At 64.0% G+C, this 229201-nt stretch carries 202 protein-coding genes, 3 tRNA genes and 3 pseudogenes (2 of these 208 only partly in view); 132 read left to right on the top strand and 76 right to left on the bottom strand.

Annotation, left to right across the window (positions count from 1 at the left end):
* The 7 genes from urtB to AACH55_RS14135 form a co-directional block, all read left to right on the top strand.
* A protein-coding gene (gene urtB / locus AACH55_RS14165; protein ID WP_338715207.1) for an urea ABC transporter permease subunit UrtB crosses the window boundary here: on the top strand, positions 1-687 show its 3' portion. Its footprint begins 231 nt before the window's first position; 687 of the gene's 918 nt are visible here — the last part of the coding sequence; the start codon falls outside the window, past its left edge; its stop codon occupies positions 685-687.
* Positions 688-730: 43 nt separating this feature from the next.
* Positions 731-1936: an urea ABC transporter permease subunit UrtC gene (gene urtC / locus AACH55_RS14160; protein ID WP_338720300.1), complete on the top strand. Its 1206-nt coding sequence runs from the start codon at positions 731-733 to the stop codon at positions 1934-1936.
* Positions 1933-2700, top strand: a complete 768-nt coding sequence (gene urtD, locus AACH55_RS14155; protein WP_338715205.1) for an urea ABC transporter ATP-binding protein UrtD — start codon at positions 1933-1935, stop codon at positions 2698-2700. The genes urtC and urtD overlap by 4 nt, the downstream gene beginning before the upstream one ends.
* Positions 2701-2725: 25 nt before the next feature.
* Positions 2726-3415, top strand: a complete 690-nt coding sequence (gene urtE, locus AACH55_RS14150; RefSeq protein ID WP_338715203.1) for an urea ABC transporter ATP-binding subunit UrtE — start codon at positions 2726-2728, stop codon at positions 3413-3415.
* A 29-nt stretch (positions 3416-3444) separates the two neighbouring features.
* Positions 3445-4476 (top strand): aliphatic amidase, encoded by a 1032-nt coding sequence (locus AACH55_RS14145; RefSeq protein ID WP_338715202.1) that lies wholly within the window; start codon positions 3445-3447, stop codon positions 4474-4476.
* A gap of 48 nt (positions 4477-4524) precedes the next feature.
* Positions 4525-5709 (top strand): formamidase, encoded by a 1185-nt coding sequence (gene fmdA / locus AACH55_RS14140; protein ID WP_338715201.1) that lies wholly within the window; start codon positions 4525-4527, stop codon positions 5707-5709.
* Between the two features lie 83 nt (positions 5710-5792).
* Complete coding sequence (locus AACH55_RS14135) at positions 5793-6089, top strand: FmdB family zinc ribbon protein (RefSeq protein ID WP_338715200.1); 297 nt, start codon at positions 5793-5795, stop codon at positions 6087-6089.
* Positions 6090-6105: 16 nt separating this feature from the next.
* Here AACH55_RS14135 and AACH55_RS14130 read toward each other — a convergent pair whose 3' ends face one another.
* Positions 6106-6342: a hypothetical protein gene (locus tag AACH55_RS14130; RefSeq protein WP_338715199.1), complete on the bottom strand. Its 237-nt coding sequence runs from the start codon at positions 6340-6342 to the stop codon at positions 6106-6108.
* A gap of 9 nt (positions 6343-6351) precedes the next feature.
* Positions 6352-7224 carry an HDOD domain-containing protein gene (locus tag AACH55_RS14125; RefSeq protein ID WP_338715197.1) on the bottom strand — a complete coding sequence of 291 codons (873 nt, stop codon included), beginning with the start codon at positions 7222-7224 and terminating at the stop codon, positions 6352-6354.
* Positions 7225-7362: 138 nt separating this feature from the next.
* Between AACH55_RS14125 and AACH55_RS14120 the strand changes: the two genes are divergently transcribed.
* Positions 7363-9738 (top strand): DUF3141 domain-containing protein, encoded by a 2376-nt coding sequence (locus AACH55_RS14120; protein WP_338715196.1) that lies wholly within the window; start codon positions 7363-7365, stop codon positions 9736-9738.
* 92 nt (positions 9739-9830) lie between these two features.
* Here AACH55_RS14120 and phnX read toward each other — a convergent pair whose 3' ends face one another.
* Complete coding sequence (phnX, locus tag AACH55_RS14115; RefSeq protein ID WP_338715195.1) at positions 9831-10658, bottom strand: phosphonoacetaldehyde hydrolase; 828 nt, start codon at positions 10656-10658, stop codon at positions 9831-9833.
* A gap of 161 nt (positions 10659-10819) precedes the next feature.
* On the opposite strand from phnX, the gene AACH55_RS14110 reads away from it, so the two are divergent.
* Genes AACH55_RS14110 through AACH55_RS14095 form a run of 4 tightly spaced genes read left to right on the top strand, consistent with a single transcriptional unit; the run spans position 10820 to position 12945 of the window.
* Positions 10820-11680: a LysR substrate-binding domain-containing protein gene (locus AACH55_RS14110; protein ID WP_338715194.1), complete on the top strand. Its 861-nt coding sequence runs from the start codon at positions 10820-10822 to the stop codon at positions 11678-11680.
* Positions 11681-11740: 60 nt separating this feature from the next.
* The gene (locus AACH55_RS14105; RefSeq protein ID WP_338715193.1) at positions 11741-12043 is read left to right on the top strand and encodes a Dabb family protein; all 303 of its coding nucleotides are present in this window, start codon (positions 11741-11743) and stop codon (positions 12041-12043) included.
* Positions 12044-12050: 7 nt separating this feature from the next.
* Positions 12051-12485: a PaaI family thioesterase gene (locus AACH55_RS14100; RefSeq protein ID WP_338715192.1), complete on the top strand. Its 435-nt coding sequence runs from the start codon at positions 12051-12053 to the stop codon at positions 12483-12485.
* Between the two features lie 43 nt (positions 12486-12528).
* Complete coding sequence (locus tag AACH55_RS14095; RefSeq protein ID WP_338715189.1) at positions 12529-12945, top strand: GNAT family N-acetyltransferase; 417 nt, start codon at positions 12529-12531, stop codon at positions 12943-12945.
* Between the two features lie 8 nt (positions 12946-12953).
* On the opposite strand, the gene AACH55_RS14090 is transcribed toward AACH55_RS14095, so the two are convergent.
* Positions 12954-14519, bottom strand: a complete 1566-nt coding sequence (locus AACH55_RS14090; RefSeq protein ID WP_338715186.1) for a methyl-accepting chemotaxis protein — start codon at positions 14517-14519, stop codon at positions 12954-12956.
* Positions 14520-14829: 310 nt separating this feature from the next.
* Between AACH55_RS14090 and AACH55_RS14085 the strand changes: the two genes are divergently transcribed.
* Positions 14830-16155, top strand: a complete 1326-nt coding sequence (locus AACH55_RS14085) for a dicarboxylate/amino acid:cation symporter (protein ID WP_338715185.1) — start codon at positions 14830-14832, stop codon at positions 16153-16155.
* A 97-nt stretch (positions 16156-16252) separates the two neighbouring features.
* Here the strand turns inward: AACH55_RS14085 and AACH55_RS14080 are convergent, their stop codons facing one another.
* Positions 16253-17164 (bottom strand): LysR substrate-binding domain-containing protein, encoded by a 912-nt coding sequence (locus tag AACH55_RS14080; protein ID WP_338715184.1) that lies wholly within the window; start codon positions 17162-17164, stop codon positions 16253-16255.
* Positions 17165-17298: 134 nt separating this feature from the next.
* Here AACH55_RS14080 and AACH55_RS14075 point away from each other — a divergent pair, with 134 nt between their 5' ends.
* Positions 17299-17997 carry a type 1 glutamine amidotransferase domain-containing protein gene (locus tag AACH55_RS14075; protein WP_338715183.1) on the top strand — a complete coding sequence of 233 codons (699 nt, stop codon included), beginning with the start codon at positions 17299-17301 and terminating at the stop codon, positions 17995-17997.
* Between the two features lie 51 nt (positions 17998-18048).
* Here AACH55_RS14075 and AACH55_RS14070 read toward each other — a convergent pair whose 3' ends face one another.
* The 4 genes from AACH55_RS14070 to AACH55_RS14055 are packed head-to-tail and all read right to left on the bottom strand — an operon-like array spanning position 18049 to position 22294.
* Positions 18049-18945 carry an ABC transporter permease subunit gene (locus AACH55_RS14070; RefSeq protein ID WP_338715181.1) on the bottom strand — a complete coding sequence of 299 codons (897 nt, stop codon included), beginning with the start codon at positions 18943-18945 and terminating at the stop codon, positions 18049-18051.
* On the bottom strand, positions 18939-19823 hold the full coding sequence (locus tag AACH55_RS14065) for a sugar ABC transporter permease (protein WP_338715180.1): 885 nt from the start codon (positions 19821-19823) through the stop codon (positions 18939-18941). The genes AACH55_RS14070 and AACH55_RS14065 overlap by 7 nt, the downstream gene beginning before the upstream one ends.
* A gap of 21 nt (positions 19824-19844) precedes the next feature.
* Positions 19845-21131, bottom strand: a complete 1287-nt coding sequence (locus AACH55_RS14060; RefSeq protein ID WP_338715179.1) for an extracellular solute-binding protein — start codon at positions 21129-21131, stop codon at positions 19845-19847.
* Between the two features lie 53 nt (positions 21132-21184).
* Complete coding sequence (locus tag AACH55_RS14055; protein WP_338715178.1) at positions 21185-22294, bottom strand: LacI family DNA-binding transcriptional regulator; 1110 nt, start codon at positions 22292-22294, stop codon at positions 21185-21187.
* Between the two features lie 417 nt (positions 22295-22711).
* Here AACH55_RS14055 and AACH55_RS14050 point away from each other — a divergent pair, with 417 nt between their 5' ends.
* The 6 genes from AACH55_RS14050 to AACH55_RS14025 all read left to right on the top strand — a co-directional run bounded on the left by AACH55_RS14050 (position 22712) and on the right by AACH55_RS14025 (position 30543).
* Positions 22712-25510, top strand: coding sequence for a TonB-dependent receptor (locus tag AACH55_RS14050; RefSeq protein WP_338715177.1), 2799 nt, complete (start codon positions 22712-22714; stop codon positions 25508-25510).
* Between the two features lie 55 nt (positions 25511-25565).
* Positions 25566-26291: a MotA/TolQ/ExbB proton channel family protein gene (locus AACH55_RS14045; RefSeq protein ID WP_338715176.1), complete on the top strand. Its 726-nt coding sequence runs from the start codon at positions 25566-25568 to the stop codon at positions 26289-26291.
* The gene (locus AACH55_RS14040; protein WP_338715175.1) at positions 26288-26686 is read left to right on the top strand and encodes a biopolymer transporter ExbD; all 399 of its coding nucleotides are present in this window, start codon (positions 26288-26290) and stop codon (positions 26684-26686) included. Before AACH55_RS14045 ends, AACH55_RS14040 begins: the two co-directional genes overlap by 4 nt.
* 7 nt (positions 26687-26693) lie before the next feature.
* A complete protein-coding gene (locus tag AACH55_RS14035) occupies positions 26694-27413 on the top strand; it encodes an energy transducer TonB (RefSeq protein WP_338715174.1) in 720 nt (239 codons plus the stop codon).
* A gap of 40 nt (positions 27414-27453) precedes the next feature.
* Positions 27454-29544 (top strand): phospholipase C, phosphocholine-specific, encoded by a 2091-nt coding sequence (locus tag AACH55_RS14030; protein WP_338715173.1) that lies wholly within the window; start codon positions 27454-27456, stop codon positions 29542-29544.
* Positions 29545-29655: 111 nt separating this feature from the next.
* Positions 29656-30543 carry a glycerophosphodiester phosphodiesterase family protein gene (locus tag AACH55_RS14025; RefSeq protein WP_338715171.1) on the top strand — a complete coding sequence of 296 codons (888 nt, stop codon included), beginning with the start codon at positions 29656-29658 and terminating at the stop codon, positions 30541-30543.
* Positions 30544-30754: 211 nt separating this feature from the next.
* On the opposite strand, the gene AACH55_RS14020 is transcribed toward AACH55_RS14025, so the two are convergent.
* Genes AACH55_RS14020 through AACH55_RS14010 form a run of 3 tightly spaced genes read right to left on the bottom strand, consistent with a single transcriptional unit; the run spans position 30755 to position 32993 of the window.
* A complete protein-coding gene (locus AACH55_RS14020; RefSeq protein WP_338715170.1) occupies positions 30755-31603 on the bottom strand; it encodes an NRDE family protein in 849 nt (282 codons plus the stop codon).
* Positions 31594-31893 carry a DUF4936 family protein gene (locus tag AACH55_RS14015; RefSeq protein ID WP_338715168.1) on the bottom strand — a complete coding sequence of 100 codons (300 nt, stop codon included), beginning with the start codon at positions 31891-31893 and terminating at the stop codon, positions 31594-31596. The genes AACH55_RS14020 and AACH55_RS14015 overlap by 10 nt, the downstream gene beginning before the upstream one ends.
* 35 nt (positions 31894-31928) lie before the next feature.
* Positions 31929-32993, bottom strand: a complete 1065-nt coding sequence (locus tag AACH55_RS14010) for a folate-binding protein (protein ID WP_338715166.1) — start codon at positions 32991-32993, stop codon at positions 31929-31931.
* Positions 32994-33136: 143 nt separating this feature from the next.
* Here AACH55_RS14010 and mltG point away from each other — a divergent pair, with 143 nt between their 5' ends.
* From mltG to AACH55_RS13975, 7 genes are all read left to right on the top strand, one after another.
* Complete coding sequence (mltG, locus tag AACH55_RS14005) at positions 33137-34117, top strand: endolytic transglycosylase MltG (protein ID WP_338715165.1); 981 nt, start codon at positions 33137-33139, stop codon at positions 34115-34117.
* 43 nt (positions 34118-34160) lie between these two features.
* On the top strand, positions 34161-34769 hold the full coding sequence (tmk, locus tag AACH55_RS14000) for a dTMP kinase (RefSeq protein WP_338715164.1): 609 nt from the start codon (positions 34161-34163) through the stop codon (positions 34767-34769).
* 10 nt (positions 34770-34779) lie between these two features.
* Entirely contained in the window at positions 34780-35817 is a 1038-nt protein-coding gene (locus tag AACH55_RS13995) for a DNA polymerase III subunit delta' (protein WP_338715162.1), read from the top strand.
* 86 nt (positions 35818-35903) lie between these two features.
* Positions 35904-37223 (top strand): ATP-binding protein, encoded by a 1320-nt coding sequence (locus AACH55_RS13990; protein WP_338715160.1) that lies wholly within the window; start codon positions 35904-35906, stop codon positions 37221-37223.
* A gap of 45 nt (positions 37224-37268) precedes the next feature.
* Positions 37269-37817 (top strand): response regulator transcription factor, encoded by a 549-nt coding sequence (locus AACH55_RS13985; RefSeq protein WP_338715158.1) that lies wholly within the window; start codon positions 37269-37271, stop codon positions 37815-37817.
* A gap of 84 nt (positions 37818-37901) precedes the next feature.
* Entirely contained in the window at positions 37902-38681 is a 780-nt protein-coding gene (locus AACH55_RS13980) for a TatD family hydrolase (protein ID WP_338715157.1), read from the top strand.
* Positions 38678-39349 (top strand): ankyrin repeat domain-containing protein, encoded by a 672-nt coding sequence (locus AACH55_RS13975; RefSeq protein ID WP_338715156.1) that lies wholly within the window; start codon positions 38678-38680, stop codon positions 39347-39349. Before AACH55_RS13980 ends, AACH55_RS13975 begins: the two co-directional genes overlap by 4 nt.
* Before the next feature lie 80 nt (positions 39350-39429).
* On the opposite strand, the gene AACH55_RS13970 is transcribed toward AACH55_RS13975, so the two are convergent.
* The 3 genes from AACH55_RS13970 to hpnD form a co-directional block, all read right to left on the bottom strand.
* On the bottom strand, positions 39430-40572 hold the full coding sequence (locus AACH55_RS13970; RefSeq protein ID WP_338715155.1) for an alpha-hydroxy acid oxidase: 1143 nt from the start codon (positions 40570-40572) through the stop codon (positions 39430-39432).
* 162 nt (positions 40573-40734) lie between these two features.
* Positions 40735-42066 (bottom strand): hydroxysqualene dehydroxylase HpnE, encoded by a 1332-nt coding sequence (gene hpnE / locus AACH55_RS13965; protein WP_338715154.1) that lies wholly within the window; start codon positions 42064-42066, stop codon positions 40735-40737.
* A gap of 15 nt (positions 42067-42081) precedes the next feature.
* A complete protein-coding gene (hpnD, locus tag AACH55_RS13960; RefSeq protein ID WP_338715153.1) occupies positions 42082-42915 on the bottom strand; it encodes a presqualene diphosphate synthase HpnD in 834 nt (277 codons plus the stop codon).
* A 369-nt stretch (positions 42916-43284) separates the two neighbouring features.
* Between hpnD and AACH55_RS13955 the strand changes: the two genes are divergently transcribed.
* Positions 43285-44124 carry an HDOD domain-containing protein gene (locus AACH55_RS13955; protein WP_338715152.1) on the top strand — a complete coding sequence of 280 codons (840 nt, stop codon included), beginning with the start codon at positions 43285-43287 and terminating at the stop codon, positions 44122-44124.
* 74 nt (positions 44125-44198) lie between these two features.
* Here AACH55_RS13955 and hpnC read toward each other — a convergent pair whose 3' ends face one another.
* From hpnC to AACH55_RS13925, 6 genes are all read right to left on the bottom strand, one after another.
* Positions 44199-45008 carry a squalene synthase HpnC gene (gene hpnC / locus AACH55_RS13950; protein WP_338715151.1) on the bottom strand — a complete coding sequence of 270 codons (810 nt, stop codon included), beginning with the start codon at positions 45006-45008 and terminating at the stop codon, positions 44199-44201.
* A gap of 30 nt (positions 45009-45038) precedes the next feature.
* Positions 45039-45323, bottom strand: coding sequence for a hypothetical protein (locus AACH55_RS13945; RefSeq protein ID WP_338715150.1), 285 nt, complete (start codon positions 45321-45323; stop codon positions 45039-45041).
* A gap of 229 nt (positions 45324-45552) precedes the next feature.
* Positions 45553-47586, bottom strand: a complete 2034-nt coding sequence (locus AACH55_RS13940) for a calcium-binding protein (RefSeq protein WP_338715149.1) — start codon at positions 47584-47586, stop codon at positions 45553-45555.
* A 124-nt stretch (positions 47587-47710) separates the two neighbouring features.
* On the bottom strand, positions 47711-49786 hold the full coding sequence (locus AACH55_RS13935; RefSeq protein WP_338715148.1) for a calcium-binding protein: 2076 nt from the start codon (positions 49784-49786) through the stop codon (positions 47711-47713).
* A 467-nt stretch (positions 49787-50253) separates the two neighbouring features.
* Positions 50254-50340: transfer RNA gene (locus AACH55_RS13930), tRNA-Leu, on the bottom strand.
* An 83-nt stretch (positions 50341-50423) separates the two neighbouring features.
* Positions 50424-50546: a hypothetical protein gene (locus tag AACH55_RS13925; RefSeq protein WP_338715147.1), complete on the bottom strand. Its 123-nt coding sequence runs from the start codon at positions 50544-50546 to the stop codon at positions 50424-50426.
* Here AACH55_RS13925 and AACH55_RS13920 point away from each other — a divergent pair.
* The 15 genes from AACH55_RS13920 (at position 50545) to AACH55_RS13850 (ending at position 69076) form a co-directional block, all read left to right on the top strand.
* Positions 50545-50739 (top strand): DUF1653 domain-containing protein, encoded by a 195-nt coding sequence (locus AACH55_RS13920; protein WP_338715146.1) that lies wholly within the window; start codon positions 50545-50547, stop codon positions 50737-50739. The genes AACH55_RS13925 and AACH55_RS13920 overlap by 2 nt on opposite strands.
* Positions 50740-50874: 135 nt before the next feature.
* Positions 50875-51372 (top strand): CreA family protein, encoded by a 498-nt coding sequence (locus AACH55_RS13915; protein ID WP_338715145.1) that lies wholly within the window; start codon positions 50875-50877, stop codon positions 51370-51372.
* A gap of 284 nt (positions 51373-51656) precedes the next feature.
* A complete protein-coding gene (gene tig / locus AACH55_RS13910; protein WP_338715144.1) occupies positions 51657-53006 on the top strand; it encodes a trigger factor in 1350 nt (449 codons plus the stop codon).
* 51 nt (positions 53007-53057) lie between these two features.
* A complete protein-coding gene (gene clpP / locus AACH55_RS13905) occupies positions 53058-53684 on the top strand; it encodes an ATP-dependent Clp endopeptidase proteolytic subunit ClpP (protein ID WP_338715143.1) in 627 nt (208 codons plus the stop codon).
* Between the two features lie 264 nt (positions 53685-53948).
* Positions 53949-55214, top strand: a complete 1266-nt coding sequence (gene clpX / locus AACH55_RS13900) for an ATP-dependent Clp protease ATP-binding subunit ClpX (RefSeq protein WP_324878841.1) — start codon at positions 53949-53951, stop codon at positions 55212-55214.
* A 285-nt stretch (positions 55215-55499) separates the two neighbouring features.
* Complete coding sequence (gene lon, locus AACH55_RS13895) at positions 55500-57908, top strand: endopeptidase La (RefSeq protein ID WP_338715140.1); 2409 nt, start codon at positions 55500-55502, stop codon at positions 57906-57908.
* A gap of 291 nt (positions 57909-58199) precedes the next feature.
* Complete coding sequence (locus AACH55_RS13890) at positions 58200-58472, top strand: HU family DNA-binding protein (RefSeq protein ID WP_338715139.1); 273 nt, start codon at positions 58200-58202, stop codon at positions 58470-58472.
* A 48-nt stretch (positions 58473-58520) separates the two neighbouring features.
* A tRNA-Val gene (locus AACH55_RS13885) sits at positions 58521-58596 on the top strand.
* A 25-nt stretch (positions 58597-58621) separates the two neighbouring features.
* A tRNA-Asp gene (locus tag AACH55_RS13880) sits at positions 58622-58698 on the top strand.
* Positions 58699-59195: 497 nt separating this feature from the next.
* A complete protein-coding gene (locus AACH55_RS13875; RefSeq protein WP_338715138.1) occupies positions 59196-60839 on the top strand; it encodes a methyl-accepting chemotaxis protein in 1644 nt (547 codons plus the stop codon).
* Positions 60840-61077: 238 nt separating this feature from the next.
* The gene (locus tag AACH55_RS13870) at positions 61078-63651 is read left to right on the top strand and encodes a 2-oxoglutarate dehydrogenase E1 component (RefSeq protein WP_338715137.1); all 2574 of its coding nucleotides are present in this window, start codon (positions 61078-61080) and stop codon (positions 63649-63651) included.
* Positions 63652-64350: 699 nt separating this feature from the next.
* Entirely contained in the window at positions 64351-66153 is a 1803-nt protein-coding gene (locus AACH55_RS13865) for a CHASE3 domain-containing protein (protein ID WP_338715136.1), read from the top strand.
* A 38-nt stretch (positions 66154-66191) separates the two neighbouring features.
* The gene (locus AACH55_RS13860; protein ID WP_338715135.1) at positions 66192-67655 is read left to right on the top strand and encodes an ATP-binding protein; all 1464 of its coding nucleotides are present in this window, start codon (positions 66192-66194) and stop codon (positions 67653-67655) included.
* Complete coding sequence (locus tag AACH55_RS13855) at positions 67656-68306, top strand: response regulator transcription factor (protein WP_338715133.1); 651 nt, start codon at positions 67656-67658, stop codon at positions 68304-68306.
* 293 nt (positions 68307-68599) lie between these two features.
* Positions 68600-69076 carry a response regulator gene (locus tag AACH55_RS13850; RefSeq protein ID WP_338715132.1) on the top strand — a complete coding sequence of 159 codons (477 nt, stop codon included), beginning with the start codon at positions 68600-68602 and terminating at the stop codon, positions 69074-69076.
* Positions 69077-69157: 81 nt separating this feature from the next.
* Here the strand turns inward: AACH55_RS13850 and AACH55_RS13845 are convergent, their stop codons facing one another.
* Positions 69158-69814 carry a Crp/Fnr family transcriptional regulator gene (locus AACH55_RS13845; protein ID WP_338715131.1) on the bottom strand — a complete coding sequence of 219 codons (657 nt, stop codon included), beginning with the start codon at positions 69812-69814 and terminating at the stop codon, positions 69158-69160.
* 290 nt (positions 69815-70104) lie between these two features.
* Between AACH55_RS13845 and AACH55_RS13840 the strand changes: the two genes are divergently transcribed.
* From AACH55_RS13840 to AACH55_RS13800, 9 genes are all read left to right on the top strand, one after another.
* The gene (locus tag AACH55_RS13840) at positions 70105-72066 is read left to right on the top strand and encodes an AMP-binding protein (RefSeq protein ID WP_338715130.1); all 1962 of its coding nucleotides are present in this window, start codon (positions 70105-70107) and stop codon (positions 72064-72066) included.
* 72 nt (positions 72067-72138) lie between these two features.
* Positions 72139-73020 (top strand): ABC transporter ATP-binding protein, encoded by an 882-nt coding sequence (locus AACH55_RS13835; RefSeq protein WP_338715129.1) that lies wholly within the window; start codon positions 72139-72141, stop codon positions 73018-73020.
* Between the two features lie 73 nt (positions 73021-73093).
* Positions 73094-74008: a branched-chain amino acid ABC transporter permease gene (locus AACH55_RS13830; protein WP_338715128.1), complete on the top strand. Its 915-nt coding sequence runs from the start codon at positions 73094-73096 to the stop codon at positions 74006-74008.
* Positions 74009-74074: 66 nt separating this feature from the next.
* On the top strand, positions 74075-75151 hold the full coding sequence (locus AACH55_RS13825) for a branched-chain amino acid ABC transporter permease (protein ID WP_338715127.1): 1077 nt from the start codon (positions 74075-74077) through the stop codon (positions 75149-75151).
* Positions 75152-75236: 85 nt separating this feature from the next.
* Entirely contained in the window at positions 75237-76568 is a 1332-nt protein-coding gene (locus tag AACH55_RS13820; protein WP_338715126.1) for an ABC transporter substrate-binding protein, read from the top strand.
* Positions 76569-76635: 67 nt separating this feature from the next.
* Complete coding sequence (locus tag AACH55_RS13815; protein ID WP_338715124.1) at positions 76636-77493, top strand: ABC transporter ATP-binding protein; 858 nt, start codon at positions 76636-76638, stop codon at positions 77491-77493.
* A gap of 12 nt (positions 77494-77505) precedes the next feature.
* Positions 77506-78777: an AMP-binding protein gene (locus AACH55_RS13810; protein ID WP_338715123.1), complete on the top strand. Its 1272-nt coding sequence runs from the start codon at positions 77506-77508 to the stop codon at positions 78775-78777.
* 305 nt (positions 78778-79082) lie between these two features.
* A complete protein-coding gene (gene alaC / locus AACH55_RS13805) occupies positions 79083-80348 on the top strand; it encodes an alanine transaminase (RefSeq protein WP_338715121.1) in 1266 nt (421 codons plus the stop codon).
* 86 nt (positions 80349-80434) lie between these two features.
* Positions 80435-80851, top strand: a complete 417-nt coding sequence (locus AACH55_RS13800) for a YXWGXW repeat-containing protein (protein ID WP_338715120.1) — start codon at positions 80435-80437, stop codon at positions 80849-80851.
* A gap of 100 nt (positions 80852-80951) precedes the next feature.
* Here the strand turns inward: AACH55_RS13800 and AACH55_RS13795 are convergent, their stop codons facing one another.
* The 7 genes from AACH55_RS13795 to AACH55_RS13765 form a co-directional block, all read right to left on the bottom strand.
* Complete coding sequence (locus tag AACH55_RS13795; RefSeq protein WP_338715119.1) at positions 80952-81107, bottom strand: hypothetical protein; 156 nt, start codon at positions 81105-81107, stop codon at positions 80952-80954.
* 62 nt (positions 81108-81169) lie between these two features.
* Entirely contained in the window at positions 81170-82186 is a 1017-nt protein-coding gene (locus AACH55_RS13790; protein WP_338720298.1) for a PHB depolymerase family esterase, read from the bottom strand.
* 213 nt (positions 82187-82399) lie between these two features.
* Positions 82400-83107, bottom strand: a complete 708-nt coding sequence (locus tag AACH55_RS13785; RefSeq protein ID WP_338715118.1) for a glutathione S-transferase N-terminal domain-containing protein — start codon at positions 83105-83107, stop codon at positions 82400-82402.
* A gap of 12 nt (positions 83108-83119) precedes the next feature.
* A complete protein-coding gene (locus AACH55_RS13780; protein ID WP_338715117.1) occupies positions 83120-86224 on the bottom strand; it encodes an EAL domain-containing protein in 3105 nt (1034 codons plus the stop codon).
* The gene (locus AACH55_RS13775) at positions 86221-87078 is read right to left on the bottom strand and encodes a transporter substrate-binding domain-containing protein (RefSeq protein WP_338715116.1); all 858 of its coding nucleotides are present in this window, start codon (positions 87076-87078) and stop codon (positions 86221-86223) included. The genes AACH55_RS13780 and AACH55_RS13775 overlap by 4 nt, the downstream gene beginning before the upstream one ends.
* 416 nt (positions 87079-87494) lie before the next feature.
* Positions 87495-88385, bottom strand: a complete 891-nt coding sequence (locus tag AACH55_RS13770; protein WP_338715115.1) for a PhzF family phenazine biosynthesis protein — start codon at positions 88383-88385, stop codon at positions 87495-87497.
* Positions 88386-88486: 101 nt separating this feature from the next.
* Positions 88487-89431, bottom strand: coding sequence for a sensor domain-containing diguanylate cyclase (locus AACH55_RS13765; RefSeq protein ID WP_338715114.1), 945 nt, complete (start codon positions 89429-89431; stop codon positions 88487-88489).
* A gap of 786 nt (positions 89432-90217) precedes the next feature.
* On the opposite strand from AACH55_RS13765, the gene AACH55_RS13760 reads away from it, so the two are divergent.
* The 5 genes from AACH55_RS13760 (at position 90218) to AACH55_RS13740 (ending at position 93932) form a co-directional block, all read left to right on the top strand.
* On the top strand, positions 90218-91378 hold the full coding sequence (locus tag AACH55_RS13760) for an acyl-CoA dehydrogenase family protein (RefSeq protein WP_338715112.1): 1161 nt from the start codon (positions 90218-90220) through the stop codon (positions 91376-91378).
* A 26-nt stretch (positions 91379-91404) separates the two neighbouring features.
* Positions 91405-92187 carry an enoyl-CoA hydratase gene (locus AACH55_RS13755; protein ID WP_338715111.1) on the top strand — a complete coding sequence of 261 codons (783 nt, stop codon included), beginning with the start codon at positions 91405-91407 and terminating at the stop codon, positions 92185-92187.
* Positions 92188-92326: 139 nt separating this feature from the next.
* Entirely contained in the window at positions 92327-92905 is a 579-nt protein-coding gene (locus tag AACH55_RS13750) for a histidine phosphatase family protein (RefSeq protein WP_338715110.1), read from the top strand.
* Between the two features lie 102 nt (positions 92906-93007).
* Positions 93008-93421 carry a GNAT family N-acetyltransferase gene (locus AACH55_RS13745; RefSeq protein ID WP_338720296.1) on the top strand — a complete coding sequence of 138 codons (414 nt, stop codon included), beginning with the start codon at positions 93008-93010 and terminating at the stop codon, positions 93419-93421.
* A 28-nt stretch (positions 93422-93449) separates the two neighbouring features.
* Positions 93450-93932: a GNAT family N-acetyltransferase gene (locus AACH55_RS13740; protein WP_338715109.1), complete on the top strand. Its 483-nt coding sequence runs from the start codon at positions 93450-93452 to the stop codon at positions 93930-93932.
* 34 nt (positions 93933-93966) lie between these two features.
* Here AACH55_RS13740 and AACH55_RS13735 read toward each other — a convergent pair whose 3' ends face one another.
* The 3 genes from AACH55_RS13735 to zigA all read right to left on the bottom strand — a co-directional run bounded on the left by AACH55_RS13735 (position 93967) and on the right by zigA (position 97184).
* Positions 93967-94932, bottom strand: a complete 966-nt coding sequence (locus AACH55_RS13735; RefSeq protein WP_338715108.1) for a succinylglutamate desuccinylase/aspartoacylase family protein — start codon at positions 94930-94932, stop codon at positions 93967-93969.
* A 105-nt stretch (positions 94933-95037) separates the two neighbouring features.
* Positions 95038-95964: a GTP cyclohydrolase FolE2 gene (gene folE2, locus AACH55_RS13730; protein ID WP_338715107.1), complete on the bottom strand. Its 927-nt coding sequence runs from the start codon at positions 95962-95964 to the stop codon at positions 95038-95040.
* A gap of 5 nt (positions 95965-95969) precedes the next feature.
* Entirely contained in the window at positions 95970-97184 is a 1215-nt protein-coding gene (gene zigA / locus AACH55_RS13725; protein ID WP_338715105.1) for a zinc metallochaperone GTPase ZigA, read from the bottom strand.
* A gap of 222 nt (positions 97185-97406) precedes the next feature.
* Here zigA and AACH55_RS13720 point away from each other — a divergent pair, with 222 nt between their 5' ends.
* Together AACH55_RS13720 and AACH55_RS13715 are read left to right on the top strand one after the other, a co-directional pair.
* The gene (locus tag AACH55_RS13720; protein WP_034331366.1) at positions 97407-97631 is read left to right on the top strand and encodes a hypothetical protein; all 225 of its coding nucleotides are present in this window, start codon (positions 97407-97409) and stop codon (positions 97629-97631) included.
* A gap of 182 nt (positions 97632-97813) precedes the next feature.
* The gene (locus AACH55_RS13715) at positions 97814-99247 is read left to right on the top strand and encodes a PepSY-associated TM helix domain-containing protein (RefSeq protein WP_338715103.1); all 1434 of its coding nucleotides are present in this window, start codon (positions 97814-97816) and stop codon (positions 99245-99247) included.
* Here AACH55_RS13715 and AACH55_RS13710 read toward each other — a convergent pair.
* The 5 genes from AACH55_RS13710 to AACH55_RS13690 all read right to left on the bottom strand — a co-directional run bounded on the left by AACH55_RS13710 (position 99229) and on the right by AACH55_RS13690 (position 103445).
* A complete protein-coding gene (locus AACH55_RS13710; RefSeq protein ID WP_338715101.1) occupies positions 99229-100059 on the bottom strand; it encodes a metallophosphoesterase in 831 nt (276 codons plus the stop codon). The two genes, AACH55_RS13715 and AACH55_RS13710, sit on opposite strands and share 19 nt — an antisense overlap.
* Positions 100059-101084 carry a diacylglycerol kinase family protein gene (locus tag AACH55_RS13705; RefSeq protein ID WP_338715099.1) on the bottom strand — a complete coding sequence of 342 codons (1026 nt, stop codon included), beginning with the start codon at positions 101082-101084 and terminating at the stop codon, positions 100059-100061. Before AACH55_RS13705 ends, AACH55_RS13710 begins: the two co-directional genes overlap by 1 nt.
* A gap of 22 nt (positions 101085-101106) precedes the next feature.
* Positions 101107-101877: a phosphatase PAP2 family protein gene (locus AACH55_RS13700; RefSeq protein WP_338715098.1), complete on the bottom strand. Its 771-nt coding sequence runs from the start codon at positions 101875-101877 to the stop codon at positions 101107-101109.
* Positions 101878-101932: 55 nt separating this feature from the next.
* A complete protein-coding gene (gene fnr / locus AACH55_RS13695) occupies positions 101933-102700 on the bottom strand; it encodes a fumarate/nitrate reduction transcriptional regulator Fnr (RefSeq protein ID WP_338715097.1) in 768 nt (255 codons plus the stop codon).
* A 214-nt stretch (positions 102701-102914) separates the two neighbouring features.
* Positions 102915-103445, bottom strand: coding sequence for an isochorismatase family protein (locus AACH55_RS13690; RefSeq protein WP_338715096.1), 531 nt, complete (start codon positions 103443-103445; stop codon positions 102915-102917).
* 109 nt (positions 103446-103554) lie between these two features.
* Here AACH55_RS13690 and AACH55_RS13685 point away from each other — a divergent pair, with 109 nt between their 5' ends.
* The gene (locus AACH55_RS13685; protein WP_338715095.1) at positions 103555-104796 is read left to right on the top strand and encodes an MFS transporter; all 1242 of its coding nucleotides are present in this window, start codon (positions 103555-103557) and stop codon (positions 104794-104796) included.
* 30 nt (positions 104797-104826) lie between these two features.
* Positions 104827-105822, top strand: coding sequence for a GlxA family transcriptional regulator (locus AACH55_RS13680; RefSeq protein ID WP_338715094.1), 996 nt, complete (start codon positions 104827-104829; stop codon positions 105820-105822).
* Positions 105823-105825: 3 nt separating this feature from the next.
* On the opposite strand, the gene AACH55_RS13675 is transcribed toward AACH55_RS13680, so the two are convergent.
* The 3 genes from AACH55_RS13675 to AACH55_RS13665 all read right to left on the bottom strand — a co-directional run bounded on the left by AACH55_RS13675 (position 105826) and on the right by AACH55_RS13665 (position 108556).
* Positions 105826-107133 carry a HipA domain-containing protein gene (locus AACH55_RS13675; RefSeq protein WP_338715093.1) on the bottom strand — a complete coding sequence of 436 codons (1308 nt, stop codon included), beginning with the start codon at positions 107131-107133 and terminating at the stop codon, positions 105826-105828.
* Positions 107133-107432: a helix-turn-helix transcriptional regulator gene (locus tag AACH55_RS13670; RefSeq protein WP_338715092.1), complete on the bottom strand. Its 300-nt coding sequence runs from the start codon at positions 107430-107432 to the stop codon at positions 107133-107135. Before AACH55_RS13670 ends, AACH55_RS13675 begins: the two co-directional genes overlap by 1 nt.
* A 185-nt stretch (positions 107433-107617) precedes the next feature.
* A complete protein-coding gene (locus AACH55_RS13665; RefSeq protein ID WP_338715090.1) occupies positions 107618-108556 on the bottom strand; it encodes a LysR family transcriptional regulator in 939 nt (312 codons plus the stop codon).
* Between the two features lie 244 nt (positions 108557-108800).
* Here AACH55_RS13665 and AACH55_RS13660 point away from each other — a divergent pair, with 244 nt between their 5' ends.
* From AACH55_RS13660 to AACH55_RS13650, 3 genes are all read left to right on the top strand, one after another.
* Positions 108801-109196 carry a DoxX family protein gene (locus tag AACH55_RS13660; protein ID WP_338715089.1) on the top strand — a complete coding sequence of 132 codons (396 nt, stop codon included), beginning with the start codon at positions 108801-108803 and terminating at the stop codon, positions 109194-109196.
* A 93-nt stretch (positions 109197-109289) separates the two neighbouring features.
* On the top strand, positions 109290-110150 hold the full coding sequence (locus AACH55_RS13655; protein ID WP_338715087.1) for a pirin family protein: 861 nt from the start codon (positions 109290-109292) through the stop codon (positions 110148-110150).
* Between the two features lie 77 nt (positions 110151-110227).
* The gene (locus AACH55_RS13650; protein ID WP_338715086.1) at positions 110228-111106 is read left to right on the top strand and encodes a pirin family protein; all 879 of its coding nucleotides are present in this window, start codon (positions 110228-110230) and stop codon (positions 111104-111106) included.
* A 160-nt stretch (positions 111107-111266) separates the two neighbouring features.
* Here the strand turns inward: AACH55_RS13650 and AACH55_RS13645 are convergent, their stop codons facing one another.
* Entirely contained in the window at positions 111267-111554 is a 288-nt protein-coding gene (locus AACH55_RS13645) for a hypothetical protein (RefSeq protein ID WP_338715085.1), read from the bottom strand.
* Between the two features lie 222 nt (positions 111555-111776).
* Between AACH55_RS13645 and AACH55_RS13640 the strand changes: the two genes are divergently transcribed.
* Both AACH55_RS13640 and AACH55_RS13635 read left to right on the top strand, forming a co-directional pair.
* A complete protein-coding gene (locus AACH55_RS13640; RefSeq protein ID WP_338715084.1) occupies positions 111777-112943 on the top strand; it encodes a class I SAM-dependent methyltransferase in 1167 nt (388 codons plus the stop codon).
* Positions 112944-112963: 20 nt separating this feature from the next.
* Entirely contained in the window at positions 112964-113398 is a 435-nt protein-coding gene (locus AACH55_RS13635; RefSeq protein WP_338715082.1) for a hypothetical protein, read from the top strand.
* Between the two features lie 17 nt (positions 113399-113415).
* Here AACH55_RS13635 and AACH55_RS13630 read toward each other — a convergent pair whose 3' ends face one another.
* Together AACH55_RS13630 and AACH55_RS13625 are read right to left on the bottom strand one after the other, a co-directional pair.
* Complete coding sequence (locus tag AACH55_RS13630; protein ID WP_338715081.1) at positions 113416-114813, bottom strand: sensor histidine kinase N-terminal domain-containing protein; 1398 nt, start codon at positions 114811-114813, stop codon at positions 113416-113418.
* Positions 114813-115526, bottom strand: coding sequence for a response regulator transcription factor (locus AACH55_RS13625; protein ID WP_338715079.1), 714 nt, complete (start codon positions 115524-115526; stop codon positions 114813-114815). Before AACH55_RS13625 ends, AACH55_RS13630 begins: the two co-directional genes overlap by 1 nt.
* Before the next feature lie 178 nt (positions 115527-115704).
* Between AACH55_RS13625 and AACH55_RS13620 the strand changes: the two genes are divergently transcribed.
* From AACH55_RS13620 to AACH55_RS13605, 4 genes are all read left to right on the top strand, one after another.
* On the top strand, positions 115705-116496 hold the full coding sequence (locus tag AACH55_RS13620; RefSeq protein WP_338715077.1) for an ABC transporter ATP-binding protein: 792 nt from the start codon (positions 115705-115707) through the stop codon (positions 116494-116496).
* 20 nt (positions 116497-116516) lie between these two features.
* Positions 116517-117386: an ABC transporter permease gene (locus AACH55_RS13615; protein ID WP_338715076.1), complete on the top strand. Its 870-nt coding sequence runs from the start codon at positions 116517-116519 to the stop codon at positions 117384-117386.
* A 100-nt stretch (positions 117387-117486) separates the two neighbouring features.
* On the top strand, positions 117487-118503 hold the full coding sequence (locus tag AACH55_RS13610) for an ABC transporter substrate-binding protein (RefSeq protein WP_338715074.1): 1017 nt from the start codon (positions 117487-117489) through the stop codon (positions 118501-118503).
* A gap of 301 nt (positions 118504-118804) precedes the next feature.
* On the top strand, positions 118805-119245 hold the full coding sequence (locus tag AACH55_RS13605; RefSeq protein WP_338715072.1) for a YkgJ family cysteine cluster protein: 441 nt from the start codon (positions 118805-118807) through the stop codon (positions 119243-119245).
* A 4-nt stretch (positions 119246-119249) separates the two neighbouring features.
* Here the strand turns inward: AACH55_RS13605 and AACH55_RS13600 are convergent, their stop codons facing one another.
* Positions 119250-121118, bottom strand: a complete 1869-nt coding sequence (locus tag AACH55_RS13600) for a peptide transporter (RefSeq protein ID WP_338715071.1) — start codon at positions 121116-121118, stop codon at positions 119250-119252.
* A gap of 331 nt (positions 121119-121449) precedes the next feature.
* Positions 121450-122454 (bottom strand): helix-turn-helix domain-containing protein, encoded by a 1005-nt coding sequence (locus tag AACH55_RS13595; protein WP_338715069.1) that lies wholly within the window; start codon positions 122452-122454, stop codon positions 121450-121452.
* A gap of 200 nt (positions 122455-122654) precedes the next feature.
* Here AACH55_RS13595 and eat point away from each other — a divergent pair, with 200 nt between their 5' ends.
* The 4 genes from eat to eutC are packed head-to-tail and all read left to right on the top strand — an operon-like array spanning position 122655 to position 127719.
* Positions 122655-124037 carry an ethanolamine permease gene (gene eat / locus AACH55_RS13590; RefSeq protein WP_338715068.1) on the top strand — a complete coding sequence of 461 codons (1383 nt, stop codon included), beginning with the start codon at positions 122655-122657 and terminating at the stop codon, positions 124035-124037.
* Between the two features lie 50 nt (positions 124038-124087).
* On the top strand, positions 124088-125410 hold the full coding sequence (locus AACH55_RS13585) for an HAD family hydrolase (protein WP_338715067.1): 1323 nt from the start codon (positions 124088-124090) through the stop codon (positions 125408-125410).
* Positions 125411-125446: 36 nt separating this feature from the next.
* Positions 125447-126853 (top strand): ethanolamine ammonia-lyase subunit EutB, encoded by a 1407-nt coding sequence (locus AACH55_RS13580; RefSeq protein WP_338715066.1) that lies wholly within the window; start codon positions 125447-125449, stop codon positions 126851-126853.
* Positions 126850-127719, top strand: a complete 870-nt coding sequence (eutC, locus tag AACH55_RS13575) for an ethanolamine ammonia-lyase subunit EutC (protein WP_338715064.1) — start codon at positions 126850-126852, stop codon at positions 127717-127719. Before AACH55_RS13580 ends, eutC begins: the two co-directional genes overlap by 4 nt.
* Positions 127720-127983: 264 nt before the next feature.
* Here eutC and AACH55_RS13570 read toward each other — a convergent pair whose 3' ends face one another.
* The gene (locus tag AACH55_RS13570; protein ID WP_338715063.1) at positions 127984-130212 is read right to left on the bottom strand and encodes an NADP-dependent isocitrate dehydrogenase; all 2229 of its coding nucleotides are present in this window, start codon (positions 130210-130212) and stop codon (positions 127984-127986) included.
* Positions 130213-130581: 369 nt separating this feature from the next.
* On the opposite strand from AACH55_RS13570, the gene AACH55_RS13565 reads away from it, so the two are divergent.
* Both AACH55_RS13565 and AACH55_RS13560 read left to right on the top strand, forming a co-directional pair.
* A complete protein-coding gene (locus AACH55_RS13565) occupies positions 130582-130863 on the top strand; it encodes a DUF1778 domain-containing protein (protein ID WP_338715062.1) in 282 nt (93 codons plus the stop codon).
* Complete coding sequence (locus AACH55_RS13560; RefSeq protein ID WP_338715060.1) at positions 130860-131354, top strand: GNAT family N-acetyltransferase; 495 nt, start codon at positions 130860-130862, stop codon at positions 131352-131354. Before AACH55_RS13565 ends, AACH55_RS13560 begins: the two co-directional genes overlap by 4 nt.
* Before the next feature lie 84 nt (positions 131355-131438).
* Here AACH55_RS13560 and AACH55_RS13555 read toward each other — a convergent pair whose 3' ends face one another.
* Positions 131439-132725 carry an MFS transporter gene (locus AACH55_RS13555; protein WP_338715059.1) on the bottom strand — a complete coding sequence of 429 codons (1287 nt, stop codon included), beginning with the start codon at positions 132723-132725 and terminating at the stop codon, positions 131439-131441.
* Between the two features lie 339 nt (positions 132726-133064).
* Here AACH55_RS13555 and AACH55_RS13550 point away from each other — a divergent pair, with 339 nt between their 5' ends.
* Positions 133065-134063: a 2-hydroxyacid dehydrogenase gene (locus tag AACH55_RS13550; protein WP_338715058.1), complete on the top strand. Its 999-nt coding sequence runs from the start codon at positions 133065-133067 to the stop codon at positions 134061-134063.
* Here AACH55_RS13550 and AACH55_RS13545 read toward each other — a convergent pair whose 3' ends face one another.
* Together AACH55_RS13545 and hmpA are read right to left on the bottom strand one after the other, a co-directional pair.
* Positions 134064-134420, bottom strand: coding sequence for a hypothetical protein (locus AACH55_RS13545; RefSeq protein WP_338715057.1), 357 nt, complete (start codon positions 134418-134420; stop codon positions 134064-134066). It abuts the gene before it with no gap.
* A gap of 195 nt (positions 134421-134615) precedes the next feature.
* Complete coding sequence (gene hmpA, locus AACH55_RS13540; protein WP_338715056.1) at positions 134616-135809, bottom strand: NO-inducible flavohemoprotein; 1194 nt, start codon at positions 135807-135809, stop codon at positions 134616-134618.
* A gap of 166 nt (positions 135810-135975) precedes the next feature.
* Between hmpA and norR the strand changes: the two genes are divergently transcribed.
* The gene (norR, locus tag AACH55_RS13535; RefSeq protein WP_338715054.1) at positions 135976-137559 is read left to right on the top strand and encodes a nitric oxide reductase transcriptional regulator NorR; all 1584 of its coding nucleotides are present in this window, start codon (positions 135976-135978) and stop codon (positions 137557-137559) included.
* Between the two features lie 140 nt (positions 137560-137699).
* On the opposite strand, the gene AACH55_RS13530 is transcribed toward norR, so the two are convergent.
* A complete protein-coding gene (locus tag AACH55_RS13530; protein ID WP_338715052.1) occupies positions 137700-137882 on the bottom strand; it encodes a hypothetical protein in 183 nt (60 codons plus the stop codon).
* Positions 137883-138165: 283 nt separating this feature from the next.
* On the opposite strand from AACH55_RS13530, the gene AACH55_RS13525 reads away from it, so the two are divergent.
* From AACH55_RS13525 to AACH55_RS13470, 12 genes are all read left to right on the top strand, one after another.
* Positions 138166-138357: a dodecin family protein gene (locus AACH55_RS13525; protein WP_338715051.1), complete on the top strand. Its 192-nt coding sequence runs from the start codon at positions 138166-138168 to the stop codon at positions 138355-138357.
* A gap of 535 nt (positions 138358-138892) precedes the next feature.
* A complete protein-coding gene (glgA, locus tag AACH55_RS13520; protein ID WP_338715050.1) occupies positions 138893-140500 on the top strand; it encodes a glycogen synthase GlgA in 1608 nt (535 codons plus the stop codon).
* 172 nt (positions 140501-140672) lie between these two features.
* Positions 140673-143078 carry a 1,4-alpha-glucan branching protein GlgB gene (gene glgB / locus AACH55_RS13515; RefSeq protein ID WP_338715049.1) on the top strand — a complete coding sequence of 802 codons (2406 nt, stop codon included), beginning with the start codon at positions 140673-140675 and terminating at the stop codon, positions 143076-143078.
* The gene (gene glgX / locus AACH55_RS13510) at positions 143075-145345 is read left to right on the top strand and encodes a glycogen debranching protein GlgX (RefSeq protein ID WP_338715047.1); all 2271 of its coding nucleotides are present in this window, start codon (positions 143075-143077) and stop codon (positions 145343-145345) included. The genes glgB and glgX overlap by 4 nt, the downstream gene beginning before the upstream one ends.
* The gene (treZ, locus tag AACH55_RS13505) at positions 145342-147243 is read left to right on the top strand and encodes a malto-oligosyltrehalose trehalohydrolase (protein WP_338715046.1); all 1902 of its coding nucleotides are present in this window, start codon (positions 145342-145344) and stop codon (positions 147241-147243) included. The genes glgX and treZ overlap by 4 nt, the downstream gene beginning before the upstream one ends.
* Positions 147240-149489 (top strand): 4-alpha-glucanotransferase, encoded by a 2250-nt coding sequence (malQ, locus tag AACH55_RS13500; RefSeq protein ID WP_338715045.1) that lies wholly within the window; start codon positions 147240-147242, stop codon positions 149487-149489. The genes treZ and malQ overlap by 4 nt, the downstream gene beginning before the upstream one ends.
* Positions 149489-152464: a malto-oligosyltrehalose synthase gene (treY, locus tag AACH55_RS13495; RefSeq protein WP_338715044.1), complete on the top strand. Its 2976-nt coding sequence runs from the start codon at positions 149489-149491 to the stop codon at positions 152462-152464. The genes malQ and treY overlap by 1 nt, the downstream gene beginning before the upstream one ends.
* 642 nt (positions 152465-153106) lie before the next feature.
* A complete protein-coding gene (locus AACH55_RS13490) occupies positions 153107-153472 on the top strand; it encodes a hypothetical protein (protein ID WP_338715043.1) in 366 nt (121 codons plus the stop codon).
* A 36-nt stretch (positions 153473-153508) separates the two neighbouring features.
* Positions 153509-154051 (top strand): hypothetical protein, encoded by a 543-nt coding sequence (locus AACH55_RS13485; protein ID WP_338715041.1) that lies wholly within the window; start codon positions 153509-153511, stop codon positions 154049-154051.
* 357 nt (positions 154052-154408) lie between these two features.
* Entirely contained in the window at positions 154409-156016 is a 1608-nt protein-coding gene (locus tag AACH55_RS13480; protein WP_338715040.1) for an ATP-binding protein, read from the top strand.
* Positions 156017-156076: 60 nt separating this feature from the next.
* Positions 156077-156541: a response regulator gene (locus AACH55_RS13475; RefSeq protein ID WP_338715039.1), complete on the top strand. Its 465-nt coding sequence runs from the start codon at positions 156077-156079 to the stop codon at positions 156539-156541.
* Positions 156538-157704: a hybrid sensor histidine kinase/response regulator gene (locus AACH55_RS13470; RefSeq protein WP_338715038.1), complete on the top strand. Its 1167-nt coding sequence runs from the start codon at positions 156538-156540 to the stop codon at positions 157702-157704. Before AACH55_RS13475 ends, AACH55_RS13470 begins: the two co-directional genes overlap by 4 nt.
* A 40-nt stretch (positions 157705-157744) precedes the next feature.
* On the opposite strand, the gene AACH55_RS13465 is transcribed toward AACH55_RS13470, so the two are convergent.
* The gene (locus AACH55_RS13465) at positions 157745-159943 is read right to left on the bottom strand and encodes an ATP-binding protein (protein ID WP_338715037.1); all 2199 of its coding nucleotides are present in this window, start codon (positions 159941-159943) and stop codon (positions 157745-157747) included.
* 554 nt (positions 159944-160497) lie between these two features.
* Here AACH55_RS13465 and AACH55_RS13460 point away from each other — a divergent pair.
* The 3 genes from AACH55_RS13460 (at position 160498) to AACH55_RS13450 (ending at position 165195) form a co-directional block, all read left to right on the top strand.
* Positions 160498-160665, top strand: a complete 168-nt coding sequence (locus AACH55_RS13460; RefSeq protein ID WP_338715034.1) for a hypothetical protein — start codon at positions 160498-160500, stop codon at positions 160663-160665.
* A gap of 13 nt (positions 160666-160678) precedes the next feature.
* The gene (locus AACH55_RS13455; protein WP_338715032.1) at positions 160679-161059 is read left to right on the top strand and encodes a hypothetical protein; all 381 of its coding nucleotides are present in this window, start codon (positions 160679-160681) and stop codon (positions 161057-161059) included.
* Between the two features lie 335 nt (positions 161060-161394).
* Entirely contained in the window at positions 161395-165195 is a 3801-nt protein-coding gene (locus AACH55_RS13450; protein ID WP_338715030.1) for a PAS domain S-box protein, read from the top strand.
* A 92-nt stretch (positions 165196-165287) separates the two neighbouring features.
* On the opposite strand, the gene AACH55_RS13445 is transcribed toward AACH55_RS13450, so the two are convergent.
* Complete coding sequence (locus tag AACH55_RS13445) at positions 165288-165569, bottom strand: PAAR domain-containing protein (RefSeq protein WP_338715029.1); 282 nt, start codon at positions 165567-165569, stop codon at positions 165288-165290.
* A 322-nt stretch (positions 165570-165891) separates the two neighbouring features.
* Between AACH55_RS13445 and AACH55_RS13440 the strand changes: the two genes are divergently transcribed.
* The gene (locus AACH55_RS13440; protein WP_338715028.1) at positions 165892-167142 is read left to right on the top strand and encodes a PepSY-associated TM helix domain-containing protein; all 1251 of its coding nucleotides are present in this window, start codon (positions 165892-165894) and stop codon (positions 167140-167142) included.
* Between the two features lie 22 nt (positions 167143-167164).
* Here the strand turns inward: AACH55_RS13440 and AACH55_RS13435 are convergent, their stop codons facing one another.
* A complete protein-coding gene (locus tag AACH55_RS13435; protein WP_338715027.1) occupies positions 167165-167989 on the bottom strand; it encodes a universal stress protein in 825 nt (274 codons plus the stop codon).
* Positions 167990-168388: 399 nt separating this feature from the next.
* Between AACH55_RS13435 and AACH55_RS13430 the strand changes: the two genes are divergently transcribed.
* Together AACH55_RS13430 and AACH55_RS13425 are read left to right on the top strand one after the other, a co-directional pair.
* Entirely contained in the window at positions 168389-168805 is a 417-nt protein-coding gene (locus AACH55_RS13430) for a VOC family protein (protein WP_338715026.1), read from the top strand.
* Positions 168802-169752, top strand: a complete 951-nt coding sequence (locus AACH55_RS13425; RefSeq protein WP_338715025.1) for a glyoxylate/hydroxypyruvate reductase A — start codon at positions 168802-168804, stop codon at positions 169750-169752. The genes AACH55_RS13430 and AACH55_RS13425 overlap by 4 nt, the downstream gene beginning before the upstream one ends.
* A 16-nt stretch (positions 169753-169768) precedes the next feature.
* Here the strand turns inward: AACH55_RS13425 and AACH55_RS13420 are convergent, their stop codons facing one another.
* From AACH55_RS13420 to AACH55_RS13395, 6 genes are all read right to left on the bottom strand, one after another.
* Positions 169769-171205, bottom strand: a complete 1437-nt coding sequence (locus tag AACH55_RS13420) for a heavy metal sensor histidine kinase (RefSeq protein WP_338715024.1) — start codon at positions 171203-171205, stop codon at positions 169769-169771.
* Positions 171198-171890 (bottom strand): heavy metal response regulator transcription factor, encoded by a 693-nt coding sequence (locus AACH55_RS13415; RefSeq protein WP_338715023.1) that lies wholly within the window; start codon positions 171888-171890, stop codon positions 171198-171200. Before AACH55_RS13415 ends, AACH55_RS13420 begins: the two co-directional genes overlap by 8 nt.
* Before the next feature lie 132 nt (positions 171891-172022).
* Positions 172023-175175, bottom strand: a complete 3153-nt coding sequence (locus AACH55_RS13410; protein WP_338715022.1) for an efflux RND transporter permease subunit — start codon at positions 175173-175175, stop codon at positions 172023-172025.
* Positions 175172-176443 (bottom strand): efflux RND transporter periplasmic adaptor subunit, encoded by a 1272-nt coding sequence (locus AACH55_RS13405; RefSeq protein WP_338715021.1) that lies wholly within the window; start codon positions 176441-176443, stop codon positions 175172-175174. Before AACH55_RS13405 ends, AACH55_RS13410 begins: the two co-directional genes overlap by 4 nt.
* Positions 176444-176498: 55 nt before the next feature.
* Complete coding sequence (locus tag AACH55_RS13400; protein ID WP_338715019.1) at positions 176499-178052, bottom strand: efflux transporter outer membrane subunit; 1554 nt, start codon at positions 178050-178052, stop codon at positions 176499-176501.
* 138 nt (positions 178053-178190) lie between these two features.
* Positions 178191-179375 (bottom strand): citrate synthase family protein, encoded by a 1185-nt coding sequence (locus AACH55_RS13395; protein WP_338715018.1) that lies wholly within the window; start codon positions 179373-179375, stop codon positions 178191-178193.
* 108 nt (positions 179376-179483) lie between these two features.
* Between AACH55_RS13395 and AACH55_RS13390 the strand changes: the two genes are divergently transcribed.
* The 4 genes from AACH55_RS13390 to AACH55_RS13375 all read left to right on the top strand — a co-directional run bounded on the left by AACH55_RS13390 (position 179484) and on the right by AACH55_RS13375 (position 183143).
* Entirely contained in the window at positions 179484-180881 is a 1398-nt protein-coding gene (locus tag AACH55_RS13390) for a CoA transferase (protein ID WP_338715017.1), read from the top strand.
* A 52-nt stretch (positions 180882-180933) separates the two neighbouring features.
* Positions 180934-181626: a signal peptidase I gene (lepB, locus tag AACH55_RS13385; RefSeq protein ID WP_338720293.1), complete on the top strand. Its 693-nt coding sequence runs from the start codon at positions 180934-180936 to the stop codon at positions 181624-181626.
* Between the two features lie 108 nt (positions 181627-181734).
* Positions 181735-182385, top strand: a complete 651-nt coding sequence (locus tag AACH55_RS13380; protein ID WP_338720291.1) for a TetR/AcrR family transcriptional regulator — start codon at positions 181735-181737, stop codon at positions 182383-182385.
* A 419-nt stretch (positions 182386-182804) separates the two neighbouring features.
* Complete coding sequence (locus AACH55_RS13375; RefSeq protein ID WP_338715016.1) at positions 182805-183143, top strand: hypothetical protein; 339 nt, start codon at positions 182805-182807, stop codon at positions 183141-183143.
* Positions 183144-183164: 21 nt separating this feature from the next.
* On the opposite strand, the gene AACH55_RS13370 is transcribed toward AACH55_RS13375, so the two are convergent.
* The 3 genes from AACH55_RS13370 to AACH55_RS13360 are packed head-to-tail and all read right to left on the bottom strand — an operon-like array spanning position 183165 to position 186526.
* Positions 183165-183977: an endonuclease/exonuclease/phosphatase family protein gene (locus AACH55_RS13370; RefSeq protein WP_338715015.1), complete on the bottom strand. Its 813-nt coding sequence runs from the start codon at positions 183975-183977 to the stop codon at positions 183165-183167.
* Positions 183977-186298: a VTT domain-containing protein gene (locus tag AACH55_RS13365; RefSeq protein WP_338715013.1), complete on the bottom strand. Its 2322-nt coding sequence runs from the start codon at positions 186296-186298 to the stop codon at positions 183977-183979. Before AACH55_RS13365 ends, AACH55_RS13370 begins: the two co-directional genes overlap by 1 nt.
* 48 nt (positions 186299-186346) lie before the next feature.
* Entirely contained in the window at positions 186347-186526 is a 180-nt protein-coding gene (locus tag AACH55_RS13360; protein ID WP_338715012.1) for a hypothetical protein, read from the bottom strand.
* 392 nt (positions 186527-186918) lie between these two features.
* Between AACH55_RS13360 and AACH55_RS13355 the strand changes: the two genes are divergently transcribed.
* The 5 genes from AACH55_RS13355 to AACH55_RS13335 all read left to right on the top strand — a co-directional run bounded on the left by AACH55_RS13355 (position 186919) and on the right by AACH55_RS13335 (position 192170).
* Positions 186919-189357, top strand: coding sequence for a HAMP domain-containing protein (locus AACH55_RS13355; protein ID WP_338715010.1), 2439 nt, complete (start codon positions 186919-186921; stop codon positions 189355-189357).
* A gap of 64 nt (positions 189358-189421) precedes the next feature.
* Positions 189422-190147 (top strand): methyl-accepting chemotaxis protein, encoded by a 726-nt coding sequence (locus tag AACH55_RS13350; RefSeq protein ID WP_338715009.1) that lies wholly within the window; start codon positions 189422-189424, stop codon positions 190145-190147.
* On the top strand, positions 190144-190752 hold the full coding sequence (locus AACH55_RS13345; RefSeq protein WP_338715007.1) for a hypothetical protein: 609 nt from the start codon (positions 190144-190146) through the stop codon (positions 190750-190752). The genes AACH55_RS13350 and AACH55_RS13345 overlap by 4 nt, the downstream gene beginning before the upstream one ends.
* 30 nt (positions 190753-190782) lie before the next feature.
* Entirely contained in the window at positions 190783-191742 is a 960-nt protein-coding gene (locus AACH55_RS13340) for a chemotaxis protein CheX (RefSeq protein ID WP_338715005.1), read from the top strand.
* A 59-nt stretch (positions 191743-191801) separates the two neighbouring features.
* Complete coding sequence (locus tag AACH55_RS13335) at positions 191802-192170, top strand: response regulator (RefSeq protein WP_338715004.1); 369 nt, start codon at positions 191802-191804, stop codon at positions 192168-192170.
* Positions 192171-192220: 50 nt separating this feature from the next.
* Here the strand turns inward: AACH55_RS13335 and AACH55_RS13330 are convergent, their stop codons facing one another.
* The 3 genes from AACH55_RS13330 to AACH55_RS13320 form a co-directional block, all read right to left on the bottom strand.
* Entirely contained in the window at positions 192221-193087 is an 867-nt protein-coding gene (locus AACH55_RS13330; protein WP_338715002.1) for a DUF296 domain-containing protein, read from the bottom strand.
* Positions 193088-193327: 240 nt separating this feature from the next.
* Positions 193328-194152: a tetratricopeptide repeat protein gene (locus AACH55_RS13325; RefSeq protein ID WP_338715001.1), complete on the bottom strand. Its 825-nt coding sequence runs from the start codon at positions 194150-194152 to the stop codon at positions 193328-193330.
* A 17-nt stretch (positions 194153-194169) separates the two neighbouring features.
* Positions 194170-194544, bottom strand: coding sequence for a cupin domain-containing protein (locus AACH55_RS13320; protein WP_338715000.1), 375 nt, complete (start codon positions 194542-194544; stop codon positions 194170-194172).
* A gap of 141 nt (positions 194545-194685) precedes the next feature.
* Here AACH55_RS13320 and AACH55_RS13315 point away from each other — a divergent pair, with 141 nt between their 5' ends.
* From AACH55_RS13315 to ldcA, 6 genes and pseudogenes are all read left to right on the top strand, one after another.
* Entirely contained in the window at positions 194686-194841 is a 156-nt protein-coding gene (locus AACH55_RS13315; RefSeq protein ID WP_338714999.1) for a hypothetical protein, read from the top strand.
* Positions 194784-194939: pseudogene (locus AACH55_RS13310) on the top strand (DUF72 domain-containing protein); the annotation flags it as partial. The gene AACH55_RS13315 and the pseudogene AACH55_RS13310, both read left to right, overlap by 58 nt.
* A gap of 171 nt (positions 194940-195110) precedes the next feature.
* Entirely contained in the window at positions 195111-195746 is a 636-nt protein-coding gene (gene queE / locus AACH55_RS13305) for a 7-carboxy-7-deazaguanine synthase (RefSeq protein ID WP_338714998.1), read from the top strand.
* A 105-nt stretch (positions 195747-195851) separates the two neighbouring features.
* Positions 195852-196298, top strand: a complete 447-nt coding sequence (queD, locus tag AACH55_RS13300) for a 6-carboxytetrahydropterin synthase QueD (RefSeq protein ID WP_034332336.1) — start codon at positions 195852-195854, stop codon at positions 196296-196298.
* Positions 196298-196855, top strand: coding sequence for a tRNA adenosine(34) deaminase TadA (gene tadA, locus AACH55_RS13295; protein ID WP_338720289.1), 558 nt, complete (start codon positions 196298-196300; stop codon positions 196853-196855). The genes queD and tadA overlap by 1 nt, the downstream gene beginning before the upstream one ends.
* Positions 196852-197880, top strand: a complete 1029-nt coding sequence (gene ldcA / locus AACH55_RS13290) for a muramoyltetrapeptide carboxypeptidase (RefSeq protein WP_338714994.1) — start codon at positions 196852-196854, stop codon at positions 197878-197880. Before tadA ends, ldcA begins: the two co-directional genes overlap by 4 nt.
* Positions 197881-197927: 47 nt before the next feature.
* Here the strand turns inward: ldcA and AACH55_RS13285 are convergent, their stop codons facing one another.
* Positions 197928-198500, bottom strand: a complete 573-nt coding sequence (locus AACH55_RS13285; protein WP_338714993.1) for a DUF1439 domain-containing protein — start codon at positions 198498-198500, stop codon at positions 197928-197930.
* Complete coding sequence (locus AACH55_RS13280) at positions 198497-198712, bottom strand: hypothetical protein (RefSeq protein WP_338714991.1); 216 nt, start codon at positions 198710-198712, stop codon at positions 198497-198499. The genes AACH55_RS13285 and AACH55_RS13280 overlap by 4 nt, the downstream gene beginning before the upstream one ends.
* Before the next feature lie 32 nt (positions 198713-198744).
* Here AACH55_RS13280 and AACH55_RS13275 point away from each other — a divergent pair, with 32 nt between their 5' ends.
* From AACH55_RS13275 to AACH55_RS13250, 6 genes and pseudogenes are all read left to right on the top strand, one after another.
* On the top strand, positions 198745-200343 hold the full coding sequence (locus AACH55_RS13275; RefSeq protein ID WP_338714990.1) for an ABC-F family ATPase: 1599 nt from the start codon (positions 198745-198747) through the stop codon (positions 200341-200343).
* A gap of 36 nt (positions 200344-200379) precedes the next feature.
* Positions 200380-201519 carry a quinolinate synthase NadA gene (gene nadA / locus AACH55_RS13270; protein WP_338714988.1) on the top strand — a complete coding sequence of 380 codons (1140 nt, stop codon included), beginning with the start codon at positions 200380-200382 and terminating at the stop codon, positions 201517-201519.
* Positions 201516-202421 (top strand): carboxylating nicotinate-nucleotide diphosphorylase, encoded by a 906-nt coding sequence (gene nadC / locus AACH55_RS13265; protein WP_338714987.1) that lies wholly within the window; start codon positions 201516-201518, stop codon positions 202419-202421. The genes nadA and nadC overlap by 4 nt, the downstream gene beginning before the upstream one ends.
* Positions 202422-202565: 144 nt before the next feature.
* Positions 202566-203672 carry a putative zinc-binding metallopeptidase gene (locus AACH55_RS13260; RefSeq protein WP_338714986.1) on the top strand — a complete coding sequence of 369 codons (1107 nt, stop codon included), beginning with the start codon at positions 202566-202568 and terminating at the stop codon, positions 203670-203672.
* Between the two features lie 126 nt (positions 203673-203798).
* A pseudogene (locus tag AACH55_RS13255) lies at positions 203799-204059 on the top strand (PAAR domain-containing protein); the annotation flags it as partial.
* A 47-nt stretch (positions 204060-204106) separates the two neighbouring features.
* Positions 204107-204352, top strand: a pseudogene (locus tag AACH55_RS13250) (hypothetical protein); the annotation flags it as partial.
* Positions 204353-204425: 73 nt separating this feature from the next.
* On the opposite strand, the gene AACH55_RS13245 reads toward AACH55_RS13250, so the two are convergent.
* On the bottom strand, positions 204426-205769 hold the full coding sequence (locus tag AACH55_RS13245; RefSeq protein ID WP_338714984.1) for an MFS transporter: 1344 nt from the start codon (positions 205767-205769) through the stop codon (positions 204426-204428).
* Positions 205770-205929: 160 nt separating this feature from the next.
* Here AACH55_RS13245 and cyoA point away from each other — a divergent pair, with 160 nt between their 5' ends.
* The 12 genes from cyoA to AACH55_RS13185 all read left to right on the top strand — a co-directional run bounded on the left by cyoA (position 205930) and on the right by AACH55_RS13185 (position 219442).
* Positions 205930-206862: a ubiquinol oxidase subunit II gene (gene cyoA, locus AACH55_RS13240; protein WP_338714983.1), complete on the top strand. Its 933-nt coding sequence runs from the start codon at positions 205930-205932 to the stop codon at positions 206860-206862.
* Between the two features lie 76 nt (positions 206863-206938).
* Entirely contained in the window at positions 206939-208942 is a 2004-nt protein-coding gene (cyoB, locus tag AACH55_RS13235) for a cytochrome o ubiquinol oxidase subunit I (RefSeq protein WP_338714982.1), read from the top strand.
* Positions 208935-209561: a cytochrome o ubiquinol oxidase subunit III gene (gene cyoC / locus AACH55_RS13230; protein ID WP_196871841.1), complete on the top strand. Its 627-nt coding sequence runs from the start codon at positions 208935-208937 to the stop codon at positions 209559-209561. The genes cyoB and cyoC overlap by 8 nt, the downstream gene beginning before the upstream one ends.
* Positions 209558-210043 (top strand): cytochrome o ubiquinol oxidase subunit IV, encoded by a 486-nt coding sequence (gene cyoD / locus AACH55_RS13225; protein WP_338714981.1) that lies wholly within the window; start codon positions 209558-209560, stop codon positions 210041-210043. The genes cyoC and cyoD overlap by 4 nt, the downstream gene beginning before the upstream one ends.
* Entirely contained in the window at positions 210040-210891 is an 852-nt protein-coding gene (locus tag AACH55_RS13220) for an SURF1 family protein (RefSeq protein ID WP_338714980.1), read from the top strand. The genes cyoD and AACH55_RS13220 overlap by 4 nt, the downstream gene beginning before the upstream one ends.
* 3 nt (positions 210892-210894) lie before the next feature.
* Positions 210895-212277: an ATP-binding protein gene (locus AACH55_RS13215; RefSeq protein WP_338714979.1), complete on the top strand. Its 1383-nt coding sequence runs from the start codon at positions 210895-210897 to the stop codon at positions 212275-212277.
* Between the two features lie 130 nt (positions 212278-212407).
* A complete protein-coding gene (locus AACH55_RS13210; RefSeq protein WP_338714977.1) occupies positions 212408-212944 on the top strand; it encodes a response regulator transcription factor in 537 nt (178 codons plus the stop codon).
* Positions 212945-213029: 85 nt separating this feature from the next.
* Complete coding sequence (locus AACH55_RS13205; protein WP_338714976.1) at positions 213030-214244, top strand: ABC transporter substrate-binding protein; 1215 nt, start codon at positions 213030-213032, stop codon at positions 214242-214244.
* 48 nt (positions 214245-214292) lie between these two features.
* Complete coding sequence (locus AACH55_RS13200; RefSeq protein ID WP_338714975.1) at positions 214293-216185, top strand: ABC transporter permease; 1893 nt, start codon at positions 214293-214295, stop codon at positions 216183-216185.
* Positions 216182-216943: an ABC transporter ATP-binding protein gene (locus AACH55_RS13195; RefSeq protein WP_338714974.1), complete on the top strand. Its 762-nt coding sequence runs from the start codon at positions 216182-216184 to the stop codon at positions 216941-216943. Before AACH55_RS13200 ends, AACH55_RS13195 begins: the two co-directional genes overlap by 4 nt.
* Positions 216940-217641 (top strand): ABC transporter ATP-binding protein, encoded by a 702-nt coding sequence (locus AACH55_RS13190; RefSeq protein ID WP_338714973.1) that lies wholly within the window; start codon positions 216940-216942, stop codon positions 217639-217641. Before AACH55_RS13195 ends, AACH55_RS13190 begins: the two co-directional genes overlap by 4 nt.
* 160 nt (positions 217642-217801) lie before the next feature.
* A complete protein-coding gene (locus AACH55_RS13185) occupies positions 217802-219442 on the top strand; it encodes a histidine kinase famiy protein (protein ID WP_338714972.1) in 1641 nt (546 codons plus the stop codon).
* Positions 219443-219460: 18 nt separating this feature from the next.
* Here AACH55_RS13185 and bioD read toward each other — a convergent pair whose 3' ends face one another.
* Genes bioD through bioB form a run of 5 tightly spaced genes read right to left on the bottom strand, consistent with a single transcriptional unit; the run spans position 219461 to position 224837 of the window.
* Positions 219461-220150 (bottom strand): dethiobiotin synthase, encoded by a 690-nt coding sequence (gene bioD / locus AACH55_RS13180; protein WP_338714971.1) that lies wholly within the window; start codon positions 220148-220150, stop codon positions 219461-219463.
* Positions 220147-221502, bottom strand: coding sequence for an adenosylmethionine--8-amino-7-oxononanoate transaminase (gene bioA, locus AACH55_RS13175; RefSeq protein ID WP_338714970.1), 1356 nt, complete (start codon positions 221500-221502; stop codon positions 220147-220149). The genes bioD and bioA overlap by 4 nt, the downstream gene beginning before the upstream one ends.
* Entirely contained in the window at positions 221499-222659 is a 1161-nt protein-coding gene (gene bioF / locus AACH55_RS13170) for an 8-amino-7-oxononanoate synthase (RefSeq protein ID WP_338714969.1), read from the bottom strand. The genes bioA and bioF overlap by 4 nt, the downstream gene beginning before the upstream one ends.
* A gap of 10 nt (positions 222660-222669) precedes the next feature.
* Entirely contained in the window at positions 222670-223827 is a 1158-nt protein-coding gene (locus AACH55_RS13165; RefSeq protein WP_338714967.1) for a cytochrome P450, read from the bottom strand.
* Complete coding sequence (bioB, locus tag AACH55_RS13160; RefSeq protein ID WP_338714965.1) at positions 223827-224837, bottom strand: biotin synthase BioB; 1011 nt, start codon at positions 224835-224837, stop codon at positions 223827-223829. Before bioB ends, AACH55_RS13165 begins: the two co-directional genes overlap by 1 nt.
* Before the next feature lie 110 nt (positions 224838-224947).
* On the opposite strand from bioB, the gene AACH55_RS13155 reads away from it, so the two are divergent.
* Together AACH55_RS13155 and AACH55_RS13150 are read left to right on the top strand one after the other, a co-directional pair.
* A complete protein-coding gene (locus AACH55_RS13155) occupies positions 224948-225586 on the top strand; it encodes a GntR family transcriptional regulator (RefSeq protein WP_338714963.1) in 639 nt (212 codons plus the stop codon).
* Between the two features lie 219 nt (positions 225587-225805).
* On the top strand, positions 225806-227218 hold the full coding sequence (locus AACH55_RS13150) for a PLP-dependent aminotransferase family protein (RefSeq protein WP_338714962.1): 1413 nt from the start codon (positions 225806-225808) through the stop codon (positions 227216-227218).
* 37 nt (positions 227219-227255) lie between these two features.
* Here the strand turns inward: AACH55_RS13150 and AACH55_RS13145 are convergent, their stop codons facing one another.
* Together AACH55_RS13145 and AACH55_RS13140 are read right to left on the bottom strand one after the other, a co-directional pair.
* Complete coding sequence (locus tag AACH55_RS13145; RefSeq protein WP_338714960.1) at positions 227256-227462, bottom strand: hypothetical protein; 207 nt, start codon at positions 227460-227462, stop codon at positions 227256-227258.
* Between the two features lie 136 nt (positions 227463-227598).
* The gene (locus AACH55_RS13140; RefSeq protein WP_338714959.1) at positions 227599-228549 is read right to left on the bottom strand and encodes a hypothetical protein; all 951 of its coding nucleotides are present in this window, start codon (positions 228547-228549) and stop codon (positions 227599-227601) included.
* A 29-nt stretch (positions 228550-228578) separates the two neighbouring features.
* Between AACH55_RS13140 and AACH55_RS13135 the strand changes: the two genes are divergently transcribed.
* Complete coding sequence (locus AACH55_RS13135) at positions 228579-228770, top strand: hypothetical protein (protein ID WP_338714958.1); 192 nt, start codon at positions 228579-228581, stop codon at positions 228768-228770.
* Positions 228771-228911: 141 nt separating this feature from the next.
* Here the strand turns inward: AACH55_RS13135 and AACH55_RS13130 are convergent, their stop codons facing one another.
* Positions 228912-229201, bottom strand: partial view of a phage virion morphogenesis protein gene (locus AACH55_RS13130; protein WP_338714957.1) — the 3' portion only. 250 nt of this gene lie beyond the right edge of the window; the window shows 290 of its 540 coding nt (coding positions 251-540); its start codon lies beyond the right edge, outside the window; it ends in the stop codon at positions 228912-228914.

Genomic DNA, 229201 nt, shown 5'->3' with positions numbered 1-229201 from the left:
GCGGCCATCGTGCTGTCCTTTGCGGTGGCGTATGGCGTGGGCTACCTGACCGAGCTGCTGCTCATCAGCCGCCTCTACAAGCGTCCGCTCGATACGCTGCTGGCGACCTGGGGCCTGTCGCTGGCGATGCAGCAGACCTTCCGTTCCATCTTCGGCGCCAAGGAAGTCAGCGCCACCTTGCCGGACTGGCTGATGGGTTCCTTCAAACCTACCGACGCCATCGACATCCCGTTGAACGGTCTCTTCATGATGGGCCTGACGGTCTTGCTGACCGGTGCCATCTTCGTGCTGCTGTTCCGTTCGCGTTGGGGCTTGCAGGTACGTGCCACGATGCAGAACCGGGTCATGAGCGGGGCGGTGGGCATCAATACCCGCAAGGTGGACCGTACCACTTTCGCGCTGGGTTGCGGTGTGGCCGGCGTGGCCGGTGCGGCCTTCACCACCATCGGTTCCACCGGCCCGACCAGCGGATCGCTCTACATCGTCGATACCTTCCTGGTGGTGGTCTTCGGTGGCGCGCAAAGCCTGATCGGCACCATCGCCTCGGCCTTCTCGATTGCCCAGACCCAATCCACGGCGGAGTTCTTCCTGACCGGTTCCATGGCCAAGGTGCTTACCTTGTCGGCGGTGATCGTGATCCTGATGCTGCGTCCGCAAGGGCTGTTCTCGGTGAAGGTGCGCAAGTGATGGCCGCTTCCTACAGATCAAACAATACGTGCGAGGTCCGATGATGAATGCAGCCTATGAAAAACTGTTGGGCGGGCGCTCCGGTGCGCTCGGCCTGCTGGTGATGGCGGCGCTGCTGCTGGTGGTGTTTCCGCTGACGCTGGACATGTTCCGCCTCAATCTGGTGGGCAAGTACCTGTCCTATGCCTTCGTCGCCGTGGGTCTGGTGCTGTGCTGGGGTTACGGCGGCATCCTGAGCCTGGGGCAGGGCGTGTTCTTCGGCCTGGGTGGCTATTGCATGGCGATGTTCCTCAAGCTCGAAGCCTCTGATCCCATCAGCACCAAGATCCAGTCCACGCCCGGCATTCCCGACTTCATGGACTGGAACCAGCTCACCGCCTTGCCGGCCATGTGGGAGCCGTTCCACAGTTTTACTTTCACGATCCTTGCGGTGCTGGTGGTGCCGACCCTGCTGGCCATGCTGATCGGGCTGGCGATGTTCAAGCGGCGCGTGGGCGACGTGTATTTCTCCATCGTCACGCAGGCCATCGCCGCGATCCTGTCCATCCTCATCATCGGGCAGCAGGGCCTGACCGGCGGTGTGAACGGCATCACTGACCTGAAGACCCTGATGGGCTGGGATATCCGCACCGACCACGCCAAGCTGGTCTTGTACTTCGTCAATGCCGGTCTGCTGTTTGGCTGCATCCTGTTCGGCCGCTATGTGCTGGGTTCCAAGCTGGGCCGGTTGCTGGTGGCCATGCGCGACAAGGAAGAACGGGTGCGCTTCTCGGGCTATGACGTGGCCAGCTTCAAGGTCTTCGTCTTCTGCGCGGCGGCCATGTTCTCGGCCATCGGCGGGGCCATGTTCACGCTGCAGGTGGGTTTCATGTCGCCGTCCTTCGTGGGGATCGTGCCGTCCATCGAAATGGTGATCTTTGCTGCAGTGGGTGGCCGCATGTCGCTCTTGGGTGCGGTGTATGGAACGCTGCTGGTGAACTTCGGCAAGACGTATTTCTCGGAAACCTTCCCCGAACTGTGGCTGTTCCTGATGGGCGGTCTCTTCATCGCAGTGGTGATGTATTTCCCCAATGGCCTGGCCGGTCTCTGGCAGACCCAGGGCAAGCGCCTGATGGCCAGGATGCGCGGTGAATCCCCACCGGCCGCGCCCGTTGTTGCGCAAGCCGCCAAGCCGGCGTCCCGACCATCCACCCCTGAACCCAAGCGCGATGGCGTCGAGCCCGGCGCGACCCTGGAGGCCAGCAAATGAGCGAGAACCCCATCGGTTTCGAATCGGATGCCCACCCGGTCCTGGCCATCGAAGACCTGACCGTCTCGTTCGACGGATTCAAGGCGGTCGACAAGCTCAATCTCTACGTGCAGCGCAATGAGGTGCGCGTGGTGATCGGTCCCAACGGTGCGGGCAAGACCACGGTGCTGGATCTGATCTGCGGCAAGACCCGCGCCACCTCCGGCAGCATCAAGTTCAACAACCACGAACTGACCAGGATGAGCGAGCACGCCATCGTGCGGGTCGGGGTAGGGCGCAAGTTCCAGACGCCCTCCATCTACGAAAACCTCTCCGTGTTCGAGAACCTGGAGATGTCTTTCCCGCGCGGCCGCAAGGTGTTCGGCGCACTGACCTTCAAGCGTTCGCCGGATGTGGTGGCGCGTGTGGAAGCGGTGGCCGCCGAAATTTTCCTGGACGAACAACTGCATACGCAAGCCGACCTGCTCTCGCACGGCCAGAAGCAGTGGCTGGAAATCGGCATGTTGCTGATGCAGGAGCCTGAGCTGCTGATGCTGGATGAACCGGTGGCCGGCATGAGCGTGTCCGAACGCGAAAAGACCGCCGAGCTGCTGGGCCGCATCAGCCAGGGCCGTTCGGTGGTGGTGATCGAGCACGACATGGATTTCGTCAAGAGCATCGCGCACAAGGTCACCGTGCTGCACCAGGGAAAAATCCTGGCCGAAGGCAGCATGGAGAAGGTGCAGTCCGATCCCAAGGTGATCGATGTCTATCTCGGTCACTGAACGCCCATCACCCTCGGAGCCTGCCATGTTCAAAGTCTCGCAACTCGCTTCCGGCTACGGCCAGAGCAAGGTCATCCACGACGTCGATCTGTCGGTGGCCAAGGAAGAAATCGTCGCCGTCATGGGCCGCAACGGCATGGGCAAGACCACGCTGTTCAAGACCCTGATGGGCATCCTGCCGCTGCGCGGCGGCAGCATCAGCATCGATGGCGTGGAACTCGGTGGTCTGGAAAGCCACCAGCGCGTCGAGCGCGGCGTGGCCTACGTGCCGCAGGGACGCATGATCTTCTCGCACATGACGGTGCTGGAAAACATCCAGACCGGCCTGCCCGCCTCGGCCAGGGGCAAGGTGCCCGATGAACTGTATTCGCTGTTCCCGGTGCTCTACGACATGCGCACCCGCAAGGGCGGCAATCTCTCCGGCGGCCAGCAGCAGCAACTGGCCATTGCGCGCGCGCTGGCGACCAATCCGCGGGTGCTGCTGCTGGATGAGCCGACCGAAGGCATCCAGCCTTCCATCATCAAGGACATCGCCAGGAGCCTGAAGGAAATCCGCAAGATCCGCGCGCTCACCATCGTAGTGTCGGAGCAGGTGCTGAGCTTCACGCTGGAGATTGCCGATCGCTTCCTGGTCATCGACAAGGGCCGCTTCGTCTATGAAGACACGCGCGAGAACGTCGATGCGCCCACCATCAGCAAGTACCTGTCGGTCTGATCTGACCGTCTTTTCAGAGGAGCAAGCCCATGCGACATGGAGACATTTCAAGTAGCCGCGACGCCGTAGGCGTGGCCGTGGTGAACTACAAGATGCCGCGCCTGCATACACGCGGCGAGGTGCTGGAGAACGCACGCAAGATCGCCGCCATGCTGGTCGGCATGAAGCAGGGACTGCCGGGACTGGACCTGGTGGTGTTCCCGGAGTATTCCACCCACGGCATCATGTATGACCGTGAAGAGATGTTCGAGACCGCCGCCACCATCCCCGGTGACGAGACCGCCATCTTTTCCGAAGCCTGCCGCATTGCGGGTGTGTGGGGCGTGTTTTCGCTGACCGGCGAGCGCCATGAAGAGCATCCGCGCAAGGTGCCTTACAACACGCTCATCCTCATCAACGACCAGGGCGAGATCGTGCAGAAGTATCGCAAGATCATGCCGTGGACGCCCATCGAGGGCTGGTATCCGGGCGATACCACCTATGTCTGCGACGGTCCCAAGGGTCTGAAGATCAGCCTCATCATCTGCGATGACGGCAACTATCCCGAGATCTGGCGTGATTGCGCCATGAAGGGCGCGGAACTGGTGGTGCGCTGCCAGGGCTACATGTATCCGGCCAAGGAACAGCAGATCATGGTCTCCAAGGCCATGGCCTGGATGAACAACCTGTATGTGGCCGTGGCCAATGCCTCCGGGTTCGATGGCGTCTATTCCTACTTCGGCCATTCGGCCATCGTCGGCTTCGACGGCCGCACGCTGGGCGAATGCGGCACCGAGGAAATGGGCATCCAGTATGCCGAGCTGTCGGTCTCGGCCATCCGCGATGCGCGCCGCAACTGGCAGTCGCAGAACCATCTCTACAAGTTGCTGCATCGCGGCTACACCGGCAGGATCAATTCGGGCGAATCGCCGGCGGGCGTGGCCGAGTGTCCTTTCGACTTCTATCGCACCTGGGTCAATGACCCGCAGGCTGCGCGCGCCCAGGTAGAGGCATTGACGCGCAACAGTGCCGGTACGCCCGAATGCCCGATGCCGGGGATTCCCATCGAGCCGGCAGCCTGAGGCCCAGGGCGCAAGGCCTCATCACATACCCACCACCAAGGAGATCGCATGCAACACTTCAAGATCAAGCCCGGCGTCCCGCTGGCAGAGCAGGCTGAACTGGGCCACAACCGCTGGCATCCGGACCTGCCGTTCCTGGCTTCCGTCAAGCCGGGCGAATCCATCCTGATCGAGTCGCTTGACTTCCTCGATGCGCAGATCCAGGACACCGATGACGTCTCCGACGTCAAGAACGTCGACCTGACCCGCGCCCATCCGCTGACCGGTCCCTTCCACGTCGAAGGCGCCGAGCCGGGCGACCTGCTGGTGATCGACCTGCTCGATATCAAGCCGGTGACCCCGGTCGGTTTTTCCGGCGTCTTTGCCAAGGAAAACGGTGGCGGCTTCCTGGCTGATTACTTCCCCGAGGCCGACAAGGCCATCTGGGACCTGAAGGGCTTGTATGCCACCTCGCGCCACATCCCAGGCGTGCGCATCGCCGGCCTGACCCACCCGGGTCTGATGGGTTGCCTGCCCTCGCATGACCTGCTGGCCGAGTGGAACCGCCGCGAAGCGCCGCTGGCCGCCAAGGGCCTGGCGCAGCCGCCCAACCCCAGCACTGCGGTGCTGCGCGGATTGACCGGTGCCAAGTTCGACGAGATGGCCAAGGTCGCCGCCCGCACCGTGCCGCCGCGCGAGCATGGCGGCAATACCGACATCAAGGATCTGTCGGCGGGCACCCGCATCTTTTTCCCGGTGTATGTGAAGGGGGCGGGTTTCTCGATGGGCGACCTGCACTTCTCGCAGGGCGATGGCGAGATCGGTTTCTGCGGCGCCATCGAGATGGATGGCGTGAGTCACGTCGGCTTCGACCTCATCAAGGGCGGCATGGCCAAGTACAACATCACCTCGCCCATCTTCATGCCCAGCATCGTCAAGCCGCATTACGAGCAGTGGCTGACCTTCGAGGGCATCAGTGTGGAAAACGGCGTGAACTACTACCTCGATGCCACCGTGGCCTATCGCCAGGCCTGCCTGAAGGCCATCGATTACCTGACCCACTTCGGCTACACCGGCAGCCAGGCCTACATGCTGCTGACCGCCGCACCGGTGGAAGGGCGCATCGGCGGCATCGTCGATATTCCCAACTGCGCTTGCACGGTGGCTTTGCCGACCTCGATCTTCGATCAGGACATCACGCCCAAGGGCATGCTCAATGACAAGTCCTACTGGGGACGCAAGGCCCAGGGCTGATCGCAGTTCGTAGTGACGTGTGTGTTGCCGGCCGGGCGCAGGCCTGGCCGGCTTTTTTGTCGCAGATTCTTGAGGAGGACAACATGCCTTTGTACGACATCCGCTGCAGCCATTGCGAAGGCATCTTCGAACGGCTCATTCCCCTGCAGGGCCTGCACGGGCAGACCACCTGTCCTTACTGCAAGCAGGAGACCGCGGCTTCGCCCATGCCCACGGGCGGTCATGTGGGCTTGCAGGTCAAGTATCGCTGGCAGCCGCGCAACGGCGCCGAGCAACTGGCCGGGCAGGGCGCGACCGGACCGGGAACGCATGCGGGGGCTGGTCGCAGCAGCGTGCTGCACAACTGCAAGGGACATAGTTGCAGCATTTGCGCGACCTGATGCACGAGGGGCAGGATCAGCTGAAAAGGTACAGGCCCAGGACCAGCAATCCCACGCTGGTCAGCAAGCCGAACAGCGCCACCAGATCGGCATCCTGGGCCTGCTGGCGCCAGTGGCCGGCGCGCAGCGGCAGCCAGCGGGGATAGCGGCCCAGCGTGAGCAGCTTGAGCAGGCCGCAGCCGATGACGTAGAAAACAGCATTGAATGCCAGATAGCGCAGGAAGCCCAGCACCAGGTTGATGAAAGTCTCCATCCGTTCTCCTTATTCGAGCATCGCATCGAGGCCGGCCGCCAGCTCTCCCAGCGAGGGCATGGCGCGGCCGGCCTTGTCCGGATCGTGCTTGACCAGCAGCGGCATCCAGGCCGGGTCCACACTCAGTTTCTTGCCGAGCGCGGCGGGATAGCTGGCGCGCGCTGTCTCATCATCCAGCGACAGCACGGTCACGCGCGCAGCCCAGGCGCCCAGATGCACCCAGGCGGCGGCGCGATCCAGCCGTCCGGCGGCCAGTGGATCAGGCACGCAGCGCAAGGCGCTCACCAGCGTATCCGGGAAGTGCCAGAGGCTGGCCAGCTCTGCCGAGACATCGGCATGGTGAAAGCCCCAGGCTGCTTTCTCGCGCTCGGCGCGATCGGCGTCCAGGACATTGCTCTGCTTGTCCAGCGGCGCTACGGCGGCCGCGGCGACGGCATGCAACTGCAACTGACCAATCCCATGCATCATGCCGACCGTGAAGATGGCATCGCCATTGTCTTCACCGGTGCTGCCTGCGTGCATGGCCAGCCAGCGCGCCGCTGCAGCAGAGTAGAGGGTGTGCCGCCAGAACTGGTGCAGGTCCATGCCAGGGGTGTTCTTGAAGGCGGCCACCATGCCATTGCCCAGCACCAGGTTGCGCACCATGATGAAGCCCAGCATGCGCAGCGCATCGTCGACCGTACCGATGGTACGGGAGACGTGAAAGAAAGCCGAGTTCGCCAGCCGCAGCACCTTGGCGGTCAGTGCCGGGTCGGCGGCGATCTGTTGGGCGATCTCGTGCGAGGAGACATCCTCGGCATTGAAACTGGCGATCAGTTGCTGGACCACCTTGGGAACGGTCGGCAATTTGCCGGGCTGGTCTACCAGGCTTTTCAGCTCCATGGACATTCCTCCGTGCAATGTTTGTGTTGCATGTCAAGGCCAATACCGCGAATTGCGGCTTCATTGTCGCAGAGATCGGCCGATTTGCCGCCCTCTTTGTCCGTATCATGAGGCTATCCCTTGCTCTGGAGTGCAGTCATGATGAACCGCAAGAAACCGGTAGCGGCCCCACCTGCGCATCAAGCCGAACCGGCCCGGGCCACGACCCCTTTCGGGGATGTGCCCGCATATCTGCAGGACTGCGTGCAGCGCAGTTTCCTCTTCCTGGACACGCTGCTCGACCGTGGCAACGACTACCTGGAACATCTGGAGCAAGGCACGCCGCCCCTGCTAAAGTTTGAGCATGAAGTGGTGCTGGATGGTCACGACCTGCCGCAACCCTGCAACTACGCCCTGTTGCGCCTGCAGCCACCGCCGGGCCTGCCGGTCGATCCGGGAGCGCGGCCGGTGGTGGTGGTCGATCCGCGCGCCGGGCACGGGCCGGGCATCGGCGGGTTCAAGTTCGACTCGGAAGTGGGCATGGCGATGAAGGCCGGCCACACCGTCTATTTCGTCACATTCCGCCCCGAGCCCGAGGACGGGCAGACGCTGGTGACGGTCATGGATGCCGAGGCGAGCTTCCTGGAAGAAGTGATCCGCCGCCATCCGCAATGCCCGGCCAAGCCGGTGGTGATCGGCAACTGCCAGGCCGGCTGGGCCATGATGACGCTGGATGCGGTGCGCCCCGAGCTGTTCGGTCCGCTGATGATGGTGGGTGCGCCGGCCTCCTACTGGGCCGGCAGTTCCACGCTCAATCCGATGCGCTACAGCGGTGCCACCCTGGGCGGCACCTGGCTGGCCTCGCTGGCGGCCGACCTGGGGGCGGACCGTTTCGACGGTGCCTATCTGGTGGAAAATTTCGAGAAACTCAATCCGGCCAATACCTTCTGGAGCAAGTACTACAACCTGTGGTCCGGGGTCGATCAGGAGGCGCCGCGTTTTCTAGAGTTCGAACGCTGGTGGGGCGGCTTCTTTCGCATGACCGGGGCCGAGATCGAGGCCATCACCGAGAACCTGTTCGTGGGCAACAAGCTGGCGCGTGGGGAGCTGGAGGTCAAGGGCAGGGCGGTGAACCTGCGCGACATCACCGCGCCCATCGTGGTGTTCGCCTCCTGGGGCGACAACATCACGCCGCCGCCGCAGGCGCTGAACTGGATCATCGATGTATGGGGCGACGAGCGCGCCATCGCAGCGGCCGGCCGCACCATCATCTATGTGCTGCACGAGAGCGTGGGGCACCTGGGCATCTTCGTGGGCGGTTCGGTGGCCCTGAAGGAGCATGACCAGCTGGTCAGTTCGCTGGACGTGATCGAGAGCCTGCCGCCCGGCCTCTACGAGATGAAGCTGGAGCGCAAGGATGGCCGTGCGACCCAGCGCTGGGATGCGCTGGAGCCGGGCGACTACACGGTGCACTACCAGCACCGCACCATGGAAGACCTGCGCAAGCTCAATCCGGAAGGCCGCGAGGAAGAGCAGATTTTCTCGACCATCAGCCAGTGGTCGCAGATCAATGCGCAGTGGTACAAGACCTGGATACGGCCCTGGGTGCGCATGGCCGCCACCCGCGAGAGCGCCAATGCCCTGATGCGCCTGAATCCCCTGCGTATGCAGCGGCAACTGTTCTCGGATACGCATCCGGCAGCGGCCTTCATCCGCCAGCAGGCGGCCAGTGCGCGCGCGCATCGGGTGCAGCTCGATCCCGAGCATCCGCTGAAGCAATACGAGCGCCGCATGGCGCAGAAGATCACTGACGAACTCAATGCCTGGCGCGACCGGCGCGACGCCCGCACGGTGCGCATGACGCGCCAGCTGTTCGGCCCCACCGGCCTGGGCGCCTGGCTGCCGCCGCGCGAGCCGGATGCCGAGCTGGCGCAGCGCTGGGCGCAGCAGGAGCTGGGGCGGTACCGCGACATCGTGATCGATCAGATTGCCGAGGGTGGCTTTGCCGAGGCGGTGTGCCGCATCGTCATCGCCGGCATGGTGTCCATCGGTGCATTCGAACGGCGCAGCCTGCGCCTGGCACGCTTGCTGGCGCAACTGCCGAACATGCATGCGAGTGTGTCCAGGCAGACCAACTGGGTGCAACTGTTGAAGGAGCAGGCGCGCATTACCGCCGTGGCGCCGGTGGAGGCGCTCAATGCGCTGGGCCAGATGCTGCCCGACGCCGCCAGCCGCGAGCGTGCGCTGGCCCTGGCGGCAGCGGTGATGATGATCGAACCGACGCTGGCCAATCCGCGCTCGGAGATCATCGAACTGCTCATCGGCACGCTCGATGTGAATCCCGATCGCGTGATTGCACTGGCCCGCAAGCTCACCACGGCCATCGGCGAAGACGGCGATGCGCCGGCGCCGGTGGAGACGACTGCGCGCAAGCGTGCGCCTGGCAAAGCCACCACGGTGGCCAGGTCATCGCCGGCTCCGAAGAAAACCACGGCCTCCGCCAAGCCTGCCAAGGCCCGCACCCGGCGCGCCTGAGTTCTGGTGGTTCAAGGCGAGGTCAGCGCCCCGGCAGGCGGCCTCTTGGTCAACGACCGGGAAGCCGCTTCAGATTGCCCTGCGGCCAGCGTTCAAGGACGCTCACCGATGGCCAGGCGAGCACGCACATGGGCAACGACCTCGGGCAGATTGGCCACCGAATCGATCACGTAGTGCGCCCCGGCCGCGCGCAGGCGGTGCTGGGCCTGCTCCTTCAGCCGGGCGACCTCTGTGGCGGGCAGTGCGTCCAGTTCTGCGCGGGTCAGGCCGACTTCATTGCCCGACAGCGTGACGCCCACGCTCCACATACCGGCGCGGATGCCTTCCTCGATGCCCGGTACCGTATCGTCGACCTTGATGCAGCCGGCCACGTCATCGATCTTCAGTGCCAGCATATTGGCCAGGGCCATGTAGGGACCAGGCCTGCCACCGGCTTGCAGCTCGTCGCCCGCGACCACGTGGTCCGCGCGGATGCCCTGGTCGGCCGCCATCGGCAGCAGCACATCCAGCACCTGGCGCGGATAGCCGGAGCAGGAACCGATCTTCAGGCCCTGCCCGCGCAGCCAGGCCAGTACCTGTGCGGCGCCCTCGATGGGTTGCGAATACTGGCCGACCTTGGCGATCTGCATCGGCATGAAATGGGCATAGATGGCGTCGACATCGGCATCCGTCGGCGCATGCCCGGTGCGTTGCCGCCATTGCAGCGCCAGCGCGGGATCGTCCAGCAGCAGGCGGATGTGCTGCCACTTGGACAGGCCCATGGGGCCGCGTGCCTGTGCCAGGCTGAGTTCGATGCCGAAACTCCGGAAGGCGTCCACGAAGATCTGCGTCGGCGCCAGCGAGCCGAAGTCGACCAGCGTGCCGGCCCAGTCGAAGATGACGGCTTGCAGGGTGCGGCCGTGGCCGGAGGCGGGGGACATGGATTCTCCTTGGAGGGATGGTGAAGGTGTGCGCTCGAGCAGGGCCAACGGCTGCGCCGCGACTGCCGCACGACTGGAGGTAGAGCTTAACGTCCCTTTATGACGTCCCTGTTATCGATATAATCCACGAAAGTCGATAAAGGTATTGATTGGATCTATAGATGACCCCTTCCCAATTGCGCGCCTTCCTGGCCGTCGCCCGTCATCGCGGCTTCTCGGCGGCCGCCCGGGCGCTGGGCGTGAGCCAGCCCACCCTGACCACGCAGGTGCAATCGCTGGAGCGCGAGCACAACGTGGAACTGTTCTTCCGCCGCGGGCGGCGAGTGGATCTGTCCGAGACCGCCCAGCGCCTGCTGCCGATTGCCCAGAACATCGCCGAACTGGAACTGGATGCCCTGAACCTGCTGGTCAATTCAGGTGCGCTGCACGTGGGCCATCTGCGCATCGGCGCGGTCGGCCCCTTCCACGTGATCGAGATGGTCGATGCCTATCGCGCCCGTTATCCTCAGGTGGAGCTGTCCATCAAGCTGGGTAATTCGGCGCAATCGCTGGCCGACCTCGCCAACTATGTGACCGACGTGGCCGTGCTGGCCAGTTTCACCGACGATGCGCGCTTTCATGCGCTGCCCTATGCCGATCATGCGGTGGTGCTGTTCGTCCATCGCAGCCATCCGTTCTACCAGCGCGATGCGGTGTCGCTGGCCGAACTGGATCAGCAGCCCATGCTCATGCGCGAGCAGGGCTCGACCACCCGCCTGGCGCTGGAAAAAGCCATGCAGCAGGCCGGCGTAAGCCCGCGTATCGTGATGGAAATCGGCAGTCGTGAAGCTTTGCGCGAGGCCGTGGCGCGGGGACTGGGCCTGGGCACGGTGTCGGAGGCCGAATTCATTCCGGATGAACGTTTCCGCATGGTGCGCATCGAGGGCGATCCGGTCAGTACCCACACCTATGTCTATTGCCTGGCCGAACGGCGTGAAGGCAGGCTGGTCGGTTCCTTCATGAAGATCGCCCAGCGCGCCTGAGGCGTGCGGCACTTTGGCTTATCATTACGGATTGTTCATCTCTGACCAGAAAGACCAACCGTGATCAAGCATATCGTGATGTGGAAACTGAAGGACCATGCAGAAGGCGCTGACAAGGCCACCAACCTGCGCAAGATGAAGGAACTGCTGGACAGCTGTGCCAACGTGGTCCCCGGCATCCTCAAGTTCGAAGCCGTGGTGGCCCAGCCGGGCCTGGAAGCCACCTACGACGTGGTGCTCTATTCCGAATTCGCCTCGCGCGAGGCGCTCGATGCCTACCAGGAGCATCCGGACCACGTGGCCATCAAGCCCTTCATCGGGGCCGTGCGCGAAGCGCGCCAGTGCATGGACTACGAAATCTGAGGCAGGCATGAGTCTGCCCATCACCGAAATCTTCCCGCAGGGCAATCCCTATCTGGAAGCGCTGGGCGTGCAGGTGCTGGAATACGGCAATGACCGCGCCGTCATGGCGCTCACGCTCAAGCCGGAATTCATGAACAGCTGGCACGTCGCCCAGGGCGGCATCAGCATGACCCTGCTGGACGTGGCCATGGGCTTGTCGGCCCGCTCTGGTGCGCCCGATGCCAAGTCCTCGGCCACCGTCGAGATGAGCACCAGCTTCCTGCAGCCGGCGGGCCATGCGGGCGAAACCATCATCGCGCGCGGCCATACCTATCATCGTTCTACCACCATGTGCTTTTGCCAGGCCGAACTGTTCAATGGCGAGCGCCTGGTGGCCAAGGCCATGGGCACCTTCAAACTGATCCGCCGCCTGGATATCTCGCGCAGGCTGGATCACGAATGAACGCTGGCCCTGGTCCTTTCCCTTCTCTGCAGGAATCGCCCACATGAAGATTATTACAGGCAGCTGGGAACAGCTGCGCGCCCAGGCCCAGCCGATCCGCTTCGAGGTGTTCGTCGACGAGCAGAAGGTGCCGGCCGAGATCGAACTCGACGACATGGACCCGCACTGTGTGCATGCAATCGCCTATGACGACGCGGGCCAGCCGCTGGCCACCGGCCGGCTGCTGCCCGATGGCCACATCGGCCGCATGGCGGTGCGCCAGGCCGGACGCGGCAAGGGCGTAGGCGGGGCGGTGCTGCAGGCGCTCATCGCAGCGGCCCGCGCGCGCGGCGATGCCGAGGTCATTCTCAATGCCCAGGTGCATGCCGAGGGCTTCTACCAGCGCTACGGCTTCGCCCGCGAGGGAGAAGAATTCATGGAAGCCGGTATCCCCCACATCACCATGCGCGCCCGTCTCTGAGCCGAGGTTCAGGCAGGCCGGGCAGGGCCATCTTCTTCCAGCCGGAAGTAGCACAGCTGCGCGCTCAGTTCGCGCGCCCGCTCGGCCATCGCTTCGGCGGTGCTGGCCAGTTCCTCTGAGGTGGCAGCATTGCGCTGGGTGGTTTCATTGAGCTTCGCCACGGCCGCGCCGATTTCCTGTACGCCTTCCTCCTGCATGTGCGCTGACAGCGTGATCTGGTTGATCTGCTGTGAAGCTTCGCGAATGCCCTGCAGGGTGCCTGCGGCCAGGCGCTGGCTGGTCTGTTCGGCCATCTCCACGCTTTGCTGCGCAATCACGCTGATTTCATGGGCGCTGCTCTGGCTGCGTTCGGCCAGCTTGCGGATTTCTGCCGCCACCACCGAAAAGCCGCGCCCGTGTTCTCCGGCGCGCGCTGCTTCGATGGCGGCATTCAACGCCAGCAGATTGGTCTGGTAGGCAATATCGTCGATCACGCCAACCTGGCGCGCGATGCCCCGCATGGCCACTACCGTGCTCTGCACTGCCGCGCCGCTCTGGTCGGCATCGGCCGCCGCCGTCAGGGCGATCTGGTCGGTGCGGCGCGCATGTTCGCCGGTCTGCTGGATGGCCAGGCTGATGTTGCTGATGGCGGTGTGGACTTCCTCGACGGCGGCCGCCTGTTCGCTGGAGGCGCCGGCCAGGTCTTGCGCCGTGTCATTGAGCTGGCGGGAGGAGGCGCCCAGCGCCTGGGTCGATTGGGTCACGTTGCGCATGATGTCGGTGAGCCGTTCGCGCATGCCGTGCATGGCATAGAGCAGGCTGGCGCGGTCGTTGCGGCGCAGTTTCACCGTGACGCCCAGGTTGCCCTCGGCGATCTGCTGCACGATGTGGGCGGCATAGTCAGGTTCGCCTCCCAACTGGCGGCGCAGGCTCAGGATGATCCAGAGCGCAATGGTGATGCCAATGGCCAGGGTCAGGCCGGCGATCTCGAGGTTGTGGCTGCGCAGTTGCCGGTAGTCGGCGCGCGCTTCTTCATAGGACGCGCGGGTAAAGCTTTCCTGCAGCTGGCCCAGCGCGGACAGCTGCGTGGCCAGGTCGGCCAGCTGGGTGGTCAGCGCTGTCCAGCGACGATTGGCCTGCAGGGGATCGCCACTGCGTATCAGTTCCACCACGTGCACGCGCTGGCTGAGGTAACGGTGCCAGCTTTCCTGGAAACGCAGCGCCGCCGTCTGTTCCTCGGGCATCATGCGCGTGGCCAGATAGGCTTGCCAGCCCTGTTCGAAGCTGGCATCCAGCGCCGGAATGCGTTCCAGGAAAGGCTTGATGCGCTCGTCTACGGTGCGCTCGTCGCCCGGTGCCGGTGCCACGTTGGCCAGCATCAGGGCCCGGCCCATGACGTCGCGGTTCAGGTAAAGAGCGTCGCGTACCCGGGCGATGTGGATCAGCGCCATGGTGTGGTCTTCATAGACGTGGCGCAGCTTGTCGTTGCTGGAAGCCATGCCCTGGATGTCGCGCCAGGCGAGCAGCAGCACGCTGCCGCACAGTACCGCCACCAGAATGGCCAGACGGGCGGTGACCGTCAGTTTTCGTTGCACAGTGTTTTCCTTATGAGTGCCGACCGGGTACGGAAAAAGAGGGTTCCGTTCAGTTCCGCACAGACTATAGCGAATATTGTTGCAATGCAGAATGAAGAATAAAGCAGTTTGCGCCCCTCTTTAGTGACGCTATGTGGTTTCCCACAATACCCGCCCCGAAGTGACTGCGAGATACTTGCGGCCGAACCGGGGAGGGGGAGTTCTCCCGGACAAACAATAAACACCCGCCAGAACGGACGGCGATCCGACCACGGCAGGCGGCAGGTCTCCACGGACCGGCCAGTAATCGATGTTTCAAGGAGAAAGCACTATGTCGGCGCAAAAACCGCCCCTTTACAAATCTTTGTATTTCCAGGTCCTGTGTGCCATCGTGATCGGTATCGCGCTGGGCCATTTCTACCCGTCCACGGGTGAAGCCATGAAGCCGCTGGGCGATGGCTTCGTCAAGTTGATCAAGATGATCATCGCCCCGGTGATCTTCTGTACCGTCGTCATCGGCATTGCCGGCATGGAAGACATGAAGAAGGTCGGCAAGACCGGCGGCCTGGCCCTGCTGTATTTCGAAATCGTCAGTACCGTGGCCCTCATCATCGGCCTGTTGCTGGTGAACTTCCTGCAACCGGGCGTGGGCATGAATGTCGATCCGGCTTCGCTGGATACCAAGAGCATCGCGGCCTACACCGCGCCCGGCAAGCTGGGTTCGGTCACCGACTTCGTGCTCAGCATCATCCCCAGCAGCATGTTCGATGCCTTTGCCAAGGGTGACGTGCTGCAGGTGCTGCTGGTGGCGGTGCTGTTCGGCTTCGCGCTGCACAAGTTCGGCGGCCGCGGCACGCTGGTGTTCGACTTCATCGAAAAGATCTCGCACGTGCTGTTCTCGGTGGTGGGCGCGATCATGAAGGTGGCCCCGATCGGTGCCTTCGGTGCGATGTCCTTCACCATCGGCAAGTACGGCGTCGGTTCGCTGTTCTCGCTGGCCAAGCTGATGGGCACCTTCTACCTGACCTGCCTGCTGTTCATCTTCGTGGTGCTGGGTATCATCACCCGCCTGCACGGCTTCTCGATCTGGAAGTTCGTCAAGTACATCAAGGAAGAACTGCTGATCGTGCTGGGTACCTCGTCTTCGGAATCGGTGCTGCCGCGCATGCTGGCCAAGATGGAAAACGCCGGTGCCAAGAAGACCGTGGTCGGTCTGGTGATCCCGACGGGCTACTCCTTCAACCTGGACGGCACCGCGATCTACCTGACGATGGCGGCCGTGTTCATTGCCCAGGCAACCAATACCCCCATGACCTTCGTGCAGGAACTGACGCTCTTGGGCGTGCTGCTGCTGACCTCCAAGGGCGCGGCCGGCATCACCGGTTCGGGCTTCATCGTGCTGGCGGCCACGCTGTCGGCGGTGGGCCACGTGCCGGTCGCCGGTCTGGCGCTGATCCTGGGTATCGACCGCTTCATGTCCGAAGCCCGTGCGCTGACCAATACCATCGGCAATGGCGTGGCGACCCTGGTGGTGGCCAAGTGGAGCGGCGAACTGGATAGTGAACGCCTGACCAAGGTCTTGAACAACGAGACCGTGGAAGACGCGCAAGCACCGGAAGCGATCCTGGATCGTACCGAAGCCAAGATGCATCATTAAGCCTGTGGCGGGCTGAGCCCGCCTATGAGCCCGCCTGTGAGGCTGCCATCGGCCCCATCCTCGCGTCGTGTTCGGCGTGGCGGTGGGGCCGATGGCTTTATGGCCGTACCGCCTGCATCAGGAACTCCACAAACGCCCGCACCCGCGCCGACAGGTGGCGATTGTGCGGATAGAGGATGGAAAAGCGCCGGGTGCGATAGCCGGCCGACTGCAGCACTTCCACCAGCTCTCCACGCTGCACCGCGGCCTGGGCGATGAAGTGATAGATCTGGAACAGCCCCCCGCCCGCAATGGCCCAGTTGACGCAGCCCAATACATCGTCATGGATGCGTTGCCGGCTCTGGAAATGAAAATCCATGTCGCGTCCCTGTCCGTCCTTGAATATCCACGGCATCGCGCGCCCGGTGCTGGGCAGGATGAACTGGATGCAGTCATGTTCCTTCAGGGCTTGCACGCTCTCTGGCGTGCCGCGCCGGGCGAGATAGGAGGGCGCCGCAAAGACGCCCAGCGTGGCCTCTTCCAGCGTATGCGCGATCAGTCGCGAATCCCGCGGTACGCCCAGCCGGATCGCCAGGTCATAACCTTCTTCCACGAAGTCGATGACACGGTTGGCAATGCTCAATTCCACGTCGATCTGCGGATAGGCGGCCTGGAAACGCGGCAGCAGCGGCAGCAGCCGATAGTGCGCGTAGGGCGTGCCCACACTGATGCGCAGCGGGCCGCTCGGGACTTTCTGCTGCCCGGTCAGGATGCGTTCGGCTGCAGCGATCTGCTCCAGGGCCTGGCGGCATTGCTCGTGATACAGCTCGCCCTCGCGGGTGAGCCGGATCTGGCGCGTGGTGCGGGCAAACAGGCGCACGCCCAGGCGGGTTTCCAGGCGGCTGATGGAACGGCTCACCGAGGCCGGCGTCACGCCCAGCGCTTCGGCGGCGGCCGTGAAGCTGCCCAGTTCGGCGGCCTTGCAGAAGAGTTCGATGCTGCCTAGCTGGACGGGATCAAAGCTGCGCATTTGTTCAATGAGGTAATGAATGAATTGATGGGAAGGCAGTTTATCTTCATCGGAGACAGGAATAAAGTGGCGAGCATCCTGGCAACGCCGCTTTGCTGCAGATGCCATCCTCCCCTTATGAAGAAAGGAACACCATGAAGAAACCCAACATCCTGATGATCGTGACCTCCAGCAGCCGCATGGGCGAGACCGACAAACCCACCGGCCTGTGGGCCGAAGAACTGGCCGCCCCGTATTACGCCCTGGTCGACGCCGGCGCCTCGGTCGTCATTGCCTCCACCGCGGGCGGCAAGGCCCCCATCGATCCGGGCAGCGTCAAGCCCCAGGGCCAGAACGACGCCATCGTCGAACGCATGCTGGCCGATGCCGAGCTGCAGCAGCGCATCGCCGCAACCCGCGCCTTGGGCGAGATCGCGGTGGCGGACTTTGATGCGGTGTTCTTCCCCGGCGGTCACGGCACCATGTGGGACTTGCCGACCGATGCCAACGTCAAGGCCGTCGTTGAGAGCGCCTATGCCGCCGGCAAGTACATTGCTTCAGTCTGTCACGGTGCGGCTGGCCTGGTCTCGGCCGTGAAGGCCGATGGCAAGCCGATGGTGGCCGGCAAGCGTGTCAATTCCTTCACAGATGCCGAAGAGCGCGAAGTGGGGCTGGCCGACGTCGTGCCCTTCCTGCTGGAAAGCCGTCTGCGCGAGCTGGGTGGTGTTTTCGAAGGAACCGACAACTGGCAGATGTTCGCCATCCGCGACGGCCAGCTCATCACCGGCCAGAATCCGCAGTCTTCCGAACGTGTGGCCGCGATACTGCTGGAGGCGCTGGGACTGGGTGCCTGATCCTGGCTGCACCGGCATGACCGAAGGCCTGTCCTTGCTTAGGACAGGCCTTTATTTTTCTGTGCCAACGATGCCCTTGACGAACCAGCGCTGCGCCGCCACCACGAACACGGCGGGAATGACGATGGACACCAGGGCCGCGGCCATCAGCAGATTCCATTGCGGCATCTGACCGCTTTCGACCGGCAGGAAGCTGGCCATGGCCAGGGTGATGGTGCGCATCTGGTCATGGCTGGTGATGACCAGGGGCCACATGTAGTCTTTCCAGGTGCTGATGAAGACGATGGCGCCCAGCGCGGCGAAATTGGTCTTGGACAGCGGCAGCAGGATGTCGAGGTAGAAGCGCCACGGGCCGGTGCCATCGATGCGTGCAGCTTCCACCAGCTCGGGCGGGATGGTGCGGTAGAACTGCACGAACAGAAAGGTGCCGGTGGCGGAGGCGACCAGCGGCAGCGACAGACCCGCATAGGTATTGATCAGGCTGATCGAGGGCACTGCGTGGGCGCCGTCCGGTCCCAGCGCTTGCAGCAGGCTGCGCAGTGGGTCCAGCAGATCCGATGCGGCGGCATAGGTCGGTACGATGCGCACTTCCAGTGGCAGCAGCAGGGCGCAGAAAAGCAGGGCCAGGATCACACCGCGGCCGCGCGGGCGGAAGTAGGTGACGGCGAAGGCGGTGACCGACGACAGCAGCAGCTTGCCGGCCACGACCAGGCCGGCGACCAGCAGACTGTTGAAGAGATAACGCCACAGGTCGATACGCTGCGCCACGTCGTGCAGATTGGCCAGCAGCGCGGTGCCCGGCGTGGTCGGCATGCCCTGGCTGATCCACTGCTGGCTGGAGATGCTGGCCGCGCACAGGATCAGGTAGAGCGGGCCCAGGGCCAGCAGCAGGCCTGCTGCCAGCACGCAGTAGGCCAGGGCGGTCATGCGCGGGTGTCGTTCTACCATCGTCCTCCTCCCTGACGGAAAAAGCGCAGCTGCAACAGCGTCAGCGCGATGATGAACAGCATCAGGATCACCGACAGCGCCGAGGAGGCCGACAGATCCAGCCCGATGAATCCATCCGAATAAATCTGATAGGCCAGGATCGCGGTACTGCGGCCGGGGCCACCCTGGGTCAGGGCGTCCACCAGGCCGAAGCCGTGGGTAAAGGCTTCGATCACATTGATCACGCCGGCCATCAGCAAGGCCGGGGCGATCATCGGTAGCTGGATGTCAGCAAAGCGCCGCCACGGCCCGGCTCCATCGATGGCGGCCGCACCCATGAGGTCGGCCGGTATGCGCTGCAAGGCGGCGGAAAACAAGATGAAATTGAGCGGCACCTGGGTCCAGGCGAAGGCCACGATGAGCGCCAGCATGGCCTGCCCGCCAAACAGGTGCGGCGCCCACAGGCCCGGCCAGATCTGGTTGAGGAAGGCCAGGATGCCGGTGACCGGATTGATCAACACCTTGAGCACGATGCCCACCACCACCCCGGCCACGGCGTAGGGCCAGATGAAGATGCTGCGCAGCAGGCGCTTGGCGCGCACGTCCAGTTCCAGGCAGGCTGCCAGCGCCAGGGCGATGAATACGGCCAGCACGGTACTGCCGGCAGTAAAGACCAGGGTGGCCCGCAGCGAGGCATAGAAGCTGTCATCGGTGAGGATGCGCAGGTAATTGTCCAGCCCGACGAAGCGCGAGCCATTGCCGAAGGGGCGCACCAGATAAAAGGACCAGGCGATGGCCTTGACCGCCGGCCACAGGAAGAACAGGAACACGATCAGCATCTGCGGCGCGGCCAGCAGCAGCGGGAACCAGCGGGCAGGGAAGGCGGGGCGTGAGTCCATGGGCTGGGCGCTTGGTAGGGTTCAGGGGGCGCCGGGCGCCGCATAGGTCAGGCGAAAGCGCTGCAGCAGGGCGTCGCCGCGCCGGCGCGCCTTGGCCAGGGCCTGGGCCATGTCCTGCTGGCCGGCCAGGGCGGTTTGCACCTGCTCGGTCCAGGCCAGGCGCAGTTGCGGGAAGAAGCCCAGACGCGGCCCGACGCCGGGCTGGCCAGCCGTGGCATCGAGCGAATCGATGCCGGCCACGACCGAGGCGGGATAGTTGGTGGCATCCTTCATGATCTGCGCGGCGACCGGCCGGGTCACGGGCAGGTAGCCGGTCTTGCTGGCCAGCAGGCGCTGGTTCTGCGGCAGCTGGAGATAGGCGATGAAGGCTGCCACGGCAGCATAGACCTGCTGGTCAAATCCCTTCATCACCCACAGCGAGGCGCCACCCGGCACGCTGTTGTGGCGCGTGCCGCCGGCATGGACCGGCAGCGGCCGCACGGCAACATGAGGCAAGCCGCTGCGGGCGACGGCATGCCAGGCGCTGGTGGAGTCGAGCAGCATGGCGCATTCGCCGGTCGTGAAGGCCAGCGTATGGCGTCCGGTGCGGGTGGCGGCGGCGTCCACCAGCAGATGCTGCTGATGCCAGCGCTGTATCTGCTGCATGAAGCGCAGCGGCAGCCCCTGATCGAACAGGTAGTGCGTGGCCAGTCCCTGGTGTCCGTTGTTCTGGTCGGCAATGAGTGCGCCTTCGATGGTGCTGACCTGTTCCAGCAGGATCCAGGGGTTGAAGTCGCTCACCAGCGGGCAGGCCTGGCCGGCGGCGCGCAATTGCTGCGCGGCCTGTTCCAGTTCGCGCCAGGTGGCCGGCAGCGTGGTGACACCGGCCCGACGCAGCTGGTCGGTGTTGAGGTAGAGCACGGCGGTGGAGACGTTGAAGGGCAGGGAATCGAACTGCCCCTGCGCATCGGTGTAATAGCTGCGGATGGCGGGCAGGTAGTCCTGCCAGTTCACCGCGTAGCCGTGATCGGCCATCAGCTGATGCACCGGGACGATGGCGCCGCTGAGCATCATGTCCAGCGTACCGACGTCATAGATCTCCACCAGCGCCGGCTGCTGCGCGGCACGATAGGCGGCGATGGTCTTTTGCATGGTCTGCTCGTAGGAGCCGGGGATGACGCACCGTACCTGATGCTGCCGCTGCGCGGCATTGAAGCCGGCGCACAGTTGTTTGACCGCCTGCGCCATGGGGCCAGCATGGCTGCTCCAGAACTCGAAACTGGCTGCCTGTGTGCGCGCCATGCTCAGCGCCAGCAGCAGCCCCAGCATCAGCCGGGCGCAGGGAGAGCCGCAGCCTCGGCGGCGGTGAAGGAACAGGATCTTCACATGACCGGTCGGGTACTGTCGCGGATCACCAGGTGCGTCGAAAACATCTTCTGCACCAGAGCCGCCTCGGAGGCGGTGGCATCACCGGACTGGTTGCGCCGTTCCTGACGCTGCCCGATGCGTTCGAGCAGCAGGTTCACGGCGAATTCGCACATCTCCAGCATGGGGGCGTCCACGCTGGTGAGCGAGGGAATGCTGAAGTCGTCATAGCGCATGTTGTCGAAACCGACCACGCTGATCTCCTGCGGCACCTTCACGCCCAGGTCGTAAAGTGCCTTGAGCGCGCCCAGGGCCATGCGGTCATTGCCGAGGAAGATCGCATCCGGGCGCTCGGCCTGGTGGCAGAGCTGGGCGGCGGCACGGTAGCCGCTTTCCAGCGACCAGTCGCCGGTGACCACCCATTCCGGGCGTGGCGTCAGGCCGCATTTTTCCAGTCCATCCAGATAGCCGAAATAGCGCGCCTCGCTCGAGGTCGGCGCCTCATCTTCACGCGACTTGCCGGGCAGGTGGTCCTTCTGCGGCCCGGTCACCAGCGCAATTTTGCGGCAGCCCGTGCGATGGAGATGTTCCACCACGGCCAGGGCGGCCTGGCGATCCGACTGCACCACATGATGGCAGGCCGGTTCGGCCAGGCCATAGACCACGCAGGGATAGCCCAGCCGGTGCAGTTCGCTCACCACAGGATTGCCGGCGCGATTGACCATGGCAATCATGCCGTCGATGCGGCCGGCCAGGAACAGGTCGCGCACATAGACCAGCGAGGCCTCGTCCTCGCGCATCAGGTTGCGTTGCAGCAGCGTATAGCCGGCGCGGTCGGCGGCGCGGGTGAGGGTTTGTACGACGTTGTGATAGTGGGTGTCCTGGGTGCGCTCGGAGCGCTCGTCATAGGACGAGCCATTGAACATCACGCAGGCCAGTGTGCGGGTCGAGATGTTGCGCAGCGAGCGCGCGGCCACGTTGGGGATGAAATTGAGCGAATCGATGGCGGCTTGCACCAGCTCGCGGGTCTTCGGGGCGACTTTCTCGGGGTGGTTCAGCACCAGCGAGACCGTCTGGAAACTGACGCCGGCAGCCTTGGCGACGTCCTTGATGGTCAGGCGGCTCATGGTTGTGGCAGGCGAGGCAGGTGCAACGGTGAAGGCAGGATCGAGGGCGGTCGGTGCGTGTGGTTCATGGCGTATCGGCGTCGGAATGCTCAGGCAGGAAGGGCGGGCCGGGCTGCGCAATCATATATGAGGCCATGTGCAGCAGGACTGGCGCGCGCCCAAAAATGTTTTTGCGACAAGGGCGGTGAATGTAATCACGGGGTCATAAATCTTCGAGAAAATACGCATCCATTGGAACGTTCTAATGTAAAGCGACAGGGAATAAGTCGCAGAAAATCATTTGGTTCGCAATCAGTTGTTAAGGCTGACATTTTTTTTCACAAGAAATTAGAACGTTCTATGCATGATAACCCGCTTCGCCACCGGCTGTCCGGTCGCGCAAGCCTTTCAGCCACGACTTGTTTTCAGGGGAATACCATGTCTTATCGCAGTGGAAGTCAGCATTACCGACGTTTGTCATTGATGAGCCTGGCGATCCTGTCGGTGCTGCCGCTGCTGGCGCAGGCAGCCGATGCGGTGCCGGCCGGGGAGGGCGCCCAGGCCGGGACCGCGCCGGCAGGGCAGGACGGCAGCGTCAAGCGCCTGGACAGCGTGGTGGTGACCCGCAAGCGCAGCCAGACCAGCGCCGCAGTGGCCGGCAAGGAAGTGGAAGAACGCGTCATGGACAGCGTGACCCGGGAGCAGGTGGAGCGCCTGCCGGATTCGACCGTGACCGATGTGGTGCGGCGTGTGGCCGGGGTATCGGTCACTTTCAACCCGGACAACGTGAACGGACGTGACAAGGCCCAGTTCATTGCCATTCGCGGCCTGGACGGCAGCTACAACAACGTCACCCTCAATGGCGCTCCCATCGCTTCGGTGGACCAGACCACCCGCAGCGCCCGCACCAATATGCTGCCGGCCTCGATGGTCAAGGAAGTGCAGGTCTTCAAGACCTGGACGCCGGACATGGACCCCAATGCCGTGGGTGGCTCGGTCAACATCGTCAGCCGCAGCGCCTTCGACAATGGCGGCAAACCCGTCTTCAGCGCCACCGGCGCCCTCGGCCATGCGGCCGGCAGCGGCAAGGTCGCCTCGGGAGCGGAAGGCCTGGCCAAGAAATCGGACGTCAGCTTCAGCAACACCTTTGGTCCGGACAATCGCTTCGGCTACGTGATCTCGGCCAATTACGAGAAGGAGAACACGGTCTCCATCGGTCACATGACCACCGACAACATCTTCTACAACTACTACAACGCCAACGGCAGCATTGCCAACCCGGCGTCCTCGGGCGGCCCCAATACCGGCAATGGTTTCGCGGTGCCGCAGCAGTTCAAGTACTGGCAGCACCTGAAGAACAGCGAGACCAGCGGCTTCAATGCCAAGCTGGAAGGGCGCTTCACTCCGGATCTGTACGGTTTCCTGGGCTTCGGCTACAACAGCGATTCGACCCACATCTTGCGCAATGAAACCTTCATCGATGACAGTCGCAGCACCGGCAACAACCCGGTCCTGAACCAGACCGCCACCAGCGGACAGTTCGCGCGCGGCGAGGCCGAGGCCGGCTATGCCGCCTCGACCATCAAGCGCACCACCTCGGTACTGCAAGGCGGGATGGACTGGAAGCTGGACGACAGCCAGGTGCTCTCGCTGCGTTCGTCCTTCTCGCAAGCCCAGCATCGCGAGCCGCGCGAGCTGGCCAAGTACATCTTCGCCAACTTTGCCTATCCCGGCGCCGGTTCGGCCCCGGTCCTGAGCGGTACCAATGCGCTGGGCATGAGCTACAGCACCGCCAGTTTCGAGCCTTCGGTGGCACTGAACAATCCTTCCAACTTCACCAACCTGAACAACTGGCAGGCTTATTACTGGCGCAAGGAAATGGTGAGCATCGACGATCAGGTCGGCGATGTGAAGCTGGATTACCGCTGGAACATGGACCAGGATGCACGCGGCCTGGGTGCTGGCGTGGGCGTGGATTACCGCCGCCTGGAGCACAGCTATGACTACGTGAACAACCAGTTCTTCCCCACCTCCGGTGGCCTGACCCTGGCCGGCAACGGGTCGGTGTCCGGCACCGTCCTGCCCTACAGCGGTGGTTTGCCCTTCATCCTGGTCAACGGTTCCCAGGCCTGGCAGCAGTTCGCCGCCAACCAGGGCAAGATTGCCGCCAGCAGCGCCAACAGCGTCAACAGCCTGCAAAGCGATTACTCGCACAGCGAACAGACGGCCGCCCTCTATGCGATGGCTTCCTGGCGCACCGACCGCTGGAGTGCATTGTTCGGCATGCGCCAGGACAATACCAAGCTCTCCACCACCGGCAATGTGCGCAACGTCAGCAATGGCACCACCACCTGGGTGTCGCAGACCAAGGATTCCAGCTACAACTATCTGTTGCCGGCGGCGTCGCTGGTCTTCAATGCCACCGATGCCGTCAAGCTGAAGCTGGCAGCCAGTCAGACCATCGGCCGTCCCAATTACGATGCCTATGCGCCCAACACCACGATCAGCCAGAACACCGATGGCTCGGTCACCGTGACCCAGGGCAATCCGGATATCAAGCCACGCGAATCGAACAACCTCGACGCCTCCGCCGAGTGGTACCTGCCCAATTCGAGCCTGCTGTCGCTGGCCGTGTTCAACAAGAAGATCAAGAACGAGATCTATACCCTCTCCAGCCAGGGCAGCCTGTTCTACAACGGCGCTACCCGCGCGGCTTCGATCACCCAGCCGGTCAATGCCTCCAGCTCGCGCATCAACGGGGTGGAGCTGAGCTACGTGCAAAGCTCGCTGGGCTGGATCAGCCCGGCCCTGCAAGGACTGGGCTTCAGCGCCAACCTGAGCTTCCTGGACGGCCGCCTGAACGCCGCCACCAGCAGCGGCGGTACGCGCACCCTCCAGAACCTGGTCAACCAGCCGGACCAGATCCGCAATCTCACGGTGTTCTACAACTACCAGAAGCTGGATCTCTCCGCAGCCTACAACTGGACCGGCCGCAGCCTGCGCCTGGTGGACGCCAGCCTGCCCAGCCAGGACGTCTACTGGCAGGCCCGCAAGCAGATCGACCTGCAGGCCCGCTACGACCTGGGCGGTGGCTGGCGCGCCTTTGCCGAGGTGGCCAACCTGACCAACTCGCCGGTGACCAGCGTGACCGGTCCCAACAAGGACCAGCTCAAGGACACCTTCTCCATGGGCCGGATGATCTGGCTGGGGGTGAACTACAGCCCCAAGAACATGTGATGACGCCCTGTTTCGTTTGACTCACCCTTTGTACCTCCCCCTGTAAGGAACTGCCATGTCCAATCTTGAACAACTCCTGGAACTGAGCCGCCAATCGATGGGCATCATTCCCATCCTGGCCCTGCTGCTGCTGGTGGTGCTGGCCGTCTCGGTCGAGCGCTTCATCTTCTTTGCCCGCTGCCTGCCCTCGGGCAAGCAGATCGACCAGGCGCTGGTGCGCGCCGATCACCGCAGCGATGCGGCCCTGCAGGACATCGCCCAGCGTTATCGCAGCACGGTCTTCGGTGCGACCTTGCACGCGGCGGTGGAGTCGCGTGCGTTGGCCTCGGGCGAGGCCATGGACCGCTACATCGACGAAGCCATCGTGCGCACCATGCCGGAACTGGACCGCTCGCTGTGGCTGCTGGGTGCGGCCATCACGCTGGGCCCGCTGATCGGCCTTCTGGGTACCATCATCGGCATCACTGAATCCTTCAACGTGCTGGGCACGGCGGGCAGCAGCAGCGGGGCGGTCACCAACGGCATCGGCCATTCTCTGCTGGCCACCGGCTGCGGCCTGCTGGTGGCCATCGCGGGCGTGGCGGCCAACAGCTATTTCTCCAAGCGGGTGCGCCTGGCCCTGCTGGAGCTGGACCTCATCAAGCTGGTCTTCATCAAGCAGCACTGCCTGCTGGAGCAATCCATCGTCGTGCGCCAGGCCGCCGGGCCTCACGCTGCCGGAGCAGGCAAGCCGGCCGTCAAGCGCGCCGCCGACGTCGCCTACGCCGGAGCCGCATCATGAGCCGCACCCGCTACCTGCAATCGGATGAGCCGCATATCGAGATCATCCCGATGATCGACATCATGATGTTCCTGCTGATTTTCTTCATGGTGACGATGCTCAAGATGATTGATGTCAGCGGACTCAAGATCAACGTGCCGCAAGCGGCCAGCGCCGCCACGCTGCCCGGCAAGTCGCTCACCATCGTGGTGGACAAGAGCGGTGCCATGTTCTTCGAAGGCAAGCCCATCGAGCATGATGCCCTTGTCGGCCAGCTCAAGGAGCGTGCCCGGACCGCCAGGCTGGAAGTGCTGGTGGCCGGGGACAAGGATGTGTCGCTGGAAAACCTGCTGCACGTGATGGATGTCGCCCGCGCCGCTGGTGTCGAGGACATCGGCATCGCCGCCAGGCATTGAGGTCCGCATGCGCCATTCCCTGACCCTGCCGCTGAACGGCCCGTCGTCCTCTTCCTGGCCGGATCAGCCACCTGCCGTGCCGTCCGGCAACGCGCTGCGCTGGCCGCTGGCCGTCGGTGTGGCCCTGGCGGTCGAATGCGCCATCGTGCTGCTGGCCTGGCCGAAGGCCCCGGTGTTGCCTGAACCGGTGCCGGAACCGGTCAAGGTGATGAAGCTGGTGACTATCGCCGAGGCGCCGCCCTTGCCGGAACCAGCGCCGCCGGTGCCACCGCCGACGCCCAGGCCGCCCAAGCCGGTGCCGCCCAAGCCATCGCCCGCACCCAGGCCGGCGCCGGAGATGGCGGCCCAGAATGCACCATCCCAGCAAGCGCCTGCTCCGGCGCCAAGCCAGCCTGCGGCCCCCGTGGCTGCCGCGCCCAGCGCGCCTGCGGCGCCGGTGACGCCCGCCCCCAAGGCCCAGCCGGGCGAAGTGCGGCGCGGGCTGGTGCCGTTGCAGCGGGTGGAGCCGGACTATCCGCCCAAGGCACTGGCCAGCAATACCGAGGGCGTGGTGATCGCGCACGTGACCATCGAGAAGGATGGTTCGGTAAGCGCCGTGCAGATCGTACGGGCGCAGCCCCCCAGGTTGTTTGACCAGGCCGCCATCAAGGCGCTGATGCAATGGAAGTTCTCGCGCACCGATGAGCCGGTGCTGGGCGAGGTCGAGCTGCGCTTCAGCCTGAACTGAGATTGCGCACACAAGCACACAAGGATTGCGAGATTCGCCGATGAAAAGAAAATCCCCAGGCCGCCGCCATTTCCTCAAGAGCGCCGCCCGCACGGGCAGCGCGGCACTGGCCCTGACGGCCTTGCCGGCCAGCATCCGCAAGGCGCTCGCGGTGGCGCCTTCGTCGCCGACGGGCAGCATCAAGGATGTGAAGCATGTGGTCATCCTGATGCAGGAGAACCGTTCGTTCGATCACTATTTCGGCTGCCTCAGGGGCGTGCGCGGGTTCGGCGATCCCATCCCGCGCCCCTTGCCTGACGGCAGCCCGGTATTTCACCAGCGCGATCCGCAGGGCCGGCTGGTGCTGCCGTATCGCATGGAGATGGCCACCACCAGCGCCGGCCGCGCCGGTGGCCATCTGCCTCATGCCTGGAAGGACCAGCACGCGGCATGGAACCGGGGGGACTATGACAAATGGATCGAGGCCAAGAAGGATGCCGTCACCATGGGCTACTTCACGCGCGAGGATATTCCCTTCCACTATGCCCTGGCCGATGCCTTCACCATTTGCGATGCCTACCATTGTTCGGTGCTGGGCTCGACCAACCCCAACCGCTTCCACCTGATGAGCGGTGGCATCGATCTGCAGGGCAGGGCCGGCGGCCCCATGACCTATCAGCCGCGCACCGGCGCCTGGTCTGGCGTGCCGGGCGAACGCCGCAGCGGCGCCGACAGCTTCGGCTGGACCACCTATCCGGAGCGGCTGGAGCAGCATGGGGTTTCCTGGAAGGTCTACCAGGGGACTGACGAACTGCAGGTGGACAACGGCGACTATCCGAGCGACTTCAATGTGCTGCAATATTTCTTCGCCCGCTATCAGGACGCCGCGCCCGATTCGCCCCTGTGGCAGAAGGCCTGCAGCAAGTTCACGCTGGCTGACCTGGCGCGCGACGTCAACAGCGGCACCCTGCCGCAGGTGTCCTGGCTGATGCCGCCCAAGCTCAGTTGCGAGCATCCCGACCGCACGCCGGGCTACGGCGCGCACTACATCAGTCTGGTACTCGACATCCTCACCGCCAATCCGGCCCTGTGGAGCAGCACGGTGCTGCTGGTGAACTACGACGAGAACGATGGTTTCTTCGACCACGTGGTGCCGCCCACGCCGCCGCTGCATGCCGGGCAGGGCTTGTCGACGGTGGAGGTGAGTGACGAATTCCACCGCCTGGGCGATTACGTCAACCCGGCCGATGACCTGCCGGCCGGGCTGGGCGCGAGGGTGCCGATGATGGTCATCTCGCCCTGGTCCAAGGGCGGCTATGTCTGCTCGGAGGTGTTCGACCATACCTCGGTGATCCGCTTCCTGGAACAGGTCTTCGATGTGTACGAACCCAACATCAGCCCGTGGCGGCGCGCGGTGTGCGGCGATCTCACCTCGGCCTTCGACTTCCGCCGCCGCGACGTGGCCAGCCCGGTGCTGCCGGATACGTCGGCCTACCGTGCCCTGTCGGATGCGCAGGCGCGCCTGCCTTCCCCGGTGGCGCCGCCGAACCCGGCGATGCCGCAGCAGGAACGCGGCAGGCGGCCCGCGCGGGCCTTGCCTTACGTGCTGGCGGTGGATGACCGGGCCTTGGCGGAGCATGGGGCGCTGCAGCTCGAGTTCCTCAATGCGGGCAAGGCCGGCGCGGTCTACCAGGTCTATGCGCGCCAGGACAGCGCACGCTACCAGACCTTCACGGTGCAGCCGGGCAAGTCGCTCACGGCGCAATGGCGTGGTGTGGGCCCGGCCGGTGGCTATGACCTGAAGGTGTATGGCCCCAACGGCTTCCTGCGCGAACTGCGTGGCAGCCTGGAACGTGCGGGCCAGGCCGAGCCTGTGGTGCAGGCACGCCATGACGGCGAGCGCGGCGAGCTGGTGCTGGTCTTGTCCAACCCGGGCACGCAGGCGTTGCGCCTGGTGCTGCGCGATCAGGCCCACGGCCAGGCCACGCGCACCGCGCAGCTGCAGCCGGGGCAGTCGCTCACGCAGCGCTGGCCGCTGGAAGACAGTCATCACTGGTACGACCTGCTGGTCCAGGCCGAGGACCGGCCGGGATTTGCGCGCCGCCTGGCGGGCCATGTGGAGACCGGCCGGACGTCCTTCTTCATCAGCTAGTCGTCTTTTTGCGGGCGGCATGCGCGGCCCGTTTTATATTCCTTCATCTACCAGGACGATTTCATGCATTCTCTTGGCCGTTTTCTCCTCACCTGTACCCTTTGCCTGCTTATGGATCAAGCTCAAGTCCACGCTGAACCCCGTGCCTGGCGCCCGTCGGCGCTGACCACCGCCACTGGCCCCATATTGGTATCGTCGCACCGCAGTTGCTGGACCGAAACCTCGGAAAATTCGCTGGATGGCATTCGGCGCTGCATCGCCGAAGGGATCGATATCGGCGAAATCGATGTCCGTACCACCCGTGATGGTGCGCTGGTCCTGATGCACGACCAGACCGTGGACCGCACCACCAATGGCCAGGGCGCGGTGGCCGAGCTTACGCTGGCGCAGATCCGCCAGCTGCGGCTGTACGCACGCGGCGGCCGCAACGGGGCGGCCCTGACGGCGCGCCGGGTGCCGACGCTGCAGGAAGCGCTGGCCGTGGCGCGTGGACGCATTCTGCTCAATCTCGATGTGAAGGCAGCCGATATCGGCCCGATGGTGGCGGCGATCCTGGAGACCGACACGGCGCGCGACGTGCTGCTCAACATCAATGCCGGCGTCGATCCGCAGCAGGTGGCCTGGGCGCGTTCGCTGGGTATTGCCGTGCAGACCCTGTATTTCGATGAAAAGACCGGGGCGGCGGGGCGCAGCGGGCAATTGCAGGCCCTGGCCAGCCAGGAGCCGACGGTGTTGCAGCTCATCTTCCGTGATCCGGCGGTGGTCGGCGCGGCGACCGAGGCGGTTGGACGCAGGCCGGTGCGCTTGCTGGTCAATACCATGGCCCTGGACATCGACAGCGGCCGCCCCATGGATCTGGCGGGCCCCTATCTGGATACGGTGGCCGTCGAACACCCGGAACAGGTCTGGGGCAAACTCATCGCCAGTGGCGTGAGCATCATCCAGACCGATGAGCCGCAGCGTTTGCTGGCGTGGCTCAAGCGCAAGAAGTTGCGCTGATCTCCACCGGGAGGGGCTGGTTTGCCCATCCCGGCGACGGGCAAAAAAAAGCCCACGACCTTGCGGTGTGGGCTTGAATCCAATTCTTTAGGAGGAAATTGGAGGAGACAGGTGTTACTTTACTGCTGCGCACCAAATTCATCCAATTTATCTTCCGTATATCAGATATTCATCCAGATTATTTCATGCGCGTGGATATGAAGCCGCTCGATCAAGCTGGGCGCACGCTCCCATCCTGCAGGCCATCGTCAGGTGAAGCTTCGTGCACGCGCGGTTTGCAAGGGATCTTGCAGGCCTTGTCCGTGGCTGGCTCGCCGCTATATTGCATTGCCATGGGATCAACCACATGCTCGGTCAGCACCGGTTCGCCGACGATGGGCACGCGCAGGACCGAGGAGCAGCGGGTGCCATAGTCCGGTGAACGGATGAAGATGGGAGAAAGCATGCGCTCCTTTTCCAGTCCCACGCCGGTATCGGGCAGGCGGCAGTCGTTGGCGCGGGTGCCGTCGGTCAGCATCTCGAAGAAGGTTTCTTCCGGCGCGCCCTGGCAGAGCAGGCTGGCAAACTGCGCCTTGGCGCGGGTGAGCTTGGGCCAGGGCGTGTCCAGCAGGGCATTGGAGACGCCGTAGACACCGTACTCCAGCGGCTGGCCGTTGCGCGGGTCTTGCTGGCCCCGGTTGGAATACCATAGCATCGTGTCGCGATTGCCCAGCAGCAGGTTGAAACCGTTGTAGCGCTGTGCATCGCCTTCGATCTGGCGCAGGTAAGCCTGCGGATCCATGTCGCCGGCCAGGTAGTCGGCCACCAGTTGGCCCCGGGTGGGCGCGTCCGTGCGCCGTTCCGAGGGGGCGCGCACATTGGTCAGCGCCGCAAAGCGGCCCTCACGGGTCACCCCCAGCCAGGTGCCGCCGCCTTGCAGGTCGCGGCCCGCATAGATCTGCGGATGGTCGCTCCACCAGTCGGCCTGGGCCGCCGGGCGGGCGTAGAACTCGTCGCGATTGGCCGCCAGGATCAGCGGCATGCCGGGGATGACTTTCCAGGCGAAGATGATCAGGCACATGGCGCAACATCCTCGAACTGTTCGACATGACGCTCTCCGCTGATGAGCACGCGGGCGCCCGAGTCGTCCAGGGCGCGCGCCAGGGTCTGGGTGAATTCCGGGGCAGCGGAAGGGGGGATGTCGTTGTAGATTTCCATCCAGGTCTGCAGACCATCTTGTTCGCCGGGGCGCCGCTTGAGCGCGCCGCTTATGCCCAGGCGGGCCTGCAGCATGGCTTGTACGCCCTTGATCTTGCCGAACAAGGCGTCGGCGTGGACGCGCTCGACCCGATAATAAATGTAGAGATCCATGGCTTCCCCCCTATGGCTGCTGTGCTGCCCGCCGCTTATTGCGGATCGGCCAGCTCATAGGGAAGGGCATGGAAATGCAGGGCAGGGCCATCGGCGGCGCCCAGGTGCACGGCGTCCTCGGCGGCGGCCAGCTTCATTTCTACCAGGGCCAGCGCATGGCCCTCGTCCAGTGCTTCGGCATTGACCACCATGCCGCAGGGCTGGCCGGGATCGGCTGCAGCGAAGACTTCCTGGCCGGCGCGGGCAGCGGCACTGGCGATGGTGGCCAGCAGGGTGCGGCGCTTGAGCTTGCCCAGGTACTGGCTGCGCGCCACGATTTCCTGGCCGGGATAGCAGCCCTTCTTGAAGTTGACCCCGCCGATCAGTTCGAAATTGACCATCTGCGGCACGAACTGCTCCTGGGTGGCGGCCACGATGCCGGGCACGCCCGCCCGGATCTCCGAAAGACGCCAGGCCGTGCCTGCGGCCGGGGTCAGATGCTGGGCCAGCCTGGGCCAGGCCGCCATCAACGTGTCGGGTGCGGCGATCCATTGATAGCGCGGGCTTTCAACGGCATCGGCCAGGCGGATCAGGGTGCCGTGGCTGTTGTCGATCTTGTCGTAAGGGGCCGCGGGCAATACCGGGAACCACTCGGCCAGCGCATTGGCGGTGGCCGGGCCCACCAGACCGAGCACGGCGCGTTCGGCACCGGCATCGGCCAGTTTGGCCTTGGCGCGCAGGACGAACATCTGCAGACGTTTCTGGACCGACGCCTGCAGGCTGCGCGGCAGTTGCAGCCAGATGGCCTGCTCGTCGCGCCACATCAGGAAAGTGGCCAGCAGGCGCCCCTTGGGAGAGCAGTAGCCGGCCAGGCGCGCCGCGCTGGTATCGAGCTTTTGCACATCATTGGTGAGCTGGCCGTGCAGGAAGCTGGCGGCGTCTTCGCCGGTCGCGGCGATGAGGCCCAGCGTGGTCAGCGGGGCCATGAAGCTGGCCAGGCTTTGCGGTGCGGGGGCCGTTGGGCCGAAGCCGGTGACGTCGGCACTCTCGGCGTCGAACTGGGCGCCTTGTTGCGCCAGGAAGTCATGCCAGCCGGAGCTGGGGGAGGTCATTTCTGTCATAGGAAATCTTTTACGGATTACGTCTTGCCAGGTCGGTCTGTCCGGCAAATTAGGCAACTGTCGTGCCAGCGATTATCATTGATGCCTCGATTATAGTGATCTCCGAAAAATCGCGTCGGAGCGACAGGAATTTGGCATCTGGTATGAAGAAGTTATTGGCAACATTGTTCGTGCTGGCCGCGCTGGTGGTCGCCGCTGGCGTGTACTGGAGCAAGCAGCCCATCGTGCCGTCCGAAGGCCAGGTGATCGCCTTCACCATCACGCCCGGTGCCGGCGTGTCGGGTGCCGCCCAGCAGATCGCTGCGGCCGGGGTGCCGGTCAATCCCGACCTTTTTGCGCTGTATGCGCGATTGTCCGGTGACGGTGCGCGCATCAAGGCCGGCAGCTACGAGATCAAGCCCGGCTACACGCCGCAGCGCCTGCTGCTGCAACTGGTGCGCGGCGAATTTGCCCAGGAAGCGCTGACCATCATCGAAGGCTGGACCTTCAAGCAGATGCGCAAAGCCATCGCCGACCAGCCCTCCCTCAAGCACGACACCAGCAGCTGGACCGACCAGCAGATCCTGGCCAAGCTGACCAGCGAATACACCTATCCGGAAGGCCTGTTCTTCCCCGATACCTATCTCTTCGCCAAGGGGGCCAGCGATATGCAGGTCTACAAGCAGGCCTTCGCCCTGATGAGCAAGAAACTCAACGAAGCCTGGGCGCGGCGCGACCTGTCCTTGCCCTATCGCACGCCCTATGAAGCGCTCATCATGGCCTCCATCGTCGAGAAGGAAACTGGTCAGAAGTCCGAGCGCGGGATGGTGGCGGGCGTCTTCGTCAATCGCCTGCGCACCGGCATGCTGCTGCAGACCGATCCGACCGTGATCTATGGCATGGGGGATCGCTATCAGGGCAAGATCCGCAAGGTCGACCTGTTGACCGACACCCCCTACAACACTTACACCCGCGCCGGCCTGCCGCCCACGCCGATTGCACTGCCCGGTGCCGCCTCGCTGGCCGCCGCGCTCAATCCGGACAAGACCGAGGCCTTATACTTCGTGGCGCGCGGGGATGGCACCAGCCATTTCTCCAGCAACCTGACCGAGCACAACCAGGCCGTCAACCGCTACCAGCGTTGAGCCGGCATTCTTTTTTACCGTTTTAGTGAGGCGCGATTCCTTCATGGCATCAGGCAAATTCATTACCTTCGAAGGCATCGACGGCGCCGGCAAGTCGACCCATATTCCTTTCGTCACCGAGCTGCTGCGCGCGCGCGGCCTGTCGGTGGTGGCCACCCGTGAACCCGGCGGCACCGACCTGGGTGAGCGCCTGCGCGAGCTGGTCCTGCATCACAAGATGCATCTGGAAACCGAAGCCCTGCTGATGTTTGCCTCGCGCCGGGAACACTTGGCGCAGGTGATCGAACCGGCGCTGGCGCGGGGCGATTGGGTCATTTCCGACCGCTTCACCGATGCCACCTTCGCTTACCAGGGCGGTGGCCGCAAGCTGGCGCTGGACAAGCTGGACAGCCTCGAACAGTGGGTCCATCCCCATCTGCAACCGGATCTGACGCTGCTCTTCGACGTGCCGCTGGAAGTGGCGCGCGCGCGCCTGGATGCCGAGCGCACGCTGGACAAGTTCGAGCAGGAAAAGGCCGATTTCTTCGCCAACACCCGCGCCGAATACCTGCGCCGCGCCGCCCAGTTTCCGCAGCGCTTCCGTCTCATCGATTCCACCCGGCCCATCGCCGTGATCCAGGAAGAACTGCGCGCCATCGTGGCCGCGCTGTGAGGGAGGCCGCATGTCCGTGACTTCTTCCGAGGCGCTGCTGCCCTGGCAGGGCGAGAGCTGGCGCCAGTTGCAGCAATTGCGCGAGCGACTGCCCCATGCGCTCCTGTTCTATGGTGCGGCCGGCACCGGCAAGACGCAGTTCGTCGAAGCTTTCGCCAAGTCCCTGCTGTGCGAATCGCCTACGCCCCAGGCTCATGCCTGCGGCGTGTGTGCGTCCTGCAACTGGTTCTCGCAATCGAATCACCCGGACTACCGGCGCGTGCGCCCGGAAGTGCTGGACGACGACGTGGCCGATGACGAGGCAGGTGAAGAAAAGAAAACCGCCAAGGCCAGCAAGGCCCCCTCCAAGGACATCAAGATCGACCAGATCCGTGCGCTGGCCGATTTCATGAACGTTTCTACCCACCGCTCGGGATTGCGCGTGGTGATGCTCTATCCGGCCGAAGCGCTCAACACGGCGGCGGCCAATGCCTTGCTCAAGACGCTGGAAGAACCGCCGCCGGGCACCATGTTCCTGCTCTTGTCCAATCGCCTGGACCGCCTCTTGCCGACCATCCTCTCGCGCTGCCGCAAGTTTGCACTGACCGCGCCCGGCCATGACGAGGCGCTGGCCTGGCTCAGGCAGCAAGGCGTCAAGGATGCCGATGCCTGGCTGGCCGAGCAGGGCGGTGCTCCCCTGGCGGCGCTGGAAGCGGCCCAGGGCGAAGGACGCGAGGCGCTCGATGAATTGTTGCGCCAGCTGGCCCAGCCCGGCATCGATGGCGCCCTGCGCGCCGCCGACAAGCTGCAGAAGACGCCCGCCGCCGATCTGGTCGGCTGGGTACAGCGCTGGCTCTATGATCTGCTGTCGCTGAAGTCGGCGGGCGTGGTGCGTTACTACCCGCGCTATGGCAAGGAGCTGGGCAGACTGGCCGAGCGGGTCGATGCGCTGGCGCTGTCCAAGGCATTGCGCGGCATGGGCGAGCGCCGCGCCATCGCTGATCACCCGCTGTCGGCCAAGCTGTTCATCGAAGAAATGCTGATCGATTACGCCCGCCTGTTTGACTGAGGCCGCGCAGGCCGGCGGCCATGCGTCCATGCGTCAAATCGCCGCGCCTGGCGGCAAGGGGCGTGCGGGACCGTATAATCCCGGCCATGACGTCCCTGACTTCTTTCTTCATTCCGGTGGCCGATCAGGTGAAGCAGCCTCAGCACCTGCTGCTGTCGCGCCTGTTCTGGCTGCGCTGGGCCATGGTGGCCGGCGAGCTGGTGGTGCTGGCGGGCGCCCATGCCTGGCTGCACATCGCCTTGCCGTTGACGGCCCTGCTGGGCTTGATCGGTGTGCAGGCGCTCATCAACGGTGCCACCTGGCTGCGCCTGCGCTGGGTGCGGCCGGCCGAGCAGCCGGAACTGTTCCTGCAATTGCTGCTGGATGTGACGGTGCTGACCGCGCTGCTGTATTTCTCGGGTGGCTCGACCAATCCCTTCGTCTCCTTCTACCTGCCTGCGCTGGCGGCCGGCGCGGCCACGCTGGCCTGGCCGTATGCCTTGCTGCTGGCCTTGTGTGCGCTGGGTGCTTATTCGGGACTGGTGTATTTCTACCAGCCCTTGCACATCCACGATCATGGTCAGGCCATGGCCTACCACCTGGCCGGGATGTGGATCAACTTCTCGATCTCGGCGCTGCTCATCACCTGGTTCGTCAGCCGCATCGCGGCCGCCGTGCGCTTGCGCGACGGCCAGCTGGCCCAGGCGCGCGAGCGGCAGTTGCAGAGCCACCGCATCGTGGCGCTGGGCACCCAGGCGGCCGGGGCTGCGCATGCGCTCAATACGCCCTTGTCCACCATGGCCGTGATCGCCGGCGAACTGCGGCGGGAGATGGCCGACAATCCATCGCTGGCACCCTACGATGAAGAATTGCGCATCGTCGAAGAGCAGATCGCGGTCTGCAAGGCGGCGCTGGAAAACATGCGCCTGGATGCCGATGCCCAGATCCGCAATGAAGACAGCGCCGCCATCACGCCCTGGCTGACCACGTTGCTGGAAGGCTGGCGCCTGCGGCATCCGGCCGTGCTGCTGGTGGCCGAGGTCCACCAGCCGGGCTGGATGGCCAGCCAGCTGCAAGACCTGTCGCAGATTCTGCTGACGCTGCTGGATAACGCGGCGCATGCCGTACGCGGCCTCGGCCATCAGGGGGAGATCCGGATCCGCCTGACGCCGGCCGAGTCGTCTGAGGCCACGTCCGCAAGGATGGGTAAAAAGATGGCCGTCATCGAAGTCTCCGACAATGGTCAGGGTATTGCCCCCGAATTGTTGCAGCGCCTGGGCCACGGCCCGGTGGCCAGCAGTTCGGGGGGATCGGGCATTGGATTGATGCTGGCGTTTGCCAGTGCCACCCACCTGGGCGGCAAGCTGAAGCTGCGCTCCGCAACGGGGCAGGGGACGGTGGCGCAGTTGCGCTTTCCCTTGTGTTGATTGATTTCGTATTTGAGTTCGTTTATTTCTTTTGCCGAGTCGCTGATGAGTGCCGCCTTCCTGATCCTCGATGACAACGACGTCTTTGCCGGCACGCTGGCGCGTTCGCTGGCCCGGCGCGGTTTTCGCGCCACCGTCGCGCATACCGGCGAAGAGGCGCTGGAGGCCGCGCGCCGCGAGCGTTTCGACTATGCCACCATCGACCTGCAGCTGGAAAAGGATTCCGGCCTGCAATGGGTCGCGCCGCTGCGCCAGGCGCTGCCGCAGGCCCGCCTGCTGGTGCTGACCGGCTATGCCAGCATCGCCACCACGGTACAGGCCATCAAGTCCGGCGCCGACAATTACCTGGCCAAGCCGGCCAATGTGGATTCCATCCTGTCGGCCTTGTCGCATGCCGCTGAAGGCGAGGCCGTTGCCGAGCCGGTGCTGCCGGTGGAAGAAGCCTCGCCGCTGTCGCTGGAACGCCTGGAATGGGAGCACATCCAGCGCGTGCTGGCCGAGCATGAAGGCAATATCTCCTCGACCGCCCGGGCGCTGAACATGCACCGCCGCACCCTGCAGCGCAAGCTGGCCAAGCGGCCGGTGGCGCGCTGAGCGCAGGCCGGCGACCCCGGTAACGAAAAGTAAGGCTGGCAAGCAGGGGCGACAGCCTGTCGGCATGGCTTTACAATAGCGGCCATGTATATCGATTCCCATTGCCACATCAATTTTCCCGACCTGGCCGCACGTTTGCCGGAGATCTTCGGCAAGATGGCCGAGAACCAGGTCAGCCATGCCCTGTGCGTGTCGGTGGACCTGCCGGACTTCCCGCAGGTGCTGGCTCTGGCCGAGCAGTATCCCCACGTCTACGCCTCGGTCGGCGTGCATCCGGATTACGAAGAGACCCCCGAACCCTCGCTGGAAGAACTGATCCGCCTGGCCGACCATCCGCGTATCGTCGCCATCGGCGAGACCGGGCTGGATTACTACCGCCTGCAGGGCGATCTGGAATGGCAGCGCGAGCGCTTCCGTACCCACATCCGCGCCTCGCGCGCCACCCGCAAGCCGCTCATCATCCATACCCGCTCGGCATCGGAAGACACCATCCGTATCCTGCAGGAAGAAGGTGCCAGCCCGCAGGCAGGCGGGGTCGCGGGCGTCATGCATTGCTTTACGGAATCCCAGGCGGTGGCCGATGCGGCCATTGAATTGGGCTTCTACATCTCGTTCTCGGGCATCGTCACCTTCAAGTCGGCCAAGGACTTGCAGCAGGTGGCGCGCACCATTCCGCTGGAGCGCATGTTGATCGAGACCGATTCCCCCTACCTGGCGCCGGTGCCCTTCCGGGGCAAGACCAACGAGCCGGGTTACGTGCGCCACGTCGGAGAATTCATCGCCGACCTGCGCGGTATCCCGGCGGCCGAGGTGGCGCGCCAGACCTCTGAAAATTTCTTCACGTTGTTCGGAATCAAGCCATGACCCTGCTGGAAAAGCTGCGCGCCCGCTTCGGCGGTATCGGCCGCATCGTGCTCTATACTTCGCTGCTGCTGCCGGGAGCGGCGCGTGCGGGGGCCTATGAAGATTACTTCCAGGCCATCCGCATGGATAACGTCTATTTCCTCAAGCAGCTCATGCAGCGCGGCATGGGCCCCAACCTGATCGAGCCCAAGCGCGGTTATACCGGCCTCATGCTGGCCATCCGCGAAGATTCGATGAAGGCCTTCGACGTGCTGGTCAACGCCCCCGACGTCAACCTGGAAGCCCAGGCCATCAATGGCGATACGCCGCTGATGCTGGCCTCCTTCTACGGCAATATCCCGGTGGTCAAGCTGCTGCTCTCGCGCGAGGTGCAGGTCAACCGCCCCGGCTGGACGGCACTGCATTACGCCGCCATCAACGGCAGCTCCGAGATCGTCAAGCTGCTGCTGGATGCCTCGGCCTATGTCGATGCCGAATCGCCCGATGACAAGATGACCCCCGTCATGCTGGCCGCCATGCGCGGGCGGGTGGCGGCGGTCGAAGTGCTGCGCGACAACGGCGCCGACCTGACGCTGAAGAACAAGGATGGCCTCACCGCCATGGACCTGGCCCGTCGCTACGGGCAGGATGGCGTGATCGACGTGCTCAGCCAGAAACCGCGCCCGTAATCGCTCGGTACGCTGATCCGGCAAAGCAAACGTCCCGGCCACCTTGCGGTGGACCGGGACGTTTGCTTTGCGGGGCAGGTTCAGCGCACCAGAATGTGCGGGCCGACGTCCTTGATGTCCTTGGTACCGGTCAGGGCCATGCTGACGTCAAGCTCCTTGCGCATGATCTCCAGCATCTGCGATACGCCTTCGCCGCCCATGGCGCCCAGGCTGTAGAGGAAGGCGCGGCCGATCATGGTGCCGCGCGCACCCAGCGCAACCGCCTTCAACACATCCTGGCCGGAGCGGATGCCGCCGTCGAACCAGACTTCGATCTGGTCACCCACGGCCTGGGCAATGGCCGGCAGGGCTTCGATGGACGACATGGCGCCATCGAGCTGGCGCCCGCCGTGGTTGGAGACCACGATGGCGTCGGCGCCGCTCTGAACGGCCAACCTGGCATCTTCCACATCGAGGATGCCCTTCAGGATCAGCTTGCCGCCCCATTGCTGCTTGATCCAGGCCACGTCATCCCAGTTCAGGGTCGGGTCGAACTGGCTGGCGGTCCACTTGGAGAGGGTCTGCACGCCGCCGGCGCCTTCGCCGCCCTTGATGTGGCCGGCCAGGTTGCCGAAGGTCTTGCGGCCGCCCAGCGCGCGCAGTGCCCAGCCGGGCTTGCTGGCCAGGTCCAGCAGGGTGTCCAGGGTCAGCTTGGGCGGCACCGACATGCCATTCTTGAGATCCTTGTGGCGCTGCCCGAGGATCTGCAGGTCCAGCGTGAGCACCAGGGCCGAGCACCTGGCGGCCTTGGCGCGGTCGATCAGGGATTTCACGAAGCCACGGTCACGCATCACGTAGAGCTGGAACCAGAACGGCTTGGTGGTCACGCTGGCCACGTCCTCGATGGAGCAGATGCTCATGGTGGACAGGGTGAAGGGAATGCCGAACTTTTCGGCGGCGATGGCGCCCAGCATCTCACCATTGGCCCATTGCATGCCGGTCAGGCCGGTCGGGGCGATGGCGACGGGCATGGTGACGTCGTGGCCGATCATGGTGGTGCGGGTGCTGCGTTCGTCGACGTTGATGGCCACGCGCTGGCGCAGCTTCAGGGCCGCCAGATCACGGCTGTTGGCGCGATAGGTGCTCTCGGTGTAGGAGCCGCTGTCGGCGTAATCGTAGAACGCCTTGGGGACGCGCTTCTTGGCCAGCAGGCGGAAGTCTTCGACACAGGTCATGACCGGCATGGTGTTTTTTCTCCGTTGTTATAGGGTGCGGCCGGGGCCGCCTTGTATGGTGGTGTTCTTGGGACTGCGGACATGGGGATTGCAGACTGCCCGTTATGCTAGTGCATACCCGCGGCGGCTGGGGTGAATCCCTTTGCCGCCATCCATGAAAATTTTACGGCCTTAGGCCGCCAGCAGCCGCGCCGCCGCCTGGCCGCTGCGCACGGCGCCTTCCAGCGTGGCCGGATAGTCGCCGGCCACGTAGTCCCCGGCCAGGGCCAGCCCGGCGGGCATGCCGGTATTGTGGGGACGCTGCAAGCCCGGTGTGCAGGCGAAGGTGGCGCGTTTTTCGGTGATGACCCGGCTCCAGCCGGGCGTGGCCAGGGCCGGATTGCCGAAGTCGTGCGCCAGCTGGCGGGTGATGCCTTCGGTCAGGGCCGCATGGCCATCCGCGATGGCCTGACCGGCGGCACTGACAACCACGGCCAGCAAGCCCGCTTCACCGCCCAGTTGTCCGCGGTCGAAGACGAACTGGCCCCAGGCCTGGGCTTGCGGATCGTCCGCCAGGGCCAGAAAGGGCGCGGGCAGGCGCAGCCCGGGCGGGTACTGCAGATAGCAGGTCGTGATGGGTTCGTGGTCCAGCGCGCGCAGCAGGGTGGTGTCGTGCAGACCTTCCAGCAATTGCGCGGCGGCCTCGGGGCCGGTGGCCAGCACCACCCCGGCGAATTCGCCCAGGCTTTCGGCGGCGCGGTCTTCCAGCCGCCAGTTGCCCGCGTCATTGCCCGGCAGCAGGCGCGCCACGGCCACGCCGGCCTGCACCAGCCCGCCGCGCTGGCCCAGGTAGGCGGCAGCGGCGTCGGGCAGCAGGGCGCCCAGGTCCAGGCGCGGGATCAGCATGTCGGAGGCCGCACGGCGCGCGCCCAGGCTGTCGCGCAGCACGTTCAGGAAGACTTGCGCCGAGGCGCGTTCGGGCGGCGTGTTCAGCGCGGCGATGCACAGCGGACGCCACATCAGGCGAATCAGGCGCGGCGTCTGCTCATAGCGCTCCAGCAGCTCGGCCACGCTGCAATCCTGATGCAATTGCCAGCCCATCCAGCGCGCCGTGGTGGAAAAGCGCGCCAGCGCCATCTTGTCTTCGCGCGCCAGTCCTTTGGCCCGCAGCAGCGCCACGGCCACGTGCCAGGGCGCAGGCAGGCGCGGGGCGAGGAAATCCATGCCCTCGCCGCCAGCGGCCAGCGGATAGCGCATCTGCAAGGGCAGGCGCAGCAAGGCGCTGGCGGGATCGACGCCGACCTGCTTCATCAGCGCCAGCGTGGCGCGATAGGCGCCCAGCAGGATGTGCTGGCCGTTGTCCAGCACGCGGTCGTCCAGTTCTACGCGCCGCGCACGTCCACCGAGGGTGCGTGCGGCCTCGAACAGGCTCACCCGATGGCCGCCCGCCGCCAGCGCCACGGCGGCCGCACAGCCGGCCCAGCCGGCGCCGATGACGGCGTAATGGCGCGGGGCGTTGATCATGCCAAGGCTGCCCGGTCAGCCGAAGACATAGGTCTTCCAGGCCAGCCAGAGCTTGCGGATGGGCGTGAGCGAGATGCGCTGGTTGAGCACCTGGTAGCGGTCGCGGGCGATCTCGTCGAGCAGGGTGCGGTAGATGGCCGCCATCATCAGACCGGGGCGCTGGGCGCGGCGGTCCTCCTTGGGCAGCAGGGCGAAGGCTTCGTCATAGACGGCCTGGGCGCGCTCGACCTGGAACTTCATCAGTGCCTCGAAGCGCTCGCTGTGGCGGGCGTTGAGGATGTCGGCGGCGGTCACGTTGAATTGCTGCAATTCGTTGACGGGCAGATAGATGCGGCCCTTGCGGCCATCCTCGCCGACGTCGCGGATGATGTTGGTGAGCTGGAAGGCCAGTCCCAGCTTTTCGGCGAAGAGCAGGGTGCCGGGCTGGGTATGGCCGAAGATGCTGGCCGAGAGCACGCCCACCACGCCGGCCACATGCCAGCAGTAGCGCTGCAGGCCGGGATAGTCGAGGTAGCGGGTCTGGTCGAGGTCCATTTCCATGCCATCGATGATGGCTTGCAGGTGTTCGCCCTTCAACTGGTAGGTGGCCACGTGCGGATGCAGGGCCTTGGTGACCGGGTGGGTCGGCTGGCCTTCCAGCATGGCGGCGATTTCCTTGCGCCACCACATCAGCTTGGTGCGGGCCACCATCGCATCCTCGATTTCATCGACGGTATCGTCGACCTCGCGGCAAAAGGCGTACAGCGCCGTGATCGCCAGCCGGCGCTGGGGCGGCAGGAACAGGAAGCTGTAATAGAAACTGGAACCGCTGGCGGCGGCCTTCTGCTGGCAGTATTCGTCTGGAGACATGGATGCGTGGCGGGCGGTTGAAGCATGGGGCAGGCGACCAGGGGCCCCTGCGGCAAAGGCGCTATGCTAGCCGAGTGCGCCCTGCAGGGCAAATGCCGGTTGCGCTTGCCGGCGCCTTGTTTTGCCGGTAGCCGGCCCTCTATTGCGGCCCCCGGCGTTGTCCTTTAAGCTCAAGCCAAGCGCAGTCCGGAAAAACAAATTCATATGACATCAAATCCGGATGAATTCTGCCGATAACCCAGAAGAAACCACGAAGAATCAGCAAACAAGCAGGACAGAGGCGGCGCGCCATCGGGCCAGACCCGCTGGCAGCGCGGCAAATCGGCAACCCTAGCCATCGACGATGGCGCCCTGGAGGCTGGAGATAACATGGACAGACTGGAAATCTTTCGCAATATCGCCTCGCAGGCGGGCCGTGGCGAGCTGGTATTCCCGGCCAACGTCAGCGCTTCGCTCAAGCTGCAAAAGGCCCTGGCCGACCCGGAATGCCATCTGGAACTGGCCGCCAAGCTGGTCATGGCCGAGCCGCTGGTGGCCGCGCGCACCGTGGCCATTGCCAATTCGGCGGCCTACAACCGCTCCGGCGGCGAGATCAACAACGTGCGGGCGGCCGTGATGCGGCTGGGCTTCCGTACCTTGAACACCATCACCACCTCGGTGATCGTGCGCCAGCTCGGCCGCACCATCAACAATCCCGGCATGCGCATCAAGTCGGCCCAGCTGTGGGAGCACTGCGCCCATGTGGCGGCCACCGCCTACGTGCTGACTTCCAGGCTGACCAAGGCCGATCCGGAGACGGCCATGTTTGCCGGCATCGTGCATGAAGTGGGCGGCTTCTACCTGCTCTCGCGCACGGATGACTTCCCGGGCCTGCTCGACGGCGGTACCGAAGACTGGATGGAATACGGCGAAAAGATGATTGGCCGCGCCGTGTTGAAGAAACTGGGGGTGCCCCAGCCGGTGGTGGATGCCATCGAATCGCTGTGGCATGGCGTGCGCGTGCTGCCGCCGCAGACCATCGGCGACGTGCTGCTGCTGGCCAAGGAAATGTCGCCGGTGCCTTCGCCGCTGCAACGCACGGCGGTGGCCGAGGCCGGAATCGGCGGCGAGAACCTGGTCGATGACTACCTCGGCGACGGTTCGCTGCGCGAGGTCATGGAGGATTGCGAAGAGCAGATCCGCACGCTGACGGCCGCCTTGCTGGTCTGAAGCGGCTTGCCGCAGAGGCTTCCTGAAGCCCCGCCCGGTGCAATGCCGGCGGGGCTTTTCATTGCGCGGCCGGTTTAACGGGTCAGGCCGCGCCAGCCAACGATGAGCCAGTCCAGCTTGCCCAGCCTGGGGCGCTGGCCGAAGACGTCGCCCCGGACCGCTTCGATGCGTTCCAGGATGCGCAGCCCGCCTTGCACCACCATGCGCAGTTCCAGTCCGATACGGCCCGGCAGGCGCCGCGCCAGCGGGGCGCCGGACAGCATCAGGGCGCGCGCCCGCGCTATCTCGAACTGCATCAGCTGTTGCCAGCGCTGGTCGTTGCTGGCCCGGGCGATGTCGTCCTCCGTGATGCCAAATCGCTGCAGATCTTCCAGTGGCAGGTAGATGCGCGACTTTTGCCAGTCGATGGCCACGTCTTGCCAGAAGTTGATGAGTTGCAAGGCGCTGCAGATGGCGTCCGAATTTCGGAGATTTTCTTCAGTTGCTGCTCCATAAAGATGAAGCATCAGGCATCCCACCGGGTTCGCAGAGCGATGGCAATAGTCCAGCAGGTCCGTGTAGCGGGGGTAACGGGTGGTCACCACATCCTGGCGGAAGGCCGACAGCAGGTCGCGCAAGGGTTGCAGCGGCAGGGCATGCGCGGCGATGGTCTGCTGCAGCCGCTGGAACATCGGCGTGGTGCAGGGCAACTGCTGCGCGATCAGGTCGAGCTGCGCTTCGTAGGCCTGCAGCGCTGCCAGCCGTTCTTCGGGCCGGGCATCGCCTTCATCGGCGATGTCATCGGCACTGCGCGCGAAGGCATAGATGGCCGCGACCGCAGGCCGCAGGCGCGCGGGCAACAGCAGCGAGGCCACGGGGAAGTTCTCGTAGTGATCGACGGCCATGGGGGTTCCGGCTTGCTGGCGGCGGGCCGATCAGTCGAACTTGTCTTTGAGCAGCGCTTCGATGGTGGCGATGCGCGTTTCCACCGTCTCCAGCAGGGCCTTGGGCATGGTGCCCCCGGCATTCAACTGCGCCGCCAGCGAGCGGGCGATGCCCATGGCGCCTGCGGTGAACTGCTTGCCATCCTTGGACAGCACGGCCGCCGCCGTGAAGAGGGTGGAGAACAGGATCTGGTCCGCGGTGTTGTTTTCGATGAACTTGTTCAGCAGCGCGTTGTGGTTTTGCTTCAAGGCGTCGAATTCTTCCTGGGTGGGCATGAGTGGTCCTCCGATGATGAGACTGCGCGGCAGCCTGGCCGGCAAAGGCGCGGATTGTAGCAGTTAAGGGCGGCAGGACGGTGAAATGGGGCAGAGAGGATGCCCGGATGAGGCTGGTTTTTGGCTGAAATGAAGGTTCTTGCAGGCAAGCCCGGGATGCCGCCTTGAGACGGCATCCTTCTTTACTGCAGGTGAAGCTTTTTGCGGAAATTGAGCAAATTTTTCAGGCTCAATGCGTGACCGTCAGCAGCACCTTGCCATCGCCGCCCTGGGTGGTCGGCCAGCGGGTCTGGGTGGCCGAGGGCGCCCCAAAGCTGGCCATGGCCTGCACCAGCCTGTCGACGTCGGTGTCGTGGAGGGTCTTGCCATCGGCGGTCCTGATGCGCTCGATGTGGTTGTCGCTGCCCAGGTACCAATCTTTGACCAGCATCTGATCTGTTGCGCCCAGCACGTCGATGCGCAGATCGTTCCCGGCCTTGCTGAACCAGAGGTTGCTCTGTCTGGCATCGGTAAAGCTCAGCGTATCCAGATTGCCCCTGGTGGCATCGTGGTCGTAGAGCACATCCTGTCCGTCGCCCTTGGCAAAGGTGTAGGTATCGTTGCCGGCACCGCCGATGAGCAGGTCATTGCCGCGGCCGCCCCTGAGGACGTTGTTGCCGCGATTGCCCACAAGGATGTTGTCCAGCTCGTTACCGGTGGCATCGAGGTTCTGGTTGCGCAGCTTGATCGGATCATCGGTGGTGACGGTATCGGCCCCGTAGACGTTGGTGGCCTCGCGCAGGCGCTGCAGGGAGACGAAGCGGCACATGTCGCTGGCACGGCCGCGCCCCGAGTCGGCGATGTAGAAACCGACCGTCTTGCCGGTGGCCGCCGAACAGGCCACGCCGGTGACGGTGATGGCGTGGTCGCTGGTGTCCTCGTTCTCTTCGTGCAGATCCCACAGCTTGCTGGCGCTGACACTGATGATGACACCCTTGCCGTCCTTGATGCTCTGGGCGACTGCCGTGAGATCGACCTGCTCGTCGATGCTGGACGCAAAGCCGAAGTCCTGCAGCAAGGCCTGGCGGTCGTCTTCCGAGGTGGCGCCGCGCATGTCGGCGGATTCGGCGGCGGTATCGCAGAGGTTTTCCTTGATGGCACGCTGGACCACTTCCTTTTCGGAAGCCGCATGGCCGCCCATCAGGGTCACGTTGGCCACACTGGTTTCGCCGCACGTGCCCCAGTAACCCTCGACTTCGCCGCCCTGGTCGTAATCCAGCTGATACGAGCGCGGCATGCCATAGACCAGCACTTGGACGCCATTGACCACCGCGCTCTGCGGCTTGGCGGCGTCGAGCAGCACCAGGTTTTCGACGTTGGCCGAGAGCGTGGTGCTGACGGTGGCGTAGACCGTATCCACGCCTTCGCCAGCTTTTTCGATCACCTTGTCGCCGGCATTGTCTAGGTAATAGCTGTCATCGCCTTTGCCGCCGGCCATCGTATCGGTCCCGCCCATGCCATCGAGGATGTTGTTCTGGTCGTTGCCGGTGAGGCGGTTGTCCAGGGCATTGCCAATGCCGGCGAGGCAGCTGCCCAGGGAGAGGTCCTCCGTGTCTTCGTCCAGGCTGAGGAATGTCGGTGCCGCTGCGGGTTTGTTGCCTTTGGGTTTGGAGGCTTCGTCACCGAAGGGCGCGGGTGCGTAGAAGCTGTCCTGGTAGCGCGCTGCGTTGGCCTGGGCGATCAGGTCGACGGGAGGTGCGGCGGGCGCGGGTGTCAGGTTCACTTTACTGGTACTGGCAGGCCCGATGGCCGGTCGTGTACTGGCTACTGTCATGGGCGTCAGCGGCGGCGGTGTGCTGGCGGTGGCCGGCACAGAAGGGCCGCCTGGTGTAATGGCCGGTGCAATGACCGGACGAGTGTACGGTGTCACCGGCGGCCTGATGGCGGGCTTGCTGATGATGGCCGATGGAGGTGTCAGGGGATGTATCAGGGGATGTGTCAGGGGATGTATATCGGTACTGACAGGGACTGTACTGGCAGGTTTGCCGGTGATGGCGACCGGTGTGACTGCAGGTGTACTGGTTGCGACGGGAGCTTGCGATACGGTGGCCGGTTTGCTGGCCGGCGCCGGGGACGCGCCGCCAAAGAGCTTGATGCCGGGCCGGATCGGCGAGAACACGATTTCGGAGACGTTGCCGCGCCGGATGCTGATGAAGCGGTCGTCGATGCGGGTGATGACGAGACCGGGCGGGGCAGCAGCCGGGCTTGTATGAGGTGTGGACACGATTTGCCTTTCCACTGCGCGTGGGTGGGCGATGAGGAGCAGGGCAAGGCATCGCGCGAGACGCCTTGCCCTGCAAGCCTTCAAGCGCAGCTACGATGCAGGTTGATCAAAGAGTGGTAGCGGATTAGTGGCTGACGGTCAGCAAGACCTTGCCATCGCCACCCTGGGTGGTCGGCCAGCTGGTCTGGGTGGCCGAGGGCGCCCCAAAGCTGGCCATGGCCTGCACCAGCTTGTCGACGTCGGTGTCGTGGAGCGTTTTGCCGTCGGCGGTCCTGATGCGCTCGATGTGGTTGTCGCTGCCGCTGTTACCACCGGCGTACCAGTCCTTGACGGTCACCTGGTCCTTGCTGCCCAGGACGTTGATCTTCAGGTCGTCACCGGCCTTGCTGAACCAGAGGTTGGTCTGCTTGGCATCGGTAAAGCTGAGTGTGTCGAGGTTACCCTTGGTGGCATCGTGGTCGTAGATCACGTCCTGGCCGTCACCCTTGGCGAAGGCATAGGTATCGTTGCCGGTGTCCCCGATGAGCAGATCGTTGCCGCGGCCCCCGGTGAGGACGTTGTTGCCCCGATTACCCACCAGGATGTTGTCCAGCGCATTGCCGGTGGCGTCCAGGTTCTGGTTGCGCAGCTTGATGGGATCGTCGGTGGTCATGGTGTGGGCACCGCTGACGTTGGCGGCGTAGCGCAGTTGTTCGGTGGTGACGAAGCGGCACATGTCGCTTTCGTGGCCCTGGCCGGAGTCGGTGATGTAGAAGCCGATGGTTTCGCCGGTCATGGCTGAACAGGCCACGCCGGTGACCGTCACGAGGTGATTGCAATAATCCTGGTCGGACAGGCTCATGCCCCACAGATTGCCGGCGCTCACGCTCACCGCCACGCCCTTGCCATCCTTGATGCTCTGGGCGATCGCTTTTTCATCGTAGCCCTCCGTGACGCTGGCGTTGAAGCCGAAGGCTTTGAGCAAGGCCCGCTGCTGTGTGGGGGTAGTGCCACCCCGGAGCTCTTCGGACGGGCTCACGGTATCGCACCATTTTTCCTTGATGGCTTTCTCGACCACTTCCTTTTCGGTGGCGGGCTTGTCGCCCATCGTGGTGATGTTGGCGATGGTGGTTTCGCTGCAGGTGCCGCGATAGCCCTGGACGGCATCGCCCTGGGCGTAGTCCAGCTGATACGAGCGCGGCCGGCCATAGACCAGTGCGTGGACGCCATTGACCATCGCCGTTTGCGGCTTGCTGGCGTCGAGCAGCACCAGGTTCTCGACGTTGGCCGCGAGTGTGGTGCTGACGGTGGCATAGACCGTATCCACGCCTTCGCCGGCATTTTCGATCACCTTGTCGCCCACGTTGTCGACGTAATAGCTGTCGTCGCCCTTGCCGCCGGTCATGGTATCGGCGCCGGCCATGCCGTCGAGGATATTGTCGCGGTCATTGCCTGTGAGGCGGTTGTCTTGCGCATTGCCGATGGCATTGAGATGGTCCTCGCCGATGCTCAGGCCCTTGGCTGTGGCATCGAGGATCAAGGTTTTTCTGGCGGCCACGCCGGGCAGTTTTTTCAGCGTGCCGGCATCGTCGCCGAAGGGGGCAGGGGCGTTGAAGGCTTCCAGGTAGCGCTGCGCATTGGGCAGGGCGATGGCGAGGTCCGCTCCATTGGCGCTTGATTTGCCGCTGGCGAGGGCACTGGCGATGCTGCCGGGAGGGGGACTGTGCGGCTTGATGGCGTCATTGGTGGTGATGGTGGTGGCGCCGGTCACGTTGGCGGCGTTGTCGTGTTCTGCGGGCAGGACATTGGATGCGGGTGCGTTGACGGCGATGGCCGGGGTGACACTGGCCGGTTTGGCGGTGCCGGGTGGCGTGATATCGACAGGCTTGCTGATGCTGGCCGGGGCGAGGCTGGCGGTGGGCTTGTTGGGATTGGCCGGCGTAGCGCTGACGGGTTTGGACGTGTTGGGCAGAGCGATCTTGGTGGGCTTGCTGCTGCTCACCGGAGTGACGCTGGTTGGGCGGGTGCTGGCCAGAGTGCTGCTGGCCACGGTGGGCGGGGTATGGAAGGGCTTGACTCCCGGCTTGATGGGAGAGAAGACAACTTTGAAGACGCTACCGTTCTGAATCCTGACGAAGCGATCGTCGATGCGTCTGATGACCAGATCGGTCGATTCTGCCGCAGCAGTGGCAGAGCGTGGAGTGGCTGAGTTGGTTGACACGGGTTCCCTTTCAAGTGCGCCATCGCTGGCGTTGTTATGCGGGGCAGGTTTGCGCAGGTGGCGTGCCGCCCCGGGGACCTGTTTCCTGCCGCCCTGGCCACGGACGGTGGCAGGGCGGACAGGTCTTGTTCTGGTGGTCCCGCGACGATTCAATCGGATCGAAAGACTTCGGTAAATCGCACGAAAGTGCCGTTGGTCCATTGACAATCTGATGCGAAGGAGAAAAAGACAACTTGAGGCAACCGAGCGTCGCTGAAAGAGGAGGTGATGACTGCAGCCGGGGCGCCGTCGCGTACAACGGGGCAGAGAGAGATTGTGACTTTTTCTTCACATCTTGCGCAGTGTGCGGCAGGAAGCGCGAAGCGGTCCCCCGAGATCGACAGCGGCGGGCGTGCAGGTGCGCAAGTCTAGCGGGTCGGCAACGATGCAGGCCGCTGGGTCAAATCGGAGATTTGAAACGGATTGTCTGGTGCGAGGAGGGGGACTCGAACCCCCACACCATTGCTGGCGTCAGGACCTAAACCTGGTGCGTCTACCAATTTCGCCATCCTCGCTGAAGGTGTCGGGCATCGGTGCGATAGCAGTCTGGCAGTGCGTTTGCCGCAGACCTGCCGCTACCGATGCAGGTAGCAATTTGTCAAAGCGCGCCATTGTACTGCAAGCCGTTGTCAATGTGGGCGTTTTTCTGTGCGGACATTTTCTTGTCGCCGGCCATCGGTAGTACCATGCCGCCTGTCTTATTAACGGGCAGGATTCGCATGACACGTTATCGTCACTACAAGGGCGGCATTTATGAATATGTCGACGAGGCCATCCTCGAGGCCGACCTGACTCCCATGATCGTCTACCGGGCCGCCGATGGTCGGCTCTGGCTGCGCCCACGCGCCGCCTTCTTCGAGATGGTGGACGTCGGGGGGCGGCAGGTGCCGCGTTTCGAGAAGATCGACGACTGAAACCACCTGCATCCCGTCAATACCGATGCCCCGCTGCGTCAGCAAGGCGCGCAAGCTGAACAATGCCTGCGTACGGCGGTCTATCGCATGCTGTCGGTCCTTCCTCTTTTTGATTCACTTTATTCGGGCATCCTCATGAACTATCAAGCACGCGCTCTGGTCGGCGCGATCTTCTCCGTCCTTGCCATTGCCGCCACCATCCCGCACACCGTCTCGGCTGAAGAACTGGCCGATGTCAGCACGGCGTTCCGCTGGCTGGGCAAGAACGACCGTGTGGTCATCGAAGCGTATGACGACCCGAAGGTGAGCGGCGTGACCTGTTACGTGTCGCGCGCCCGCACCGGCGGCGTGAAGGGCACGGTCGGTCTGGCCGAGGACAAGTCCGAAGCCTCCATCGCCTGCCGCCAGGTGGCGCCCACCGTGCAGTTCAAGGACAAGCTGCCGGTGCAGGAGGATGTCTTTACCGAGCGCATGTCGATTCTCTTCAAGCGTCTGCACGTGGTGCGGGTGGTCGATGCCAAGCGCAATACGCTGGTCTACCTGACCTATTCGGACAAGCTCATCGATGGCAGCCCCATGAACGCCGTGACGGCGGTGCCGGTGGCGCCGTCCACGCCGATTCCGGTGAAATGAGGGAAATTCTCTAAATTCTTTACGGATGGCGTTTGCTGGCGGGCAATGCGGCGGTCTTCCTGATCCCGCTGCAGACCGCGCCAGGGCTGATCGGGCGGGCAATTGGCAGGATTGACCCTGGTTTGCAGGCTGGCAAGCCCATTTTTGGACTCGCGGCGCTTTTTGCGTATAAAATAGCGAGCTTTAGCGCGGCCGGGCGGGGCGCTTTTCGTCTGCAATCAGTTGATCGGGACGAAGGGCAGCATGCTCCGGCTTACGGAATTCTTAACATTTGGACGATTTAAATGGCAACTGCAGTCGAAACCCTGAGCAAACTCGAACGTCGTATGACCCTGTCTTTCCCGCTGGCCGATGTTCAGGCTGAAGTGGAAAAGCGCCTGAAGGTGCGCGCCCGTACCGCCAAGGCACCGGGTTTCCGTCCGGGTAAAGTGCCGATGAAGATGGTTGCCGCCCAGTTCGGCTACCAGGTCGAAACCGAAGTCCTCAACGACAAGGTTGGCCGCGCATTCAATGACGCCGCCGTCGAAAACAACCTGCGCGTGGCCGGTTTCCCCCGCATCGAACCCAAGACCAGCGAAGAAGCCGGTGAAGGCAAGCTGGCCTTCGACGCCACCTTCGAAGTCTATCCGGAAGTGACCGTCGGCGACCTGTCCGGCGCTGAAGTCGAGAAGACCACCGCGGTCGTCTCCGACGCCGAAATCGACAAGACCATCGACATCCTGCGCAAGCAGCGCGTGCACTACCACGTCAAGGGCGAGCAAGGTGCGCACGGCGACGGCGGTGCCGACCAGTCGGCCCAGAACGGCGACCGCGTGACCGTGGACTTCGTGGGCAAGATCGACGGCGTGGAATTCCAGGGCGGCAAGGCCGATGCCTTCCCGTTCGTGTTGGGCGAAGGCCGCATGCTGCCCGAATTCGAAGCCGCGACCATCGGCCTGAAGGTCGGCGAATCGAAGACCTTCCCGCTGGCTTTCCCCGAGGACTACCACGGCAAGGACGTGGCCGGCAAGACCGCTGAATTCACCATCACCGTCAAGAAGATCGAATGGGCGCATATGCCTGAGGTCGATGCAGTCTTCGCCCAATCCCTGGGCATCGAAGACGGCGATCTGACCAAGATGCGCGAAGACATCAAGAAGAACCTGGAGCGTGAAGTCACCGCCCGCACCAAGGCCAAGACCAAGGACAGCGTGATGAACGCCCTGATCAAGGCGTCCGAACTGGAAGTGCCCAAGGCCCTGATCGACCAGGACGTCGAGCGCCTGTCCGAAATGGCCCGTCAGGACATGGCCCAGCGCGGTATGGACCCCAAGGTCATGCAACTGCCCAAGGAACTGTTCACTGCCCAGGCCGAGCGCCGCGTGCGCCTGGGCCTGATCCTGGCTGAAGTGGTCAAGCAGAACAAGCTGGAAGCCACCGAAGAACAGGTCAAGGCCCAGATCGAAGACTTCGCCCAGAGCTACGAAGATCCGCAACAAGTGCTGAAGTACTACTTCTCCGACCGTCGTCGCCTGGCCGAAGTCGAAGCTCTTGTTTTGGAAGAAAACGTCGTCAACTACGTCCTCGGCAAGGCAAAGGTCTCGGAAAAGCCGGTTTCGTTCGATGAACTGATGGGTAATCAGGCGCAAGCGTAATCCGGTTTTCTCTAGTAGTATCAGAAAACTCTTACGCTTAAGGATGCATACATGACTGGTCTGATGAAGCAATCTGCACTGGATACCCAAATGCTCGGCATGGTGCCGATGGTGATCGAACAGAGTGGCCGTGGCGAACGCGCTTACGACATCTATTCGCGCCTGCTCAAGGAACGCATCATTTTCCTGGTCGGCCCGGTCAATGATGCGATGGCCAACCTGATCGTGGCGCAGCTGCTGTTCCTGGAAAGCGAAAACCCGGACAAGGACATTTCCCTGTACATCAATTCGCCTGGCGGTTCGGTTTCGGCCGGCATGGCGATCTTCGACACCATGCAGTTCATCAAGCCGCAAGTGTCGACGCTGTGCACGGGTCTGGCCGCTTCCATGGGCGCTTTCCTGCTGGCCGCTGGTGCCAAGGGCAAGCGTTTCTCGCTGCCGAACTCGCGCATCATGATTCACCAGCCGCTGGGCGGCGCTCAGGGCCAGGCATCGGATATCGAGATCCAGGCACGTGAAATTCTGTACCTGCGCGAACGCCTCAACACCATCCTCGCTGAAAAGACCGGCCGTACGGTCGAGCAGATCAGCAAGGATACCGATCGAGACAATTTCATGTCGGCCGAGGCCGCCGCGGAATATGGTCTGATCGACCAGGTGCTGACCCAGCGTACTTGAGCTTTGCACGTAGTGCAGCGTTGTAAAACGCCAAAAAATGCCCGAACGGAACATCGTTCGGGCTTTTTTTTTGTGCAAATTTTGACGAAATTGGCACAGAGCAGCTTTTCCGGCTCTGTTTGCTTGATAAATGGCACCTGTGCTGACATATAACGGTCATACGGCAGTCCTGTGAAGCATTTTGGGACACCAAAAATGACCAAGCCGTGACGAATCCGGATTTCGCGGGTATGATCGGGTCGTAACTTTTACTCTAGTAGCTCTATGTCCGAGAAAAAATCTTCCAGCGGCGAAAAACTGCTTTACTGCTCCTTCTGCGGCAAAAGCCAGCATGAAGTCAAGAAGCTCATCGCCGGTCCTTCGGTCTTCATCTGCGACGAATGCATCGACCTGTGCAATGACATCATCCGTGATGAGGCCGCCAGCGTGGAAAGCGTGACCGGCGCCAAGTCGGACCTGCCGACCCCGCAGGAAATCACCGACCTGCTGGACCAGTACGTGATCGGACAGGCTACCGCCAAGCGTATCCTGTCGGTGGCGGTCTACAACCACTACAAGCGCCTCAAGCACCTGGGCAAAAAGGATGACGTCGAACTGGCCAAGAGCAACATCCTGCTGGTGGGCCCGACCGGCTCCGGCAAGACGCTGCTGGCACAGACCCTGGCTCGCATGCTCAACGTGCCCTTCGTGATCGCCGATGCGACCACGCTGACCGAAGCCGGCTACGTCGGCGAGGACGTCGAGAACATCATCCAGAAGCTGCTGCAGAACTGCAATTACGAAGTCGAGAAAGCCCAGAAGGGCATCGTCTACATCGACGAGATCGACAAGATTTCCCGCAAGTCGGACAACCCGTCCATCACCCGCGACGTCTCCGGTGAAGGCGTGCAGCAGGCGCTGCTGAAGCTGATCGAAGGCACCATGGCATCGGTGCCTCCGCAGGGTGGCCGCAAGCATCCGAATCAGGATTTCGTGCAGATTGACACGACCAACATCATGTTCATCTGCGGCGGCGCTTTCGATGGCCTGGCCAAGATCATCTCTGACCGTTCCGAAAAGAGCGGCATCGGTTTCTCGGCCAGCGTGAAGAGTCAGACCCAGAAGAGCAATTCTGAAGTGCTGCTCAATGCCGAGCCGGAAGATCTGGTCAAGTTCGGCCTGATTCCCGAGCTGGTCGGCCGTCTGCCGGTGATCGCGACCTTGAACGAGCTGGATGAGGAAGCCCTGATCCAGATCCTGATTGAGCCCAAGAACGCGCTCATCAAGCAGTACGCCAAGCTGTTGCAGATGGAAGGCGCCGAGCTGGAGATCCGTCCGGCCGCCATGCACGCCATCGCCAAGAAGGCGCTGGCCCGCAAGACCGGCGCGCGCGGCCTGCGTTCCATCCTGGAACACGCCCTGCTGGATGTGATGTATGAACTTCCGAGCGAGCAGAACGTGGCCAAGGTGGTGGTCGATGAAAACACCATCACCAATGGCGCCAAGCCGCTGCTGATCTATCACGACCAGCCGAAGGTGTCGGGCGGCTGATTAGCCGGCAGATGAAGGAAAAAGCAGAAAAAGGAAGGCAGCCGTAGCGGCTGCCTTCCGGTAGCAAGAAGCCACCACGAAGTCCGGTCACCGCAAACACGGTAAAATAAACCGGCGCATATTACTGGCTTCCATCGAAAAGCCACCCGGAGCTAGCTTCGCGTGTGGCTTTTTTATTTTGTTGCGATCATGACAACGCACAACCGGTGAATATTTAGTCTGCCGGACTTGTGTTTTGGTCACTCGTGCCAACATCATTCACAGTACTTATTGATAAGGCCCGCCATGACGACTCCTATACTTACAGAACAATCGCAATTGCCGCTGTTGCCCTTACGGGATGTGGTTGTCTTCCCGCATATGGTGATTCCGCTCTTCGTCGGCCGCCCGAAGTCGATCAAGGCGCTGGAAGCGGCCATGGAGCAGGGCAAGAGCATCATGCTCGCCGCCCAGAAAGCGGCCGCCAAGGATGAGCCTTCGGCTGAAGACATCTACGAAATCGGCTGCGTGGCCAATATCCTGCAGATGCTGAAGCTGCCTGACGGCACCGTGAAGGTGCTGGTCGAAGGCGCGCAGCGTGCCCGCATCCATCACATCAGCGAACTGGACACCCATTTCGTCGCCGACCTGACGCCGGTGGAATCCGAGCAGGGCGATGAAGCCGAAGTCGAAGCCATGCGCCGCACGATCGTGCAGCAGTTCGACCAGTACGTAAAACTGAACAAGAAGATCCCGCCCGAAATCCTGACCTCGCTGGCCGGGATCGACGACGCCGGTCGCCTGGCCGACACCATCGCCGCGCATCTGCCGCTGAAGCTGGAGCAGAAGCAGGTGATCCTGGAGATCTTCAACGTCACCAAGCGCTACGAGCATCTGCTGGGCCAGCTGGAAGGCGAACTGGACATCCTGCAGGTGGAAAAGCGCATCCGCGGCCGCGTGAAGCGCCAGATGGAAAAGTCGCAGCGTGAGTACTACCTGAACGAACAGGTCAAGGCCATCCAGAAGGAATTGGGCGAAGGCGAAGACGGTGCCGATCTGGAAGAGCTGGAAAAGAAGATCGTCGCCGCCAAGATGCCCAAGGAAGCCCTGGAAAAGGCCCAGTCCGAGCTGAAGAAACTGAAGTTGATGTCGCCCATGTCGGCTGAAGCGACCGTGGTGCGCAACTACATCGATACCCTGGTGGCGCTGCCCTGGAAGAAGAAGTCCAAGGTCAACAACGACCTGACCAATGCCGAGAAGGTGCTGGAAGGCGATCACTATGGCCTGGAGAAGGTGAAGGAACGTATCCTCGAATATCTCGCCGTGCAACAGCGCGTGGACAAGCTGAAGGCGCCGATCTTGTGCTTCGTCGGTCCTCCGGGCGTCGGTAAGACCTCGCTGGGCCAGTCCATCGCCCGTGCTACGAACCGCAAGTTCGTGCGCATGGCCCTCGGTGGCGTGCGCGACGAGGCCGAGATTCGTGGTCACCGTCGTACCTACATCGGTTCTATGCCGGGCAAGATCCTGCAAAGCCTGTCCAAGGTCGGTGTGCGCAATCCGCTGTTCCTGCTGGATGAAATCGACAAGCTGGGCATGGATTTCCGTGGCGATCCGTCCTCGGCGCTGCTGGAAGTGCTGGACCCGGAGCAGAATCACACCTTCTCCGACCACTACATCGAAGTCGATTTCGACCTGTCGGACGTGATGTTCGTGGCGACCTCGAACTCCTTCAACATTCCGCCGGCGCTGCTGGACCGGATGGAAGTCATCCGCCTGTCGGGTTACACCGAGGACGAGAAGACCAGCATTGCGCAGCGCTACCTGCTGCCCAAGCAGATCAAGAACAACGGCCTCAAGGAAGGCGAGATCAGCGTGGCCGAGTCGGCCATCCGCGACATCATCCGCTACTACACCCGCGAAGCCGGTGTGCGTTCGCTGGAACGTGAAGTCTCCAAGATTTGCCGCAAGGTCGTGAAGCTGCTGCTGCTGAAAAAGCAGGAGAAGAAGGTCACCGTCACCTCGCGCAACCTGGACAAGTTCCTGGGTGTGCGCCGTTACGACTTCGGCATCGCCGAGAAGGAAAACCAGATCGGCCAGGTGGTTGGTTTGGCCTGGACCGAGGTGGGCGGCGACCTGCTGACCATCGAAGCGGTGAACATGCCTGGCAAGGGCCAGATCATCCGCACCGGTACGCTGGGCGATGTGATGAAGGAATCGATCGAAGCCGCGCGCACCGTGGTCCGCAGTCGCGCCCGCAAGCTCGGTATCAAGAGCGAAGTCTTCGAGAAGAGCGACATCCACATCCACGTACCGGAAGGTGCAACGCCCAAGGATGGTCCTTCTGCCGGTATCGCGATGACGACGGCGCTGGTGTCCATTTTCAGTGGTATCCCGGTGCGTGCCGATGTGGCCATGACCGGTGAAATCACCTTGCGCGGCGAAGTGCTGCCCATCGGCGGTCTGAAGGAAAAGCTGCTGGCGGCGCATCGTGGCGGCATCAAGACCGTGCTGATTCCTGAGCAGAACGTGAAGGATCTGGCGGAGATTCCGGATAACGTCAAGAACAAGCTGGAGATCATCCCGGTGCGTTGGATCGACAAGGTTCTGGAAGTCGCGCTGGAACGCCAGCCGGTGCCGTTGAGCGAAGAGGAAGCGATCGTCGAAGCGGCCGTCAAGCCGAAGGAAGGCGCGACGGACCCGGTGGTGAAGCATTGAGCATGGGGTGTTAGTCCCTTGCGCATCATGCTGAAAGGCGCCTCGTGAGAGGCGCTTTTTTTTGACCCGAAGGTTCAGGTATCGCCGCGTGGGAATGAAGTAAATAAAGCTCGCTGTAAATCGCCGCAAGGCCGGAAACCCGCTTGACACGGGCCTGAGCGGCTTGTTAAATAGCCGCTGCGGAAATTTCCGTCAGGCAAGCGATGGTGTGGAGCCTCTGTCGCAGGGTATCGGAGCCGAAACACTGTCGTTTGAAATCAAACAAACCAGAAACTTGTTCGAGGGGCGTAAGTGAATAAAGGCGAACTGATTGAACACATTGCCGGCGAGGCCGAGATCTCCAAGGCAGCAGCCGGACGCGCAATAGATGCATTCGTTGGTGCGGTGAAGACCACGCTGAAGAAGAATGGCACGGTCACCCTGGTAGGTTTCGGGACGTTCTCCGTGGGCAAGCGTGCTGCCCGCACGGGTCGTAATCCTCAGACCGGTGCTGCCCTGAAGATCAAGGCGTCCAAGGTACCTAAATTTAAAGCTGGCAAAGCTTTAAAAGATGCTATAAAATAATGTTCTTTCGTTGCTGAGGTAACAAGCAACGAGACTGTCAAGGTTGCCGGGCGCTTAGCTCAGTTGGTAGAGCGGAGCCCTTACAAGGCTTAGGTCGGGAGTTCGAGCCTCTCAGCGCCCACCAGCATCTTGCAGTCGGCACCAGTTTAGGAGCGGTAGTTCAGTTGGTTAGAATACCGGCCTGTCACGCCGGGGGTCGCGGGTTCGAGCCCCGTCCGCTCCGCCAGATAAAACGCCTCATTCGCAAGAATGGGGCGTTTTTGTTTTTGCGCAGCAAAAATGACGGAATCGCCTGCAAGCGATTCGAAGCTCTGCGCTAGAAGACACTTCCTCCCGAGAGCTGATACCCAAGCTCGTCTGCAGCGAGCTGAACAGCATTTCCCCTATGAAAATTACGCGACGCCTCTCAAATAAATGTGAGTTTCAAGTACTTTTTCTATGTGGAAATGTTTAAACTAAGCTCGAATTTGCAGTTGCTCAAAAACAGGAGACCGGCTCACGCCGGGGCAGACCATGTTGTTGAGGGAACCCGGCCTGCACGCGCAGGCCGAGGAAGAAGGGCATGAGCCGCTCCCCGAAGATGGTAAGAGAACCCAAGAGACGCATTGGCGGATTCGCAAAGTAGTGCAGTGCCATGGATCAAGGCAGTCATGACGACGCGGGGCGATGTCGTCGATCCGGGGTCTGCATGTGGGCATCTAATGGGATCAACAAGGGGTAGCGATGAAGCTCGCCAATTTCAACATTGGCGTCCGCCTGGGCGGCGCATTTGCAATGGTCTTGCTGCTGATCGTGGTGACAGCCATGGTCGGGATCAGGAATCAGTCTTCCAACAACGCTGAAATCAACAGCATCGTCAACGAGAAATACCAGCTTATCGCCTTGAGCAACCAGATCAAGCACAACGGCAACAAGGCCAATGCCGTGCTCTCCAACATCCTGCTGGCCACCACGCCCGAGGCCTCGGCCAAGTACATGGATGAGTATGCCGGCCTGCGTACGGCCAACACCGAGGCCTACAAGAAGCTGGAAGGCCTGCTCGATTCCGACAAGACCAAGGCGATCTACGCCGAACAGACCGCCAGCCGCGCCGCCTACGGCGTGGCCGTGCGCAAGTTCTTTGAGCTGATGAAGACCGACCGGCGCGCAGAGGCGACCACGCTCTTCCAGGGTGACCTGGCGCGTCTGCAGACGGAGTACTTCACCACGGTCGACAAGCTGGTCAATTCGCTGGCACAGGAAATGGTGGAGGATTCGCGCCAGGTCGCCGAAGACGGCCATCTCGCCGTGATCCAGATGATCGTACTGGCTGCCGTTGCCGTGGTGCTGGCTTCGGTGATCGGAGCGCTCATCACGCGTTCCATCACCGCACCACTGCGCCATGCCGTGGTGCTGGCAGAGGCCGTGGCGCAGGGTGATCTGTCCTATCGCCTCAGTGGCGCCGGCAAGGACGAGATCAGCCGTCTTCTGCACGCACTGCAACACATGAGCGATAACCTGCATGACACCGTTTCCAACGTGCGCAATGGCACCACGGCCATCGATATGGCCGCCCGCGAACTGGCCCAGGGCAACCTGAGCCTGTCCAATCGCACCGAGCAGCAAGCCAGTTCGCTCGAAGAAACCGCCTCGGCCATGGAACAGCTGACCTCGGCGGTGCGCCAGAATGCCGACAACGCCCGCCAGGCCAGCGAACTCGCGGTATCCGCCTCGGACGTCGCCGTGCGTGGCGGCGCCTCGGTGGAGCAGGTGGTCAACATCATGAGCGCCATCAGCACCTCCTCCGGCAAGATCGCCGACATCATCACCGTTATCGATGGCATTGCCTTCCAGACCAACCTGCTGGCCTTGAATGCCGCCGTGGAAGCGGCCCGTGCCGGCGAGCACGGACGCGGCTTTGCCGTGGTCGCCAGCGAAGTGCGCGGGCTGGCGCAGCGCAGCGCCGTGGCGGCCAAGGAAATCAAGTCGCTTATCGAAGGATCGGTGTCCCACGTGAAATCCGGCAGCACCATCGTCGAACAGACCGTGGCGACCATCGATGAAGTCATCGCCAGCATCAAGCATGCTACCGATCTGATCACCGATATCAGCTCCTCCAGCCAGGAGCAGAGCGTGGGCATCGAGCAGATCAATCAGGCCATCGCCCAGATGGATCAGATGACCCAGGAAAACTCGGCCCTGGTCGAGCAGAATGCGGCGGCCTCGCAAGCCTTGCAAGCGCAGGCCGAGCAGCTGTCAGCGCTGATGGGTCGCTTCAAACTCAGCGAGTTGCTGGCCAGTCCCCATGGTGGCGCTTATGCCGGGCCTACACGGGGTGGTCCGCGCGAAAAGGTCATCCAGCCCGAACTGTCCCTGATCCAGGGCTGATGCTGCAAGCAGGCGGCACCCTGGCCGCCTGAGCCTGTATCCGCGAGGAGACCGCGCCCGCTGCGTCATCCCGGGTGCGAGAACAACAAAGCGTCCCTACTCACAGCGGCTGCCGTACCACGCCTGAACTGGCCTGGTGGCTGGCTGGCGGGGGAGGACGCGTCCGTTGCGCGAGTCGCTGCTGCCTGCTGGCGCCTTGCGCATGGTCTGCCAACGTCCTTGCCAAGAAAGGTTCGTCATGACGCTTCACCACTCCGCATCCACCGGGCAGTTATCCGACGCGCGCCAGGCGCTGGCCCACGCCCGCATCCAATCGTTCATCGATGCCTATCGCAATGAGGGCTATCGGATCGCCGACATCGATCCCCTGGGCACGCTGTCGGTCCCTGAGATCCCCGCTTTGCTCCCTCAAAGCCATGATCTGAAGGATGAGGATCTGGCCCTTGCCCAGCACCGCTTCCTGGAGGGGCTGGGTCTGACCAATGTGAAGGAACTGACGCATTTTCTGAGTCGCCTCTATTGCGGCCCCTTAGGACTGGATGCCAGTGGCGTACGTGATGAGGCCCGCCGCCAGTGGCTCTTCGCCCGTCTGGCTGCACGCGACCATGGCGCCGAGCCGGGCCCCAACGAGCGCGCCGCCGTGCTGTCCCGGCTGGTCGCCGCCGAGCAGTGGGAGCACTACCTGCAGCAAGACTATCCGCAGGCCAAGCGCTTTTCGTTGGAGGGCTGCGAAGCGCTGCTGGTCCTGATGGATGCGCTGGTCGAGCGCAGCAGTTTCTATCAGCTGGAGCAATTGTTCCTGGCCATGCCGCATCGCGGCCGCCTCAACCTGCTGGTGAACCTGATGCAGATGCCGGCCGCGGACATCGTGGCCTATTTCGACGCCGCCCGCAGCACCGAGGCCGCCGCCGGTGCCGTGGATCTGCCCTACCACCTGGGCGCCGAAACCGTGCGCACCACCGCCCACGGCCAGTTGGGCCTGTTCATGGCGCACAATCCTTCACATCTGGAAAGCGCCTACCCGGTTCTGCTGGGCATGGTGCGCGGCTACCGTGCAGCGCATCCGCAGTCGCCGTTGCCGGCCTCGGTGGTGATCCATGGCGACGCCGCCTTCTGCGGCCAGGGCGTGGTGATGGAATCGCTCAAGCTGGCCCAACATCCGGGCTACAGCGTGGGTGGCACGGTGCATGTGATCGTCAACAACCAGATCGGTTTCACCACGCCCAATCCGCTGGACCCCCTCAATCACGGCTACTGCACCGACATCGCCCGCATCGTCGGCGCGCCGGTGCTGCACGTCAATGCCGACCAGCCGGACATGGTGTTGCGCGCTGCGCGCATCGCCTTCGACTACCGCATGCAGTTCGGCGCCGACGTGGTGATCGATCTGGTCGGCTATCGCCGCTGGGGCCATGCGGAACAGGACACGGCGACCGTCACGCAGCCGCTGCTGCACGGTTTCATCGACAAGCATCCGTCGGTCACCCAGCTCTATGCGCAGGCCGGCTGGCCCGGCTCGGACGAGGGCGTCGCCCTGCTGGCGGTATGCAGCGAGCAGGCTTTGGCAGCCTTGCGGACCAGCCGCCCGACGACCGCGGCCGCACGCACGGCACCGCCTGCATCAGTGGCGCCGCCTGCCGCCCCCGACCTGGTGCGCCTGCGTCAGTTCGTCGAGCGTATGACGCGCCTGCCGGAAGGCTTTGCCGCGCATCCGGCCATCATCCGGCTGATCGAGCAGTGGCAGACCAGCGTGAGCGCCCCTGATCAGCCTTGCAGCTGGAACTTCGCCGAGAACATGGCCTATGCCTCCTTGCTCTGGGACGGGCAGGGACTGCGCCTGTCCGGCATGGATGTGCAACGCGGCACCTTCATGCAGCGTCATGCCGTCTGGCACGCGGTCGATGCCGGGCAAGGCGTGCAGCAGTCGTTCTGGCCACTGCGCCAGGTGGCCGCGCCGGACGCGGCGCTGGAGGTGATCAATTCACCCCTGAGCGAAGAGGCGGTGGTGGGTTTCGAATACGGCTTCAGCGTCCAGGCCGGCGCTGGCGCACTGGTGATCTGGGAAGCCCAGTTCGGTGATTTCGTCAACGGTGCGCAGATCATGATCGACCAGTACATCAGCTCAGGCCGGGGCAAATGGGCTTATCCCTCGGCCCTGACGGTGTTGTTGCCGCACGGCTATGAAGGCGTGGGGCCGGAGCACTCGACCGGTTACCTGAGCCGCATGCTGCTGCTGTGCGCTGACCAGAACCTGCGCGTGGCCTATCCTGCCAGCTCGGCGCAGTGGTTCCACCTGTTGCGCCAGCAGGCGCTGCAGGGCGATCGTCCGCTGGTGGTGTTCACGCCCAAATCGGTGCTGCATGCCGAGGTGCGTTCGCAGTCGCCCTTGTCGGCGCTGTTGGAGGGCAGTTTCCAGCCGCTGGTACAGGACGCGGAGACACCGGCCGAACAGGTGCAGCGGGTGGTCTTGTGCAGCGGCAAGGTCTTTTACGACCTGGCCGATGGGCGCAGCCAGGCCGGCGACACCCGCACTGCACTGCTGACGGTGGAACAGCTGCATCCCTTCCCGGTGGACACGCTCAGTGAGGTATTGCGCGGCTATCCCTATCTGGAAGAGGTGATCTGGGTGCAGGAAGAAGAACGCAAGCAGGGTGCCTGGCTGTGCGTGCGCGAGGCCATCGAATCGGCCTTGCCGGCGCAGGCGCGTCTGCGTGCGGTGACGCGTCCTGACACCGACACCGGCCCGACGGCTTCCAAGGCCCGCCACTACGCTCAGCAGGCAGCGCTGGTGCAGGCGGTGTTCCCGGCGTAAGAGCCAGGGCCAGGGGCCGGGCGGATTGAATCGCCATAAAAAAACGGTGTACTTCATCATGAAGTACACCGCTCGCCCCCTCCGGTTTCCCCGGTATTGCCCATGGCTGATGTTGTAATCCCCACCTCGGCGGATCGTCAAGCGGCAGCGCAATGGCGGTAGCCTGATCCTGGCGTCAAAAACGCGTCATGCAGGGCGAACTGCCGTTTCACCCATCGTTTCGCTGCAGCTGCAGGAACTATCGGAAAGCCTGAAAAAACGGGTAAAAGCCTGAATCTATTATAGAATTAATTCGAATAACCAATCGGAAAATGCCCGCAGCAGCGACATCATGGCCCGGCGCATCGGGCGCTGCAGCGACAGCGTTTTCCACGAATTTGAAGAACTGGGTTCCATTTGCCGACAGAAAGAAAACAGTGGATGCCGGATTGAGCTCGCTCCGGCATCGGGACAGGCAGCAAGGAGACACTTCAGCAGCCCCTTCATCGCCCTGGCGCAGACAGGGTGGCAGGGCTGCTGCGGGGAAATGCCGGCACCGCAGGGTCTTGCCCTGGCATGCGCGGTTCCCTGCAATGAATCGGTCAGAATCGGGGGAAATACCGGTGCAGCCTTGCTTCATGCACGCTGCTTTCGAACGGGTGGTCGGGTAACCGGCTGTCAAGCCGGAAGCGTGACAGGCAGACCAATGAAACGTCAACCATGCCGATAACCAGACAAAGCGGACTGGCGCACGCCAGCACCGGCATTTTCTTCCTGCTGGCCCTGCTGCTCTCGCTGGGGGTGGCGGCCTTTTCCTACCACGCAGTGCGCGACTTCGAGCGGCGCGGTGTATGGCTGCAGCACAGCCATCAGGTGATCAACCGGCTGGAAGAAGCCAACTCCACCCTGCGCGATACGGTCAGCAGTTCGCGCGGCTTTGCGCTGTCGGGCGAGGAAGACTATCGCAGCAGCTTCGAAACCGGGGTACGGCAGGTCAATGCGCTGCTGCAGGATCTGCGCCGCCTGCTCAGCGACAATCCGCAGCAGATGCAATTGCTGAGCCAGACGGAAGACCTCGTGATCCAGCGGCTTACGCTTTCGCGCCAGTTGCTGGCATTGCGCCCGGAAGAGGGGCGCGCCCGCGTGCTGGAAGGGCGCGACCTGAGCGAGCGTATCCGTGCCGGTTTCGAAGAGATGAAGGGCAACGAGAATGCGCTGCTGGCCAAGCGCGCGCAGGATACCGCCGCCAGCGCGAACCTGACGATTTTCATGGTCATCAGTGGCAGCCTGTTGAGCATCGCCTTGCTGCTCCTGGTCTACCGCAAGCTGCGCAAGGAGATGGCGCGCCGGGTCGAAGCTCAGCAGCGCGCCCAGGCCTATTCGGACGAGATCGAAGACCTCTACAACAATGCCCCCTGCGGCTATCACTCGGTCGATGAGAGCGACAAGCGCATCATCAAGATCAACGATACCGAGCTGAAGTGGCTGGGCTACACGCGCGAACAGGTGGTCGGCCGCATGACCCAGGCCGACCTGTTGACGCCCGCCAGCGCCGATCGCTACGAGCGCGAGCTGTATCCGCAGTTCCTGCAGAAGCGCGAGATCAGCGGCATCGACCTCAACTTCCGCCGCGCCGATGGCAGTGAATTCACTGCGCTGGTCAATGCGACCGCCATTCCCAGCCGCGACCGCAGCAAGCTCATCAGTCGCACCGTGATCTATGACATCTCCGAACGCAAGCGCGCCGAAGACGAGATCGAAGCCCTCAATGCCGACCTGGAACGCCAGGCCCTGCACCTGCACAACGTCAACAAGGAACTGGAGAGCTTTTCCTATTCGGTCTCGCATGACTTGCGCGCGCCGCTGCGCGCCATCTCCGGTTATGCCATGATCCTGGAAGAGGATTACGCCCAGGCCATCGATGACAAGGGCCGCGAGCAATTGCAGGTGATCCGCCGCAACGTGCGCAAGATGGATGCGCTCATCAACGATCTGCTCAAGCTGGCCAAGTCGACCACCGGTGAATTGACCCTGCAGCGTTTCTCGATGGAGGAGCTGGTCGCCCAGGTGGTGGCCGGCCTGCAGCAGGAATACCCCGGCGTCGTCTTCGAGGTGCCGCGCCTGGAAGGGGCCGTGGCCAACCGTGGCCTGATTGCCCAGGTGTGGGAAAACCTGCTGTCCAATGCCGTGAAGTTCAGCAGCAAGAGCCAACAGCCGCGCGTGCGCGTGACCATGCAGAGCACACCGGACGAATACATCTACGGTGTGCATGACAATGGCGTGGGCTTCGACATGCGCTATGCGCACAAGCTCTTTGGTACCTTCCAGCGCCTGCACCGGCAGGAGGAATATGCCGGCACCGGCATCGGCCTGGCCTTGGTACAGCGCATCGTGGTGCGCCATACCGGCCGGGTCTGGGCCGAGAGCAAGCCGCGCGAAGGCGCCAGTTTCTATTTCGCCTTGCCGCGCAAGGGCGTGCTGCCCACTCTCGGCGAGTCACGCCGCGCCACCGACGAGAACTGAAGAGGCCAACCCGTGAGCCAGATTGAGAGACCGGTCCCATGAGCATTCCCCTGCGCGTACTGTTCGTCGAAGACATGGAAGAAGACGCCGTGCTGATGGTGCGCGAGTTGAAGCGCGGCGGCTTCGAACCGACCTGGGAGCGTGTCGACGATGAACAGGCATTGCTGGCGGCCCTGCAGGCGCAACGCTGGGACATCGTGATCTCGGATTACTCCATGCCCATGTTCTCGGGCGTGGAAGCCCTGAAACTGGTCAAGGCCGACAATGACCAGACGCCCTTCATCATCGTCTCCGGCGTCATCGGAGAGCAGACGGCGGTGGAGGTGATGAAGGCCGGTGCCCAGGATTACTTCCTCAAGAGCGCCATCGCGCGCCTGCCGCATGCCGTCGACCGCGAGCTGCGCGATGCCCAGGCGCGGCGCAAGCAGCGCGCCAGCGCCCAGGCCCTGCGCGAGATGCAGGCACGCTTCAATGCCTTCATGAATGCCGCGCCCATGCCGACCTGGATCAAGGATGCGCAGCTGCGCTACAGCTACGTCAATCCGGCGCAATCGGCCTTCTACGGCATGACGCCGCACGACATGGACGGCATGACCGACGCCGAGCTGATGACCATGGGCGCGGCCGAAGCCTCGCGCGAATACGACCGCAAGGTGCTGGAAGAAAAGTGCGAGCTGCACACCCAGGAAACCGTCTTCGACCACAACCACAATGCACGCATCCTCGACGTGGTGCGTTTTCCGATCAGCGGGGAAGGCAAGGGCGACATGGTGGCGGGTCTTGCCATTGATGTGACCGAACGCGAACAGTCGCGGCGCGAGCTGGAGCTGGCCATCCAGCGTCAGCAGATCCTGTCCTCGCGCGTGATCGAGGTGCAGGAGCGCGAACGCCAGCACCTGGCACGCGGCTTGCACGATGATGTGGGCCAGTCGCTGACGGCGCTGAAGATCAATCTGGAAACCATCAAGAAGACCGGCACCCTGGAAGGCCCGTCACTGCAGAACGGCATCGATATCGTCACCGCCGTGCTGGCCCAGGTGCGCAGCCTGTCGCTGGACCTGCGCCCGCCTCAGCTGGACAACCTGGGCCTGATCGCCGCGCTGCGTTCCTACGTGGAACAGAAGTCCAAGCTGGCCAATGTGAACGGCTGGTTCGAGAGCAGCGGCCACGACGGGCAGCTGCATCACGACATTGAAAACACGGCCTTCCGCATCGTGCAGGAAGCCGTCACCAACATCCTGCGCCATGCCCGGTGCCAGAACATCTGGGTCAAGATCGACCGCCAGCAGGACCAGGTGTACCTGAGCATCCGCGATGACGGCAAAGGTTTCGACATCGAGCGTGCGCGCAGCAATGCCATTTCCGGCACCAGTTTCGGTCTGCTCAACATGGAGGAACGGGCGGTACTGGTGGGCGGTTCCATGGAGATCACTTCGGCGCCCGGCGCAGGGACGGAAATCGTCATGCACCTGCCGGTCGCCCCTATCGTGAGGAGAATGTAAATGCTGACCCGAATCATGCTGGCCGACGACCACGCGCTGGTGCGCAGCGGCATCAAGGCATTGCTGACCGCCATGCCGGGCGTGGAGGTGGTGGGCGAGGCGTCCGACGGCGCCGAGGTCATCGAGATGATCCCCAAGCTGCAACCCGATCTGGTCCTGCTGGACATCGCCATGAAGGGCATGAATGGCCTGGAGGCGTTGCGCCGCCTGCGCGGTGAGTATCCGACCATCCGCTTCCTGATGCTGTCCATGTATGGCAGCGAGGAATATGTGATGCAGGCCTTGAATGCAGGCGCCAATGGCTATCTTTTCAAGGATTCGGCCGCCACCGAGCTGGAAAAAGCCCTGTATGAAGTAAAACACGGGCGCCAGTACCTGGATTCGCACATTTCGCGCGAGGCGCTCGACAACTATATGAAGCGTGTTGCACAAAACGGGACCCCGGTCGAAGTGCTGACGCCGCGCCAGCGCGAAATCCTCCAGTTGATCGCCGAAGGCAACAATACCAAGGAGATCGCTTATCAGCTGAACGTCAGCGCCAAGACCATCGAAACCCATCGGGCGCAGTTGATGGAGCGGCTCGACATCCGCGACGTGCCCGGTCTGGTGCGCTATGCGATCCGGACCGGGATTGCCACTCCCGACAAGTGAGGGCGCCCTGAGTGAAGAGATATTCGCATTCAGGAAAATTCTGATTATTTTTGAAAATGCCTGTGCAATAATCCCCAGACAGTACGGGGATCGGCGTCGATACTGGTGTTCAAGCGAACTGCCGGTGCTGGAACGAGGCCGCAGGGCAGTTTCTGCAGTGAAGCGCATGCCGGCCGCTGTCCGGGGGGATGGACCGGACAGGCGGCAAATGGCACGAGAGACGACGGCCATGCGCTGGCCATTCAGAGAAGAAGTGTTCCAGCTTGAAATTTATTGAAGAAAGCGATCCATCCATGGATATCGAGCAATATGACATCATCCTCGTCGACGACAGCCCCGAAGTGGCTGAGTTGACACGCCTGGCGCTGGGCAGCCGCAAGCTGGCTGACAAGCTGACCTGGTTTGCCGATGCGGAGCTGGCCGAGCAGTTCTTTTTCCAGGGCGAGTACGCCAACCGCCGCGATTTGCATCCCTACCTGATCCTGCTGGACCTGAACCTGCCGCTGATGAGCGGACACGATTTCCTGAAGATCATCAAGTCCAATGCCGCCACCTCGCATATTCCGGTGGTGATGTTTTCTTCTTCCGACGACCAACGCGACATCAACCAGAGCTATGAACTGGGCGCCAATGGTTACGTTGTCAAGTCCACCGATCCCAAGGAATTCATGGGCACCGTCGCCGACACCGGCATCTACTGGCGCAACCGCAATCGTCCGGCACGCGGTGACGATGTGCCTGCGGCGGGCAGTCCGTCGGCTGCGCCCTGAGCGCATCGGCAGCACCCAGCAAAAAGCGCGGCCTGGCCGCGCTTTTTTCATCTCGCCGTCACCTTCCGCAGGCGTGGTGTTTCACCCCGGAAACTGCCGCAAACCTTCCAGATCATTGATCGTGATGCTGCCATAGTCCACCTTCAGCAGGCCGGCCTTTTCCAGCACCTGCAAGGCCTGGTTGGCGCGCTGGCGCGAGGTGCCGGAGAGGTTGCCGACTTCTTCCTGCGAGATCTGCAGGTTCAGGCCGATGCCGGGATTCAGATAGGGATTGAAGAGCGCCGCCAGGCAGCGTGCCACGCGGGCATCCGGCTCCAGCATGCGGTCGTATTCCACCAGTGAAATGAACAGCGCCAGACGCTCGTTGAGTTGCGTCACCAGGAAGCGGTTGAAGGGGATGCTGTTGTCCAGCAGCCAGATGTAGGTCGCCTTGGGCATGTACAACAATTCACTTTCGCGCAGGGCTACCACATCGTACTTGCGCGGTTCGTCCTTGAGCAGCGAGCCTTCGCCCAGCCAGCCGCCGTTGGCCATACCGGCAAAGGAGACGGTCTTGCCTTCGGGCGAGACGCTGCTCATCTTCAGCAAGCCCTCGTGCACGCCGATCCAGTGCGAGACCGGATCGCCCTTGCGGCAGACGTAGCCGCCCGCCGCAATCTTGCGGCTGACTACCTCCGCCTCGACCCGGGCCAGCTGTTCTTCGGTCAGCGCCTGCGCCCAGATGCTCTTGGACAGCATGCGTCGAATTGTTGTCTCCATGATGATGCGTCGCAATATCGAAAGTTTTGTCAATTGTCGGTGAGATGACATCTACTGGCAACCTCTCCCTCTACTATCATCGCAAAACAGGCCCGGGCAACAGCCTGGCCGATCATAGAGACAGGACAGCTGGCATGCCGGACACAATGACTGCCGCAGTAAGAGCAGCGTAAGCCTGGCAGCACAGACTGAGCCGACACCGGGTTCGCTTCCTCACGCAAGAAGATGAAGAAAGCGGATCTTTCGAACCTGCACAAGAAGGTGGGAAGATGGTGGAGACGAAACAAGACCAAGAGGCCGCGACCTTTCCGCGGCTGTTGCTGGCGCATGCCCGCCAGCGTCCCGAACGGGCGGCCTTCCGCGAGAAGGACCTGGGCATCTGGCAGACCACGCCCTGGCGCCAGGTGGCCGAGGAAGTGCGCAGCTTTGCCTGTGGCCTGGCGGCATTGGGATTCCGGCGCGGTATGAGCCTGGCCATTATCGGCAACAACTGCCCGCGCCTGTACTGGGCCATGAGCGCCGCCCAGGCGCTGGGCGGCATGCCGGTGCCGCTGTACCAGGATGCCCCGGCCGCCGACATGGCCTACGTGCTGGCCGATGCCAACGTCGATTTCGTCATGGCCGAAGACCAGGAACAGGTCGACAAGGTATTCGAGATCAAGGAAAACCTGCCCCGCATCGCCCACGTCATCTATGACGATGAACGCGGCATGCGCAACTACCACCAGCCCGAACTGCTGTCCTTTGCCCGCGTGCAGGAACTGGGCCGCGCCTATGAGCGCGCGCATCCGGGATTCTTCGAGCAGGAAGTGGCGGCAGGTTCGCCCGATGACGTGGCCATCATCCTCTACACCTCCGGCACCACCGGCAAGCCCAAGGGCGTGTGCCACTCGCATCGCGCGATGATCACCACTGCCACCACGCTGGTGGAGTTCGATCATCTGGATGAGAACGACGACATCCTCTGCTACCTGCCGCTGGCCTGGGTAGGCGATTTCCTGTATTCCTTCGCGCAGCAGCACGTGGCCGGCTTCTGCCTCAATTGCCCGGAGTCGCCCAATACGGTGATGACGGACCTGCGCGAGATCGGCCCGACCTATTACTTCGCACCGCCGCGCGTCTACGAAAACATCCTCACGCAAGTGATGATCCGCATCGAGGATGCCGGCTGGTTCAAGCGCAAGATGTTCCATGGTTTCATGAAGGTGGCGCGCCGGGTCGGCATGCGCATCCTCGATGGCAAGCCCGGCGTGTCGCTGGCAGACCGCGTGCAATACGCCATCGGCGACCTGCTGGTCTACGGGCCGCTGAAGAACGTGCTGGGCATGTCGCGCCTGCGCGTGGCCTACACCGGCGGCGAAGCCATCGGGCCGGACCTGTTCGATTTCTATCGTTCGCTGGGCATCAACCTGAAGCAGCTCTACGGCATGACCGAGACCTGCGTGACGGTCTGCATGCAACCCTCGGGCGACGTCAAGCTCGATAGCGTGGGCCGCCCCATGAAGGGCGTGGAGGTGCGCATCGATGCCAATGGTGAAGTGCTGGTGCGCTCTCCGGGCCTGATGAAGGAATATTTCAAGCGGCCCGATGCCACCGCCGAAGCCATCGACCAGGACGGCTATTTCCATACCGGAGATGCAGGTTTCTTCGACAGCGACGGCCATCTCAAAATCATCGACCGCGCCAAGGATGTCGGCAAGATGGCCTGCGGTAGCATGTTCGCGCCCAAGTACATCGAGAACAAGCTGAAGTTCTTCCCCTTCATCAAGGAAGCGGTGACCTTCGGCAATGGCCGCGAACAATGCATGGCCTTCATCAACATCGACATGGATGCCGTGGGCAACTGGGCTGAGCGCCGCAACCTGGCCTACAGCGGCTACACCGACCTGGCGGCCAATCCGGCGGTCTACGACTTGGTGCGCGAATGCGTGGAAAAGGTCAACGCCGATCTGGTGGCGGACCCCTTGCTGGCCGATTCGCAGATCCATCGCTTCCTGATCCTGCACAAGGAACTCGATCCCGATGACGAGGAGCTGACCCGCACCCGCAAGGTCCGACGCGGCTTCATCGCCGACAAGTATGCGGTGCTCATCGAGGCGCTCTATGCGGGCCGTGCGTCGCAGTACATCGAGACCCAGGTCAAGTTCGAAGATGGCCGCCAGGGCATGATCTCGGCCGACCTCAGGATCGCCGACGCCAAGACCTTCAAGACGCTGCAAAGCGCCGCCTGAGCAGCACGCAGTCCCGTCCCGGCGGCGCCGACGCCACCGGCTTGCAGCGTAGCCCGACCAGACCACTGCTGAATGAACCCGACCATGAAACGACACCTGAGTTCCGAAATCCTGTCTGCGGGTCTGCCGCCCGTGACCAGTCCCGATGACGAAGCCCCGGCCGTTGCCGCCAATGGCCGCCGCATCGGCGAGGTGATTCTCGACCTGCAGAACATCTCGCTGTCTTTCGGCGGGGTGAAGGCGCTCACCGATATTTCCTTCGACGTGCGCGAGCACGAGATCCGCGCCATCATCGGCCCCAACGGTGCCGGCAAAAGCTCGATGATCAACGTCATCAACGGCGTCTACCATCCGCAGAAGGGCCACATTCTCTATCGCGGCCAGCCGCGCCTGGGCATGCACCCCAGCAGCATCGCGCGCCAGGGCATTGCGCGCACCTTCCAGAACATCGCGCTCTTCAAGGGCATGACCGTGCTGGACAACATCATGACCGGCCGCAATACCAAGATGCACTCGGGCCTGTTCTCCAACGCGCTGTGGTGGGGACCGGCCCGCAACGAAGAGATCGAGCATCGCCGCAAGGTGGAAGAGGTGATCGATTTCCTGGAAATCCAGCACATCCGCAAAACCCCCGTGGGACGCCTGCCGTATGGCCTGCAAAAGCGCGTGGAACTGGCGCGCGCACTGGCGGCCGAGCCGCACATGCTGCTGCTGGATGAACCCATGGCCGGCATGAACGTGGAAGAAAAACAGGACATGTGCCGCTTCATCCTCGACGTGAACGACCAGTTCGGCACCACCATCGTGCTGATCGAACACGACATGGGCGTGGTCATGGATATCTCGGATCGCGTGGTGGTGCTGGACTACGGCAAGAAGATCGGCGACGGCACGCCGGACGAGGTGATGAGTAATCCGGAAGTCATCAAGGCCTATCTCGGGACTTCCCACTGAGTTCGCGCGGCGGGCAAGACGCAAATAATATAAATAATAAAAACAATATGGCAATGGCAGGCAAGGAGACGACATGCAATTCTTCCTCGAAGTCACCCTGAGCGGATTGCTCTCGGGGCTGATGTATTCTCTGGTGGCGCTGGGTTTCGTGCTCATCTACAAGGCCTCGGGCGTATTCAATTTCGCGCAGGGCGCAATGGTGTATTTCGCTGCGCTGGCGGTGGTGGGCCTGATGGAAAAGGGCATGCCGATGTGGGCCGCCATCATCGGCGCTTTCGTGGTGATGATCCTGGTGGGGCTTGCCACCGAACGCTTCGTCTTGCGCAAGCTGGTCAACCAGCCGCCCATCACGCTCTTCATGGCCACCATCGGCCTGACCTTCTTCCTCGAAGGACTGGGCCCCATGCTCTTCGGCAACGAGGTGCGGCCCATCGACCTGGGCATCGTCGATGAACCGATCCAGTCGGTGATGGACAGCATCGGCATCGGCATTTCCAAGTTCGACCTCTTCGCCTCCGGCATGGTGGTGGCGCTGGTGGCGGCACTGGCACTGTTCTTCCAGAAGACCAAGGTCGGCCGCGCCTTGCGTGCGGTGGCCGACGATCATCAGGCGGCGCTGTCGCTGGGCATCCCGCTGCAGCACATCTGGGCCGTGGTGTGGGGCGTGGCCGGGTTCGTGGCGCTGATTGCGGGCCTCTTGTGGGGCTCGCGCAATGGCGTGCAGTTCGCGCTGACCATGACGGCGCTGAAGGCCTTGCCGGTGCTGATCCTCGGGGGCTTCACCTCGATTCCCGGAGCGATCGTGGGCGGGCTCATCATCGGCGCATCTGAAAAACTGGCCGAGATCTACATTCCGCCGGTGATGCAGGATGCCTTCGGGGGCAACTTCGGCGGTATCGAAGGCTGGTTCCCCTACGTGTTCGCGCTGCTGTTCCTGCTGGTGCGACCGGAAGGCTTGTTTGGCGAGCGACATATCGACCGCGTATGACAATGTGCTCATTCCAATGTTGGCGATATGTCGCCATGGGTGCCATGCAGTAACAAGGAGAACGCAATGCTGTACCGTGAAGCAGGACAATTCAAGACAAGCTACATCGCCGACAGCCAAATCTTCCCGATCCGCCAGGATCGCATCATCTTTACGCTCTTCATGGTCTTCGCCTTTGTCGGCGTGCCGCTGTTGGGCAGCGAATACTGGTTCTCGGCCATCCTGGTGCCGTTCCTGGTGTTTGCGCTGGCCGCACTGGGCCTGAACGTGCTGACCGGTTACGCCGGCCAGCTCTCGCTGGGCTCGGCCGCCTTCATGGCCGTGGGCGCATATGCCGCCTACAATTTCCAGCTGCGCGTGGAGGGCATCCCCATCGTCGCCACGCTGATTCTCTCCGGTGGCTGCGCGGCCCTGGTGGGTGTGCTGTTCGGGCTGCCCTCGCTGCGCATCAAGGGCTTCTATCTGGCCGTGGCCACGCTGGCGGCGCAGTTCTTCGTGGTCTGGGCGCTGACCAAGTTTCCCTGGTTCTCCAACAATTCTTCCTCGGGCGTGATCAGTACGCCCAAGATCGATTTCTTCGGCATCGCCATCGATACGCCGGTACGCAAGTATCTTTTCGTACTGGCCGTGGTGAGCGTGCTGGCGCTGGTGGCCAAGAACCTGGTGCGTTCCTCCACCGGCCGCGCCTGGATGGCCGTGCGCGACATGGACGTGGCCGCCGAAGTGATCGGCATCCCGCTCATGCGCACCAAGCTGACCGCCTTTGCGGTGAGCTCCTTCTACTGCGGTGTGGCTGGTGCGCTGTATGCCTTCTGCTACCTGGGATCGGTGGAGCCGGATGGCTTCTCGCTGGACCTGTCCTTCCGCATCCTCTTCATGATCATCATTGGCGGTGTGGGCAGCATCCTCGGCTCCTTCCTGGGCTCGGCCTTCATCCTGCTGCTGCCGATCTTCCTCGACAACGCACTGCCGCCGCTGGCTGCACTGCTGCATCTGCCGTTCACCAATGCCACCGTGTCGCACATCCAGATGATGGTGTTTGGTGCGCTGATCATCTTCTTCCTGATCGCCGAGCCGCACGGGCTGGCGCGGCTGTGGCAGATCGCCAAGGAAAAACTGCGCCTGTGGCCGTTCCCGCACTGAGCGCGATAGCAGGGCAACGAGGTAAAAGGGGCCGGGCAACGGCACCACAGAAGTCGGCAACGACAACATAAAAGGAGACGAGACCATGAAGACCATGAAGCATCTGAGGCAACTGGCGCTGGCCACGGCCTGTGCGGCCAGCCTCTTGTCGGCGGCCCTGCCCGCGCTGGCGCAGAGCAATGACCAGTTCATCGCCATCCCCAGTTACCGGGTCGGGCCGTATGGCACCAACGGCCAGTCGTATTACGGCGGCTATGTCGACTACCTCAACTACGTCAACATCAAGGAAGGCGGCGTCAATGGCGTCAAGCTGTCCTGGGAAGAGTGCGAGACCGAGTACAACAACGCCAAGGGCGTGGAGTGCTACGAGCGCATGAAGAACAAGAATCCGGTCACGCACGGCACCGCCATCAATCCGATGGCCACCGGCATCTCCTATGCGCTCATCGACAAGACCGCCGAGGACAAGGTGCCGCTGGTGATGATCGGCTACGGCCGTACCGATGCGGTGGATGGCTCGGTGTTCCCGTATGCCTTCCCGCTGGTGACCACTTACCAGATGCAGGTCTCGGCCATCGTGAAATACCTGGCCGGCAAGAACAATGGCTCGCTGGCAGGCAAGAAGATCGTCTTCCTGTATCACGACTCGGCCTATGGCAAGGAGCCCATCGTGGCGCTGCAGGCGGAGTCCTCCATCGGCAAGTTCAAGCTGGTGGAAATCCCGGTGGCGCACCCCGGCAACGAACAGGGCGCGCAGTGGCTGCGCATCCGTCAGGAGAACCCGGACTACGTGATCTTCTGGGGCTGGGGCGTGATGAACCAGACCGCGCTGAAGGCCGCGCAGAAGGTCGGCTATGCGCGTGACAAGATCGTCGGTTCCTGGTGGGCCGGTTCGGAAGAAGACACCATCCCCGCCGGTGATGCCGCCAAGGGGTATCTGTCTGCCACCTGGAACGTGGCCGGCAAGGATGTGCCCGTGATCGCCGACATCGACAAGGTGGTCTATGGCGCGGGCAAGGGCAACATGCAGGACAAGAACAAGCTCGGCTCCATCCTCTACAACCGTGGCGTCTCGGCGGCCATTGCCACCGTGGAAGCGGTGCGCACCGCGCAGGACAAATACGGCAAGGGCAAGGTCATGAGCGGCGAGCAGGTGCGCTGGGGCTTTGAAAATCTCAACATCACCGACGCCCGTTTGAAGGCCCTGGGGGCGACCGGCCTGCTGCCTGAAATCAAGACCTCGTGCGAAAACCACGAAGGCTCGGGCAAGGTCAAGATCCAGCAATGGGATGGCAGCAAGTGGGTGCTGGTGTCGGACTGGATCGAGGGCAACAAGAACCTGATCCACCCGCTGTTCAAGGCGTCGGCTGCGAAATACGCAAAAGAAAAAGGCATCACTCCTGCCTGCATGAAGTAGGCGCTTGCGCCGGCGGCTCTGCACGTCTCCCACGGCCGCCGGTGCTTTTTTGGGAATGCGAACGACCATGAATGCCACACCGATCCAGACCAGTGCCGCTCCTTCCGCTGCTACCGCAGCGGTAGCCAAGGCGCTGGCCATCAACAACATCGAAGTGATCTATGACCATGTGATCCTGGTCCTGAAGGGCGTCTCGCTGGATGTGCCCGAAGGCAAGATCGTGGCGCTGCTCGGGGCCAATGGCGCCGGCAAGAGCACCACCTTGAAGGCCATCTCCAACCTGCTGCATGCCGAGCGCGGGGACGTCACCAAGGGCAGCATCGAGTTCCGTGGCGAGCGCGTGGACCGCATGACGCCCAATGATCTGGTCAGGCGCGGCGTGATCCAGGTGATGGAAGGGCGTCATTGCTTTGGCCACCTCACGGTGGAAGAAAACCTGCTGACCGGCGCCTACACGCGCGGCATCAGCAATGCCGAAGTGAAGCACGAACTGGAAAAGATTTACGAATATTTCCCGCGCCTGAAGGTGCGCCGCAAATCGCAGTCCGGCTATACCTCGGGCGGCGAGCAGCAGATGACGGCCATCGGCCGCGCGATGATGGCCAAGCCCTCCATGATCCTGCTGGACGAACCCTCGATGGGACTGGCGCCGCAGATCGTCGAAGAGATCTTCGAGATCGTCAAGGATTTGAACAGCAAGGAGAAAGTCTCCTTCCTGCTGGCCGAGCAGAACACCATGGTGGCACTGCGCTATGCCGACTTCGGCTACATCCTCGAAAACGGCCGCGTGGTCATGGAAGGTGCGGCCAGTGAACTGGCCGATAACGAGGATGTGAAGGAGTTCTATCTCGGCGTTTCCGGTGGCGGGCGCAAGAATTTCCGCGACATGAAATTCTATCGGCGCCGCAAGCGCTGGCTGGCGTAAGGGGAGGGCATCATGTCCGATCCCAGGCAGGTAGTGGCCGAACTGGATGCGCTGGAGCGGCGCGATCCGCAACAGCGCGAGCAAGAACTGATGCGCGCCCTGCCGCAACTGGTGGCACGCGCGCAGAGTGCACCGGGGTGGGGGCGCATCCTCGCCGGCGTGGATGCGGGCGCGATCACCTCGCGCGCGGCGCTGGCGCAATTGCCGGTCACGCGCAAGTCCGACCTCAAGGAACTGCAGACCCGCGAGAGCCCCTTCGGCGGCTTGAACACCACCCCGGCGCGGCAATTGCGGCGGCTCTTCGTGTCGCCCGGCCCGATCTTCGATCCCGAGGGGCAGGGCGCGGACTGGTGGCGTTTTGCCAGTCCCATGAAGGCGCTGGGATTGCAGGCCGGGCATATCCTGCAGAACTGTTTCGCCTATCACTTCACCCCGGCCGCCTTCATGGTCGAGGGGGCGGCGGCCCGGCTGGGTTGTGCGGTGATCCCGGCCGGTATCGGCCAGACCGAATTGCAGGTCAACGCGATGGCGGCCCTGAAGCCCGATGCCTATGTGGGCACGCCCTCGTTCCTGAAGATCATCATCGAGAAGGCGCAGGAGATGGGCGCGGATATCTCCAGCGTGCAGCGCGCCCTGGTCAGTGCCGAAGCACTGCCGCCTTCGTTGCGCCACTGGTTCCATGACCACGGCGTGCCGCAGGTGCTGCAGCTGTACGCTTCGGCCGACATCGGCAACATCGCCTACGAAACCATGAGCGAGGGCGTGGTGCATCCCGGCATGGTGCTGGATGAATCGCTGATATTGGAAATCGTGCGGCCCGGTACCGGCGATCCGGTGACCGAGGGCGAGGTCGGCGAGGTGGTGGTGACTTCCTTCAATCCCGACTATCCGCTCATCCGCTTCGGTACCGGGGATTTGTCGGCGGTAGTCCAAGGCATCTCTCCCTGCGGGCGCACCAACACCCGCATCAAGGGCTGGATGGGACGCGCCGACCAGACCACCAAGGTGCGCGGCATGTTCGTCCATCCTTCACAGGTGGCTGACGTATTGCGCCGGCATGGCGATGTGCTGCGTGCGCGGCTGGTGGTGTCGGGCGAGATGGCCAATGACGTCATGACCCTGCATTGCGAGGTGGGTGACCCGGAAGATCCGGCCATCGATGTCGATGCGCTGGCCGGCAGCCTGCGCGAGGTGACCAAGCTGCGGGGCGATGTGCGGCTGGTGGCGCCGGGCAGCCTGCCCAATGATGGCAAGGTCATCGAGGATGCGCGCAAGTACGAGTAAGCACGCGATCAGTTTCTTTTGCGCCACCACCGGCCGTTCGTCCTGAGTAGCGGCAAAGCCCCGTATCGAAGGTGCGAGGTCGGTTGCGCCTCATGTGCGTCTTCGATACGGCCCTGCCGGGCCTACTCAGGCCGAACGGTGGGTGGTTGAGCGGGAAATGGCGGGCAAATGAAGATCGGGGTCTGGAATCAGGCTTTCAAGGCGATTTGCGCTTGTGCAGGTGAAGCTTCGCGCATAAAATCGGCAACGGAACATCAGTTCCAACGTCGCTCGGACGGTTCCGGGCGCTGACGTGAAAGACCTCCATGACGCAATCCGCCGATTCGCGCGATCCCTCGCGCACGCCTGCTGTTAGCTCTTCCCCTGCAACTTCAACAGACGCCTTCCCGGTCAGCTTCCCGCGTATCGAACGCCTGCCGCCCTACGTCTTCAACATCACAGCCGAACTGAAGATGGCTGCGCGCCGCCGGGGCGAGGACATCATCGACATGTCCATGGGCAACCCCGATGGCGCCACGCCGCCGCACATCGTGGAGAAGCTGGTGGAGGTGGCGCAGCGGCCCGATACCCACGGCTATTCCTCGTCCAAGGGCATTCCGCGCCTGCGCCGTGCCATTGCGCACTGGTACCGCAGCCGCTACGAGGTCGACTTCGATCCCGACAGCGAAGCCATCGTCACCATCGGCTCCAAGGAAGGGCTGGCGCACCTGATGTTGGCTACGCTCGACAAGGGCGATACCGTGCTGGTACCCAACCCCAGCTATCCCATCCACATCTATGGCGCGGTGATTGCGGGCGCCAACATCCGCTCGGTGCGCATGAGCCCGGGCGTGGATTTCTTCGACGAGCTGGAACGCGCGGTGCGCGAGAGCTATCCCAAGCCCAAGATGATGATCCTGGGCTTCCCCTCCAATCCGACCGCGCAATGCGTGGAGCTGGAATTCTTTGAGCGCGTCGTCAGGCTGGCGCGCGAACACCAGATCCTGGTGGTGCATGACCTGGCCTATGCCGACATCACCTTCGATGGCTGGAAGGCCCCGTCCATCATGCAGGTGCCGGGCGCGCGCGAGGTGGCGGTGGAATTTTTCACGCTCTCCAAGAGCTACAACATGGCCGGCTGGCGCATCGGCTTCATGGTCGGCAATGCGCGCCTGGTGGCGGCGTTGGCGCGTATCAAGAGCTATCACGACTACGGCAGCTTCACCCCGGTGCAGGTGGCGGCGATTGCCGCGCTCGAGGGCGACCAGAGCTGCGTGGAAGAGATCCGCGCCAATTACGAACGGCGTCGCAACGTGCTGGTCAAGGGCCTGCATGAGGCCGGCTGGATGGTCGATATTCCCAAGGCGTCGATGTACATCTGGGCGCGCATTCCGGAACCGTATCGCCAGTTCGGTTCGCTGGAGTTCTCGCGCATCCTGCTGGAACAGGCCAAGGTCTGCGTCTCGCCCGGCATCGGCTTTGGTGACTATGGCGACGAGTACGTACGCTTTGCCCTGATCGAGAACGAGTCGCGCATCCGTCAGGCCATTCGCGGCATCAAGACCATGTTCAAGAACGCCAAGGGCGGTTGAGCCGGATGCACCGGGTTGGTGTAAAGGCCGGAACTGCATCAGCCCGCTGAAGTCTTACATTAATCTTCACCCCCTGACTGTCCTATATGATGAAAAAAATAATATTCGCCAGCCTCATGGCGCTTGGCGTATCGGCCGTGGTCCTGCCGGTGGCGCAGGCGCAAGTGTCCGTGAACATCAACATCGGTGCGCCGCCACCGCCGCGCGCCGAACCTATGCCGCCGCCGCGCCACGGCTTTGTCTGGATTCCTGGTTTCTGGGATTGGGATGGTTACCGCCACTTCTGGCGTGAAGGCCATTGGGTGCGTGAGCGTCCCGGTTACGTCTACGCCCAGCCGGTCTGGCGCCAGGGGCCGCACGGCTGGGAGCTGGATCGCGGCGGCTGGCGTGGTGGCCCGCCACCGGGACGTGGACCGCGTCATGAGGATGGCGATGACGACCGTCGCGGACCGGGACGCGGGCCTGACTGCCCGCCGGGCCATGCGCGCAAGGGCGAGTGCTGAACCGGTTGCCGCGCACGACTGAATTGAATTGAAGTGATGAAACGAAACGGCCGCAACGTGAAGACGTTGCGGCCGTTTTCGTTGGCGGGATGGACGGCAGTCAGGTCTTGTCCATCAGCGCCGAGATGGCGAAGGAGACGATGCCGGCCGTGATGCAGATGACCGCCAGGCGGTAATGCGGAATCAGCTTGCCTATCCAGGGCAGCAGGAAGTACAGGACGATGGCGATCAGGATGCTGGTCAGGAGTCTTTTCATTGTCGTGGCGGGAGGTTGAACGCTGGTCGCTATGATAGGCGATTTGTGCTGCGATGGCAGCCTCAGCCGGGCGGCGATCCCTTCACGCCGGGACGCGCAGGTGCCGGGGCAGCCGGTACCGTCGGTCTGGCCGGCGTGGTGGTGGCCGGTGCCGCGGCGGGCAGCGGGGTGGCACCTGGCGGGAGGGTGTCGTCCGCTTGTTCCTCCTTGCTGCCGCCTCCATGCGCATTGAAGAAGCTGATCACGGTGCGCGAAGTATCCAGGTTCTGCGACGACTTGCCGCCGTTGATGATGGGCACCACGCCGCCCGGCCAGGCATGGCCACCACCCTTGACTTCGTAGAGCACCACCGCCTGCGGGTCGGTCTTGCTGGCGTAGGTGTACTGGCGGATGGTGGTGCCGTCGTTGGCGGTGTCGGGGATGTCGTTGACGGCAGGGCGGGGATTGGCGCCGTCGGCCTTGATGAAGGCTTCGATGCTGCGCGCCACCGACAAGCGGGGTACCTGCGAGACTTCCTGCTTGCCGATGCCGCCCAGGAAGGGAATGAAGGGATCATCGCTGCCGTGGATGTGCAGCAGCGGCATGGGGGCCTTGACCGTTTCGGGCGGCACGTCCAGCACCGCGCTGACCACGGCCACTGCCCTGAACAGTTCGGGTGCCTCGGCCGCCATGCGATAGGCCATCATGCCGCCATTGGACACGCCCACCAGGTAGACGCGTTTGGGATCGGCCAGGCCGTCCTTGACCAGCTTGTCGATCAGCGCGCGCAGGAAGGCGACGTCATCGACCTTGTGCATCTGCGCATAGCCGCAGCAGCCGCCCGAATTCCAGGTGCGGGCGTCGATGGCCAGCCCGGTGCCGTTGGGGTAGACGATCATGTAGCCGGCCGCCTCGGCTATCTCGGTCAGCCCGGTGGCGCGCGCCATCAGCGAACCACTCGAGCCGCTGGCGTGCAGCGCGATGATCAGCGGTTGCGGCTCGCCGATGGCGTTGCGTTCGGAAAAATAGGCGCGCGAGAGATTGCCCACGCGGATCGTCTTCAAGGAGAGATCGACCGCCCCTGCAGGCAGGCTGGTCAGCAGCCACAGCGTACCCAGCGCAGCCAGCAGGTAGCGGTGCAGGCGGCGCGGGCGAGCAGGACGGGCGCGATCAAGAGGGCGCGAAGGAAAACGGTTCGTCATGGCTGGCGGAATGCGTTCGCAAAGATGGGCGCCATGTTAGCGCGCAGGCCACGGCGGCGCAAAGTGATTTACACCCTGCACCGCCGCGGTTGCGCCGCCGGTATGCAAGGCTCAGCCGCGGGCCGGGATGTTCAGTCCGCGCACCACGGCAGGCCGTGCCACGAAGGCCTCCAGGGCACGCGCCACATGCGGGAAGTCCTGGAAACCGACCAGCTCTGCGGCTTCATAGAAGCCGATCAGGTTGCGGATCCACGGGAAGGTGGCGATGTCGGCAATCGAGTAATCCTCACCACCCAGCCACTGGCTCTGTGCCAGGCGCTTGTCCATCACGCCCAAGAGGCGCCTGGATTCGTTGACGTAACGGTCGCGCGGACGCTTGTCCTCATACTCCTTGCCGGCGAAGCGGTGGAAGAAACCCAGCTGGCCGAACATCGGACCCACGCCACCCATCTGGAACATCACCCACTGGATCACCTGGTAGCGCGCAGCGGCATCGGCCGGCAGGAACTGGCCGGTCTTCTCGGCCAGGTACAGCAGGATGGCACCCGATTCGAACAGCGGCAGCGGCGCGCCATTGGGACCGTTGGGATCGATGATGGCGGGGATCTTGTTGTTCGGATTGAGCGACAGGAACTCCGGCGACATCTGGTCATTGGTCTCGAAACTGACCAGGTGCGCCTCGTAGGGCAGGCCGGTTTCTTCCAGCATGATCGACACCTTCACGCCATTGGGCGTGGGCAGCGAATACAGCTGGATGCGGTCGGGATGTTGCGCCGGCCATTTCTGGTTGATGGCGAAGGCGGACAAAGCATGACTCATGAGATCGGACTCCTAGGCAGCGGATATGAGGAGGTCGCGGTCCTGGGCGAATTTCTCGAAGGCCTCTACCGCCACCGGCCGGCAGAAGTAATAGCCCTGGTAGGCATGACAGCCGGCATCGGCCAGGAAGGAGCGCTGGGCGTCGGTTTCCACGCCCTCGGCGATCACCCCCAGCCCCAGGCTCTGCGCCAGGTTGACGATGGTCTTGGCAATCGAGGCGTCGTTGGGATCGATCAGGACATCGCGCACGAAAGACTGGTCGATTTTAAGCTGATTCAGCGGCAGCCGCTTGAGGTAAGAAAGCGAGGAGTAGCCGGTGCCGAAATCGTCCAGCGAAAACTCCACGCCATAAGCCTTCAAGGCAAACATCTTCTGGATGATGTCTTCCACGTTGTCCACCAGCAGGCTTTCGGTGAGTTCCAGCTTCAGGCGGCGCGGATTGGCGCCGCTGCGCTCGATGATGTCCAGCACGGTCTGCACGAAATCAGGCTCGCGCAGCTGCGGCGCGCTGACGTTGACCGCAATGCTGAGCTCGGCCATGCGCGGCCGCTTGGCCCAGGCGGCCAGTTGCTTGCAGGCGGTTTCCAGCACCCAGTTGCCCAGCGGGAGGATCAGTCCGGTTTCTTCGGCCAGCGGGATGAAATCGCCCGGCGGCACCATGCCGCGTTGCGGGTGCTGCCAGCGCACCAGTACTTCGGCACCGGTCACGCGGCCACCGTCGACCACCTGCGGCTGATAGTGCAGCAGCAGCTGCTCACCCTCGATGGCCTTGCGCAGGCCCGCTTCCAGGGTGGCCCGCTCCAGCACGGCGGTCTGCATGGCCGGATCGAAGAAGCGCAGCGCGTTGCGGCCGGTTTCCTTGGCCTTGTACATGGCCAGGTCGGCCTGCTTCATGAGTTCATCCACCGAGGCCGCGCGGCCCAGGAAGACGGTCGCGCCGATGCTGGCGGTGGTGCGGTATTCCAGTTCATCGAGCTGGTAGGTCGCCCCCAGCGCAGCCAGGATCTTCTCGCCGATGGCGCGGGTCTGGGTGGCGGCTTCCTGCTGGCTTTCGTTCAGGCCCTCCAGCACCACCACGAATTCGTCCCCGCCCACGCGCGCGACCGTATCGTTTTCGCGCACGTTGGCCAGCAGGCGCTGGGCCACCTGCTTCAACAGGGTGTCGCCTTTTTCATGGCCGATCGTATCGTTCAAGGTCTTGAAGTGGTCCAGGTCGATGAACAGCAGCGCGCCGCAGGTGCGCGTACGCGGCGAGAGCACAATGGCCTGCTTGAGGCGGTCCAGCAGCAGCGTGCGGTTGGGCAGGCGCGTGAGGGCATCGAAGAAGGCCAGTTCGCGGATGCGTTCCTCGGCCAGCTTGCGGTCACTGATGTCGTGATGGGTGCTGACGTAGTGGGTGACCTGGTTGTCCTTGTTCTTGACGGCCGAGATGGTCAGCCATTCGGGATAGACCTCGCCGTTCTTGCGGCGCTCCCAGATTTCACCCTGCCACTTGCCGAAGCGGAGGATGCTCTCGCGCATTTCCTGGAAGAAGGCCGGGCCGTGGCGGTCCGAGCGCAGCAGGTCAGGATGCTTGCCGACGATTTCCTCGGCGGTGTAGCCGGTGATTTCGGTGAAGGCCTTGTTCACGCGCAGGATCTGGCTGTGGGCGTCGGTAATGAGCAGGCCCTCGCGCGAATCGAAGGCCACCGCCGAAATGCGCAATTCGGCTTCGATCTGCTTGCGCTCGGTGATGTCGCGCGCACTGGTGCGAAAGCCCGTCAGGCCGCCCAGTGCATCGGCAATCGGTGCCGAGGACAGTGCCAGCCAGAACACCGTGCCATCCTTGCGCACGCAGCGGAACTCCACGTCCTCGCGCTTTTGTCCATCCATGCAGCGGGCCAGCTCGGCGCGGATGCGGTCCTCGTCATCAGGATGGACGATGGTGCCGATGAAGTCCGGCATGGACAGGCATTGTTCGACCGTGTAACCGGTGTAATCGCGCACGGCGTGATTGATCCAGCGCGGGCGCCCGTCCAGGCCCCACCAGACTTCCCAGTTGACGGTGCAGTCGGCGATGGCGCGGAACTGTTCTTCGCTGGCGCGCAGCTCGGCGGTCATCTTCTCGGCCAGGCGCACCGCACGCTTGCGACTGGACATCATCAGCCAGGCCAGCAGCGCCAGCGTGATGCTCATGCCTACACCGGTGGCGACGATCAGGGGCTCGGCATTGCGGCCGAACTGTGCGGTGAAGGCATCGGTGGTGCTGACCGTCAAGGTCCAGGTATGGTTGGCCACCACCAGGTATTCGTCAGCCTGCAGGCGCGGCCGATGCAAAGGGCCGCTGGCCAGCGGCGAGCTGTACATCAGCGCCTGCGGTTCGCGGGTCACGCCGTCATACAGGGAGAAGGCGACGGTGCGACTGCTTTCGCCATACAGACTGGCGATCACGTCGCTCATGCGGAAGCCTGCATGCACCCAGCCGATCAGACTGGCACGGCGCTCGGCGATGGTGGACTGTGGCTTGCCTGGCTCATACAGCGGCAGGTACATCATGAAGGCCGGGGTGTCCAGACCTTCATCGGTGACCACGATCTTGCCGGAAATGGTCGCCATGCCCGAGTCGCGCGCCTTCTCCATCGCTGCACGACGCACCGGATCGGACCACTGGTCGCTGCCGAAGGGGCGGCGATTGCGGCCTACATAGGGCTCGCGCAGGATGGTCGGCGCATAGGCCAGTCGAGCGCCCGGCGGGCTGATCTTGTAGTCGGCCAGTCCCTGGCGCTGCAGGCGCGCGATGTGCGCCTGCAATTGCGACGCCGGCACCCACTCTTCGATGGCGATGGCCTGGATGCCCGAAAAATTGGCGTTCAGGTTGAGCGCTTCCACATAGTCGCGGAACTGGTTGCGGTCGATGCTGCCGGTGGCCGAGACCAGCCCCTGCACCCCGTGCAGCATCTGTTCGTAGGAGGCGATGCGCTGCTCGATACGGCTCACCGTTTCGCGCAACACCGAGGCGAACTGCGTGTGGACTTCCTTGGCCGCGGCTTCGTGCTCGTGGTTCCAGGCGGTCCAGGTAACGCCCAATCCTGTGACCAGGATGATCAGGGGTAGCAGGATCTGGCGGATCCAGTTCACGGCTTGCTCTGGAATTCGACCATGGCCGCCGCCAGTTCCGGGTTGAAGTATTTGCGGAAGATGCGCAGCACCGTGCCATCGGCCAGCATGCCATTGACCAGCGAGCGCCATTTCTCCTGCTCGGCTGGCGACAGCGCCTGGCGCGACATGATCAATCCGTGCGGTACGGAAGGATCCTCCAGGCTGATGATGGTGGTGACCTCGCGAATGCGTTTTTCTTCTACCACCGGGTAATCGAAGGGCTCCATGATCATGCCCTGGATGCGGTTCTGCAGCAGTGCTTCATAGAGCGGGTCCAGTCCGCCGGCCAGGGTCACGCGATTGGCGGCGGTGAGCTGGTCCACCATGCGGTTGGCATTGCTGCTGTAGCGAAAGCCGCGGATGACGCCGAGCTGGAAGCCTTCCTTGCGTGCCACGTCGGCCAGCTGGCTGATGCCGGCATCCTTGCGCACCAGCAGGTAGTACTTGTTGCTGAAGTACCAGGCGAAGGCGGCGAAGCTGTCGCGCTCCGGATTGGTGATGCCGGAGAGGCTGAAGTCCAGCGCACCCGACTCGATCAACTGCCAGATACGCGCACGCGACATCAGGCTGACATTGACCTTGCAGCCGCTGCGGCGGATCAGCTCATCGGCGAAATCCTTGTCGATGCCGGTGTCGGTGGCGGCCGAGTAGAGCAGGCCATGATCGTGCAGCGCCAGCGTGTAAGGACGCGAGCAATCAGGTCCGCCGGCAATGGCAGGGCCGGCAGCGTGAGAAGCGGGGGAAACCAGCAGTGCGGTAAACAGTGTGGCCGCGCTCGCACAGGTACGTACTGCACGATTGCGAAAGAGTTGACTGAAAATACTACCCCCCATGAATACGCCACCTGATGGACGCCAGCCAGCCTGTTGCGCGATGCCACGCTCGATGCATGCCGTGTCGTCCTTCCCTGAAATCACCGAACCTGACGGTGCCCTGACTTGTTGTTCTGTATCGCCGCCCGTGGAGGCGGTGTGATGAGCTGCTCAGCTTCAAGTGTTGCCACTGCTGCGTGAGCAGTCCTTCACCGGACGCGAGCGATGTTACCCGAGCAGATTCCATTGCGCAACAGAATGCGTCGGCACCTGGCATGGCCGGTTGCGCGGGGCTGCATGCGGCGTGCGCGGAAGACCCGCAAAGGGTGGATGAGCCGCTCCGGAAGCGGCCGGCGATGCACAAAAAAGCCAGTGTTTCCGGAGCAGAAAACACTGGCTTTGCGCTTCGCTGGTCTCGGCGATGGTGGCTTGCCTGCTCAGGCCAGCAGGGTGCGACCGACCGGATCGATGGTGAGCGTGCCGCGTCCGATCTCGATGACGCGTCCGCCGACCTGGATGGCGCCTTCGGCATCGACCTTCAGGCGCAGGCGCGACGGGCGGCCCACGGCAGCGCCCTGGTCGATGGCGTATTGCGTCGGCAGAGCATGGCCGGTGGCAATCAGCCAGCCGCCGAGGTTGGCGCAGGCCGAGCCGGTGCCGGGGTCTTCGGCCACGCCGCCGCCTTGCCTGGGGTAGAAGTAGCGCGCCAGCACCTGGCCCGGGGCCTCTTCATCGAAAGCGAAGACATACGCCGTCCTGCGCCCGCAGGGGCCGACCGGCCAGCTTCCCAGCCGGCCGGTGTCGGGCTGGGCGCGCCGTACCGCGTCAGTCGAGCGCAAGGGAATCAGCAGGTGCTCTGCGCCCGTATCGACCCACATGGGATCGGCGCCCAGGTCGCTTTGGTTCAGCCCCAGCAGCGCCGCCACCTCGGCGCGCGGCAGTGGCAACGGCGCTGTGCGCGGACCAGCCGGGCAGGGCGCAGTCAGGGTCCAGACCTCGCCGCTGGCCTGCACCGGCACCACGCCGGCCTTGACCTCCAGACGCAGCGCGTCACCGCTGCCGAGCAGCTCGCGCACCACCGGTGCGGTGCCCAGCGTGGGGTGGCCGGCAAAGGGCAGCTCGACGTCGGGAGTGAAGATGCGCACCCGCGCATCGGCCACGGCCGAGGGCAGGATGAAGCTGGTTTCCGAGAGATTGAATTGCAGTGCCAGTGCCTGCATGGTGACGTCATCGAGGCCGCGTGCGTCTTCGAACACGCACAGGGGATTGCCGCCGAAAGTCGATTCGGCAAAGACGTTGAGCAGGCGGTAGGCGTAGGTGGCAGGCATGAGGTCTCGCAGCGAGGTCAGGAAACTTCCGCAATGCCGGATGCCGGCGGAAGCAGGAAGGCCGATTGTAGCCACGGCCTTCGCCGCCAGACAGATACAGTTCAGTCGCCCACGCCGATACAGTCGCGGCCCAGCTGCTTGGCGCGGTAAAGGCGTCGGTCGGCTTGTTCCAGGAAGGCGATGCGCTGGTCCATGGGCGAGGGCACGATGGTGGTCACGCCCAGGCTGATGGTGACGTACTCCGAAATCTGCGATCTGGCGTGGGGAATGCGCGCCTCGTTGATCAGCGTGCGGCAGCGTTGCGCCACCTGCAGGGCGGCCTTTTCATCGCATTCGGGCAGGATCAGCACGAATTCCTCGCCGCCATAGCGGGCAAAGAAATCGCGGCTGCGGGTGGCGCTCTGACTGAGGATGCTGGCCACCTGCTTGAGGCACTCGTCACCGCGGATATGGCCGTAATGGTCGTTGTACTGCTTGAAGTAATCGATATCGAGCATGATCAGCGACAGCGGTGCGCGCGTGTTGACCGCATTGGCCCATTCCACTTCCAGCGCCGAATCGAACATGCGGCGGTTGGCCACGTTGGTCAGGCCATCGCGATAGGACAGCGCTTCCAGTTCCTTCTGCAACTCCATCAGGCGGGCCTCGGTCTTCTTGCGCTCGGTGATGTCGAACATGAAGCCGATCAGCGAATTCGGGCTGCCATCGGCGTTGCGCACCACATGCACCACGTCGCGGATCCAGACGTGCTCGCCATCGCGGGTCAGTGCGCGGTAGTCGGCCTCGTGGTCGGCACCGGCTTTGGATTGCGCAATGCAGAAGTTGACCACCGCTTCTCGGTCTTCGGCGTGGATGCGCATGGCCCAGTCTTCGGCGCTCTTCCAGCTCTCCGGGGACCAGCCCAGCAGTTGTTCGATCTGCGGGCCGATGTAGGCGAACTGCATGGTGCTCCAGTCGATCTTCCAGGGAATCGCCTTGGTCGATTCGAGCAGGGTTTTGTAGACCGCGCTATCGGGTTCCATTTGTTCTTCGGTGGAGGTGCTCATGATTCTTCGTGGCGGGTTCAGTATGTTGTTGTGGGGAAAGGCGGCTGTTGGGCAGGACAAAAATTGGCCGCAAGCATAACGCGAGTTGGTTTCAGAAGGATGAAAAAGGCGCTGAAATCATTTCACGCCGGCAGCCCGGATTGCCGCACGGCAAGCCGGAGCGGGCGCTGTCACGGCTCGCAACGGGGGTTATCGTTTTTCCTTATACCCCTATCCTCATTCGGTATTTCCGGATTCTGCCGCCCGGCGGATAGACTTCAGTCACAGCAGTTTTTGAGACGGAGATTGTTGTGAGGACCGCTACCCCGGTCGATGCGTCTGGCAGTGATGTGCCTTACCCGGTGCAGTAATGGCAGACGCTATCTGAAACAAAAATTTCGGAGACAAGCAATGCCGCTCCGTCCGGCAGCTGAGCCTGCCGCAGCGGCGACGCCAACCGTAGAAGGTGATCGCAACTGCGCACAGGCTGTGACCACAGTGAGCTCACTTGCCGGTCTTCGATCAGACCACCGGTACTTTCGCGACAGACGGCTTGCCTACCGTCATCGTTACATCTGCAAACCTTACCGGTACAGTTGCAGACACTTCCGGGCTGGCGCCAGTCAGTCGCGACGACACCATTACATCGCCACCGAAGGCGCCCTCTGTCTTTCATCGCTGCGGCATCCAGGCCCTGTTGCGCCTGGCAAGCCAATGTCGCGCCAGTGACAACTGCGCGGCGCGAATTCCATTAAGCTAAAGCGCAAGGCCGCACAGCCTGGGTAAAACAACGAACAGGAGACGAGCATGGATTTTGAACTCAATGAAGACCAGCTGGCCTTCCAGCAAAGTGCGCGCGACTTTGCCGCCGGCGAGATGGCACCTTTTGCAGCCCGGTGGGACGAGCAAGCGCACTTCCCCCTGGACGTGATCGCCAAGGCCGGTGAACTGGGCTTCTGCGGTCTCTACACGCCGGAAGCGGTGGGAGGACTGGGCCTGTCACGACTGGATGCGACCATCGTCTTCGAGGAACTGGCGCGCGCCTGTACGTCGACGGCGGCCTACCTCACCATCCACAACATGGTCAGCTGGATGGTCGCCACCTGGGGCCATGCCGAACTGAAGGAAGAATGGTGCGAGCAACTGGCCGCTGGCCAGAAGATCGGTTCCTACTGCCTGACCGAGCCGGGCTCGGGCTCGGATGCGGCATCGCTCAAGACCACGGCACGCCGGGTGGATGACTTCTACCTGATCAACGGTTCCAAGGCCTTCATTTCGGGTGCGGGCAGCACCGACCTGCTGGTGGTGATGGCGCGCACGGGTGGTCCCGGTGCGCGCGGCGTCTCCGCCATTGCCGTGCCGGGCGACACGCCCGGCGTCAGCTATGGCAAGAAGGAAAGCAAGATGGGCTGGAACAGCCAGCCCACGCGCACCATCAGCTTCGATAACGTCAAGGTGCCGGTGGGCAACCTGCTGGGTGAGGAAGGCGAGGGCTTCGTCTTCGCCATGAAGGGACTGGATGGCGGGCGCATCAATATCGCCACCTGCTCGGTGGGTGCAGCGCAGGCGGCATTGGATGCAGCCCATGCCTACATGAAGCAACGCAAGCAGTTCGGCCGTCCGCTTGCCGACTTCCAGGCGCTGCAATTCAAGCTGGCCGACATGCAGACCGAACTGGTGGCAGCCCGCCAGATGGTGCGCCTGGCCGCGAGCAAGCTGGATGCCGGTTCGCCCGAGGCGACCACGTATTGCGCCATGGCCAAGCGGCTGGCCACCGACCTGGGCTTCCGTATCTGCAACGAGGCGCTGCAGTTGCATGGCGGCTATGGCTACATTCGTGAATATCCGCTGGAACGGTATTTCCGCGACGTGCGGGTGCACCAGATTCTGGAAGGCACCAATGAAATCATGCGCGTGATCATCTCGCGCAACCTGCTCGGCCGCGACACGCTGGACGACATCCGCTGAACCATCCCCCCCATCCTGAGGAAAGCATGCCCGACTACACCAACCTGAAGCTGGAAAAACGCGGCCACACCGCCGTGCTGACACTTTCCAATCCTCCCGCCAACACCTGGACCCGCGAGGCGCTGGCGGACCTCACGCGCCTGGTCAGGGACCTCAATGCCGACCGTGACATCTACACCCTGGTGGTGACCGGTGAGGGGGAGAAATTCTTCTCGGCCGGGGCGGACCTCAAATTGTTCGCCGATGGCGACAAGGCCATGGCGCGCGAAATGGCGCGCCGCTTTGGCGAAGCCTTCGAGACGCTGACGGCCTTCCGTGGGGTCTCCATTGCCGCCATCAATGGCTATGCCATGGGCGGCGGCCTGGAGTGTGCGCTGGCCTGCGACATCCGCATCGCCGAAGAACAAGCCCAGATGGCCCTGCCCGAAGCCGCCGTGGGCCTGCTGCCTTGTGCCGGGGGGACGCAGAACCTGCCCTGGCTGGTCGGTGAGGGCTGGGCCAAGCGCATGATCCTGTGCGGCGAGCGGGTCAATGCCGAGACCGCCTTGCGCATCGGCCTGGTGGAAGAAGTGGTGCCCCGGGGCCAGGCGCGCGAACGCGCACTGGCGCTGGCACTGCAGGCCGAGAAGCAGAGCCCGTCCTCGGTGGCGGCCAGCAAGCAGCTGATCCAGGGCGCGCGCCACAACCCGCTGGGTACCATCCTGCAGACCGAACGCGAACTCTTCGTCGATCTCTTCGATACCCAGGACCAGAAGGAAGGCGTCAACGCCTTCCTTGAAAAACGCGCACCGGGCTGGAAAAACGCCTGAACGAATCGGCGCACAGGCTGACGTTTTCTGCACCATGACCTGTCTTTGACGCGGCAAATGCAGCGCCGGGACAGGTTGGGTGTCTTGCCTCTGGGCTAGACTTGCGGCTTACATCATCACCGATCCGGTCGAGGCTCTCATGTCGTCGCGTCTTGCTGCCTTCCTCTTTTCTCTGCTGGTCTGCTCATGGCTGTCCGTGGCGGCCCATGCCTCGGAACTGTCGGATCAACTGGCCCGGGGCGATCAGCTCCTGATCATGCGCCACGCCCGCGCGCCCGGCATCGGCGACCCGGCTGGTTTCAGCCTCAATGATTGCGCCACCCAGCGCAACCTCAACGAAGAAGGCCGCGAACAGGCCCGCAAGATTGGCAACTGGCTGCGCCAGCAGGGCGTCGAGAGTGCCGTGGTCGCCAGCAGCCCGTGGTGCCGCACCACGGAGACGGCGGCCTTGCTGGGCTTCGGCACACCGCAGGTGGAAGACGGACTGGCCTCGTTCTTCAATGATCCTGCCCAGGCCGGGCGCACGATCCAGCGGCTGGAACGGTATCTGCGCAGCGCCTTGCCCGCCAAGGGCAGCCGTGCGCTGATCCTGGTGACCCATGACGTGAACATCGCCCGCTGGACCGGCGAGAGCGTAGCCTCCGGCGAGATGGTGCTGGTGCGGGTGGATGCCAGCGGCAAGCCCGTGTCGCACAAGGTCTACGCCCGTCCGGACTGAGCGGTCCTCGTCGTGCCGGGCAGGTAACGCCGCAGCGCTGCATGCTCTGCGGCGTTTTGTGTTAACGTGACCGGCTTCGTCGTCACGACCGCCAGCGCGCCCATGTCCATCGTCTACCGTACCGATCTCCGCCTGACTGCCGATCAGTTCATCGACATTCTTTCCCGCACTTCGCTCGGCCCGCGCCGTCCTCTGGAAGACCGCGAATGCATGCAAGCCATGGTGACCCACGCCAGCCTGATGGCCACCGCCTGGGATGGCGAGTTGCTGGTGGGTGTGGCGCGCTGCGTGACCGATTTCGTCTATGCCTGTTACCTGTCGGAGCTGGCCGTGGATGAGCAGTACCAGCGCCAGGGGATCGGCAAGGAACTGATCCGCGCCACCCGTGGCCGCCTCGGGCCGCGCTGTCGCCTGCGCCTGCTGGCGGCACCCGATGCGACCGACTATTACAGCCATATCGGCTTTGCCCACAGCCCCCGCTGCTGGGAGCTGACACCGGGAAATGAACTTAAATAACGCTATAAATCATTTATAAAGATTTGCCATGATCGAGATTCAGCCCTATCGCCCGGAACACGCTCAGGGCGTGGTCGACGTGATCCTCCCCATCCAGCAGCAAGAGTTCGAGATTCCCATCACGCTGGAGGGACAGCCCGACCTGAAGGATATTGCCGGTTTCTACCAGAAGGGCCACGGCAATTTCTGGGTGGCGCTCGATGACGGCAAGGTGGTGGGCACCATCGCGCTGCTCGACATCGGCAACGCCCAGGTGGCACTGCGCAAGATGTTCGTGGCGGCCAGCCATCGCGGCAAGGAGCATGGCACCGCCGCGCGCCTGCTGGAAGGGGCCATCACCTGGGCGCGTGCGCAGGGCGTGCGCCAGATCTTTCTGGGGACTACGGCCAAGTTCCTGGCGGCGCATCGCTTCTATGAAAAGAACGGTTTCCGCCTGATCGACAAGAGCGAACTGCCCGCCAGCTTCCCGGTGATGGTGGTCGATACCCGCTTCTACGCGCTGGATTGCTGAGGCGGCATCGCCGCCATCAAAGACATCACGGGCATCAAAGACGCCGCTGGCTGTCCACCCCGAAGTAGAACCACTCGTTGCCCGGCAGGGCGCGCGGGTTGGGGAAGACGATGTAACCGGCCGCCGGTGCCAGCACCGCCTGGCCATCATGGCGATGGCCGATCACCTCGCCCTGTTGCACGCGGTCGAAGCTGGACCACTCGCGGGTGAAGCGGTCCCCCGGATGATCCATGTCGATCACATCCACCAGCCGGATCAGCTGGATGTCCGCCACCGGTGGCTGCAAGGGCGCATCGATCATGCCGTGCAGCGCCAGCGTCTGCAGGATGGCGCGGTAGGCCACTTCGGGCGCTTGCGGGTCGTCGTGCTGGCCGCATTCCAGCGTCACGCCATACAGGCCCTTGCTGCGGGCGTATTCGGTCGTGCCCACACCGTATTGCCGGTCCAGCAGATCGGGCGAGACCGCATGGCCTTGCTGGCGGCGGCGTTCCACTCCGCTCACGTAGGCGCCCATCCAGCCTTCCACCACGCGCTGGCAGCCCAGATGCGCCACCATGCGCGCTTCGGCCGCGGCATGGGCGAAGGGCTCGACCTCGCCGCTGTTGTCTTCCGGACCGAGCATGGCAAAGGGCATGCCGCTGGTGTGGAAGGAGTGCAGGTCGAGCAGGATATCGTGTTCATCGATCCACGGGCAGAGCACGTTGCAGAGCTGGTCCTCGAAGTTGGCCGGCGCCGCATGCGGGCGCAGGTTGCGGTTGAGATTGCGGTCTCCCTGGCGCTGGCGCTTGTGGTAGGCCAGCGGATTGGTCACCGGCACCAGCGTCAGCAGGCCGCGCTGCAGGCGCAAGCGGCCGCTGTCGAGTTCGCGTTGCAGACGGTCGATGGCCTGGGTGCCGCAGGTTTCGTTGCCGTGGACCGCGCCCAGGACCAGCAGGCGCGGTCCGGGCGTGAAGGCCGTGTACTGCAGCCTTTGCAGGGAAGTCGGAAGTTGATCGGACATCATGGGCAAGTGGATCACGCAAGAAGACAGAAGGCGCAACGATACCCCGGTTCGGGCGGCACTGCCAGACGCCCGTGTGTCCGATGGACAGCGGCGCGCGCCCGGTTAGCGCAGAGGCTCCTGCCACTCGGGGCTGGCGGTGGTGGCCACGGCATCGTGTGCATGCAGGCTCTCGAAGTGCGACACGCGTACCGCGCAGCCCCCGAAGCGCGCTTCCAGCGCCTGCCGCAGGCGGCGGGCGGCATCTTCCACGTACATCAGGTTGGCGCCGTTGGCCAGCGCGAAGGCTTGCTCATCGGCGCGTCGCACGGCGGTCTGCACGGCCGTGCCCAGTGAGGCTTCGGCGGTGTCGATCAGGTCGCGCAAGGGCAAGTGCGCGGCATCACCGGCCACGGCAATGCTCAGTTCGGCTTCGCTGCGCTGGCTGTGCGGCGTGGCCAGGCTGCCGTGGCGGGCGAGCCAGGCCAGCACGGTATCGTGGCCGATGGCATCCTGCTGCGCAAAGTCGCCTGCAAAGGCGTCCTGCAGCGCCTGTCGCGAAAGAGCGGCCGAGCAGGGGCAGGTAGAGGAATAGGCGATGCGCACGCTCAGGCGCATGTCCAGCGCCGTATCCTGCAGTTGTGCCGAGAGCGTCACGGGATAACTCTTCCAGCCCGCCAGCCCAGGCGTGACCAGCGCCGCACGTTGCTGCAGCAGGGCGAACTCCAGCCGCAGCGAGGCGGCTCGCGACTGGCAATCGGTATGGCTTTCACGCATCTGCTGCAGCAGGCCATGCAAGGCGGCGGGCGTGAGGCGCGAACGGCTGGCAAAGGTATCGAGCAACAGATAGAGCCGCGACATGTGGATGCCCTTGGCATGCGGATCGGGCAGGTCCACCGCGACCTCGGCGCTGGCCGGCAGTACCGAACCATCCTCCAGGCGCAGCGGCAGGGCGATGCCGCGCATGCCGACCCATTGCAGGGGCAGGGCGATGCTGGCCGCCTCGTCTCGGGCCACGTCGGGCAGGCTGCCCGGCTTGTCGATGAAGGACATCCGGATCACTCCCAGCCGGGGAAGGGATCGGCCATGCGCGCCCAACCCATCGGACCTTGCGCCATCTCGGCATCGCTCAGCAGGCAGGCTTCCAGCCTGGCGGTCAGTGCGGCCTGGTCCATGTCCATGCCGATGAGGACCAGCTCCTGACGCGCGTCACCGACGTTATCGTCCCACTGCTCCAGGATGAAATCGACGGATTCCTGATCCTGCGGCCATTTTTCGCGCGGCACGGCGGCCCACCACTTGCCGGCCAGACCATGACGGCAGACGGCACCGGCTTGCGACCACGAACCGGCGTGTGCCGGCCGCGTGGCCAGCCAGAAGAAGCCCTTGGAGCGCACCACGCCCGGCCATTCGCTGTTGACCAGATCGTGGAAGCGCTGCGGATGCATGGGCCGGCGCGCGCGCCAGGCAAAGCTGGTGATGCCGTATTGCTCGGTCTCCGGTACATGCTCGCCGCGCAGTTCCTGCAGCCAGCCGGGCGCCTGGCTGGCCTGTTCAAAATCGAACAGGCCGGTGTTGAGCACCTGGTCCAGCGCAACCTTGCCGAATTGCGCGGTGACGATGCGTGCACGCGGATTGAGCTTGTGCAGGATGGCGTGCAGGCGCTCCAGGTCGGCTGGCGATACCAGGTCCAGCTTGTTCAACACAATCACGTCGCAGAACTCGATCTGCTCGATCAGCAGGTCGACCACGGTGCGGCTGTCTTCCTCGCCCATGGATTGGCCGCGTTCCTGCAGGCTGTCCTGCGAGCTGTAATCCTTCAGGAAATTAAAGGCATCGACCACCGTGACCATGGTGTCCAGCCGCGCCACATCGGAGAGACTGGCGCCTTCGTCATCGGTGAACGTAAACGTTTCGGCCACCGGCAGCGGCTCCGAGATGCCGGTCGATTCGATCACCAGCTGGTCGAAGCGGCGCTCGCGGGCCAGCTTGCGCACTTCCATGAGCAGGTCTTCGCGCAGGGTGCAGCAGATGCAGCCATTGCTCATTTCCACCAGCTTTTCTTCCGTGCGGGAAAGATCGGCACCGCCATCGCGCACCAGGGCGGCGTCGATGTTGACCTCCGACATGTCGTTGACGATCACCGCCACGCGGCGGCCTTCGCGGTTGTGCAGGATGTGGTTGAGCAGGGTGGTCTTGCCGGCACCGAGGAAGCCGGACAGCACCGTCACGGGGAGCCGGCGGTCGCCGGGCTGGCGTTGTGGGGTGGTCATGGGGAGCGTGAAATGACGGAAATGAGGAGCAGGTAAAAAAGCAATCAGCAGTTTGGTTTAACTGCGTAAATGCAACTGAGTTGCGAATATCTCACAAATGCAACAATGTTGCAAATATCCTGACGCGACGCGGGGCGGCGCGGCGGGGACAGGTCTGCGGCCAGCGGTGGGAAAGGCTGGCTTGTGCTAGCATGTCGCCTCGCAACAAGGAGGTTTCATCACATGTCCCAGATCTTCCCGTACAAGGGAAACGCCGTCATCCCGGAGATCAAGAAGCTCGACAATGGCAAATTCATGGCTTGCTTCGTGATTCACGAAGGCAAGGATGGCAGCGGCAAGCTGCGCTACCAGCGCAAGGCGCCCACCAATGAATTCGATACCGAAGACGAGGCCATCGCCTACATCCTCGATTTTTCGGGCGACTGGATCGACGAAAATCCCATGTGATCCTGCGCGTGCGCCTTCACGCAGGCGCCGCAGGGCACAGGCCAGACGAGCCGCACGGAGGAGTCCTCCGGCGGCTCTTCTTTTTTGGCTGCGACAAATTGCCACATTCGCAGCGCCGGCAGCCCGGCCTACAATCGCGCACCTGTTTCCGATTTGCGCGTCCAGCGCGCCGGCCCGCCGACATGACCACCCAATCCTTCCAGCCCGCAGGCGATGGCGCTGCTACTGCCACTGTTGCCACTGCTGCCAGCCTGCCGTCCCGTCCGGCCGCCTCGGCCTTGCATGCGGTGTTGCTGCGCCTGCATTTCTACATCGGACTGTTCGTCGGTCCCTTCATTCTGGTGGCGGCATTGACCGGCACACTCTACGTGCTCACGCCGCAGATCGAATCGCATCTCTATGCCGCGCAGCTCTACAACCACAGCCAGGGCGAGGCCCGGCCACTGGCCGACCAGGTGGCTGCCGCACAGGCCGTCATCGGACCGCAGGCGCGGTTGTTCGCGGTGCGTCCTGCCAAGGCGCCGGGATGGAATACGCGCGTCATGTTCAGCCAGCCTGGGCTGGGTGATTCGGAGAGCCGCGCCATCTTTGTCGATCCGGTGAGCCTGCACATCAAGGGTGACCTGATCGTTTATGGCACCAGCGGCGTGCTGCCCTTGCGCACCACGCTGGATTACCTGCATCGCAACCTCATGCTGGGCGAACTGGGCCGCAACTACAGCGAGCTGGCCGCTTCCTGGCTGTGGCTGGGCGCGCTGGGCGGTGTGTGGCTGTGGTGGCGCGGCCGCCAGCGGCGCGCTGCCGGCGAGGTGCGCGCACCGCGTCCACTGACCACGCGCCGGCTGCACACCCTGGTGGGCCTGTGGATCGTGCTGGGGCTGGTGTTCTTCTCGGCCACCGGCCTCACCTGGTCACGCTGGGCCGGTGAGCGCGTGAGCCAGATGCGCACGCAACTGGGCTGGATCACGCCATCGGTATCGACCCAGCTGCAGGCCGGCGCACCGGCCATGTCCATGGGCGAACACGCCGATCACATGGGGGCGCACGGCATGTCCATGGCTATGCCTGCGGCCGGCGATCCGGCCCGGTTCGACATGGTGCAGCAGATCGCCCGCACCGGAGGCATCGATGCCGCCGAGATCGAGATTCGTCCGCCGCGCGCGGCCAACCAGGCCTGGGTGGTACGCGAGGTGGACCGCTCCTGGCCGACGCAGGTGGATACGGTGGCCATCGATGCGGATCGCATGATCATCATCAGCCGCGCCGATTTCGCCGACTTTCCATTGATCGCCAAGCTGATCCGCTGGGGCGTGGATGCCCATATGGGCGTGCTGTTCGGGGTGGCCAACCAGATCCTGATGGCGCTCTTCGGATTGGCGCTGACCGGACTGATCGTTTTGGGCTATGTGATGTGGTGGCGGCGCCGTCCCGCTGCAGGCGCCAGCCTGGCACCGCTGATCCAGGCGGTCATGCGGCTGACTCCCGCGCAGCGCATCCCGCTCGTGGTGCTGGCGCTGTTGCTGGGATGGAGCCTGCCCCTGATGGGCGTGAGCCTGTTGCTCTTCTTGCTGGTGGATGTGATCCGTTATGCGCGGCATCAGCGCGCTGCGGCCTGACCGTTCACTTCGAACCACTCACTGCCGCGTTGCACGAAGGTCTGCGAGGCGGCCAGCGCAAAACTGTTCAGTTCGGGCTGCCAGCCCAGCCGATGCACCACGATCTGGTGCGACTCCACCTGCAGCACGTTGAAGGAATTGCTCTCGCCGCGGCCCCGGGTGGAGGTGGCCGTGCCGGCCTGCACCACCAGCGCCGAATAACCGGGAATGTGATAGCGCCCAGCGCTGCTGACGGCTGAACTGGTATGCACGTGACCGGCCAGCAGCACGTCTGCCCCGCATAGCGCGAAGGCGCGCATGGCCGGCACCGCCTGGCCGACCAGGCCGTGGTGTTGCGGTCCCGGCGGCAGGTCGAAGGGATGATGGGTGACGATGATCTTGACCAGGTGATCGCCCGCGCCGTGCAGCTGGCGCCGGGCCAGTTCGATCTGACGGTCGTTGACGCGGCCATCCTTGATGGTCAGCGAACGCGCCGTGTTGATGCCCACTACCGCGATTTCCTCGTCCACGTACAGCGGCTGCAGCTCGGCAGTGATGTGGCGCTTGTACTTGCGCAGCGGCTGCAGCAGGCGCGCGGCCACGTTCAGGAGCGGCACGTCGTGGTTGCCCGGCACGACCAGCTGCGGCTGGGGCAGGGCATCGAGGAACTGCCTGGCCTGCTTGAACTGGCTGCTGCGTGCGCGCTGGGTGAGATCGCCGGAGACCACCACCAGATCGGGCCGCAGTTCATGTACCTGCGCGATCAAGGGTTCGATGATGGCCGGGTCGGTGCGGCCGAAGTGCAGGTCGGAGAGATGGATGAGGGTACGCATCAGTGCCCTCCGCGCAGTTTGTTGAACAGGCCGGATTCGGTCTTGTCGTCGTCTTCGCCGCTGGCCCGCTGCGGCACGATCACCGTCAGCGAGGCCGGACGGATGCGGTACAGCAGGGGTGTGTGCATCAGGTTGACTTCGCCGTCGGTGGCCACACGCATGCGCTTCTTGCGGGTTTCGACGTGGATGTCGGTGGCGGTGAGCTCATCGAAGTCGTGCGCTTCGTGCAGGCGTCCGAACAGCGCATGCAGGGCCAGCCGCAGCAAGCCCCAGCGCCCGGTGCGGTGGCAGACGTAGAGACTGAGCTGGCCTGCGGTGAGGGTGGTGCGCTTGCCGATGTCCAGTCCGCGCATCAGGTACTGGTTGTTGCCGATGAAGACGAAGGGCGTGCGCCGCCAATGTTCCCGGCCATCGATGGACAGCCGCACGTGCAGGAAGGGGTAGCGCCGCAGCGCGCCCATCGCGGCCCAGGTAAAGGCCAGCCATTTTCCGCGGCCCAGGCGGGCCTGCTGCTTCTCGCGCTCGCGCACGATGTCGGGATAGAGGCCGAGGCTGGAATTGTTGATGAAGGGCGCGCCATTGACTTCGCCGCTGTCGACCTTGAGCCGCCGTCCGGTGGCGATGTTGGCGATGGCGTCCTCGAGTGAGAGCGGGATGTTGAGATCCTTGGCGAAATGATTCAGCGTGCCCAGCGGCAACACGCCCAATGCGCTCTGGCAATGCGGATCGGCCAGCAGGGTCGAGGCCACCGCATTGACGCTGCCGTCACCGCCGCCCACGGCCACGACCGGCACCTTCTCGCGCACGGCCTGGCGTGCCTTCTGCAGCATATCTTCGCCGCTGCGGGCCAGATGCACCTGGGCATTCAGGCCGTGGCGGGCGAATTGCGCGGTGATGTGCTGCGCCAGCTTGTCGGCGTGTCCGCCACCGGCGCGGGCGTTGATGACCGCCACCACATCGGCGCGGGGCGTCGGCGCTTTGCCGTGGCTGGCGGGGGATTCCTGGGTATTGGCTTGTTCTGTCATCCGCAGGCGAGGTGAGGTGGTTTCAGAGCCTGTTGGAGCGCGCCCGCGCGTAATAGTGCCGCTGCCAGGTGAATACCACCGTCGTCCATAGTGCGAACCAGGACGTCCCGAGCAGCATGGCGCCCAGCACGTCGCTGAGGAAGTGGGCGCCCAGATAGACCCGGCTGAAAGCGGTGAGCGCCACCAGCAGCAGCGCCGCGCCAATCACGGCCACCCGCACGCCGCGCGCACCGGTGCGCAGCCGCGCACCGATGGCCGCCGTTACACCCGGCTGATTCAGCAGATAGGCCGCCAGCATGGCGTAGAGCAGAGTGGCACCGATGGTATGGCCGCTAGGAAAGCTATAGCTGTGCAGGACCAGGATGGGATCGTCAAAGCTGGGGCGCAGTCGGGCGAAGAGATGCTTGAGGATGAAGTTGCACAGCATACCGCCGGGCAACACCAGCATCAGGTCGGCGACCCAGGCCCAGCGCGCCTTGCGGATCATGTGCCAGAGCAGTGCGGCACCCATCAGCAGTACGCCGACGGTACCGTGCAGATGCGTGTAGCCCAGCACCAGTTCGGTCAAGGGCGAGAAGGCGTGCTGGTTGAACCAGTCCGCCAGCTGCTGGTCCAGGCGGGTCAGCTCGCCCTTGCTGCTGACCTCGTAGGCGATCAGGCCGAACAGCAAGCCGCTGGACAGCACGGCCATGAGGCCGGTCGTGAGCGGCAATCCGAGATGGTGGTCGCGTTCCAGTCTGGCGCGCAGGAAGCCTTGCCAACAAGGCGAGGGAGTGTGGGGTCTGTCGGTCATGCGGGCATTCTAACCTCGGCCACCTGCCTGCCGGCAAGTGGCCTCGGCGCGCGCCTCAGGCGCAGGGATCGTTGCCCAGTGCGATGGCGCGCAGGGCCGGCAGGTCGCACAGCTCGACGTCGCGGTGGTTGACTTCGATCACCCCGGTCTTCTTGAAGTTGGTCAGCAGGCGGCTCACGCTTTCTACCGCCAGGCCGAGGTAGTTGCCGATTTCCTCGCGCGTCATGCGCAACTGAAAACGGGTCGAGGAATAACCCCGGCTGGCGTAGCGCGAGGACAGGTTGAGCATGAAGGCGGCCATCTTCTGCTGGGCGGTCATGCTGCCCAGCGTCAGCATCACGCGTTGCTCGCGCGAAATTTCCAGGCTCATCATGCGGTGGAACTGGCGCAGCAGCGTGGGCATATCGCGGAACAGATCCTCCAGGCGCGCGAAGGGAATCTCGCAGACTTCGCTGTCTTCCAGCGCCACGGCTTCGCACAGGTGGTGGCCCGCACCGATGGCATCCATGCCCAGCAGTTCGCCGGCCATCTGGAAACCGGTGATCTGCTGGCCGCCATTGGTATTGCCCTGGAAGGTCTTGAAATGGCCCAGGCGGATGGCGTAGAGCATGTCGAACTTGTCGTTGAAGCGGTAGAGGCTTTCATCGCGCTTGACCTTGCGGCGGCGGTTGATGACCTGCTCCAGTCGCTGCATGTCGCCCTGATCCAGCCCCATCGGCAAGCATAGCTGATGCATGCTGCAGGCCGAACAACTGGCGCGCAGCGCGTGCAAAGTGAGCGGAGGCGGAGAATGTACGGGCGTGTGAGCGGGTAGGCTGGACATAAGCGTTGGATTTCCTCTGTGTTGTGGCTGCGTCGGCTGGCCAGGGCTTGGCGTGATGATATGTGATGCGCCACATTGTCATGCGGCCGCGCTGCGATTTTTTCGTTACTTTTACCACAGTTTTTAGCTGTGAAACGCATCAGCAGCGCGACGAATCAAAACTTTCATCAGAGCAAGGCCAAGCTTGCTTTTTGGTTACGCTTGCGCAGCCGGGCTATTTCACCAGCTTCAGCACTGCACGGAACTGCGGATGTCCGCTCTCGCGCAGCCACTCATAGGCCACCATTTCCAACGTCACCGGCGTGGCGCCTGCCGCGCGCAAGCGCTCGAAGGCGGCGTCACGATCGAGCGGGCGGCGCGAACCGCAGGCTTCCAGCAGAGGCAGTACACGATAACCCTGTTGCAGCAGGGAAAGCGCCGTCTGCAGCACGCAGATGTGGGCTTCGCAGCCGGCAATGACGATCTGCCGCACGCTCGGCGGGATCATCGCCAGCAAGCCATCTGCACAGGCATCGAAGTGCTGTTTGGACAAGGGTGCATCGCACAGCTGCACGATATCGGGATGATTGTGGCCCAGCTTGTCGGGCATCTGCTCGGTGGCGATGACGGGCAGCTCCAGCAGGCGGGCGATGCGGGCCATGCGCACGATCTGCGCCAGTACTGCCTGGCCCTCATGGATGGCGGGCAAGAGTTTTTCCTGCGGATCGATGACCAGCAGGGCGGATTGATGGGCCTGTATCAGCATGGGGACCTGTTCATGAAGGGCTTGGCAGAAATTGAAGGTCTTGTGTCATTGACGCCAAGCGGGTGGGAATTCGACAATTTTTCCATCATTGACCTTCCGGAGCAAATCCATGCGCCCCTCCTTGTCCTTCCATCGTGATGGCGGTAGCCGCAATGCCGCCATCCTGGCCCTGTGCCAGGGCCTGTTTACCTGCGCCATCTCGATCGACCTGACCTTGACTGCCCTGACCGGCTGGCAACTGGCCCCGGACAAGGCGCTGGCGACCTTGCCGTTTGCCCTGATCACGGTGGCCGGTGCCGTGGTGACATGGTTTGCCGCCTTCCTGATCCAGCGCCTGGGCCGGCGCTGGTCCTTTGTCCTGGGGGCGGCCAGTTGCTGCGTGGGCGGGCTGATCTCGGTGTGGTCGGTCTGGCATGCCCATTTCTGGAGCTTTTGTGTCGGCACCGCGCTGGTAGGGGTGTTCCAGGCCTTTGCCCAGTATTACCGGCTGGCCGCGGCCGACGCGGTGGACGAGCCGGCCAAGAGCCGCGCCATTTCCACCGTCCTCGCCGGGGGTGTCATCGCGGCCCTGGTCGGTCCGGCGCTGGCGGCCTGGAGCAAGGACTGGTTTCCCACGGCGCTGTTTGCGGGGGCCTATCTGGTGGTGGCGGGCATGGGCTTGCTGTCGGTACTGGTGCTGGTCTTGTTCTATCGGGATCAGCGCGAGCCTGCGGCCGCGGCACCGTCCCAGGCCGAGCCCGCACCGGCCCGGCCCTTGACAGTCATTGCGCGTACGCCGGTGTTCATGGCCTCGGTGGCCAACAATGTCGCCGGCTCCATGGTGATGATGTTCATCATGACGGCTGCACCCCTGGCCGCCGTGGCCTGCCATCACGGTATCGACGATGGCGCGGCCATCATCCAGTGGCATCTGGTGGGCATGTATGCGCCTTCGTTCTTTGCCGGGCGCCTGATCCAGCGCATCGGCCTGGGCCCTGTCCTGCTGGCCGGGCTGGGGATGAATCTTGGCTGCGCCCTCATCGCCATGCAATCGACGACCTTGCCCGCCTTCTACGTGGCCTTGCTGCTGCTGGGTGTGGGCTGGAATTTCATGTTCGTCGGCGGCACTACGCTGCTGGCGCAGTCTTACACGCCCGCCGAACGCGCCAAGACCCAAGGCCTGGCCGAGCTGATGCGCTACGCCGCGACCGCCCTGGCCACGCTGGGCGCCGGTCCCTTGCTGGCGCGCTTCGGTTGGGCCACGCTCAATGCAGCCATCCTGCCGGTACTGCTGCTGTCGGCGTTGGTGACGCTGCGCTGGATGTGGGCCCGGCGCGCCGGCCGTACGGCGCTGGCAGCCGGGCTGCGCTAAGATCGGACCATGATTTCAGTGCCGCCCGACATGACTCCCACTCCCTCCCCGCAGGCGCCGCGCAATGTGGTCCTGCTCGCCTATGCCGGCATGAACCTGCTGGACCTGTCCGGACCGCTGCAGGCGCTGGCCACCACCAACCGCCTGCAGGAGCGTGAGGTCTATCGCCTGCACGTGGCGTCTGCGCAGGGCGGGGCGGTGCTCACCAGCGCGGGCTTGCCGGTGTTGACGCAGGCCCTGTCCGAGCTGGAGGCGTTGCTGGCCGCCGATGGCCTGCATACGCTGATCTCGCCCGGTGGCAGCCTGGGCGAGACCTTCTGCATCGATACCGCCCTGGTAGCGTGGATACGCCGGGCCGCACCCCTGGCCCAGCGCGTCTGTTCGGTCTGCACCGGCGCCTTCCACCTGGCTGAGGCCGGGGTGCTGGATGGCTTGCGGGTGACCACGCACTGGGGCTCGGTCGAGCAGTTGCAGCGGCGCTATCCCGCGCTGGAGGTGGATGGCGAGCCGATCTACATCCGCCAGGGGCGGATATGGACCTCGGCCGGTGTCACGGCCGGCATCGATCTGACTCTGGCGCTGGTGGAGCAGGACCTGGGGCACGTGGCTGCCATTGCGACGGCGCGTCAGCTGGTCATGTTCATCAAGCGGCCGGGAGGACAGTCCCAGTTCAGTCATCCGCTGGCCTCGCAGACGGCCGGGGCCGGGCGCTTCGTCGAGTTGCACGCATGGATCGCCGCCAATCTGGGGGCGGACTTGCGGGTGGAGAATCTGGCCCGCCAGGCCAACATGAGTCCGCGCACCTTCGCGCGGCTGTACGTGGCCGAGACCGGCCGTACGCCGGCGCGCACGGTCGAGCTGATGCGGCTGGAAGCAGCGCGGCGTGCGCTGGAAGAGACCCGCTTGCCGCTCAAGCGTATCGCCAGCCAGTCCGGCTATGGGGAGGAACAGAACCTGCGCCGGGTGTTCCTGCGTCAGCTGGGAGTGAGTCCCGGCCAGTACCGCGAGCGTTTCGCAGCGTCCTAATGCCTACTGCACTGCACCCCGCAGGAAGCGCTCCTGGTGGCTGCGCACGCCCTGGCTGATGCGCTCCCAGGTGCGGGCGGGGAAGTCCGCCGGCAATTCGGCTTCGGCCACATCCAGGGCATCGCCTGCACCGTGCACCAGCGCGAGCATGGCCTGCCACACCGGTTCGCCGCCTTGTTGCAGGGCCAGTTGCCGCCAGTGACGCGCTTCGATGGTATGGAAATGCCGATGTGGATTGCGCCCGCGCAGCATCATGGCCGGACCGGCCTGGCGCGCGCGGAACTGATTGGGGCCTTTGCCGAAGTAGGGCCACATCGACAGCACGTCATAGAGCGGCGTCATTTCATAGCGGCCACCCGCATGCAGGTGCAGCGAGAAATTCTTGGCGTGGCCATCGGTGGCGGCCAGCAGGAAGAAGGCCAGTTGCGCCAGCAGGAAGTAGGTCTTGTCGCCCGCCTGGCTGCTGGCATTGAGCAGGCCCAGGCATTGCGCCAGGCCCGGCCCGCCCTGGCTTTCATATTTCAGGGTCGGTGGCAGGCCAAAGGCCTGGCAGAAATCTTCCTGCGGCAGGCGGGCGATCCAGCCGTCTTTCATCCTGATGCGGTCGAAGCGCTCCACCGCCAGCACGGTATGACGCCCGAAATGTTCCACCCGCGCCGGTGCCACCGGCAATCCCATGGCGGCCAGGATGCGCGAGCACAGCCATTCGTTGTAGACCGAATCCCCTGCATCGACCCGCTGCATGACGCCACCGATCAAGCCCAGTGGCAGCTTGATGATGTGGGTGGTCGGGGTGGCACCCAGCGGACGGCACCATTTGCCGCGATACCAGGTCAGTGCAGTCTTTTCCTGCGCACCGGCAATTGAAATGCGCAGCGCATCTTCCTGGGCGCTGGCCGGCGGCGAGGACAAGGGCAGGGCATACAGCAACTGCTCGATGGCCGCCTCATCCAGACGCTCGCAGGCGATGCTGCGCCAGCCTTGCGGCTCCTGATCGGGCGGCAGCAGTTGCAGCGCACCCACGCAGTCGCGGCCGAGCGCCTGCAGCAGGTCGAATACCCCGGTGGAGGGCAGCCGATAGCGCTGGCGCAGCCGTTCGCGGATGTCGGCATTGTCGGGCAGCAGATTGTCGAAGTAATGGCGCACCGTGTCGCCACGCAGCTCGCCCGAAGCCGTCAGCGGCAAGGACAGCGAGAGCGGCCGGAAGTGCGCCGAACGCGCCCACTGCGGCGCATAGCGGAAGCGGTGCATCTGGCGGTCCACGCTCCAGGTGCCGACCAGTTCGCCATTCATCCAGGCATTGAGCTGCATTACCAGGAGCCCTGTTTTCTGGCCGGGATATAGGCGGGCGCACCCGGTTCTGCGGCTGCGTGTGCAGGTTGATCGCTGGTGTGGACGTGCAGTCTCAGGCTCGCGCCCAGGGTGGAAAGCAGCAACATCATCTGCTCCACGCTGACCGCGCCCGGATTGGCCTCGATCTCGGCAATGCGGGCCTGGCTCACGCCGACGCGCTCGCCCAGCTGGGCCTGGGTCATGCGCTGTTGCTTGCGCAGGGCGCGCAGATGCTCACGCAACTGGGTGGAGAGGCTGATGGGAAAGTCGTTGGCCATGAAGGCTCCATCAAGACAAGCAGACAAGGATGCGGCAGAAGCTGGCCGTGATCTACCGTTCGGGGTGGTCGCAGACGTCACGCCGCTCAACGAGCAATATAGGGCAAGAACGATAAAATCACAATATAAGAAAAATCTTGTTTTTTGTATTTATCGCCTTAATCTTATAAGTTGTCATTATCGGCTTAAACTTGTTTTGTGTCTCGTGCGCCGTTCCCTGGCGCCAGCGCCGTCAGCGCTGACAGCGAGTCCAGCCACCACGACAGCGCCGGCCCGGCGGGGTGGTCGGGCTTGTAGACGCACTGGATCGGCAGTTCGGCTCCCTGCGGTGGATGGTGGATGGTACTGATGCTCACCAGTCGTCCGGCATCGAGATCATCCTTGACTACGTGCAATGGCATGTTGCCCCAGCCCATGCCCGCTCGCAGCAGGGCGTGCTTGGTGCCGAGGTCGCTCATGCGCCACGTCAGGCGCGAGTGCACCGAGAAGTCCTGGCGTGCCGTCAGTTCACTGCGGTCGGAAAGCACCAGTTGGGTTTGCTGCTGCAAGAGCTTTTCGGAAATGCGTCCCTTGATCCTGGCCAGGGGATGATCCGGTGCGACCACGGCCACCAGTTGCACGCTGGGTAGCGTAATGCGCAGCAGATTGGGCGGCGTGGTCGGCAGCGTACCCAGGATGCCCAGCATGGAGCGCCCATCGATGACGCGCTCGGCCACCGCGCCCAGGGCTTCCACCTCCAGCCTCACGGTCACCGCCGGGAAGGCCTGACGAAAGCGCTGCAACAGATCCACCAGGCAATCGGTGGGGAAAAATACGTCCACGGCCAGCGACACCTCCAGTTCCTGCCCACGCGCATAGGAATTGGCCCGCACCTGCAGCGAATCGACGTGATCGAGCACCTGCCGCGCATCGGCCAGCAGCGCCACCCCCGGAGCGGTGAGCTGGGGCCGGTAGCCGCTGCGGTCGAACAGCAGCACGCCGAGCTGGTCTTCCAGCGTGGCGATGGCATAGCTGACCGCCGACTGGGCTCGCGACAGCTTGCGGGCGGCGGCCAAAAAACTGCCGCTGTCGGCGACCTGCACGAAGACCCGCAACTGATCCAGCGACAGACGTTCAATGTTCATGCGGCCCTCTATATCCGGTGGAATGACAACTATATCTAAAATTTAGATCATGATTATAAAAAGATGATCAGTTTTTGTGAGGGCTGATTTTGCCTATTCTGTCGTCACTGGCTGCAGCGAATGCATCACCGGGCAGAGCAAGAGGCAAGGAAGGCTTCGCATTGGCGCCAGGCAATACAAGATTGAAGGCAACACGGCATCACAACTCAAACAACGTCGTTCACCCCACATAGAGAGGCTTATCATGATTACCAACTTCACCACTTTCCGTATCGGCCGCGTTCTGCTGGCTTCCCTGTTCGTCATTTCGGGCATCTTCAAGATCGTCGGCTTTGCCGGTACGGTCGGCTACTTCACCAGTCTGGGCCTGCCGGTCCCGACGCTGGCGGTGCTGGTCACCATCCTGGTCGAAGTCGGCGGCGGCCTGCTGCTGATGAGCGGACGCGGCCTGCGGCCGGTGTCGCTGGTGATCGCGCTCTTTACCGTCGGCGCCACCCTGTCGGCACACCAGTTCTGGACCCTGGAAGGGGCTGCCGCCCAGGGCCAGCTCATCCACTTCCTCAAGAACGTGGCCCTGATTGGCGCACTGCTGCTGGTGTCCTCCATCGATCCGCAAGCCCAGCCGGAAGAACGCCGCTGATCCGGGCGCAAGCGCAAGTTCGCGCTACCGTCCGTGCGCATTGAATGACCGGCCCGCACCTGCGAAGTGCGGGCCTTTCCAAGGAGAAAGAACATGAGCACCCCCTATACCCGTCAGATCGAACGCCTGGTCAATGGCATCCCCACCCAGGATGGGGCCGGCGTGAGCCTCACCCGCGTCTTGACCCACGACCTGCAACGCCGCCTGGACCCGTTCCTGATGCTGGACGCCTTCCACTCCGATGAGCCCAGCGATTACCTGGCCGGCTTCCCCGACCATCCGCATCGCGGCTTTGAAACCGTTACCTACATGCTGGCCGGCCGCATGCGCCACCGCGACAACGCCGGTAACGAAGGCTTGCTGGAGCCGGGCGGCATGCAGTGGATGACGGCCGGCCGTGGCCTGGTGCATTCGGAGTTGCCCGAACAGGAAAATGGGCTCATGAGCGGTTTCCAGCTGTGGGTGAACCTCGCGGGCAAGGACAAGATGACCGATCCCGGCTACCAGGACATCCCCTCGGCCGGCATTCCCGAAACCGAACCGCAGCCGGGTGTGAAGGTGCGCGTGCTGGCAGGCAGCGCCTTTGGCGTGGACGGCGCGATCCGCCGGGAAACCACCGAGCCGCTGTACCTGGATGTGAAGCTGGAAGCCGGCGTCACGCTGGAGCTGCCGGTTCCGGCCACGCACAATGCCTTTCTCTACATCTATGAAGGCAAGCTGGCCGTGGGCGCGCAAGCCAGCGAGACCCGCACCGCCGACGCCGGTCGTATGGCCGTGCTGTCCAACGTGCCCGGTGCTGCTGGTGTGATGGTGCGCGCCGAGCAGGCCAGCCGCTTCCTGCTGATCGCCGGCAAGCCCTTGAATGAGCCGATCGCGCAGTGGGGCCCGTTCGTGATGAATACCCGCGAACAGGTGGAAGCGGCCATCGACGATTTCCGCGCCGGCCGCTTCTGAAGCATCCCTGAGCCATCCTTCCATCCGAACCCAGGCAGGTGGGCGCAGTAAAGTGCCCGCCGCCACAGGAGAGCAATATGAGCAATATTCTTCACCAGATCCACGGCCTCACGCGCGACATCGGTTTCCCGGTCCGGCGCCTGCTACCGGCGGCGGCTGCACGCACGGTCGGGCCCTTCGTCTTTTTCGATCATATGGGGCCGGTGGAATTCGATGCCGGCACCACTGAGGGCGACGTGCGCCCGCATCCGCACATCGGGCTGGCCACGGTCACTTACCTGTTTTCCGGCGCCATGATGCACCGTGACAGCCTGGGTGTGGTCCAGCGCATCACGCCGGGCGCGGTCAACTGGATGGCGGCCGGACGCGGCATCGTCCACTCCGAGCGCATTCCTGACGACATCCGCGCGCAGAAGGTACCGGTGCACGGACTGCAGATGTGGGTGGCGCTGCCGGCTGATCAGGAGGATGGCGACCCGCTGTTCCGCCACTACGCCTCGGACGACATGCCTGAAGCCCGGGTCGGCGGTGCCAGACTGCACGTGCTGGCCGGGTCCGCCTTCGGCGTGACCTCGCCCGTCGCTACTGCCAGCCCGACGCTGTATGTGGCCGGCAGTACGACCGAGGGGGCTGAACTGGAGATTGCCGCCGAGGTGCAGGAACGTGCGGTCTACGTGGTGCGCGGCGAGGTGACACTGGACGGTGAACGCATGGAGCCGGGCACGCTGGCCATTCTGGCGCCGGGTACCGCAGTGGCCCTGAAGGCGGTGGGGGAGACGGTCTTCATGATCCTGGGCGGGGCGCCGCTGGATGGTCCGCGCTTCGTCTGGTGGAATTTCGTCTCGACCTCGCGCGACAAGATCGAAGCTGCCAAGCAAGCCTGGAATGAGCGGGACAAGCAGGTCTTCCCGGATATCCCGGGCGAGACCGAATGGATTCCGTTGCCGGCGCATTGAGCTGTGCCATTGCGGATTGCAACGGAAACGCTGCCAAAGCAGACTTTTCGGTCGCAAGGACAGGCCGGTTGATCTGAACCGGACAAACGAAACCGCCTGCCGCATGTGTGCGGCAGGCGGTTTTTGTTGGGCGTGAGGTCCGCCCGATTTCGCGCTCAGTTCAGATCAGCCCGATGATCCGTCCCATCTCGGTGATGTACGGGCTATCCTTCAAGACCTGGTTTTCCAGGCTCTCGGCGGCGCGGCGCAGGGATTGCCAGGTGTCGCCGACATGGCCGGCATGCGGCTGCGGTTCGCTCAGGTGTTGCCGCAGGCGGGCGATGTCCTCGCGCAGCTGGTCGGCCTCGGTACTGCCGGCCGGCAGTTTCTGCAATTCCGCCTCGAACTGGCCGACCATCTCCAACAGGCGCTGGTGATCGAAAGCCGGGGTTTGCATGGGCTCGCTCATGGATTCTCCTTCGTTGATTGACCGGCTCCATCATAGGCGTATCGCCAACGGGCCGGCAAAAAAATACGCCGGGGTTTGCCCGGCATCAAGTTCTGCTGTTTGGTGCGATAGGGCAGGGGAAGTTCCGGCACCACTGCGCGGCGGGCCCGCTTTGTTCCTTTGTTACACTGGCGGCTGTTTTTTGCGCGGCGCTTCCTGCGCCGACCCTGCTGACCCCGATTCATGACCTCACACGACGACACTTCTCCTTTCATCACCTGGTCCTCCGGTACCAGCCCGCAGCGGCTGCGCTGGCACTCCGAGGCCGGCAACCCGCCGCCCAAGCGCGTCGTCGAGGCCGATGACCAGTTGCCCGCCGATAGCGCCTACAAGCTGGCCTGCGAGGGAACGGGCCTGCTCTGGCGCGGCGACTTCCAGAATGCGCGGCAACTGCTGCAGGCCCTGGGCCGCCGGGTCGACCGCGCCCGCGAACGCGCCCAGGCCAAGACCAAGCCGGCCGGGGCCGACAACCCGGCGCAAGCTTTTCATCATCATCGCCAGATGCAGGCCCAGCGCGCACGCATCCTGGGCATGCTGCTCATCCCCGTCGATCCCGGCTTCGTGGTGCCGTTGCGGCGCGCGCCGCAGGTGCAGGCCGCCTGCCGCGAAGCTTACGATGCGACGCTGGCAGGCGAGGCCTTCGCGGTCTCGCTGCGCGAGCTGCAAGGCTTGATCGGCGCGCATGAATGGCGCAAGAAGGGCGTCGAGATCGGCGCGCTGGGGGGGCGCATCCATCCTTGGTACGGCGTTTTCTCTCCCGTGCGGGGCGAATATGTGGACCTGGTGGCGCAAGTGCCGTTGCCCTCCACCGAGCTGGCCTTCGATATCGGCGTGGGCACTGGCGTGCTGTCCGCAGTGCTGGCCCAGCGCGGTGTACGCAAGATCGTCGCCACCGACATGGACCCGCGCGCCCTGGCGTGCGCGCGCGAGAACCTGCAAGGGCTGGGCGTGTTGGCCAAGGTCGAGTTGCAACAGGCGGACCTGTTCCCGCCGGGCCGCGCGCCGCTGATCGTCTGCAATCCGCCCTGGCTGCCGGCGCGCCCGAGTTCGCCCATCGAGCACGCGGTCTACGATCCTGACAGCCGCATGCTGCTGGGCTATCTCAAGGGCCTGGCCGACCACCTGACGCCGCAGGGCGAAGGCTGGCTCATCATGTCCGATTTCGCCGAGCACCTGGGTTTGCGTCCGGCTGCCATGCTGGCCGAGGCCATCGCCCAGGCCGGGTTGGAAGTGGTGGCGCGGCACGATATCAAACCGCGCCACGGCAAGGCCATCGATCGAGATGATCCTCTGCATGCGGCGCGCAGCAAGGAAACCACCAGCCTGTATCGCCTGCGCACGCGGGCCTGAACCACCGGGAGAGCGCGACCATGAAATCAATCCGCCTGTTGCCGCTGCTGTTGAGCACCCTGATCCTGCCGGCCACCGCCCAGGTCACCACGCGCGACCTGGGTGGGCACTATGGTCCGCAGCAGGCCGTCCCTGTCCCCGTGCCGGTCCCGGTGCCGGATGCGCTGAACCGCAACCCGCCCCTGAGCGAGCCCATCACCACCTCCGGCAACAGCTGCACCTGCCAGGTGGCCGAGACCAGCGGCAGCGCCTGCATGATCTTCCTGCGCACCAACGCGGCCGACTGGATCGCCCGCAATGCGCCGCAGACGGCGCTGCGCTCTTCGGCCAGCGGCCGCTACTACGACGCGCCTTTCAGCCTCGCGGCCAGCGCCTGTGCCGCACGCAAGGTGGCGCCGGGCAGCGTGAAGGTGCATTGGCTGGATCGCCGCAATGCGATCCTCGAATGGAAGTAGGGCGCTGATGCGGACGATCAGGCCGCTTCCTGCCAGGCCGGAAAGTCCAGCATGACCGAAAAATTTCCGTCGGGCAGATAGGCAAAGCGCATCTCCCCGGCATGCGCGCGCATCACCTCTTCCACGATGGACAGCCCCAGGCTGGCGCCCATGCGGTTCTCTCCACGTGGGGCGAAGGGCTTGCGCAATCGTTCCCAATCCTCGGCCGCGATCCCCGGGCCGTCATCGATGAAGCTGAGCCGGTGGCGCTTGCCATCGCTGTCCAGCCGCACGTGCAACAGGCCCGGCGCGCCGTATTGCAGGGCATTGTCGAGGATGTTCTTGATGGCCTCGCCCAGCGCGATGGCATCGCCCCGGATCAGGCAGGGCAGGGGTGGTACGTCCAGCGCCAGATCGTGCGGAGTGCGGGCGCGGTTGGAGAGCACTTCGGTCATCTGCGAGCGCACCAGTTCGCCCAGCTCGATGCGCTGCTGCAAGCGGCTGTCATTGCGATGCTGGACCATCGCATGGTTGATGAGCTGGTTGACCAGCGCCCCCAGGTTGCGCGTGCGTTCGCGCAGCAGCGCCAGGTGGCGCTGGCGTTTGTCTTCGCTGGTCTCGCTGGCCAGCAGTTCCATCTGGGCCACCAGGGCGGTGACGGGCGTGCGCAGCTGATGCGCGGCATCGCCGATGACACGGCGCATGGTGGCGCGATGTACCTCCAGCCGCTCCATGAAGGCATTGATGGCCGAGACCAGCGCATGGGTCTCGGCGGGCACGGTTAACGACAGCGGTGAAAGGTCGTTCAGGTCCCGTTCGCGGATGGCCGCCTCGATGCGCTTGAGCGGCGCCAGCGCCTGGTACAGGGTGAACATCGCTGCCAAAATCGTGAGAACGCTCATGGCCACGATCACGATCAGGGCCTTGCTGCCCAGGCTCTGTGCGAAGGACATGCGGGCATTGTTGGTCTGGGCCAGCACGATCACGGCCCAGGGATGGGGACCGTCGACCGGCATGCGGCGGCCGATGATGGCCATGCGTACCGGCGTGCCGAGATAGTCGCCGTCGCGCAGCAGCGGCCCTTGCTCGAGCGCATCCCAGGGAATCTCCGGCCGGAATTCGCCATCGCCCGCAATCACCCGCCCGCGCGGATCGAACACCACATAAATCGCATGATCGCCCGTGCCCAGCATGGACAGCGCCGCCAGCGGCACATCAACGTTGACCTCGCCATGGTCGTACCAGGTGTTCTCGGCGATCTGCAAGGCGCTGCCGGCCAGGATGCGGTCATAGGCCTGGCGCGCGGCCAGTTGGGTGGAAATCCAGATGGCGATCAGCAGCGCGGCGGCACTGACCAGCAGCACCGCGCCCACGCGCACCACCAGCCGCGTATAGAGCGAGCGCCCGACGACGATGTGCGGCGAACGGCCCAGCATCAGTGCAGTGCGCCGGCAGGGCTGGAGGCAGCCACGTCGCCGGCTGCCGGTGCGTGCAGCACCAGCTGGTAGCCCAGCCCGCGCAGGGTGCGGATCTCGAAGGCGGCGCCGGCCAGCTTCTTGCGCAGGCGCGCCACGTATTGCTCGACCGTATTGGCGTTGGGCGTGTCGTCGACCGTGAAGAGGCGGTCCATCAACTCATCCTTGTTGAAGATGCGTCCGGGCCGCGCGGCGATGATTTCCAGCAGCGTCACCTCGCGCCGCGTCAGTTCGATGGGCTGGCCATCCAGCGTGGCGCTGCGGCTCTTGCGGTCGATGCACAGGTTGGCGCATTGCAGCAGGTTGGTCGGTTCGCCGCCGCTACGGCGCAGCAGCACGCGGATGCGCGCTTCCAGCTCGCGGAAGTCGAAGGGCTTGACCAGGTAATCGTCCGCGCCCAGGTCCAGCGCACGCACTCTTTCCTCGATCTCGCCGCAGGCGGTCAGCATCAGGACAGGCGTATGCCGGCCGCGCGCACGGAGTTGTTCCAGCAAGGCGAAGCCGTCGGTTTGCGGCAGCATCACATCCAGGATCAGCAGGTCGAAGGCTTCGTCCAGGCGGCGCGCGGCCTGGCCGCCGTGGTTTTCCCATTCCACGGTATGGCCGGTGCGGGTGAGATGGGAAACGATGGCCTCGGCCACGTCGGCGGTGTCTTCGACCAGCAGGATGCGCATGGGGATCTCCAGTGTTTTGCGATGCCGCAGCTGTTGGCGCTGCTTGGGCAGGGCGCCATTGTATGCCTGAACTGTATCCGGACAACAAGATGTCAGGATTTAGTCAGATTGGTTACAGCTTGGCGGCCTAGCATCCGTTCCAGCATAAATAATTTTTATAAATCATTTGGAGACTTGCATGAGCGACCCTGCCCAAGGCGCGGCGATCCTCGACCCCGCCCGTCCGCTGCTGGAAATCGATCGCGTCACCCTGCAATACAAGACCACCGATTCGCTGGTCACGGCCACCCAGAACGTCAGTTTCAATGTCCATCCGGGCGACCGCTACATCCTGCTGGGCCCATCGGGCTGCGGCAAGTCCACGCTGTTGAAGGCCATCGGCGGCTACCTGCAGCCGACCTCGGGGGCGATCCGTCTCAAGGGCAGGGAAGTGCATGAACCCGGTCCGGACCGCATGATGGTGTTCCAGGAATTCGACCAGCTGCTGCCCTGGAAGACGGTGCGCCAGAACGTCGAATTCGCGCTGCACGCCAGCGGCCGCCTGCAAGGCCGTGCTGCCGCCGAACGTGCCGAGTACTACATCGGCAAGGTCGGCCTGGCCAAGTTCATCGACAGCTATCCGCACATGCTTTCCGGTGGCATGAAGCAGCGGGTTTCCATCGCCCGTGGCATGGCCATGGAGCCGGACGTGCTGCTCATGGATGAACCCTTCGCCGCCCTCGATGCGCTCACCCGCCGTAAGATGCAGGACGAGCTGCTGCGCCTGTGGGACGACACCCAGTTCACGGTGCTCTTCGTGACCCACTCGATTGAAGAAGCGATCCGCGTGGGCACCCGCATCCTGCTGCTCACGCCCCATCCCGGCCAGGTCCGCGCCGAACTCAACAGCATCGCTCCCGGCCAGCTGGGGACGGCCGCCCAGGCCGAGCTGGAAAGCCGCATCAACGACATGCTGTTCGCCCACCACTGAGCCGCGCAGGAGACTTCATCATGCAAACCAATCTGCCCTTCGTCCGCCCGGAAATCCTGGTGGACCCCAATCCTGATGCCACCGCCGAAGTCCAGCGCCCGCTGTCGACCTTTGAATCCCTCTATCGCCTGGGCTGGCTGCGCAAGACCGTGATCCTGCTGGTGCTGGCCCTGATCTGGGAAGTCTATGGCCGCTGGCTGGACAATGCCTTGCTCTTCCCCAGCTTCAGCGAGACGGTGCAAGCCTTCCTCTCCGGTATCGGCAGCGGCGTGCTGCTGCAGCGCGCGGCCGTGTCGATGCAGACGCTGCTGGTCGGTTATGGCCTGGGCATCCTGCTGGCCGGGCTGCTGACGACGGTGGCCATCAGCTCGCGCATCGGCAACGACCTGCTGGAGACGCTGACCTCCATGTTCAATCCGCTGCCGGCCATTGCGCTCTTGCCGCTGGCGCTGATCTGGTTCGGTCTGGGCACCGGCAGCATCATCTTCGTGCTGGTGCACTCGGTGCTGTGGGCGGTGGCGCTCAATACGCATGGCGGCTTCCGTGCGGTGTCCAACACGCTGCGCATGGTCGGCCAGAACTATGGATTGCGCCGCTTCTCGCTGGTGAAGTCTATCCTCATTCCCGCAGCCTTCCCGAGCATCCTCACGGGGCTGAAGGTGGGCTGGGCCTTCGCCTGGCGGACCCTGATCGCAGCCGAGCTGGTCTTTGGCGTGTCGTCGGGGGCGGGAGGCCTGGGCTGGTACATCTTCGAAAACCGCAACCAGCTGGAAACGGCCAATGTCTTCTCGGGCCTGTTCTTCGTGATCATCATCGGCCTGGTGGTGGAGAACCTGATCTTCGCCCAGATCGAGAAGCGCACCATCCGCCGCTGGGGCATGCAGCACTGAGCCGTGGGGCCTTGTCTGCATACAAGGTCCACGCGAACCATACATCACTATGCAACAACCCATACAAGACCGATAAACTGACGACCTTCAGGAGACAACAATGCAACGACGTACCTTTACCAGCCTGATGTTGGCCAGCGCCCTGGCGCTGTCCGGGGTATCCGGCACGGCACATGCCGAAGCCCAGGAAGTGCGGATCTCGCACGGCTATGGCCTGCTGTATTTGCCGCTGATGGTGATCCGCGACCAGAACCTGGTGGAGAAGCATGCCAAGGCCATGGGCCTGGGCGAGGTCAAGACCAAGTGGGTGCTGCTCGACGGCGGCAACGTCATCAATGACGCCATGCTGGCCGGCAATCTCGATATCGCCGGCACCGGTGCGCCGGGCTTCGTGACGCTGTGGTCCAAGGCGCACGGCATTCCGCGTTCGGAAGTGGTGGGGCTGGGTGCGCTGTCGACTTCGCCGCTCTGGCTCAATACCAACAACCCGAACGTCAAGTCGCTGAAGGACTTCACGCCCAAGGACAAGATCGCCATCCCGGGCATCAAGACCTCGCTGTCGGCGGTGCTGTTGCAGATGGCGGCGGCCAAGACCTTCGGCATCGAGAACTATGCCAAGCTGGACCCGCTGACGGTGAGTCTGTCGCATCCGGAAGCGATGGCCTCGCTGGTCTCGGGCAAGACCGAGATCACTGCCCACTTCACCTCGCCGCCGTTCTCCTACCAGGAAGCCAAGGCGCCCGGCATCACCCGCGTGCTGAACTCCACCGACGTGCTGGGCCACATCACCATCGATGTGGTGTTCGCCCTGAAGTCCTTTACCGACAAGAATCCCAGGCTGACCCAGGCCTTCATGGCCGCGCAGGAAGAGGCCAATGCCTACATCGCCAAGAACCGCAAGGGTGCGGCCGAGATTTTCCTGCGCGTGTCCAAGCTGAAGCTGCCGCAGGAAGAAGTGGAACAGATGCTGGCCGATCCCGGCACCGAGTTCACCACCACGCCGGTGGACATCATGCAGTACGTGGTCTTCATGAGCAAAGCCGGTACCATCAAGACCAAGCCGGCGGTGTGGCATGACATGTTCGTGCCGGTGTTCAAGGAGCGCAAGGGGAGCTGAACAGGCTTCGGTATGTCTGGTCTGCCTAACGGGATTGTTTTATCGCTTGCGCCTTCTCTTGGGAGGGCGGTGGCGTCCAGAATTCGATGGCACCTGCAGGCAGAGGCAAACAAGGATTGATGCACGGGACTAAAAGTTGTGCGACGACATCTTCCCGGGTCAAACCTCAGGTGTCGGTCAAGCCGGGATCGCTCATTGGCGCAAGTGCGAAAGATGGACCCGTTGCGATCTTTCACCTGAAAACGGGATAATGGACGGCAGTGATTTTCGTATCAATGATGATTTCTGTCTTCGGTTTTACATGTCTGCAAACACCGCCCTCCACTGGATCATCGATGAAGACCGCCTCTTCACCGACATGGCCGACTCCCCCGACAATCCTTGCACTTCCTGCGGAGGCTGCTGTGCGCACTTCCGCGTGTCCTTCTATTGCGGTGAGCTTAGCGATGGACTGGGCGGCATGGTGCCGGTAGAACTGACCAGCAAGATCAATGACACGCTGGCCTGCATGAAGGGCACGGAAAAAGGCCATGGCCGCTGCATCGCGCTGGTCGGCGAACTCGGCCGGCCGGGCGTGGGATGCAGCATCTACGCCCAGCGGCCCAGTCCCTGCCGCGAATTTTCTCCCTGGCAGGCCGATGGTCAGCCCAATCCCGCATGCCAGCAACGGCGTGAGGCCCTCGGCCTGCCAGTGCTGACCGCATTGCCGCCCGAACAGGCGGCCCCCGTCCTGCCTGCCTGACTCCTCAGTGCGCGGGCGGCTCCTTGCAGAGTGCCACCAGCGCATCCCCCAGCGATTCCGGACGGCCTTCAAACAGCGGCTGCATCGCCTGCGGATCAGCCAGCAAGGCATAGAGCGCACTGCGTTCGGCATAATCGGTGGCCAGGCGAACGGCGGCCAGGATGTAGTCGTCCAGGGTGGCGGCGATGGTCCAGTCCGGCAGGCCGACGCGGCGGAACAGCCCTTCATCGATGTGCTCGAAGACTTCCGGGCCGGTCTTGCAGATGCCCGGCAAGCCCACGGTGAAGGCATCGATGATGCCGTTGGTATTGCCGAAGGGCAGCGGCGACAGGAACATGTCGCACTGGTTGAAGATCGACAGGTACTGCTGGTAGGGCTGGTGCGGATAGACCTGCGCCGTGGGCAGGTAACGCAGGATCAGCCGCTGCAGTTGCGGATAGAGCAGCCCCTGCGCCTGGCCCACCAGGAAGTGCAGGCGCACCTGGCGCGCCCGGCCCTCGGGCACCTGAGCTGCCAATTCCACGATGCGCTGGCACGCCATCAGGAAGCGCGGATTGAGTTTCATGGTGGTGGCCGCAATGGCCACGTTCACCACTGCCTGGTCGCGCCGCTCCAGGCGCGGCACGGCGAAGGGAATGGCGGTGGGGCGATAAGGCTGGCCATCGGCGGGCAGGCGCAGCAAGGGTTCGCTGAAGCAGGCGGGGTCGCCGACGAAATCCTCCTCCACGCTGATGTAGTCGATGCGCGGCGAATGCGTGGTGGCCGGGTGGCCCAGCGCCGCCACCTGCAAGGGCGCCACGCGCAGGTTGGCGGCGAACATGGTGATGGGGAACATGCCCACGCTGGGCATGTAGAACACGCGCGGCCGGCGTGCCTGTGCAATCTCGCGCACACTGCGCAGGCTGGTCATCAGTTCGCCCGGCTGTTCCAGCGTGATGAATTCATCGAAGACCGCCCGGCCCAGTTCATCCGTATTGGCGGCATAGCCCAGGGCGACCACGTGGAAATGGCGGCGCGCCGCTTCCAGCGTCTTGGAGTGGGTGCGATAGATCGAATGGCCACCCGAAAACCATTCCAGCAGCACCAGCATCACCGGCTTGCCATTCACACGTGCCTCACCCGCATGCGTGAGATCATGCAGCCCCTCGGCGTGAAGCTTCTTGACCAGCAACTGGTTGATGGCTGCCTTGATGCGGTGGCGCTGCGGCAGGTCGGCGTAACTGCAATGCATGTAGACGTCGTGCAGCACGCCCACCGGCAAGCCCTCCAGCGACTCCAGTTCATGCAGCCGGTCTGGCAGCCATTGCAGCAGTGCCTCACGCTTGCCGTGCGCGGCCGGCGTGCCGAGAAAGCGCGGCGACATCAGTGCCAAGAACAGTGCCGCGGCCAGCGGTTTGTTCTGCGCCCAGAGTGCTTCCACATCGAGCGGCAATTCGGATTCGGGCGAATAGAGCAGGCAGAATTTCACCAGGTCCAACGGCTTGACCTCGAACACCTCCGATTGCGGACCGCCAAAATTGAGCGAGCGCAGGATGTGATCGGCGTTGATGAAATGGCTGGCACCGAAGAGTGCCGCCAGCCAGCGCTGGAAGTGGATGAGCTGGCCAAAGCCGCTGGGGCTGAGATGAAAGCTCGGGTCCGACAGCAAGGCCGAGATGGCGCTGGTGAGGCGGGTCAGCATGTGCTGTTCCAGCTCGGCCTGGGTCACGGCCGCAGAGACCTGCAGCGAAAACCTGCCGGCCAGCTGGCCATACTGGCGGTCGATCAGCTGCAGCAGCCGCACCAGTTCGCGTGCGGCCGGTTCCTGCTGGCGGGCGTAGCAGAGGTACTCGAATTTTTCCAGAGAGAAAATGTCGTCTTGGCTGGCCGTCATCGCGGGTTCTCATTCGCTCGCAAAGCGGACATTGTGCCGTCTCTACGGCATCGCCGCCAGTGCTTCAGTGCTGGGCCGAACGGGCTTGCGATGGCGGGAAGCTGGCCCAGCTCGGCATTGGCGTAGACGGCCAGGGTGTAGGGAGTGGGGCCGCCGTGGAGAACGCCTGGCGTGGCGGCGGAGAGGCGGCCTGGGCCATCAGGACAGGTAGAGACAACGCGGCAGCGAGCAGCAGGGCGGATAAACTTGCCATATGTTCAGGTGTAGGCTCGCATGCACATGCATACATACAGAATATGCCGGGCCGGCGTGCGGACAGCGCCCGCCTGGCTCAGTGCCGGGTGCGAGCCTGCAGCATGGCCGAGGGCGTTTGCCCGAACAGTTTCTTGTAGTCGCAAGAAAACTGGCTGAAATTGGCGAAGCCCCAGGCTGCCGCGATGTCGCCGATGCTGCCCACGGCCTGGCTGCCATCGCCCTGGCACAGTGCCCGGCGCACGCCGTTCAGGCGCAGCGAACGCAGGTAATGCATGGGGCTCATGCCCAGCACATCTTCGAAGCAGTATTGCAGCGTGCGGCGGCTTACGTGGACCGCTTCGCACAGCATCGGCACGGTCACCGGACTATCCTGATGGGCCATGGCGAACTCGCGGGCATCGTTGACGATGCGGCGCCGGCGCAGGAAGCTCGCGCCCGCTTCGGCCTCGATCTCGCCCTCATCGAGCATGGCCAGCAGCGCAACCAGCACGGCTTCCTGGCGCAGTTGCAGCGCGGCATGGGCCTGCGCACCGCTGGCCTGGGCGGCCAGTGTGAGGAGGCTATGGATGTGCTGGCGGCAGTCCTGCAGACCCTGATGGTCCACCTTCAGCAGTTCGGCCTGGCCCAGGCGGCGCCAGTCGGGCTGGCAACCCAGCCGCGTGGCGCTGGCCTGCAAGGCATCGCGCTGGACCACGATGCCGTAGATCTCATGCGCATCGGGCGTCACCAGTTCGAATTCGCAGGCGCCCGGCCGCGTCATCACCACATCCTCGCCCACCTGGCGGCCATTGATGCGCATGCCGCTGGTACGTACCTCGATGCCGAACCAGTAGGCGTGCGGCCATACCTGACAGGATTGCCGCACGGCACGGCTGCTGGCCTCGCGGAAGATCTGCAGGCCGCTGCTCTGCCACTCCTGCAGCACGCCTTCGAAGCTGCCGCAGGTGATCTGGTTGTAGCGCTGTTCCCAGTCGGTGAGGTTGTGGGCATGCTCATCCACGTCGCGCGCAACGGCGGTGCGCAATGCGCGGTGCTTGTGCGTGGCAGCTGTGTCAGCCTGGGACAGGAAAACAGAAGACATGGGACGACTCCTTGAACGACCGGCGACCGGTAAGCCGCGCAGGTTTGCCGAATTTCGATAACGCCGCCCGATATGCGGTTGCTATATTGCTTGGCGAGGGCAGCGCATTGACGTCCATCAAGCAAGCGCCATGCCCGCAAGCCAAACAACAATGGCCGCCATGCTGCGGCTACACCCTCTCGCGCCAACAGGAGAATTCAATGAATGCAAGCTCTTCAGGGCAAGGTCATACGCTCAAGCCCGTCCTGTCTACCCTGCAGCTCTGGGCCATTGCGGTCGGGCTGGTGATTTCCGGCGAATACTTCGGCTGGAGCTATGGCTGGGCCAGCGCGGGCACGCTCGGCTTTACGGTGACGGCGCTGTTCATCGCAGCCATGTATGCCACCTTCATCTTCAGCTTTACCGAGCTGACCACCTCCATTCCCCATGCAGGCGGGCCGTTTGCCTACAGCAAGCGCGCTTTCGGGCCGGTCGGCGGTTACCTGGCAGGGGCGGCGACGCTGATCGAATTCGTCTTCGCACCACCGGCCATCGCGCTGGCCATCGGGGCTTATCTCAATGTGCAGTTCCCCAATATCGATCCCAAACTGGCGGCGCTGGGAGCCTACCTCGTCTTCATGACGCTCAATATCGTCGGGGTGCAGATCGCGGCCACCTTTGAACTCTTCGTGACCCTGCTGGCGATCTTCGAGTTGCTGGTCTTCATGGGCGTGGTGGCGCCGGGTTTTTCGCTGGCCAATTTCACCAAGGGCGGATGGGCCGGCAGCGATGGCTTCAGCCTGGCGGCGGTGCCGGGCATGTTCGCGGCGATTCCGTTTGCGATCTGGTTCTTCCTGGCCATCGAAGGCGTGGCCATGGCGGCTGAAGAGGCCAAGGACCCCAGGCGTTCCATTCCGATTGCCTACATCACCGGGATTCTGACCCTGGTGGTGCTGGCCGTTGGCGTGATGCTCTTCGCCGGTGGCGTGGGTGACTGGACCAAGCTGGCTAACATCAACGATCCGCTGCCGCAGGCCATGAAGCTGATCGTCGGCGGCAACAGCAACTGGCTGCACATGCTGGTCTGGCTGGGCCTGTTCGGGCTGGTGGCTTCCTTCCACGGCATCATCCTGGGCTACTCGCGCCAGATCTTTGCGCTGGCCCGCGAGGCTTATCTGCCGGCGTATTTCGCCCGTGTTCATCCGCGCTTCAAGACCCCGCACCGGGCCATCCTGGCCGGTGGCGTGGTGGGTATCGCCGCCATCTACAGCGATGAACTGATCACCATCGGCGGCCAGACGCTGACTGCCAACATCGTCACCATGTCGGTGTTCGGCGCGATCCTGATGTACATCCTCTCGATGCTGTCGCTGTTCCGTCTGCGTCGCGCCGAAGCCGGGCTGGAGCGGCCTTTCCGGGCGCCGCTGTATCCCTACTTCCCGGCCTTTGCGCTCTTCGGTGCGCTGGTCTGCATGGCCACCATGATCTACTACAACCCGCTGATCTTCGGCATCTTCGTGGCCTTGCTGGCGCTGGGCTATGCCTGGTTCCTGGCGACGGCGCGGCAGCGTGCCGAGGGTGCGGCGGCGGTCGCTGAATTCTGAACGATATAAATCGTATAAATCTTTTATCCCGATATTTCGATAAGGCCATCATGAACAACAAACACAAACCGACGACCGTATCCGCTACGCCCGTGTTGAAGCGCCGGGGCTTCCTGGGCGGCCTGCTGGCCGCTGCTGCCGGCGGCGCGCTGGGCGCCGTTGCCACCCCCGGCCAGGCGGCCGCACGTGCCGAGGTGGCGCTGGACCACGCCAAGTGGGCCGCGCGCAATCATGATCTGGTGGCGCAGATGATTGCCGATCATGGCAAGCTGGCAGCGGGCTACCAGAGCGGCAAGCGTCCCTATGCCGTGTTTGACTGGGATAACACCAGCATCATGAATGACTGTGAAGAAGCACTCTTCATGTACCAGATCAATACGCTGTCCTTCAAGCTGACGCCGCCCGAATTCGCCGCCATCACGCGCCAGAACGTGCCGCCGGGGCCTTTCAGCAAGGACTTCAAGAATGCGGCCGGCAACATCGTCGACCTGGAGGCGATCTGTGCCGACCTCGATGCCGATTACGCCTTTCTCTACGCCAGCTACAAGGGCATGGCCGGCAGCAAGAGCCTCGAGGAAGTGACGGCCACGCCGGAGTTCCAGGACTTCCGCGCCAAGCTCTACTATCTCTATGAGGCCGTCAACGATACCCATGGCGTGGCCGTCGGTTATCCCTGGGTGATCTACTTCTTCGCCAACATGAGCGTGGCCGAGGTGAGTGCGCTGGCCGAAGCCTCCAATGATGCTGCGCTGGGTGCGGCGCTGACCAAGGTCAAGTACACCAGCCCGGCCGACCGCGCGGGCAGGGCGGGCGTGGTGAGCGTATCGCACTTCCATGGCATCCGCCTGTGCACTGAAATCGCCACCCTCATGGACGCCCTGCGCCGCAACGGTATCGACGTCTATGTCTGTACCGCCTCGCTGGAGGATGTGGTGGCGGTCTTTGCCACGCATCCCAAGTATGGCTACGGCGTGAGCCGCGAGAACGTCATCGGCCTGCGTCTGGAACGCAATGGCCAGGTGTTCCGCAATGCCTATCTCAAGGATTGGCCATTGACCTGGGGACCGGGCAAGACGGTCGCCATCAGGCAGGTGCTGGTGAAGCAGAAGGGCTATGGGCCCTTGTTCGTGGCAGGCGACAGCGATGGCGACTACGATATGCTGCGTGATTTCCCCGAGACCCGCTACGGGCTGATCGTCAACCGCATGAAGAACGGCAAGATCGGCGAATTGTCCAAGCTCGCGGCCGAGCAGATCAGTGCGGCCACGCCGCGTTTCCTGCTGCAGGGACGCCAGGAGTCGACCGGCAACTGGCTGCCGGCGGAAACCAGCATCAAGTATGGCAAGACGGCACCGCAACTGCTGACCAGCTGATCGGCAAGGCGGCGGTGAATCAGGAGGAGCATCATCATGGCCGAACAGCGTTTCCGGCACAGCGTGGGTAGCGCCAGCTACGTGTTTCGTGATCTCAAGGAGTTGATGGCAAAGGCCAGTCCGGCGCGTTCCGGTGATCTGCTGGCCGGTGTCGCAGCGGGCAGCGCAGAGGAGCGCGCCATTGCGCAGATGGCACTGGCCGGGCTGCCGCTGAAGACGTTTCTGGAAGAGCCCCTGATCCCTTATGAAGAGGATGAGGTCACCCGCCTCATCCTCGACAGCCATGACCGCGCCGCGTTTGCGCGCATTGCACACCTGACCGTGGGCGATTTCCGCAACTGGCTGCTGGCCGATGACACGGACAGCGCCGTGCTGGCGGCCCTCGCGCCGGGTATCACGCCTGAGATGGCTGCTGCCGTGTGCAAGATCATGCGCAATCAGGATCTGATTCTGGTGGCCAAGAAGTGCCGCGTGGTCACGGCGTTTCGCAACACCATCGGGCTGCCGGGACGACTGTCCACCCGCCTGCAGCCCAATCATCCCACCGATGACGCCAGCGGCATCGCGGCCAGCATGCTCGATGGCTTGTTGTATGGCAACGGTGATGCGGTCATCGGCATCAATCCCGCTACCGACAATGTGCCGCAGGTGGTGAAGCTGGTCGGCATGATGGCCGATGTGATCGCGCGCTACGAAATTCCTACGCAATCCTGCGTGCTGACCCACGTCACCAACACGATTGCGGCCATCGAGCGCGGCGCGCCGGTGGACCTGGTGTTCCAGTCCATTGCCGGGACCGAGGCGGCCAATCGCGGCTTTGGCATCAACCTCGCCATGCTCGGCGAGGCGCGTGAGGCCGCGCTGTCGCTCAAGCGCGGCACCGTGGGCGACAACGTGATGTATTTCGAAACCGGGCAGGGCAGCGCGCTGTCGGCCAATGCGCATCACGGCATCGACCAGCAGACCTGCGAGGCGCGCGCCTACGCGGTGGCGCGGGCCTTCAGGCCCCTGCTGGTCAATACCGTGGTCGGCTTCATCGGACCGGAATATCTCTACGACGGCAAGCAGATCATCCGCGCCGGACTGGAAGATCATTTCTGCGCCAAGCTGCTGGGCCTGCCCATGGGCTGCGACGTCTGCTACACCAACCACGCCGAGGCGGACCAGAACGACATGGATGTGCTGCTGACCTTGCTGGGCGTGGCCGGCTGTACCTTCGTCATGGGCATCCCCGGTTCGGATGACATCATGTTGAATTACCAGACCACTTCCTTCCACGATGCCCTGTATGCAAGGCGGGTACTGGGTTCGCGGCCGGCACCGGAATTCGAGGCCTGGCTGCACCGGATGCAGATCTTCAACCAGCCCGGCGAGGGTGAGGCATTTCGCCTGCACGCCGATATGCCGCCCGGTTTTCGTGACACCTTGCTGCGGCTGCAATGACCATGGACGACCACGACATGTCACCGCAAGGTGCAAAAAACGTCAGCCCCGGTGCAGAAAACGTCACGGCCAATCCGTGGGAGGCACTGCGCCGGTTTACCGCCGCGCGCATCGCGTTGGGACGGAGCGGCGTGAGCCTGCCGACCGCGCCACAACTGGCTTTCCAGCTGGCGCACGCGCAGGCGCGCGATGCCGTGCATCTGCCGTTAGATGTGGCTGCGCTCAAGGATCAGTTGCAGGAGCAGGGCATCTGCCCGGCGCAAGAGGTACTGGATGTGCAGAGTGCCGCAGCGGATCGGCTGGTCTACCTGCAGCGGCCGGACTTCGGGCGCAGGCTGTCGGAAAAATCGCGCCAGCAACTGCTTGACCGTTTCGGCACCGCGCCGCAACGGCGCTTCGATGTGGGCTTCGTGATCGCCGATGGATTGTCGGCCCTGGCCATCGTGCGCAATGCTGCGCCATTCCTGGCCGAGGTGATGCGGCGGATTGCGCCCGAGGGATGGTCGATGGCACCGCCGGTGATCGTGCAGCAGGGGCGGGTGGCGGTGGCCGATGAGATCGGCGAGCTGATGGGCGTAAAGCTGGTCGTGATCCTCATCGGCGAGCGGCCGGGACTGAGTTCGCCCGACAGCATGGGACTCTATCTGACCTGGATGCCTTCACGCGGGCTGACCGACGCCAGCCGCAATTGCATCTCCAATGTGCGGCCGGAAGGTTTGCCTTACCCGGAGGCAGCCTACAAGCTGCATTACCTGATGGCGCAGGCGCACCAGCGCGCGCTGTCCGGCGTGGCCTTGAAGGATGAGACGGCCAGCGAGGGGGAGGAACTTGATGTGCGGCGCAACTTTTTGCTCGGGGATGCTTGAAGGGTGAGATGGCACATTGCAGCACGATGATGCCCCACTCACCGTTCGTCCTGAGTAGCGGCCATGCCGCGTATCGAAGGCGCGCCGTCCTTGCTCCTTCGATACGCCGCACGCGTCCGACTACTCAGTCCGAACGGTAGAGCGCATCCGCCGGCCTCATCCACCTGATGCCCGTAAAACGGAAAGGCCGCGAATTTTCATTCGCGGCCTTGGCTTTTTTGCGCGGGAGGGTGATGCATTCACCCTCCCTCAGGCAGCAACGCCTTACAGCGTTTCCAGCGCCTGGTTCAGCGTGGCGCTCGGACGCATCACGGCGAAGGTCTTGGCGCGGTCCGGCATGTAGTAGCCGCCGATATCGACTTCCTTGCCCTGCACCGAGTTCAGCTCTTCGACGATCTTCTGCTCGTTCTCAGCCAGTGCCTTGGCCAGCGGCGCGAACTGCTTGGCCAGTTCGGCGTCGTCCTTCTGCGCGGCCAGTTCCTGTGCCCAGTACAGGGCCAGATAGAAGTGGCTGCCACGGTTGTCCAGCTCACCGGTCTTGGGCGAGGGCGACTTGTTGTTGTCCAGCAGCTTGCCGGTGGCAGCATCCAGAGTCTTGGCGAGGATCTTGGCACGGGCGTTGCCGGTCTTGATACCCACGTCTTCGATGGACACGGCCAGGGCCAGGAACTCGCCCAGCGAATCCCAGCGCAGGTGGTTTTCACTGACCAGCTGTTGCACGTGCTTGGGCGCGGAGCCACCGGCACCGGTTTCGAACATGCCGCCACCGGCCATCAGCGGGACGATCGACAGCATCTTGGCCGAGGTGCCCAGTTCCATGATGGGGAACAGGTCGGTCAGGTAGTCGCGCAGGATGTTGCCGGTCACGGAGATGGTGTCCAGGCCACGGATGACGCGTTCCAGGGTGTAACGCATTGCGCGCACTTGCGACATGATCTGGATGTCGGCACCGGTCAGGTCGTGATCCTTCAGGTAGGTGTTGACCTTCTTGATCAGTTCGGCTTCGTGCGGACGGTACGGGTCCAGCCAGAACACGGCCGGCATGCCGGACAGGCGGGCGCGGGTCACGGCCAGCTTCACCCAGTCACGCACGGCGGCGTCCTTGACCTGGCACATGCGCCAGATGTCGCCTTCTTCGACGTTCTGCTCCAGCAGCACCTGGCCATCCAGGGTGACGATGCGCGCCACGCCGGCTTGGGCGATTTCGAAGGTCTTGTCGTGCGAACCGTATTCCTCGGCCTTCTGGGCCATCAGGCCGACGTTGGGCACGGTGCCCATGGTGGTCGGGTCGAAGGCACCGTTGGTCTTGCAGAAGTTGATCATCTCCTGATAGATGCGGGCGAAGGTCGATTCCGGCAGCAGGGCCTTGGTGTCTTCGGTCTTGCCGGCGGCGTTCCACATCTTGCCGCCAGCGCGGATCATGGCCGGCATGGAGGCGTCGACGATCACGTCGTTGGGGGCGTGCAGGTTGGTGATGCCCTTGGCGGAATCCACCATGGCCAGGCGCGGGCGCTTGGCTTCATCAGCCTTCAGGTCGGCCAGCACTTCTGCCTTCTTGTCTTCGGGCAGGGTGTTGATCTTTTCGTAGACGGCGGACATGCCGTTGTTGGGGTTCACGCCGATCTCGGCGAACAGCTTGGCATGCTTGGTGAAGGTGTCCTTGTAGTAGGTGCGCACGGCGTGGCCGAAGACGATGGGGTGCGAGACCTTCATCATGGTGGCCTTGACGTGCACCGACAACAGCAGGTCGGTCTCGAAGGCATCCTGCATCTGCTCTTCGTAGTAGGCGCAGAGGGCCTTCTTGCTCATGAACATGCTGTCGATAATTTCGCCGGCCTGCAGCGAGATCTTCGGCTTCAGGACGATGGTTTCACCGGACTTGGTGACCAGATCCATCTTGACGTCCACGGCCTTGTCCAGTGTCAGGCTCTTTTCGCCAGCGTAGAAGTCGCCGCCGTGCATATGCGCCACGTGGGTGCGCGAAGCCATGGACCACTTGGCCATCGAGTGCGGGTGCTTGCGGGCGTAGTTCTTGACGGCGTTGGGCGCGCGGCGGTCCGAGTTGCCTTCGCGCAGGACCGGGTTCACGGCGCTGCCGGTGACCTTGGCGTAGCGCTTTTGCAGGGCCTTCTCTTCTTCGGTGGTCGGATTTTCCGGATAGTCGGGCAGCTTGTAGCCGCGTGCCTGCAGTTCGCGGATGGCCGCTTGCAGTTGCAGGATCGAAGCGCTGATGTTGGGCAGCTTGATGATGTTGGCTTCCGGGCTCTGGGTCAGGGCGCCCAGTGCGGCCAGGTTGTCGGGGACTTTCTGCTCATCGGTGAGGTACTCCGGGAATTCAGCCAGGATACGCGCAGCCACCGAGATATCGCTTTCCACGACGTCGATGCCAGCGGCGGCGGTGAACTTCTTGACGATGGGCAAGAGCGAGTGGGTCGCCAGATAGGGTGCCTCGTCGGTCAGCGTATAGATGATGGTCGGGTTGCCAGTAGTCACGATGATGTCCTTGCGTTGGTGTGTTGATGTGCTTTGGTGCGATCCCCGCAGCGCCGGATGAACCGCCCGGGCTCTGTCGGCCTGGACTGGCGCCATCTCCTTGTCGGCTGTGCTGCGTGGAAACTCGTCTCCCGGGGCGGCATGGCTGGCGTACTGCTGCCAGAAGGCCGCGGCAAAAAACAGCGGTAGTTTACTCCTAAGCGGGGCGAAATGCTTCAACTCTTATATAAGACTTGAAGAAATTTTTGCTTTTGCCTTGATTGGCTCCCCGCTTTCATTTATCTCCGGTCGCTCTGTTATTGTCATGCGTTCACTTTTCGTCAGTGTCCGGCGATTTGCCGTACAATCCCGTCCAAGGAGGAATTCACGATGCCCGCCGTTTCAACCGCCCGGCTGGAAGCCCGGATCAGTCCCGAATTGCAGCAATTGCTCAAGCGCGCCGCCGAGATCGAAGGGCGGACGTTGACGGACTTCGTTGTCGCGGCAGTCCAGGAAGCGGCGCAGCGGGCCATTGAACAGGCAGAAGTGATCCGCTTGTCGCTGGAAGACCAGCAGCGCTTCGCCGACGCTCTTCTGTCACCGCCGCCGCCCTCGGCGGCATTGCGGCGCGCCATGGCGCGTCATGGCAAACTGCTGCGTAGCGAAGAATGACGCGCCCGCCGTTCCTGGTGACGGCGCTCGATACCGCACTTCACGACCGCAGTCGCTTTGAATGCGGCTCGCCCGCATTGAATCGCTACCTGCGCGAACAGGTCACTCAGGATATTCGCCGCCGCGTCGCTGCCTGCTTTGTGGCCGTGGACGACGAACAGCGCGTGGCCGGCTTTTACACCCTGGCCAGTGCCAGCGTTCCACTGGCGCGCCTGTCTGAGGCGCTGCGCCGCAAGTTGCCCCGCTATGGCGCCATCCCTGCCATCCGTCTGGGGCGTCTGGCCGTGGACCACGAATTCAAAGGCCGTGGCCTCGGGGGCGCTCTGCTGGTCAACGCCTTGTACCGCGCTATCGCCACCGAGATACCGGGCGCAGTGATGGTGGTCGATGCCAAAGACGTCCAGGCAGCGGCCTTTTACCGGCACCATGGTTTCGTCGCCTTGCAGGATGCGCCGCTGACACTGTTCCTGCCCTTGGCCTCGGTGCGCTAAGCGAAAGGCTGCGTTTCAGGGCCGCCATAAAAAAAGGGCCGCGTCATCCGCGGCCCGTCTCAATAGCTATTGCCAAAACCCGCCTCAGGCCGTCACTGCCTGCCGTGCCGCCTTGTTGCGATACAGGATCAGGGTAGCGATCAACCCGCACACGGCCGCCGTGCTCATCCAGAGGCCAGGCGCAGCCTTGTCGTGGGTATATTCGATCAGGCCGGTCGCAATGGCCGGGGTGAAGCCGCCAAACACTGCCGTAGCCAGGCTGTAGGCCAGCGAGAAGCCCGCAGTACGCACCTCGGCCGGCATCACTTCGGTCAGCGCGACCACCATGGCGCCGTTGTAGCTGGCGTACAGGAAGGACAGCCACAGTTCCACGATCAGCATCTTGGCGAAGGTGGCATCATGCACCAGCCAGTTCACCATCGGATAGGCGGTCAGGATGGTCAGCACCGTGAAGGTCACCAGGATGGGACGGCGGCCGATGCGGTCCGACAGCGCGCCCATGATGGGCAGCCAGATGAAGTTGGACAGGCCCACGCAGAAGGTCACGATCAGGCTGGCCTCGGTGGAGAGCTTCAGGACGTTCTTGCCGAAGGTCGGGGTGTACACCGTGATCAGGTAGAACGACACGGTGGTCATCGACACCAGCATCATGCCGGCAATCACCAGCTTCCAGTTCTCGATCATCGAGCGGAAGATCTGGCCGGTGCTGGGACGATGCTTGCGGCGCAGGAACTCTTCGGTTTCCTGCAGCGAGCGGCGGATCACGAACAGCACCGGCACGATCAGGCAGCCGATGAAGAAGGGAATGCGCCAGCCCCAGTCACCGACCTCGGCCGGGGTCAGCGAGGTCGAGAGCATGTAGCCGATGGCCGCAGCCACGATGATGGCGACCTGCTGGCTGGCCGACTGCCAGCTCACATAGAAGCCCTTGTTGCCGGGCGTGGCCATTTCAGCCAGGTAGACCGACACGCCGCCCAGTTCCACACCGGCCGAGAAGCCTTGCAGCAGGCGGCCGATCAGCACCAGCAGCGGAGCCAGCGCACCGATGGTGGCGTAGGAGGGGACGAAGGCGATGAGCATGGTGCCCAGCGCCATCAGGGCCAGGGTCACGATCAGGCCCTGGCGGCGGCCTACGCGGTCCACGTAGGCGCCCAGGATGATGGCGCCCAGCGGACGCATCAGGAAGCCGGCGCCGAAGGTCATGAAGGTCAGCATCAGCGAGGCGAACTCGTTACCGCTGGGGAAGAAGGCCTTCGAGATGTGCGTCGCGTAGAAACCGAACAGGAAGAAATCGAACATTTCCATGAAATTGCCGCTCGTTACGCGCAGCACCGTGGAAAACTTCGACGGCGAAGAAGTGGATGTCGTCATGATATGTGCCTCGTTATCTGTAGGGCGGACCGTGTTGCACCCGGTCTTGCGCCTGTCTCGTACTGCCCTGCGGCAGCTTGTGTCAGGATCTTTTTTTGTGGGACAGCTATTGCGCCGCCGATTCTATGCCCGAAACCTGGCCGATGCACCGTCTTGCGGCGTTGCACATGCAAATATCGGTTTTTTCGATAGCTGGATGAAAGCTTTCGCCGCCAAATCCTTCACAAAAGCGGTCCGCGCGACAAGCTGCGTTGCATCAAGGTGAAGCAGCGCGAGATATGGTGCAATGCGACATGGTGCGTGACTTCACCTTATATAGCTCATCCATGAAAGGTCCGTATGAAAACCGCCGTCTACAGCGCCCGCCGTTATGACCAGACCCTGCTCTCGCGCGCCAATGCGTCTGCCGGCGCCGGGCATGAACTGGTCTTCCTGCAAGACCGCCTGGACAGCAGCACCGCGCAACTGGCCAACGGCTGCGAGGCCGTGGCGGCCTTCGTCAACGATGACCTCGGCGCCGCCGTGCTGGAACGGCTGGCCGCGCTGGGCGTGCGTTTCATCACCACGCGCTCGACCGGCTTCAACCATATCGATACGCAGGCCGCGCGGCGGCTGGGCATGACGGTGGCGCGCGTGGCCGATTATTCACCTTATTCGGTGGCCGAGTTTGCGGTGGGCCTGCTGCTGGCGGTCAACCGCAAGATTGCCCGCGCCAGCATGCGTACGCGTGAAGGCAATTTCGAGCTGGAAGGCTTGATGGGATTCGACCTGCACGGCAAGACCGTGGGCGTGATCGGCACCGGCAAGATCGGCGCGCTCTTTGCCCGCATCATGGCCGGATTCGGCTGCACGGTGCTGGGCAGCGACGTGCATCGCAATGCGCAGTTCGAGGCCCTGGGTGGCCGTTATGTCAGCAGGGAAGAGCTCTTTGCGGCCAGTGACGTGATCTCGCTGCATTGCCCGCTCATCGAGTCCACCCGCTACCTGGTCAACGCGCAGAGCCTGGCCGGCGCCAAGCCGGGCTGCATCCTGGTCAATACCAGCCGCGGCGGGCTGGTCGATACCGAAGCCGCGATTGCCGCCTTGAAGAGCGGCCAGTTGCGCGGCCTGGCCATCGATGTCTACGAGCAGGAAGCCAGCCTGTTCTTCCAGGACCTGTCCTCGACCATCATCACCGACGACGTGATTCAGCGTCTCGTGTCTTTCCCCAACGTGATCGTGACCGGCCATCAGGCCTTCTTCACCGAAGAAGCCATCGGCCAGATCATGCAGACCACCATTGCCAACCTCAGCGACTTTGCCGCCGGCGCCAGCCTGGGAGAGCGGCTGGTGGCCTGATCAGGCGGCGGGGCCGCCCGCGTCGAAGAGCTGGCCCAACTGGTCGCCGATGCGCGGGCGCAAGTGATCTTGTACGCGCCGGATGATCTCTTCGGCGTCGTGGCTGCCGTAGGTCTGGGCCAGTTGCCTGTGCATGTCGAAATGCAGATAAAGCAGCCCGCGCAGGCTCTGGAAAGCGATCGGATGGGCCTGGCCGCAGACTTGATCGTTGTTGTCCATCACCTGGTTCAATACGCCGGGATCAAACAGGCGCACCTGGCAGATCACGGCGCAGCGGACGATTTCCAGGTCCAGCGATTCCAGTTCCTGGGTCAGCTCATCGGGGGTATGGCGCTCGGCGCTCAGCTTTTCGCTCATGGCGGTCTTTCGGCGGAGGAGGGGGAGCGCTCAGGATAGCATTTGCTGCGTCGCGGAAAACTTGTCGAAGATCAATCTTCGGCGGATCGTCCGGCGTGGGACAGGTAAATTTTTATAAATAGTTTCATGTCGACTCTTGCGGGACTCTTGCCGCGCTCGGGCGGGTGGTGGCCGTGCCGCCGCCCGTCCGGGCGCTTATTGCAGTGCTGCAGCCGGTCCGAAGAATTCATATCGGCTCTGCGCCGCCGGTACGCCCAGTTCGTCCAGTGCCTGCCTGATGGTCTTCATGAAGGGCTTGGGTCCGACGAAATAGGCGTCGACATCACGCGTGGCAGGAAGCCACTGCTGCAGCAGCGCTGCATTGATGAAGCCAGTGGCATGCGCTGCAGGATCGCCAGCGCGTGGCTGTTCATGGCAGAAGTGCAGCCGCAGTTGCGGATGCTGTGCCGCCAGTGCTTCCAGTTCGCGGCGGAAGGCCTGCACGCCACCGTGGCGCGCGGCATGGATGAAATGCACCGGACGGCCGCCAGGCAATGCCGCCGCCAGCATGGTCATCATGGGCGTGATGCCCACACCGCCGCTGATGAGCACCAGCGGCTTGTCGCTGGCCGTGAGGGTAAAGTCGCCTGCCGGCGGGAACAGTTCCACCACCGAACCGACGTGGATCTGGTCATGCAGCTGGCGCGACACCTTGCCCTCTGCTTCGCGCTTGACGCTGATGCGATATTGCAGCGGCTGGCCGTTCTGGCGCAGCGGCGCCGACAGCGAATACTGGCGGCGCTGTTCCAGCCCGTCGACCACCATGCGCAGGCCGATGTACTGGCCGGGTTCGAAGTCCAGCAGGGCGCCGCCATCCTGGGGCATGAAATAGAAAGACGTGATTTCCTCGCTCTCGGCCACCTTGCGCGTGACCACGAAATTGCGCGCCCCGCGCCAGCCGCCGGGTGCGGCGGCCTTGGCGTCATATTGCTGGCGCTCGGCACCGATCAGGATGTCGGCCAGCTGGCCATAGGCGGCGGCCCAGGCGTCGATGACGGCATCGGTGGCGATCTCCGCGCCCAGCACTTCGCGGATGGCGCGCAGCAGGCAGTCGCCGACCATGGGATAGTGTTCCGGCAGCACCTGTACGGCCACGTGCTTGTTGATGATCTGCGCGGCCAGCGGGCCCAGTTCTTCCAGGCGATCGATGTGGCGCGCGTACATCAACACGCCATTGGCCAGTGCCCGTGGCTGGTCGCCGCTGGCCTGGTGCGCGCGGTTGAACAGCGGATGCACCTGCGGATAGTCGCGCATGAGCATCTTGTAGAAATGGGTGGTCAGCGCCTCGCCGCCGGATTCGAGCAGGGGGACGGTGGATTTGACGATGGCGAGTTGGGCATCGGTAAGCATGCTGAACCTTTCAGGAGAGTGTGGATGTGCCGGAATGTCCGGATCACTCTCCTTAATACAAAAGCCGTGCCACGCCTTGCTGCCAATAAAATCAATGACTTGCAAAGCAAGGGAGTGATTGTGACCTGTGTCATAATGACTTCAAATTCATCAATGAGTAGTCAATATGACCTCAAAAGCCTTGCTGGACGCCTTGCTCCCCCTGGTCGCCGATCTTTCGCGCCAGATCGATGACCGCGAGCGTTACCGCCGCCTGTTGCAGACCTTGCGCACGCTCTTTCCCTGCGATGCCGCCGCCTTGTTGCGGCTGGAAGGGGACGTGCTGGTGCCGCTGGCCATCGACGGGCTCTCCGGCGATACCCTGGGCCGGCGCTTCCGCATCGCCGATCACCCGCGCTTCGGCGTGCTGCTGGCCAACGCGGTGCCGACGCGCTTTCCGGCCGACTCGCCCTTGCCGGACCCCTACGATGGTCTGGTCGATGGCTTGAACGATGTCCACTCGGGCGCACTGGAAGTGCACGATTGCATGGGCTGCGCGCTGGCCGTCAATGGCCGTCCCTGGGGGCTGGTCACGCTCGATGCGCTGGGCGCCGGCCGTTTCGACGGGGTGGACATGGCCTCGCTGCAAGCCTTTGCCGCGCTGGCAGCGGCCACGGTGAACGTGGCCGGGCGCATCGATGAGCTGGCGCAGGCCGGCGAGCAGGCGCGCCAGCGCGCCGAAGCCTACCGGCTGGGGCTGGAAGAAAGCCGGGGCAAGCGCGAACTGATCGGCCAGAGTGCCGCTCACCGGCAGCTGATGGAGGAGATCCGCATGGCCGCCCCCAGCGACATGACGGTTCTGGTCAGCGGCGAAACCGGCACCGGCAAGGAGCTGGTGGCGCATGCCCTGCATGCTGCCTCGCCGCGCGCCCACAAGCCCATGATCAGCCTGAACTGCGCCGCCTTGCCCGACACTCTGGTGGAAAGCGAACTGTTCGGTCACGTGCGCGGCGCCTTCTCGGGCGCGGTGGCCGACCGGCGCGGTAAGTTCGAGATGGCCGATGGCGGCACCCTGTTCCTGGATGAAGTGGGCGAACTGCCTCTGGCGGTGCAGGCCAAGCTGCTGCGCGTGCTGCAGAGCGGGCAGTTGCAGCGCGTCGGCTCGGACCGTGAGCATCGTGTGGACGTGCGCCTGATCGCCGCCACCAACCGCGACCTGGCCGAGGAGGTCAAGCGCGGCCATTTCCGGGCGGATTTCTATCATCGGCTTTCCGTCTTTCCCATCCGCGTGCCGCCGCTGCGCGAGCGCGGCCGCGACGTCTTGCTGCTGGCGGGCTATTTCCTGGAGCAGAACCGGGCGCGGCTGGGCTTGTCCAGCCTGCGCCTGTCGGCCGATGCGCAGCGCGCGCTGCTGGACTATTCCTGGCCCGGCAACATCCGCGAACTGGAGCACCTCGTCGGTCGCAGCGCCTTGCGGGCGCTGGCCTCGCAGCCGCAGCGGCCGCGCATCCTGACGCTCGATGCGCAGTCACTGGAACTGGATCACCCTCCGATCGCGCCCATCGCCCAGCCCGAGAATGGCCTGGGCGTCGCGCCAGGCCGTGCGGCGCCGCCAGTGACAGGCTTGCGCGAGGCCGTGGAGCGCTTTGAGCGCAAGCTGGTCAGCGACAGCCTGCAGCGTCACGATGGCAATCTGGCGGCCACCGCCCGCGAGCTGGGCGTGGACCGGGCCAACCTGAACCGCCTGGCCAAGCGCCTCGGCTTGCGCTGAGCCATGGGACGGCGGTTTGCGGCGAGATGAAGGAAAAGAAAAGAAAACGGCCGGAACCGCTCAGGGCAGGCGCCCCTCACGATTCCGGCCGTGACGTGCATGAAGCTTCAGGTCAAAAAACGCAGCACCCGATGACAGCCTCAGGCCCGCTGATGCTCCACGTCCAGTTCCGCCAGTTGCCCGCGAATGCGGATGGCAGTCAGGTTGCGGGCTGCATCGGCATCGGCGTTGACGTGTTGCAGGTCTTCGGGCGGTGCGCTGATGACCTTGACAGGAGCCGCTGCAGGCAGGGTGCCGGTAACGCCAGGGTTGAGTTGCGACATGATGATCTCCAAGGGATGAAAATCTCGTGCAGGCCCGCCTGGCACTTCGACGGCGGGCGGGATCGCCCGTCCTGCGACCTCATCAGCCGGCCAATGACAACAGGTCGGACTGGGGCGATATGAACGTTTTGGCAATCCAGATGATGGAATATTAGCCGGTTTGGTTGCGCTGCAACAGGTGCAGTTGCACTTAAATTTTTGTAGGAAGCGGGGCAGGGTTGAAGTAGGGCAATCCTTTTGCTCATCCTTTCGTCGCTGCCACGGGCGACCGCTTCACCGAAATTTGCTGCGCAGCAAAAACGGGCGTCTTCCGTATCTCTCGTCCTCGCACGCATTCCTACGCAAGCTGCTGGCATTGGCCGATGTCGCCAGCAAGGACTGGTTCGAGGTCACGCAATGTCGTGGCCATGTCGAGGACGGCAACATTGGTCATTTCCAGGTGGGTCTGAAGATCGGTTTCCGTGTCGAGACCTGATGCCCGGTCACGGATGAGGGATAGCGGGGCGCAATGTATTTCATCGGGATATAGCGAGGTTCAATTTGCGCCCTTTCCCTCGCGTGACTAATCTTGAGGCTCTTCGCAATCAGCTCTTGAACGAAGGTTCGGGACATTCTTCCGCAGTCTTTGCTGCGAAATCATTTAGCAATTTTCCCCAGCGTATCTGGCGATGCAGCGCAGCCAGCTCTTCCGTGATCGACGATGACAGTGCGACAGATCCCTGTCCCGGCCGCGCATTTTTCGCGTGTCGCGTGCGGGCCGTTTCGCCGCGCTGCAACAGTAGGATTCATCCTACGCCATCTCAGGCCGCTGTCCGATAGTGAGCGCCTGTCGCGGTCCGTATAACGTCAATCATCGGCGCTCAAAAGACAGTCCATCCAACACAACAAGAAGGACACGCGTTGTCGCCCCGGCCTCCGGATCAAGCCACGCCCGGGACGATGACCAACACGATGCGACGAGCCAAGGGTGCTTTCCATCTCAGGTGCTTTCACACATTTAGGGGTCCATCTTGCAAGCTCGAGTTCTGTTAGTCAGCTCAGAGGCTGTACCGCTCGTCAAGACCGGTGGCCTGGCCGACGTGATTACCGCGTTGGCGGTATCGCTGCGCAAAGTCGGCATCGATGCCAGCATCCTCATGCCCGCCTATCCGGAGGCGGTCCGCAATCTCGGCGACACGGTACAGATCGGCCTGAAACACGGTCTGCCCGGCGGCGCCGGCCGCCTCCTGCGCGGCATCATTCCCGGCACCGACGTGCCGGCCCTGCTGCTGGATACGGCACGGTTCCGCCAGCGCGGCGCCAATCCCTATCTCGACAGCGAGGGCGTGGAGTTCAACGACAACGCGCTGTGCTTTGCCGACCTGTCGCACGCCGCCGTGGCCATCTGCGCCGGTGAAACCAGCCTGCCTGTGCCGCACGTGGTGCATGCCAACGACTGGCACGCCAGTCTGATTCCCTGCCTCCTGAAACTGCGCGGGCTGGATCACGTCGGCACCATGCTGACCATCCACAATCTCGCCTTCCAGGGCAATTTCGCGCTGGAATCGGCTGAGCAGATCGGCATCCCCCAGCATCTGCTGACCGGCGACGGCGTGGAATACTGGGGCAAGCTGTCCTTCCTCAAGGCCGGTATCCGCTTCTCCGATTGCGTCTCCACCGTCAGCCGCAACTATGCGCACGAGATCATGACGCCGCGCTTCGGCTGCGGCATGGACGGCATTTTGTCCTTCCGCAAGCTCGATCTGCGCGCCATCCCCAATGCCATCGATGCCGACCTGTGGAATCCGGCTGACGACCCGCTCATCGCCCGCCGCTTCAGCGTGGGCAACATGAAGGGCAAGGCGGCCTGCAAGCGCGACCTGCAGAAGCTCTTCGGCCTGCCGGTTGATCCGTTTGCGCCGGTCATGGGGCTGGGGTCGCGCATCTCGCACCAGAAGATGGCCGATGTCGTGATCGAGGCACTGCCTGGCATCATGGCGCGCCATCCGCGCCTGCAGGTGGTGGTGCTGGGTTGCGGCGACCACCATTACGAAGCCGCCTTCCTTGATCTGGCGCAGCGCTATCGCGGTCGCATCGCGGTGCACATCGGCTACGACGAACGCCGCGCCCATGCGCTGCACGGGGGCAGCGACATGCTGCTGCATCCGACCCGCTTCGAACCCTTCGGCCTGACGCCGTTGTATGCGATGCGTTATGGCACCATCCCCATCGGCTCGCGCGTAGGCGGGCTGGTCGATACGGTGTGCGATGTCGATCTCGACCCGCAACACGCTACCGGTGTGCTCTTCGAGGGCGAGACTGCGGCCGACATGCAGCACGCTGTCGCACGCGCCTTCGCGCTCTACAACGACAGCGAACGCTGGCAGAGCCTGCAGCGCAATGCCATGAGCATCGACTGCGACTGGGCCGGTCCGACCCGCGCCTACATCGAGGCCTATGCGCATGTGGCTGACATGGCGGTGCGTCCGCTGTTCGTGCCGCGTCCGGTCCCCGTCGAGCGTCCTGCAGCCCAGGCGCGCGCTCACGCACAGCATGAGCGCATCCCCAGTCCGGCCGCTGCCATCGCTGCTGCGCTGGCAGGCGTAGTGGGCGTGCCGGCTGCGGTGGCCGCTGCCTGAAGCGCGCGCCGGGCGCGGCTGCGCGCCCAATTGATTTCCGAACCCATCCTCACCCTGTCCGGCCGGACAGGGCAGGGGAGGTGTTTGCCGGCGCGCCGCCCTCTGCGCGCCGTTTTGATCTGGCTGTTTTGCGATGTTTCGATCAACCCCGATAACAACAACAGGAGTGTGCATGTCCGGCATGTCTGTCACGGCGTACAGGGCTCCGACCGGGCCGATGGAGGCGTCTTCGGACGCCAGCTCCGCGCCCCCCTCTCATTGCCCTCATCCCTTGGAACAAACCGCCTTGACCCTTTCCTTTGACGAGCAGGGCCTCTTGGAAGCCTTGCTGGCCGGCCGCCTGAGCCAGCCCTTCAGCCTGCTCGGTCCGCGCTATGCCAGCCAGCCCGGTGGCCTCTGTGCCATCCGCACCTTCCATCCCGGCGCGGCGGCCGTGCGCGTGCGCTGCCGCCACAGCGCTGCACTGCTGGGCGAGCTGCAGCAATTTGATCTGCATGGACAGCCCAGCGGCTTCTTCAGTGGCCTGGCTACCGGCCTGGACCAGCGCCGCCATCAGGTGCCGTATGTGCTGGAAGTGGACTGGCTGATCCCGGATGGCCAGCGCAGCGTACAAAGCACCGAAGATCCGTACGCCTTCGGCCTGCTGCTCGGCGAACTCGACCTGCATCTGCTGCAGGAAGGCCGTCACCGCCAGCTGGCCGATTGCCTGGGCGCACGTCCCATGGAGATCGATGGCGTACCCGGCACCCGCTTTGCAGTGTGGGCGCCCAATGCCGAGCGCGTCTCGGTGGTGGGTGACTTCAACCAGTGGGACGGGCGCCGCCACGTCATGCACCTGCGTCATGAAGCGGGCGTGTGGGAGCTGTTCATCCCGCGCATCGGTCCCGGCGACGTCTACAAATACGAGATCCTCGGCCGCGACGGTGTGCTGCTGCCGCTCAAGGCCGACCCGGTGGCGCGCGCCACCGAAGTGCCGCCCGCCACGGCCTCGGTGGTGGCCGATGCGCGGCCCTATCTCTGGCAAGACCAGCAGTGGATGGCCGAGCGTGCGCAGCGCCAGTCGTTGTCGGCGCCGATGTCTATCTACGAACTGCATCCCGCTTCCTGGCGCCGCGTGCCGGAACAGGCTCACCGCAACCTGAGCTGGGATGAACTGGCCGACCAGTTGATTCCTTACGTGGCCGGCATGGGCTTTACCCATATCGAACTGATGCCGGTGATGGAGCACCCCTTCGGCGGCTCCTGGGGCTACCAACCCATCAGCATGTTTGCGCCCAGTGCCCGCTTCGGCAAGCCGGAGCGCTTCGCCGCCTTCGTCGACCGCTGCCACCAGGCCGGCATCGGCGTGCTGCTGGACTGGGTGCCGGCGCATTTCCCCAGCGACCAGCATGGTCTGGCGCAGTTCGACGGCACTGCCTTGTACGAACATGCCGACCCGCGCGAGGGATTCCATCAGGACTGGAATACGCTGATCTTCAACCTCGGCCGCAATGAAGTGCGCGGCTTCCTCATCGCCAGCGCGCTGGAGTGGATCGAGCATTTCCACGTCGACGGCCTGCGCGTGGATGCGGTGGCCTCGATGCTCTACCGCGACTACAGCCGCAAGTCCGGCGAATGGGTGCCCAACATCCACGGCGGGCGCGAAAACCTGGAGGCCGTGGCCTTCCTGCGCGAACTCAATACCGTGGTGGCGCAGCGCTGCCCGGGCGTGCTGATGATCGCCGAGGAATCGACCTCCTGGCCGGGTGTGACGTCGGAAGTCAGGAATGAAGCCGATCATCATGGCCTCGGCTTCAGCTACAAGTGGAACATGGGCTGGATGAACGACACCCTGCGCTACATGCAGCATGACCCGCTGTTCCGTCGTTATCACCATCACGATATGACATTCGGTTTGTTATATGGATTCTCGGAAAACTTCATCTTGCCGATATCGCACGATGAGGTGGTCCACGGCAAGCGCGCCCTGTTGAACAAGATGCCCGGCGACGAATGGCGGCGCTTTGCCAACCTGCGGGCCTATTACGGATTCATGTGGACCCATCCCGGCAAGAAGCTGCTGTTCATGGGCAGCGAGTTCGGCCAGCCTGACGAATTCGATCACGACAAGTCGCCTTACTGGCACCTGCTCGACGAGCACGGCGGCCATCCCGCCGGCCACCGCCAGTTGCGCCAGCTGGTCAGCGACCTCAACCATCTCTATCGCAGCGAACCGGCCTTGCACCAGCGCGATTGCCGCGCCGACGGTTTCTCCTGGGCGGTGGGCGACGATAGCGTCAACAGCGTGCTGGCGTATTTCCGCTATGCCGATGAGGGACCACCGGTGCTGATCGTGGTCAACCTGACGCCGGTGCCGCGCACCGGTTACCGCATCGGCGTGCCGCCGATTGACCCCGGTCATCACGGCGTCTGGCGCGAAGTGCTCAACACCGATGCCGCCGTCTATGGCGGCAGCAACAGCGGCAACATGGGTCAGGTCGAGGTACAGGAGTTTGGCTGGCACGGCCACCCGACTTCCATCGAACTGAACCTGCCGCCGCTGTCCACCCTGATCCTGCGTAGAGAGTCCCAACAATGAGCGTCGCCTTTCCTGATCGCCTGCTGCCAGGCCTGCCTTATCCGCTGGGCGCCAGCTCCGATGGTCTCGGGGTCAATTTCGCGGTGTTCTCGGCCAATGCCACCCGCATGGACCTCTGCCTGTTCGACCCGTCCGGCAAGCGCGAACTCAAGCGCATCACCCTGCCCGAATGCACCGACGAAGTGTGGCACGGCTATCTGCCCGGCGCCGCCCCGGGCCTGGTTTACGGCTTCCGCGTCCACGGTCCCTACGAGCCCACCAAGGGCCATCGCTTCAATCCCAACAAGTTGCTGCTGGATCCTTACGCCAGGCGTCTGGTCGGCCAGGTGCGCTGGACCGATGCGCTCTACGGTTACCGCCTGCACTCGGCGCGCGCCGACCTGTCCTTCGACCGCCGCGACAGCGCCGCCGCCATGCCCAAGGCCATGGTCACCGATGACGCCTTCGTGTGGGAACATGACCGCCTGCCGCAGGTGCCCTGGAACAAGACCGTCATCTACGAAGCCCACGTCAGAGGCATCTCCAAAATGCGCGAAGACCTGCTGCCGCATGAGCGCGGCACCTTCGCCGCCTTGTCCGACCCGGCCTTCATCGACCACTTGCTGCGCCTGGGCGTGACCACCCTGGAGCTGATGCCGGTGCATGCGTTTCTGCAGGACAGCTTCCTCATTGAACGCGGCCTCTCCAATTACTGGGGCTACAGCACGCTCGCCTATTTCGCGCCCGAGCCTTCCTACATGTCCACGGGCGATCCCAACGAACTGCGCATGGCGGTGCGCCGCCTGCACAGCGCCGGCATCGAGGTGATCCTCGATGTGGTCTACAACCACACCAGCTGCGGCAGCGAACTCGGTCCCACGATGTCCTTCCGTGGCCTCGACAATGCCAGCTACTTCCGCCTGCTGCCGGGCCAGGAGCGTTACCACATCAACGACACCGGCTGCGGCAATACGCTGAACCTGTCGCATCCGCGCGTGCTGCAGATGGTGCTGGATTCACTGCGCTACTGGGCGCAATCCTTCCACATCGACGGCTTCCGTTTCGATCTGGGTTCGACGCTGGGGCGCGAGCCACATGGCTTCGATCCGGGTTCGGGCTTCTTCGATGCGCTGCTGCAGGATCCTGTGCTGTCGCGCCTGAAGCTCATCTCCGAACCCTGGGACATCGGCCCCGGCGGATACCAGCTTGGCAACCATCCCGCGCGCTTCGGCGAATGGAACGACAAGTTCCGCGACGACATGCGCAAGTTCTGGAAGGGTGACGAAGCCATGCGTGGTGGTTTCGCCCAGCGCATGCTGGGTTCGGCCGAACTGTTCGAGCACAACCGCCGCAAGCCCTGGGCCAGCGTCAACTTCATCGCCTCGCATGACGGTTTCACCCTGCGTGATCTGGTCAGCTACAACGGCAAGCACAACGAGGCCAACGGCGAGAACAACAACGACGGCCACAACGACAACGCCAGCTACAACTGGGGCGCCGAAGGCGAGACCGATGATCCCGACATCCAGGCCACCCGCGCCTGTGTGCAGCGTTCCATGCTGGCCTCTACGCTCTTGGCGCAGGGCACTCCCATGCTGCTGGCCGGGGACGAATTCCATCGCAGCCAGGGCGGCAACAACAATGCCTACTGCCAGGACAACGAGATTTCCTGGATCAACTGGGAGCAGGCCCGTTCCCCCGAAGGCGCGGCGCTGACCGCCTTTGTGGGTCGCGTGACGGCGATCCGGCGCGACTTCGAGGTGCTGCGCGCCAGCTATTTCCTGCACGGCAGCCAGATGGTGGCCGATGGCTTGCCCGATGTCGCCTGGTTCGACGAAGCGGCCCAGCCGGTCTCCAGCGAAGACTGGAACAACCCGGTGGCGCGCGCCATCACCCTGCAACTGGCGGGCAAGCGGCTGGAGCCGCACAAGCAACTGAGTTCGCGTCTGCACGATGCGGCTAATGCGGCGGGCGCCGATGGTCCGGGCGAGGCGCAGGAAGTCCCGCCTGACGTGCTGATGATCTTCGTCAACGCGGGTCACGAGCCCATCGAGTTCAACTTCCCCCGTACCGAAGGGGAGTACTTCCTCCTGCTCGACTGTGCGCAGCCCACCGGCATGCCGGAAGAAGAGGGCAGCCAGACCAGGGTGGATGGCAGCGCCACCGTGCAGGTCCAGGCCCACACGCTGCAGGTGTTTGCCAACCGGCCGCTGCACCTGTCCTCGGCCATCTATCCGCTGGCTGCCAATGAATGGATACAACGCAACGAATGGGGAGAACGCGCATGACGGCCCGCTTTTCCGTGAACCTGCCCTTTGGCGCCCAGGTGACCGCGCCCGGCCGGGTGCGCTTTCGCGTCTGGGCACCCGGTGCCGAGGCCGTGGAGGTGGAGATCACCGGACGCGGCCGGCTACCGATGAGGGCCGAGGATGCCGACTCGCCGGCCTGGTACGCGCTGGAAACCGACTGCGAACCCGGCACGCTGTACCGCTATGTCTTCCAGACCCGGGAACAGGGCGAGGTCATCGCGCCGGACCCGGCCTCGCGCGGGCAGGCTGGTGACGTCTTCGATCCCAGCGTGGTGGTGGACGGGCGATCCTTCCTGTGGCAGTACCCGCAATGGCAGGGCCGCCCGTGGGAAGACACCGTGCTCTACGAATTGCATCCGGGCGCCTTGGGCGGCTTTGCCGGCATCCAGCAGCGCCTGGCCGAACTGGCCGAGCTGGGCATCACCGCCATCGAACTGATGCCGGTGGCCGAATTCCCCGGCGCCCACAACTGGGGTTACGACGGCGTGCTGCCGTTCGCGCCTGATGCCAGCTATGGCACCCCGGACCAGCTCAAGGCACTCATCGATACGGCCCACGGGCTGGGCATGATGGTCTTCCTCGATGTGGTCTACAACCACTTCGGCCCGGACGGCAATTACCTGCACAGCTATGCGCCGCAATTCTTCCGTCACGACATGAACACCCTGTGGGGCGCCACCATCGATTTCCGCCGTCCCGAGGTCGCGGATTTCTTCACCCAGAATGCGCTTTACTGGCTGCAGGAATATCGTTTCGACGGTCTGCGTCTGGATGCGGTCCACGCCATCTGCGAACAGGACTGGCTGGTCGCACTGGGGCAGCGCATCCGCGCTGAGATCGGCAGCGAACGGCATGTCCATCTGGTGCTGGAGCATGACGGCAACGCCGCTCATCTGCTGGGCTACACCGCCGCCGTCGAAGCCGAGGCAGAGGTGGCCGAAGTCGGACAGGTGCGCGAGCGTTCCAGCCACGTCTACGATGCGCAATGGAACGATGATGCGCATCACGTCCTGCACGTATTGCTGACCGGTGAGGAGAGCGGTTACTACAGCGCCTACGCCGAGGCGCCGGCCGAGAAGCTGGCGCGCTGCCTGCAGCAGGGCTTCGTCTATCAGGGCGAGGTCTCGCCGTATTCGGGTGAGCCGCGGGGCGAACCCAGCGCCGGTTTGCCACCGACGTCCTTCGTCAACTTCCTGCAGAACCACGACCAGATCGGCAATCGCGCCTTCGGCGAACGTCTCACGGTGCTGGCCCATCCGCTGGCCCAGCATGCGGCGCAGGCGCTGATCCTGCTGGCGCCGCAAGTGCCGATGCTGTTCATGGGCGAGGAATTCTGTGCGGTACAGCCTTTCCTGTATTTCACCAGTCATCGCGATGAGGAACTGGTGAAAGCAGTGCGGGAAGGGCGCCGCCGCGAGTTCGCGCGCTTCCCGCAATTTGCCGATCCCAAGTTGCTGGAACAGATTCCCGACCCCAACAGTTTTGCCACCTTCGTTTCGTCCATTCCTGAGCCCGGACCGGCCCCCGGTTCGGCGGCCTGCCTGCGCCGTGTGGCCGAACTGCTGCACATCCGCAAGCTGCATATTGCGCCTTACCTGCGCGGCGCCCGGGCACTTGACGCCCGCGCCATCGGCCCCAAGGCCGTGCATGCACGCTGGCAGCTGGGCAATGGCAGCGTGCTCAACATCACGCTCAATCTCGATGAGGCACCCCTGCAGGAGGCACTGGACGACCTGGCCCAGCCGGCCGGTGCGGACGTGCTCTTCGACAGCGGTGGCGCACTCGATGCGCTGGCGACCGGGAGCTTCCCCGGCCATGCCATCCTGGCCCTGCGGGAGCCGCAAACGGCCGCCACCGAAACGGGGAGGACCGCATGAACGCCGCCCTGCGCCAGCGTGCCGGCAAGACTGCGCCGATGAGCGTGCCTTCGGCGGAAAACGATTTATATCGTTTGGCAGAACGCGCCGGCATCGCCGTCCACTGGATTGACGCCTATGACCAAGCTCAAGTGGTGCAGGACGATGCCCTGCGCGCCATCCTGGCCGCACTGGGCCTGCCCTGCGACAGTGCCGAAGACTGCCGCGCCAGCCTGGCCCGGCTTGACCGCGAGCATGCGGTGGGTTACCTGCCGCCACTGCTCACCGGTGTGCAGCACCAGCCGGTGCAACTGCCGGCCCACTCGCGCCTGCATGGCTTGTCCTGCCGCGTCGAGCTGGACAACGGCGCGCGCCTGACGCTGCTGATTTCGTCCGACCTCACCCGGCCGCCGACCTTGCCGGCCATCGATGTGCCGGGCTATCACCGCCTGCTGGTGGCCGGCCACATCCTGACCCTGGCCATCGCGCCGCCGCGCTGCTACACCATTGCCGACGCCCTGGCCGGGCAAGGCTGCGAGCGCGGCTGGGCACTGGCCGCGCAAGTCTACGGTCTGCGCAGCGACAGCCTCAGGCCAGCGCGCAAGCTCTACGGTGATGGCGGCATCGGTCATTTCGGCGCGCTGGCGGCCCTCGCACCGATGGTGGCGGAGTATGGCGCAGCGGGCCTGGCGATGTCGCCGGTGCATGCGATGTTTGCCGCCGATCCGGGGCGCAGCAGTCCTTATTCGCCCTCTAGCCGGCTGTTTCTCAATCCTTTCCTGATCGACCCGGCCGGCATTCTTGGCGCCGATGCCCAGGCCCAGGTGCTGGCCGAGGGCGGCTCCGAAATGATCGCCGCCCATGAGCGCCTGCAACAGGCCAGCCTGGTGGACTGGGCGCGTGCGGGGGCGCATCGCATGACCCTGCTGCGTCGCCTGTATGCCCTGTTCCGCACGGAACACGCGGGTGATGCGGCGCTACTGGCGTCGTTCGCGGCCTTTCAGACGGAAGGCGGCCCGGCCTTGCGTGCCCATGCCTTGTTCGAGGCGTACAGCCACCATCTGAGCAGTCAGGGCGATCCGGGCTGTTGCGACTGGCGCCAGTGGGGCGAGGCCGGCCGCCATCCGGAGTCGCCCGAGATGCGGGCCTTCGCGGCCGAGCATGCGGGCGAAATCGATTTCCACCTGTTCCTGCAATGGCAGGCCGCGCGCCAGTTGGCGCAGGCCCAGCAGAGCGCGCGCGAGGCCGGGATGTCCATTGGTCTGATCGCTGATCTGGCCGTCGGCGCCGACAACGGCGGCAGCCAGGCCTGGAGCCATCAGGACGAGATCGCTGCCGGCCTGACGGTGGGCGCGCCACCGGATCTGCTCGCCCCGCAGGGCCAGAACTGGGGGCTGGGTGCTTTTTCACCGCTGGCGTTGCGACGCACCGGCTATCGCGGCTATCTCGCCATGTTGCGCGCCACCTTCGCCCAGGGCGGCGGCGTGCGCATCGATCATGTGCTGGGCCTGAACCGCCTGTGGCTGGTGCCGCAGGGGCGCTCGGCCGATGCCGGGGCCTACGTGGCCTACCCGCAGCAGGACATGCTGCGCCTGATCGCGCTGGAGTCCTGGCGCCATCGCACGGTGGTCATCGGCGAAGACCTGGGCACGGTCCCGCCCGGTTTCGATACGGTGCTGGACGAGGCCGGCGTGTCGGGCATCCGTGTGCTCTGGTTCGAGCGCGACAAGAAAGGTTTCCGGCCACCCTCGTCCTGGTCGCGCCAGGCCATCGCCGTGACGACCACCCATGATTTGCCGACCGTTGCCGGTTGGTGGTCCGGCGCTGACCTGGCCTGGCGTGAGCGCCTCGGTCAACTGGAGCAAGACTTGCCGGCCGCGCTGGAGCAGCGCCGCCAGGAGCGCAGCCTGCTCTGGCAGAACCTGGTGCAGTACGGCTGGGCCAGCGGCCCCGTGCCGGAAGTGGCCTGCGCTGCGACCGAGGCGGCGGACGACTCCACGCTGCCGGTCTCGCTGGAGGATTGCGCCATTGCCGTCGATGCCGCGCTGGAATACGTCGCTGCCACGCCCGCGCCGCTGGCCGTGGTGCCGGTGGAAGACATCCTCGGCCTCGCGCAGCAACCTAACCTGCCCGGCATGACCGAGCCTCACCCCAACTGGCGCCGCCGCTTGCCGGAGGACATGCCGCAGCTCTTTGCCGCCTATGCCGCCAAGGCCAGGCTGGAACGCCTGCGTCGCGTGCGCGGCGGACCCTCCAAGGAGATTTGATGGCAGCCCCTTCCGTATCCTCCGTATCTTCCGTATCTCCTGCATCCTCCGCCCGCAGCGGCATCCCGCGCGCCACCGCACGGCTGCAATTGCATCGTGAATTCCGTTTCGGGCAGGCGGCCGAGACAGTGGATTACTACCATCGTCTGGGCATCAGCCACTTTTACCTCTCGCCCATCCTGGTGGCGCGTCCGGGTTCCACGCACGGCTATGACGTCGTGGATGCCACCCGCATCAATCCCGAACTCGGTGGTGAAGCCGGACTGCGCCATCTGTACCAGCGTCTGCGTGCGTACGGCATGGGCCTGGTGATCGACATCGTGCCCAACCACATGGCGGTCGGCCATCACAATGCCTGGTGGCAGGACGTCTTGCGCTGGGGCCGCCATAGCCGCTACGCCGAGTGGTTCGACATCCATTGGGACAGTCCCGATCCGGCACTGAACGGCAAGGTGTTGCTGCCTTTTCTTGGACAGCCGTATGCCGAGGCGCTCGAGGCCGGCGAGCTGGTCCTGCGTTTCGACGCAGGGCTGGGTGAGCTGCAGGTGGCGCACCACGATAATCGCTTCCCGCTGTGCCCGATGGATTACGCCGCCGTTCTGGAGACGGCCGGCAGTGCGCGCCTGGGTGAGGTGATCGCAGCCTTTGCCGCGCTCGATCCGGCGCATGCCGACAAGGACCGTCTGGCAGCCGAAGCCGGTGCGCAATTGCAGGCCCTCGCCGCCGACCCCGACGCACTGGCCGACATCGACGCCGCGCTCGCCGCCTTCTCGGCCAGCCAGCCACATGGCCGCAGCGCCATGCACCAGTTGCTGGAGCGCCAGCACTACCGCCTGGCCTACTGGCGCAATGCGGCCGACGAGATCAACTGGCGCCGCTTCTTCGAGGTGAGCGAACTGGTCGGCATGCGGGTTGAACGCGAAGACGTCTTCGAGGCCATGCATGCCGAGATCTTCCGTCTCTATGCCGAGGGCATCATCGATGGCTTGCGGCTGGACCACATCGATGGTCTCACCGATCCCGCCACCTATTGCCTACGCCTGCGTGAGCGTCTGCGCGGCCTGCGGCCCGGGCACGAACCCTACCTGATCGCCGAGAAGATCCTCGCTGGCGAGGAGACACTGCCTCCCGGCTGGCAGCTCGACGGCACCACCGGCTACGAGTTCATGGACCAGTGCGCGGCCGTCCTGCACGATGGCGATGGCGAGCCGGTCCTCGACGAGCTGTGGCGCGACATCGTGGCAGAACTGCCGGCCACCGCCGATCAGCTGCAAAGTCACGGACCGGGCGAGCTGTGCCATTTCCCGACCATCGTGCAAGAAGCGCGGCGCAGCTTCCTGGTGCGCAACTTCTCTGCTGAATTCAATGCGCTCACGCTCTGTCTGCATCAGCTCGCCCGCAGCGCGACCCCGACCCGCGACATCACCCTCATGTCCATCCGCCGCGCGGTGGCCGAGTTGCTGGTGCATTTTCCGGTCTATCGCACCTATGCCAGCGAGCAGGGCATGCCGGCGCAGGAACGCGAACTGCTGGCGCTCACCGCACAACAGGCTGCGGCGACCCTGCATGCGGCCGACCACGCCACGCTGCACGTGGTGGAAGGCTGGCTGGGCGGCGACCTGCTGCTCGACAGCCGCGACGCGCACCGGCGCGCCCTGCAGCTGCGGGCCATCGCGCGCTTCCAGCAACTGACGCCGCCGCTGACGGCCAAGTCGATGGAAGACACCGCCTTCTATCGCTACGGCCGTCTGCTCTCGCGCAACGAGGTCGGCGCCGAGCCCGCGCATCTGGCGCTCCCGGTGGCACATTTTCACCAGCGGGCGGCGCGCCGTGCCGGGCAGACGCCGGCAAGCCTGCTGGCCACCGGCACCCACGACCACAAGCGCGGCGAGGATGCCCGCATGCGCCTGGCCGCGCTCTCCGAGATCGCCGAGGAATGGGCCACCGTACTGCGTCACTGGCATCAGTTGAACGCCCCCATCGTGGCGGCCACGGCGCAGGGACAGTACGCCATCGATGCGGTTGACGAATGCATGCTCTACCAGACCCTGGTCGGTGCATGGCCGGACGGCACGCGAGCCGGTGACGATGATCTGCGTGCCCTGGGCGAACTGGCCGGGCGCGTCATCGCCTGGCAGCGCAAGGCCCTGCGCGAAGCCAAGCGCCGCAGTGACTGGGTGGTGCCGCAGACCGACTATGAGGCCGCCTGCGAGCGGTTCACCCGTGCGCTGTTGTGTGATCCGGGGCTCGATCCGCATCATCATCCCTTCCTCACCGAACTGGCGGGCTTCGTACGCCGGCTGGCGCCGCTGGGCGCGGTCAACAGCCTGTCGCAGGCCATGCTCAAGCTGACCTCGCCGGGCGTCCCCGATTTTTACCAGGGCAGCGAGTTGTGGGACTTGAGCATGGTCGATCCGGACAACCGGCGACCGGTCGATTTCGCCCTGCGCGGGCGGCTCCTCGCCGATGCCGTCAACCGGCCGGTGTCCTTGCGCGACTGGCAGAGCGGAGGCACCAAGCAGCAATTGATCCATGCGGTGCTGCAGTACCGGCGCGAGCATGCAGACCTGTTCGCACGCGGCCGTTACCTGCCGCTGAGCACGCACGGCAAGCTGGGGCGCCACGTGATCGCCTTTGCCAGGCTGATGCCGGGCCAACAGGAGGATGAGGGTGACTGGCATGCGACCGTGGTGGTCTGCACGCGCCTGGCGGGCCATCTGCTGTCCTTCGAGGGAGGTCGCGAAGAAGCACTGCCACTGGTGTCTGACGAAACATGGGGCGACACCCGTATCAGCCTGCCGCAGGTACTGTCACACGGCGGCAGCGGCATGCGGCACTGGCGCAGCGTGCTCACCACCGGCCAGGGCGAACTGGAAGAATGCGCCATGCCGGACGGCGAGCGTGGCGGCAGCATCGCCGTGGCCGAGATCCTGGGCAGTCTGCCGGTGGAATTGCTGACGCTGCATCTCAGTTGAGCGGGAGGTGGCGCAGAGTCCGGCCCTGAAGCTTGCCATCACCGGCGCTGCAGATATTTCGCGGTTGCATCGGCCACGGCGAGAGACCGATCTACCGTGAGCCCCTTGTACTGCTCCGGACGTCGGGCGCGGGCAGTGGACACCGCTGGTGCGCTGGACGCAGCAGCGGTCGTGGGTACCTCTTGCTGTGACTGCGTGACGGGCACAAGGAACTTCGGTCTGGCCCCAAACGCCTCCGCTTGCGTCAGGCTGCGGTTGACCTTCACGCTTTTGCCCGGCTTGTTCCCGTTGGGTTGACCGCTCGTCACGGCGACTGCTTGCATTCTCATTTCGGCCTCCTCACGTTGATGCTTCATTGACCCGGTGAGCCTTAGCATATCGAGAATTTTTAGGAATTGGCTGACCGGTTCTGACCTGTCTGATATCTCCGAAAGTCAACAGGGTAAAGGCTTTGCGGGCATCCATAACAATCCGGGACGGATCAACGTCAGATCCGTTTTCCACTTTTCCTACGCGCAAATATCCCGCCGTCCGATGTCGGCAAGCGCAGCCACGCCACTAAGATGGCGTCTAAGATGGCGTGATACCGGCACCTCGTCCGGCACTTCGCCGGCCGTGCCGTCTTGCTACAAGGAGTGACGCATGACAAAACTGCCCGCCGCCGATCTGCAGTTGCCGCTGTTTACCTACGGCCGGCGCGGCGAAATCCTGGTGGCCGAAGCCGCTGGCGTTTATCTCGACTATTCCAAGAATCTGGTCACCACCGAGACCATGGGCCTGCTCATGCAGCTGGCGCGCCAGTGCGACCTGCCGGACCGCATCGAGGCCATGTTTCGCGCAGACCCCATCAACGTCACCGAACAGCGCCCGGCATTGCATACCGCCTTGCGCATGCCGGCCTATAAGCGGCTGGTGCTGGACCCCGCCGAACCGTTACATCACGACAGTTCCACCAATGCCCTGATCCGCCGCTATCGCGCAGCGCAGCAGGCCTCACAGGACCGATAAGCCCGGCGCCCCGCAGGCGTCTGCGCAGGAGACACCATGAGCACCATCATTGCCGCCCGTTTCGATCTGCAGGAAGAGGCCGCGCATGCGGTCTCGGTGTTGGAGGAGGCGGGCTTTGCGCGCGCCCGCATCAGCACTTTCTTCGTCAACCCGGCCGGCCAGCATGACCGCTTTGCCGTCGGCGGCGACCGCGACAAATCTCCCGGCGCCGAAGACACGGATCGCGGCGCCGCCGCTGGCGTGGCGGCCGGTGCCGGCGCGGGTGCCGCTGCGGGACTGGCCACGGCGCCGGTGACAGGGCCGCTGGGCCCGGCCCTGGGCGGGTTGGTGGGTGACCACCTAGGCGGCCTCGTCGGCAGTCTCGCCGCTACCGATGATGATGCCGTGCCCCGCCGCGTGGCGGGCATGATGGTGGCCGTTGCCGTGGACGACCCACAGCAGGACAGTGAAGCGATCCGCCTGCTGCAAGCCCTGGAGGGGGCCGATCTGGAACGCGGCGCGGGCACCATCCGTGACGGCGACTGGATCGACTTCGATCCTCTCTCGATACCGCAGCCGGTGCGTCCCCCTTCCAGCTAATCCACAGGTGAGACGGGGCGACTCGCGCCCTCGCATTTGCCGCTCCTTTTTGATGATCCGTTGCCGGGCTGCACCCCGGCTGCTTGTCACGGCCTGCGCGCGCGGGCATATTGTGAGTTTATAATCGTGCGTAATAATTGATTACCAGAAACGCACGCTACCGGTCCGCAGTTCGGGGCCGCATGCAGGCAGGATGCGCGCAGGAAAGAACAACAAGGAAATGCCGAAGGGGGCGCACTGCAGATCCGGCCCGTTGACGTCTGATGCATCCGCTGCGCCCGCCGGGCGCACGTGCGACGTCAGGGGCTGATCGAAGGCTTTGCACCGTAAGAATGATCATGAAGCGGGCGAACGCAGATGAGATTGCTGACCAAGGGCTTGCTGATCGTTGCCATACCAAGCCTGTTTGAAGTACTGCTGCTGGGAGCGCTGTTCAAGTCGCAGGCCGACGCCGAGGATGCCGAGCGCTGGGCCTCGCATTCCCTGCAGGTCATCAACAAGGCCGCCGAGCTGCGCGAACCCTTGCTGCTGGAGGCGGCGCGCATACGCAATGCCGTTCTGCTGGACCAGCCCGACACCTTGAACCGCAGCGACATCTGGGGTGAGGTCGAGATCAAGGCCGGCGAACTGGCGCGACTGGTCTCCGACAATGCCGCGCAAAGCACGGCCATGCGTGAGGTGCATGAATCCATCGCGCGCTACCGCAACTGGGACGACAGTGCCCGCGAGCGCTTGAGACGGGGCCAGCGCGATGATCTGATCCGCCAGTTACGCGATGAGCAGGGACCGCACCGGCTCTCCGAATTCCTCAAGCAGATGGACCGTTTCGTGGACGAAGAGCGGCGCCTGGGTGCCGAGCGCAGCGAGCGCCTCCAGGAGGCGCGCCGTTCGCAGACCTGGCTGCTGATCGCAGCGGTGCTGGGCTCCATCGTGACGGCCGCGGCGGCTTCACTGGCGTTTACCCGCAGCATCGGCCGTCGCATCGGCATCCTGATTGCCAACGCCCGCCATTTGTCCGATGGTCAGCCACTGGCTGCGCGCGTCGATGGCAATGATGAGATCAACCTGCTCGACGATGCCCTGCATCGCAGTAGCGAGCGGCTGACCGAAGCGGCGCACCAGGCCAGGGGTTATCGCGAGGAACTGGAACAGCGCGCGCGCGAACTGGCTGAGGTCAACAGCGATTTGCGCCAGCAGACCCAGGACAATGAGATGTTCATCTACAGCGTCTCGCATGACCTGCGCTCGCCACTCGTCAACCTGCAGGGCTTCAGCAAGGAAATCACCCATGCCACGCGCGATCTGCTGGACGAAGTGGAGCGGCTGGCCTTACCCGAGCCGGATCGCCAGCGTCTGCGTGCTCTGGTGGAGGAAGACATCCATACCTCGCTGCGCTTCATCCAGAATGCGGTGACGCGCTCGGCCGGCATCATCGATGCCATGCTGCGGCTGTCCCGCGCGGGGCGGGTCGAGTACCAGCCGGTGATGCTGGACATGCATGCCATTGCCCAGCGCATCGTCGCCGCCATGAGTGGCAGCATCCGCGCCAAGGAGGCGCAGGTGGAGATTCAGGCCAACCTCCCGCCCGCCTATGGCGACCCGGTGTCGGTGGAACAGGTGCTGGGCAATCTGGTGGGCAACGCCGTCAATTACCTCGACCCCGCCCGTCCCGGCCGCATCACCATCGGCTATCTGCCCCAGCAGGCCGACAGCGTAGTGGCCGCGCCCAGCCTGATTACTTACTTCGTGCGCGACAACGGCCTGGGCATTCCGGCCGCCTACATGGACAAGATGTTCATCGCCTTCCAGCGCCTGCATGGCAACGCGGCCAAGGGCGAGGGCATCGGGCTGGCGCTGGTCAAGCGTGTCGTGGAGCGGCATGGCGGGCGCATCTGGGTGGAATCAGTGGAGGGGCAGGGCAGCTGCTTCTACGTCGCCTTGCCGGCCCGCCCGCCGGTGGCCTGAGGATATCCGGCCACGAAGAGATCAACCAAGAGGGATCCACCAACGGACAAGGAGCACAAGATGGCCACAGAGCAGAGCGTCAACATCATCCTGGTCGAAGACGACGACGGCCATGCGGTACTGGTCGAGAAGAACCTGCGGCGCGCCGGTCTGGTCAACGGCTTTCAGCGCCTGCGCGATGGTCAGGAAGCGCTGGATTATTTCTTCGGCGGCGATCTGGCCCGCGCCGATCTGCAACAGCTGGTGGTGCTGCTGGACGTGAATATGCCGCGCGTGAACGGCGTGGAGGTGCTGCGGCGGATGAAGCAGGAAGCCGCCATTGCCGCCATTCCGGTCATCATGCTCACCACCACCGATGATCCGCGTGAAATCGCCCATTGCTACGAAGTGGGCTGCAACGTCTACATCACCAAGCCGGTGGAATACGACGACTTCATCGAGGCGGTGCGGCGCCTGGGCTTCTTCCTGCAGGTGGTCAAGCTGCCGACACCCGGCGTGGTGTCGCGGGAGAGCGGATCACGATGACCGCCGTGATTGCTCACGTGCTGGTGCTGGAGGATGACGACGGCCTGCTGGCCCTGGCCAGCCGGGTGCTCAAGAAGCACGGTCATCGCGTCACCGCCGTGGCCGATGCCGGGGCGGCGCACGCGGCGGTGCAGGGCGAGCGCCCCGACCTGCTGATCGTGGACTACAACCTGCAGGCCCTGGAGAGCGGTCTGGATTTTTTCCGCAGCCTGCGCGCGGCGGGGGTGGAGATCCCGGCCATCATGGTGTCGGGCCTCTCGGATGAGCTGCGCATCATCGAGGCCCTGCGGGCAGGGGTGGCCGATGTGCTGCCCAAGACCAGCGATTATCTCGACCACCTGCCGGAGATCGTGCAGCGCGTGCTGGCCCAGCAGTCGCAGGCGCGTGATGCAAGTCTGGCCTGGCAGCGGGTGCGCCAGCTGGAACAGGAAAGGGAAACGCTGCTGGCCGCCGGCCAAGCCGCCCAGGCCGAGGTGGCGCGCCTGCGCAGCGGGCGCGAGGCCTTCCTCGATACACTCTCGCACGAGCTGCGTATGCCCCTCAATGCCATCCTCGGCTGGACCCAATACCTGCTGCGCGATGCCACCGATCCCGCCAGGCTGCACAAGGGCTTGCAGGTGATCGAACGCAATGCGCGGCTGCAGGCGCAACTGGTGGAGAATCTGCTCGATACCAACCGCATCCTGTCCGGCGCGTTGCGCCTGGCGGTCGCGCCCGTTCCACTGGCTGAACTCATCGGCGACGCCATCGCCACCGTGCAGAGCGCGGCGGCCGCCAAGGAGATCGCGCTACGTGCCGAGCCGGCCACCGGCGCGGTGCTGGGAGATGCCGCGCGCTTGCGGCAGGTGCTGGGCAAACTGCTGATGAATGCCATCCGTTTTACGCCACGCCAGGGCCGGGTGCTGCTGTGCCTGCACCGGCACGACAGCGAAGTGGAACTGGAGGTACGCGACAGCGGCCAGGGCATGACGGCGGCCGAGCTGGAGCGATTGTTCCCGCCACAGCGCGAACCCGGTCCCGCCCCGGGCAGTGGTTCTGGCCTGGGCCGGGGGCTGGCGGTGACACGTCAGCTGGTGGAGCTGCACGGTGGCCGCTTGCGCGCCTGCAGCGCCGGTCCCGGGCAGGGTGCAAGTTTCTTCGTCAGCCTGCCGCTGGTCGCGTAAGACATCGCCTGCCGGCGCGCCTTGCAGGCCGGTGCCAGGCTTAGCCGGCCAGGATGGGAATCGTGACCGTGAAGGTAATGATGTGATGATCGCAGTTCACCGCAATCTTGCCCCCGTGGCCGTTGACGATCTCGCTGACGATGTACAGGCCCAGTCCCAGACCACGCGCATTGCGCTGGTTGCCCATGGATTGCTTCTTGTAGGGCTTGAACATGTGCTCGCGCACTGCCGCCGGGATGGCCGGACCATGATTGGACACCGAGATCGTCAGCACGTCCTCGCGGCGGAACACGATCAGGGTCGAGGGCTTGCCGATCTCGCCGTGATGGCGCGTGTTGGAGAGCAGGTTGGAGACCACCTGGCCGATGCGGTCGCCATCGACTGCGATCTCGCCGCAGTCTTCCGCTTCGAGGATGATCTCGTTGTCGGGATAGGCCATGCGCGCTTCATTGACGATCTCGGTGACCATCTTGCGCACGTCCAGCGGGCGGCGCTGGATGTCCAGGCCCATGCCGCTCTGCAGGCGGCTGATGTCGAGCACCTGGGAGATCAGGCGATGCATGCGGCTGGATGAGGAAGAGATGCGCTTGCTGAGGTTGGCGCTGGAGGGCGAAGGCTCGCGCACCTCGATCATACGGGCAGCCATCATGATGGCCTGCAGCGGATCGCGCAGGTCATGGCCCAGCGTGGCCAGCAGGGTTTCGCGTGCGCGCTTGACCATGTTCTCGTTGGTCAGCGCCACTTCCTGCAGGTCCAGCCGCAGCTGGCTGGCGATCTCGGTTTGCGTCGGCTCCCACGGCAGGCTCTTGCCGCGCACCGTTTCCTTCCAGACGGCGAAGGAGCCGCGCGGTGTCAGGCGCGGTCCGAGCGGGCCGATGCTGTATGTCTTTTCGGGATTGCCGCCCCAGCGCACGTCTTCCACCTGTTCGCTGCGGAACCAGAAGGCATAGCCGTCCTGTTGTCGATAGAAACGCACGGCCAGCACACCGCAGGTGTCTCCCAGTGCCGCCTTCAGAGCCGGCACGTCGGCACCCAGCGCAGTGGTGGCAAAAGCTTCGCCCGGTTCGTTTTCATTGAGCCAGTTGATCAGCGCGTTGACGCCTTCGCGCGAAGGTGCCTTGCCGAAGACCTGGGTCTTGCGGTCCAGGGAAATGGCGCCACCGTGGGCATGCATCAGCTGCAGGTAAGCCTCGTGGTTGGCCGCCAGTGCCAGCACGATGTCTTCGCGGTCGGTGACCTGGGCCACGATCTGGCGGCGCAGGTCGGTGCTGTATTCCAGCGCACGGGCGCGCTCGCCGTTGAGATTGCGTTCCACCAGGGCGCTGACGAATTGCGCCAGCAGCTGGCAGGACATGCGCACCGCATGCGGCACCAGATGCGCTTGCATGTGGTGGCAGGCGATCAGGCCCCACAGGCGCTCGCCGATCACGATGGACAGGCTCATGGAGGCAGCCACCCCCATGTTGCCGAGGTATTCGATGTGCACCGGCGAGACACTGCGCAACATGCTGTGGCTCAGGTCCAGCGCACGGCCGGTGAGGGGATTGTGATCCGGTTCCAGCGCCACGGTGGGCGCACCCACGTCGGCGATCAGGCGGATCGGATTGATCACGTACAGGCGCCGCGCCTGGGCCGGAATGTCACTGGCCGGATAGCGCTGACCGAGGAAGGGTTCGAGGTCCTCGCGCTTGTGCTCGGCGATCACCTCGCCGCTGTCGTCATGCCGGAAGCGATAGGCCATCACGCGGTCAAAGCCGGTGATGCGGGCGATCTCATCGACGGCCCGCATCAGCAGGTCTTCCACGCCCTGCTGGCGCTGGATGCGCTGGATGGCCTGGTGGGCGGCCAGGGCAAAGGCCTCCAGCGGGAGGGCATCGGCGGCACGTTGTTCGAATTCGGCGATGAGCACGCCTTCGGATTTGTGCGTGACCAGATCGAAGGTGCCGCTCTCCAGCGTGATCATCCGCGCATCGACGTAGCCATGCCGGTCTTCCAGCGCCGCATGAATCAGCGCGCGGGCGGCTGCATTGAGATGCGCCGCGCCGAGCGCCTGACCGGGTTCGGGCAGGGCGCCCAGCAGTGCTGTGGCATTGGCACTGCGCGTGGCCAGCTCGCCCTGCGGCGTGAAGCACAGCAGGGCGCCATGATTCTGGATGGAACCGGGGATATGGATCGGTTCCTGATCACAATTGCTCAGGTCGACCGCTCGCCGGCGGCTTGCGTGGTACGGATTGCTCATGCACTACTTTCTCGATGTCTGCTTCAGCAAGGCATCGAATGACCGGCACGGTGACCACAGCGGCGGCAAGTTGAAGGGCGAGAAGACAAGGGCATCCGGGAGACCCGATCTGACTCCGGCAGCGGGTCGCTGCAAGAGAATGATGCGTATTCTTGGCTTCGGGAAATGTCCATTATAGGCGTCATCGTGAAGACCGGTGCAGAGCGTACAACTTTTAATTCGCTGCGGGATCAGATGGCGATGCGATCCGTCTCGCGGCGCGACGAGCCTTCCGGTTTGTCCTACAAGTCAATCGGGAAGCGTCCGATAGTGGCTCATCCATGCCGGGTCTTAAGATGCGCAATACTCGCAGAAACAACGCGGCATGCTCGCAGCGATTGATGCCGCACGGGAAAAGAAAGCCCGGTCCTGCGCTGTCCTGTCTTCTGGAACGACCATTCGTGTGAGCCCGGCGCATCAAGCTCTTCCAGTTTTGCTGCACCTGGCTAAAATGAAGTTTCACCGGAAGTGTTTGGCAGCACGGCGGCCTGGCGCAGATCAGGGAGCGAACACCCATGCTGTCGATGAAACACAGGGAGAAGATCAATCATCGTGTCGGCCAGGCGCGGCTGGTTGATCAGTGGCAGCGCGAGCGCCTGCAAGCCCAGGCCAGCAGCCATGCCGCACAGGACAAGCTGACGTTGCAACCAGCCCGGCGCAAGTGGTCGGCGTCGGATCTTTGAGCAGGGTAGCCTCATGGACAAGTCTGATTCCACCCATCCTTATGATCCTCTGATCGCCATCCAGCAAGGCGACTGGACGGCCTACCGCAACCATATCTCCTCCCAGGGCCACGCCGGCGCGGACGCGGAGTCCGAAGCCTTGCCGCTGTCGGCCTATCCCGTGCCGGCCCAGGACAGTGCAGGGCAGCCGCTGCATGGCGAGGAAGACATCCTGGCCTATCGACGTCGCTGCGCGCGCGCCTACATCGGCATGAATGGCCGTCTCGGCGGGCGGGCCTACCGGCCCAACGAGCCGGTGATCCTGACACAGGAGGCGGTGCAGGAACTGGCTGAACTGAACCGGCTGTTGCGCGAGGAACGTGCGCTGAAAAAGAAGAACGAGAAAACCAGCTGAGCCCGATGGTCTGCCGGCGTGCGGTCATCTTTTTGATCTTGCGCGTGTAGGTGCGCGTCGCGATTTCGTGTAGGAAAACAGGAGGTGCCCGCCCGCGCTTGCGCCATGCGGTATTGCGGCCGATGACAGTTTTTTCGCACGGTGGGAGTGGGCCCGGAAGGGAGACGGGCTTCCCGTATAATCGTCGACGGCACGCAGCAGGGATGCTCAGGTAAAGCGCCTGCTGCAGCCGATGCGAACAACAATGAAGGGACCAGCGGGGAGCACGAAGGCGCCAGCCTCTCACCCATCAGACCCCGGTGCTCAACGCTAGGCTTAAAGGTAAGTTTCACGACATGGCAGACATTTCTTGGTTGCGCGGCACAGGTCTGGCCGCGCAGATCGTCGCGGCAACCGATTGGACGGCAAATCCCCTGGGTGCGCCGGCGCAGTGGTCGCCGACCTTGCGTACCTCGCTCAACATCGCGCTGCATTCGCCTTTGCCCAGTCTGCTGGTGTGGGGAAGCGCGCGCGTGATGCTCTACAACGATGCCTTGGCTGCCTGTATCGGCGCGGCCCATCCGGCGGCCTTCGGGACGCCGCTCAGCGATTCTCCACTGTGGCGTGGTGCTGGCCGGCTGGGCGAGGCGGCCATCGGCGCGGCCTTCAGCGGTCAGCAACAGCAGCTCGCCCGCTTGTCATTGTTCGCCGGGGGCAGCCAGGCCGGGGGGGCAGCGGAGCAATGGGACCTGTCGTGCGTCCCGGTGTGGGAAGACGGCAGCGAAGGCCAGGCCGCGCAGGTCGCCGGTGTGCTCTGTACGCTGGTGCGCGCCAGTGCGCTCGATACGGCGCTGGCCCACACGGACCTGCTGCGTGATCTGATGGAACAGTCGCCCAGCTTCAAGGCGGTGGTGCGCGGTCCGCAGCATGTGTTCGAACGTGTCAATGGGGCCTACTTCAAGCTCTTCGGTGAGCGCCCCGTGCTGGGCCTGCCGGCACGCGAAGCACTGCCGGAACTGCTGGACGAAAATCTCTACGAATTGCTGGACCGCGTGTATCACACTGGCCAGACCTATACCGAACGCGGCGCACGCCTGTTTTTGCGACGCACCCATGAGAGCGGTTTTGCCGGTGCCGTGCTGGACTTCGTGTTCCAGCCCATCAAGGATGCCGAGGGCAAGGTGGCGGGCATCTTCATCGAGGGCAACGACGTCACCGAGCGCTACGTTGCCGAAGAGCGCCTGCGCATCGTCGATCGGGCCGGCGGGATCGGTATCTTCGAATGGTTTCCGGGAACCGGCAAGCTGGCCGTGTCGGATCGTTTCCGCCGCTTGTGGGGCTTGCCGGCTGAGGGCGAGGTGAGTTCGCAGCAACTGGTGGAGATGGTTGACGAACAATTCCACCCGAATCTGGGGACCGCCCGCATCAAGGACGGCCTGCGCAATCCGCTGGAATATACCGAATACCACATCACCCGCCCGGATGGCGAACAGCGCTGGCTGGCCCGCAAGGGCGAGGTGGTGGAAGACGATCCGCGCGCCGGTGCGCGCTATGTGGGGGTGGTCTTCGATGTGACCTCCCGCAAGCTTATGGAGCAGGCGCTGGCCGCGTCCGAAGCGAGCGTGCGCGCCAACAATGCATTCGTGCGGCAACTGCTGGATTCCACCGACCAGGGCTTCTTCTCCATCGACCGCGAGGGTATCGTCACGCTCTGCAATGCGGCCTTCCTGCAACTGCTCGGCTACGCCAGCGAAAAGGACGTACTGGGCCGGCCGCTGCACGACGTCATTGCGAGCACCGACGACGCTTGCGCGCGCGGCGATTGCGCCGTGCTGCGGGCCGCGCGCGAGGGCCTGACCTCGCATGTGGACAGCGAAGACTTCCTGCGTGTGGATGGCACCAGCTTCCCGGTGCAATACCAGGCGCATCCGGTATGGCAGGATGGCCAGCTGCAAGGCGCGCTGTGCACCTTCATCGATCTGACCGAACGCCGGCGCGGCATGCGGGCATTGTCCTGGAGCGAGAACCGCCTCACCGCCATCTTCAACCAGGCCTCGGTATGCTTCTCCGAGCTTGACCTGCAGGGCCGCTACCTGCGCGTGAACCAGGCCCTGTGCCGCATGCTCGGCCGCACCGAAGCCGAGATGCTGGAGATGACACTGGCCGACGTCACCCATCCCGATGATGTGCCGATGAACATGACGCTGTTCAATCGCTGCATCGAGCACGGCAGTTCATTCACGCTCGAAAAACGCTATCTGCGCCCGGATGGCAGCGCCTTCTGGGTCTCCAGCGACATCAGCCGCATCGTCGATGACGAGGGGCGTCCGCAGGCCATGATCGCGGTCTCCACCGACATCACCGAACGGCGCCGTGCCGAAGAGGCGCTGCGCGAACTCAACGATACGCTGGAGCAGCGCGTGGTCGAGGAGATACTCGAGCGCAGTCGCGCCGAAGCGGCGCTGCGGCAGATGCAGAAGATGGAAGCGGTGGGCCAGCTCACCGGCGGCGTGGCGCACGACTTCAACAACGTGCTGCAGATCATCGGCGGCAACCTGCAATTGCTGCAGACCGATCCGCGCCTGGATGAGCGCAGCCGCCAGCGGGTGCGCACCGCCATTGGTGCGGTCGACCGGGGCGCCAAGCTGTCTTCGCAGCTGCTGGCCTTTGCCCGCCGCCAGCCCCTGCAGCCGCGCAGCATCAACCTGCAGCGCGTGGTGCAGAACATGGAGGATCTGCTGCACCGTGCCGTGGGCGAGAACATCGAGATCTCCACCGTCATCACTCATCACTTGTGGAACACGATGCTCGATCCCAACCAGGTCGAGAACCTCATCATCAACACCGCCATCAATGCGCGCGATGCCATGCCCAACGGCGGACGGCTGACGCTGCAGATCGATAACGTGCAGCTGAGCGATCCGGCCTTTCTGTCGCAGGCCGATCTGCCGCCGGGTGATTACGTGGAATTGCAGATTTCCGATAACGGCGCCGGCATGTCGCCGGAGGTCCGCGAGCGCGCCTTCGAGCCTTTCTTCACCACCAAGCGCGAAGGCGAGGGCACCGGACTGGGGCTGTCAATGGCCTATGGCTTCGTCAAGCAGAGCCGGGGTCACATCAGCCTGCACAGCGAATCCGGCAAGGGCACCACGATCCGCATCTACTTCCCGCGCTGCGTGGATGAGGAAGTGGTCATCGACGAGAACCGCGATATGGAGGTCGGCGGAGGCGACGAAACCATCCTGGTGGTGGAGGACGATCCCAACCTGCAACTGACAGTGATCGATACGCTGTCCTCGCTGGGCTATCGTGTGCTCAAGGCCGACAATGGCGAGCGCGCCTTGACCATCCTGCAGAGCGGCGTTGCGGTGGACATGATGTTTACCGATGTGGTCATGCCGGGCAGCGTGCCGGTGACCGAGCTGGCGCGCCAGGCACGCCAGTTGCTGCCGGAGATCGAGATCCTGTTCACCTCCGGCTATCCGCGCGATGCCATCGTGCATGAAGGGCGCCTGGATGCGGGCGTGGAGTTGCTCTCCAAGCCATATCGGATCAACCAGCTGGCGCAACGGATCCGGCAGATGCTGTCCAACCGCGCCCATCGCATCGAACTGGCGCGGCTCACACGCGAGCGCGATCAGGCCAATGCCAGCGCCACGCTGCACGTGCTGCCGGTAGGGGATCGCCAGCGGCAAGCGGAGGGCCAGGACGCCCACTTCGATCAGGCCGCCAACGCAGCGGCCCAGGCGCGTGATCCCTTGCCGCCATCGCCATCGGTGATGGATCAGGCGCAGGAGCCGGCCAACGGGTTGCGTCTTTTGGTGGTGGAAGACAATATCGACTCGCAGCAACTGGTGTGCGAACTGCTCGAGACGCTGGGCCACCAGGCACGTGGCGTGGTCAGCGGCGAGGATGCCCAGCAGGCCCTGGGCGAGCAGCGTTTCGACGTGCTCTTCACCGACGTCAACCTGCCCGGCATGTCTGGGGTGGAACTGGCCAGGCGGGCAGTGGAACGCTTCCCGGAGATGTCGGTGATCTTCGCTTCCGGCTACGGCGCCATGGTGACGCGCAACGTCGGTTTTGCCTCGCACTCGCTGCCCAAGCCCTACGATATCGATCAGCTGCAGGAGATCCTCAAGAAGATCGCCACGGCTTGATGAGATCGCGACGCGGCAGGGTCGTGCCAAGCCTGCCGCCGCCTTGAAGAGACGGCCTGCTCATCCAGGCGCAGGCCGTTTTTTCGTTCATATCAGCTATCGTCCGGCGTGCCGGCAATCCTGGCCAGATGCTGGGTGGCGATGAGGACCGCGCCGCACGAGGTCAGCATGCCTTCCACTGCCGCGTTGCGGCCCAGGTATTCGTATTTTTGTTCACCAGCCAGAATGACGAATTCACATCGGCATTGCGGGCAATAGCCGCGATGGCCGACGCCTGCCATCGGCTTGCCGTACAACTTCACATTTGCAAATCCCTCCTGCACCACGCCGCCGTGCGAGGTCGGATCGTCGAGACGAATGATGGCCCTGGGCATGTGCACTTCCTTTCATACGATGAAAAGAAATGACGATAAATCCAGCGGCGCCGCTGTAGTGGATAGACGGCAAGAGAGCAAGCATCTTCAGTAATTTTTTCAGGGATATGTCGAATCAATTCGAGGGGCTTATTACCCTGACATGAGAAACCTGGTCATCAAGATTCCCTTTTTCTGTCATATTACTTAAAATAAATAAGAACTATTATCGTTCTTATTTGAGTCGATCAACATGAAGAGAAAATCTTCGTGGCGATTTCATGGATTCCCCTGCTGCTTGCACTGCCACTTGCACTGCCGCTTAACCACCTGAGCTCCGCCCATGCGTCATCTTCTCGTTCTTCTGCATCGCTGGTTCGGCCTGGCCGTGGCGGTCTTCCTGTTCATCGCCGGTGCGACCGGCGCGGTGATCTCCTGGGACCATGAGCTCGATGCCTGGCTCAATCCGCAGCTCTACCATGCCCGCAGCGCCGACCGTCCCGATGCCGGTGCGCCCATGCCGGGCCTGGAGCTGGCGCGGCGGGTGGAAGCGGCCGAACCCGAACTGCGCGTGACCTATGTGCTCACCCAGGCCGAGCCTGGCCAGACCATCGGCATGATGGTCGAACCGCGCCCGGACCCCGCCACCGGCAAGCTGCCCGCGCTGGACTACAACCAGATCGCGGTCGATCCGGTGACCGGCGAAATCCAGGGCCGGCGCATGTGGGGTGCGATTTCCCTGGCCCGTGAAAACCTGTTGCCCTTCCTCTACAAGCTGCATTACACGATGCACCTGCCGGCCGTGGGCGGCATCGAAACCGGCATCTGGCTGATGGGCATCATCGGTATCGTGTGGGCGCTGGATTGCTTCATCGCGCTCTATCTTTCCTTCCCCAACTGGCGCAGCTGGCGCAAGTCGCTGGCTTTCCGCTGGCGCGAGGGCGGGCACAAGCTCAATTTCGATCTGCATCGTTCCGGCGGTGTGTGGGTCTGGGGTCTGCTGCTGATCCTGGCCGTGACCTCGGTATCGATGAATCTGGAACGCCCGGTGATGCGTCCGATCCTGCAGACCTTCTCCACCCTGAGCGCCGGTCCCTTCGAGACCCGCGCGCCGATTGCGCCCGACCAGGTGCCGGAGCCGCGCATCTCGCGCGAAGAAGTGGTGGCACTGGGCCGCGTGCAAGGCCAGAAGCTGGGTCTGAGCGAACCGGTGGGCGGGGTGTTCTATTCGGGCATGTTCGGGGTGTATGGCGTGGGCTTCTTCCAGCCCGGCAATGACCACGGCAATGCCGGACTGGGCAATGCCTGGCTGTATTTCGATGCCATGACCGGCGCCTATGAGGGCGGCAAGATTCCGGGGCGGGGCAGTGCCGGCGATATCTTCCTGCAGGCGCAATTCCCGCTGCATTCCGGGCGCATTCTCGGCCTGCCGGGGCGCATACTGATTTCGTTCATGGGCGCGCTGGTGGCCATGCTGTCGGTGACGGGCGTGGTGATCTGGGTGCGCAAGCGACGTGCCCGTCTGCAGCAGCGCCAGCGGCTGGTCACTCCAAAAACACCGGCCCGCGAGGGGCCGGTGGCGGAACTGCGCTAGGCGCCGCAGCGCGATGGCCGCATCAGTGCGCCATCAGCACCGGCAGCGTCATGGTCTTGAGGATGGTCAGCGTGACGCCGCCCAGCAGCACTTCGCGGAAGCGGGTATGACCATAGCCGCCCATGACCAGCAGATCGGAGCCCTTGTCGGCGGCCAGTGACAGCAGGGCATTGCCGATATCCAGCGTGGTCTGTTCCTGCGCCACTTCCACCTTCACGCCGTGGCGCGCCAGGTAGAGCGCGATGTCGGCGCCGGGTTCTTCGCCGTGGGTGCCCAGGCGCTTGTCGGAATTGAACAGCACCACCGTCACGTTGTCGGCCTGGCGCAGCAGCGGCAGCGAGGCGGTGATGGCGCGGGTCGATTCCATGCTGCCATCCCAGGCGATCAGCACATTCTTGCCCACGTGCTTGAATTCACCGGCACTGGGAATGATGAGCACCGGACGCGGGGCGTTGAGCATGACGTATTCGGGCAGGTCGGTCAGGAAGCTGTCATCGGCATCATCCAGATCAGCCTGGCTCACCACCACCAGGTCGGCATAGCGCGCCTGCAGGGCCAGGCCGCCTTCGGCGTCGTCATCGATGAAACGTTTCTCGCAGGAGGGCACGCCCACGCTGTTGGCGATCTTGTCGAAGTTTTCCAGGGCAGCCAGGGCGCGGTCACGGAAACCGTCCATTTGCGCAGCGATGTAGGCCGCGCCTTCCATGGTGATGAAGCTGGAGATGCCGCTGACGGCACTGCCGATCAGGTGGGCCTGCTGAGCGCGGGCCAGCTCGGCGGCGATGCGGATGCGTTGGGCAGCGTGGCGCGACTGATCGACGTGGACCAGGATGGACTTGTAACTCATGGTGGCTCCTCGGGATATTCATGGGGGAAGACATCCGGGGCGGGATGCCATACATCCAGAGTAGGCCCGGCCCCGGTCATCGTCCAGCGCAAATCCGGCACTGCTTGACGCATGTCAATCGCGGCTGGTGCGTGTATGGAGACATCGGCGGCTTGTTTCCATACATGCGCCCGGGACTTGCGTTGCGGTATGCTTGTCGGCTTTCGCAACTAGAACCCATTTCATAAATAGGCGTGAGATGCGTTCTGTCCAGAATGGGCGAATTGCTGCGTTACGAATTTGGGTCAAGACGCCCAGTCTTGACCCAAATTCGCGCCTTGCACTTCATCCCAAACGGGACTCGCTCGCACTCACGCCTATTTATGAAATGGGTTCTAACCTGCCGATCCGGGACTTTCCATGCAATCCATCTTCCACCTGGCTTACCACGTGCGTGACCTCGACCAGTCGCGCCGCTTCTATTGCGACCTGCTCGGTTGCGCGCAAGGGCGCAGTACCGACACCTGGGTCGACATCGACTTCTTCGGCCACCAGCTCTCGCTGCATCTGGGCGAACCGTTTGCCGTGAGCAACACCGGCCATGTCGGCCAGCATCTGGTGCCGATGCCGCATCTGGGCGTGATCTTGCCCATGCAGGACTGGCAGCAACTGGCCGACCGCCTCAGCGCCAGCGGTGCGGTGCAGTTCGTGCTGGCACCGCAGATACGCTTTGCCGGCGAGCCGGGCGAGCAGGCCACCATGTTCTTCCTCGACCCGTCCGGCAATCCCATCGAAGTCAAAGGCTTCCGCGACCTGGCCACGGTGTACGCCAAATGAGCGGGCGCCTCCCGATTCCCTTCGTCAGCCAGAGCGACGCTGCCTCGGTGGCCGCCTGGCTGCAGGCTTTGCGCGCGGCCATGCCGGAGGAGGAGATCCTGGCCTTTGCCGATCTGAATGAACATCAGCGCGCGCAGTGCCGTCTGGCCATCGTCGCCAATCCTGATCCGGTGCATCTGAAGCAACTGCCGCAATTGCAGTGGGTACACAGCGTCTGGGCGGGAGTGGAGCGGCTGGTCGCCGATCTCGGGCAGAGCGGCCTGCAGATCACGCGCCTGGTCGATCCCCGGCTGGCCGCCACGATGGCCGAAGCGGTGCTGGCCTGGACGCTCTACCTGCACCGCGACATGCCACATTACGCGCGCCAGCAGCAGGCGCGGCAATGGCAGCCGCTGGAGTACGTGCTGCCGGAACAGCGCCGTGTGGGCATCCTCGGCCTGGGTGCGCTGGGGCAAGCGGCAGCCGGTGCGCTGCGCCAGGCGCGTTTCCCGGTGATGGGCTGGAGCCGCAGTGCGCGCAGCGTGCCTGGGGTGCAGAGCTATAGCGGCATGGATGGACTGGCGCAGATGCTGGCACAGACCGATATCCTGGTGTGCCTGCTGCCGCTGACCGCCGACACGCGCGGTCTGCTCGATGCGACGCGGCTGGCGCTGTTGCCGCCGCAGGCACAGCTCATCAATTTTGCGCGCGGGCCGATCATCGATGACGCGGCCTTGCGCCAGGTGCTCGATGATGGCCGCGTGCGCCATGCGGTGCTGGACGTGTTTGCCACCGAGCCCTTGCCGCCGGAGGCCTGGCCGTGGTCGCATCCTTCGGTGACGGTGCTGCCGCATTGCTCGGCGCCTACCGATTCAGGCACGGCTTCGGCCATCGTGGCGGCCAATATCCGCCATTATCGCCAGACCGGTGAGATCGCCGCCAACGTCGATCCCGGTCGCGGTTACTGAGTGAAGTGCGCCAGTCTCACTGGCGCGCGATGGTAAAGCCGATGGTGTTGTATCCGCCGCTGCTGCTGGCAAAGGCGCGTCCGCCATGCATGCGCGCCACCGCCTTGACGATGGCCAGGCCCAGGCCGTGGCCGTGGCTGCCGTTGATGTCCTGGCGCGCGCTGTCGACGCGGTAGAAGCGGTCGAACAGGCGCGGCAGGTGTTGTTCGTCGATGGCCGGTCCGGGATTGGTGACGGCCACCCTCACCATCTCCTCGCCGGCGGCGATGTCGATGCGCAACTGGGCCCCCTGGGGCGAATGCTGGATGGCGTTCTGGATCAGGTTGGTCAGGGCGCGCTTGAACAGCGCTGTTTCCATGGTGGCCGTGGCCTCGAGGTCGCCGGCGATGGTGATGCTCATGCCGGTGTCATCGAGCACGAACTCGAAGAAATCCGCCGTCTTCTGCACCGCCTCGGCCACGCTGGCCGGTACCCGTGCGGTGGCGGCCTCGCCCTGGTCCGAGCGGGCCAGGAAGAGCATGTCATTGACGATGGAACGGATGCGGTCCAGCTCTTCCAGATTCGATTGCAGCACGTCCTTGAATTCGCCCGCACTGCGTTCGCGCGCCAGCGCCACCTGGGTCTCGCCGATCAGGTTGGCCAGCGGCGTGCGCAGTTCATGGGCGACATCGGCGTTAAAGGCTTCGAGTTGCGTATAGGCTTGTTCGATGCGTTCGAGTGCACCATTGAAGGCATCGGCCAGCACCGACAACTCCTCCGGCAAGGCTTCCACCGGCATGCGCGCCGACAGCTTGCGCGGCGAAAAACTCTGGGCGCGTGCCGACATGCGCCGCAGCGGCGCCAGGCCGGCGCGGGCGATCCAGTAGCTGGAGATGACCGCCAGCACGATGCCCAGCAGCGAGGAGATCGTGGTGGCGAGAAGGAATGTGCGGCGCATCTCGAAGTAGGGCGCGCCATCGATGCCAACCGTGACCCGCACTTCCGGCCGGTCCTCGAAGGCTGGCAGGGTGCGCGTCATGATGTGCAGCGGATAGGCATGGCCCGGCAGATGCAGGCGGCCGACCTGCTTGCCATCGGCATGGCTGATGGCGGACGGCGACAGGCGCGCGAGGTCGCCATAGGTGAAGCGCGGATCGTCGCTGGCGATCCAGAAGAACACATGCTGGTCCGCCTGCGACAGCGTGGACAGCTTCATCTGTACCCGGGCCCAGCGCTCCGTATTGCCGGCGCGTTCGATCTGGTAGCTGATGTCGTTGAGCGTGGTGAAGAGCGCATCGCGCTCATGGCGCAGCAGTTCTCCCTTGAGCACGGTGTAGAGCACCACCCCGGCCACCGCGAAGATCAGCAGCGCCGAGGCCGCCGACATCAGTACCAGGCGCGCAGTGATGGACTGGCGCAGCGGCAGGCGGCGCTTTCTGGCGGGGGCGGCCGGCGTGGGTCGGGTCTCAGTCATCGATGACGTCGGAGGTGGCGCGCGGCTCCAGCACATAGCCCATGCCGCGCACGGTGTGCAGCAGCTTCTGCTCGAACGGTGCATCGATCTTGGCGCGCAGGCGCTTGATGGCCACTTCCACCACGTTGGTATTGCTGTCGAAGTTCATGTCCCAGACCAGCTCGGCAATGGCCGTCTTGGACAGAATCTCGCCCTGGCGCCGCGCCATCACGGCCAGCAGGGCAAACTCCTTGGCAGTCAGGTCGATGCGCAGCCCGCCGCGGTAGGCCTTGCGCGAGATCAGGTCGATCTGCAGATCGCCGATGCGCAGTTGCGGCGCTTCCTGCACGCGGCCACGGCGGGTCAGTGCCTGCAGGCGTGCCAGCAGTTCGAGGAAGGAGAAGGGCTTGATGAGGTAATCGTCGGCGCCGTCGTGCAGGCCCTTGATGCGGTCTTCCACGCTGTCGCGTGCGGTCAGCATGATGACCGGGGTCTGCTTGACCGTGCGCAGCGAGCGCAGCACGGCAAAGCCATCCATGCCCGGCAGCATGACGTCCAGCACGATGACGTCATAGTCATGCTGGATCGCCAGGTGCTGACCATCGACCCCGTTAAAGGCCACATCGACCGCGCAACCCTGCTCGGTCAGGCCCTTGCAGAGGTATTCGGACATCTTTTGCTCGTCTTCGACTATCAGGATCTTCATGCGGTCTCCACCGGCGGCGCCGGGAAACTCTCCCGGCGCGCGCCCATGCGGGATTCTACCTTTCCCGGCTTTTCAATAGGAATGAGGATGACGCAATACCTCGGTACCTCGGTGCTTCAGTGCTTCAGTGCTTCAGTGCCCCTGCGCCAGGCGCGCCGCCTTGCGTTCCTGCCTTGCCTTCTTCTTGCGTTCATACCAGTAGTGCGCGCGGTCCAGGTAGAGATAGACCACCGGCGTGGTAAAGAGCGTGAGTGCCTGCGACAGCACCAGGCCGCCCACCATCGCATAGCCCAGCGGCCGGCGCAGCTCGGAACCGGCGCCGTGGCCGAGCATGAGCGGCAGGCCCGAGAGCAGGGCGCACATGGTGGTCATCATGATGGGGCGGAAGCGCAGCAGGCAGGCCTGGTAGATCGCTTCTTCCGGCTTCATGCCCTGGTTGCGCTCGGCGGTGAGGGCGAAGTCGATCATCATGATGCCGTTCTTCTTGACGATGCCGATCAAGAGGATGATGCCGATCAACGCAATCACCGACAGGTCATAGCCGCCGATCATCAGGATCAGCAGCGCCCCCACACCGGCCGAGGGCAATGTCGACAGGATGGTCAGCGGATGGATGTAGCTCTCGTAGAGCAGGCCCAGCACGATGTAGACCGCGATCAGGGCCGCTGCGATCAGATAGGGCTGCGAGGAGAGCGAATCGCCGAAGGCCTTGGCCGTGCCCTGGAAGTTGCCCACCAGGGTCTGGGGCACGCCCATTTCGTCCTTGGTCTTCTGGATCACATCGACCGCCTCGCCCAGGGACACGCCCTTGGCCAGGTTGAAGGAAATCGTCACCGCCGGGAACTGGCTCTGGTGGCTGATCGAGAGATAGGAGGTCTTGGTGGTATCGACCTTCACGAAGGTCGACAGCGGCACCTGCTGGCCGGTCACCGGCGAGGTCAGGTAGAGTTTGTCGAAGAGTGCAGGATCCTTCTGCAATTGCGGCGTCACCTCGAGAATGACGCGATAGCTGTTGATCTGCGTGAAGTATTGCGCCACCTGGCGCTGGCCGATGGCGTCATAGATGGTGGCGTCGATCAGCGAAGGCGAAATGCCGAAGCTGGAAGCGCGCGCGCGGTCGATGGTGATGACGGCGGCGGCCGCCTGGTTCTGCTGGTCGGACGCCACGTCGGTCAGCTGCGGCAACTGGCGGAACCGCTCCAGCATGCGCGGCGCCCACACGTTCAGTTCATCCAGATCGGTATCGGTGATGGTGTACTGGTACTGAGTGCGCGAGAGGCGGCCACCGACGTTGATGTCCTGGCTGGCCTGCATGAACAGGTTGACGCCCTGCACCTTGGCGACCTTGGGACGCAGGCGCGTGATGATTTCGTCGGCATTGGCGGTGCGGCCTTCATCCTTGGGTTTCAGGGCGATGAAGAACTGTCCGGTATTGAAGGTGGTCGAGCCGGCACTCATGGCAAAGCCGATCACGTCCGGGTCCTGGCGCACCACGTCGGCGACCTTCAGCAGACGTTCCTGCATGGCTGCGGAGGACGTATCCTGGGCCGATTCGGCAAAACCGACGATGACGCCATTGTCCTGTTGCGGGAAGAAACCCTTGGGAATGAAGATGAACAGCACCACCGTCAGGGCCACCGTGGCGAGGAAACTCATCAGCGTAATGAACTGGTGCTTCATCACCACGTCCAGCCCGCGCTTGTAGCCATTGAGCATGGCGTCGAAGCAGCGCTCAAACCACTGGTACAGCTTGCCGTGCTGGCGGCCATGTTCGTTCTTGAGGAAGCGCGAGCACAGCATCGGCGTCAGGGTGAGCGAGATGATGACCGACACCCCGATGGTCAGCGTGACCGTCACCGCGAACTCGCGGAACAGGCGGCCGACGATGCCGCCCATGAGCAGCAGCGGAATGAACACCGCCACCAGCGACACCGAGATCGAGATGATGGTGAAACCGATCTCGCCCGCGCCCTTCAGCGCGGCCTCCAGCGGCGACATGCCTTCCTCGACGTAGCGGTAGATGTTTTCCAGCATGACGATGGCATCGTCCACCACGAAGCCGACCGCGATGGTCAGCGCCATCAGCGACAGGTTGTCGAGGCTGTAGCCGACCACGTACATCACCCCGGCCGTCCCCATGATGGCCAGCGGCACCGTCACCGAGGGGATCAGCGTGGCGGCGACGTTGCGCAGGAACACGAAGATGACCATCACCACCAGCGCGATGGTCAGCACCAGCGTGAATTCCACATCTTCCACCGAGGCGCGGATGGTCTGGGTGCGGTCGATCAGGGTATTGACCTGGATGGCCGCCGGAATGGCGGCGCGCAGGCGCGGCATGGCGGCCTTGATGCGGCCCACCGTCTCGATCACGTTGGCACCGGGTTGCTTGGTGATGGCCAGCACGATGGAGCGGCCATTGGTGATGGTGTGCTCGGAGCTGTTGGCGGCCCCGGCGAAGGCCCAGGCGGCGATCTTGTTGTTTTCCGGACCGTCGATGGCCACGCCGATGTCCTTGACCCGGATCGGTGCGCCATTGCGCCAGGCCAGCACCATGTCACTCCACTGGTCGGCCTTGAGCAACTGGTCGTTGGTATAGACGGTAAAGGCCTGGCGCGCGCCATCCACGGTGCCCTTGGGCTGGTTCACGGTGGTGGTGGCGATGACGCCACGAATGTCTTCCAGGCTGATGCCCAGCGTAGCGATCTTGGCCGGATCGACCTGGATGCGCACGGCCGGCTTTTGCTGGCCGTTCACGTTGACCAGGCCTACGCCGGAAATCTGCGAGATCTGCTGGGCCAGGATGTTGTCGGCATAGTCGTTGACCACCGTCAGCGGCAGCGCATCGGACTGCACCGACATGATCATGATGGGCGAATCGGCCGGGTTGATCTTGCGGAAGGTCGGTGGATTGGGCAGGTTGGACGGCAACTGCCCGGTGGAAGCGTTGATGGCGGCCTGCACGTCCAGCGCGGCCGCATCGATGTTGCGGTTCAGGTCGAACTGCAGGGTGATCTGGGTGCTGCCAAGGGTACTCTGCGAGGTCATCTGCGAGAGGCCCGCGATGAGCGAGAACTGGCGCTCCAGCGGCTGCGCCACGTTGGAGGCCATGGTCTCGGGACTGCCCCCGGGCAATTGCGCCGTGACCTGGATGGTCGGGAAATCGACCTGCGGCAGGGGCGCCACCGGCAGCAGCGGCCAGACCGCAATCCCCACCAGCAGAATGGCGATGGCCAGCAGCGTGGTGCCGATGGGACGCTTGATGAAGGCGGCGGAGACGCTCACTTGGTGCTTCCTTTCGCCTCAGCGTTGGCAGTGCCGGCAGCCGGGGCAGCGGGGGCAGCCCCCTTGGCCGGCTGCGGCTTGCTCTCCACGATGCGGCTGCCCGGCTTGAGCTTGTACTGGCCGTCGATCACCACCCGCTGATCGGCCGTGACGCCGCTGTCTGCAGCCAGCACGGCGATGCCATCCTGGATGCGGTCGACCTTGACCGGTTGCATGCTGGCCTTGTCTTCCTGGTCGATGGCGTAGACGTAGGTGCCTTGCTGGTTACGCTGAATGGCCGCAGCCGGCACGGTCAGGGCATTGCCATGACTGTTCATCACCAGGCGGGCGTTGACGTACTGGCCCGGCCACAGCTTGTGCTCGGCATTGTCGAAGCGCGCCTTCAGTTGCACGGTGCCGTTGCTGGTGTTGATCTGGTTGTCCAGCAGCACCAGCTTGCCGGTGGCCAGAACTTCCTGCGAGTCGCGCGCGGCGGCGATCACCTTGAGCGGTTTCTGGCTGTTGCGCTGGGCGCGGTTGATGCTGACCACGGCTTCTTCGGGCAAGGTGAAGACCACGGTGATCGGGTCGATCTGGTTGATCACGACCAGACCGGTAGTGTCTGCCGCATGAACGATATTGCCCGGATCGACCAGGCGCGCACCGACGCGGCCCGAAATGGGAGCGTTGATGGTGGTATAGCTCAGTTGCACCCTGGCATAGGCCACCTGCGCCTCATCGGTCTTGACCGTGGCTTCCAGCTGCGCCACCAGCGCCTTTTGCGTATCGAGCTGCTGCTGGGTGGCCGCGTCCTGGCCACGCAGGGTGGTGTAGCGCTGCAGGTCCAGCCGCGCATTCATGAGGTTGGCGGCATCCCTGGCGCGCTGCGCTTCGGCCTGGGCCAGTTGTGCCTGCAAGGCGCGCGAGTCGATCTGGGCCAGCAACTGGCCTTTCTTGACGTCTTCACCTTCCTCGAATCCCACCTTGTCCAACTGGCCGTCGATGCGGGTCTTGACCACCACGCTGGCATTGGCCGTGACGGTGCCCACACCGGCCAGGTAGAGCGGCAGGTCGCGTTCCTGCACGCGCGCCAGCGAAACCGCCACCGGCGGGGCGGCCTTGGCCGTGCTCTGGTCGGCGGCACTGGCGCGCTGCATGGTGGACCAGCCAGCCACGCCGGCGGCGAGGAGCAGGGCGGCTGCCACGGCGATGGCCAGGGTGGAGCGTCGCGGTGTGCGCGGATGCCGGGGAGCGTTGGGGGATGTTGGGGAGTTGGGTGAGGTGGTCATGCCTGAAACTCGTCCTGGAAGTGTCACGTTGGATTCGAAATAGTCTGTGCGCCGCTCAGCGCGCCGCCGTGGGGGCCTGCTGGCTGGCCGGATCGGCTTGTCCGGCTTGCCAGCCGCCTCCGGTGGCCTTGATCAGCGCCACGCTGGCGACCAGCTGGCGGCCCAGCAGGGTCACCGCGCTGCGCTGGTTGGTCAGCGACGTCGCCTGGCTGGTCACCACCGACAGATAGGTCACCGTGCCGGCGCGGTATTGGCTCATCGCCAGTCGTTCGGCCAGCTGGGCCGATTGCACGGCCTGGGCCTGGACGGCGCTTTCCTGATCCAGCACGCGCAGGGTGGAGAGGTTGTCTTCCACATCCTGCAGAGCGGCCAGCACGGTCTGCTTGTATTGCGCGGCGGCCGCGTCGTAGGCCGCGACGGCGGCGTCATTGCGGGCGCTGCGCGCGCCGCCGTCGAAGAGGGTCTCGGCCAGCGCCGCGCCCAGCGACCAGACACGGCCGGGCGTATTGAAGAGGTCGGCGAAGGACGCATTGCTGTAGCCGCCGCTGGTGGAGAGCGTCAGGGTCGGGAAGTAGGCTGCCCGCGCTACGCCGATGTTGGCATTGGCGGCGGCGGCCAGGCGTTCGGCATTGGCGATGTCGGGGCGGCGCTCCAGCAGGTCCGAAGGCAGGCCTGCCGGGATCTGCGGCAGGCTCGCTTGCAGGCGCCGGGCATTGGCGTCCATGGCCTCGTCACTGGCGTCGGCGGCCGGCAGCGGTGCCAGAGTGAAGGCGGCGGGCGCCTTGCCGATCAGCATGGCGATGGCGTGTTCCAGCTGGTTGCGGGTGGCCTCCAGATCAATCAGTTGCGCCTGGGCCGCGCGCAATTGCGTCTCGGCCTGCGCCACGTCCGAGCGCAGGGCGGTACCGGCCTGGTACTGATGGCTGGTCAGCTGCAGCGAGCGCGTATAGGCCGCAACGGTGCGGCGATACAGATCCTTTTGCAGGTCGGTCACGCGCAATTGCAGGTAGTCCTGGGCCAGGGTGGCCTGGATCGTCAGGCGGGCGGCGGCCAGGCTGGCGGCGCTGGCTTCGGCATTGGCGTCGCCGGCTTCGGTGCCACGGCGGATGCGCCCCCAGAGATCGGCTTCCCACGATGCGTTCAGACCCACGGTGTAGGTGTTGCCCAGTCGCTGCACGCCATTGGTGTTGGTTTGCGCGCGCGTGGCACCGGCCTGCGCGCCAACGGTCGGCCACAGGCTGGCGCGCGCCACGGCGGCGGTGGCCTGGGCCTGGCGATACTGGGCGGCGGCTTGCTGGATGGTCTGGTTGGCGGCGTTGGCCTGGGCGATCAGGTCGTTGAGGACGGGATCACCATAGGCTTCCCACCAGCGCTGGCGGTCATCGACCTGGCGCGGCGCGGCCACTTTCCAGGGGCCTTGCTCCTTGTAGGCCTGGGGCAGCTCCATGGCCGGACGCACATAGTCGGGGCCGACGGCGCAACCGCCCAGCAGCGCGGCCAGCGCCAGCACCGTCATTCCCTTCTTGGCGCGGAAGGGGGAATTGTGGGGGGGATGAGTGAAATGACGAAGACTGACGCTGGCTGCGACGCGGCGAAACGGGACGACCATAGGGCTCACGGAGATGGCTTGCGGATGAAGGACCGGCCGGCTGGCAGCGCCCCTCAGCGCTCACGGTCGACCTCGGCTTACAGCGCTAATGTAAATGTTGCCCCTCAACACGAGGCTGACATCAAGATGACAATTTTGTCAGCCAGGGCGTATTCCGGTATAGGCGGCACGTGGCCGGATCAGGTTGCCGTTGCGTCCCTGTTCGAGGGCATGGGCGATCCATCCCAGCGAGCGCCCCAGCGCGAACAGCCCAAAGGCGCTGCCCGGCGGCAGTCGCAGATGCCGCCGCAGGGCGGCCATGGCAAAGTCCACCGAGGGTGGATGACCCGTCAGTTCGCGCACCACGTCGATGATTTGCTGCCAGCGCGGATGGGCAGGCAGCAAGGTGTCCAGCAGGGCGATGGCGCGCACGTCGCCCTGCGGATAGAGATGGTGCCCGAAGCCGGGCAGCTCATCGCCGCGCGCCAGCCGTTCGCGCACGCTCGCGGCCGGGTCGGCATGCGCGTCCAGCGCATCGAGCAGGGCGTCGACCCGTGCCGTGGTACCGCCATGCAGCGGGCCGGACAGGGCGGCCAGCCCACCAATGACGGCGGCTTGCAGGCTGGCCCCGGTGGAGGCGATGCAGCGGGCGGTAAAGCCGGACGCATTCAGTTCATGGTCGGCACACAGCACCAGGGCGCGCCGCACCAGCTGGGCACCCGCCTCATCGAGGCGCCAGGCGCGGGCGCACTGGAGGTGCAAGGGGGCCGTGGAGGGCGCACTGCCCAGCAGGCAGGCTGCTAGGCGGCGCACCAGTTCGCCGCAGCTGGCCAGGCGGCGCGGCAGCGGCAGGCGCCATTGCGCACCGATGTCGGTGCCGCAGGCCAGTGCGAAGAGCGGTAACAGGGTCTGTTCAGCGCGACCCTGCGTCCATTGGGCCTGTACTGCAGCCAGTTCGCTGGGCATGGACGGGGGCGTGTCGCCGAAGGCGTCGGCCACCTCGCACTCCCACAGCAGTGCCGCCACTTCTTCCACGCTGGCCGTGGCGCTGAGCGCTACGGCGTCGCGGCCACGGTAGTAGAGCCGGCCGTCTTCGATCAGCGTGAGCGCCGATTCCAGCACCGGCAAGCCCCAGTCCAGCGCCGCCCGCGCCACTTCGCGCGGCTTGCGCCCGCGGCTGCGGCTGGCCGCCAGGCGCTCGACCTCGCTGGCCAGGTAGCGGCTGTCGCGCGCTTGCCCGCCGGGATGCGCGTGCAGCAGGCCACGGCTGACGTAGGCGTACAGCGTCTGGCGCGACACGCCCAAGAGGGTGGCGGCCTGGGATGAAGAAAGGTAGCGGCTCACGGAATAGATGAAGATGAAGGGATCGATAAGTTGATTAAAGTAATCAATATTGACGATTAATTCAAGGCTAGTATCCTGCTTGCATCGCATTGCTTGACGAGGCCCGCCATGACATCCCGTTCCATTGCCCAGACCATGCTGCAACTGATCTGGAGCGCGCTCGACGGTCATCCCGATGAACCCGCCGCCGTCAGGCTGGTGGGGCAGGGCGACCTGCCCTCGGTGTTTGCCACCACCGACCTGGCCCAGGCGTCGGTGGCCGCAGCCGGGCTGGCGCTGGCCGGCCTGGTCCACAGCGGCGGCGCGGCGCGCCCGGAAGTGGTGTGTGACCGCCGTCTGGCGGCGATGTGGTTCAGCAGCAGCCTGCGTCCCCAGGGCTGGGCACCGCCGCCTTTGTGGGATGCGGTGGCGGGAGACTACCGCGCTGCCGACGGCTGGATACGCCTGCATACCAATGCCCCCCATCATCGTGCGGCGGCATTGGCCGCACTGGGGCTGGATGCGCAGAGCGCCGCGCGCGAGGACGTTGCGCACGCCGTGGCACGCTGGCAGGCGACAGAACTGGAAAGCGCAGTGGTGGCGCACGGCGGCTGCGCTGCCCAGATGCGCAGCCACGCGCAATGGGCCAGCCATCCGCAAGGGGCAGCCGTGGCCAGCGAGCCGCTGGTGGCACGCCAGTTCTTCGCGGGCGCCGCCGTGCCGGCGCGCAGGATCGACCCCGCACGGCCACTGGCCGGGGTGCGCGTGCTGGATCTTACGCGCGTGCTGGCCGGCCCGACCGCCACGCGTTTCCTGGCCGGCTTCGGTGCCGATGTGCTGCGTATCGACCCGGCCTACTGGGACGAACCGGGCGTGGTCCCGGAAATGACGCTGGGCAAGCGCTGCGCCGGACTGGATCTGCGCCGGCCCGCCGACCGCGCTGTCCTGGAAGACCTGCTGCGGCAGGCCGACGTGATGGTGCATGGCTACCGCGCCGATGCGCTGGAGCGGCTGGGGCTGGGCGCACAGCGCCGCCGCGAGCTCAACCCCGGCCTGGTGGATGTGGCGTTGAACGCCTACGGCTGGAGCGGCCCCTGGGCTGCACGGCGCGGCTTCGACAGTCTGGTGCAGATGAGCAGCGGCATTGCCGAGGCGGGCATGCGCGCCGCCGGCGGCGACAAGCCTGTGCCGCTACCGGTCCAGGCACTGGATCACGCCACCGGTTATCTCATGGCTGCCGCCGCCGTGCGCGGACTGACGCTGCGCCAGACCGACGGGGCCGGGAGCCAATACCGCCTGTCGCTGGCCCGCACCGCCTGCCTGCTGGCCGCTCATCCGGCTCATGCCGCCTCATCCGGGCAGCCGCAGCTCGCCGGGGAGACGCCGGCCGACCTGCACCCGCATCAGGAAATGACGGCCTGGGGAACGGCCCGGCGCTTGCTCGGGCCGCTCAGCCTGGGCCAGGCGGAGATGGCCTGGGACCGCCCGGCCTCGCCCTTGCGTTCGGCGCGGCCCGCATGGTCCTGATTTCGTTTAGCATGGTGGCCTCTTCGAATATGGCCAATACGAATTCATCATGATGAGCTCCACTGTGAAAAAACTGGTAGCAGGCAACAAGGGCTTGCTGGCCTTCATTGCGCTCATGGTGGTGTTTCGCAGCGCCATTGCCGACTACAACGTCGTGCCCAGCGGCTCCATGCTGCCGACCGTGATGGTGGGCGACCGCATCCTGGTGGACAAAACGGCCTATGACCTGCGCCTGCCGCTCACGCACATCAGCCTGATGCGCCTGGGCGAGCCCAGGCGCGGCGACATCGTGACGATCGATTCGCGCCAGGCCGGCGAACTGCTGCTCAAGCGCATCATCGGCCTGCCCGGCGACGTGGTGGAGCTGCGCGATAACGTGCTCTTCATCAATGGCCGCGCCGCCCGCTACGGCGCGGCCCAGGTGCCGCCCGAGAGCGGCGACGGCGCGGATCAGGCGCGCTACCGCGACGAAAAGCTCGATGGCATGAACCATCTGGTACGCCTCTCCGAGGGACATCCCAGCCTGCACAGCAGCTTCGGCCCGGTGGTGGTGCCGGAGGACCACTACCTGATGCTGGGTGACAACCGCGATAACAGCATGGATTCGCGCTATTTCGGCTTTTTCGCCCGTAGCGAGCTGATGGGACGCACGCGTCGCATCGCTTTTTCACTGGATGCGGATCAGTTCTTCAAGCCGCGCCTGGAGCGTTTTGGGCGCCCCTTGGACGCCATAGCCGCAAAATGATGCCGCATTGACAATTTTTATCGTAAAAATCCTCATTTTTTTGCTGTCAATCGCTCAAGTTGTCCAAAAGCATGCCGTTATCAATGACGGAAAACATGCCTTTGTCATCTGGAGCACATCATTTCTCTCACCTTCATCTCCGATCCGGCCACCGGTCGCCGCAGGAATGCCGTCAGCCATGACGCCATCCTCGATGCCACTTATGTGATGCTCGAGGAGATCGGTTTCGACAAGCTTTCCCTGGAAGGCGTGGCTGCGCGCGCGGGCGTGGGCAAGGCCACCATCTACCGCTGGTGGCCCAACAAGAGCGCCCTGGCCATGGAGGCCTTGTTGCGTGTGGTGGAACCCTTGCCCCCCATCGGCGACAGTGGCTCTGCCCGTGAAGACATCCAGACCCACATGCTGCAACTGTCCCAACTGTTGCGCGGCAAGTCCGGCCGGGTCGTGCGCGAGATGATTGCCCTGGCGCAGTTCGATCCCGAGAGCCAGCGCATCTTCAATGACAATTACCTGGAACCGCGCCGGCTGGCGCTGGTGAATGTGCTGCGCCGTGGTGCCCAATGCGGAGAGTTCAGGGAAGATGCCGACCTGAACCTGGTCTTCGATCTGCTGTACGCCCCTGTACTGCAGCGTCTGCTGACCGGCAGCGCCGACATCGACGAGCGCCAGATTCAGTCCCAACTGAAGCTGGTCCTGGGCAGCATCGCGTTGCCTCAAACCATCTTTACGCAGGGTAAAGTTTCGCCACAACAAGCGTAAATTTTATTGAGCAGGTGATTGTTTGCACCTAGAATCCGAGACGAAACGTATCGTATTGGTTCTGGGTAAGTGAACTTTTGCGTCAAAAATCAGGCATTCCGGGCAGCCGGGGTGGCCTGCAGGCGCCAGCAGACGGCGCCTACTGACGACGAAAATCCATCTCTTCCTCCGCAGAGGGTGCGGAGGACAGCCCACGGGGAAATGCGAGCCACCTGCGCGTCAGGTGGTCTGTTTTGTTCCCGCGCGCCGGTGCAGGCCGGCGTGTTCCAATCCACGTTGATCCGGACAGATATCGCCAACTTCCCGCCGCGGGAGGCTGGTTCATGCTTGCCGCTGCGCACTTGGGCGTCGTCATGACGGCGCGGCGGCAACACAGGGGCAGACCACACATGCAACATATGCCAGTGCAAGGGGAAAACATGCACAGCAACGCAATGCAGCCAGGCCGGGGCGGCGACGCCCGGGCGCGCGGCGAGCAACACCGCCGGCGCTATCGCACCACGCGCCGCTGGTGTCTGAGCGGCTTCGTCGCTATTCCGCTGCTGCTGGGATTTCTCTGGTTGCAGTTCGTCAGCGCCATGAGCGACGGCGAATTGTTCTATGGCGGGCAGATGTGCGACTGCAGCGCGGCGGTCACGATGTGGGTGCAGGATTATGTCTGGACCCAGATGATCTGGTTGCCGGGTAACATGATCTTCCTGCTGATCTGGATCGCGCTGGCGGTCAAGCTGTGGAGCGGCAAGCGCAGCGCAGGCTGAGCCGTCGCGGCGGTACGCTGTTCAGCCAGCAATATGCGCCACCAGTGGCAGGTGATCGGAGGCCACGCGGGCAAGCGCGCTGCGGTGTACCCACACCTGCTGCAGGCGCTGGCGCGGGCTGATCCAGATGCGGTCCAGCGCAAAGAGCGGCCAGCGCGAGGGAAAGGTACGCGGCGCCGGTGCCGCCTCGAAGTGCGACACCAGCCAGCGCAGGGCGCGTCCCCACATGAACCATTCATTGACGTCACCCATCAGGATCACTGCTGCCTGGTCGGTATCGAAGGCCTGCAACAGCCGTTTGATCTGGGCGCGCCGCTCGGCGGGCTTCAGGCCGAGGTGGGTGGCGATCACCCGCAGCATGTGACCGTGACAATCGATATCGGCATCCAGTGCCCCGCGCGGTTCGCGGCTGCCGAATGACAGATCGATGCTCTCCTTGGCCAGGATGGGATAGCGGCTCAGCACCGCATTGCCATAGCGCCGGTGTTCGCTTTGCAGCGTCGGCCCTTCGACGGCGAAGAACCCCGTTTCCTCTCGCAGCAGCGCCAGCACGTCCGGCTGAGAAATACCGCCCAGCGGTACTTCCTGCAGCGCCACCACATCTGCCCCGATCTCCTGGAGCACCTGGGCAATGCGCTGGGGCGAGAACACCCCATCGGTGCCGACCGCGTTATGGATGTTGTAGGTCGCCACCGTCAGCGGCCAGGGGGCGAGGCCGCGCAAGGGCACATCGCCCGTGAGGACGAGTTCGGTATCGGCGGGCTTCTTCGGTGCCGCATGGTCATGCGCGCATTGTCGCGCTTGCGGTGCGCGGGACAAGGGGGCGGAAGTCATCAGGCCTGTCTTGCCTCCGCGTGTTCCGCACTGACGCGCGCCATGTCGTCATCGTGGCGCTGGCTGGTCTCCGTGTTTCCCGATGCGGGCGAATTGTTCTTGCGCGGCGGCGTTGCGGATGACTTGCCGTTTTTTGTCGCACGCGGCTTGAGCAGCTTTTGCAGTCCGAAGGCCATGAGCATCAGTGCGGCCGTCACCGCGATCAGCACCAGCACCGTCTGCAGACTGGGATGGCGGATTGCCTCGGCCAGGTTGTGCGAGAAGACCACGGTCAACACGATGCCTGGTGCCATGCCGATCAGGGTGCCCAGCAGGTAGTCGCGCAAGCCCAGATGCGAAGCGCCGGCCACCACGTTGACCACGGTGAAGGGCGCAATGGGCAGCAGCCGTACCACGGCCATGGCGGCGATACCGCGCTGGGCGAAGCGGCGGCTCAGGTTGTTGATGCGCGGGCCCAGCATGTCGCGCAGGGCATCATGACCCAGCCAGTGTCCCAGGCCAAAGCCGAGCAGGGCACTCAAACCCACGCCGGCTGCGGCATAGAGCCCGCCATTGACGGGTCCGAACACCACGCCCGCTACCGCGATGAGCACCGTGATCGGTACCATCAACATGCCCGCCACCACGAAGGCCGCGATCACGATGGCCGGGGTGAAGGGCATCTGGTCGACGCTGCGGGCCAGTGCGATGAGCGAACTCAGATTGATCCATTCGCGCAGCGGCGTGAAGCGCCAGGCCAGCGCAAAGGCCACCAGCGCCACGGCCAGTACGCCCAGGCCGATCATGCGGCGCGGCACCGGTTTGCGGGCGCTGCGCGGCACGTAGGCATCGACGATTTCATCGGGACTGATGGGGCGTTCCGGGTCGAAGACGGCATTGTCCTGAGTCAATGCATCCAGTTCGGGAATCAGGCGCGGGTCCAGGGGGCGCAATTCGCGGCGCTCGGGCTGGCGCAGGCACGCGATGGCCGCGTGCAGGCTGCGCTCCTGTTGCAGGGCCGCCTGCACGTCGCCGGGTGCCACGCCCAGGTGCTCGGCCAGCAGGCGGTTGCGCATCAAGGCAATGGCGCTGCGGATCTCGGCCTGTTTGGCCGCATCGCCCTGGACCTCCACCGTCAGATTGCATTCGGTATCAAAGGCCATGGAGCGGTTGCTCATGTTGGCCGAACCGACCGAGAACAGACGGTCATCCATGGCAAAGACCTTGCTGTGCACGTTCAGGCAGCAGCCATCTTCCAGGCCCGGCAGGTGCGGACAATACATCTGATAGCGCGCATCGGCCTGCCGGCCCTGATTCTCCAGGGCACTCTTGAGGCGATGGTGTATGCGTGCGCGCAGCGCCCCCATGGTGGCCTGCTCCAGCCAGCCGCTCTGGGTCTGCGGCGAAATCACCGCCACCTCCGGCCCTTGCGATTCGCGCAGGCGTGCACCGATGGCTTCGGACAAAACGTTGGAGGTGAAATACTGGTTCTCGAAGAACAGACACTCCCGCGCACCGGCAATGGCATCGAGATACAGTTCGCGCACCTCGAACACACCCGCACGGTCTTCATAGGCGGGTTCGGTGCGGGAGATGCCCACGTACAGGTCGCACAGGTCCGCCTGCACGTCTTGCGGCCAGGGATCCTCAGCAGGCAGCGTCAGGGCGTGCGGCACCGGTACGCGGCATTCGGCGTAGCCGGCCAGGCTCCAGCGCCGGCGCGCCAGTTCGCCCAAGGCGCGGGCGACGTCGCCATCCACCATGGCCTGCACATCGTGGAAGGGCGCATAAGGCCGGCCATCGGGATCGCGCCGTAAAGGATGATCGGGCAAATGCTCCGGGGTATCCCAGCGGCAGCGGGTCAGGTCGAGTCCGCCGACGAAGGCCAGCTTGTCGTCGATCACCACGATCTTCTGATGATGCGAGGCGCCCACCGGATGGCGTGCATCCGTGCGGAAATGCAGGCGCTTGTTGCGTGGACGGCCGGGCTTTCTGGCCATCATCCATTCGCGTTCCAGCGCATAGAGCATGGCGTAGTCCCAGTTCAGAACGTGGAGGTGCAGGTCTGGCTGGCGTTCGGCCAATGCATGCAGCAGGTCGCCCAGTTGCGCCGGCATGCCGTCGTCGGTGACACCCGGCACCAGCACCGTGCGGCTGTCGATGTCCCAGCCCAGGATGTAGACACTGCGCCGCGCATTGAGCAGTGCCGTGCGCAGGGCCCGAAAATAATCGGCGGCGTCGATGAGCAGCCTGAAGCGGTCTGCATGTTCCCGCCGCCAGCAATTGCGGCCGGGCTGCAACAAGCCGGGCTGGGCGCGATCCTGGACAGTGGGTGATGACATCGGGGCCTCCGCGAGACGAAGTGATGGAAATGGTTTGTTCTCGTGTGATCAGGGCTTGCCGACCGAGAGCGGGTGCTCTTCTTCCTCCGCGCCGCCGCGCGGGTGCTTGCCCGGCGGGTCGCTACGGCCTTGCACGGCATCGTGCGGCAGCGGCTGTGGCTTGCGCTGGTCCATGCCGGTTTCGGTGGCCTCGGTGGTGTCTTCGGGCAGGGGGATCTTGTCGCTCATGTTCATCTCCTCATCGCTGGCGGTCATGGTGGCTGGGCATGCGGACTCCTGTTCAACTGGACAAATGAAAAGCGGGACGGACAGCACGTCCGCGATGAGCGCGAACTGCCAGGAACTTCACATTAGGCCTTTCGCCCGTACCGGCCCATCGGACAGCTCCCCAAGCTGATGTAGGAAGATGCTGTCGCCCGCCGCCCGGCGTGTGTCAGCGCGGAATGCGAGCCGGCCGCTTGTGATGAAAGGTAAAAATGTGTTGTCACGCAGCAGTAATACTTCAGTGCAACAATGCGCCCCGCTACCAGACCGGCTGCTCATTTGTTCAGTTTTTGTGGGGGAAACTGAACCAAATGGCAACTTCTAGCCGGTTTTACCTCCACCTCAAGAGGACTTTCATGACTATCCGCATGCGTATCACCCTGTTGGTGATGCTTACCTTCATCGCCATTGCCGGAATCGGCGGTTACGCGATGTATCAATCCCGCAGCAGCGCCGTGGAAGTGCGCTCGGTCACGGAAGGTGTGATGCCCAGCGTGCTGGCGTCGGCCGACCTGATGGGGCAGTTGAAGGACGTGCAGCTGGCCGCCATGGTCATGGTCAACGAAACCGACAATCAGTTGGTCGCGCAGGAGAACGACAAGCTGGCGGAGAAGAAGGCGGTCCTGGAAAAAGCACTGACCGCCCAGGCGCAGCAGGCTGAAGGCGTGGCCCAGCGCGGCCTGATCGAGCAGGCCAAGGAAAGCCTGGACAATTACTTCGGCGCCATCGACACCACCGCCAGGTTCAAGCTGGCCGGCAAGAACGAGATCGCCCAGGCGCAGTTCTTCGGCGGCGTGATGCAGTACCAGACCGAGCTGGAAGGCATCATCAACACCCTGCGCATCGAAAAGAACCGCTTCAAGGACAACGCCATTGCCTCGCTCAACGGCAAGCTGGCACAGACCACTACCACCATCAGCCTGGTCACGGTGTTGGCGGGGCTGCTGCTGGGGGGGATTGGCTTGCTGCTGTATCGCCAGATCACCGGCCCGATCAGCCGCATGGCCGCCATGATGGGCGAGATCGCCACCAGCCAGGACTTCACCCGCCGCCTGCCGGTGCAGCGCATGGATGAGGTGGGCCACTCCATCGTCGCCTTCAACGGCATGGTCGAGAAGATCGAAGAAGCCTCGGCCCAGGTGCGCCAGAAGACCGCCGACATGCAGGCCATGCTGCAGAACATTCCGCAGGGCATCCTCACCATCGTCGATGGCAACAAGGTGCATCCGGAGTACTCGGCCTTCCTGGAAACGGTGTTCGACACCACCGATATCGCCGGCCGCGACGTGATGGAACTGGTCTTCGCCAACACCAACCTGGGGGCCGATACGCTCTCGCAGATCGAAGCCATCGGCGGCGCCTGTATCGGTGAAGACGTGATGAACTTCACCTTCAACGAACACCTGATGATCGGCGAAATCGAAAAGACCATGGCCGACGGCAGCGTGAAGATCCTCGATCTGTCCTGGTCGCCGATCACCGATGAGCAGGACATGGTGATCCGCCTGATGCTGTGCGTGCGCGATGTGACCGAGCTGCGCAAGCTGGCCGCCGAAGCCAATGAACAGAAGCGCGAACTGGAAATGATCGGCGAAATTCTCGCCGTGGCCCCGGCCAAGTTTGCCGACTTCATCGGCAGCGCCCGTCGCTTCCTGGACGAGAACGAGCAGATCGTCTACCAGAATCCGGAAGCCACCGCCTTTGCCATCGCCAAGCTGTTCCGCAACATGCATACCATCAAGGGCAATGGCCGTACCTATGGCCTGCTGCACCTGGCCAACGTGGTCCACCAGGCCGAACAGCACTATGACGACCTGCGCCACGCCAACAGCGGCGCGGTCTGGAATCAGGAAGAACTGCTGCTGCAACTGGCCCAGGTGCGCGAGGTCATCGACCGCTACGCCCGTATCAACGACGTCACCCTGGCGCGTGGCACCACTGCCGCAGTGGAGCCGGTGCTGGCGGGCTACGAGCGCCATGTCCTGACCATCGACCGCAAGCACATCCAGGACAGCCTGCAACGCCTGGAGAACGTCAATACCGCCAACCTGCACGAACTGGTGGCCGTGCGCAACGATGTGCGCCGCACCCTGCGTCTGCTGGGCACCGAGACCATCGAGAGCGTGCTGGCACCGGTCATCGATTCGCTGCCGGCGCTGGCCAGCGATCTCGGCAAGGCCGCACCGGTGGTGCAGATCGACGATAACGGCTATGTGGTCCACAGCTTTGCTTCGCCGTTGCTGCAAAACGTCTTCATGCACCTGATCCGCAATGCGGTCGATCATGGCCTGGAGTCCGGCCAAGAGCGCCTGGCCAGGGGCAAGCCCGAAGCCGGCACCATCAAGCTGGAAATGGGCGTGATGGAAGACATGTTCCAGATGGCCCTGTCCGATGATGGCCGTGGACTGGCCCTGCACAAGGTGCGCCAGATCGGTATCGAGAAGCAGCTCATCAGCGCCGACCAGGTGCTCACCGACGCCGAGGCTGCGCGCCTGATCCTGCAACCGGGCTTCTCCACCCGCAGCGAAGTGACCGAGGTATCGGGACGCGGCGTGGGCATGGATGCGGTGCTGGACTTCGTGACCCGTGAACACGGCAAGGTCGAGATCCGTTTCATGGATGGCGAAGAGGGCGCCGCTTTCCGGGCCTTCCAGATCATCGTGATGCTGCCCGAGAACGTGGCGGTGGAAGTCGATGGCATCGACGTACCCTATCCGGTCGCCGGCCAGGAAAGCGCCTCCGCACCGGCGCAGCCGCTGGTACTGCCGCAGGATGGCGATCCGCAGGTGGCCTGAGCGCCAGGGCAGCTCTCACCACAGATATCACCCTAGATATTCAAGACAGCAGGAAAGCAGATCCATGTTTCAATCCCTCCTCCTGGTGGCGCTGGGCGCCGCCCTGGCCGGTCTGCCGATGGCCGCGCTGTGGCTGCGCCAGAAACGCCGCGCACGCCGGCTGATCGACGCCGGCCAGCTCGAACAGGTGCGTGACCAGGCCCAGGCGGCCCTGGCCGAGCAGCAGCAAGAGTGGGCCCTCCACCAGCAGCAGCTGGAGCAGGAGCGCCTCTCGGCCCGCCAGCATATGGCCGAGATGCGCCGCGAGAGCGAGGCCATGATGGCGCGCCTGAGCAGCCAGCAATCCGAGCATGTGTCGCGCGTGCGCGAGAACTGCGACCAGTCGCAAGACACCATCAGCAGGTTGCTGGGCCTGGTGCGCACCTTCGAGCGCTGGCACGACGACATGAACGAGCTGATCGCCCACAACCGCGAGATGCACCGCAAGAACGACGAGTTTGCTCTCATCGTGAATCAGGTCATCATCGTCGCCCTCAATGCCTCCATCGAGGCCGCGCGGGCCGGCGTGCACGGGCGTGGCTTTGCCGTGGTCGCGCAGGAGGTGCGTGACCTGGCGCAACGCGCCGAGAAGCTTTCCAAGAGCTATCGCGCCAACCTGTACCAGAATGACCTGATCACCACGACCACCTTCCAGGACCTGCAGGCCGGCGGCAAGATGATCATGGGCGCCGTCATCGGCCTGGACCTGATCAACAAGAAGATCAGGGAAGCCCTGGCCGAAGCGGCATGAGCGCCAACGACATGGAAGAGCTGCAGGCCATCGCCGGGAGCATCCCTGATGAGCGCATCAGTGCCAGCGCCCGCGATGGCTTCGATACCCTCCTGCAGCAAGCCCTGCGCAGCAGCCTGGTGCCCTCCGACAGCAGCGCCGAGATCATGGTGGTGGAAGACATCGCCGCTATCGGTGAGCAGAAGATGGTGGTGCTGACGATTTCGTCTTATCTGTTCCGCCTGATGGTGATGTTCCACTTCACGCCGGATGCTGCTACCCGCGAGCATTTTGCGCAGCTCACGCGCACTGCCGCCGGCGAGATGGGCGAGCAGGGTTTGCTCGACGCCATCGCCGAATGCGGCAATCTCTGCTGCGGCATCTTCAATCGTGAGCTGGGGCGCTTCTTTCCGCATCTGGGCATGTCCACGCCCAATGTGATCGACACCCGGTGCGTGCTCTATCTGCAAAAACTCAACTGCGCGCATGTACGGCATTTCGCCATTGATATGCCGGGCTCGCCGCGTATTCACGTCTCGCTGAGTGTCTCGGCCTATGACCACCTCGACTTTGTGGTGGCGCCCGGCGAAGAGGCCGATACCACCGGCGAACTGGAACTGTTCTGACCATCAACGATCCGGGGGAATCACATCATCATGGAAGCCACTGCCACTGCCAGCCTCGACAACACCCTCACCAGCAAGATCCTGGTGCTGGATCGCGATGCCGATTGCTACGACACCATCAAGTCCTTTTGCGAGCGCCACAACCTGATGGGCCTGAAGGCCCATGAAGAACACGTCATGGCGGTCCTGCGCAGCAATGTGGACCTGGGCGGCATCATGCTCTCGGAAAGCCTCGCCGGCCTGGGTGCGGGCACGGCCGGTCTGGCACGTCGCATCCGCGAGGTGCGCCCGGAGTTGCCGATCTTCCTGCGCCGCCGCCGCGAGAGTGCCGATGCCGACCTGTCCGAACGCGACAGCGAACTCTTCAGCGCCGTCTACCGCATCGAGGACATCGATGCCCTGGCTCCGGCCGTGGCGGCCTCCATTTTCAGCCAGCGCTATCCCAATGCGCTGGTACGTGGTATCGCCGAGATCAGCCGCATGGTGCTGGAGAGCCAGTTCCCCGGCATGCAGGTGGAGATCGAGCAGCCCTATCTGGTGCGCGACCGCATCATCTTTGGTGAAGTGTTTACCCTGATTCCGCTGGAGAGCAGCTGGTGCCGTGGCTACATGATGCTGCAGGCCGAACAGAAGACCCTGCAGGCGCTGGCACCGGACGAGTCGAGCGACTTCCGCCATCTCAACAATGCCCTGGGCGAGCTGACCAACCTGATCTGGGGCTGGTTCAAGAACCGCTTCATCAACCAGAGCCAGCCGATCCGGCAGTTGAGCCAGGTACCCATCATCATCAATCACCCGCATCGCTACATTTCCTTCGGTTCGGAGGACCCGCAACTGTGCTTCAAGTACCTGCTGCGTCGTGATGAGGGCGCGCCTCTGGTGCTGCTGCAGCGCTTCATCTTCAACCTGTCGTGGTCGCCGGAAGATTTCACCGAGAACCAGACGTCGGTACAGGACCTGTTCGAATCCGGCGATCTGGAACTGTTCTGAAAGCCGGCACAGACCGGCATCGATTCAAACTTCCCCCTTAAGCAAAGAGAGAATTCAAGATGGCACAAATCCTGGTAGTGGACGATTCGAGCACCGTGCGCGCCGAGGTCGGCGACTTCCTCAAGAAGAATGGCCTGGATGTCGCCCTGGCCGTGGACGGCCGCGACGGCCTCAACAAACTCAAGGGCGACCCGGCCATCAAGCTGGTGGTCTCCGACGTCAACATGCCCAACATGGATGGCCTGACCATGGCCGAGAAGATCCGCAGCGAACTGGGCAATGCCAACGTGAACATCATCATGCTGACCACCGAGAACTCGCCCATCATGAAGGAACGCGGCAAGGCCGCCGGCATCAAGGGCTGGATCGTGAAACCCTTCAAGGGGGAAGCAGTGTTGCCCACCTTCAAGAAGCTGGTGGGCGCTTAAGTCTTTCGTGACCCGACAGAGAGCCGGCACCCCGGAAGGGGCGCCGGCTTTCATTGTTCTTGCAGCACCAGTTCGAAGCAGATCAACACGGGATTGCTGCCGCGTGACAGCACGCCCTCACACACCTGGCCTTGCGGATTGATGAGGCCGATCTCCAGTCTGGCCCGCCCGTCCCGGACTTCACCTGAACGGATCAGGATTTCGGTGGCGCGGTCTTCCAGCACGCGTCCATCTTCAAATTCCGCCCCGATGATGCTGCCGACGCTGCCGCGCACGATGGCGTTGCGTATGCCGTTTGCGGCACAGGCTTGTTCGACGGCGATGGTCAGGTCCTGGTCCGGGCGGATGCGCGCCAGTACGATGCGCTTGCCGCTGGTGGGGACGGTCTGGTCCGAGAGGCGGGTAGGGTAGAAGAGGGTGAAATTGGTTTCCGGATCGTAGCGGGTGGCCATGGTGGCGCCGTGCAGGCCCCAGGCCTGGGCGGGGGTGCTTGCACCGACCAGGGTTTTCTCCATCATCAGGTGTCCGCCCTGGCGCTGCCCGTCGCGTCCGCGCCAGATGGCGTGACAGTGCACGAAGGGTTCGCCATCCTTGCGGCCCACGGTGGCGCAGGCGTATTCGATGCGAGTGCCTTCTTCCATCGACTGCGGGGCACTATAGAAGGCGGCGTGCTGCTCATCCACGGCCAGTGCGGGCATGAGGAAGTGCAGGGCGGCAACGGGCAGGTCGGCGAAGCGCACCGTACCGCCATCGAGACCGGCGCGGGCCAGCGGAAGACAGATGGCGTCCCGCAGGTTCAGGCCGGCTGCGAGGGTGAAATCCAGCTGCATGGCCGGGCCTGCCAGGGTGACGATGCGCTCGGGGTCGGGCGGGCCGGGATGGCGGACGGCGCGGGCGAAGGTTTGGGGTGCAGTCATGGCGTCTCCGGACCAGTTGGGTTGCGGTGCGGCTTTGATGGGCCGTCGGGGATACTGAGATGTTGGATTATCGCGCGTTCATGCAGGACACGTCTTGTCGACTGCTTGCAGTGCAGACACTTTGACGAACACCGTTGGTTTGATTACCAGTACAGATCCGGAATCTGACCATGACACTCCCGGTACACTCCACTGTACAGTTGTTCTGAGTACGTCCCCTCCGCGGCAGCGCAGGCAAGCTCATCCACGCAAGGCTGCTTCCAGATCCCCCACATGCAGCCAAAGACGACCACTGCCGCCCGCCGTCAACGCATGGGCGATGCGGCCGAACCATTGCGGCTGCAGCCGCAGCGCGGTGCGGAAGGCTTGCAGCGCCTCTTCCATGCGCTGCACTTCCTGCAGGGCCACGCCCAGGTTGAGGGCCGCGTCGGCATAGTCGGAGCGCAAGGACAGCGCGCGGGCAAAGGCATCCACGGCGGCCGTGCCATCCTTCATGTCCTGCAGCACCAATCCCAGGTTGAACCAGGTCTCGGCCACCTCCGGACGCAGGCGGGCGGCTTCGGCAAAGGCATCGCGCGCGGCAGCCAGATCGCCCAGCTCGCGCAGGGCGCTCCCCAGATTGAGCACCGCCTCCATGGCCTGCGGCGCCAGCGCCACGGCCCGGCGCAAGGCTGCGACCGCCTCGGCGGGTCGTCCCAGCGCCGACAGGCTGGTGCCCAGGTGAAAATGCGCCTGGCTCAGATCGGGCTCATGCCGGGCAGCGGCTTCGAAATAACGCAGGGCCGTAGCAGGATCGGATTCGGCCAGCGCGATCCTGCCGGCGATCAACAGCGAGGGCACATGTTGCGGACGGGGTGCCAGGCTCAGCAGGATATGCTGCCGCGCCTGCGCCAGCGCCTGGTCGTTCAGCGCCAGCATGGCCAGCAACTGATGTGCGGCCGGATGCTGCGGTACCAGGGCCAGCAGCGCGTGGCTGGCCTCTTCGGCCTGTGCGAAACGGCCGGCATTGTAGTGCTGCAGGGCAGCGGTCAGGATCTGCCCGGGGGCGACGGCAGGCGTGGGCATGGCGCGACTGGCGCGGCTCAGACGGCCGCGCGTTCGACGATCACGTAATGCTTGCGCACCGGCTCCACCACTTCAAAGATGCCCTTGAAACCGGCCGGAATCACCATGGCATCGCCCGGACCGGCTTCAGCCGCGTGGCCGTGCTCATCGATGACGCGGCAGCGGCCTTCGAGCACGCAGAAATATTCATCCTTGTTGGGCGCGAAGGCGATGCGCCAGCTGCCTTTTTCACAGGCCCAGATGCCGGCGTTCATCTCGCCGCTGGCGCTGGTGAAGTGATTCCAGGTGGTGCGTAGCGGATTGCCCTCCAGCCGGCGGTCTTCGCGCGGGTGGTCGAATTCGGGCGTGGGGGAGGCCAGGCGGAACTGGGTAATGGCGGGCGTGGCGGTCATGATGGCGCAGCGGGGCATTGAACGGTCGATATCGAGGCCAGCAGTGTAACAGCAGCCGCGCCCTTGCTGTCGTGCTGGCTGGCACCAAGCAGATCGTTCCTGGTCACATCGGGATACCGACAGGTGAACAAGGAGGCAGGCATGGGCAAGATCTGGATCGGCATTTCCGGCTGGCGTTATGCGCCCTGGCGCGGCAGTTTCTACCCCAAGGGGCTGCGTCAGGACGATGAGCTGCACTACGCCCGCGTGCCAGCCGTGATATCTACTGTTTCTACTGTTATTTCGATAATGATATGAAGGTCAAGGCAGCTTTCGATGCCTGTCGCCTGATTGATCGCCTGGGCCTGAAGCTGGACCTGCCCACGCCGGGACAGATGCTCGATGAGGATAGATGAGGTGATTCAGGCCCCGGGAGCGGCTATAATAGCGCCCCTGACGCTGGCAAAATGGGCTGCAATATCAGTGACTTAGTGAAGAAACTGCTGCAAGGCGGCAGCGCCCCCGCAGCCCGTGCCCCGTACCCTGTATATCCATCCCTGTGCGGCCATGCGCCTGCCTTCCCTATCGTGACTTACAGCATCAAAGAAATCTTCTATACCTTGCAAGGCGAGGGCGCGCACGCCGGCCGTCCGGCGGTGTTCTGCCGCTTTTCCGGCTGCAACCTCTGGACCGGCCGCGAGGAAGACCGCGCCCGCGCCATCTGCCAGTTCTGCGACACCGATTTCGTCGGCACGGATGGCGACAATGGCGGCAAGTTCAAGTCGGCGACCGAACTGGCGGAGAAGATCAACAGCTTTTGGCCTTCTACGCACACGGCCAGCAAGTATGTGGTCTTCACCGGCGGCGAGCCCTTGCTGCAACTGGATACGGCCCTGATCGAGGCCATGCATGCGGTCGGCTTCGAAATCGCCATCGAGACCAATGGCACCATCGAGGTGCCCGATGGTGTGGACTGGATCTGCGTGAGCCCGAAGATGGGTTCGGAACTGAAAGTCAAACGCGGCAGCGAACTGAAAGTGGTGGTGCCGCAACCGGGCCAGCCGCTGGACGAGTATGAGAAGCTGGATTTCCAGCACTTCCTGCTGCAACCGATGGATGGCCTGCAGGCGGCCGCCAATACCCGTCTGGCCATCGAGATGGTCAAGAACAATCCCAAGTGGAAACTGAGTATCCAGACCCACAAGCTGCTCAATATTCCCTGACCGATTTTTGCTTTTTTCTTCATGCGGCGCTGCGCCGCGTGATTACAATGGCTTTATCCGGCCCGCTGCGCGGCTTGTGCAGCGGGCATCCTCGAAGAAACATTCATGCTCACCATTACCCGCAAACTCGAATTCGACGCCGGCCACCGCATTCCCGACCACAAGAGCCAGTGCCGCAACCTGCACGGCCACCGCTATACGCTGGAAATCACCCTGACCGGCGCGGTCATCGACATCGAGGGCAATTCCGACAATGGCATGATCATGGACTTCTCCGACATCAAGGCGCTGGCCAAGGAGCATCTGGTCGATGTCTGGGACCATGCCTTCCTGGTCTATGAAAAGGACGCGCCGGTGCGCGATTTCCTGGCCAGCCTGCCGGGCCACAAGACGGTCATCATCGGCAGTATCCCGACGGTGGAAAACCTGGCCCGCGAAGCCTTTGCCATCCTCAAGGCGGCCTACAAGGACCGCTATGGCACCGGCCTGCACCTGCAAAAGCTGGTGCTGCACGAAACGCCCAATTGCTGGGCCGAGATCACGGCGGACTGATGGACGGCGCCAGCAGCCCCTTGCCAGCGGCCATCACCGAGGCCGACCTGCGTCACATGCAGGCCGCGCTGGATCAGGCCAACAACGCCTGGGCGCTGGGCGAAGTGCCGGTGGGCGCGGTGGTGGTCAAGGACGGGGAGATCATCGCCACCGGCTTTAACCAGCCCATCGGCAAGCACGACCCGACCGCGCATGCCGAGATCATGGCGCTGCGCCGCGCGGCCGAGAAGCTGGGCAACTATCGTCTGCCCGGCTGTGAACTCTACGTGACGCTGGAACCCTGCGTGATGTGTTCCGGCGCCATGATGCATGCACGGCTGGCCCGCGTGGTCTATGGTGCCGCCGATCCCAAGACCGGGGCCTGTGGCTCGGTGGTGAACCTGTTCGAACAGGAGAAGCTGAACCATCACACCGAACTGCTGGGCGGCGTGATGGCCGAGCAATGTGCTCAGTTATTGAGAGAATTCTTCGCCATGCGGCGCGAACAGGTGAAGCAGCAGCGCCTGCAGGAAGCCCTCGCGCAAGGCGATGCACAACCATCGGGTGAAAGCGCATGAGTGCTGCAACTACTGCAACTTCTGCCACTGCCGGCCCTGAACTGCTGGACGGATTGGTCCCGCCCGGCACCGGGGTGGCCATCGTCGCTCCCTGCGGGCATGCCGGCATCGATCCTGCGGGCGTGGAGCGCGGCGTGGCCTTGCTGGAATCGCTGGGTTGCCACGTGCGCAATTTTTATGACCATGCGCAGCGCTACCAGCGTTTTGGCGCCACCGATGAACGGCGTGCGGCGCAATTGATGGAAGCGGCCAGCGATCCCGATATTGACGTGATTCTGGGCTTGCGCGGCTCCTACGGCATGAGTCGTATCTTGCCGGCATTGGACATTGCGGCCTTGGCACGCAGCGGCAAGCTGCTGGTGGGCTACAGCGATTTCACGGCCTTGCAGTGCTGCCTGCTGGCGCAATCCGGCTACGCGGGCTTTCAGGGGCCGATGCTGGCCGGCGACTTTGGTGCGCAATCGCCCAACTGGGCCGCGCTGGCGACCTTCTGGCGCACGCTGACCTCGCCCACGGCCGTGGTGCGCAACTATGACGGCCCGACCGGCGCTGATCGCGCACCCAATGGTGATTGCCGCACCGATCCGGCTAGCCCGGTGGTGCAGGCCGAGGGCAAGCTGTGGGGCGGCAATCTGGCGATGATGGCGCATATGGTCGGCCATCCGCAGTTTCCGCCCATCGACGGCGGCATTCTCTTCCTTGAGGATGTGAATGAACATCCCTTCCGCGTGGAACGCATGATCCTGCAGCTGGAGCAGGCCGGCATCCTGGCGCGGCAGAAGGCGATCCTGCTGGGCGATTTCTCCGCTTATCGGCTGGCGGAGATCGACAACGGCTACGATTTCACGGAAATGCTGGCCTTCCTGCGTCATCGCATCGCCACGCCCATCGTCACCGGCTTGCCCTTCGGTCACGTGCGCGATCTGGTTACGTTGCCGCTGGGCGCGCATGCGGTGCTCGATGCCCGCGGCGCAGAAGGCTTCACCCTGACCTTATCCGATTATCCGACCCTGGCCTGCCGCTGAGGCGGCAGGCGGCCGGGCGGGCTGCAGCCGGATCGGGGAAGGAAGATTCACTTTTCCTGGATATCGACCTTTACCGCGTCTTTTTCGACGGTAATCTTGCCCGGTTCGAAGGTCTTGCCGTTCATCTGCAGCTGTTCGGGCTTGAAGGTATAGAGCGCATAGTCGCGCAGGAACTGGTCGGCGGCGGCATTGCCCAGGGCGGTCAGTTGCTGGGCATATTGCGGCGGCAGGTCGGTGCTGTCTACCTTGTCCACTTTCGGGGCATCCAGCCGCAGCGAGCGCGTGGCGGGGTCGTACTTGAAGGCGCTGCTCAGGGTCAGGACCGCATTGACCGGGCGTTGCAACAGCAGCGGATTGGCGATCTGGGCATCGACCACGGTATTCATGCGGTTTTCAGCCGGCAGCATGCCCAGGCGCGGATTGCTGAAGGTCACGTCGAAGATGTCCATGTAGCGCAGCTTGCGCGGGAACTGCGGCGCAATGGCGCTTTGCAGTTGCTGCCGGGAGACGGTGTATTCGCTGGTCCAGATGTTGTAGCCGGTATCGGCCGCCCGGGCGGGACTGACGGCCAGGCCGGACAAGGCCAGGAGGGCGGCGGCGGGGATGAGTGCTCGCTTCATGCTGCGGTTTCCAGAGTGACAAAGGGGATCAGAGGGCCAATGATGGGCGAAAAATCCCGCGCAATTGTAAGCCGCCGTTGCGCCGGGAGTAGCGCAAAGCTGGCTTTTTGGCAATTTTTACGCCCCGGCTGGGGCGGCAAGGCAAGCCGCAGCGGGCTCGCAGTGGTAAAATCCGCCGTTTCGCGTGCCACGGCCTGGGTCTCGATGGGCATACGCAAGTTACATTTTTGAAAAGGTTTTCGTAGTGCTATCCACCGCAAACATCACCATGCAGTTCGGCGCCAAGCCGTTGTTCGAGAACATTTCCGTCAAGTTCGGCGATGGCAATCGTTACGGCCTGATCGGCGCCAATGGCTGCGGCAAATCCACCTTCATGAAGATTCTGGGTGGCGATCTGGAACCCTCGGCCGGCAATGTCAGCCTGGACGTGAACGAGCGCCTGGGCAAGCTGCGCCAGGACCAGTTCGCCTATGAAGAAATGCGCGTGCTGGATGTGGTCATGATGGGCCACGTCGAGATGTGGGCGGCCATGTCCGAGCGCGATGCGATCTATGCCAATCCGGATGCCACCGACGACGACTACATGAAGGCGGCTGATCTGGAAGCCAAGTTCGCCGAATATGATGGCTACACCGCCGAAGCACGTGCCGGCGAACTGCTGCTGGGCGTGGGTGTGCCCATCGAGCAGCACAATGGTCCGATGAGCAATGTCGCGCCCGGCTGGAAGCTGCGCGTGCTGCTGGCGCAGGCCCTGTTCTCCAATCCGGACATCCTGCTGCTGGACGAACCGACCAACAACCTGGACATCAACACCATCCGCTGGCTGGAAGAAGTGCTCAACGAGCGCAATTCCACCATGATCATCATTTCCCACGATCGCCACTTCCTCAATCAGGTCTGCACCCACATGGCCGACATGGACTACGGCACCCTGAAGATCTATCCGGGCAACTACGACGACTACATGCTGGCGTCTTCGCAAGCGCGCGCCCAGCAGCTGGCCGCCAATGCCAAGGCCAAGGAAAAGGTCGCCGAACTGCAGGACTTCGTGCGCCGCTTCTCGGCCAACAAGTCCAAGGCCCGCCAGGCGACTTCGCGCGCCAAGCAGATCGACAAGATCAAGGTCGAGGACATCAAGCCGTCTTCGCGCGTGAACCCCTTCATCCGCTTCGAAGGCGAGAAGAAGCTGCACCGCCTGGCGGTGGAAACCCAGGGCATCACCAAGACCTATGACCGCGACATCTTCAGGAACTTCAGCATCATGGTCGAAGCCGGCGAGAAGATCGCCATCATCGGTGCCAACGGTGCCGGTAAGACCACCCTGCTGCGCAGCATCGGCGGCGACGTGGCGGGTCTGCATCCGGATTCGGGCCTGGTGAAGTGGGCGGAAAATGCCAACGTCGGCTACATGCCGCAGGATCCGACCGAAGAATTTGCCGGTGGCGAAACCCTGACCGACTGGATGGGCAAGTGGACCCAGGAAGGCGACGATGACCAGGCCGTGCGCGGCATCCTGGGCCGTCTGCTGTTCTCGGGCGACGATGTGAAGAAATCGGTAAAGGTGCTCTCCGGTGGCGAAAAGGGCCGCATGATGTACGGCAAGCTGATGCTGGGTCGTCACAACGTGCTGCTGATGGATGAACCGACCAACCACATGGACATGGAATCCATCGAGTCGCTCAACATCGCGCTGGAAAAGTACGCCGGTACGCTGATCTTCGTGTCGCACGATCGTGAATTCGTGTCTTCGCTGGCCACCCGCATCCTCGAAGTGAAGGACGGCCAGGTGATCGACTTCCAGGGCAGCTACGAAGACTACCTGGCCAGCCAGGGCATTGAATAATCCCCCAACCGCATCAGCACAGCATTGTTGACCGCCATGCAAGCAACAGCAACCAAGGTCGTCGAATTCGAGCGACCGCAAATGGAGACCGGCGGCAGTTGTACCGCCAACGCGTGGGCCAAGGTACCGGCCACGCCCAGCCCCGAGGAACGCGCGCAGTTGAAGTCGCGCATTCGTGAACTGCTCAAGGAAAAGCAGGCGGTGCTGGTGGCGCACTACTACGTCGATGGCGACCTGCAGGACCTGGCCGAGGAAACCGGCGGCTGCGTGTCGGATTCGCTGGAAATGGCGCGATTCGGCCGTGACCATGCCGCCCAGACCCTGGTGGTGGCCGGCGTGCGCTTCATGGGCGAGACCGCCAAGATCCTCAGCCCGGAAAAGCGCATCCTCATGCCCGACCTGGAGGCCACCTGCTCGCTGGACCTGGGATGCCCGGCCGATGAGTTCGCCGCCTTCTGCGACCAGCATCCGGACCGCACCGTGGTGGTTTACGCCAATACCAGCGCGGCCGTGAAGGCCCGTGCCGACTGGATGGTGACCTCGGGCATCGGCCTGGAAATCGTCCAGCACCTGCATGCGCAGGGCAAGAAGATCCTGTGGGCGCCGGACAAGCACCTGGGCAGCTACATCCAGAAGCAGACCGGTGCCGACATGCTGCTGTGGCAGGGTTCCTGCCTGGTGCATGACGAATTCAAGGGTGTTGAACTGGAACTGATGCGCGCCGAACATCCGGACGCCTTGGTGCTGGTGCACCCGGAGTCGCCCGAGGCTGTGGTAGCACAGGCTGACGTGATCGGCTCGACTTCGCAGCTGATTGCGGCCGTGCAGTCCTCCGATGCCCCCGCCTTCATCGTCGCCACCGACAACGGCATCCTGCACAAGATGCGCATGGCGGCGCCCGACAAGCGTTTCATCGATGCGCCGACGGCCGGCAACAGTGCTACCTGCAAGAGCTGCGCGCATTGCCCGTGGATGGCCATGAACGGATTGCAGAACCTGCTGCATGTGCTGGAAACCGGTGCCAACGAGATCCACGTCGACCCGGCGATTGGAAAGCAGGCCGTGGTCTGCATCGACCGCATGCTGGACTTCGCCGCCCAGCGCAAGGCCAAGGTGCGCCCCTCGGCGCGCCTTGAAGACGAACAGCAACTGTTTGCAGGAATCGGCCCCGCATGACGCTCCACGCCCTCAAGACCGCCTCGACGATTGCCGCCAGCAACCTGCGCAATCCCTTCGGCCCCTTTGATGCCGCCTTGCATGCGGCCTTCGACGCCAACGTCAACCAGGCCATCGCCGAGGACGTGGGCGACTGCGACTACACCGGTTTGCTGGTGCCCGAAAATGAATTCGTGAAGGCCCGCGTGATCGTGCGCGAAGCCGCCGTGCTGTGCGGCGCGCCCTGGTTCGAAGCGGTCATGACCCGGCTCGACCCGCGCCTGCAAGTCAGCTGGAGCTATGCCGAAGGCGACCTGATGGCCGCCGACGGCGAGGTCTGCACCATCGAAGGCCCGGCCCGTGCCTTGCTGACTGCCGAGCGCGGTGCGCTGAACTTCCTGCAACTGCTCTCGGGCGTGGCTACAGCCACCCGGCGCTACGTGGAGGTGGTGCAGGGCACGCGCGCGGCCATCCTGGATACCCGCAAGACCCTGCCGGGCCTGCGCCTGGCGCAGAAGTACGCAGTGCGTGTGGGCGGTGGCGCCAATCAGCGCCTGGCGCTCTATGACGGGATCTTGATCAAGGAAAACCACATCGCCGCAGCCGGTGGCATCACGGCTGCCGTGGCCGCTGCCCTCAAGCTCAACGCGGGCGTGACCATCCAGGTCGAGGTGGAAAGCATTGCCGAGCTGAACGAAGCCTTGCAGGCCGGCGCCGAATCCATCCTGCTGGACAACTTCTCGCTGGACATGATGCGCGAGGCCGTGGCCGTCAATGCAGGGCGTGCGCTGCTGGAGGCTTCGGGCGGCATCAACATGCAAACCGTGCGCGCCATTGCCGAGACTGGTGTGGACAGGATCTCCATCGGCAGCCTGACCAAGGACATCCAGGCGACCGACTTCTCTCTTCGCGTGATCTCCTGATTGCGCTTGCCTGGCGCTGCAATTCTGCGCCAGGCTTCACTTCCCTGCGCAGTATAGTGCAGGAACGTATTGAGGTTTTCCCCTTCCAATGCCAGATGCCGGCGACAATGGTTCCCGGCCATGACGATAGACACAGGGGGAGCCATGAAAACCTTTCACTGCGACAACTGCGGCCTGCAGGTCTTCTTCGAGAACACGGTGTGCGGAAATTGCGGCTGGATGCTGGGTTATCAGCCCGAATTGCAGGCCATTGGCAGCTTTTCGCCCCTGGATCAGGAAGCCGCCCCGGCCGAAGATGTCGAGTCCGAACCAGGGCCGGGCCGCTGGCGCAGCGTCAGGTCGGAGAACGAGGGCAGGGTCTTCAAGCAGTGTCTCAACTATTGGCGCGAAAACATCTGCAACTGGATGCTCGATGAGCGCGAGCCGCACGCGTTGTGCGCCTCCTGCCGCCTGACCCGCGTCATCCCCAATCTGGAAGAAGGCAACAACCGCGTGCTGTGGAGCCGTCTGGAAACGGCCAAGCGCCGTTTGCTGCATTCGCTGTGGACCTTGCAGTTGCAGCCGGTGCCGAAGATGGAAGACGAAGAAGCCGGCCTGGCCTTTGAATTCCTGCAGGATCTGCCGCACGGCGAGCGGGTGCTGACCGGCCATGCCGATGGCGTCATCACGATCAATATCGCCGAAGCCGATCCGGCCTACCGCGAACAGGCGCGCGAGCAGATGGCCGAGCCGTATCGCACGCTGCTGGGGCATTTCCGGCATGAGAGCGGGCACTACTATTTCGACCGGCTGGTGGCACCCACTGAGTGGCTGGAACCTTTCCGTGAGAAGTTCGGCGACGAGCGGCGGGATTACGGCGAGGCGCTGAAAACCCACTACGAAAACGGCCCGCGCCCCGATTGGGAAGAAAACTTCGTCAGCGCCTATGCCAGTAGCCATCCCTGGGAAGACTGGGCCGAGACCTGGGCGCATTATCTTCATATGTTCGATACGCTGGAGACGGCCTATGCCTGTGGCGTGCAATTGCGGCCGCGTCATGAAGGCGAGCAGAAGCTGGTCATCCAGGCGCCGCCGGCCGATGCCGGTTCCTTCGACGAGCTGGCCCGGGAGTGGTTTGCCCTGACCTATGTGCTCAACAGCCTGAACCGCAGTATCGGCATGCCGGATTCCTATCCCTTCACCTTGTCTACGCCGGTGCTGGAGAAATTGCGCTTTGTGCATGAGGTGGTCAATACGGGCACGCCTGCTTGAGGCGCAAATGGGGCTCAAAGGATTTCGATTATTGCTTGTTGATTGAAGGAGGCGGGGAGTCATTCTCCGCACAGCGACTCGAAGCGGCTCATCAATTCCAGCCGCAGTGCTGGCAAGGAGAGTTGCATGGGGCGTCCCTTCATCGTCGTCGGCGACAAGACCAGCCATGGTGGCACGGTCATTTCCGGCGATCAGACCTTTCTCGTTCATGGAAAGGCCGTCGCGCGGGTCGGCGACCTGACCAGCTGTCCCCAATGCAAAGGGACATTTCCCATCACATCCGGTGCAGGCGACATGAAGTCCATGGGCCAGGCACCGGCGCGCGACGGCGATCGCACGGCTTGCGGCGCGACGCTCATCGCCAGCCAGGGAGTGGCCACGCATTCATAGGGGAAAACGGCCGGATCGAGAAGCACTTCCGGGAGCATAAGTCCTGGATGCTCTATCTGCCGCTGCAACTCTCCAGCATGCAGGTGCCTGAAGCCGCCCGCCTGGAACCCGTCCACGATGCTTCCGGCCAGCTGATCGGCACGATCATCGTCAGCGTCGCAGACGCGATCTTCGACATCGATAACCCCTCTCACGTACGCATCGCCCATGACATCGAGGTCAGGCTGACGGATCAGGATTTGTTGCCCCGCTACCCGGATCTGCTGATCGGCGGACGTGGCAGCCAATAGCGACAATAAAAAACCCGGAAGTCGCCTTCCGGGTTTTTCATCACGCCAGTATCGATGAGGTGCTCAGCAGGGTTCAGTCATCGCGCGCTTCCAGCGCGCGGTTCAGGCTCAAGGCTGCCAGCGAACCCACCGCACCCGACAGCAGGTAGAAGCTCACATACGCCATCCCGAAGTGCGCCGACAGGCCCAGCGCCACCAGCGGTGCGAAGCCGGCGCCGACCAGCCAGGCCAGATCGGAGGTCAGGGCCGCGCCGGTATAGCGATAGCGGGTCTTGAAGTTGGCCGTCACCGCACCGGCTGCCTGGCCGTAGGACAAGCCCAGCAGGGCAAAGCCGATCAGGATGAAAGTATTCTGGCCGGATTCGCCGCCATTCATCAGGGTCGGGACGAAGGCCGACAAGATGGCGATCAGCAGGGCCATCGACCCCAGCGTATTGCGACGGCCGAAGCGGTCGGCGATCAGTCCGGAAACCACGATGCCGATGGCCATGATGAGGCCGCCCCAGATCTGGATCACCAGGAAGTCGGCGGCTTCCCGCAGCGAATACAGCTTGATCCACGACAGCGGGAACACCGTCACCAGGTGGAACAGGGCATAGCTGGCCAATGCCGCCAGGGCGCCGATGATGATGTTGCGGCCCTGGGTGGTGGCCAGCTCGACCACGCCGGCCGGCTCCAGTTCGCGTTCATCGAGCAGCTTGGCGTATTCGGGGGCCGAGACCAGGCGCAGGCGCGAGAACAGGGCCACCACGTTGATGGCAAAGGCTACATAGAAGGGATAACGCCAGCCCCATTCGAGGAAATCGGCCGTGGTCAGGCTGGAGAGCATGAAGGCAAACAGGCTGGCCGCCACCACGAAGCCCATGGGCGCTCCAAGCTGGCCCAGCGCTGCGTACCAGCCGCGCTTGTTCTGCGGCGCGTTCAGCGCCAGCAGCGAGGGCAGACCATCCCAGGCACCGCCCAGCGCCACCCCTTGACCAACCCGCAAGAGCGAGAGCAAGATGATGGCCCACACACCAATGTGTTCATAAGTTGGCAACAAGGCAATGCCCGCAGTCGAAAAGCCGAGCATGAACAGCGCCAGCGTCAGTTTTACCTCTCGGCCGAAGTGTTTTTGAATCGCCATGAAGATCGTGGTCCCGATGGGGCGGGCCAGGAAGGCGAACGAGAAGATCACGAAAGCGTAGAGCGTGCCTTCCAGTTTCGGTTCGTTGGGAAAGAAGACCGCCGGGAACACCAGCACCGAAGCCAGTGCATAAACGAAGAAGTCGAAGTATTCGGACGCGCGTCCGATCACCACGCCCACCGCGATCTCACCGGGTTCGATCGCGCCGTGCTCGTGGGAAGTGGAAGGATGGTTCGATTGAGGCCGGAGTTGACCCGAACCTTGACCGTTGTGGATGCTGGTGCTTGCCATGGCTTTGTCTCCCACTGTTAGAGGTTTAGTCGCAGTACGTGCTACATATCCCAGCCTGACAGGTGGCAAGTGACAGGGTGGGACAAAACGTCCAATCGCCAACACACTTTATTGGCGTTACATTACCACGCTCTGATACATACGACTGGAATTTTCCTTCATGGTTTCTCAACTCCTCCGTCGCGGATTGCTCCTGCTTCCTGCGCTTCTGTTGGCTGGGTGCAACACCGTCGTGATGAATCCTTCCGGCGACATCGCTAACCAGCAAGCGCGCCTGATCGTCATCTCGACCGCGTTGATGCTGCTCATCATCGTTCCGGTGATCATCCTGACGCTGCTGTTCGCATGGCGTTATCGCAAGAGCAATACTTCCGCTCCCTACGAGCCGGACTGGGATCACTCGACCCGCCTGGAACTGGTCATCTGGGGCGCACCGCTCTTGATCATCATCGCGCTGGGCCTGCTGACCTGGATCACCACCCACACCCTGGACCCGTATCGCCCGCTCTCGCGTATCGACGCCGAGCGTCCGCTGGCACCCCAGGTCAAGCCGCTGGTGGTGGAAGTGGTGGCGCTGGACTGGAAGTGGCTGTTCATCTATCCGGAACAGGGCATTGCTACTGTCAATGAGCTGGCTGCGCCCGTGGATGTTCCCATCCAGTTCAAGATTACCGCCTCCGATGTGATGAATTCCTTCTACATCCCGGCACTGGCAGGTCAGATCTACGCCATGCCGAGCATGGAAACCAAGCTGCACGCCGTCATCAACAAGGCCGGTGAATATGAAGGTTTCTCCGCCAATTACAGTGGCGCCGGCTTCTCGCACATGCGCTTCAAGTTCCATGGCCTGGACCAGGCCGGCTTCGACGCCTGGGTGCAGAAGGCCAAGGCAGGTGCCGGCAAGCTGGACCGTGCCGAATACCTGAAACTGGCACAGCCGAGCGAACGTGAACCTGCCCGCCTGATCGGCAGCGTCGAGCCCGACCTGTTCCACGCCATCGTGAACCGTTGCGTTGCGCCCAACACGGTTTGCATGGACAAGATGATGGCCACCGACCTGAACGTGAAACCGGGCCAGCAAAAGGCCGAATGATTTCCTTGCCTGGTAGCCGTATCAGCGCAGCAGAACACCGCTGCGCCCCCATTTCCTTTTTCCCCGGGAAGTAAAGATGTCTGACAATTTTGACCTGATAAAGCTGATCTTCGGTCGTCTCAGTCTGGAAGCGATTCCATACCACGAGCCGATCCTGATCGGTACCTTCGCCATGGTGGCGCTGGGCGGCATAGTGGTACTCGGCCTGCTCACCAAATATCGCCTGTGGGGCATGCTGTGGCGCGACTGGTTCACCAGTATCGACCACAAGCGCATCGGCATCATGTACATCGTGCTGGCCATCGTCATGCTGCTGCGTGGCTTTGCCGACGCGGTGATGATGCGTGCGCAGCAGGCCATCTCCTTCGGTGACAACGCCGGCTTCCTGCCGCCGCACCACTATGACCAGGTGTTCACCGCCCACGGCGTGATCATGATCTTCTTCGTGGCCATGCCCCTGGTGACCGGTCTGATGAACTATGTCGTGCCCCTGCAGATCGGTGCGCGCGACGTGGCCTTCCCGTTCCTGAACAACTTCAGCTTCTGGATGACCACCTTCGGCGCGCTGCTGGTGATGGCCTCGCTGTTCGTGGGCGAATTCGCCCGCACCGGCTGGCTGGCTTACCCGCCGCTGTCAGGCATCCTGTACAGCCCTGACGTCGGGGTGGACTACTACATCTGGGCCTTGCAGGTGGCCGGGGTAGGGACATTGCTCTCCGGCATCAACCTGGTGGTGACCATCGTCAAGATGCGCGCCCCGGGCATGAACATGATGAAGATGCCGGTCTTCACCTGGACTTCGCTCTGCACCAACGTCCTGATCGTCGCTGCCTTCCCGGTGCTGACTGCCGTGCTGGCCATGCTGTCCCTGGACCGCGTCTTCGGCACCAACTTCTTCACCAACGACATGGGCGGCAACGCCATGATGTACGTGAACCTGATCTGGATCTGGGGCCACCCCGAGGTCTACATCCTGGTGCTGCCGGCCTTCGGCATCTTCTCTGAAATCGTCTCGACCTTCAGCGGCAAGCGCCTGTTCGGCTACACCTCCATGGTCTACGCGACCGTGGTGATCACCATCCTGTCGTACCTGGTGTGGCTGCACCACTTCTTCACCATGGGTTCGGGTGCCAGCGTGAACTCGTTCTTCGGCATCACCACGATGATCATCTCGATCCCGACCGGCGCCAAGATCTTCAACTGGCTCTTCACGATGTACCGTGGCCGCATCCGCTTCGAAGTCCCCATGCTGTGGACCATCGGCTTCATGGTGACCTTCGTCATCGGTGGCATGACCGGCGTGCTGCTGGCTGTTCCGCCGGCTGACTTCGTGCTGCACAACTCGCTGTTCCTGATCGCTCACTTCCACAACGTCATCATCGGCGGTGTGGTGTTCGGCATGTTCGCCGGTATCAACTTCTGGTTCCCGAAGGCTTTCGGCTTCAAGCTCAACGAGTTCTGGGGCAAGTGCTCGTTCTGGTTCTGGCTGGTCGGCTTCTACCTGGCCTTCATGCCGCTGTACGTGCTGGGCCTGATGGGCGTGACCCGCCGCATGAGCCACTTCGACGATCCGTCGCTGCAGATCTGGTTCGTGATCGCGGCCGTAGGTGCCGGCCTGATCGCCCTGGGCATCGGTTCCTTCATCATCCAGATCGCCGTCTCGATCCGCGACCGCAAGAAGCTGGCCGACGTCACCGGCGACCCGTGGAATGGCCGTACCCTGGAATGGTCGACTTCTTCGCCGCCGCCTGCGTACAACTTCGCCTTCACCCCGGTCGTGCATGACAACGACGCCTGGGCCGACATGAAGAAGAACAACTATCAGCGTCCGCTGGGTGACTTCGTGGAAATCCACATGCCCAAGAACACCGGCGCCGGCTTCATCATCGCCGCCCTGTCCGCTGCTGTTGGCTTCGCCATGATCTGGCACATGTGGTTGCCCGCCGTGGCCGGTTTCATCGCCCTGTGCGTGGCCACCATCGTGCACACCTTTAATTACAACCGCGACTACTACATCCCGGCCGACGAAGTCGTCCGTGTCGAAGCAGAGCGCACACGTTTGTTGAATAGCCATGTCTGAAGCAATCAACCACACGGCCGACGCGACGCCTAGCTCGCGCTATTTCGTCCGCCATCACCATCCGGAGAACGGCACTCTGCTGGGCTTCTGGATCTACCTGATGAGCGATTGCCTGATCTTCGCCTGCCTGTTTGCGTGCTACGCCGTCCTCGGCCGCAACTACGCGGGCGGTCCGACCGGCGCCGAGCTGTTCGACCTGCCGCTGGTGGCGCTCAACACTGCGTTGCTGCTGCTGTCGTCGATCACCTATGGTTTCGCCATGCTGGCCATGCAGGCCAAGAAGCAGCAGAACACCATCATCTGGCTGATCATCACGGGTCTGCTGGGTGCCGGCTTCATCTACTTCGAACTGTATGAGTTCCTGCACCTGATCCACGAAGGCGCGGGCCCGACCCGTAGCGGTTTCCTGACCTCGTTCTTCGCGCTGGTCGGCACCCACGGCCTGCACGTGACTTTCGGCATCATCTGGCTGATCGTGCTGCTGTTCCAGATCAACAAGCACGGCCTGACCGAAGCCAACGGCCGCCGTCTGATGTGCCTGTCGATGTTCTGGCACTTCCTGGACGTGGTCTGGATCGGCGTCTTCACCTTTGTCTATCTGATGGGAGTCCTGCCATGAGCCGCGGCCACCAAGAACACCCGGCCCGTCCGATGGGCCACGACGACGACCATGGCCACGGTCATGGTCATGGCGACCACGCCGCCCACGGCACGATGAAGGATTACGTCACCGGCTTCGTGCTGGCCGTGATCCTGACCGCGATCCCGTTCTGGATGGTGATCAACAAGACCATCTCCAGCTCGGCGACCATGGGTATCGTGCTGCTGGCTCTGGCGGCCGTGCAGATCGTGGTGCACATCAAGTACTTCCTGCACATGAACGGCAAGTCCGAAGGCGGCTGGAACATGCTGGCGATGATCTTCACCATCGTCCTCGTGGTCATCACGCTGTCCGGTTCGCTGTGGGTCATGTATCACCTGAACCACAACATGATGCCCACCATGTCGCCTGAAAACATGCCGACCGAAACGGTTCCGCAGTCGATGCAAGGCATGCAGGGTATGCCTGGCATGCAAAACGGCGCAGCCCAATCGAAATGAGCCCGACGCCAACCGATGGCGTGAAGCAAGGCAAAGAAAGCGGGGCGGTGCAAGCCGCCCCGGTATCCCGCACAAAGGCCAGCTTGTTGCTGCTGACGCTTTTGGCGGGATTTTTCTTTCTGGTCTTCGCCGCGCTGGGAACCTGGCAGGTCTATCGCCTGCAATGGAAGCTGGACCTGATCGCCAAGGTCGATGCCCGCGTGCATGCCGCCCCCGCAGCGCCCCCGGGGCCGCAGGCGTGGCCGCAAGTCACGGCCGAGCGCGATGAATACAAGCGCGTCATCCTCACCGGCCGCTACTTGTACAGCAAAACCGTGGCCGTGCAGGCCAGCACCGACCTGGGCAGCGGCGCCTGGCTGCTGACGCCACTGCAGATGGGCGATGGCAGCATGGTGCTGATCAATCGCGGCTTCATCCCCGTCTCTCCGGTCAAGCTGGCCGGCGTGCAGCTGGCCGATGCACCGGCCGGTCAGCCGGCCGAGGTAACGGGCCTGTTGCGCATGAGCGAGCAGGGCGGCGGCTTCCTGCGCAGCAATGACCCTGCAGCGAACCGCTGGTATTCGCGTGACGTCAAGGCGATCGCCCAGGCACGCGGCCTGGCTGCAGCCCAGGTGGCGCCTTACTTCATCGATGCCGACAAGGCCTCTGCGCAAGCCGATGCAGCGGTGGCACCCGATGCGGACAAGCCCGTTGGCGGCCTGACCGTCATAGCCTTCCACAACAGCCACCTGGTCTATGCTCTGACCTGGTACGCCCTGGCACTGATGTCGCTGGGAGCCGGTTATTGGGTGATCCGGGATGAGCGCCGCTGGCGCCAGCGCATCCAGGATGCGCAAAGTCAGCGCTGAACCATGACCACCACCGAGACCGTCGCCAAGCGCAAGACCCTGCGCGAGCGCTGGCAGAGACTGCGCCAGGGCGAGCAGAACCCGGCCGGCCACCAGAACATGCTGCTGCTGATCCAGCTGCGCTGGCTGGCCGTGCTGGGGCAGGTGTCCACGATTGCCTTCGTGGTGCTGGTGTTCGAGCTGCACCTGCCGCTGCCGCACATGCTGGAGGTGCTGTCCTGCCTGATCGCCTTCAACATCGCCAGCCACCTGCGCTGGCATGAGCGCCGCATCGCCACCAATGCCGAACTGTTCCTGGCCTTGCTGGTGGACGTGGCGGTGCTGACCTTCCAGCTTTACCTGAGCGGCGGCATCACCAATCCCTTCGCCTTCCTGTACCTGATGCAGATCATCCTCTCGGCCGTGCTCTTGAAGCCCTGGTCGAGCTGGGCCATCGTCGGCGTGACCATGGTTTGCCTGGCCGGGCTGGCGCTGTTCTCCGAACCGCTGGCGCTGCCGCCGGACCACAATGCGGGCCTGCTCAGCCTGTACGTGGAAGGCACGCTGATCTGCTTCCTCCTCAACGCCGGCCTGATGGTGTTTTTCATCACCCGTATCAGCAGCAACCTGCGTGCGGGCGATGCCTTGCTGGCCGACCTGCGCCAGCGTGCCGCCGAAGAGGACCACATCGTGCGCATGGGCTTGCTGGCTTCGGGCGCCGCGCATGAGCTGGGCACGCCCCTGGCCACCGTCTCGGTGATCCTGGGCGACTGGAAGCGCATGCCCGAGATCAGCCAGCGTCCCGACATGCTGGACGACATCGCCGAGATGGAAGCCCAGCTGCAGCGCTGCAAATCCATCGTCAGCGGCGTGTTGCTCTCGGCCGGGCAGGCGCGGGGCGAATCTTCCATCAAGACCACCCTCAATACCTTCCTCGACAGCGTGGCCGAGGACTGGCGCAAGACGCGTCCGGTGGAAATCTTTGAATACCGCAACCTGATCGACCAGGATGTGCCGGTCGCCTTCGACTCGGCCATCAAGCAGATGCTGGGCAACGTGCTGGACAATGCCTTCGAGGTCTCGCCGCAATGGCTCTCGCTGGAGGTGCGGCGGGAAGGGGACCTGCTGCTCATGGAAGTGGCCGACCACGGCCCCGGTTTCCCGGACTGGATGATCAACCAGATCGGCAAGCCCTACCAGTCCACCAAGGGCAAGCCGGGACGCGGGCTGGGGCTGTTCTTCGTGGTCAACGTGGCGCGCAAGCTGGGCGGGCGGGTCTGGGCCAGCAATGGCGAGGCCGGAGGCGCGCGCGTGACGCTGGAACTGCCTTTGTCGGCGATCAGCCTGGAGCCTGTACCCGAGGCCGCCCAGGCCATCGAAGCGCCCGACTATCCGACTGGCGCTTGATGTGCCGCAAGCCGCCGCTGACGTGGCTTTGACCCGGATCATTTCCTTTTTCTTCAGGTGTCGGCCATGTCCGGTGCCGTCTCGCCTTACAATAGCGGCTTTGGCAAAGTAGAAGAAATAGGAAATGCACATGCCGGCTGATCGCCTGCTTCTGATCATCGAGGACGACGCCGCCTTCGCACGCACCTTGGGACGCTCCTTCGAGCGCCGTGGCTACACCGTCCTGCTGGCCGCCAGCCAGGAGGAAGCAGCCCTCCACCTGAAAGAACACAATCCCGGCTACGCCGTGGTCGACCTCAAGCTGGGCGGCAATGCCTCCGGCCTGGCCTGCGTGCAGATGCTGCATGCCCACGATGAAAACATGCTCATCGTGGTGCTGACCGGCTTCGCCAGCATCACCACGGCGGTGGAGGCCATCAAGCTGGGCGCCTGCCAGTACCTCGCCAAACCTTCCAATACCGACGACATCGAAGCCGCCTTCGGCCACGTGGCCGGGGTCTCCGAGCTTGAGTTGCCGGCGCGCGCCACCTCCATCAAGACCCTGGAATGGGAACGCATCCACGAAGTGCTGGTGGAAACCGATTTCAACATCTCCGAAACCGCGCGCCGCCTCGGTATGCACCGTCGTACGCTGGCGCGCAAGCTGGAAAAGCAGCGTGTGAAGTAATCTGCACACCCTGACGCCAGCGGTTATCATTACGCCCGCCCCGCGCGCTCAAGCGGGCCGGGTACTCTCACCAGAAGGGAATGACGTGAACCATTTCAACTTCCAGCGCACCCTGCTGTGGGCGGGCGCCGCGACCATTGTGAACTTTTCTTCCGGCCTGGCCCTGGCGCAGGAGACCATCAAGATCGGCGAGATCAACAGCTACAAGGCCCAGCCGGCTTTCCTGGAGCCGTACCGCCGTGGCTGGGAGATGGCGCTTGATGAAGTCAATGCGGCCGGTGGCGTGCTGGGCAAGAAGCTGGAAGTGATCGCCCGCGACGACAACGGCAACCCTGGTGACTCGGTACGCGTGGCCGAAGAACTGATGGCGCGCGAGCGCGTGGCGCTGCTTTTTGGTGGCTTCCTCTCCAACACCGGGCTGGCCCTGACGGATTACGCCAGGCAGCACAAGGTCTTCTTCCTGGCGGCCGAACCGCTGACCGACAAGATCGTCTGGCAGAACGGCAACAAGTACACCTATCGCCTGCGTCCGTCCACTTACATGCTGGTGGCCTCCGTGGTCAAGGAGGCCGCCAAGCTGAAGAAGAAGCGCTGGGCCATCGTCTATCCCAACTATGAATACGGCCAGTCCGCCGTGGCCAGCTTCAAGACCCTGTTGAAGCAAGCCCAGCCGGATGTGGAGTTCGTGGCCGAACAGGCGCCGCCGCTGGGCAAGATCGATGCCGGCGCGGTGACCCAGGCGCTGGCCGATGCCAGGCCCGATGCCATCTTCAACGCACTCTTCGCCGCCGACCTCGGCAAGTTCGTGCGCGAGGGCAATACGCGCGGCCTGTTCGACCAGGTGGAAGTGGTGTCGCTGCTGACCGGCGAACCCGAATACCTCGATCCGCTGAAGAACGAAGCGCCGCAGAACTGGATCGTCACCGGCTATCCCTGGTATGCCATCAACACGCCTGAACACAAGAAGTTCGTCGAGGCCTACCGCAAGAAATACAACGACTACCCGCGCAACGGCTCGCTGGTCGGCTATAGCGCCCTGATGTCGATTGCCGCAGGGATCAGGAAGGCCGGCAGCACCGATGCCGACAAGCTCTCCGCCGCCTTCTCCGGCCTGAAGGTGGAAACGCCCGTGGCCTCCATCGTCTACCGTGCGCAAGACCACCAGTCCACCCTGGGTGCCTTCGTCGGCCGCACCGGCCTCAAGGAGGGCAAGGGCATCATGACCAGCTTCAGCTACGTCGATGGCGCCAGCCTGCAATTGCCGGATGCCGAGGTCAAGAAGCTGCGCCCGGCCGACTGAGCTGCACTCTGATCCTGCCTGTATCGGAATGCAGCCAGTACTGATGCCATGACGCTTGCCAGTCTCACCGTCCAGTTGCTCAATGGCCTGGCCGACGCCTGCGCGATGTTCCTGGTGGCGGCGGGCCTGTCGCTGATCTTCGGCGTGACCCGCATCGTCAACTTTGCCCACGGCTCCTTCTACATGCTGGGGCTGTACGTCGCCTATAGCCTGGTGGATCGGCTGGGGGCCAGCGTGTTCGGATTCTGGGGCGCGGTGCTGCTGGCCGCGCTGGTCGTGGCCGCGCTCGGTGCGGCGGTGGAAGTGCTGGTCTTGCGGCGGATCTATCGCGCGCCCGAACTGTTCCAGTTGCTGGCCACCTTCGCGCTGGTACTCATCATCAAGGATGCTGCACTCTGGCTCTGGGGCCCGGAAGACCTGTTCGGTCCGCGTGCGCCGGGCCTCGCTGGCGCGGTGCACCTGCTGGGGCGGCGCTTGCCGCAATACGATCTGTTGCTCATCGTCATCGGCCCGCTGGTATTCGGCCTGCTGTGGCTGCTGCTCAACCGCACGCGCTGGGGCACGCTGATCCGCGCCGCCACCCAGGACCGCGAAATGCTCGGTGCGCTGGGCGTGAACCAGGCCTGGCTGTTTACCGCCGTATTCGCGCTGGGCTGTTTCCTGGCCGGCCTGGGCGGGGCGCTGCAAGGACCGCGCATGCCCGCCAATCTGGCGCTGGATCTCGATACCATCGGCAACGCTTTCGTGGTGGTCGTGGTCGGCGGCATGGGCTCCATCGGTGGTGCGTTTGCAGCGGCCTTGCTGATCGCCGAGGTCAAGGCACTGTGCATTGCGCTGGGCAATGTATCCCTGTTCGGTCTCGATATTTCTTTGTCGCGGCTCACGCTGGTGGTGGAATTCCTGGTCATGGCGGCGATCCTGGTGGTGCGGCCCTGGGGCCTGTTCGGCAAGCCGCTGGCGCTGGTGCGCAGCGGTTCCGGACATGACGTGCCTCTGCGCGCCCCCGGCCGCAACGCCCGCCTGTCGGGATGGGCTGCGCTGCTGGCCTTGCTGGCCCTGCCTTTGCTGGCCGCCCGTTTCCCTTATCTGCCGGTGCTGATGGTGGAGATCCTGGTCGCCGTCCTCTTCGCCGCCAGCCTGCATTTCCTGATGGGGCCGGGCGGCATGGTCTCCTTTGGTCACGCGGCCTATTTCGGATTGGGCGCCTACGCCGCCGCGCTGGTGACGCTGAAGCTGCAATGGCCGATGCCGCTGGCGATGCTGGCCGGTGCGCTCGCGGCGATGGCCGCGGCGGTGCTGTTCGGATGGTTCTGCGTGCGCTTGTCGGGCGTCTATCTGGCCATGCTGACGCTGGCCTTCGCCCAGATCGTCTGGGCCACGATCTTCCAGTGGGATGAACTGACCGGTGGCAGCAACGGGCTGGTCGGCGTGCGCCCCGAACCAGCGCTGGCTTCCCCGGTGGCTTATTACTATCTGGCCCTGGCTTGTGCGGCCCTGGGGGTGTTCCTCCTGCGGCGCGTGATCCATGCGCCGTTTGGTCTGGCACTGCGCGCCGCGCGCGATGCGGCCGTGCGCGCGGAGTCGCTGGGCATGGACGTGCGCGCTCTGCAATGGGGCGGCTTTGCCATCGCTGGCCTGTTCTGCGGGCTGGCCGGTGTGCTGTTCGCCTTCTCCAAGGGCAGCATCTCGCCGGAGGTCGCCAGCGTCGGGCGCTCCGTCGATGGCCTGGTGATGGTCTTGCTGGGCGGCGTGCAGAGCCTGTCCGGTCCGTTGCTGGGCGCGGCGCTGTTCACCTGGCTGCAGGATCTGGTGGCGCGCGAGACCGATTACTGGCGCGCCCTGCTGGGCAGCGTGATCCTGTTGCTGGTGTTGCTCTTCCCGGGCGGTGTGGCGGGCGCACTGGTGCGCTTGCGCAAGCCGGCACAGGAGGAGGGCGCATGAGTCTGCTGCAAGTCCAGGGCCTGTCCAAATCTTTCGGTGGCGTGGCCGCGCTCGATGGCGTTTCCTTCGCGCTGCCAGCGGGGCAGATGCTGGCGCTCATTGGCCCCAATGGGGCCGGCAAATCCACCTGCTTCAATGTCATCAACGGCCAGCTGCGGCCCGATGCCGGGCGCGTGCTGCTCGATGGCGACGACATTGCCGGTCTGGATGCGCGCCGCATCTGGCGACGTGGCGTGGGCCGCACTTTCCAGGTGTCGGCCGCCTTCGCTTCGCTCACCGTGCTGGAAAACGTACAGGCCGCCTTGCTCTCGCATCGTCGCCGGCTGTGGCAGTTGTGGCGTCCGGCGGCAACCTGCCTGCGCGAGGAGGCGCTGCACCTGCTGGAGCAGGTCGGCATGGCCGATCAGGCCGGGCGTGCCTGCGGCGTGCTGGCCTATGGCGACATCAAGCGCGTCGAGCTGGCCATGGCCCTGTCCAATGCGCCGCGCCTGCTGCTGATGGACGAACCCACCGCGGGCATGGCCCCGCGCGAGCGCCAGGACTTGATGGCCTTGACGCGCCGGCTGGTCACGCAACGCGGCTTGTCGGTCCTCTTCACCGAGCACAGCATGGACGTGGTGTTCGCGTTTGCCGACCGCATCATCGTCCTGGCGCGCGGCCAGCTGATCGCAGAAGGCGAGCCCCACACCGTGCGCCAGGATGCCCGCGTGCGCGAGGTTTATTTCGGTTCGGGCGCCACCTTCGGGAGCCCGGCATGAGCGCATCACTGTTGCAGGTACAGGGACTGCATGCGTTTTACGGACAGGCGCATATCCTCTTCGATCTCTCGCTGCAGGTCGGGCGCGGCGAAGTGGTGGCGCTCATGGGCCCCAATGGCGCAGGCAAGTCGACCACGCTCAAGGCCTTGATGGGCCTGCTGCAAGGCACCCGTGGTCAGGTCATGCTGGACGGCCGCGACATCACGCGCCTGGCGCCCTTCCAGCGCGCGCGCCTTGGGCTGGGATTCGTCCCGGAAGACCGGCGCATCTTCACCGAACTGAGCGTGCTGCAAAATCTCGAAACCGGCCGCCAGCCCGCGCGCGACGGGCTCGCAGCGTGGACGCCGCAGGCCCTCTTCGAACTCTTTCCCAACCTGGGCGCCATGCCGCATCGTTCCGGTGGACGCATGAGCGGTGGCGAGCAGCAGATGCTCACCATTGCCCGCACCCTCATGGGCAACCCGCGCCTGCTGTTGCTCGATGAACCTTCCGAAGGCGTGGCGCCGGTGATTGTCGAACAGATGGCCAAGATGATCCTGCAACTCAAGCAGCGCGGCCTGTCCATCCTGCTGTGCGAACAGAATACGCACTTCGCCGGCCTGGTCAGTGATCGCGCCTATCACCTCGATCAGGGCCGCTTGTTGCAGCAGGGCATCCCGCAATCCATACAAGCTCATCAGCGGCAATCCAGCCTGTAGCAGGCCTTGTATGGACATCGCGTTCAGATGTAACAAGACATGCGCATGCTTGTTGCAAATCGCGGGGAACCGATGAGTGCCTCCGTGTCAAAACTCCTGAAAGCAGCTCGCTTCCTGTTGCCTCACTGCAACCGAGCCCAGCCAACCGGAGAAAAACACAATGCCCAATATCGCCAGGCACCCCACGGTGCATTGGCCTGCCGACGACTTCAACGATGCGGGAATGCGCAATGACCACGCCAAGGTCTCGGTAGGCGATGACGCCAACGATATCTTCTTTGCCGCCGTCGAAATGACGCGCATGCCGATGGTCGTGTCCGATCCCAAGCAGCCGGACAACCCCATCATCTTCGTCAACAATGCCTTCATCAACATGACCGGCTACAGCCGTGCCGAGGTGGTCGGCAAGAACTGCCGCTTTCTCCAGGGGCCGGAAACCGACCGCGCAGTGGTGGCGCAGGTGCGCCAGGCCATCGCGGAACGGCGCGAGATCGCCACCGAACTGCTGAACTATCGCAAGAACGGTTCGACGTTCTGGAATGCGCTGTTCCTGGCGCCGATCTACGACCAGCGCGGCGAACTCAAATATTTCTTCAGCTCGCAACTGGACATCAGCCGCCGCCGCGATGCCGAACAGGCGCTGGGCCAGGCGCGCAAGATGGAAGCGCTGGGCCAGCTGACCGGCGGCATCGCCCACGACTTCAATAACCTGTTGCAGGTCATCAGCGGCTACCTCGACATCATCAACCTGGCCCTGCGCAGCGACGTGCCCGACCTGGAGCGCGTGGCACGCAGTGCCGACAGCATCCGCAAGGCCTCCGGCAAGGCCGCCATGCTGACCCAGCAACTGCTGGCCTTCGCCCGCAAGCAGCGGCTGGAGGGGCGCACCATCAATCTCAATTCGCTCACCGAAGGATTTACCGATCTGGTGCAGCGTACCCTCGGCGGCGACATCGAAGTGCAGACCTCTCTGGCACCGGGCCTGTGGAATTGCCGCCTCGATCCCACCCAGATGGAAGTGGCCTTGCTCAACGTGCTCATCAACGCGCGCGATGCGATGTCCGGCAAGGGAATGGTACGCATCCATACAAGCAATGAAGACCTCAGCTCCGACGAACGGGCCATCGAACTGGGCGTCAAGCCGGGTCTGTATGTATGCATCGCGGTGACGGACAACGGTCCGGGCATCCCGCCCGACATCCTCCCGCGCGTGATGGATCCCTTCTTCACCACCAAGGATGAGGGCAAGGGCACCGGCCTGGGCCTGTCGATGGTGTACGGTTTCGTCAAGCAGTCCGGGGGATCGGTAAGGATTTCTTCGGGCCTGCAACGCGGCACCACCGTCTCGATCTACTTCCCGGCCACGCAAGACCAGGTGGGTGGTGGCGTCGAGTATGACAACCGCACGCACAGCCAGGGCGGACATGAACACATCCTGGTGGTGGACGACCGCATCGAAGTCGCCGAGCTGGCCCAGGCCATGCTGGAAAGCCTGGGCTACCGCGTGACCATGGTCAATTCACCGGCGCAGGCCCTGCAGGTGCTGCGCTCCGATCCGCCGGTGGATCTGCTCTTTACCGACCTGATCATGCCGGGCAACATGAACGGCGTGGTACTGGCACGCGAGGCGCGGCGTCTGCTGCCCGCAGTGAAAGTCCTGCTGACCACCGGTTACGCCAGCGAGTCGATCGAGCGGCACGGCGCCGATGGCGAGTTTGCCGTCATCGACAAGCCTTACCGTCACGATGAACTGGCCCGCAAGGTGCGCATCGTCCTTGACGGTGCCACGGGCGTGAGCTGAAGACCATCACCCGTCTCCTCACGCGAGGCCATCCTCTGCGGGCCAGGCCAGGCAAGCGGCTGCCTCGGCTGTCGTCATCCCGGGTGCCCATGGCAGACGGCCCAGCAGCGGCGCCTGCAGCCGCAGCGCCAGGCTGGCCACCATGGCGATGGCTTCATCTTCTGCCGCATCGATGTGGTTGGCGACCCAACCCGCCAGACGCAAGCCGCGCGCGCGGATCGCCCGTTCGCTCAGCAGGGCGTGGTTGATGCAGCCCAGGCGGATGCCCACCACCAGCACCACCGGCAAGCCCAGCCGCACCATCAGGTCATCGCTGTTGTGATCCGCATCCAGCGGCACCATGAAGCCCCCCGCACCTTCCACGATCAGGACATCACAGGCCCAGCGCAATTGCGCATGACACTGCACCAGATGGTCCAGCGCGATGGTGACGCCTTCGGCCGCCGCCGCAATGTGCGGTGCGGTGGCCTGCCGCAGCAGGTAGGGGTTGACCAGAGGCCCCGGCAAGGCGACGTTGGCAGCGGCCTGCAAGGCTTGCACATCCTCGTTGCACCACACGCCATCCTGCAGGAAGGCCCCGGACGCCACCGGCTTCATGCCGCCCACGCGCAAGCCCTGCGCCGCGTGCAGATGGATCAGCGCGCAGGCCACCCGCGTCTTGCCCACGCCGGTATCGGTGCCGGTGACGAACACACTGCGGCCGTTCATGCCTTCTCCTTTCCATCCATGGCCGCCTCGAAGGCGGTATGCAGGCGCTGCCCCAGCCACTGCGCCTGTTGCGCATCGAGGATGTAGGGCGGCATCACATAGAGCGCAGTGCCGATGGGGCGCACCAGCAGTTCGCGCCGCGCCGCCTCCTCGGCCAGCCGCCGCGAGAAACCTGCTGCCGTGGCCGCATCCGCGATGAGCGCATCACAGGCCCAGATCATCCCGCGCTGGCGCACGTGCCGTACGCGTGCATCGTCCGCCAGCGGCTGCAGGGCTTCTGCCAGCACCGGCGCAAACTGGCGGTTGCGTTCCAGCACCTGTTCCTGTTCGAAGATGTCGAGCGTGGCCAGGGCCGCGCGGCACGCCAGTGCATTGCCGGTGTAGGAGTGCGAATGCAGGAAGCCGCGCCGCACATCGTCATCGTAGAAGGCCTCATAGATCGCATCGCTGGCCATCACCAGCGACAGCGGCAGATAGCCGCCGCTGATGCCCTTGGACAGGCACAGCAGGTCCGGCCAGACGCCAGCCTCCTGAGAGGCGAAGAAGCTGCCGGTGCGTCCGCAGCCGACGGCGATCTCGTCGGCGATCAGATGCGCGCCATAGGCATCGCACAGTGCGCGCAGCCCGCGCACATACGCGGGATCGTGCATGGCCATGCCGGCTGCGCATTGCACCAGCGGTTCGACGATCACGGCGGCGATGTGTCCGGCGCGTTGTTGCAGCAGCCGTTCCACGTCAGCCAGTGCGCGGCGGCTGACGTCGGCCGCACTTTCACCGGGGCCGGCCCTGCGCGCATCGGGCGAGGCGGCGATATGGGCCGGACGCAGCAGCGCTTCATAGGCGCTTCGGAACAAGGGCGTGTCGGTCACGCCCAGCGCGCCCACGGTTTCGCCGTGATAGCCGCCGGCCATGCAGATGAATTCGTTCTTGCCGCTGTGCCCGGCGTTGCGCCAGGCATGCACGCTCATTTTCAGCGCGATCTCCACCGCCGAGGCACCATCGGAGGCGTAGAAACAATGTCCCAGCGCATGGTCCGTCAGCGCGGCCAGCCGTTCGGAAAGCTGTACCACCGGCTCATGGGTGAAACCCGCCAGCATCGCGTGTTCCAACTGGCCCAGCTGGTCGATCAGGGCGGCATTGATGCGCGCGTTGGTGTGTCCAAACAGATTGACCCACCATGAGCTGATGGCGTCGAGGTAGCGCCGTCCCCCGGTATCGAAGAGCCAGGGGCCGTGGGCGCGGGCCAGCGCGATGGGCGGCGCCTGTTCGTGCTGCCGCATCTGCGTGCAGGGATGCCAGACGCTGCGCAGGCTGCGGGCGGCGAGTGTGCTTGCGCTGTTCCTGCCTGTCATGCTTGTGCTCCGGAGGCAAGTGCCGTCAGGGCATCCACCAGTCGCGCCACATCATCTCCGCTATGCAGGGCCGACAGGCTGATGCGCAGCCGCGCCGTCCCCTTGGGCACGGTGGGCGGGCAGATCGCCGGCACCCAGATTCCCTGCGCGCGCAGCGCGGCCGCCAGGGCGCGTGCGGCGGCGTTCTCTCCCACGATCAGGGGTTGAATGGCGGTGCTGGAGGGCAGCAGGGTCCAGGGCAGGCCGGCCAGCCCGGTGCGCAGTTGAGCGCTCAGTTCTTGCAGCCGTTCGCGCCGCCAGTCTTCGCGTGCGATCAGGGTCAGGCTGGCCGAGGTCGCGGCCGCCAGTGCAGGCGGATGGGCGGTGCTGAACATGTAGGTACGGGCGCGCTGCATGATCCATGCAACGACACCGGCCGCACCCGCCACGAAGGCACCCGCCACGCCCGCTGCCTTGCCCAGCGTGCCCATGCAGAGCACGTGCGGCCCGCTCACCCCGGCCAGCGCCAGGCTGCCGCGCCCTTGCGGACCGAGCACGCCCAGGCCGTGGGCATCGTCCACCAGCAGCCAGGCTTCATGCCGGGCGCAGACCGCCGCCAGTTCGGCCAGTGGCGCCAGGTCGCCATCCATGCTGAAGACGGCATCGGTGACCACCAGCTTGCGCCCGCTCTTGCAACGGGCCAGCACCTGTTCCAGCCGCTGTACGTCGTTGTGTGGAAACACCTTCAGGCTGGCTCCGGACAAGCGCGCCCCATCGATCAGCGAGGCGTGGGCCAGGCGGTCCACGATGACGGTATCGCCGCTGCCCACCAGCGCCCCGGCAACCCCGAGGTTGGCCATGTAGCCATTGCCGAATACCAGCGCGGCGGGCATTCCGACGAAGGCGGCCAGCCCGGCTTCCAGCGTCTCATGGGCGGCACTGTGGCCGCTGATCAGGGGTGAGGCCGAGGCGCCCATTCCATAGCGCTGCAAGGCCGTGGTGGCCGCGCCGACGATGGCCGGATGATTGGCGAGGCCAAGGTAATCATTGCTGCAGAAGGACAGTTCATCGCGTCCCTCCACCTGCAGCAGCGGCCCTTGCGGACCGTCGACCACGCGCCGTGTGCGCAGCAGGCTCTGGCTGGCGAGGACGGCCAGCTCAGTGGTGAAATCTTGCATGGAGATGCTTTCAGAAAAAAACAGACAAGCTGGCGAGCGCGCGATAGGCGGCATTGTCTTGCCAGACCGGGGCTTGCTCGCCGAGGGTGAGGGTGGGCAGCCGCTGCATCAGCGCGGTGAAGGCGATCTCGGCTTCCAGTTGCGTCAGGGCCGCGCCGAGGCAGGCGTGCGGGCCCTGGCCAAAGGACAGGTGCATGCCTTCGTCGCGCCCGATATCGAAGCGTTGCGGATCACGGAAGCGCCTCGCATCGTGATTGGCCTGGCCGATATGCAGGATCGCCAGCTGGCCGCGCCGCAAGGTTTGGCCGGCCAGCGGAACGTCCTGCAGCAGGCGCCGCCCGGTGTACTGCACCGGACTGTCATGGCGCAGCATCTCCCGCACGGCCAGGCGCAGGGCGCCGGTCTGGCCTTGTTGCGCCTTCAGTGCAGCCCATTGCTGCGGATGGCGCAGCAAGGCCAGCAAGCCATTGCCCAGCAGGTTGCGGGTGGTTTCGTAACCGGCGAAGAGCAGGGTGGCGCATTGCGCCAGCAGTTCGACGCGATTCAACCGGCCTTCGGCGTGGGCCTCCAGCAGCCCATGCATGAGGCTTCCGGCAGGAAGCTCCGCCGGCTGCGCCAGCGTCTGCGCAAAGAAGTCGCACAGGCTGTCCATGGCCAGCTGCGCGGCCCTGGTCTGCGCTGCGTCCGGTGTCGGGCTGCCGATGAAGGCCGCCAGATCAGCTGCCCAGTCGATGAACTGTGCCGGCACGCGTCCCGGCAATCCCATCAGTTGCGCTATCACCAGCGCGGGCAGCGGCCGCGCGAAGCGGCTGATGAAATCGAAGCCGCCCGCGGCCTGCGGATCGGCCATGATGGCGTCGATCAGCAGGTGCGCGATGCTGGTGATGCCGGCATGCTGCGCCTGCAGGTCGGCGGGCTTCAAGCCCGGATTGAGTACGCCGCGCAAGCGCCGGTGCGCACGGCCGTCGAGGAACAGGAGCGAACGCGAGAACAGGCGCTTGAAGCGGCGCGCATCGTCGTCTGCGGCGGTCTCGCCCAGCCCGCTGTTGATCCAGCGCGCCGCCCGCCGCACCGTGAAGCGCGGATCGCGCAGCGCGAACGCCACTTCATCGTAGCCGCTGATGACCCACGCACCGCCGCAATGCGCGCGGCTCCATTGCACGCGCATCAGGCCGTAGCCGCTGCCGCTTGCAGGCCCAGGCGCTGCAGCAGATCGAGGTCGGCCGAGACCGGCGCATTGGCCGTGGTCAGCAGCTTGGCCCCCAGGAAGATGGAATTGGCACCGGCCGCAAAACACAGCGCCTGGGTCGCTTCGCTCATGCTCTCGCGCCCGGCCGACAGGCGGATCACCGCGTGTGGCAAGGCGATGCGGGCCACGGCCACGGTCCGCACGAATTCGAATTCGTCCAGCGGCGCGGCATCCTGCAAGGGGGTGCCGGCAATCGGCACCAGATGATTGATCGGCACCGATTGCGGCGGCACCGGCAGGCTGGCCAGTTGCGCGATCAGTCCGGCGCGCTGGGCGCGTGTCTCGCCCATGCCGATGATGCCGCCGCAGCACACGTTCAGGCCCGCTTCCTGCACCCGTTGCAGGGTGTCCAGGCGATCCTGATAGCTGCGGGTGGAGATCACCTTGTCATAGAAATCGGGCGCGGTATCGAGGTTGTGGTTGTAGTAGTCCAGCCCGGCCTGCTTGAGGGCTTCGGCCTGGGCCTGTTCCAGCATGCCCAGGGTCATGCAGGTTTCCAGCCCCAGCGCGCGCACCTGCTGAACCATGTCGGTGAGGGCGGCCATGTCGCGCTCCTTGGGATTGCGCCAGGCCGCACCCATGCAAAAGCGCGTGGCGCCCTGCGCGCGGGCGGCCCGGGCAGCCTGCACCACGTCGTCCACCTCCATCAGCTTGCCGGCCGGCACGCCCGCGTCCTTGTGATGGGCCGATTGCGAGCAGTAGCTGCAGTCTTCGGCGCAGCCACCGGTCTTGATCGACAACAGGCTGGAGAGCTGGACCTCGTTGGCGCGGTGATGCGCACGATGCACGGTCTGCGCGCGATACAGCAGATCGAGGAAGGGCAGCGCAAACAATTGCTCGACGGCGCTGCTGTCGACGGCCGCCAGGGGGCGGTGGAAATGCAGGGGAGCGCTGGGGGCTGCAGCGGAGGGCGGGGGGCACTGGCGCATCGATAAAATCCGGTTGGTGAAGTAAAAGGCTTAGAATTCAGCTTCGGCGGATTCTAACTTCGCTCAAATTCGTATAACAATTTCTTTTTTCATAGATTATCTATAAAAACATGGCGCACCATTCCGATCATCCGAGCACCGTCGAACGCATTGCCGAGGTGCTGCGCACGCGCATCATTCGCGGCGAAATCGCAGGTGGCACGGCGCTGCGGCAGGATCACGTGGCGCAGGAATTCCAGTCCAGCCACGTGCCGGTGCGCGAGGCCTTTCGTCAGCTGGAGGCACAGGGACTGGTGCTGACGTTGCCTCGTCGTGGCGTGCGGGTCACCCAGGTGGACCGGGCTGCGGTCAAGGAGAATGCCGAGATGCGCGGCTCGCTGGAGATCCTGGCCCTGCGCCACAGCGTGCGCAGGTTCGGACCCGAGCACATCGCGCGCCTGGAAGAGGCCCAGGAAGCCTGCGCCCAGGCGGCTTCACTGGTGGAGTGGGATGCGGCCAACAACCTGTTCCATGACATCCTCTCCAGCGAATGCGGCATGCCGCGCCTGCTGGCGGTCTTGAAGCAACTGCAGCTGACCAATTCGCGCTATCTCTTCTCGACCGGATTCAAGCGCGGCTGGCAACCGCGCTCGGATCACGACCACCGCCTCATCATCGACGCCCTGCGCGACAAGAAGACCGACCGCGCCGTGCAGTTGCTGAGCATGCACATCGGCACGATGGAGCGGGTCGGTTTCGTGGCGGCCTAGCGCTGGCGAGCTGCCATCGATCCGGCTGCGCCGATGCGCATCGCAGCAGGAGAAGATGCGCGGGAGTGGATGCGCACGGTATCGGGCTGAGTGATTGACGGGCTGGCGAGCTTGGCACAAGGGGAAGAGCGGATGTATGGATTTTCCCTAGGCATGCATCCATACTAGCGGGCCCACCTGCAAGACATGCAGGTGCACCCTTCACCCCAGGACTTTCGCATGGCCAGACCGGAACCCCCGCACGCTGCAGACCCCTCCCTGAACTGGATCGCCCGCTTCACCGCCCGCGGCGGTCCGCGTTACCTGCAGATCGTCGGCTTCATGGAGCAGGCCATCGCCGACGAGCGCCTCAAGCCCGGTGACCGCCTGCCGCCGCAGCGCCTGCTGGCCGAACGCCTGCAGGTCGACCTGACCACGGTCACGCGCGCCTACGGCGAGGCGCGCCGCCGCCATCTGCTGGAAGCGCGCGGTGCGGCCGGCACCTTCGTGGCCGCGCCCAAGGTGGACCTGAGCCAGGTGATCGATCTGTCCATGAACATCCCGCCGCCCCCTGACGGCATCGATCTGAACGACCTGCTTCGGCAGGGCGTGTCACAGGTACTGCTGCACAGCGACGTCGATCTGCTCATGACCTACCACCTGGGCGGTGGCAGCAGCGCCGACCGGGCGGCCGGGGCGATGTGGCTGCATGAGATGCTGGGGCCGGTGGACGACAGCCGGGTGCTGGCCTGTCCGGGAGCGCAGGCGGCACTGGCGGCGTTGCTGCTGTCGCAGACCCGGCCGGGCGAGACCATCCTGGCCGAGCCGCTGGTCTATCCCGGTCTGCTGGCGGCCGCCGCCCAGCTGAGGCGGCGCGTGGTGGCGGTGGGCGTAGACCACGAAGGCATGCGCCCGGACCTGCTCACAACCCTCGTGCGCAAGCACGGCGCACGGCTGGTCTACCTCAACCCGACGCTGCAGAATCCGTCCACCCACACCATGCCCGCCACGCGCCGCGCCGAGATCGCCTCGGTAGCCACGCGCCTGGACCTGCGCATCATCGAGGATGATCCCTACTGGCGCTTTGCCGCCCACGCACCCAAGCCGCTGGCCCACTATGCGCCGGCGCACGTGTTCTACGTCTCCACGCTGGCCAAGTGCCTGTTGCCGGGGCTGCGCACGGCCTATGTGCTCACCCCGCAAGGGCGCAGCCAGGAAGAAGTACTGGGGGCCTTGCGCTCCTTCGTGCTGATGTCCACGCCGCTCACGACGGCACTGTCGACCCAGTGGATACACGACGGCACCGCCGCCACGCTGGCCGGGGCTATTCGCGATGAAGCCTGGGCCCGCCAGGAGCTGGCCTTGCGTACGTTGAGTGACGAAAGTCTGGCGGGCACGGGCGGCATCCATGTCTGGAAGGCCTTGCCGGCCCACTGGAAGGGGCAGGACTTCGTGCTCAAGGCCAGGGAGGCCGGTCTGCATGTGGTGTCACAGGACACTTTTCAGGCCGGCGAGGCGCAGCTCCAGCGTGGCCCGGCATCGCATATCCGCATCTCGCTGGGACGCGCGCGCAGCCGCTTCGCGCTGGTCCATGCACTGCGGCGGCTGGTGGAGCTGACCCATCGCCGCGGCATGCGCGACGTTGTGGTGTAAGTGGCGTAGGAGGTATAGGGGTGTAAGGAGGGCGCGGCTAGGCTGCCATGCCGCTGTCCGTCTGGCGCCGCGCCGCCGCCAGGATTTCGCAGGCGGCATCCTCTTCCGAGTGCGCGGTGAGGTGCAGGGAGCCCCGGCTGATTTCTGCACGATCCTTCAGTATCGCGTACGAGCCTTTCCAGCGGCCTTCGCTGTCATCGGCCTGGTAGACCAGCAGGTAACCGTCGAATTCGATTTTCTTCATAGGGGCTTCTCGCCAGGGCAGGGGAGCATGAGCGCCATGCTCGACCATGGTCAGTATGCCCGCCGCCCTGTCTCCCGCCTGTCATCCGCCTTCGCAAATGCGTGTAGGACAAGCGCGCACTTGCGACCGTGCTGGCCTAGCGCGACATGATCGGGGTCAGCAAGCCGTTGACTGCATCACTGACGATCAGTCCGGGCAGCGAGGCGCGGTCATTCTTGACGATGACCGTGTCCTTCTCCACGTCACCCGGCAGGGTCAGCTCGGAGATGTAGGGACAATCGGCGCTGCAGGTGTAGCGCAGCACGGTCTGGCCGCGCACGGCTTCGAGGATGTACTGGCCGTTCTCGATGCCGTAGTAGCGCACGGCCACCAGAGGCTGCGCGGCGCCCGCCTGCGGATCCTGATAGAAATACTGGCCGCGCTCGGCGCGCGTGTAATGCGGCCAGGGCATGCTGCCTTGCGGTGCCAGATGTTCGATCTGGCGCATGTTGAGTCCCAGCTGCAAGCTTTGGGCAGCGGGTGCAGCCGGTGCAGCGGGCACAGCAACGGTGGCGACGGGCGCTGGGGCAGGTGTAGCCGCCTTGGCATCCGCCGCAGCCCTGGCGGCCAGGGCAGCGCGGGCGAGTGCCGCCGCCGCTTCAGCAGAGATCGTTTCTGCGGGCTGGACGGGCGCCACGGCGGCCAGGGCCGGTGCCGGTGTGCCGGTCACAGGCTGGGCTGCGGGCTGAGCCACGGCGACCGGGATCGTGGCCGTGGCCGGCGCAGCCTGAGCCTCCAGTTCGGTCTGACGGCGCTGATACCATGCCACCAGGCAGGCGCGGTCGTGGCAATTGTCTTCGCGCCAGCGCCACTGCAGGTCGCTGGCGGTGCGGAAGGCGCGCACATTGGTGGCGGCCTTGCGCGCGCGGCGGTAGGCACGGCCCAGCTGATCGTCCATCGCGGAGAGTTCGGGGTCGTGGCAGATGGTTTTTTCGTTGGCCGATCCGGCCTTGCTGCAATCGAAGCTGGCAGCGTGTGCCGGATGGAGTTCAAGCACACCCAGCACGCTGGCGCTGCTGAGCAGGAGGATGAGGGGCAGGGCTTTCATGGCGAGACTCTCCGTGTTGCGGGAACGTGATGGGCGCCAGCATCGCACCACGAGAGAGCGTCCAAAACGTGGAGAAGAACGGGATTTTTTTTAAAATCTTTGCAGCTGAAAAAGCGTGTTCGGCGTTCTTCACAATTGGCCGCGCGACGATCAGTAGGGTAGTCAAAGAAATGGGACAGGTTTGGGCCCTCAAAAATGACGCGAAGCCGCGCTGGTGCTGAAAACCTGTTTCGAGGGCCGAACTTTGATTTTGGGATGGGTGCGGGCAAAAAATCGGAATAAATGCCGATAAATCTCCCAATATTCGGCTAATCCGGTCCTAATAAATCCCGATTTTCAATGCGGGTCAGTGACTTCAAAGCTCATTTATTCCGGCTTCGAACTCGATTTAAAGCCTCCGTTAAATGGTCCCGAATCACGTTACCTGTCAGCTCCCTGTCGGACGCCGGGAAGCCGATTAATTGTCGGGCGGGAATACCGGGATGACTGACCCGCTTGCGCATCAAGCCGCCGAACGCCAGTGCCTTGGCCTTCTTCGGGGAAATTGTGTAACGGGAACCACGCGGGCCATAGGTGCCTGTTCCGAAGTGATGCCACACGGCCTTCTGGTCGCTGAATCCGAGCCGGAGGGAATTTCCTTGCACCTGATAAT

Origin of the sequence: Herbaspirillum sp. DW155, from assembly GCF_037076565.1 — a bacterium.
Lineage (GTDB): Bacteria > Pseudomonadota > Gammaproteobacteria > Burkholderiales > Burkholderiaceae_D > Herbaspirillum.
Note: the sequence above shows the minus strand (reverse complement) of the source record. Positions and strands in the feature narration are given on the sequence as shown.

Bases quoted from the DNA above. Each gene is read 5' to 3' on its own strand.
- urtC (WP_338720300.1), top strand. From the start codon at position 731: ATGAATGCAGCCTATGAAAAACTGTTGGGCGGGCGCTCCGGTGCGCTC.
- urtD (WP_338715205.1), top strand. From the start codon at position 1,933: ATGAGCGAGAACCCCATCGGTTTCGAATCGGATGCCCACCCGGTCCTG.
- urtE (WP_338715203.1), top strand. From the start codon at position 2,726: ATGTTCAAAGTCTCGCAACTCGCTTCCGGCTACGGCCAGAGCAAGGTC.
- AACH55_RS14145 (WP_338715202.1), top strand. From the start codon at position 3,445: ATGCGACATGGAGACATTTCAAGTAGCCGCGACGCCGTAGGCGTGGCC.
- fmdA (WP_338715201.1), top strand. From the start codon at position 4,525: ATGCAACACTTCAAGATCAAGCCCGGCGTCCCGCTGGCAGAGCAGGCT.
- AACH55_RS14135 (WP_338715200.1), top strand. From the start codon at position 5,793: ATGCCTTTGTACGACATCCGCTGCAGCCATTGCGAAGGCATCTTCGAA.
- AACH55_RS14130 (WP_338715199.1), bottom strand. From the start codon at position 6,342: ATGGAGACTTTCATCAACCTGGTGCTGGGCTTCCTGCGCTATCTGGCA.
- AACH55_RS14125 (WP_338715197.1), bottom strand. From the start codon at position 7,224: ATGGAGCTGAAAAGCCTGGTAGACCAGCCCGGCAAATTGCCGACCGTT.
- AACH55_RS14120 (WP_338715196.1), top strand. From the start codon at position 7,363: ATGATGAACCGCAAGAAACCGGTAGCGGCCCCACCTGCGCATCAAGCC.
- phnX (WP_338715195.1), bottom strand. From the start codon at position 10,658: ATGTCCCCCGCCTCCGGCCACGGCCGCACCCTGCAAGCCGTCATCTTC.
- AACH55_RS14110 (WP_338715194.1), top strand. From the start codon at position 10,820: ATGACCCCTTCCCAATTGCGCGCCTTCCTGGCCGTCGCCCGTCATCGC.
- AACH55_RS14100 (WP_338715192.1), top strand. From the start codon at position 12,051: ATGAGTCTGCCCATCACCGAAATCTTCCCGCAGGGCAATCCCTATCTG.
- AACH55_RS14095 (WP_338715189.1), top strand. From the start codon at position 12,529: ATGAAGATTATTACAGGCAGCTGGGAACAGCTGCGCGCCCAGGCCCAG.
- AACH55_RS14085 (WP_338715185.1), top strand. From the start codon at position 14,830: ATGTCGGCGCAAAAACCGCCCCTTTACAAATCTTTGTATTTCCAGGTC.
- AACH55_RS14080 (WP_338715184.1), bottom strand. From the start codon at position 17,164: ATGCGCAGCTTTGATCCCGTCCAGCTAGGCAGCATCGAACTCTTCTGC.
- AACH55_RS14075 (WP_338715183.1), top strand. From the start codon at position 17,299: ATGAAGAAACCCAACATCCTGATGATCGTGACCTCCAGCAGCCGCATG.
- AACH55_RS14070 (WP_338715181.1), bottom strand. From the start codon at position 18,945: ATGGTAGAACGACACCCGCGCATGACCGCCCTGGCCTACTGCGTGCTG.
- AACH55_RS14065 (WP_338715180.1), bottom strand. From the start codon at position 19,823: ATGGACTCACGCCCCGCCTTCCCTGCCCGCTGGTTCCCGCTGCTGCTG.
- AACH55_RS14060 (WP_338715179.1), bottom strand. From the start codon at position 21,131: ATGCTGGGGCTGCTGCTGGCGCTGAGCATGGCGCGCACACAGGCAGCC.
- AACH55_RS14055 (WP_338715178.1), bottom strand. From the start codon at position 22,294: ATGAGCCGCCTGACCATCAAGGACGTCGCCAAGGCTGCCGGCGTCAGT.
- AACH55_RS14050 (WP_338715177.1), top strand. From the start codon at position 22,712: ATGTCTTATCGCAGTGGAAGTCAGCATTACCGACGTTTGTCATTGATG.
- AACH55_RS14045 (WP_338715176.1), top strand. From the start codon at position 25,566: ATGTCCAATCTTGAACAACTCCTGGAACTGAGCCGCCAATCGATGGGC.
- AACH55_RS14040 (WP_338715175.1), top strand. From the start codon at position 26,288: ATGAGCCGCACCCGCTACCTGCAATCGGATGAGCCGCATATCGAGATC.
- AACH55_RS14035 (WP_338715174.1), top strand. From the start codon at position 26,694: ATGCGCCATTCCCTGACCCTGCCGCTGAACGGCCCGTCGTCCTCTTCC.
- AACH55_RS14030 (WP_338715173.1), top strand. From the start codon at position 27,454: ATGAAAAGAAAATCCCCAGGCCGCCGCCATTTCCTCAAGAGCGCCGCC.
- AACH55_RS14025 (WP_338715171.1), top strand. From the start codon at position 29,656: ATGGATCAAGCTCAAGTCCACGCTGAACCCCGTGCCTGGCGCCCGTCG.
- AACH55_RS14020 (WP_338715170.1), bottom strand. From the start codon at position 31,603: ATGTGCCTGATCATCTTCGCCTGGAAAGTCATCCCCGGCATGCCGCTG.
- AACH55_RS14015 (WP_338715168.1), bottom strand. From the start codon at position 31,893: ATGGATCTCTACATTTATTATCGGGTCGAGCGCGTCCACGCCGACGCC.
- AACH55_RS14010 (WP_338715166.1), bottom strand. From the start codon at position 32,993: ATGACAGAAATGACCTCCCCCAGCTCCGGCTGGCATGACTTCCTGGCG.
- mltG (WP_338715165.1), top strand. From the start codon at position 33,137: ATGAAGAAGTTATTGGCAACATTGTTCGTGCTGGCCGCGCTGGTGGTC.
- tmk (WP_338715164.1), top strand. From the start codon at position 34,161: ATGGCATCAGGCAAATTCATTACCTTCGAAGGCATCGACGGCGCCGGC.
- AACH55_RS13995 (WP_338715162.1), top strand. From the start codon at position 34,780: ATGTCCGTGACTTCTTCCGAGGCGCTGCTGCCCTGGCAGGGCGAGAGC.
- AACH55_RS13990 (WP_338715160.1), top strand. From the start codon at position 35,904: ATGACGTCCCTGACTTCTTTCTTCATTCCGGTGGCCGATCAGGTGAAG.
- AACH55_RS13985 (WP_338715158.1), top strand. From the start codon at position 37,269: ATGAGTGCCGCCTTCCTGATCCTCGATGACAACGACGTCTTTGCCGGC.
- AACH55_RS13980 (WP_338715157.1), top strand. From the start codon at position 37,902: ATGTATATCGATTCCCATTGCCACATCAATTTTCCCGACCTGGCCGCA.
- AACH55_RS13975 (WP_338715156.1), top strand. From the start codon at position 38,678: ATGACCCTGCTGGAAAAGCTGCGCGCCCGCTTCGGCGGTATCGGCCGC.
- AACH55_RS13970 (WP_338715155.1), bottom strand. From the start codon at position 40,572: ATGCCGGTCATGACCTGTGTCGAAGACTTCCGCCTGCTGGCCAAGAAG.
- hpnE (WP_338715154.1), bottom strand. From the start codon at position 42,066: ATGATCAACGCCCCGCGCCATTACGCCGTCATCGGCGCCGGCTGGGCC.
- hpnD (WP_338715153.1), bottom strand. From the start codon at position 42,915: ATGTCTCCAGACGAATACTGCCAGCAGAAGGCCGCCGCCAGCGGTTCC.
- AACH55_RS13955 (WP_338715152.1), top strand. From the start codon at position 43,285: ATGGACAGACTGGAAATCTTTCGCAATATCGCCTCGCAGGCGGGCCGT.
- hpnC (WP_338715151.1), bottom strand. From the start codon at position 45,008: ATGGCCGTCGATCACTACGAGAACTTCCCCGTGGCCTCGCTGCTGTTG.
- AACH55_RS13945 (WP_338715150.1), bottom strand. From the start codon at position 45,323: ATGCCCACCCAGGAAGAATTCGACGCCTTGAAGCAAAACCACAACGCG.
- AACH55_RS13920 (WP_338715146.1), top strand. From the start codon at position 50,545: ATGACACGTTATCGTCACTACAAGGGCGGCATTTATGAATATGTCGAC.
- AACH55_RS13925 (WP_338715147.1), bottom strand. From the start codon at position 50,546: ATGCGAATCCTGCCCGTTAATAAGACAGGCGGCATGGTACTACCGATG.
- AACH55_RS13915 (WP_338715145.1), top strand. From the start codon at position 50,875: ATGAACTATCAAGCACGCGCTCTGGTCGGCGCGATCTTCTCCGTCCTT.
- tig (WP_338715144.1), top strand. From the start codon at position 51,657: ATGGCAACTGCAGTCGAAACCCTGAGCAAACTCGAACGTCGTATGACC.
- clpP (WP_338715143.1), top strand. From the start codon at position 53,058: ATGACTGGTCTGATGAAGCAATCTGCACTGGATACCCAAATGCTCGGC.
- clpX (WP_324878841.1), top strand. From the start codon at position 53,949: ATGTCCGAGAAAAAATCTTCCAGCGGCGAAAAACTGCTTTACTGCTCC.
- lon (WP_338715140.1), top strand. From the start codon at position 55,500: ATGACGACTCCTATACTTACAGAACAATCGCAATTGCCGCTGTTGCCC.
- AACH55_RS13875 (WP_338715138.1), top strand. From the start codon at position 59,196: ATGAAGCTCGCCAATTTCAACATTGGCGTCCGCCTGGGCGGCGCATTT.
- AACH55_RS13870 (WP_338715137.1), top strand. From the start codon at position 61,078: ATGACGCTTCACCACTCCGCATCCACCGGGCAGTTATCCGACGCGCGC.
- AACH55_RS13865 (WP_338715136.1), top strand. From the start codon at position 64,351: ATGCCGATAACCAGACAAAGCGGACTGGCGCACGCCAGCACCGGCATT.
- AACH55_RS13860 (WP_338715135.1), top strand. From the start codon at position 66,192: ATGAGCATTCCCCTGCGCGTACTGTTCGTCGAAGACATGGAAGAAGAC.
- AACH55_RS13855 (WP_338715133.1), top strand. From the start codon at position 67,656: ATGCTGACCCGAATCATGCTGGCCGACGACCACGCGCTGGTGCGCAGC.
- AACH55_RS13850 (WP_338715132.1), top strand. From the start codon at position 68,600: ATGGATATCGAGCAATATGACATCATCCTCGTCGACGACAGCCCCGAA.
- AACH55_RS13845 (WP_338715131.1), bottom strand. From the start codon at position 69,814: ATGCTGTCCAAGAGCATCTGGGCGCAGGCGCTGACCGAAGAACAGCTG.
- AACH55_RS13840 (WP_338715130.1), top strand. From the start codon at position 70,105: ATGGTGGAGACGAAACAAGACCAAGAGGCCGCGACCTTTCCGCGGCTG.
- AACH55_RS13835 (WP_338715129.1), top strand. From the start codon at position 72,139: ATGAACCCGACCATGAAACGACACCTGAGTTCCGAAATCCTGTCTGCG.
- AACH55_RS13830 (WP_338715128.1), top strand. From the start codon at position 73,094: ATGCAATTCTTCCTCGAAGTCACCCTGAGCGGATTGCTCTCGGGGCTG.
- AACH55_RS13825 (WP_338715127.1), top strand. From the start codon at position 74,075: ATGCTGTACCGTGAAGCAGGACAATTCAAGACAAGCTACATCGCCGAC.
- AACH55_RS13820 (WP_338715126.1), top strand. From the start codon at position 75,237: ATGAAGACCATGAAGCATCTGAGGCAACTGGCGCTGGCCACGGCCTGT.
- AACH55_RS13815 (WP_338715124.1), top strand. From the start codon at position 76,636: ATGAATGCCACACCGATCCAGACCAGTGCCGCTCCTTCCGCTGCTACC.
- AACH55_RS13810 (WP_338715123.1), top strand. From the start codon at position 77,506: ATGTCCGATCCCAGGCAGGTAGTGGCCGAACTGGATGCGCTGGAGCGG.
- alaC (WP_338715121.1), top strand. From the start codon at position 79,083: ATGACGCAATCCGCCGATTCGCGCGATCCCTCGCGCACGCCTGCTGTT.
- AACH55_RS13800 (WP_338715120.1), top strand. From the start codon at position 80,435: ATGATGAAAAAAATAATATTCGCCAGCCTCATGGCGCTTGGCGTATCG.
- AACH55_RS13795 (WP_338715119.1), bottom strand. From the start codon at position 81,107: ATGAAAAGACTCCTGACCAGCATCCTGATCGCCATCGTCCTGTACTTC.
- AACH55_RS13785 (WP_338715118.1), bottom strand. From the start codon at position 83,107: ATGAGTCATGCTTTGTCCGCCTTCGCCATCAACCAGAAATGGCCGGCG.
- AACH55_RS13775 (WP_338715116.1), bottom strand. From the start codon at position 87,078: ATGGGGGGTAGTATTTTCAGTCAACTCTTTCGCAATCGTGCAGTACGT.
- AACH55_RS13770 (WP_338715115.1), bottom strand. From the start codon at position 88,385: ATGCCTGCCACCTACGCCTACCGCCTGCTCAACGTCTTTGCCGAATCG.
- AACH55_RS13765 (WP_338715114.1), bottom strand. From the start codon at position 89,431: ATGAGCACCTCCACCGAAGAACAAATGGAACCCGATAGCGCGGTCTAC.
- AACH55_RS13760 (WP_338715112.1), top strand. From the start codon at position 90,218: ATGGATTTTGAACTCAATGAAGACCAGCTGGCCTTCCAGCAAAGTGCG.
- AACH55_RS13755 (WP_338715111.1), top strand. From the start codon at position 91,405: ATGCCCGACTACACCAACCTGAAGCTGGAAAAACGCGGCCACACCGCC.
- AACH55_RS13750 (WP_338715110.1), top strand. From the start codon at position 92,327: ATGTCGTCGCGTCTTGCTGCCTTCCTCTTTTCTCTGCTGGTCTGCTCA.
- AACH55_RS13745 (WP_338720296.1), top strand. From the start codon at position 93,008: ATGTCCATCGTCTACCGTACCGATCTCCGCCTGACTGCCGATCAGTTC.
- AACH55_RS13740 (WP_338715109.1), top strand. From the start codon at position 93,450: ATGATCGAGATTCAGCCCTATCGCCCGGAACACGCTCAGGGCGTGGTC.
- AACH55_RS13735 (WP_338715108.1), bottom strand. From the start codon at position 94,932: ATGTCCGATCAACTTCCGACTTCCCTGCAAAGGCTGCAGTACACGGCC.
- folE2 (WP_338715107.1), bottom strand. From the start codon at position 95,964: ATGTCCTTCATCGACAAGCCGGGCAGCCTGCCCGACGTGGCCCGAGAC.
- zigA (WP_338715105.1), bottom strand. From the start codon at position 97,184: ATGACCACCCCACAACGCCAGCCCGGCGACCGCCGGCTCCCCGTGACG.
- AACH55_RS13720 (WP_034331366.1), top strand. From the start codon at position 97,407: ATGTCCCAGATCTTCCCGTACAAGGGAAACGCCGTCATCCCGGAGATC.
- AACH55_RS13715 (WP_338715103.1), top strand. From the start codon at position 97,814: ATGACCACCCAATCCTTCCAGCCCGCAGGCGATGGCGCTGCTACTGCC.
- AACH55_RS13710 (WP_338715101.1), bottom strand. From the start codon at position 100,059: ATGCGTACCCTCATCCATCTCTCCGACCTGCACTTCGGCCGCACCGAC.
- AACH55_RS13705 (WP_338715099.1), bottom strand. From the start codon at position 101,084: ATGACAGAACAAGCCAATACCCAGGAATCCCCCGCCAGCCACGGCAAA.
- AACH55_RS13700 (WP_338715098.1), bottom strand. From the start codon at position 101,877: ATGACCGACAGACCCCACACTCCCTCGCCTTGTTGGCAAGGCTTCCTG.
- fnr (WP_338715097.1), bottom strand. From the start codon at position 102,700: ATGTCCAGCCTACCCGCTCACACGCCCGTACATTCTCCGCCTCCGCTC.
- AACH55_RS13690 (WP_338715096.1), bottom strand. From the start codon at position 103,445: ATGCTGATACAGGCCCATCAATCCGCCCTGCTGGTCATCGATCCGCAG.
- AACH55_RS13685 (WP_338715095.1), top strand. From the start codon at position 103,555: ATGCGCCCCTCCTTGTCCTTCCATCGTGATGGCGGTAGCCGCAATGCC.
- AACH55_RS13680 (WP_338715094.1), top strand. From the start codon at position 104,827: ATGACTCCCACTCCCTCCCCGCAGGCGCCGCGCAATGTGGTCCTGCTC.
- AACH55_RS13675 (WP_338715093.1), bottom strand. From the start codon at position 107,133: ATGCAGCTCAATGCCTGGATGAATGGCGAACTGGTCGGCACCTGGAGC.
- AACH55_RS13670 (WP_338715092.1), bottom strand. From the start codon at position 107,432: ATGGCCAACGACTTTCCCATCAGCCTCTCCACCCAGTTGCGTGAGCAT.
- AACH55_RS13665 (WP_338715090.1), bottom strand. From the start codon at position 108,556: ATGAACATTGAACGTCTGTCGCTGGATCAGTTGCGGGTCTTCGTGCAG.
- AACH55_RS13660 (WP_338715089.1), top strand. From the start codon at position 108,801: ATGATTACCAACTTCACCACTTTCCGTATCGGCCGCGTTCTGCTGGCT.
- AACH55_RS13655 (WP_338715087.1), top strand. From the start codon at position 109,290: ATGAGCACCCCCTATACCCGTCAGATCGAACGCCTGGTCAATGGCATC.
- AACH55_RS13650 (WP_338715086.1), top strand. From the start codon at position 110,228: ATGAGCAATATTCTTCACCAGATCCACGGCCTCACGCGCGACATCGGT.
- AACH55_RS13645 (WP_338715085.1), bottom strand. From the start codon at position 111,554: ATGAGCGAGCCCATGCAAACCCCGGCTTTCGATCACCAGCGCCTGTTG.
- AACH55_RS13640 (WP_338715084.1), top strand. From the start codon at position 111,777: ATGACCTCACACGACGACACTTCTCCTTTCATCACCTGGTCCTCCGGT.
- AACH55_RS13635 (WP_338715082.1), top strand. From the start codon at position 112,964: ATGAAATCAATCCGCCTGTTGCCGCTGCTGTTGAGCACCCTGATCCTG.
- AACH55_RS13630 (WP_338715081.1), bottom strand. From the start codon at position 114,813: ATGCTGGGCCGTTCGCCGCACATCGTCGTCGGGCGCTCGCTCTATACG.
- AACH55_RS13625 (WP_338715079.1), bottom strand. From the start codon at position 115,526: ATGCGCATCCTGCTGGTCGAAGACACCGCCGACGTGGCCGAGGCCATC.
- AACH55_RS13620 (WP_338715077.1), top strand. From the start codon at position 115,705: ATGAGCGACCCTGCCCAAGGCGCGGCGATCCTCGACCCCGCCCGTCCG.
- AACH55_RS13615 (WP_338715076.1), top strand. From the start codon at position 116,517: ATGCAAACCAATCTGCCCTTCGTCCGCCCGGAAATCCTGGTGGACCCC.
- AACH55_RS13610 (WP_338715074.1), top strand. From the start codon at position 117,487: ATGCAACGACGTACCTTTACCAGCCTGATGTTGGCCAGCGCCCTGGCG.
- AACH55_RS13605 (WP_338715072.1), top strand. From the start codon at position 118,805: ATGTCTGCAAACACCGCCCTCCACTGGATCATCGATGAAGACCGCCTC.
- AACH55_RS13600 (WP_338715071.1), bottom strand. From the start codon at position 121,118: ATGACGGCCAGCCAAGACGACATTTTCTCTCTGGAAAAATTCGAGTAC.
- AACH55_RS13595 (WP_338715069.1), bottom strand. From the start codon at position 122,454: ATGTCTTCTGTTTTCCTGTCCCAGGCTGACACAGCTGCCACGCACAAG.
- eat (WP_338715068.1), top strand. From the start codon at position 122,655: ATGAATGCAAGCTCTTCAGGGCAAGGTCATACGCTCAAGCCCGTCCTG.
- AACH55_RS13585 (WP_338715067.1), top strand. From the start codon at position 124,088: ATGAACAACAAACACAAACCGACGACCGTATCCGCTACGCCCGTGTTG.
- AACH55_RS13580 (WP_338715066.1), top strand. From the start codon at position 125,447: ATGGCCGAACAGCGTTTCCGGCACAGCGTGGGTAGCGCCAGCTACGTG.
- eutC (WP_338715064.1), top strand. From the start codon at position 126,850: ATGACCATGGACGACCACGACATGTCACCGCAAGGTGCAAAAAACGTC.
- AACH55_RS13565 (WP_338715062.1), top strand. From the start codon at position 130,582: ATGCCCGCCGTTTCAACCGCCCGGCTGGAAGCCCGGATCAGTCCCGAA.
- AACH55_RS13560 (WP_338715060.1), top strand. From the start codon at position 130,860: ATGACGCGCCCGCCGTTCCTGGTGACGGCGCTCGATACCGCACTTCAC.
- AACH55_RS13555 (WP_338715059.1), bottom strand. From the start codon at position 132,725: ATGACGACATCCACTTCTTCGCCGTCGAAGTTTTCCACGGTGCTGCGC.
- AACH55_RS13550 (WP_338715058.1), top strand. From the start codon at position 133,065: ATGAAAACCGCCGTCTACAGCGCCCGCCGTTATGACCAGACCCTGCTC.
- AACH55_RS13545 (WP_338715057.1), bottom strand. From the start codon at position 134,420: ATGAGCGAAAAGCTGAGCGCCGAGCGCCATACCCCCGATGAGCTGACC.
- hmpA (WP_338715056.1), bottom strand. From the start codon at position 135,809: ATGCTTACCGATGCCCAACTCGCCATCGTCAAATCCACCGTCCCCCTG.
- norR (WP_338715054.1), top strand. From the start codon at position 135,976: ATGACCTCAAAAGCCTTGCTGGACGCCTTGCTCCCCCTGGTCGCCGAT.
- AACH55_RS13530 (WP_338715052.1), bottom strand. From the start codon at position 137,882: ATGTCGCAACTCAACCCTGGCGTTACCGGCACCCTGCCTGCAGCGGCT.
- glgB (WP_338715049.1), top strand. From the start codon at position 140,673: ATGTCCGGCATGTCTGTCACGGCGTACAGGGCTCCGACCGGGCCGATG.
- glgX (WP_338715047.1), top strand. From the start codon at position 143,075: ATGAGCGTCGCCTTTCCTGATCGCCTGCTGCCAGGCCTGCCTTATCCG.
- treZ (WP_338715046.1), top strand. From the start codon at position 145,342: ATGACGGCCCGCTTTTCCGTGAACCTGCCCTTTGGCGCCCAGGTGACC.
- malQ (WP_338715045.1), top strand. From the start codon at position 147,240: ATGAACGCCGCCCTGCGCCAGCGTGCCGGCAAGACTGCGCCGATGAGC.
- treY (WP_338715044.1), top strand. From the start codon at position 149,489: ATGGCAGCCCCTTCCGTATCCTCCGTATCTTCCGTATCTCCTGCATCC.
- AACH55_RS13490 (WP_338715043.1), top strand. From the start codon at position 153,107: ATGACAAAACTGCCCGCCGCCGATCTGCAGTTGCCGCTGTTTACCTAC.
- AACH55_RS13485 (WP_338715041.1), top strand. From the start codon at position 153,509: ATGAGCACCATCATTGCCGCCCGTTTCGATCTGCAGGAAGAGGCCGCG.
- AACH55_RS13480 (WP_338715040.1), top strand. From the start codon at position 154,409: ATGAGATTGCTGACCAAGGGCTTGCTGATCGTTGCCATACCAAGCCTG.
- AACH55_RS13475 (WP_338715039.1), top strand. From the start codon at position 156,077: ATGGCCACAGAGCAGAGCGTCAACATCATCCTGGTCGAAGACGACGAC.
- AACH55_RS13470 (WP_338715038.1), top strand. From the start codon at position 156,538: ATGACCGCCGTGATTGCTCACGTGCTGGTGCTGGAGGATGACGACGGC.
- AACH55_RS13465 (WP_338715037.1), bottom strand. From the start codon at position 159,943: ATGAGCAATCCGTACCACGCAAGCCGCCGGCGAGCGGTCGACCTGAGC.
- AACH55_RS13460 (WP_338715034.1), top strand. From the start codon at position 160,498: ATGCTGTCGATGAAACACAGGGAGAAGATCAATCATCGTGTCGGCCAG.
- AACH55_RS13455 (WP_338715032.1), top strand. From the start codon at position 160,679: ATGGACAAGTCTGATTCCACCCATCCTTATGATCCTCTGATCGCCATC.
- AACH55_RS13450 (WP_338715030.1), top strand. From the start codon at position 161,395: ATGGCAGACATTTCTTGGTTGCGCGGCACAGGTCTGGCCGCGCAGATC.
- AACH55_RS13445 (WP_338715029.1), bottom strand. From the start codon at position 165,569: ATGCCCAGGGCCATCATTCGTCTCGACGATCCGACCTCGCACGGCGGC.
- AACH55_RS13440 (WP_338715028.1), top strand. From the start codon at position 165,892: ATGCGTCATCTTCTCGTTCTTCTGCATCGCTGGTTCGGCCTGGCCGTG.
- AACH55_RS13435 (WP_338715027.1), bottom strand. From the start codon at position 167,989: ATGAGTTACAAGTCCATCCTGGTCCACGTCGATCAGTCGCGCCACGCT.
- AACH55_RS13430 (WP_338715026.1), top strand. From the start codon at position 168,389: ATGCAATCCATCTTCCACCTGGCTTACCACGTGCGTGACCTCGACCAG.
- AACH55_RS13425 (WP_338715025.1), top strand. From the start codon at position 168,802: ATGAGCGGGCGCCTCCCGATTCCCTTCGTCAGCCAGAGCGACGCTGCC.
- AACH55_RS13420 (WP_338715024.1), bottom strand. From the start codon at position 171,205: ATGACTGAGACCCGACCCACGCCGGCCGCCCCCGCCAGAAAGCGCCGC.
- AACH55_RS13415 (WP_338715023.1), bottom strand. From the start codon at position 171,890: ATGAAGATCCTGATAGTCGAAGACGAGCAAAAGATGTCCGAATACCTC.
- AACH55_RS13405 (WP_338715021.1), bottom strand. From the start codon at position 176,443: ATGACCACCTCACCCAACTCCCCAACATCCCCCAACGCTCCCCGGCAT.
- AACH55_RS13400 (WP_338715019.1), bottom strand. From the start codon at position 178,052: ATGGTCGTCCCGTTTCGCCGCGTCGCAGCCAGCGTCAGTCTTCGTCAT.
- AACH55_RS13390 (WP_338715017.1), top strand. From the start codon at position 179,484: ATGACATCCCGTTCCATTGCCCAGACCATGCTGCAACTGATCTGGAGC.
- lepB (WP_338720293.1), top strand. From the start codon at position 180,934: ATGAGCTCCACTGTGAAAAAACTGGTAGCAGGCAACAAGGGCTTGCTG.
- AACH55_RS13375 (WP_338715016.1), top strand. From the start codon at position 182,805: ATGCACAGCAACGCAATGCAGCCAGGCCGGGGCGGCGACGCCCGGGCG.
- AACH55_RS13370 (WP_338715015.1), bottom strand. From the start codon at position 183,977: ATGACTTCCGCCCCCTTGTCCCGCGCACCGCAAGCGCGACAATGCGCG.
- AACH55_RS13365 (WP_338715013.1), bottom strand. From the start codon at position 186,298: ATGTCATCACCCACTGTCCAGGATCGCGCCCAGCCCGGCTTGTTGCAG.
- AACH55_RS13360 (WP_338715012.1), bottom strand. From the start codon at position 186,526: ATGAGCGACAAGATCCCCCTGCCCGAAGACACCACCGAGGCCACCGAA.
- AACH55_RS13355 (WP_338715010.1), top strand. From the start codon at position 186,919: ATGACTATCCGCATGCGTATCACCCTGTTGGTGATGCTTACCTTCATC.
- AACH55_RS13350 (WP_338715009.1), top strand. From the start codon at position 189,422: ATGTTTCAATCCCTCCTCCTGGTGGCGCTGGGCGCCGCCCTGGCCGGT.
- AACH55_RS13345 (WP_338715007.1), top strand. From the start codon at position 190,144: ATGAGCGCCAACGACATGGAAGAGCTGCAGGCCATCGCCGGGAGCATC.
- AACH55_RS13340 (WP_338715005.1), top strand. From the start codon at position 190,783: ATGGAAGCCACTGCCACTGCCAGCCTCGACAACACCCTCACCAGCAAG.
- AACH55_RS13335 (WP_338715004.1), top strand. From the start codon at position 191,802: ATGGCACAAATCCTGGTAGTGGACGATTCGAGCACCGTGCGCGCCGAG.
- AACH55_RS13330 (WP_338715002.1), bottom strand. From the start codon at position 193,087: ATGACTGCACCCCAAACCTTCGCCCGCGCCGTCCGCCATCCCGGCCCG.
- AACH55_RS13325 (WP_338715001.1), bottom strand. From the start codon at position 194,152: ATGCCCACGCCTGCCGTCGCCCCCGGGCAGATCCTGACCGCTGCCCTG.
- AACH55_RS13320 (WP_338715000.1), bottom strand. From the start codon at position 194,544: ATGACCGCCACGCCCGCCATTACCCAGTTCCGCCTGGCCTCCCCCACG.
- AACH55_RS13315 (WP_338714999.1), top strand. From the start codon at position 194,686: ATGGGCAAGATCTGGATCGGCATTTCCGGCTGGCGTTATGCGCCCTGG.
- queD (WP_034332336.1), top strand. From the start codon at position 195,852: ATGCTCACCATTACCCGCAAACTCGAATTCGACGCCGGCCACCGCATT.
- tadA (WP_338720289.1), top strand. From the start codon at position 196,298: ATGGACGGCGCCAGCAGCCCCTTGCCAGCGGCCATCACCGAGGCCGAC.
- ldcA (WP_338714994.1), top strand. From the start codon at position 196,852: ATGAGTGCTGCAACTACTGCAACTTCTGCCACTGCCGGCCCTGAACTG.
- AACH55_RS13285 (WP_338714993.1), bottom strand. From the start codon at position 198,500: ATGAAGCGAGCACTCATCCCCGCCGCCGCCCTCCTGGCCTTGTCCGGC.
- AACH55_RS13280 (WP_338714991.1), bottom strand. From the start codon at position 198,712: ATGCCCATCGAGACCCAGGCCGTGGCACGCGAAACGGCGGATTTTACC.
- nadA (WP_338714988.1), top strand. From the start codon at position 200,380: ATGCAAGCAACAGCAACCAAGGTCGTCGAATTCGAGCGACCGCAAATG.
- nadC (WP_338714987.1), top strand. From the start codon at position 201,516: ATGACGCTCCACGCCCTCAAGACCGCCTCGACGATTGCCGCCAGCAAC.
- AACH55_RS13260 (WP_338714986.1), top strand. From the start codon at position 202,566: ATGAAAACCTTTCACTGCGACAACTGCGGCCTGCAGGTCTTCTTCGAG.
- AACH55_RS13245 (WP_338714984.1), bottom strand. From the start codon at position 205,769: ATGGCAAGCACCAGCATCCACAACGGTCAAGGTTCGGGTCAACTCCGG.
- cyoA (WP_338714983.1), top strand. From the start codon at position 205,930: ATGGTTTCTCAACTCCTCCGTCGCGGATTGCTCCTGCTTCCTGCGCTT.
- cyoB (WP_338714982.1), top strand. From the start codon at position 206,939: ATGTCTGACAATTTTGACCTGATAAAGCTGATCTTCGGTCGTCTCAGT.
- cyoC (WP_196871841.1), top strand. From the start codon at position 208,935: ATGTCTGAAGCAATCAACCACACGGCCGACGCGACGCCTAGCTCGCGC.
- cyoD (WP_338714981.1), top strand. From the start codon at position 209,558: ATGAGCCGCGGCCACCAAGAACACCCGGCCCGTCCGATGGGCCACGAC.
- AACH55_RS13220 (WP_338714980.1), top strand. From the start codon at position 210,040: ATGAGCCCGACGCCAACCGATGGCGTGAAGCAAGGCAAAGAAAGCGGG.
- AACH55_RS13215 (WP_338714979.1), top strand. From the start codon at position 210,895: ATGACCACCACCGAGACCGTCGCCAAGCGCAAGACCCTGCGCGAGCGC.
- AACH55_RS13210 (WP_338714977.1), top strand. From the start codon at position 212,408: ATGCCGGCTGATCGCCTGCTTCTGATCATCGAGGACGACGCCGCCTTC.
- AACH55_RS13200 (WP_338714975.1), top strand. From the start codon at position 214,293: ATGACGCTTGCCAGTCTCACCGTCCAGTTGCTCAATGGCCTGGCCGAC.
- AACH55_RS13195 (WP_338714974.1), top strand. From the start codon at position 216,182: ATGAGTCTGCTGCAAGTCCAGGGCCTGTCCAAATCTTTCGGTGGCGTG.
- AACH55_RS13190 (WP_338714973.1), top strand. From the start codon at position 216,940: ATGAGCGCATCACTGTTGCAGGTACAGGGACTGCATGCGTTTTACGGA.
- AACH55_RS13185 (WP_338714972.1), top strand. From the start codon at position 217,802: ATGCCCAATATCGCCAGGCACCCCACGGTGCATTGGCCTGCCGACGAC.
- bioD (WP_338714971.1), bottom strand. From the start codon at position 220,150: ATGAACGGCCGCAGTGTGTTCGTCACCGGCACCGATACCGGCGTGGGC.
- bioA (WP_338714970.1), bottom strand. From the start codon at position 221,502: ATGACAGGCAGGAACAGCGCAAGCACACTCGCCGCCCGCAGCCTGCGC.
- bioF (WP_338714969.1), bottom strand. From the start codon at position 222,659: ATGCAAGATTTCACCACTGAGCTGGCCGTCCTCGCCAGCCAGAGCCTG.
- AACH55_RS13165 (WP_338714967.1), bottom strand. From the start codon at position 223,827: ATGCGCGTGCAATGGAGCCGCGCGCATTGCGGCGGTGCGTGGGTCATC.
- bioB (WP_338714965.1), bottom strand. From the start codon at position 224,837: ATGCGCCAGTGCCCCCCGCCCTCCGCTGCAGCCCCCAGCGCTCCCCTG.
- AACH55_RS13155 (WP_338714963.1), top strand. From the start codon at position 224,948: ATGGCGCACCATTCCGATCATCCGAGCACCGTCGAACGCATTGCCGAG.
- AACH55_RS13150 (WP_338714962.1), top strand. From the start codon at position 225,806: ATGGCCAGACCGGAACCCCCGCACGCTGCAGACCCCTCCCTGAACTGG.
- AACH55_RS13145 (WP_338714960.1), bottom strand. From the start codon at position 227,462: ATGAAGAAAATCGAATTCGACGGTTACCTGCTGGTCTACCAGGCCGAT.
- AACH55_RS13140 (WP_338714959.1), bottom strand. From the start codon at position 228,549: ATGAAAGCCCTGCCCCTCATCCTCCTGCTCAGCAGCGCCAGCGTGCTG.
- AACH55_RS13135 (WP_338714958.1), top strand. From the start codon at position 228,579: ATGGGCGCCAGCATCGCACCACGAGAGAGCGTCCAAAACGTGGAGAAG.